Here is a 230686-nt window from a genome sequence, read left to right as displayed (position 1 = left end):
AAACGTTAAGGAACGACGATGCTCCAGCAATTTATCAAGCGACCCCGTTTTGCGATGGTTATCGCGCTGGTCACCGCCCTGATTGGTGCGGTGGCGCTAAAGGTCATCCCGGTCGAGCAATATCCTGATATCACGCCGCCGGTGGTGTCCGTCAGCGCTATTTATCCCGGCGCAAGTGCGCGCGATGTCGCGGAATCCGTTGCCGCGCCTATTGAAGCGCAGGTCAACGGCGTGAGTAATATGCTGTATATGTCGTCAAACAGCGGCAATAATGGCAGCTATTCCCTCAATATCACCTTTGCCAGCGGCACCGATCCAGATACCGCTGCGGTAGAAGTGCAAAATCGTATTTCTCAGGTCAGCGCAAAATTGCCTGCCGAAGTGCTGAACACTGGAGTATCGGTACGTAAACAGGCGTCCAATATTCTGATGGGCATCAGTCTGTTTTCGCCAAAAAATACCCACGATATGTTATTTATCAGCAACTTTGCCAGCATCCAGCTGCGTGATGCGCTGGCGCGTATTGACGGGGTAGGTGACGTGCAGGTCTTTGGTTCGCGTGACTACAGCATGCGTATCTGGCTCGATCCGCGAAAAATGGAAGCCCTGAATGTCAGTAGCACGGAAATCAGCGCCGCGATCCAAAACCAGAATGTGCAGGCGGCGGCCGGGCAAATAGGTGCATCTCCCAGTCCTTCGATGCAGCAGCAAACCCTGACCATCAGTGGTGCTGGACGTCTCAGCTCGCCGGAGGAGTTCTCCAACATCATCGTGCGCAAGAATGAGCAAGGTGGCACGGTACGTTTGCGTGACGTCGCCCGTATCGAGCTGGGGGCGCAGGATTATCAGGTAAATGCAACGCTGAATCAGACGCCTTCCGCGTTTTTGTCGGTCTATCCTGCACCGGGAGCCAATGCTCTGAATGTTGCAAATGCTGTGCGTGAAGAAATGACGCGTCAGGCGCGCTATTTCCCGGACGACCTCAACTACGAGATTAAATTCGACTCAACCCAGTTCGTCAGCGCTACGCTGGACGAAATCGCGGTGTCTCTTGTACTCACGTTTCTGGTCGTTCTGACTATTGTCTTCCTGTTTCTGCAAAGTGTGCGTGCCACGTTTATCGTTGCACTGACCATCCCCGTTTCTTTGCTCGGCACCTTTGCTGTGCTCTATGCGTTCGGTTATTCCGCCAATACGCTGAGTCTGTTCGCGATTATTCTTGCGCTGACAGTAGTGGTCGATGATGCCATCGTGGTGGTCGAAAATGTCGAACGTCTGATGACTGAGGATCCGTCACTCGGTCGCGTGGCGGCCACGCGTAAAGCGCTCAAACAAATCGCCGGGCCGATCATTGCCACAACCTTGGTATTAATGGCGGTCTTCGTTCCCATCGCTGTATTACCGGGCATCACCGGCGCATTATACCGTCAGTTTGCCGTCACGCTCTCTGCGGCAGTGATCCTCTCCAGCATCAACGCATTGACGCTGACCCCCGCATTGTGCGCGACTTTACTAAAACCGCGTCCTGAAAAACCTGCGCGTGCGTTCAGCGCTTTCAACCGCGCGCTGGATACCGTGCGTGATGTATATGTGACAGCCACAGGTGGCCTCGGCAAGCACGCGCTGACCACCGTGATCACCGTTATGGTGATCGTGGGTGCATGTGTGTGGGGCTACTCGAGCCTGCCGAAATCCTTTCTGCCGGATGAAGATCAGGGCTACTTCTTTGTGAATGTGCAATTGCCTGATGGCGCATCACTGGGACGAACCGATGCAGTTCTTGGACAAATGCAGAAGCTGCTGGAGAACGACCCGGCGGTTGACGACGTGATTGCTATCAGCGGTTTTAGTCTGCTGAGCGGCGGCAGTTCGCCAAATTCGGCGTTTGGGATTGTACTGCTGAAATCCTGGGGGGAGCGCAGCAGCGTGGATCAGGTGATTGGTCGTCTGCAACCGGCGATGGCCGGGATCCCTTCAGCGATGATCATGGCCATCAATCCACCTGCTATTTCCGGGCTGGGTACTGCCTCCGGACTGGATCTGCGCCTGCAGGCATTGCAGGGACAATCTCCGCAGGAGCTGGCTGCTATTGGTCAGGCACTGATTATGGCCGCCAATCAGGATCCGCAACTGAGCCGCGTATTCACCACCTTCAGCGCGTCTGTGCCGGAGATAGCCCTGAGCGTCGACCGCGAACGTGCTGCACAGTTACAGGTGCCAGTCAGCCGCATCTTTGGCACGTTGCAAACTTCGCTGGGCGGCGTGAACGTCAGCGATTTCATCATCAATAATCGTCTGTTCAATGTGCAGATGCAAAATGAAATGGAAGACCGTCAACGTTCGGATCAGATTTCAACCCTCAGCGTCCGCAGTGATAATGGTTCGCTGGTGAGTATGGGTAAACTTGTCGCTCTCACGCCGTCGCTCGGCGCACCCTTTATCACGCAATACAACCAGTTCCCGTCGCTGGCCATTACTGGTTCGGCGGCACCGGGCGTGAGCTCCGGTGAAGCGATGGCGCAGATGGGAAATATTCTGAGCGAAAAACTACCAGCCGGTTATGGTTATGAATGGACAGGAATGTCATTGCAGGAAATTCAGGCGGGTGGTCAGGCTATCCTGATTTATGCAGCTGCGTTGCTGTTTGCGTATCTGTTCCTGGTGGCACAGTACGAAAGCTGGAGCATTCCGATGGTGGTAATGATTTCAGTTATCTTCGCCGTATTTGGCGCAATCGGCGGATTACATCTGGCCGGGCTGAGCAACGACGTGTACGCGCAAATCGGCATGGTATTGCTGATAGGACTGGCGGCGAAGAATGCCATACTGATTGTCGAATTCTCGAAAGCACGACGTGAAGAAGGGGCGTCGATCCATGAATCGGCGCAGGATGGCGCGAAGCAACGCTTTCGCGCGGTGATGATGACGGCGATTTCCTTTATTCTGGGGGTTCTGCCGTTGGTACTGGCCACCGGCGCCGGAGCAATGAGCCGCCACATCATCGGGGTCACGGTCTTTAGCGGGATGTTGCTGTCATCGACTGCGGGGATCTTGTTTATCCCGGCGCTGTATGCACATATTCAGCGTTTACGTGAATGGGTGAAATCACGTTAATTTGCGCCAGTGATCATCATCAGGAGAAAAGCATGCAAAAGACCATATTGACCAATCAGGGACTGAAAATCGTGGTGATGATGGCAATGCTGGTCGTTATTTTTGCTGGTATAAAGTCAGCCGCAGACATTATCGTCCCGTTCATACTGGCGCTGTTTCTGGCTTTCGTCCTGAATCCGTTGATTGTCTTACTGGAGAAAGTGCGAGTGCCGCGTGCACTCGCGGTGATGCTGGTGGCGACGGTGGTGATTTGCGTGATGGTTTTTCTCACGTCAACGTTGCTGGTGACGCTCAATGACTTTGCCCGCACATTGCCGCAGTATCGTGGGATCATCATTGAGAAATTACGCCAGTACGATGCCTATTTTCCGCAAGGTGAACTGACCTTCACGCCGGAGCAGTTGGCTGGGTACATCGATCCGGCTGCGACACTGAATCTGGTGAGTAAGCTGATAAGTTATCTTTCGAATGCGATGGCCGGGCTGTTCTTGTTGTTGATGACTGTCGTCTTCATGTTGCTGGAAGTCCCGCAATTGCCTTACAAACTTGAGCAACTCTCCGAAGATCCGGGGAAAGGCATGGCGAACATTCAGCGTGCGCTGGACAGTGTCACGCGTTATCTGGTGATCAAAACGCTGATCAGCGTGGTCACCGGGCTGGCTGTGTGGGCGTTGCTGGCATTTATCGGCGTCCGTTTTTCCTTTCTATGGGGCATGCTGGCTTTTTTGTTGAACTACATTCCTAACATAGGTTCATTCATTGCCGCCATTCCGCCGATTATTCAGACCTTCCTGTTTAACGGCGCGAGTGATGGGCTGATGGCGACCGGCGGTTATATCCTGATCAACGTGATTTTCGGCAGCATTATTGACCCAAAAATTCTCGGGCGAGGACTGGGGTTATCTACGCTGGTGGTGTTTATTTCGCTGATATTCTGGGGCTGGCTAATGGGGCCGGTGGGCATGTTACTTTCAGTTCCTCTGACGATTGTGCTCAAAATCGCACTCGAACCTACCGCAGCAGGGCACAAAATTGCTGTCCTGCTCGGCGATGGAACGCCCAACCGTTAGGATTTTTTCTGCTCTTCAATGCCCTGTGCCAATGCTTCGATGCTACGCAGTGAGGCAATTAACTGATGGCGGGCGTGAGAGTCTAAGCCGTCAAACAACCGGTCGATTGCCGCCTGTTTGGGCTTTTTAACCTGCTCCAGCGCCTGTTTACCGGCTTCGGTAAGCTCCAGCAACTGCGAGCGGCGATCGGTGGGATGACGTTTACGGACCAGAAGGCCGTCCCGATCCATCGCATCAATGGCGTCAGTAATGGTTCTCGGAGATTGCTGGAGTACGTGCGCGAGTTCACCAGGACGGCATGTTCCCTCGCGCGCGATGGCGGTCAATAACTTACCACGGGCAAGCGAAAGTCCCTGAGCGGACATCGCTGCATCGACCTGCTTACGCATCAGGCGAATCACAGACAGCAATGTTTCCGTGATTTCTGTGGGTGACACTTCGTTTCTTTCGATTGCATTCATTTTATGAGGCTCCTCAACATGAGGCTGGTAATCCTGAAATTATTGTAGGCTTCTGGATTAAGAGTGCAACCCTATGAGGCAGTAGAGCCTCTATGAATATTACAGAAAAATTTTGGAACCCAAAAAAACCTGAGTAATCCGCGCATTTCTTAGCTGTGGGCTTTGTAAATCATTAAAAGGTCATCTTTAATTTGACGACTCATTGGTGTGGCTGAAATGTCATCAATGGGCCAGAAAAGATACTTAATCAGATTATAAATAAAACAGAATTCTAAACGGTTACGTACTTTTATTTTCTGCGCCAGATGACGTTTATGAACATACACCGTACGGCTGCTGATATTCAATTTTCTGGCGATACGGTAGTTGGGCATCTCAGACATCCAGTAGTTCATCACCAGAATTTCCTGGTCGCTGAACAACATTCGAGGCAGCCCGGAATTATATCCCGGCATGTATGCGTCAGGTGCTAAAGCAATTTGCTGTAACAATGACGTCAGTGATTGTTTATTGAGAATAAAAACATCGCGGGTGATCGAAATCGGCTCTTCGCAATCGGGATAGTTTGCATCGATGTAGCAGTAAATACGGGCTGTATGACGGTGTTCAAAGAATGCTTTCAATTCCTCAGATAATTCTGCGCTATGACAATATTGCGTCATGTTAACAAGAATCACTTCAGGTTGGAATTCATCAAGAAGCTTTAATGCCTGAGGTATATTCACAGAATCAATAATATCAAGATCATTATTCTCGATGAGATAAGAGTAGATACCTAAGCGGGTGAATCCACAGGGTTCTATAATTGATAATTTCATATTACATCCTTGTTGTGCGTATCGTTACGCGACAGAAAGCACTCCTGTGATTTCTTGGGATAGCATATATTTTTTTCTATAATGCTGTCAATTCGGAAATACCAGTCTATTGATCTGGTTCAAAGGGAAATTAACAAATAACTACTGAATAAAAGAAACACCGCCGACAGAATATAGACGACGGTGGAATTTTTACATTATTTGAAGCGGGTAAGTGAAAAGGGCTTCAGATTAAAGGAGATAGGAAGATTGTTAGCAAATTGAGTAACAATTTCGCCCAATACGCTGGCGAACTTGAAGCCATGACCACTGAGGCCGGAAATCACCAGTGTATTATCCCGACCAGGCAACGTATCAATGATGAAATCTTCATCTTCAGTCATGTCGTAAGTGCATGATGCGCCGCGAAGATTGACACCGATGCCCGGCAGGAAGTGGCGGAAAAAGTTAAATGATTCCGTTCCATCCTGACTAAAACCACCATAGGGCTTACGCTCTTGCGGTTCATTGATCCACTGACCACCGTTATGCTTACCGAGTTTAAGCGCGTCTTTCACCGACGGAAAACCGTAATACTGATCGCCTTGCATCGTTTCCAGCGTGAATGACGGAAAATGATTCTCTTCGCTGTAGCGGCCATCGGCATGGAACCAGGCAAATACTTTTCGCAGCGGTTTTACCGGTAGTTCAGGAAGGATTTTAGTCACCCATGTGCCGGCGGTAACGGCCAGTTTCGCCCCGCGATAAACCCCATCAGCGGTGGAGACTTCCACGCCATCTTCCAGCCACTCGATGCTGTCCACAGGACAGTTAAATAATTGCGCGCAACCCGCTTCCCGTGCCAGACGGATGTAAGCGGAGATGGCGACTTCACTTTGCAGGTAACCGGAATTCGGCTCGAAAACGCCGCAGTAACCGTCGGGCAATGTGAATAGCGGCCATTTTGTGCGGATCTCTTCGGCATTCATGTTCTGAGTGGTCAGACTGTAGGTTTCCGCACTATTTTTCACATTGCCTATAAAATCTGAGTTTTCCGGTCCGATATTCAGCACGCCGCTGCGATGAAAGATTTTCTCTTCGCTGATTTCGGCCAGTTCATCCCAAAGCGTTTGCGCTCTTAACAGCATCGGTACGTAACGTGCGCCTTCGCCATAGGCGTGACGGATTAGGCGGGTTTCGCCGTGATGGCTGCCTGCATTGTGCGGTGGCATCGCGCTGTCGATCATCAGGACTTTCAGTCCGGCGCGGGTGGCATAATAACCTGCCGCAGAGCCTACCGAGCCACTGCCGACGACGATGAGATCATAATCCATGTTACTCAGACTCCTCTGACGAAAATTTTTAACAATCTGGCAATCGTCATGATAGAGAGTTTACGGCAGCGAAGGCAAGCAGGGAGGGAACAAAGAAAAAGGCACCAGGACGGAAATCGCTGGTGCCTCAGACTGGCAGGTAAAGATTAATGTTTTCGGTGATCACTGTATTCGTACTCATTAGATTCGATCTTTTCTATGCCGGCTTCGAGAATATTAATCAGTTGCCGTGCAACGTCGGTAGTCAACCAAAGAGTTCTGTCTACCTGAGCATTTTCTGGAGTCTGGTCTTTTGAAGACAGGTAATGGAGACGTATCATCATGGCGTCATAAGAGTCGACCGTACTGATATCCCAACCAACAAGCGGGTGTGTCTGAATAACTTCATCATTTCTGTCCATATAGACCCCTTATCTTGTAGTGACTAACGTGAGTGACTATCTGAGGATCAATGCGGCTCATTATCAGGTGAGCTATTTCAGTATAAACAGTTAAATCGTTTTGAGGAGAGTTTGAATGAATTTAATTGTAAATAAATTGTATTGGTTAATGACGAGTCAGAATTATCTGGGAATTAACGGAAATTTTATTTTTAAGGTGGATGTTTTTTATGCAGAATTGAAGAATAAAAAACCGGACTGCGACGCCCGGTGAAATACTGAAATAGCCTTGCGGCGTGGTTTCTAATAAACCTGATTATTATAAATATGGTGTGTCATCCAGGTCGATTTTCAGGCGTTTTATCGCGTTACTCATCGTTCTGATTTGAAAACCAGTCATCGGCACTTTCCCAGGTTTCCTGAAGAATCTCTTCGATCACATCACGGTCAGTTTTTGCTCCACCCAATACGGATAGACTATTTGCACCGGCGTAACGGACCTGAATGTTATTTTCGCGGTCAGAAAACTGTTTGTTAATTCTCTTACTCAATTCACCTGATAACGCGTCGAGCGCACCGACAGGCAGAGGTTTGGTTTTATCGATAGTGATTTCAACACGCATAGGACCTCCTGAATAGATTGACTGTATGTTTATACAGTCAATCTGCTGTTTACGCAACAAGGAGATGAAGAGAAAATCGTGCAGCTGATTACTGACGATCACCTCTAGCCTGCGTTTAGCAGGTCGTCACTTTCCAGTTCAATGTCTGCCCTGCGAGGAAGGGAACCACGCATTCCGTGCCCAGCGCGATTTCTTCTGGCTGAGTTACAGTCGTGCGGGTCAGTTCGATAAAATCATCATTGACCGGTAAACCGTAGAAACGCGGGCCGTTCAGTGAACAGAATGCTTCCAGGTGATGTAGCGCATTCATTTCTTCGAACACTGTGGCATACGCAGGCATTGCCAGAGGTGCATTGAAACAACCCGCACAGCCGCAGCTAGATTCCTTGCGGCCTTTGGTGTGAGGGGCGGAATCGGTACCGAGGAAGAAGCGATCCGCACCGCTGGCGATCACGTTTCGCAACGCCTCTTGATGAATATTACGTTTCAGAATAGGCAGGCAGAAGAGGTGTGGTCGCACGCCGCCCACCAGCATGTGGTTGCGGTTAAACATCAGATGTTGAGGCGTAATAGTAGCACCAAGATACTGATTGCCCTCAAGTACATACTGAGCCGCGTCTTTGGTAGTGATGTGTTCGAATACAATCTTGAGTTCAGGGAACTGGCGACGAACTGGCTCCATCACTTCATCAATAAAATATGCTTCACGATCGAAAATATCTACATGGCTGTGCGTTACTTCGCCGTGGATCAGCAGTGGCATGCCGATTTTTTGCATACGGTCCAACACCGGATAAATGGTTTTGACGTCAGAAACGCCATGTTGGGAGTTGGTCGTGGCATTGGCCGGGTAAAGTTTTGCGGCGGTGAATACGCCTTGCTCAAAACCGCGGGCGATTTCATCCGGATCCAGAGAGTCGGTCAGATAGCAGGTCAGCAGAGGCGTGAAGTGATGGCCAGCAGGCACAGCGGCCATGATGCGCGCGCGATATGCCAGGGCAGCTTCCACAGTGGTCACTGGTGGTGTCAGGTTTGGCATGACAATCGCACGACCAAAGACTTCGCTGGTAAACGGTAACACTGTGCTGAGCATATCATCGTCACGAAGGTGGATATGCCAGTCATCTGGGCGGCGGATTTTCAAAACTTGCGGTGTTGCGGTCATCAGGCAAAACTCCGGCATTGAGAGACAAGATGTTGGGATCAGGTGCGGTAATGGGAGCATTAACGGCGGGGAACAAGAATAAGCGTAAAACCTTCGGGTTGCATCTCTTAAATAAACTTCGTATTGAAATCAATGCGGGGTAGGGGTCATAGTAGACACAGATGTGAGTCGCCGGGCTTGCCGGGGTTAACCGCAAGCAAGACAAAAATAACAGGAGAACTACTATGGAAATCAGAGTTGTTGCCACTATTGCTGCTAAACCGGAGTTTAAGGCACAGGTAACGGAAGCGTTACTTGAGGTGATTGAACCCAGCCGACAAGAAGTAGGTTGCTTGCAGTATGAGCTTCATCGGGATCTCGACAAAGAAGGCACTTTTGTCTTTTACGAACGCTGGAAATCGGAAGACGCGCTGAACCAACATAATAAAACTGAACACTTCCAGCGTTTCGCCGCAAGTCTGGAAGGCAAGCTTGATGAGTTGACTATCCGCCGCCTTAAAACACTGGCTTGATTACCGGCAGGTCTAAATTGTCTTACACCGGTAATTTGAGGCATTAAAAAAACCCGCCGAAGCGGGTTTTTTTATACCTGTTACCAGTCTGTCAGAGTATTACTCTGATGGCATTTGAGGTTTTGTTGCCGGTGCGGTAGCCGTGCTGGCTGCGGCATGACCACCTGCAGAACCTTTACCATCAAAGTCAAACTCAGGGCGAACCCAGTCACTGTGACGAGCTGGTTCTTGCACGTAAGCTGGCGCAGGTGCTTTGGTCATCGGTGCTGTAGCATGAAGTTTGAAGCGCGGTGCAGCCACTTCAGTACTGATTGTAGTTTCCGCAACTGAGGCAACTGCCACAACCGGTTTTACTTCTGTAACAGGTTCAGCCTTCACTTCAGCCTCTGGAGCCGCTACCGGTGCCTGAACCTGAATTTCTGGTTCAGCGATAACCGCGACAGGTTCCACAACAATCGGCTCTTGCGCTTTCGGTGCAATAGCAACCATTGGGGTTTCCTCTACCGGTTCAGCTGTTTCTGGCTCAACCAGAACAGGCTCATCGGCAACGGGCTGTGCAGCGACTTCAGGCGCCGCTTCTACAGGTGTTTCCTGCGGCGCAACTTGTGCGATAACAGCTTCTGACTTGACTTTTGCTGGTTCAGTAACCGGAGTTTCCATAACGTGCTGAGGTGCAGCTTCAGTCGTTTCATTCAGCACAGGAGTATTTTCCTGCGCGATTTCAACTTGCTGAGCAAGCACTTCTGGCGCTTCGGTTTCATTCACATGCTGTTCATAAGCCTGAGCAACCGGGTAGGTGATCCAGACTTTACCTGATGCCATTTCTGGAGAAACGAAAGCACCCGCCATTGGCATTGGAGAGTGGGTAGGATAACGTTCATCGCGGTAGCGACGACGACGTTGGCCGCTGACACGCAGATGACGCGGTGAACGACGTGAACGACGTGGCATACCGTTTTCACGGGCGTTGTCATTCTGGTTGTCATCGTTATCTGCCGAGTAATTGGTTTCAGCGCCTGCCTCTTCATGCGAAGTGAATGCAGGTTCAACAGGGCGTTCAGCTGGGCGGCTACCAGTAATCAGCAATTGTGCAGCAGCTTCAGCTTCGTGATCCACTTCTTCTGATTCGAAGCGAACTTTATGCGTTAACTGGCGACGCTGACGGCGTTGAGCAGGCTGACGATCTTCCTGATCGGCATCTTCTGGTACAACAGGTGCGGAGATAACCGGTTCGGCAATTTCCTGAACCACTACATCCTGAACCTTCTCTTCCGGCTGCGTTCTGCGTTTATCATCTGAACGGCGGCGGGAGCGCTCACGGCGAGGTTGCTGCTGCTGCTCATCACGTGCGACAGTTTCAACTTCTTCGGTGCGGGTTTCAGCGACAACAGGTTCCTGATTACGACGGCTGCGACGTTGGTCTTCACGCGGTTCGCGGTTGTTTTCGCGAGTGTCACGGTTTTCACCACGGTTATCACGATTGTTATCCCGGCCTTCGCCACGATTACCACGATCAGTGCGCTCACGACGTCCACCCTGACGACGCTGATTGCGACGATCGTTGTTGCGACGGGTTTCTGCGGCTTCAGAGGTTTCAGGTTCAGCTTTAGGTTCTTCAACAGGTTTCACTTCCTGCTGAGGTTCCGGTGCGAACAAGCCTTTCAGACCACTCAACAGACGGCTGATAAACCCTGATTTCTCAGCAACAGGCGCAGCAGGTGCGTTGACCGTTGTGGTGCGTATCTGAGCTGGTTCTTCAGGCGCAGAGGTTTGCTCAAAGCTTGATGGTGGTGCTTCGCTTTGCAGGGCAAACGCGGCGAGAGCCGGTTGCTCAGGACGGCGGCGTTCAGACTGCACTTCTTCAGAAGGTTGCAGCATTTCAGCTTCGTGAATCTGCGGAAGCAGGTAGCTCAGTGCAGAAATTTCTTCACCTTTACGTACACGCAGAACGTGATAGTGCGGAGTTTGCATCTGATCGTTTGGCACGATCACTGCGCGCACGCCACCCTGACGTTTTTCGATGGCATTCACCGATTCACGTTTTTCGTTCAGCAGGTAAGAAGCAATTGGCACTGGTACGATTGCGTGCACTTCTTTGGTATTTTCTTTCAGCGCCTCTTCTTCAATCAGACGCAGAATCGACAGGGACAACGATTCGTTATCGCGCACAGTACCGGTACCGGCACAGCGTGGGCAAATATGGTGCGTTGACTCACCCAATGACGGGCTGAGACGTTGACGGGACATTTCCAGCAAACCAAAGCGGGAGATTCTGCCGATTTGAATACGTGCACGGTCCTGACGAACGGCATCACGCAGACGGTTTTCTACTTCGCGCTGATGACGCACTGGTGTCATGTCGATAAAATCGATAACGATCAGGCCACCCAGGTCACGCAGACGTAACTGGCGGGCAATTTCGTCTGCGGCTTCGAGGTTGGTGTTAAATGCGGTTTCTTCGATATCGCCGCCGCGGGTTGCACGCGCAGAGTTGATGTCGATAGCGGTCAGAGCTTCTGTGCTATCGATGACAATCGAGCCACCCGAAGGCAGACGCACTTCACGCTGGAACGCAGATTCAATCTGAGATTCAATCTGATAGTGGCTAAACAGCGGGATTTCACCAACATAGGGTTTAATCTTGCTGCTGAAGTCCGGACGGCCCAGAGCGGCAATGTGCTCTTTCGCCAGTTCAAGAACTTTTGGGTTATCGATGAGGATTTCACCGATGTCCGGGCGCAGGTAATCACGAAACGCACGAACGATAACATTACTTTCCTGATGGATCAGGAAAGGTGCAGGGCGGCCTTCAGCGGCTTTCTTGATGGCATCCCAATGCTTAAGACGGAAGGTAAGGTCCCACTGCAGGGCTTCTGCGGATTTGCCAACACCGGCAGTACGCACAATAAGGCCCATGCCATCAGGCAGTTGCAGAGAAGACAACGCTTCTTTTAATTCAGTACGGTCATCACCTTCAATCCGGCGGGAAATACCCCCAGCACGTGGATTGTTTGGCATCAGAACCAGATAACTACCGGCCAGGCTGATAAACGTAGTCAGCGCCGCGCCTTTGTTTCCGCGCTCTTCTTTATCAACCTGAACGATTACTTCCTGACCTTCGCGTAAAACATCTTTGATGTTCGGGCGGCCATGAGAGGAATAATTGCTAGGGAAATATTCGCGGGAAATTTCTTTTAGAGGAAGGAAACCGTGTCGTTCTGCGCCGTAATCAACGAATGCCGCTTCCAGACTAGGTTCAATGCGGGTGATTTTACCTTTGTAAATATTCGCTTTTTTCTGCTCATGGCCCGGACTTTCAATATCCAAATCATACAGACGCTGTCCATCTACAAGGGCAACGCGCAACTCTTCTTGCTGAGTTGCGTTAATCAACATTCTTTTCATCTTAACTTACTCGTTATTTTTCCATTATTGACAGAGCTGCGGGCAAAATGACGTCATGACCGGATAAACCGTTGGCCCCGAGTCTTCTCGCAAATCGTCAACCTCACGGCTGTCGCTTGCATAGGGGCGCATTATTTCGGTAAGTCTGCTTTTGCTGTATTAAGGACACCAGCGTTGTGAAAGCAGCACTTTTATTAGGGGAATAGCTTCTGAATTTTAGTTTACAGATCTCATTCCGTTTGCCGGTCAAGCTGCAACCCGCAGCCCGCTAATTGCTTGATTTCACATTACGTCTTACGCCATTGCTGCGTTTTTGTGCGATCAGGCAAATCTATAATTCCTGCGTTTTCCCTAACTTAAGAGAAACAACGCGGAAAGTGACTTCATTATTCCATTGCAGGCACTGTGATAGCAAGGTGACTTTTCCCGTTATGACCAAGAATCTTATTCATCTGCGAGGTAATGCACATTGCTCGTGCTTTTTATCTGGTTTTCTTGCAGATTTTCCACGGTAGTTGCTGGTAAGCTATGAGTTAAGCACATAAAAATCTGTGGCGCGAATCGTGCCTGATATTTAGAATCCCGAGCCATGAAAACTGAGAATCCAGCTGTACAATTAATCCCCATTTCTGAAGATGAAGCCGGTCAGCGTATTGACAACTTCTTGCTTAAAATCCTGAAAGGCGTGCCGAAAAGCATGATTTATCGCATCGTCCGTAAGGGTGAAGTCAGGGTTAATAAAAAACGTATTAAGCCAGAATACAAGTTATTAGACGGTGATGTCGTTCGTGTTCCGCCGGTAAGAATCGCGGAAAAAGATGAAGCGCCTGTTTCGGCCAAGCTCGATAAAGTTGCTGCTCTGGCGGATTGCATCCTTTATGAAGACGATCATTTGCTAATCCTCAACAAGCCTTCCGGCACTGCTGTACACGGTGGCAGTGGGCTGAGCTTTGGCGTTATCGAAGGATTACGCGCATTGCGTCCTGAAGCTCGTTTCCTTGAGCTGGTTCACCGTCTGGATCGGGATACTTCCGGCGTACTGCTGGTGGCTAAGAAGCGCTCTGCGCTGCGTTCATTACACGAACAGCTGCGCATTAAGAGTATGCAGAAAGACTATCTGGCACTGGTACAAGGTGAATGGCCTTCCCATTGCAAAGTCGTGCAGGCACCTTTGCTGAAAAATATTTTGCAAAGCGGTGAGCGGATAGTCCGTGTGAATGCTGAAGGTAAACCTTCTGAAACGCGATTCAAAATTGAAGAGCGCTACGAGTTTGCCACGCTGGTGAAAGCAAGTCCGGTGACCGGAAGAACGCATCAGATCCGCGTTCATGCGCTACACGCGGGTCATCCAATCGCATTTGATGATCGCTACGGTGAGCGTGAATTCGATGCCAAATTGTCCGGAACCGGCCTTAATCGTCTGTTCCTGCATGCGGCGGCACTGCGTTTTGAACATCCGAATACCGGCGAGACAATGCGCATTGAGGCTCCGATGGACGCCAAACTGCGTAACTGCCTCAAGGTATTGCGTGGAAAAAGCTCGTCTCGATAAGTGAATGTTTAGCGCGGTATTTATAAAAAGAGGGGGGCACAGATTGCGCCCTTCTTTTTTGTATCCGATTAAAGAAGCGGATTAACACCTTGCCCGCGCAGCAGGCCTAAAAGAGCAATCAGAGGTAAACCAATCAACGTGTTTGGGTCGCGTCCGGTCAGGCTCTCAAATAACGTAATCCCTAACCCTTCGCATTTGAAACTGCCCGCACAGTCGTAGGGTTTTTCTCGGTGCAGATAGCCGGAAATTTCCTCAGCGGTTAATGCTCTGAAAGTGACATCGAAGGTTTCGCACAATGTCTGCGCTTGTGAAGTCCGCGCATTGAGCAAGCTGAGGCCAGTATAAAAGGTCACGGTTTGACCACTGGCAGCGCGCAGCTGACGAAAAGCATTTTCGAATGTATAGGGTTTACCTGTGATATGGCCGTCGATGACACAAACCTGATCAGACCCGATAATCAGATGTTCGGGGTATGAGGTGCTCAGCGCGCGGGCTTTAGATTGTGCCAGTCGCTGCACCAGAACCTCTGGTTTTTCAGCGTCCAGCGGCGTTTCATCAATATCGGGAGCAGCGCAGTCAAACGTGAGGCCGGTCTTAACCAGCAGCGCCTGTCTGTAGACTGACGTAGAGGCCAAAAGCAGTTTTGCAGGAAGTGTTGTCATAATTTTTTTCACAAAGCGTAGCGTTATTCAATCGTACATTTTAAACTGTTGGCCGCTGTGGAAGCGAATATTGGTGAAAGGTGCGGTTTTGAGGCCTTTTTCTTTGACTCTATGTCGTTACAAAGTTAATATGCGCGCCCTATGCAAAAAGTAAAATTACCCTTAGCCGTTGATGCGATTCGTACAGCCCAAAAGCGTTTAGATTACTCCGGTATCTATTCGCCTGGTCAGGTGACACGATTAGCGGCATCAGTGGTGAGCGTTGATTCTGATGTCCAAACTTCTTTGTCGTTTGATATCGACAATCTGCGTCTGGCCGTTATTAATGGTCAGTCTGATGTTACTGTGACTCTGGAATGCCAGAGATGCGGTAAGACGTTTGAGCACCAGGTTCACGCAACATATTGTTTTAGTCCTGTCCGCAATGATGAACAGGCTGAAGCATTACCGGAAGCGTACGAGCCGATCGAAGTCGATGAGTTTGGCGAAGTTGATCTGCTGGCGATGATTGAAGACGAAATCATTCTTTCACTGCCTGTCGTTCCGGTACATGAATCTGAACACTGTGAAGTGTCCGACGCGGACATGGTATTCGGTAAACTGCCTGCAGAGGTGGAGAAACCAAATCCATTTGCCGTATTAGCGAGTTTAAAGAAAAGTACTTAAGGAGTAAGGTCCATGGCCGTACAACAGAATAAACCAACCCGTTCTAAACGTGGCATGCGTCGTTCACACGATGCTCTGACCACTTCCACTCTGTCTGTGGACAAGACTTCTGGTGAAACTCACCTGCGTCACCACATCACTGCCGACGGTTTCTACCGCGGTCGCAAGGTTATCGGCTGATATTTGCCAGCTACTTATTCACGTGATAAGTGCTAGCAAGGCGATACCTTGACTCGTCTAACCCTCGCGTTAGATGTAATGGGCGGAGACTTCGGTCCATCCGTCACAGTGCCTGCTTCATTGCAGGCACTTATCTCTAATTCTAAATTAGACCTTCTTTTGGTCGGAATCCCCGACGCCATCACACCTTTATTAGCCAAAGCCGATCCTTCTTTATTAGAACGAATTCGGATAATTCCTGCTGAATCCGTTATAGCCAACGACATGCGAGCATCGCAAGCTATACGTGCCAGTAAGGGAAGCTCAATGCGTGTGGCGCTGGAACTGATTAAAAGTGGTGATGCACAGGCGTGCGTTAGCGCGGGAAATACCGGCGCGTTGATGGGATTAGCTAAGCTGGTTGTTAAACCCTTAGAGGGCATTGAGCGTCCGGCGCTGATGAGCGTATTACCCAATCAGCAGCGCAGCAAAACGGTGGTGCTTGATCTGGGGGCGAATGTTGAGTGTGACAGCACGATGCTGGTTCAGTTTGCCGTGATGGGTGCAGTCATGGCAGAGCAGGTGGTGGGGATTACTAACCCTCGCGTCGCCTTACTGAATATCGGCGAAGAAGAAAGCAAAGGGCTTGATAACATCCGCGAAGCCGCAGCTATTTTAAAAAAAACTACGTCTATCAACTATATCGGCTATCTTGAAGGCAACGACCTTCTGACTGGCAAGACCGATGTGATGGTGTGCGACGGTTTCGTCGGAAATGTTACGCTTAAAACCATGGAAGGTGTAATAAGGATGTTTTTGTCACTGTTAAAATCCTCCGGAGAGGGTGGCAAGAAGGCCTGGTGGTTGAAGTGGTTGGGTCGGATTTTACAGAAGAAATTGCTAAAGCGTTTTAGCCATCTTAACCCCGACCAGTATAATGGCGCATGTCTGTTAGGATTACGCGGCATCGTTATTAAAAGCCACGGTGGAGCAAATCAGCGTGCGTTTGCTGTTGCTATCGAACAGGCCGTGCAGGCGGTGCAGCGGCAGGTCCCTCAGCGGATCGCCGCGCGCCTTGAAGCTGTATTACCCAAGAGTGACTGATCGTACATGTATACAAAGATTCTCGGTACGGGGAGCTATTTGCCCGTGCAAGTTCGGTCTAATGCCGACTTAGAAAAAATGGTGGATACCTCCGACGAGTGGATTGTCACCCGCACAGGTATTCGTGAACGTCGTATCGCTGCTCCGGATGAGACTGTGGCCACAATGGGCCTGCACGCAGCAGAAAAAGCACTTGAAATGGCCGGCGTCAGCGCAAGCGACGTAGGTTTAATCATTGTTGCAACAACCTCATCTTCACATGCTTTCCCGAGTTCAGCCTGCCAGTTGCAGAATATGCTCGGTATTAAGGATTGTGCAGCGTTCGATCTGGCCGCGGCCTGCGCAGGGTTTACCTATGCGCTGAGTGTGGCCGATCAATATATCAAGAATGGTGCAGCAAAACATGCGCTGGTAATCGGTTCTGACGTGCTTTCCCGTAAACTCGATCCTCAGGATCGCGGTACGGTGATCCTCTTTGGCGATGGTGCGGGTGCAGTTTTGCTCGGCGCATCGGAAGAGCAGGGCATCATTTCCACGCATATGCACGCAGACGGTCATTATGGCAATCTGCTGACGTTACCGTACCCGAGCCAGACCGAGCCGGAAAAACCTGCTTACGTTACTATGGCCGGTAATGAAGTCTTCAAAGTCGCAGTGACTGAACTGGCGCATATTGTCGATGAAACGCTGACGGCAAATAATCTCGATCGTTCCGAACTCGACTGGCTGGTTCCACATCAGGCGAACCTGCGCATCATCAGTGCCACAGCGAAAAAGCTGGGTATGGGGATGGAAAAAGTCGTGGTCACACTGGATCGTCATGGTAATACGTCTGCGGCCTCCGTGCCTGCGGCATTTGATGAAGCGGTACGCGATGGTAGAATTCAGCGCGGGCAATTAGTGTTGCTCGAAGCATTTGGCGGTGGCTTTACCTGGGGCTCGGCGCTGGTACGTTTTTGATTTAACAGGATCATAAAAATGACAAAAATTGCAGTTGTTTTCCCTGGTCAAGGTTCTCAGACTCTCGGTATGCTGGCTGATTTAGCCACTGCGCATCCGGTTGTTGAAGAAACATTTGCCGAGGCTTCTTCGGTACTGGGGTACGATTTATGGCAGCTGGTGCAAGAAGGGCCTGCTGAAGAACTGAATAAAACCTGGCAGACACAGCCTGCGTTACTGGCCGCCTCTGTGGCTATCTGGCGTGTATGGCAGCAGCAGAATGGCACTCAGCCTGTTCTGATGGCAGGTCACAGCCTGGGTGAATATTCTGCGCTGGTTTGTGCCGGGGTGCTGGATTTCAAACAGGCAATTTCGCTGGTTGAGCTGCGCGGGAAACTGATGCAGGAAGCCGTCCCAGCAGGCACAGGTGCTATGTATGCCATCATCGGTCTGGATAACGACGCGATCGCGAAAGCGTGTGAAGAATCCGCGCAGGGTCAGGTTGTTTCTCCGGTGAATTTCAATTCACCCGGCCAGGTTGTGATTGCAGGCAACAAAGAAGCCGTTGAGCGCGCCGGAGTTGCCTGTAAGGCCGCGGGTGCAAAACGTGCGTTACCGCTGCCGGTCAGCGTGCCATCCCACTGTGCTTTAATGAAGCCAGCTGCAGACAAAATGGCCGTTGCGCTTGAAAACATTACTTTCAATGCACCGCAGTTCTCTGTGGTAAACAACGTTGATGTTAAAGTAGAATCCTCGCCGGAAGCCATCCGCAGCGCGTTGGTTCGTCAGTTATACAGCCCGGTACGCTGGACTGAGTCTGTCGAATTCATGGCCGCGCAGGGTGTAGAGCAGTTATTAGAAGTAGGGCCGGGTAAAGTCTTGACCGGTCTGACTAAACGTATTGTTGACACCCTGACAGCTGCCGCAGTGAATGACACGGCAAGTTTGGCAGCGGCGCTTGAGCAATAAAAGAGGATAATATGAGCTTCGAAGGCAAAATTGCACTGGTTACCGGTGCCAGCCGTGGTATTGGCCGCGCTATCGCAGAAAAACTGGTTGCTGGCGGCGCGAAAGTGATCGGAACCGCGACCAGTGAGAAAGGTGCGGAAGCGATCGGTGAATATTTAGGCGAAAATGGCAAAGGGATCATGCTCAATGTGGTTGATTCTGCATCTATTGAGCAAGTATTGGCGACGATTCGAGCTGAATTTGGCGAAATTGACATTTTAGTTAATAATGCCGGCATCACCCGTGATAACCTTCTCATGCGTATGAAGGATGATGAGTGGCAGGATATCCTGGATACGAACCTGACTTCTGTGTTTCGGCTGTCAAAAGCTGTCATGCGGGCTATGATGAAGAAACGGTGTGGACGGATTATTACAATTGGTTCCGTTGTTGGCACCATGGGTAACGCAGGGCAGGCGAACTACGCGGCGGCTAAAGCTGGATTGATTGGTTTTAGTAAGTCTTTGGCGCGTGAAGTTGCTTCACGTGGCATTACTGTCAACGTCGTGGCTCCCGGCTTTATTGAGACGGATATGACAAGGGCGTTGACAGATGATCAACGCGCAGGCATTTTGTCATCAGTTCCAGCCAACCGGTTGGGCGATGCCAAAGAAATTGCCAGCGCCGTTGCTTTTTTAGCCTCTGACGAGGCCAGCTATATCACGGGCGAAACATTACATGTCAATGGCGGCATGTACATGATTTAAAAATTACGAAACTATTTGCGTTTTTTGCGGTAAAAACCGCAAAATAGAGCAAATTCGTGGTTTGAATAGCCTGGATTTAGTTGCATCTTTTTCAACATTTTATACACTACGAAAACCATCGCGAAAGCGAGTTTTGATAGGAAATTTAAGAGTATGAGCACTATCGAAGAACGCGTTAAGAAAATCATCGTTGAACAGCTGGGTGTTAAACAGGAAGAAGTAGTGAATGCTGCCTCTTTCGTAGACGACCTTGGCGCTGATTCTCTCGACACCGTTGAGCTGGTTATGGCTCTGGAAGAAGAGTTTGATACCGAGATCCCTGACGAAGAAGCTGAAAAAATCACTACTGTTCAGGCAGCAATTGATTTTATCAACGCTAGCCAACAGTAAGCGTACATGCTTTAAGTTTAGATAGTTAGGCGGTCATTTGACCGCCTAAGTTTTTTATATCCCACGGTATTACTACTTTTTTCCCTCCCTGGAGGACACCCGTGTCTAAGCGTCGAGTTGTAGTGACTGGACTGGGCATGCTGTCTCCTGTCGGCAATACTGTAGAGTCCACTTGGAACGCTCTCCTTGCCGGTCAGAGTGGCATTAGCCTGATCGACCATTTTGATACTAGCGCCTATGCAACACGGTTTGCTGGCTTAGTAAAAGATTTTAACTGTGAAGACTTCATCCCGCGTAAAGATGCCCGCAAGATGGATGCCTTTATTCAGTATGGTATTACTGCCGGTATTCAAGCGATGCAAGACTCAGGGCTTGAAGTGACCGCTGAGAACGCGACACGCATTGGTGCGGCGATCGGTTCCGGCATCGGCGGGCTTGGTCTGATAGAAGAAAACCACACCTCATTGGTTAACGGCGGACCACGCAAAATCAGTCCTTTCTTCGTTCCATCAACTATCGTCAACATGATCGCTGGTCATTTGAGCATTATGTTTGGGTTGCGCGGACCGAGTATTTCTATTGCAACAGCCTGTACTTCTGGCGTACACAACATTGGCCATGCGGCACGTATCATTGCGTATAATGACGCGGATGTGATGCTGGCAGGCGGCGCAGAAAAAGCCAGCACCCCACTGGGCGTTGGTGGTTTTGGCGCGGCCCGTGCGTTATCAACGCGCAATGATAATCCTCAGGCGGCGAGCCGTCCGTGGGATAAAGACAGAGATGGATTCGTTCTTGGTGACGGTGCCGGTATCATGGTGCTGGAAGAGTATGAACATGCCCGCAAACGCGGCGCGAAGATTTATGCCGAGATCGTCGGTTTTGGTATGAGCAGCGATGCGTACCATATGACCTCTCCTCCGGAAGATGGTGCAGGTGCCGCTCTGGCGATGGAAAATGCGTTACGCGATGCTGGCATTTCTGCCTCCGCCATTGGTTATATCAACGCACACGGTACCTCTACCGCCGCGGGTGATAAAGCCGAAGCGCAGGCCGTGAAGTCCGTCTTTGGTGCGGATGCGCACAAAGTTCTGGTGAGTTCCACTAAGTCGATGACTGGTCACTTGTTAGGTGCAGCGGGCGCAGTGGAATCTATCTTCACTGTTCTCTCTTTGCGTGATCAGGCTGTTCCACCTACCATCAATCTGGACAATCCAGATGAAGGTTGCGATCTCGATTTCGTGGCTCACGAAGCGCGTCAGGTCAAAGGGATGGAGTACACATTGTGTAACTCGTTCGGATTCGGTGGCACCAATGGTTCTCTGGTGTTCCGTAAAGTTTGAGTCAGTCAGTGACGCTAAAATGAAAGGCCCGTTGATCGGGCCTTTTTGCTGTCTGCATACAATTGCCGAAGTCTCAAACGGCAGCTCAACAGAATGCGTGTTCAGTACCGTTGAGTGTTTTGGTGCGATAAAGTAGGAATGCTCCACTTGTTGCGTTTTGTCTGCTCACGCAGGCTCTGCTGTCAGAAATTGTGTGTGGGGAGGATATAATTATGTGGATTAACGGTGTGGCAATGAAGATGTTGCTGGCAGGCGACCGCGCTGTACAGTTCGGCGACGGATGTTTTACCACCGGGCGGGTGATACGCGGCAAAATCCAGTTTCTGCCGCAGCACATCGCCAGGCTGCAACACGCCGCCAGCGTCCTCATGATTGATAATGCAGACTGGCAGGCGCTGGAAGCTGAAATGACTCTCGCCGCTGCCGGGCGTGAGGAAGGTGTGGTCAAAGCGATTCTCACGCGCGGGCAGGGCGGACGTGGTTACAGCGCAGCGGGATGCACTCATCCCACGCGTATTGTGTCCATCTCTGATTATCCTGCGCATTATCATCAGTGGCGTGAGCAGGGCGTGACGCTCGTCTCAAGCCCGGTCACGTTAAGTAAAAATCCGCTGCTGGCGGGTATTAAGCATCTTAACCGGCTTGAACAGGTCATGATCCGCATGCATCTTGACCAGACGGACGCTAATGAGGCGCTGGTGGTTGACACCTCGGGTTGCCTGGTGGAATGCTGTGCGGCCAATTTATTCTGGCGCAAGGGAACCCGCGTTTATACCCCGAATTTATCGCAGTCCGGCGTTGACGGTATTATGCGTCAGCACATAATTCGCGAACTGGGTGCCAGCACTGAATGGACGGTAGAGATCGTCAGTGAAACACCCGGGACGCTGAACGATGCTGATGAAGTCCTGATTTGTAATGCATTAATGCCATTATTGCCGGTGACGCAAGTGGATGAACGCCATTATTCCTCGCGACATTTGTACGATTTCCTGCGCCACAGTTGTTAATAAGTGAACAAACAATGACAAACAAAAAGACCAAAATCTTCGCCCTGATAGTCCTGATCCTGCTTGGGGCGGCGGCGTTTGCCTACCATAAAGTGAAACAGTTCGCTGACCGGCCGATTAACGTCAGCAGTGAAACCATCTTTACCCTGCCAGCGGGCACCGGGCGTGTGGTGCTGGAAACTTTGCTGATCGATAAAAAGCTAATGAAACCCAACCCGTGGTTTCCGTGGCTCTTGCGTCTCGAACCCGAATTAAGTGAATTCAAAGCGGGCACCTATCGTTTCGAAAAGGGCATGACCGTCCGCCAGATGCTGGAGCTTCTGAAAAGCGGCAAAGAGGCACAGTTCAGCATCCGCTTCGTAGAAGGCTTCAGGTTGAGTGATTGGATGAAAGTGCTGGATGGCTCGGAATTCATTAAACACGAACTTAAGGGGAAGAGTGGCGAAGAGATTGCCGCAGCGCTGGGCATGACCGACAACAAAAATGCCGAAGGCTGGCTGTATCCGGATACCTATCATTACACCGCCGGCATGACTGATTTATCGCTGCTTAAACGCGCTCATGTACGAATGGAAAAAACCGTTGCCGATATCTGGAAAGGACGAGCCGATTCTCTGCCTTACAAAACTCCGGCCGATATGGTGACCATGGCGTCGATTATTGAAAAAGAAACAGCGGTGAAAGGCGAACGTGCAGAAGTGGCTTCTGTGTTCATCAACCGATTGAGAATTGGTATGCGTCTGCAAACCGATCCGACGGTCATTTATGGCATGGGTGAAAGCTACACTGGCAATATACGCAAGAAAGATCTTGAGACGCCAACGCCGTACAATACCTACGTGATCTCCGGTCTGCCACCATCGCCAATAGCGATGCCGAGCGAAGCTTCGCTTGAGGCTGCGGCGCATCCCGCAAAAACGGCTTATCTTTATTTTGTCGCTGATGGCAAAGGCGGGCATACTTTCAGCACTAACCTTGAGAATCACAACAAAGCGGTTCGCGTGTATTTAGAGGCTCTGAAGAATAAGAATGAAAAGTAACTTCATTGTAATTGAAGGCCTTGAAGGGGCGGGCAAAACGACCGCTCATGAAGTGGTTGTGAATGCATTGCGTCAGCATGGCGTCGAAGAAATCATTTTCACCCGTGAACCTGGCGGCACGCCGCTGGCAGAAAAGCTGCGGGATTTATTTAAGCGCGGCGTGGAGGGTGAAAAACCGACGGTCAAAGCGGAAGTGCTGATGCTGTATGCTGCGCGCGTCCAGCTGGTTGAAACCGTGATCCTGCCTGCGCTGGCGCGCGGTGCCTGGGTGGTCGGCGATCGTCACGATCTCTCTTCGCAGGCCTATCAGGGCGGCGGTCGCGGCATTGACGCCAAACTCATGAGTTCGCTGCGCGACACCGTGCTCAGCGATTTCCGCCCGGATCTGACGCTGTATCTCGACCTGCCACCTGCTGTTGGCCTGCAACGCGCCCGTGCGCGCGGTGAGCTGGATCGCATCGAGCAGGAAGCTCTGCCATTCTTTGAACGTACGCGTGCCCGCTATCTGGAACTGGCCGCCGAAGACAGCCGCATCAAAACCATCGATGCATCGCAAACCATCGAGCAGGTGACTGCGTCGATCGAACAGACATTGAAAAACTGGTTCGATGAGCAGCAGGTTGCTGCGCAAGGCCATGCGTTATGAGCTGGTATCCCTGGCTCAGCACGCCCTATCGTCAGCTGATCGGTCAATATCAGACCGGTCGCGGACACCACGCCGTGCTGATGCACGTTGCTGCGGGCATGGGTGATGAAGCACTGGTTTACGGCCTGAGCCGCTGGTTACTGTGTCAGCACAAAGACGGCGAAAAGAGCTGCGGCAAATGCCATAGCTGCCAACTGATGATTGCCGGAAACCACCCGGACTGGCACGTGTTGCAGCCGGAAAAAGGCAAAAACTCACTGGGCATCGACCCTGTGCGTCAGCTTATCGAAACGTTGTACAACTATTCGCAGCAAGGCGGTGCGAAAGTGGTGTGGATCCCGCAGACAGAATTGCTGACGGAAGCTGCCGCCAACGCCTTGCTTAAAACGCTGGAAGAACCGCCCGCCGGGACCTATTTCCTGCTCGGTTGCCGTGAACCTTCATCCTTGCTGGCGACCATCCGTAGCCGCTGTTTCTACTGGCATCTGCCGGTACCTGAAGAAGCATTATCGGTGCAGTGGATTAACCGTCAGATGAGTGCCGACCCGATTGCCGTTAAAACCGCATTACGCCTGACCAACGGTGCACCGCTGTCTGCGCTGGGTTTGTTGCAGCCGGAACGCTGGAAACAGCGCGTGGCACTTTGCCAGCAGCTTTACACTCAGTGTCAGCAACAGGATATGTTATCGCTGTTGCCACAGTTGAACCATGACGACGCAGTTGACCGTATCTACTGGCTGGCCTCGCTGCTGCTTGATGCAATCAAATGGCAGCAAGATGCGGCGAAGTTTATTCTCAATCATGACCAGCAGCCGCTTATCGCATTGTTGGCCAGTGCGCAGTCCAATGCATCGTTGCAACAGTCCGTTTCGGCCTGGATGCAGTGTCGTCAGCAGTTGCTCTCTATCGTGGGTGTGAACCGCGAACTTCTGCTCACCGAACAGCTGCTGGAATGGGAACAAATGCTGCAGGGCGCCGTGTCTCCTTCCCACTTCAGCTCAGGCATGATGCGCTGAACCCCACTTTAATCGTAATGAGTTAACTACTATGTTTTTAGTCGATTCCCACTGTCACCTCGACAGCCTGGATTACAACGAACTGCATTCAGGCGTGGATAACGTGCTGGAAAAGGCGCGCGCGCGCGACGTGAAATTTATGCTGGCGGTGGCGACCACGTTGCCAGGCTATGAGGCGATGACGCAACTGATCGGTGATCGCCCTGACGTTGCCTTTTCCTGCGGCGTCCATCCGCTGAATATTGACGATGGCTATGATTTTTCCGAGTTGCGCCGTCTGGCTGGCAGCCCGAAAGTCGTGGCTATGGGTGAAACCGGTCTGGATTATTTCTATCAGAAAGAAGCGCACCAGCTGAAACTGCAACAGGATTCGTTCCGCGAGCACATCCGCATTGGCCGCGCGCTGAATAAACCGGTGATCGTGCATACCCGGGATGCACGTCAGGATACGCTGGATATTCTTAAAGATGAGCAGGCAGGGGAGTGTGGTGGTGTTCTGCACTGCTTTACTGAAGATCTGCCGACCGCGGAGTTTCTGCTGGATCTCGGTTTCTACATTTCTTTCTCCGGTATTGTGACATTCCGGAATGCTGAAGCTTTACGCGAAGTGGCGCGTTACGTACCGCTCGATCGGCTGCTGGTGGAAACTGATTCGCCGTATCTGGCGCCGGTGCCTCACCGTGGAAAAGAGAATCAGCCTGCATACGTGCGCGACGTGGCCGATTACATGGCGGTACTCAAAGGCGTTAGCGTTGAGCAGCTCGCAGAGGCTACCACTGCAAACTTTTCACGATTATTTCACGTCGACACTTCCTCCTTGATCTAGGCTTTAGCTTAGTCATATTCGCTGCATTTATTTTTCACCTCGTAATTAATCATCTGAATGAGGTATCGTGGCACCGTTTTTCGGTTGTCAGGAGGCCTCATTCGGATTTTACGCTGCAAAGTGACGGTTTTTAATCCAGTTTTTCAGCATTTTTCAGAAAAACGTGACTGCCATCAAACATTAACAAAGGGAATTATTTTACCCTGCGTAAAAATTAAAAGGGGTGCTCAGACACCCGACTGTAAAAGGCTCAAAGAGCTTTTTACAAAGCGGTCAGTTATCAGACGAACCGCATGAAGTATCAAAAAGCATCATTACTCAGGAGCACACTCAATTATGTTTAAGAACGCGTTTGCAAACCTTCAGAAGGTCGGTAAATCGCTAATGTTGCCCGTTTCCGTATTGCCAATCGCAGGTATCCTGCTTGGCGTCGGTTCCGCAAACTTTAGCTGGCTGCCACTGATCGTTTCCCATGTTATGGCCGAAGCCGGTGGCTCAGTCTTCGCTAACATGCCTCTGATCTTCGCTATCGGCGTTGCATTAGGCTTTACCAACAACGACGGTGTTTCTGCACTGGCGGCAGTTGTCGCCTACGGCATCATGGTGAAAACCATGGCAGTTGTCGCACCTCTGGTTCTGCATTTGCCGGCTGAAGAAATCGCAGCCAGCCATCTGGCGGATACCGGCGTACTCGGCGGTATCATCTCCGGTGCGATTGCGGCGTACATGTTCAACCGTTTCTACCGCATCAAGTTGCCAGAATATCTGGGCTTCTTTGCGGGTAAACGCTTTGTGCCAATTATCTCCGGTATGGCCGCGATCATCCTGGGTGTGGTTCTGTCCTTCATCTGGCCGCCAATCGGCAGCGCAATCCAAACCTTCTCCCAATGGGCTGCTTACCAGAACCCGGTTGTGGCATTCGGTATCTACGGTGTGGTTGAACGTGCGCTGGTACCGTTTGGTCTGCATCATATCTGGAACGTTCCATTCCAGATGCAAATCGGTGAGTACGTGAACTCCGCAGGTCAGGTCTTCCACGGCGACATCCCACGTTACATGGCCGGTGACCCGACTGCGGGTAAACTGTCCGGTGGCTTCCTGTTCAAAATGTACGGTCTGCCAGCTGCTGCTGTAGCAATCTGGCATTCAGCGAAACCTGAGAACCGTGCGAAAGTCGGCGGCATCATGATCTCTGCTGCTCTGACCGCGTTCCTGACCGGTATCACCGAGCCAATCGAATTCTCCTTCATGTTCGTTGCGCCGATCCTGTACGTTATCCACGCGATTCTGGCTGGTCTGGCGTTCCCAATTTGTATTCTGTTGGGTATGCGTGATGGCACCAGCTTCTCACACGGTCTGATCGACTTCATCGTGCTGAGTGGTAACAGCAGCCGTATCTGGCTGTTCCCTCTGGTTGGTGCGGTTTATGCAGTGGTTTACTACAGCATCTTCCGTTTCCTGATCGCCAAACTGGATCTGAAAACACCGGGTCGTGAAGACTCTGCCAGCGAAACGACAACTCAGGGCGGTTCAGAAATGTCTGCATCTCTGGTTCAGGCTTTCGGCGGTAAAGACAACATCACCAACCTGGATGCCTGTATCACCCGTCTGCGCGTCAGCGTGGCTGATATCTCTAAAGTTGATCAGGCTGGCCTGAAAAAACTGGGTGCAGCTGGCGTGGTGGTAGCAGGTTCTGGTGTTCAGGCAATTTTCGGTACCAAGTCCGATAACCTGAAAACCGATATGGATGAGTACATGCGCAGCCATTAATGCTGAGCAGTATGAGTTCTGAGAAAGGAGGCTTCGGCCTCCTTTTTTCATGTCTGGGATTTGGCATAACGCATTTGCTGGCGCTTTCTGCGGCAATTAAGCCGCTAAAAGCGTAATCAGGTTGAAAGGAATGGAAATTCTAACCCATACTGCGTACATCGTTTTACTTTGAAAAGGACAGTTAAGATGGCCGAAGAGACAATTTTCAGCAAAATCATACGCCGTGAAATTCCGGCAGATGTGGTTTATCAGGACGAGCTCGTTACAGCGTTTCGCGATATTTCTCCTCAGGCACCCAGCCATATCCTGATTATCCCCAACGTTCTGATCCCAACCATGAACGATGTGGATGAAACGCACGAAGCGGCACTTGGCCGCATGATGACGGTAGCAGCGAAAATCGCGGAACAGGAAGGGATTGCCGAAAGCGGCTATCGACTGATCGTCAACTGCAACCGTGACGGCGGCCAGGAGGTCTATCATATTCATATGCACCTCGTCGGTGGTCGCGCACTCGGCCCATTGCTGTCGCGCCAGTAAGGATAAAATATGCGATTTTTGATGGCATTATTGCCAGTGCTTTTGTTGATGGGATGCAGCAGTCGTCCGGGTATTGCGCTTAACAATCAGCAAAGGATTGTGATGGAATCGCCTGTTCTTACCGCGGGGATTATTCCCAGCTCGCCTGCCGTGGGCGAATCCGGTGGACAAAAGCAAGCCACCAGCACGCTCAATAACAACCAGCCGCATGCGGTGACGCTGCATTATCGTTTCTTCTGGTATGACAAACAGGGGCTGGATTTACTCCCCGTCGCCGATGCACGTACGGCCATCGTGCCTGCCAACAGCAGCGTGGAAATCAGCTCGCTGAATGGCAATCTTGATGCGTATAGTGTGCGCCTTTACCTTTATCTCTAATTTCCATAACGGAGCAGGTTGATGAAAAAGTATTTCCTCATTGTGGCAATGGCCGCACTGATCCTCGGCGGTTGTACGTTACCAAACCAGCAGCAGCCGCAACAGCCGGAACAACCCCAGCAGCCTCAAGAGCCGCTGCCGCCGGTGAATCCGCCAGTGCCGGAGCAACCACCGGTTCAGCCTGTTCCTCAGCCGCCAAAATTTGCCAATATTGACTGGACTGCGACCGTTTCGCCGTTGCTGACAAAAATGCTCAAAGCCGAAGGCGTGCAGTCCGGCAGCGTTCTGCTGGTGGATGGCGTGAAAAACAGCACTAACGGTTCTCTGCAAACCGCCAAAGCGACGGATGCGTTACGCAACGCGCTGGCCAACAACACCACTTTCCAGGTCGTTCCTGCCGAACAGCTGGCTTCTGCCAAACAGTCTTTGGGATTATCACCTGATGACAGCCTGGCGTCCGTCAGCAAAGCCATTGGTCTGGCAAACATCGTCAAAGCGCAATACGTCCTTTACAGCACGGTGAGCGGCGATGTGAAAGCTCCGACGATGTCGATGCGTCTTATTACCGCACCAAGCGGCGAAATTGTCTGGTCAGGCCGCGGTGCCGTCCAGAATTAAGACTCAGCTTGAGCAACTGATTGGGCAACATTATCCGGCGGTGAAAACCGCCGGTTTTCATTTGTCGCCAGTTGCCGGGCTGACCGGCGAGAGCTGGAGAATCAGCACGTCTTGCGGCGAAATGCTGGCACGTTTTCATTCATCTGACCGGCAGGTTTCGGGGGCAGACCGGCGGCGTGAGCATTCGATTTTGCGGCATATCGCGCGGCATAATCTTGGCCCCTGTGTCAGACTTTATTCTTCACCTTGGCTCTTAGTAGACTGGCTCGACGGCGCGCCACTGACGGATGAGATCTTTGCCGGCGCGGGTCAGGGTGTGCTGGTTCAGTCTTTGGTGAAATTGCATCAACTGCCACTTTCAGGTTACCGGCTTGATTTGCATCAGCAGTTTTCCCGTTACTGGCAACATATTGACCGCCGTCGTCTGACGCCTCGCTGGCTGCGGTTACATAAGAAGATGATGCGCCTGACGCCGCCCGCGCCGCTGCGTCTGTCGCTGGTGCATATGGATATTCACGCAGGCAACGTACTGGAAACGCCGCATGGTCTGCGGCTCATTGACTGGGAATATGCAGCGGATGGCGATATAGCGCTGGAACTCGCGGCGATGGTTCGCGGTAATGGCTGGAATGCAGCGCAACAACATGCGCTCGTGCAGCGCTATGTGGACGCGGGCGGCTATCGTGATTCTCTTCTTTTAGAGCAACAGGTGAACCGCTGGTTAGCCTGGGTCGATTACCTGATGCTTATGTGGTTTGAAGTACGCTGGCAGCAAACCGGCGAGCTAAAATATTGTGAATGGGCGCAACCGCTGCGACCATAGCGAAATCTGAACTGAATGCTGAACTGATTGAAAAGGAGTGCTCATCTTGTTGGGACCTGTAATGCTGGATGTGGCTGGCTATGAGCTGGATGCCGAAGAACGTGAGATTTTGCAGCACCCGCTGGTCGGTGGGCTGATTTTATTCACCCGTAACTATCATGACGTGGACCAGCTGCATGAACTGATCCGTCAGATCCGTAGCGCTTCACATGACCGGCTGGTGTTGGCGGTTGATCAGGAAGGTGGCCGCGTGCAGCGTTTTCGCGAAGGGTTTACCCGTCTGCCTGCCGCGCAATCTTTTGCCGCAATTAATGAACCGCATGAAGCGGGACGACTGGCGCTTGAAAGCGGCTGGCTGATGGCATCTGAAATGATTGCGATGGATATCGACATCAGCTTCGCACCGGTGCTGGATATTGGGCACATCAGTGCGGCCATAGGCGAGCGTTCATTCCATGCCGAACCGCGAAAAGCGCTGGAGATGGCTGAACAGTACATTCACGGCATGCATGCGGCGGGGATGAAAACCACCGGCAAACATTTTCCGGGTCACGGCGCGGTCAGCGCTGACTCCCATAAAGAGACGCCGCGCGACGATCGTGCGCTGGACGTTATTCGCGAGCACGACATGGCTATCTTCCGCCAGCTCAATGAGCGTAAATTGCTCGATGCTGTGATGCCGGCGCACGTCATTTACACGCAAGCAGATCCGCGTCCTGCCAGCGGCTCCCCTTACTGGCTGCAACAGATCCTGCGCAAAGAGTTGGGCTTTAACGGCGTCATTTTCTCCGACGATTTGTCGATGGAAGGGGCGGCAATCATGGGCAGCTATGCTGAGCGCGGTCAGGCTTCTTTGGATGCGGGGTGCGACATGATTCTGGTGTGTAACCATCGTGAAGGGGCGGTGAGCGTGCTGGATAACCTGTCTCCGGTCAACGCAGAGCGTGTTGCCCAGCTGTATCATCGCGGGCGCTACACGGGGAAAGAGGCCCGTCAGGACCTGCTCAATTCAACCCGCTGGCAGCAGGCAAACCGTGATTTAACGGCGCTCGATGCCCGCTGGCAGGAAAGTAAACAGGCTGCCCGGTAACGGTTTGCGAACCGCATGAGGGTGTCAACGCACATACAGGATGAGGTAAACGATGATTATCTATTTGCATGGTTTCGATTCAACCAGTCCCGGTAACCACGAGAAGGTATTGCAGTTACAGTTCATTGATCCGGACGTGCGCTTTATTAGTTACAGCACACTGCATCCGCGTCACGACATGCAGCATTTGTTGAAAGAAGTCGATAAAGTGCTGCAAGAAACCCATGATCCGCACCCGCTGATTTGCGGCGTTGGCCTCGGTGGTTTCTGGGCCGAGCGCATCGGTTTCCTGTGCGGCATTCGTCAGGTGATGTTCAATCCGAATTTGTCGCCCCAGGACAACATGGCCGGAAAAATCGACCGTCCTGAAGAGTACGAAGATATCGCCACCAAATGCATCAGTGATTTCCGCGAGAAAAACCGTGACCGCTGTCTGGTGATTTTATCTCGCGAAGATGGTGTGCTCGACAGCAAAAATACTGCCGGGAAACTGCACCATTACTACCCGATCGAATGGGATGACAAGCAGACTCATAAATTCAAGGATATCTCGACGCATTTGCAGCGTATTAAAGCCTTCAAAAATATCGTCTGACTCAACGTCCTGCCTTCCCGAACCACTGCCACGCGCAGTGGTTTTTTTATGGGCGACTCGCATGGTTTGTCATTTTTTCTCACATTCTGCGCTAACTCCCTGATTTAAAATCGTCAAAATATGTGCCATATCATTAAGTAAAAACGGGTAAATCAATTTAAATTGACCTGTATCAATTTTGGTATGACCAAATCACCACGCATGATATCCTCCCTCTCAGATACCGATTTAACTTAAGCAACCCTATGTAATATAAGGATTATTTTTTAACTCTTATATAACAATTGGTTCACATTTAGGGGGTCATTTTGACATCACCAATCAAGAAAATTGTGATAATTGGCGGCGGCGCTGGCGGACTGGAGCTGGCAACCAGCCTCGGACATAAGCTTGGCCGGAAAAAGAAAGCGGAGATCATTCTGGTCGACCGTAATCACAGCCATTTATGGAAACCACTGTTGCACGAAGTGGCGACAGGCAGCCTGGATGACGGCGTGGATGCACTGAGCTATCTGGCACATGCCCGCAACCACGGTTTCACTTTCCAGATCGGTTCACTGACTGATATTGATCGTGAAAATCAGACCATCAAACTGGCTGAAATCCGTGATGAAAACGGCGAAATGCTGGTGCCGGTGCGCGATATTGCCTATGACCAGCTGGTTATGGCGCTGGGTAGTACGTCTAATGACTTCGGGACGCCGGGCGTAAAAGACAACTGTATCTTCCTCGATAACCCGCATCAGGCGCACCGTTTCCATAACGAAATGCTGAACTTGTTCCTTAAATTCTCCGCCAGTGCGGACAAACAGAAGAAAGTGAACATCGCGATTGTCGGCGGCGGCGCCACCGGCGTAGAGCTTTCTGCAGAACTGCATAACGCGGTGAAGCAGCTGCACAGTTACGGATTCAAAGGGCTGGACAGCGAAGCGCTGAACGTTACGCTGGTGGAAGCCGGTGAACGTATTCTGCCTGCTTTACCACCGCGTATTTCTGCGGCCGCCCATCAGGAACTGACCAAGCTCGGCGTGCGTGTTCTGACGCAAACCATGGTGACCAGTGCCGATAAAAAAGGTCTGAACACCAAGTCCGGCGAATTTATTGATGCCGACCTGATGGTATGGGCAGCGGGTATCAAAGCGCCTGACTTCATGAAAGACATCGCCGGTCTTGAAACTAACCGCATCAATCAGCTGGTCGTTGAGCCCACGTTGCAAACCACGCGCGATCCAAATATCTACGCGATTGGAGACTGTGCATCCTGCCCGCAGCCGTCCGGTGGTTTCGTTCCGCCACGCGCGCAGTCCGCGCACCAGATGGCGTCCCGCTGCTTCGCCAATATCATGGCGCAGCGCAAAGGGCAGAGCCTGAAACCTTACGTCTATAAAGACCATGGTTCACTGGTGTCTCTGTCACGCTTTAGCACCGTCGGCAGCCTGATGGGTAACCTGATGCGTGGGTCAATGATGGTGGAAGGGCGTCTGGCTCGACTGGTTTACGTTTCTTTGTACCGTATGCATCAAATTGCGCTGCATGGTTACATGAAAACCGGTCTGATGATGCTGGTTGGCGGAATCAACCGGGTGATCCGTCCGCGTCTGAAGCTTCACTGATACGAACTGGCTGAGTTATTTCTTTGCCGGCTGAATCGTTTCACAATAGTTTCTATTCTAAAAGCCTGTTTACTACAGGCTTTTTTCTATTCAGGCGATCGCAGACACTTAAAGCCCGGGTTTGTCCGTTAAGAATGCTCCGAAACACCTCGTTACACCCGCAATTCCTGCACTTACAGACTTCGTCTTATTGTTCCTTAACGCTTCTGAGTACAAACTTTAACAAGTTCATAGCTGGCGATTCACGCACGCCGAACCTCAGGATGTGAAGTTTCCCACTGAGGCATGTGCCCTGAGTAAGGCGCAATATGCGTGGTAACATTTTCGGAGGAAGTCCTGTGAACAAGTCAATGTTAGCTGGGGTCGGTATTGGTGTGGCTGCGGCATTAGGCATTGCCGGTGTGGCGAGCATGAATGTCTTTTCATCTGAACCGCAATACGCGCAGGTTGTCAGCGCGACGCCAATCAAAGAGACCACCAAAACGCCACGTCAGGAATGCCGTAATGTGACCGTGACTCACCGCCGTCCTGTACAGGATGAGCATCAGATCGCCGGTTCCGTTCTGGGTGCCGTAGCGGGTGGTGTACTGGGTCATCAGTTCGGTGGCGGACGCGGTCGTGATGTCGCGACGGTTGCCGGTGCACTGGGCGGTGGTTATGCGGGTAACCGGGTACAGAGCAGCATGCAGGATAATGACACTTACACCACACAGCAGCAGCGCTGTAAAACTGTGTATGACAAAGAAGACAAAATGCTTGGCTACGATGTGACCTACAAAATAGGCGATCAGCAGGGCAAAGTGCGTATGGATCACGATCCGGGCACGCAAATACCGCTGGATAAAAGCGGCCAGTTGCAACTTACCCGTTCATAATCTCACGGTAAGTCGCAAACGAAAAAGCCTGAGGCGTAAACCTCAGGCTTTTTTATGTGCGCATTTCAGCGTCAGGCCGCCGCGCAGTGTGCCGTAACGCCGTTTTTGTGCCTAACGATGTCGGCCATCACCGCCAGCGCAATTTCTGCCGGCGTTTTGCTGCCGATGGATAAACCGACCGGCGCATGAAGACGAGCGAAATCATCGGCTGAGAAATCGGCGATAGTTTGTAAGCGTTCCCGACGTCGTGCGCTGTTACGCTGTGAACCCATTGCGCCGATGTAAAACGCAGGCGTATTCACCGCCTCCATCAGCGTCAGGTCGTCCATGCGCGGATCGTGGGTGAGCGCCACAATCGCCGTATTGGCGTGACACCCCTCACGTTCGAGATACTTCGCCGGAAACACTTTCTCCAGCTGAATTTCCACTTTCAGTAACGGCAGGAAGTTTTCCAGCACGTCTTCACGGCATTCACATACCACCACTTCAAAACCCAGCGCACAGGCAAAGTCGGCGCAATACAGCGCAACGCTCGACAGTCCGGCAATCAGTAAACGCGGCGGCGCGGCCAGATGCAGGTGCACGCTGTCGCCATTACGTATCACCTGCGTTGCGCTGTGATATTCCGTCAGCGCCAGATGATCACAGGCAGCGGGCAGGGTGAGCGATTTATCCAGCGCATAATGCCCGGCCAGCGCCATACCCATGCGTTGCAAATATTCCAGATTACCCTGCGTGGCGGGCAGATATTCGATCAGGATATCCAGCGAGCCACCACAGGGCAGCGCAATGTTAGGCGTTAAACCGCCGTCTCCGTAGCGCACAATCTGGCTGGCTTGCTGATAATAACCGGCGGCTATCCGCTGTAAAAAATCTTCCTCGACACAGCCGCCGGAGAGCGATCCACAATAGCGGCTATCCGCGGTGGCGACCATCAGTGCGCCCGGCGCGCGCGGGGAAGAACCGTAGGTGGTCAGCACCGTACACAGCCACACGGGCTGCTGTGCCAGCCATTCCCGCGCCTGAGAAATAACTTGATTATCAAGATGCTGCATGGAGAGTTCCGTTCAAGGCCTGAGGGGAGAGTTGCTCCGGCAGATCGATGTCTGTGATAACGGCGGGCGTATTAAAATCTATGCGCAGCAGGTCATGGCTGCGGATAAGCTCGCGGGCATCATGATCGCCGCGCAGCTGCAACAGCTTGTCGCCCATTTCACGGGAAAAACCGACCGGGTGTCCCGGCTCATTCTGCCAGAAAGGGCGCACCACCGGTTTGAGATGCAGGGTATCAGCCACGGTGGCAAAAATGTTCGGTGTGATGAACGGCATATCGGCGAGATGGACAAGCCAGCCGTCCCACTCCTGCGTATCGCGCACGCCTGCGGCAATGGAACCACCGGTGCCTGTGCTTTCCGTCAGCGTAAAAGGCACTCCTGCACGGCGGCAGCTGGCCTGGACCTGCAGGTTGTCGGCGCGCGTGACAACGTGCACCGGCAGCCCGCTATCCAGCGCATGACCGAGTGTAACGTCAAACATGCTGGCAGAATTTTCTGCTGTTTCCGACAGTGTTACATTCAGCTTGTTTCCTTCGCCACCCGCGGCGATAAACCGGCTCCCCAGCCCCGCAGCGAGGAGAATAATACCTGCCATCTTGCTCTGATCCCTTTTGTATATTGTTTGCGCAACAAAATTTATTATCCCACTATTTTGCGCAATATTGTGAACGAAATATTAAAAATGTGTTTTCTGTCATGACTTATCGCGCCCCAACTAACTATAATCGCCCGCGTTAAACGGTATTTGCAGGATTTATAACAGATTGTAAATGTGCCGAATTATAAGAAAGACAATAAGAAGCAAGGAAATTTATGAGCAACTTCAACCCGTCCAGGCGGCGCTTTGTGAAAGGCGCAGTGATCGCTGGTGTCTCAGTTTATCTCGCGCCGCTGCACAGTCGTGCTTATGCGGCACTCTTCGAAGAAAAGATTCTGCAATCACCGCAGTGGGATGCACAAAATAAACGCGTCCGTTTCCGTATTGACGGAAAGGCCAAAGTCATGGGGCAGAAAGTGTTTGCCCGCGATATCCGTGCCAAAGATATGCCGCACTGGCCGCAAAAACAGGCGCACGCTTTTATCCTGCGCGTGACGCAGGCGGACAGAACTTATGCTGGGCTGGATTTATCGCTGCTCGGTGAAGATCTGCAACCTGATCAACTGGTAACCGCCGACGTGCTGGCGCGGGACGGTCTGGCATTCCCGGCGTTTTACGGCGAAGACATGCTATTGCCCGAAGGTAAAACACCGGCTTATCTCGGACAGGCCGTAGCCATTCTGGTATATCAGGATTTCGCTAAATTCCGATTTGCGAAAAATGCACTGAAATTTAAAGACAATGTAGTGCGCTACGGCGAGAAAACCGGCCCGCTGGAACGCGATCCGTGGGGGACATTCCGCTTTGTGCGCGTGGGTGGTGAGACTGCATTTGAAGACGACCGTTTCTCCAGCCTCAAAGATATGCCGGTGTTCCCGACAGGTATGCGCAAACATCTGCCGGTCTGGCCGGAAGGGCGCGAAGGCGGCAAGCTTGATGAGCAGGGCATGTTCTACGCCGGTGAAATGGCAGATGAAATGAAATCACCACCGCAGGACTGGCTGGTGATGTCGCGCCGTTTCACCACGCAATCTGTCGATACCTCGGCGCTTGAACCCGATAACGCCAACGGCTGGTATGACGCCGCCACGCAAACGCTGCATATGGTGGTGCCGACGCAGTCACCGCAGGAAGTCGCAGATGAAATGCCGCGCATGATGGCCAAAGCCCACCGCACGGTGAAAACGCTGATTATGCATCCTTGCTACACCGTCGGTTACGGGTCGAAAGATCACTATAACTTCCCTTATTACGGCGCGGTGGCGGCCATGTACGGTGACGGCACGCCGGTGCGTCTGGCGAATGACCGCTTCGAGCAGTTCCAGTCCTCCCTCAAACGACACGCGTTTGATATGAACTACGACATTGCGGTGAACCGTGAAACCGGGAAGTTGCAGTCATTCCATGCGGCGATGACCGCAGACGGTGGCGGGCGCAGCAACTTTACGCCGTCGGTGGTGATGGTTGGCGCAACCGCTGCGCAGTCGATTTACTACTTCCCTAAAAGTGATTTATCCGCAGTCGGGCTGGCGTCCCGTGCGCTGGATGCCGGTTCCGCCAGGGGTTACGGCACGCTGCAAAGCATGGCCGCCACCGAAATGATGATGGATGAACTGGCCGCCGAACTGAAGCTGGATCCGATTGCCTTCCGGATGCGCAACGTTTTGAAATCTGGTATGAAAAATACCCAAGGGGCGATTCCGGCAGGTGCGATTCGTGCGGATGAAGTGCTGGAAAAAGCCGCCGTCCATCCGTTGTGGACGGAGCGTGAAAAACGCAAGGCCGCCTATGAAAGCCAGAATCCGGGTAAACGTTACGGCGTCGGGTTTGGCTGCGTGCAGAAAGATTTCGGTACTGGTGCGGAAACGTCATTCGCCCGCGTCGAAATCAGCGAAAACGGGCAGATAAGCCTGTGGCACAGCGGTGCGGAAATGGGGACGGGCATGTCTACGTCGCAGTCTGTGCTGTGCGCCGAATGGCTGGGCAAGCCGGCGGAGCAGGCACATTTCTCAGTGACCGACTGGTCCGTGCTGCCGGTGGAAACCAGCGGCGATCCGTACATTATGTCGCAGGAAGAGCAGGACAAGCTGCAAAAAAATCCGCGCTGGTCGCCGTCCTATTGCTCGCCGTCGAGTGCCAGTAACTCCGCCTATTACTTTTCTCACAGCACCCGCGAAGCAGCGCGTCTGGTTTTCGATCACGGCCTGTGGCCGGCGGCGATGGCTATCTGGCAAACCGGCATTGGCGGCGGACAGGCTGCGCCATACATCGTGCGCAAGGAAGATGCCCGCTGGGTGGAAGGCGGCCTGACGGCCAACGGCATGCAGATCCTCAGCCTTGAGACGCTGGCGAAAAAAGCTTACGAGATGCAGGGACTGACCGGCGCGGCGGTTCACGTCTTCAACCGCTGGCAGTGGGCGGAAGCCGATTTCACGCTCAACAACGTGCGTCAGCGCGTGCCGGTTGACGGTATGTCAGTGCGCACCGGCGCGGGTGAGTACCAGACATTGGCGCGTGACGCGGTCTATTACCCGCCGACGCAGCGTAATAACGCGTCTGTGACCTACTACAGCGCGGTCGGTACGCTGGCCGAAATCGCGGTGGATATCGCCACCGGTAACGTCGAATTACTCACACACCATTCGATTATGGAGTGCGGCAATCTGATCGTGCCTGAACTGGTCTCCGGACAGTTACAGGGCGGGCTGGCGATGGGCATCGGTCACGCATTGCATGAATATTTACCGCTGTACGAAGACGGGCCGGGTAACGGTACCTGGAACTTCAACCGTTACCACCTGCCACGCGCCAGTGATGTGGCGGTCTGGAAACAGACCAGCGAAATCCTGCCAGCGTTGTCGGAAACCGATCCGCCGAAAGGCATGGCCGAAGTGGTGATGATCCCGGTCGTCGCTGCGCTGGTGAACGCCATTGCCCATGCTACCGGCCACCGTTTCCGTGATTTGCCCGTCCGTGCTGAAAATATTCGTGAGGTTTTACAATGAGCATCAAAACACAGCCGTTAGAGCTGACCATCAATAATCAACATTACGGCCCGCTGGACGTTCCCGAAGGTCTGATGATGATCGATTTCCTACACGAATACGTGGCGCTGACCGGTTCACGCCTCGGTTGCGGGCAGGGCATCTGTCACGCCTGCGTGGCAATTGTCGATAACGACAGTGGCACCAGCGAAGAAGTGCGCACCTGCATCACCGGCGCACATTTTTTCAACGGTAAAAAGGTGCGCACCGTTGAAGGCCACGCCAAAACCGATGACAAAGGTGAAGTCACGCTGTCACCGGTGCAACAGGCGTTTATGGAGCATTACAGCTTCCAGTGCGGTTACTGCACACCGGGCTTTGTGAATGCTGCAACGCTGCTGCTTGAGCGGCTGGAAAAACATCCGATCGCGCTTGCCGATCTGGAAAGTGCGATCGAAGGCGCGCTGGAGAATCACATCTGCCGCTGCACCGGTTACGTTCGTTATTACGAAGCGGTGCGTGACGTGGTGATGAAAACGCCGGGTCTGATCAGGGAGCACGCGTGATGATAAAACGTCTTTTCCTCGCGCTGGTAGTGGTGATCATCATCATTATTGCCGTGCTGTGGTGGCGGGAAAACAGCCCGCTGAACGCACCGGTACAGAAAGTCACGGCGGATAGCGCACAGATTGAGCGGGGCCGTTATCTGGTACAGGCATCTGACTGCGCCGCGTGCCACACCGCGTCTGGCGGTGCACCACTGGCGGGTGGTTATCCGCTGGAAACACCCTTCGGCAAAATCTTTGGCAGCAACCTTACGCCTTCCGCCGACGACGGCATCGGTCGCTGGACGTCGGATGATTTCTATCTGGCGCTGACCCAGGGTGTGGCTCCGGGCGGACGTCACCTGTATCCGGCGATGCCGTACACCTCCTATAAAGGTGTGGCGCGGAAAGATTCTGACGATATGTACGCGTTTCTGATGACCCGCCCGGCGGTGAATCAACCGGTGCCGGAAAACGAGATGCCGTTCCCATTCAACCAACGCATGGCGATGATCGGCTGGAATCTGTTATTCCGCAACGCCGAACCGATGCCCGCCAGCTCGCAGGGAAATTCTGCCGACTGGCAGCGCGGGCAGTATCTGACGGACGTGCTCGGCCACTGCGGCGAATGTCATACGCCGCGCGGCAAGCTGGGGCAAATGGATACCGATAACAACCTGAAAGGCGGAACGCTGGGGCGCATCACCGCGCCGGACATTTCCCCACAGGCGCTGGCGCAGCGCGGCTGGAACCCGGCTGATCTCAGCCGTTTTCTCGCCACCGGTTTTGCGCCGCAGGGCTCCGCGTTTGATGAGATGCATAAAGTTATTGATCTCAGTACCCGTCATCTGACCGACGACGACCACCGTGCCATCGTTACCTATCTGCTGGGTGATAAACCGCCAGTTGCTGTGCCGGTAAAAATCGCGCAGGGCGCAAGCGATGCGGGGCGGATCACTTATCTGGATCAGTGTTCTGGTTGTCATATGGCCGACGGCTCCGGGAAACCGCACGTTGCCGTGGCGATGCAAAACAATGCCACGTTGCGCCAGCCCGATGGCCGTAATCTCATCGTCTCGGTACTCGATGGCTTACCTGCACAGGAATTCCCAAAGGGTGAAAGTATGCAGTCGATGCCAGGCTTTGCTGATCGACTGAACGATGCGCAAATCGCTGAAATGGTGAACTATCTGCGCGTTACCTTCGGCGGCCTGCCGGGAGATATCACCCCTGAACAGGTGAAAGCACTGCGTAAATAATCGTTTCAGTGAAAGCACGATGTAAAAAAGCCCGGTGCAATCCAATGAATTCACCGGGCTTTTGTTTTAAGCGCTTACAACTTCAGATCAGCTTACAACCTCAGAACAAATGCTCTGCAAAATCTGCCAGCATATCGCTGACAAACTTCAGACGTTTTGGCCGATCGGTCAGGTCGAGCGTGAATTTGAGCTTGGTCGGCCCGTCGAGACGGTAAACCTGCGGCTGTTTTTGCAGTAAACCAATCAGGTGTCCCGGATCGACACGGTTTTTATCGCCGAATTCGATAAAGCCGCCGCGCTCGTTGCCCTCAATGCGCTTGATACCCAGATCTTTCGCCTTAAGCCGCAGCACCGCAATCTGAATCAGATTACGCGCACCGTCCGGCAGAGAACCGAAGCGGTCGATTAGCTCGACGCGCAGTTCGTCCAGTTCATTTTCGCTTTTTGCACTGGCGATACGTTTATACAGCGACAGGCGCGTATTGACGTCAGGAATGAATTCTTCCGGCAACAGGGCGGGCATGCGCATTTCGACTTCGGTCTGACTGGTGGTGAGATCTTCCAGCGATGGTTCGCGGCCTTCTTTCAGCGCTTCGACGGCGTTTTCCAGCAGTTCCATATACAGCGTGAAACCGATACTGGTCATCTGTCCACTCTGGCCTTCGCCCAGAAGTTCGCCCGCGCCACGGATCTCGAGGTCGTGCGTCGCCAGCGCAAAACCGGCACCCAGATCTTCAAGAGAAGCGATGGCTTCGAGGCGTTTGTGGGCATCGACGGACATGGCTTTCGGCGGCGGCGTCAGCAGATAAGCATAAGCCTGATGATGCGAACGCCCGACGCGTCCACGCAACTGGTGCAGCTGCGCCAGACCGAAGTGATCGGCGCGCTCAATGATAATGGTATTGGCCGTCGGAATGTCGATACCGGTTTCGATGATGGTGGTACACACCAGCACGTTGAAGCGCTGGTGGTGGAAATCGTTCATCACCCGTTCCAGATCGCGTTCGCGCATCTGACCGTGACCGATGGCAATACGCGCCTCCGGTACCAGCTCGGCCAGACGCTGCGTGGCCTTCTCGATATTTTCAACATCATTAAATAAGTAATAAACCTGCCCGCCGCGCAAAATTTCACGCAGGATAGCCTCACGGACGACCAGACTGTCGTATTCGCGGACGAAGGTTTTGACCGCCATGCGGCGAGCGGGCGGCGTGGCGATAATCGACAGGTCGCGCATGCCGCTCATCGCCATATTGAGCGTACGCGGGATTGGTGTGGCGGTCAGGGTCAGGATATCCACGTCGGCGCGCATCGCTTTAATGCGTTCTTTGTGACGTACGCCGAAGCGGTGCTCCTCATCGACGATAAGCAGGCCGAGATCTTTCCAGCGCAGGTCACTTTGCAGCAGTTTATGTGTGCCGATAATAATATCGACTTTGCCTTCAACCGCTTCTTCGATCACCGCCTGTTGCTCTTTGGCGCTGCGAAAACGCGACATCATTTCGATGCGCACCGGCCAGCTGGCAAAGCGGTCACGGAAATTGTCGAAGTGCTGCTGAGCCAGCAAGGTGGTTGGCACCAGAACCGCCACCTGTTTATTGTTGGCGACGGCGAGGAACGCGGCGCGCATCGCCACTTCGGTTTTACCGAAGCCTACGTCGCCACATACCAGCCTGTCCATCGCCAGCGGTTGTGTCATGTCAGTCAGTACTGCATTGATGGCCTGCGCCTGATCCGGCGTGGTTTCAAATGGGAAAGCCTGACAGAACAGCTGGTATTGCTCTTTATCATGCTTAAACGCAAAGCCGGTTTTGGCTTCGCGCTGGGCATAAATATCCAGCAGCTCAGCGGCCACGTCGCGAACTTTCTCGGCGGCTTTCTGACGGGCTTTCGACCACGCCTCACCGCCGAGTTTGTGCAACGGCGCGCTGTCGTCTGCGCCACCGGCGTAGCGACTGATCAGATGCAGCGACGACACCGGCACATAAAGCTTGTCTTCGCCGGCGTAGGTCAGGATAAGGTATTCGGCTTTGATTCCACCGGCCTCAAGCGTGGTCAGGCCGAGATAGCGGCCAACGCCGTGTTCGACGTGAACCACCGGCTGGCCGGGGCGCAGTTCAGCGAGGTTACGGATCAGCGTGTCGGTATTAATAGTGCGGCGGCTGTCCTGACGGCGGCGCGCCACGCGCTCACCCAGCAGATCGCTTTCGCAAATCAGCGCCAGTTGTTTATCGGTATCGAGAAATCCGCGCTCACAGGCGCCGATCATGATGTAACGCCCGGCGAACTCAGCTTCTTCGATGCGGGTAATCAGCGTCGGCATTAGCTTGATGCGTGCCAGTAAATCCTGCAACGTTTCACGACGACCTTCACTTTCGACCGAGAACACCAGACTACCGGCAAAGGATTCGTTAAAGCGGCGCAGGTTATCCATCGGGGCTTTGTTTTGCGGCTGAACGCTGAGATCCGGCAATGTTTCGTAGCTGAGATTGGTGTTTGCCGCCTTCTTCGGCAGCGAATCGGTGCGCAACTGGACGCGCGGCCAGGCCTTAAGCTCAGCGAACAGCGTATCGACGCGCAGCCACAGGTTTTCCGGCTCGAGCAGCGGGCGCATCGGATCCACGCGGCGGCTTTCATAGCGCTGGGTGGCATCCTGCCAGAAACGTTCGGCGGCGGTTTCCAGATCGCCGGTATTGAGCACCAGCGTATTTTTTGGCAGATAACTAAACAGCGTGGTCAGCGGCTGACTGAAAAACAGCGGCTGCCAGTATTCGATCCCGGCCGGGAACGTCCCTTTACTGACCTGCTGATAAACATGTTCAGCATCGCGGCGGACTTCAAACTTCTCCCGCCACTGGCTGCGGAACAGTTCAATCGCGTTTTTGTCGGTCGGGAATTCGTGCGCGGGCAGCAAATTGATGTGATCCACTTCGCTCAGCGTGCGCTGTGTATCAACGTCAAAGGTGCGCAGGCTGTCGATTTCATCGTCGAAGAAATCGATGCGGAAGGGTTCGTCACTGCCCATCGGATACAGGTCGAGCAGGGCACCACGGGTGGCAAACTCACCGTGTTCCATCACCTGATCGACGCTTCGGTAACCGGCCTGTTCCAGCTGGGCGCGCAGTTTGTCGCGCGACAGTTGCTGACCTTTTTTCATCACCAGCGCATGGCCGTGCAAAAACTCATGCGGGCAGACACGCTGCATCAACGTATTCACCGGCAGAATAATGATGCCGCGTTCCATCGTGGGAAGTTGATAAAGGCTGGAAAGGCGAGAAGAAATGATTTCCTGATGCGGCGAAAAACTGTCGTACGGCAGCGTTTCCCAGTCCGAAATGCTCAGCACTTTATGATCGGTAAACTGTTGAATTTCATCGCGCAGACGCAGAGCATTTTGCATATCCGGTGCAATCAGCATGACCGGGCCCGAATGGCGTTCACTGATTTGGGCGCATTCCAGGGCACAGGCAGAACCGGTAAGCTGCCCTAAAAGACGGGTGTCGCCGGGGCGTTCAGGCAATGAATAACGATAATCTTGAGACATAGGCTGTTTTGCGTTCTCGTTTGGCGGCAGCGGGTGGCCAATTAGCAGACCGTATCTTGCGATGCGCAGACAATCGGGGTCAACCCGGCTTTGCAATAAAAAAGGACAAAAGAGCCCCGGGGTTAAACCGATTACTTTGGGTTAATGGTTCCATAAAGCGGTGCTAGCCTTTATTATCCTTGATCACTTTAGTCTGCGCCATGCACTTATTTGCGGCCAAGCACTTAAAACGGAAGTCATGTATCAACCTGTCGCGTTATTCATAGGCCTGCGCTACATGCGCGGGCGTGGTTCGGACCGCTTTGGGCGGTTTGTCTCCTGGTTATCCACCATTGGTATCACCCTCGGGGTGATGGCGCTGGTTACAGTGCTGTCGGTCATGAACGGATTTGAGAAGGATCTGGAAGGTAACATTCTGGGTCTGATGCCTCAGGCGTTGATCACCACACCGGCCGGATCACTGGACCCTCAAAAAATTACTCACGAGCAGATTACTGCGCTAAAAAGTGTAAACCGCGCCGTGCCGGTGACCACCGGTGACGTGGTGCTGCAAAGCCCCGGCAGCGTGGCGGTGGGCGTGATGCTCGGCGTTGATCCCGCAGACCACGATCCGCTGGCGAAATACATGATTGGCGTGGCGCAACAGGAACTGCAACCTGGCAAATATAACGTCATTCTCGGCGATCAGCTGGCGCAACAGCTGAAGGTGCGCCGTGGCGATCAGCTGCGTCTGATGGTCACCAGCGTCAGCCAGTTCACGCCTGTTGGGCGAGTGCCGAGCCAGCGCCTGTTTAACGTTATCGGCACGTTTTCCGCGAACAGTGAAGTCGATGGCTATCAGATGCTGGTTAACATTCAGGATGCGTCGCGCCTGATGCTCTATCCGAAAGGCAACGTGACCGGCTGGCGTTTATTCCTCGACCAACCGCTGGACGTTGACAGCCTGAGCACGCAGAAACTGCCGGAAGGCACCAGCTGGAAAGACTGGCGCGAGCGTCGCGGCGAACTGTTCCAGGCGGTGCGCATGGAGAAAAACATGATGGGGCTGCTGCTGAGTCTGATCGTGGCGGTCGCCGCGTTTAATATTATTACGTCGCTGGGGCTGCTGGTGATGGAGAAACAGGGCGAAGTGGCTATCTTGCAAACGCAGGGGCTCAGCCGTCGCCAGATCATGGCGGTGTTTATGGTGCAGGGCGCCAGCGCCGGCGTCATTGGCGCGTTACTCGGTGCGGTGCTCGGCGTGGTACTTGCCACGCAACTCAACAATATTATGCCTGCTCTCGGGCTGATGCTCGATGGCGCGTCGCTGCCGGTCGATATTGAACCGGTTCAGGTAGTGGTCATTGCGCTGGTCGCTATGATCATTGCTTTATTATCAACGCTGTATCCTTCCTGGCGCGCTGCTGCCACCCACCCCGCAGAGGCTTTACGTTATGAGTAATTCGTTATTATTGCAGTGTGACAACCTCTGTAAGACTTATCAGGAAGGGAAAATGCACACCGATGTGCTGCGTGACGTGACTTTCAACATGCAGCCGGGTGAGATGATGGCGATCGTCGGGACCTCCGGTTCCGGTAAAAGCACACTATTACATTTGTTGGGCGGGCTGGATTCTCCAACCTCCGGCGAAGTCATTTTTAAAGGCCAGTCGCTGAATGCGATGTCTTCTTCTGCGAAATCAGAATTGCGTAACCGTGAGCTGGGCTTTATCTATCAGTTTCACCATCTGCTGCCCGATTTCACCGCGCTGGAAAACGTCGCCATGCCGTTGCTTATCGGCAAAAAGAAATCTGCCGAAGTGCAGGAGCGCGCATTGTCCATGCTCGAAGCGGTAGGTTTGCAACATCGCAGCAATCACCGCCCGTCCGAACTTTCCGGCGGTGAGCGTCAGCGTGTGGCGATTGCCCGTGCGCTGGTCAATAATCCTTCACTGGTATTAGCCGATGAACCGACCGGTAACCTGGATCAGCGCAACGCCGACAGCATTTTTGAATTGTTAGGTGAACTGAATGTGCGTCAGGGCACGGCGTTTCTGGTGGTGACTCACGACCTCAAACTGGCAAGCCGCCTGACCCGTCAGCTGGAAATGCGCGATGGCAGATTGCAGCCGGACTCGATGTTGCTGGGAGCGAAGTAATGTCAGGTATTCCGTTTTCTTTACTGATCGGCCTGCGGTTCAGTCGGGGTCGTCGTCGCAGCGGCATGGTGTCGCTGATTTCGGTGATCTCCACGTTAGGTATCGCCCTCGGCGTGGCAGTTTTGATCGTCGGTCTGAGCGCGATGAACGGTTTCGAACGTGAACTGAAAGATCGTGTGCTCGCGGTGGTACCGCACGGTGAAATCCGTCCGGTAAATCAGCCTTTCAATGACTGGCAAGGTGTGCTGGAACGCGTCGAAAAAGTGCCGGGTATTGTGGCTGCCGCGCCTTATATCCAGTTCAATGGCCTGATCGAACACGGCGCGAAACTGCGTGCCATCCAGCTCAAAGGTGTGGATCCGCAGAGCGAGCCCCGCGTCAGCGCCGCACCGAAGTTTGTGCAGAATAACGCCTGGCAGAATTTTAAAGCCGGTGAGCAGCAGCTGATCCTCGGTAAAGGCGTGGCGGACGCCGTTGGTGTGAAACAAGGTGACTGGGTGACGGTGATGATCCCTAACAGTGACCCAGAGATGAAACTGCTACAGCCTAAACGGATCCGTTTGCAGGTTACCGGTATATTGCAGCTCAGCGGTCAGCTTGATCACAGCCTCGGCATGGTACCGCTGGCGGATGCACAGCAATATCAGGATATGGGCACCAGCGTCACCGGTATCGATATCAAAGTGAACGATGTGTTTGCCGCGCAAAAGCTAGTGCACGATGCCGGTGAAGTAACGCAGGCTTACGTGTATATCAGCAGCTGGATCGGTACTTACGGCTATATGTACCGCGACATCCAGATGGTACGTGCGATTATGTATATGGCGATGGTGCTGGTTATCGGTGTCGCCTGTTTCAACATCGTGTCGACACTGGTGATGGCGGTGAAAGATAAAAGCAGCGATATTGCGATTTTGCGCACACTGGGTGCGAAAGACGGGCTTATCCGCGCGGTCTTCATCTGGTACGGTTTACTGGCGGGACTGGTGGGCAGCGTCACGGGGGTGATCATCGGTGTCATTGCTGCGTTCCAGCTCACCAACATCATTAACGGATTGCAGAAACTGACCGGGCATCAATTCCTGTCGGGTGATATTTATTTCATTGATTTCCTGCCCTCTGAAGTTCACTGGATTGACGTTGCGGGCGTATTATTTACCGCTCTGGTGTTGAGTCTGCTGGCAAGCTGGTATCCGGCGCGTCGTGCAAGTCGGATCGATCCGGCCCGGGTTCTTAGTGGCGGTCAGTAATCAAATCTTCAAAAACAGTATTTAAATTCAGACACAGAGAGTAAGGAGCACGTCATGCGCACACGTCATCGTCTGTGTCGGTTTCGGAAAAATAAACGCATTCGTCACCAGCGTTTCCGGTCGAATATCTTTCACCGTGATTCTATGGCCGCCGCGTCACTGAAGAAACCGTTTGTGGTGGTACTGACCGGTGCGGGGATTTCCGCAGAGTCAGGTATCCGTACTTTCCGGGCCGCCGATGGACTGTGGGAAGAGCACCGCGTGGAAGATGTAGCGACCCCGGAGGGGTATCGCCGCGATCCTGAGCTGGTGCAGCGTTTTTACAACGAACGCCGCCGTCAGCTGCAACAGGACGACCTCAAACCGAATGCCGCGCATTACGCGCTGGCGACGTTGGAGGAAGTACTCGGGGATAACTTCCTGCTGGTTACGCAGAACATCGACAATCTGCATGAGCGCGCGGGCAGTTCGCGCGTGCTGCACATGCACGGCGAATTATTGAAAGTACGCTGCACCCAGTCCGGGCAGATTCTGGACTGGCCGGGCGATCTGAGCGTTGACGATCGCTGTCACTGCTGTCAGTTCCCGGCACCGCTGCGCCCGCATATTGTCTGGTTTGGTGAAATGCCTCTGGGTATGGATAAGATTTATGATGCGCTGGCCAGAGCCGATTTCTTCGTGGCGATTGGTACCTCCGGGCATGTTTATCCGGCCGCCGGATTTGTTCACGAAGCGCGCATCGGTGGAGCCTGTGCGGTCGAGTTGAATCTCGAGCCAAGTCAGGTAGAAAGCGAATTCGATATGAAACATTACGGGCTGGCAAGCGAAGTCGTCCCGGAATTTGTGCATAAGTTCCTGACTAAAAAAGACGAAGCCTGGTCATAACCGGGCTTTTTTAGCCATACATCCCAAAAATTGCGCCCGATCCTAAGAGTTCTTTGCGTAAACTTGGTGAAAAATGACCTGACGCAATATTCACGGTATTCATGCTGCGCATAATAAAACCCAGCCGCCAGAGGATACCCAAATGGATAAGTTGCTTGACCGTTTTCTTCACTACGTTTCTTTCGATACCCAATCTAAGCCAAATGTTAAACACACGCCCAGCACTGACGGACAGCTCAGGCTGGCGCAGGCTCTGCGTAACGAACTGATTGAGCTGGGTTTTTCACAGGTAACTCTCAGTGACAAAGGCTGCGTAATGGCGACGTTACCGGGCAACGTCGCCTGGAAAGTGCCGGTAATCGGCTTTATTTCACATCTTGATACCGCCCCTGATTTCACTGCAAAACACGTCAATCCCCAGATTGTTGAAAACTACCGTGGCGGTGATATTGCGCTGGGCAACGGTGATGAAGTGCTTTCGCCGGTGATGTTCCCTGTTCTGCACCAGTTACTCGGCCAGACACTGATCACCACCGACGGCAAAACGTTGCTCGGTTCGGATGACAAATCCGGTATCGCGGAAATCGTTACCGCCATGGTGAGGTTGAAGAACAGCAATATTGCGCATGGTCCGATCCGTATAGCCTTTACACCGGATGAAGAAATCGGAAAAGGTGCGCAGAGTTTTGATATTCCGGCCTTTGGTGCGGAATGGGCCTATACCGTTGACGGTGGTGGGGTGGGGGAGCTGGAGTTTGAAAACTTCAATGCAGCGTCCGCGACTATCAAAATTGTCGGTAACAATGTACATCCTGGCAGCGCGAAAGGCGTGATGGTCAATGCATTGTCTCTGGCAACCCGTTTCCATAGCGAATTACCGGCTAACGAAACGCCTGAGCACACGGAGGGTTATGAAGGTTTCTATCACCTGACGACCATCAAGGGCAACGTTGAGCGTGCGGAAATGCATTACATCATCCGTGATTTCGATAAGCCGCAGTTCGAGGCCCGTAAGCAGAAGATTATTGATATCGCACATCTGGTCGGCAAAGGTCTGCACCGCGACTGTTATATCGAAGTGACTCTCGACGATCACTACTACAATATGCGCGATAAAGTGGCACAGCATCCGCACATTATTGCGCTGGCGCAGCAGGCGATGAAAGATTGTGATATTGAGCCGGTCATGAAGCCTATCCGCGGCGGCACCGATGGCGCACAGCTTTCATTCCGCGGCCTGCCTTGTCCGAACATTTTTACCGGAGGGTATAACTTCCACGGCAAACATGAATTTGTCACGCTTGAAGGAATGGAGAAAGCGGTATCCGTCATTATGCGGATAGCTCAACTGACGGCTGATAAAGCCAAATAAACTGAATTATTCTCCCCGAACTTGACAATAAATCTTCGGGGAGAGTGAGTGTCGTGAAAGTTATATTATTCTGCTGCGTTTGTTTTGCATATATATATCGTGTGAATATATATAAGCATCCCATCGATGTATGACATTATATTTTTATCTCCAGAAGTGTAATGATTTTCTCACTTAAAGTATGGAGAGAAGATTTTGGCAAACCTGGAAAGAATAGACGGCCTCAGAGCGTTTTTACAGCGCATGACGACTGTGGACGATTTTAATATCAAAATAAATGCCTGGGTATTTGTCTGGTATCCGACATCTGCAAATGTAGGGCATGTATCAATGTTCATCGGCAAGATCGTTCACGGAGGCGCATACGTGAGCTGGTGGCCTGGGTATGAAGATAATAAAATTTTCTTTAGACGGTATCCGGCGGCAATTTCTGCGGGTTATGAAAACGACTGTGAAAGTGAGGGGAGTGAGCCAGATGTGATTTTTGGTATTAAATCTCTGAATGAGTTAGCGATGATACAGGCATGGCGTGATATATGTCATTCTAAAGATTCGCCATCATTTAGAACATTATCCAAGAACTGCGCAAATATTGTTGGCAAGGTACTGAAAGCGGGGTTGGTTAACTCACCGTTGAGGCATAAATTATTTGGCATAAATGATGGCAATTTTTATATTCCAACACCTAAACGTATTGCGGTAGTGTGTAACAATCTTCGAGATCATAATTTAGCAGTAAAAATAAGACTCTCACCCAAAACGAGAAATTTAAATCCGTTCAATATAGCCCTTAGGTTGCGGTAACGATAACAGTTATCCGCGAGAAGTCGGATAACCGCATATTATATTATTTCTAAATGCTTATGACAGATTACATTAATCCCTGACCGCATATATGGAGTCTGCAATGGTCGACCCCCTGGGACAATGAGGTTACCCGGCATTTGCCGTGGATATGAATGACTCGAAAAGAAAGTTGTAAAGAAAAATAACTTTTTCTGGCATCAGCCAAAACTATTCCTCCCTTTCTTAGCATGACATTTTTTACCCTGGCCTGAGATATTATTTTAATAACCCCAGTATTAGAAATGTAAAAGTCATTTTCGGTATTGTTACGGTCTAATGACACCATGGCTATCTCCCATATTTGATTATTGGTAGATTTCCATGGGCCGGCGGCACCAAAGAAGTCAGCGAATATTCCCTGGTGTAGAAATGAAGAGAGTGAACCAATATTTTCCTGTATCCAGTGATTTTTAGGTTCCATGATGTGAGTTGAGTAATTTATTTTCGATGCTGTCTCAACGCCAGGGACGGAAATTTTATTACTGTTTATATAGTAATTCATGCGCGACAGGTCAGCTAACATACTCGGGTTCATTACTGAAACACCGAATTGAGAAACATCCTTATTGATATTGTCATTAATTATTATTAGTAATCGCCTTGTTATTTCGGAAGAAATATCCATATCAAACGTATAGTCCGATTGATAATTGTCTGCAAACAGGGGGGGGTGCTGATTTGATGATGTAAGTTGATGATTGCGCGAAAATAGGTTTCCAAACTTCATTTTTATCTCTCTAGCTAAATGATTGTCAGAAGAGTAGATAAAATCACTTCATGTGTCTAATGTCGTTTATATATGTATTAAACCTTAAAGGTTCGTATTAAATATATTAATTTCTCTAATCATTTAATTCATTAATTTCCCTTATCAATTTAAAGATAAGTTATCTGTTTTGGAAATGGAGGGAAGTTGTTAATTATTTTCACAGCGGGAGAGCTTTTGTCGAAAGCTTCTTTGGGGGAATAATAAGGACACCGGCGTGCCCTTATTTATAAATTCATCAGTCGTTGAAATACCAGTAGCCGCTGTTCACCAGCGCAGACAGCAGCGCGAGGAACGATGGATCGTCGAGCGCATCGCCAAGCATTTCACGAGTTACCGTTTTGTGGCGCGCCATGGCATCCACTGCAGCGGTCTGTTCGGAGGTCATCGCTTCACCGTTGACGTAGCATACATCGCCCACGCGCAATACGCGCAAACCACCCACGCGTTCCAGCGTTTCGCCTGATTCCATCAGCTCATATATTTCGCCAGCCTGATACGGCGGCTCCGGCGGTGCCAGATCCAGTTCGTGACGAGACTGGGAAATGAATTCGCCAAACCAGCTGTTGAAGTGCTCAGGGTTACCGATAAGCTCAAGCATCATGCCGCGCAGTTTATCCAGTTCGGCAGGCTGGATTTCTGCCGGGTGTTCACGCTCAACAAGATCCGGATCTGAATAGCGGTGGCTGCCCAGTTCACGGGAAAGAACGTAGTCTGCGAACCCGCTGATCATCTCCCGGGTATTCGGCGCACGGAAACCGACAGAATAATTGAGAGAGTTTTCAAGCGAGTACCCATCGTGCGGGAAGCCCGGCGGAATGTAGATGATATCGCCCGGTTCCAGTTCTTCGTCGATAATTGCGTCGAACGGCTCTACCTGAAGCAAGTCCGGATGCGGACAATGTTGTTTCATGGCGATTTTCTCACCCACACGCCAGCGACGGCGGCCGGTGCCCTGAATGATAAACACGTCATACTGATCCAGATGCGGGCCAACACCACCGCCGGGCACCGAGAAGGAAATCATCAGGTCATCCATGCGCCAGTCAGGAATATGGCGGAAGGGGGTCATCAGATGCGAGGAGGGTTCGTGCCAGTGATCGACCGCCTGAACCAGCACCGACCAGCCGTTTTCGCCCAGATGATCGTAGCTTTCAAACGGACCGTGGCTGACGTTCCAACGTCCGTTCTGATTGCTGACCAGACGGCTGTCGACTTCACTTTCAATTGCCAGACCGGCAAGCTCATCCGGGGAAATCGGATCGACGAAATTTTTGAAGCCGCGCTTTAACACGACAGGACGCTTTTGCCAGTAACGCTGCAGAAACTCGTTCCAGTCCAGGTCTAGTTTGTAATCCATTTTTTTTCCAAAAGAGGGTGGGTCTGTAAAGGATTATAACGGAAGGTGTTGCGGCTGCGTTGGGCAATTGCCAGCAAATTTCAAATACCGGCAAAGAAAGCACCGAAATTTGCCGGAGATTCCACCGCTAAGTTGTTATTCGAGTTCTATACCCTGCTGTAAACCAAAGCACACGCGCATGCTGGCGCCGCCGAGCGGGCTGTCACCGATGATAATTTTGCCGTCGTACTGCTCAATGATGTCATTGGCCAGAGAAAGCCCCAGTCCTTGCCCTGGACGCAACGTATCTGCACGCTGACCACGCTGGAAAATCACTTCACGTTTGCTTTCAGGAATACCGGGACCGTCATCTTCAATCAGTATCACCAGCTGATTTTCGGTATGTACTGCGCTGATTTCGACGAATTCCAGGCAGTATTTGCAGGCGTTATCGATAACGTTACCCATCACTTCCATGAAGTCATTTTTCTCGCCGACAAATGTCAGTTCGGGCGAAATATCCACGGTGATCACCACGCCTTTGCGCTGATAAACTTTGTTCAGCGCTGAACATAATCCGTCGAGAATGGCGGGGACAGAATGAACTTCGCGGATCAGTAAATTTTGCTCGGAACGCAGCGTGGCACGATGCAGGTAATAACCGATTTGCTGAGAAATGCGGCTGATCTGCTCTAGCATGACGGGCTCGGCTTCTTCGATGGTCATCTGCTTGCTGTTACGCAGGGCGCGCAGCGTAGACTGTAACACTGCCAGCGGCGTTTTCAGGCTGTGGGTCAGATCCGCCAGCGTGGTGCGATAGCGGTCATAACGCCCACGCTCGCCTTGCAGCAAAATATTCAGATTGCGTACCAGCCCGCGCAACTCACGCGGTGGATTTTCATCCAGCGATTCACGTTCGTGGCTTTCAAGCTCCGCCACCTGATGAATCAGCTGTTTGATAGGGCGCAGGCTCCAGTACGCCGCCAGCCACAGCAGCGGCACGACCAGCAACAGGTTGGCGAGCAGCACGTAACTGAACCATTCCCACACCAGATCGGAACGCTGCAATTCCTGCGGAATAGTATCTACCACCACAATATTCAGCGCAGGCAACCGTGCTGTGGCGTTGTACGTATTTACCGCGATGGAGTGCGTCATAGCGTTGGCATCGCTGTCGTCGTAATCTTTCAGCTTGTCCTGCGCCTGCGGATTATTACCCAATACTTCGCTGCTGATTTGGGTGTCGGTATCCAGTTCGTAGAAGCCCGGTTTGTTCATCCACGCCTTATCGATATGCGCTTCGAGTTCAGGAATACGACGTTCAGCCCATAGCAAGTTGCCGTCGGCATCGTAGATAAATACCAGCGTAGGCGTATTGAGGTCGAGATCCGGCGGAACGTTAATGGAAAGCTTGCCGTCGCGCCATTGCGCAAGACTAAAGAACAGATTGCTTTCGCCGCGTAAGAGTCGGTAAGCGGTTTTATCGAAACTCACCATATAGCCGACCACCGCGACCAGCCCGTAGGCCAGCGACAGCGCCAGAACAACGGCGGCAGTCGCCATCATAAAGCGGACGCGAAGCGAGAAGGGTTTTTTAGTGCGTCCTTTCATGGCGCGTCCTTTAATGTTGAGGCTTCAGGCAAGGGGAAGGTGTGTCACTGCGCACGGATGTCGAAACGATATCCCTGTCCTCGAACCGTAGTGATGACATCTTCCGGGTGCTCGGCCTGCAACTTCTTGCGCAAGCGTCCCATCAGCACATCGACGGTATGGCTTTCACGTAGTTCTGCGTCGGGATAAAGCTGAAGCATTAGCGAATCTTTACTCACCACTTTTCCTGCATTACGAATCAGGGTTTCAATGATGGTGTATTCAAATGCGGTCAGTTTGATCGGATTTTCGTTAACGGTCAGTTCACGGCGGGATAAATCGATCTGGAACGGATGCAAGGTAATGACCTGTGACGCCAGACCGCTGTTACGACGCATCAGTGCCTGCATGCGCGCCAGTACTTCTTCCAGATGGAAAGGTTTAGTGACGTAATCATCTGCACCAGCTTCGAGCACGGCGACTTTGTCCTGCCAGCTTTCGCGGGCGGTCAGCACCAGAATCGGCAGATTGGCCTGATGACTGCGCCAGCGGCGGATCAGGCTCAGGCCATCTTCGCCTGGCAACCCGAGATCGACAATCGCGATATCCGGCGCGTGTTCATGCAAAAAATAATCGGCTTCTTTGGCATCTTCAGCGGCATCCACCTGATGACCCATTTCTCTCATCTGAACGGAGAGGTGATGGCGCAGCAGTGCGTTATCTTCAATGACTAAAATTCGCATGGTAATTCCTTATCCTTATGGCGCAGAAGATGGCAAAACATTCTGAGCGTAATTGTAAATGATTCAGAAACATTTTAATCAACCTCACATCAACGTCGTCACCGCAAACCTAAACAAAACCTAAACCAATTATAAACGGCGTTTAAGGTGAGTGGCATAAATTGTGAAGCAGATCGCTGAATAAAACCAAAGGTATCATTAAGGTATTGTAAAGGTATCTTTAGTGCCTGATTTCTCCCGCTGCTTTGGGTGCTTATCGCACCGCACGGGATCCCCATTCAGCAAGGATATAATAATGAAACGTACCCATCTGAAGCTGTCCGTCATGATGTTTATTGAGTGGTTTATCTGGGGGGCGTGGTTTGTGCCGCTCTGGCAATATCTCAATAAACTGGGTTTTACTCCGTCCGAAATTGCATGGTCCTACAGTAGTACGGCAATTGCGGCGATCCTCTCACCGGTGCTGGTGGGTGTGATAGCAGACCGTTACTTTGCTGCCCAAAAGGTGCTGGGCTTGCTGTTGCTGGCCGGTGGTGCGCTGATGGCATTCATCGCACTGCAAACCGATTTTTCAACGTTCTTCCCTCTGCTGGTGGTGTATGCCATCACCTATATGCCGACCGTGGCGCTGACCAACAGCATCGCGTTTGCCAATATCAACGACACTGAAAAAGATTTCCCGCGCATTCGTGTACTCGGTACGCTGGGCTGGATCGCGTCCGGTCTGGTCATTGGCTTTGTGCTGCCGCCGCTGTTCGGCATGGGCAATATTTCTGATACCGGCCTGCCGCTGTGGATCACGGCGATTGCCTCGGTAGTGTTGGGCGTTTACAGCTTCTGGCTGCCGGATACCCCAGCAAAAGGTAAAGGGACAGTGGATATTAAAGCGCTGTTTGGCCTCAATGCGCTGGGTTTGCTGAAAGACCGGTCGTTTGCCATTTTCGCACTGTGCTCGTTTCTGTTTTGTATGCCGCTGGCGTTCTATTACCAGTTTGCTAACGGTTATCTGACCCAGGTTGGATTACCAAATGCTACCGGCTGGATGACGCTTGGTCAGGTCTCCGAAATCTTCGCCATGCTGGCGCTACCGTTCCTGCTAAAACGTTTTGGTATCAAAAAAGTGCTGATGCTGGGTTTCGTCACTGCCGCAATTCGCTACGTCTTCTTCATCTACGGCGGCACGGCAGATGTCTGGGCCTACAGTATGCTTTTCCTCGGTATTTTGCTGCACGGCGTCAGCTACGATTTCTACTTTGTCACCGGCTATATCTACGTCGATAAAAAAGCACCGCCGCATATGCGCACCGCCGCACAGGGCCTGATCACGTTGATCTGTCAAGGGCTCGGCAGCTTTATAGGCAACTGGTTGGGTGGCCGTGCGATGACCACTTTTGCGCTGAGTACACCCAAAAACGGCATGACCTTCGATTGGTTTGCGGTCTGGGGCGTCGGAGCTGCGATGGTGGTGGGTGTGATGCTGCTGTTCCTGCTGTTCTTTAGCGAACGCAGCAAAACCATTACGCCGGTCAGCTTACATCAGCCGTCATAACATTTTCTTTTCACACGGGTCGGGCAGGCTGCCCGCCAAACATTTTATCGGGAGATTTCACATGACACAGCTAAGCCTTGAGAGCCGTATGCTCGGCGCGTTGTACGGACAAATGCTGGGGGATGCGCTGGGTATGCCGTCTGAGCTCTGGCCACGCGCGCGAGTAAAAAAGCATTTTGGCTGGATCGACCGTTTTCTCGATGGCCCGGTGGAAAACAGTGCTGCCTGCTATTTCACCGCTGCACAGTTCACCGACGATACTTCAATGGCGCTGGCGCTCGCCGATGCGCTGCTGGAGGCGAACGGAAGGGTGGTGCCGGAACTGATTGCCCGCAATGTCATCCGCTGGGTCGACAGCTTTGATGCCTTCAACAAAAACATTCTCGGGCCAAGTTCCAAACTGGCGCTGGCGGAGCAGAAGAAGGGCGTGGCAATTGAGGCACTGGAAAACAATGGTGTGACAAATGGCGCGGCGATGCGCGTATCGCCGCTCGGTTGTGTGTTGCCTTCTGCGCCGCTGGAGCATTTCTGCGAGCAGGTGTCGCTCGCATCAAGCCCGACACATAAATCTGATATTGCCGTTGCTGGCGCGGTAGTGATCGCCTGGGCGGTTTCGCGTGCCATAGAAGGTGCGAGCTGGGCGGAGATCCGTCTGGCACTGCCGGATATTGCCAAATATGCCCAGACGCGGCAACCGACCACGTTCAGCGCATCACTGGCGGCGCGCATCGAACTGGCGTTCGCCACCGTCGATAAAGCTGAAGGCACTGAACAGGCCTCCGAAGCTGTGTATCAGCTGATTGGCGCAGGCGTCAGTACCATCGAATCTGTACCTGCCGCGCTGGCGATGGTGGAACTGGCGGGAACCTGCCCGAATCAGTGCGCGCTGCTATGCGCCAATCTCGGCGGCGATACCGACACTATCGGGGCGATGGCGACTGCCATTTGCGGTGCGCTCAACGGTATAGAAGCATTCAGACCTGAATGGTTGGAAGAACTCAAACGGGTGAATCCGCAGGATATGACGCGCTATAGCAGCGCATTTCAGCGCTTCCGTCGGCAGGCACAGGAGGGCGTATGAACCAGGGCCATCGCGAATTACTCCAGACGCTCACGCAGAGCGACTGGTATCAGCAGTCCTCGGTGATGGTCATCGGTGCAGCGGTCATGGATATGGTCGCCCGAGCGGATGCGTTACCGGTGCGCGGTGGCGATATCGCGGCGGATGTCACTGGATTCCATCTCGGTGGCTGTGCGCTGAATATTGCGTTGGGGCTGAAACAACTCGGTATTCATAGCCAAAATCTGCTGCCGGTGGGCGAAGGTATGTGGAGCGATCGCCTGCGCCGGGAAATGGCGGTGCGGAATATCACTTCGGATTTGCAGGTGAGCGGGGCAGATAATGGTTGGTGTCTGGCGCTGGTTGAACCCGACGGAGAGCGTACGTTTATTTCTATCGACGGCGTGGAAAACCAATGGCAGCCCGCGTGGCTGGCGGCGGCCACGCCGGAAGACGGACTGGTGTATGTGTCAGGATATCAGCTGGGCGCAAAACAGGGAACGGTGCTGATCGACTGGCTGGAAACCTTACCGGACGCGGTGCGCCTGGTCGTGGATTTCGGGCCAAGGCTGGATGTGATGCCTAAATCGCGCATCGACCGGGTGATCCGCCCCGGCGTCATCCTGACGCTCAATGAACGCGAAGCCACTTTACTCGGTTTTTCCGGGGACGCTGAGACCTTCTGCCGTGCGTTACACGTAAAAACGCATGAACTGGTGGTGCTGCGCTGCGGCGAACAAGGGAGTTATTACTATGCGTCGGACAGCGATTGCGGCTGGATCGCAGCGCGGAAGATCACGGTGGCCGACAGCATCGGGGCGGGCGATAGCCACTGCGCTGGCTTGCTGGCCGGGTTGTCTCTCGGCCTGACGCATTGGCAAAGCATGACGTTGGCCAACTGCGTGGCGGCCTATGTCGTTTCGCAGACGGGCGGAGACTGTGCACCGACGCTGGTACAGCTGGTCAGTTCGCTGGAAAGTATTGATTAAGGCGCGTGCTCAGTCTTCGCTGATGAACTCGTACATGTCGCTGCGACAAAAACTTTCGCTGTATTCAATTGGGCGGTTTTGACCGTCGAACAGCGTTTGTTTGATGATCAGCAGCGGCATGGGTTCGCTCAGTTGTAAAGCCTGCATCATTTCTGGGTCGGCCATCGCCGCGCTGACCCGGCTTTGCAGAGCGCCAAGTTCGATATTATTACGGTTGAAATAGTCATACAGAGAAACGCCGATATCCTGCACGTCGCCAATGGCTGCCATGATCACGTAGGAAACCGCCACTGACATCGGGCGCGTATCGATGTAATGAATACGCTTGAGCATGTACACCGGCGTACCTTCAGTGACCGCCAGTCTGCTGGCAATTAGCGCTGAGGCCGAGATCTGATCGCGGCTGATCCACAACGTATCGGGCTTGCGGCCCTGCAACATCACCTCGCGCGAGAATCCTTTCATGTCGGCCAGCGAATAAGACAGTTTGGCATCACTGGTTTTTTTAATGAACGTGCCGTAACCACGCGAACGGCCAATGTGTCCGTCTTCTTCCAACTTTGAAAGCGCCTTGCGCACGGTGATACGTGAGATGCCCAGCGCTTCGGTGAACTGACGCTCGCTTGGCAGAAAATCGCCGTCCTGCAAAATGCCCGCTTCCAGCGCCTGACGTACCGATTCGTTAAAGCACAAATACAGCGGCATCGTGCCGGTCTGCGCCAGATCGATTTTCAGTTTTTCCAGCACCTGCTGGTTGGTATCCATGCTCATTCGGGCTGTTCCTGATTGCGGTAATGGCCTCTATTTTAGAAGGAAGCAGAATTTTTGCAGTGACAATTTACACGCAGGGCTCATTTAACCTGCGCAGTTCAGAAGAACGGGAAACGCTTAAGACTTTCCTAAACGTTCTGCCCCATTAGTATCTGGCGTTGCAATGGCTTTCCATCCGCCATTTTTTCTCCAATTCGCGTACTTCGCCCGTGACTTCGACCATACCCTGACTGCGGATATCGCCGCTGGACGCGCCAATGCGAATGTCGAATTCGCCGGGTTCGACCACGCGTTGTCCGCTGCGTTGAGTGAAATTCAGCATATCAGTCGGAATGGTGAACGTCAGTTCGACACTTTGACCCGGTGCCAAATGTACGCGCCGGAAGGCTTTCAGCTCCACAACGGGGCGAACCTGCGAGGCTACGCGGTCACGGACATATACCTGTACCACCTCGCTCCCTTCCCGACAGCCGATGTTGGTGACGGTAATTTTAGCCACCACATTCCCATTGAGTGACTGCACCTTCGTCTGGTCAAAGATCAGATCGCCGTAAGCGAAAGTCGTCCACGTTTTGCCGTACCCAAACGGATAACGTGAGCCAAAGTGGAAGGCATAAGGCGTACCGCCGCTCTTGAGTTTGTGATTGTAGTAATAAGGCATCGCGCCCGCGCTATGAGGGACGGAGATCACTAAGCGCCCGGCCGGTTCGCGTACGCCCGTCAGGACATCGGCTATCGCATAGCCGCCTTCCTGACCCGGAGCCCATGCCATAACCAGCGCCGCTACCCGATCTTCCAGCCCGCCCAGGTTATACGGGCGTCCACCGGTCATTACCACTACCACCGGTTTTCCGGTTTCGACTACCGCTTCCAGCAGTTGTTGCTGGACGCCGGGCAGTTGCAGGCTATCCGTGTCCGAACCTTCCCCGACGGTGCCACTTTGGAAGAGTCCGGCGAGATCGCCGACAAATACCAGCGCGACATCACATTGTTTGGCTACGTCAACGGCATCGGCAATCAGGCTGGTATCCTGAGACACCGGTGAGGTTTGCATCGCTTTTCCTGCATCCCCAGGAAAGACCGGCGCGCCCGCGACGCGTTTCTCAATGATGTGACAACCTTTGGCGTAGCGCACGGATTGGGTGCCCAGGCGCTGCTGTAAAGCCTGCAATGGTGTCACTACCTGTGAGGCGCTGTCTTGTATATCGCTGATGATCAGATGAACAGGGAAGCTGTAGCCGCTCAACAGCGCGAGCGGATCGTCTGCCGTCGGCCCGATGACTGCCAGGCTCTGCTGGCCATGTAGAGGCAACACGCCGTTATTTTCCAGCATCGTAATGGAATTGACGGCTGCCTCATAAGCCAGTTCGCGAGTTTCCGGAGTCTGTAGCGCGATGGCATGTTCATCGGTATAAGGGTGTTCAAACAGCCCGAGACGGAATTTCTCCAGCAAGATACGCCCGACGATTTCGTCGATTTTTGCCATTGAGATCAGACCCTGTTCAACGGCCTCAGCCAGATGGCGGGCGCAGTCATCTTTGGGGAGTTCGATATCCAGACCGGCATTGAAGGCCAGCGCGGCGGATTCTGTCGCATTGCGACTGACGCCGTGATGTTGATGTAACAGGCTGACGCCGCCGTAGTCCGCCACAATCAGGCCATCAAAGCCCCATTGTTCACGCAAAAGCGTGGTCATCAGGAACGCATCGGAATGGCCGGGCTGATTATCAATGTCGTGATAAGCAGGCATCACGGAACCGGCGTTTGCCAGTTTGACCGCCATTTCGAATGGCAGCAGGAAAGTATCATTCAGTTCGCTAAAACCCAGATGCACCGGCGCATGGTTGCGCGCGCCTTCGCTAAATGAATGGCCGACGTAATGTTTCAGCGTCGCCAGCACATCACGTTTTTCCCCCTGCAAACCCTGCACAAAGCGGGTCGCCATTACGCCGACCAGATAAGGATCTTCACCAAAGGTTTCTTCGGTTCGTCCCCAGCGTACATCGCGCGAGACATCCAGCACTGGCGCTAACCCCTGGCGGCAACCAGTGCTGCGCGCTTCGTCGCCAATAGCGGCAGCGACGCGCTGCATTAAATCCGGATCCCATGTGGAGGCATAGTTCAGCGGAGATGGAAACAGCGTGGCGTCTTTGCAAAGCAGGCCGACCAGACACTCCTCATGAAATAGTGCCGGAATACCCAGCCGTGTTTCTTCCAATAAGGTTTTTTGCAGACGATTGAGCGCGCGGACGCCTTCTTTCGCCTCGACAATGTGCGTTCCCAGCGGTCGGGTAATCTGTCCGATGCCCCGTTTTAGTCGCTCGCTGAGTGCCACCTGCTTTGTTACGCCGGCAAATTCGTCGCTCAGATCGGTGCGTTCACGGTGCTGCCCATCGGCAGACAAAATAAGCCAGAAAGCGTGCATCTGGGCGAATTTTTCTTCCGGCGTCATTCGCAGCAGTAAATCGGCAGCGCGCTCGTGCGCCGTGCGGTGGGCATCCTTATAAATGGCAGACATGTTTTCCCCGTTTAAGTTTGACCATCCGCACCAGGGCGCGGAGTTGTTTTAAGATCTCCAATACTGGTTGTGAATAGTCACTTCAACAATTGCTGTATTCCCCAGGTACTTTATGTTTTTTTGTTTTATCGCGTAAATGTGATGTGGCTCGAATATATACATATCGCACCCGGCAAAAGGCAGGAATAAGCCGTGCTTGCGTCACATTTGATTAAAAGCGTAAGACATAAATTAAAAATCAGAATACCCCGTACCATCGCCAACAATTATAAAGACTGCGGAATTCAAATTTAAACATAAAGGTGAATGCATGTCGGCGTTAACTGAACGGATCACCAACAAAGAAAAACTGGGTTTTGGATTAGGCGACGCAGCAAGTCATATCGTTTTTGATTCTTCCGTTGCCATTCTGGCGTACTTCTATACCAACATTTACGGGCTTTCTCCTGCTGTGATGGGGACGTTATTCTTAGTAGTAAGAATTTTAGATGCCATTACTGACCCGATTATGGGGGCGATTGCCGATCAGACCAAAAGCCGCTGGGGGCGTTTCCGTCCATGGTTACTAATTATTTGTGTGCCGTTTGCCGTGAGCTGCGTACTGGTATATTCGACGCCAGATTTTGGACAAACCGCAAAAATTGTTTACGCCGTGCTGGCTTACATCTTCATGACCATCATGTATACGGCTATTAATATTCCTTATTGTTCCCTGGGTGCGGCGATCACGGCTGACCCGCAGGACAACCTGTCGTTACAGTCCTGGCGCTTTGCCATTGCGCCAATAGGCGGCGCGATGGGGACGGCGTTAATCCTGCCACTGGCGGACTTTATCGCACCGGGTGACCGCGCAACGGGGATGCAGTGGGCGATGGGGATTTTCGGTTTGATTGGTTGCCTGATGTTCCTGACTTGCTTCCTTACCACCCGCGAGCGTATTACACCGGTCAAAGAAGAGAATATGAATATCCTGCGAGATGTCCGTATTCTGATGAAAAATGATCAGTGGCGCATTCTCTCTGTTTATAACCTCGCCATGTTGTGCGGTGTCGTTGTCCGCGGAAGTTTATTAGTGTATTTCGTGCAATATGTCCTGCATCAGGGCAGCGGTATTATTTCTATCTTCATGCTGGCAACTACGGTTGCGGCGGTTATTGGCAGCTTATTCGCTAAGTCTCTGGGTTCATGGATGTGTAAAATCCGTGCTTCCGTATGGGTCAACATATTAAGTGCGCTGGTCGGTTTATTATTCCTTATTCTTCCAACGGAATATTGGATCCCTGCGTTTATCGTGCATATTGTTCTTAATCTCTTGCAAGGCATTAATGCACCGTTACAGTGGTCAATGATTACGGATGCCAATAATTACGGCGAATGGAAAACCCAGCGCCGTATTACGGGTATGAATATCGCGGCGAATATTTTTGTTATTAAACTTGGCGTGGCAATTGGTGGCGCATTGACAGGATGGGGGTTAGCGTGGTTTGGTTATCAGGCCGGTGTGGAACAACAATCGGCTGAGGCTGTACGCGGTGTTCTGATTCTTTTTACTGTGCTGCCCGCTATTTTCTATCTGATTACGGCGTTCTCTATCCGCTATTACCGTTTAACTGAAGACCGGATGAACGACATTATTGGCGATTTGCGTCAGAGCAAATTCCAGACACAGAGTTAAGCATTAAAGAGTGAAGCGTACACAGACGCGCCGCGTTTCGCAGGCGCGTCTGTGAAAGGTAACGATTACTCGAGCTCATCAACCATTTTGGTCGCACGGCCAATGTAGTTACCCGGTGTCATGGCTTTCAGGCGCACCTTCTCTTCTTCCGGTAATTCCAGAGAATCGATAAATGTCTGCATGCCCGCTGCGTCAACACGTTTGCCACGGGTCAGTTCTTTCAGCTTCTCGTAAGGTTTCTCGATGCCATAACGACGCATCACGGTCTGGATAGGCTCAGCCAGTACTTCCCAGTTGTGATCCAGTTCGTTTGCCAGATTCGCTTCGTTCACTTCCAGCTTGCTGACGCCTTTCATGGTTGCCTGATAAGCAATCAGAGCGTAGCCCAGACCGACGCCCAGGTTACGCAGCACGGTGGAATCCGTCAGGTCGCGCTGCCAGCGGGAAACCGGCAGTTTGCTCGCCAGATGCTGCAATACCGCGTTAGACAAGCCAAGGTTGCCTTCGGAGTTTTCGAAGTCTATCGGGTTAACTTTGTGCGGCATGGTGGATGAACCGATTTCGCCAGCAATGGTGCGCTGTTTGAAGTGATTCAGGGCAATGTAGCCCCAGATGTCGCGGTCAAAGTCGATCAGAATGGTGTTGAAACGGGCAACGCAGTCAAACAGCTCGGCGATGTAGTCATGCGGCTCGATTTGTGTGGTGTATGGGTTCCAGGTTACGCCCAGTGAAGTGACGAATTCTTCGCTGAACTGATGCCAGTCCACTTCCGGGTAAGCCACGATGTGGGCATTATAGTTGCCAACGGCGCCGTTGATTTTGCCAAGGATTTCCACATTTCCCAGCTGCTTAAACTGGCGATCCATGCGGTAAGCGACGTTAGCCAGCTCTTTACCGATGGTGGATGGTGTAGCAGGCTGGCCGTGAGTACGGGACAGTAACGGAATGTCGCGGTATTTGTGCGCCAGACCTTTCACGGCATCGATGATTTGTTTCCAGTACGGCAAGACGACATCCTGACGGGCGGTTTGCAGCATCAAAGCGTGAGACAGGTTGTTGATGTCTTCGGAGGTACAGGCGAAGTGGATGAACTCAGACACCGCATGCAGGGCAGGGATAGTGGCCACTTTTTCTTTCAGAAAATACTCAACCGCTTTCACGTCATGGTTGGTGGTTTTCTCGATATCTTTAATGCGCTGAGCGTCATTAACATCGAAATTGGCCACTAACTGGTCAAGGAAAGCGTTTGCGTCGGCATCAAAAGCAGGAACTTCCTTAATTTCTGCACAGGCGGCCAGTTTTTGCAGCCAACGTACTTCAACCTGCACACGAAATTTCAGCAGGCCAAATTCGCTGAAAATAGTACGCAGCGCGCTGACTTTATCACCGTAGCGTCCATCAACGGGGGAAACGGCGGTCAGTGAGGATAATTCCATCGGTAGCAACTCCTGGGATCTTATTAACAATGAGCGAGAATATTTTTCGCCTGTTCAAACAAGCGATTACGGGAAAACATTAATTGCAAACGACCACCGCCAACCTGATGCCAGAGTACCGCGGAGCGGATACCTGCCAGTAAAATGGCGCGGACTTTGGACTGAACCTGCGAATTTTGTAAGATAGCCGGTGAGCCGGTGACCTGAATACGCGGACCTGCAGGGCTGACAACGTCGACATAAATTGAAGCCAGGGAACTTATCATGGTGTCGGATTCGAGCTCATAATGCGCCAGCTGGCGATCGAGCTGATCAATACGTTCACCCAACTTATTCATGGCCGATTTATTGGCGTACAGCTTGCGTTCGAGCACCATCAGGCTTAACGCGTAGCGCGTTAACTCAGCGCCCGGCCCCTGACGGTTGGCGTTCAGCACGCCTAGCAGCGTTTCCAGTCCCATCTTTAAATTGGCTTCATTATTACCGTACACCGCCAGCGTGGAAGCCGGATTCATCTCCAGCAGGCTGCGCAGCGAAACTGACATTTCTTCCTGAGCGCATTGGCCGTCGTGTGCCAGTTGCTGAACCAGGCGTGCTGCCTGACAGATCCCCGCCAATGCCAGCGTAATGTCATAATAATTTTTAGCCACGTTTACTCCTGTAAGCGTTTTCGAAACGATGAGACGCGGTGCCAAAGAAAATAGCCCAAACTAATGGCGACAGATCATGCCATAAAACTGCCTCTAAACACAGTTCGGAATCAGCGCAGATGCCACTTACGGGTAGAAATAAAGCGGGACGCCCGAAAGCGTCCCTTATTCAACCACCCGAATGCGCAGTATCAGACCTGAAGTGGCAGACGTTGCTCAATGACGCCACCACCCAGACAGATTTCACCGAGGTAAAACACCGCAGACTGGCCGGGAGTCACGGCGGCCACGGGGGCATCGAAACGTACTTCGATGCGGTCTTCACCCAGTGGCGTGACTACGCAGGGGATGTCCTGCTGGCGGTAGCGGGTTTTCACCGTGCAGGTCAGCGGGGCGGTCAGCGTTTTGCGGTCAACCCAGTGCAGTTGCTGCGCAATCAAACCGACGGACATCAGTCGCGGATGTTCATGGCCCTGTGCCACATACAGAATATTGTTTTCTACATCCTTTTCAACGGTGTACCACGGCTCCTCGCCGCCGTCTTTCTGCCCGCCAATGCCCAGCCCCTTACGCTGACCGAGCGTGTGGTACATCAGACCCTGATGCTGCCCCATCACCTGACCGTCAACGCTTTTAATCACACCCGGTTGCGCCGGTAAATAGCGGCCGAGAAAATCGCGGAATTTACGCTCACCGATAAAACAGATACCGGTGGAGTCTTTCTTCTTCGCTGTGATTAAATCCAGGTCTTCCGCGATACGGCGGACTTCCGGTTTTTCCAGTTCACCGACCGGGAACAGGCTTTGCGCAACCTGCTCATGGCCAAGCGTGTAAAGAAAATAACTTTGATCTTTGTTGCCATCGACGCCGCGCAGCAAATGGCTGACACCGTCGATATCCTGGCGGCGCACGTAATGACCGGTGGCGATATAATCGGCACCCAGATCTTCAGCGGCAAATTCCAGGAAGGCTTTAAATTTGATCTCTTTGTTGCACAGGATATCCGGATTTGGCGTGCGTCCGGCTTTATATTCCTCAAGGAATAATTCGAACACGTTGTCCCAATATTCCGCCGCGAAATTCACGGTGTGCAGTTTCATACCCAGCTTATCGCACACGGCCTGCGCATCGGCGAGGTCAGTGGCAGCTGTGCAATACTCTTCGTCGTCATCCTCTTCCCAATTTTTCATGAAGAGGCCCTCGACCTGATAACCCTGCTGTTGCAGAAGGTAAGCAGATACGGAGGAATCGACACCGCCGGACATCCCGACGATCACTTTTTTCTGGCTGTTGTCAGACATAATAGTCCCGAAACATAGGAATTTATTGCCCGGTGCTGACGGTGTTTTTTCTGATGCTTGTCCCACGAGGATGAAGGCCGCGCGCAACAAAAACACCGCAGAAACCCAGACATCGGTTTACTCGGTAAAAAAGAACGCGCGAAATTTTATCACGTCAGGCCGGTTGCTGCATCGCTGATTCATAAGACAGCAACAACCGGCACAGAAGGTTATTCCGGCAGATTGAAATTGTGCAGGATTTCCAGAGGGTAACGCGGGGATTGCTGATAACAGCGGATGCTTTCGGCCACCAGCGGTGAGCGCAGTTGTGCGGAGCCGATAATGTCTTCGGCGCTTACCCAGCGGCACTGATCGATATCGTCATCCTGTGGCGCGGTGTCCAGCATTTCGGGCAGGTCGATGACGAACGCGAAACGCAGGAAGGGTGTGCCGTCCGGTGCCTGCCACTGATGCAGGCCGAGAAAAGATTGTGGCTCGGCGTGGATCCCGGTTTCTTCATACAGCTCGCGCTTTGCGGCGCTGACTAAGGTTTCATCAGCTTCAAGATGCCCGGCAGGTTGGTTCCAGGTAACTTTGCCGTGGACCGTTTCTTCGACGACCAGAAATTTGCCCTGCGCCTGCACCACGCAGGCAACGGTAACGTGTGGTTTAAACATGTGGGACTTCCTTCCATTGTCCGGGTTGTAAATCGCCTAGGGTGTACTCGCCCATGCTGTAACGGACAAGACGCAGCGTCGGAAAACCAACGTGTGCCGTCATGCGGCGCACCTGGCGGTTTCTGCCCTCATACAACGTGATTTTCAGCCACGTCGTGGGGATCGCTTTACGCTCACGGATGGGCGGATTGCGCGGCCATAACCAGTCTGGCTCATCAACAATTTCTGCATCTGCGGGCAGAGTAGGGCCATCTTTGAGCTCAATCCCGTCACGCAAGGCCGCCACAGCAGCGTCATCCGGTACGCCCTCGACCTGAACATAATAAATCTTGCCGGTGCGCTTTCCCGGTTGTGTCAGCGCAGCCTGCAGTTTGCCATCGTTGGTCAGCACCAGTAAACCTTCACTGTCGCGGTCCAGTCGGCCTGCGGCATACACGTCTGTTAACGGAATGTAATCCTTCAGTGTCGCCCGACCCGCTTCATCAGTGAATTGTGGCAGTACATCGAACGGTTTATTGAAGAGAATCACCTTTCTCGGCCCTTTTGAGGCAGATTGTTCTTTGGCAGGCCGTTTGCTGAAACGTTTAACGTTGTGATTTCTAAAAGATAGCGGGTTCATAGGCATTGAAGTTAGAGAGAATTAGCGCATTATACTTGAAAAATGTTTCGGATTGGCTAGCGGGAAATATTCGAGTAGTATCGACCGGCATCTTACAAATTTTTAACAAAAATGCGCTCGAAGGAGAGGTTAATGGAAAGCAAAGTAGTTGTTCCGGCTGAAGGTAAAAAGATTACAGTAGACGCTCAGGGTAAACTGGTCATTCCTAATAATCCTGTGATCCCATTCATCGAAGGTGATGGTATCGGCGTTGACGTGACTCCAGCCATGATCAAGGTTGTTGATGCGGCAGTTCAGAAAGCCTACAAAGGTGAGCGTAAAATCTCCTGGATGGAAATCTACACCGGCGAGAAATCAGTAGAACTGTACGGCAAAGACGTATGGCTGCCAGAAGAGACGCTGGACCTGATCCGTGATTACCGTGTTGCTATCAAAGGCCCACTGACTACGCCAGTTGGCGGCGGCATTCGCTCCCTGAACGTGGCACTTCGCCAGCAGCTCGATCTGTACATCTGTCTGCGTCCGGTGCGTTATTACACCGGCACGCCAAGCCCGGTAAAACGTCCAGAAGATACCGATATGGTGATCTTCCGTGAAAACTCCGAAGATATCTACGCTGGTATCGAATGGAAAGCCGGTTCTGCTGAAGCCGACAAAGTGATTAAATTCCTGCAAGACGAAATGGGCGTGAAGAAAATCCGTTTCCCACAGGAATGCGGTATCGGCATCAAACCTTGCTCCGAAGAAGGCACCAAACGTCTGGTTCGTGCAGCCATTGAGTACACCATCACTAACGATCGTGATTCACTGACTCTGGTTCACAAAGGTAACATCATGAAGTTCACCGAAGGTGCTTTCAAGGACTGGGGCTACCAGCTGGCGCGCGAAGAGTTCGGCGGTGAGCTGATTGACGGCGGCCCTTGGGTGAAAATCAAGAACCCAAACAACGGCAAAGACATCATTATTAAAGATGTGATTGCTGACGCCTTCCTGCAACAGATTCTGCTGCGTCCTGCTGAATACGACGTTATCGCCTGTATGAACCTGAACGGTGACTACATCTCCGACGCCCTGGCTGCACAAGTAGGCGGCATCGGTATCGCACCGGGCGCAAACATCGGTTCTGATTGCGCATTGTTCGAAGCCACTCACGGTACTGCACCGAAATATGCCGGCCAGGACAAAGTGAACCCAGGTTCCATCATTCTGTCCGCAGAAATGATGCTGCGTCATATGGAATGGTTCGAAGCCGCAGACCTGATCGTTAAAGGCATGGAAGGCGCTATCGCCAACAAAACTGTGACTTACGATTTCGAACGTCTGATGGAAGGCGCTAAGCTACGCAAATGTAGCGAGTTTGCCGACGACATGATCGCAAATATGTAAGTGAAGTATAATCAGGCAGTTGCTGTCTGATTGACGTTATGAGAGGGAGCCTGAGGGTTCCCTTTTTTTATTTCACAATCAGCGACTTGCTGTTTATTTTTTCAGCCTCTTGTACATCCGGGCTACGGGTGTTAAATATGAGCCACTTTTTTGACAGTGGATTGAATTTTCGTTGCGCTCACTCCTATCGCACTCTTTGTTTCGTATCGATCTTCGACGCCTGATCCTGAGCTTAGCTGTAATGAGCGCCTTCGTGACGCTGGCGAACAGTTTTTATGCCAGCTACAGCGTGCAGCGTCAGTTGTTGATCGACAATACGCTCGAAGAGAACCGTGTTTACGCTGCAAAACTGGCGGCCAGCACCGAACAGTTTTTGAAAAGCATGCAAAAGCAGCTCGCATACAGCAGTGTTATCGCGGCGAGTCACTTTGACGATCCCAAAGTTCTTCAAGCCGAAACGGCTCGTTTGAAGTATCAGACCGACAGCTTTAACTCGGTGGTGATTACTAATGCCAAAGGGAAAATTCTCGCGACATCGCCTGACAGTCTGCAACTGATTGGGCAAACGCTGAATACGCCAGGCGCGCTGGAAGCTCTGAAACAACGCCGTGCGATGATCAGTAAACCCTATATCTCGCTGGCTAAAAATCTGGTGATCATTATCTCCACACCGATCATCAATGCGCGGGGGGAATACCTCGGTTATATCGGCGGCACCATTTATTTGCGACAGAAAAGTATTCTGAATGAACTGCTGGGTGAGCATTATTATCGCGATGGCTCTTATATTGCCGTTCTCGATAATGAACGCCGGATCCTGTATCACCCGGATGCTAACCGTATTGGGGAAGTGGTGAAGCCGCGCCCGCTGACGGATGCCGCAAAAAATAATGCGAATGGCAGCCTGATGGTCACTAATCTGGCAGGGCAGCCAATGCTGGCAGGCTTTGCGGTGGTTCCATCGTCCGGATGGGAAATTGTCACACAAAGACCAACAGATTCGACGCTTAAACCGCTTGAAGGCCTGATGTTTAAAGTCCTGAGGCATCTGACGCCGCTGGCATTAGTGACGTTACTGGTTGTCTGGTTATTCTCGCGTTTGATCGCCCGACCGTTATGGCTGCTGGCGCGAAGCGCTAATGAGATGGATAAGCCCGATGTTTCTACTAACATCCGCGAAATCCCCTCATGGTATTTTGAATCGACACAGTTAAAACGTGCTTTGCTGATTGGTATTAATCTTTTGCAAAAGAAAATCGGCAAGCTCAAGTTCGAAACACAGACCGATCCGATGACCGGTTTGTTCAATCGCCGCGGGCTGGCAATGACGCTTGAAACGGTAGTGCAACTGCGCCAGCAGTTTGCGGCGATAACACTGGATATCGATCATTTTAAGTCGATCAATGATTCCTACGGACATGATATTGGTGATGAAGTGATCAAATCCCTGGCTGAACAGATTCGACATAACGCGCGTGAAAGCGATATTTTATGTCGCGTGGGTGGGGAGGAATTCCTGGTTCTGCTGCCGGGCACCCAGCTGGCTGAGGCTGAAATGATTGCTGAACGCCTGCGTGAAAATGTGGAAACGCTGGTGTTGCCAGGCATACGGCCAATCACGATTTCCCTTGGCGTGGCGTACTGGAATCAGCTACAGGGTGAACCTGAAAAAGCGCTGAAAAGGGCGGATGAAGCGCTTTATCGTGCCAAGCAAGAAGGCCGTAACCGCGTAGTCGTCTCTCAAAAAGAGTAGCGTTGCCTCACCCTCAGGGCAGCATATGTCCTGAGGGAGGGGATTATTTTGTGGCTGAAGGATTTTGCTTTTTTGCCTGCTCTGCCAGATGATGGCCGATTGCACACCCCGCCACGGCGCCGATCACGGCGTGATGTTTAAGATGCCCCGCCACACCGCCAACGACTGCGCCTTTAAGGCACCCCGCTGCTTGTGCAAATGAACTCACCAGCAACGCCGCCGCAATCGCCCCGCCAAAAATTGTTTTCATACCCACGTTTCCCTCTGAATAAACAACGTCTTTCATCGGCACATGTTCAATCGATCAACAATGCCAGGGCTGAAAATGGCATATTGTGCAGTGGGATGTCATTTTGCGATCTGTAAGCAGTTACTGCCGTGGTTACGCGTTCGGACCGCGGGTGCACGTGCGGACTGAAGGTTTGAGATAAGTCACGGTTACATATGTACTGGCGATGAAAGACTCATTGAGGAAGGGTTTAAATTGCTGGTTTGGCGCGAATACATTGGTTTTCGTAACTCTGCTAAACTTAAGTTCAGTAACCGGCGGAGTTCGGCTTTCTCCGCTGTCTCCGGTTATTTTCCACCCGTGAAGAGGATGCCGCTATGACGCATCAAGAACAACTGGACGCCCTGATGGTTCGCATTGACGCGCTGGAACAACGTGAAAGGCAGCTGACTTACGCCTCGAACGCTTATCAGGCAATTCTGACGACGCTGTTGGGCACCCTCGACAAATCTACGCGTGACCGGGTGATCAATATGGTCGATCAGGCACACGACGTGGCGTACGCCCGCGCAAATCTGGAACAAAAAGGAAATATTCTTGGTGCAGATGATATTACCCAGCGCATTTTCCTTTTCGCGCAAGGCCGCGCCGCACAATCGAAATAAAGGCAATATGTTGATGATATTGGACTTGTTACCCTAAAAGGTAACGGGAGTTCCGTGTGCCTGAAAATCAGGAGCGGCGGTCAGTTTTGAGCATATTGATTGCAGCACCAAGTAAAATGCGGCGCTGTACGCCGGTTGCGCAGGCCAGTTGTCGATCAAGATGACCAATCAATGCATCAACGCTCAGCGGCTCACCCCGGTGACGCATTTGAATCACACCATCCCCAATGATTCGCGCAACTTCATCCCATAGTGGCTGTATCTCACTTTCCGAGAATTTCATTATCGCTCCCGTTTGTGTGATTTACGTACAATCTAACATCTGATTGGCAGGTGGCAAAGAGGCGGGCGGAGAAAGCGGGGCAGAAAAATGAAGATGCCTCTTCCGGCTTTTCGGCAGGAAGAGGCAGGAGCGGTCTTAGTGCTTTATGACGTACAGATCTTTGGTGTAGATGTAATTGAGCAGGCTATCCTGGAACCCGCCGACGTAAGGCTTAACCAGCCGTGGGCTGACATAATGGTACAGAGGGATCACCGGAGACTGGTCTGTGAGCACGTCTTCCGCTCGCTGATATGCCTTTCCAACTTCCGCTTTATCCGTGGCTTTTAATGCATCGTCTAATGCTTTGTCATAAGCGGAATTGGTAAACTTCGGCGTGTTCTCGCTGTTGCCTGTGCGTAAGGTATTCAGGAAGGTCGAAGGCTCGTTGTAATCTGCAATCCAGGCGTATCGCACGACATCGTAAGTGCCCTGATGCATCGTATCGAGCATGGTCTTCCATTCCTGATTCTGAAGGACGGCATCCACCCCCAGATTCTTTTTCCACATTGATGCTGCTGCAATGGCAATGCGCTGATGTGACTCTGACGTGTTGTAGAGCAGGTTGAATTTAAGCGGATGGTCCGGGCCAAAGCCTGCATCTTTCAACAGTTTTTTTGCTTCTTCATTACGCTGTTCTTGCGTCAGGCTGGCTTCTTTGGGTTTTGAGAAAGTAAAACCACCGGTATTATCCGGTGACAAATGCCATGCAGGTGTTTGTCCCTGACCTAATACCTTGTCGGCGATGATTGATTTATCTATCGCCAGATTCAGTGCTTTACGCACACGGACATCGTTGAACGGCGGTTTTTGAGTGTTCATTGCGTAGTAATAAACGGCGAGATAAGGGCTGACATGCACCTGCGAGCCGAGCTCTTTTTTAAGTGATACAAACAATGTTGCAGGAATAGTAGCGGTAATGTCGATTTCCCCTGCTTTGAAGCGGTTTACATCAGCAGTAGGGGACGCGATGGGCAGATAAGTGACTTTATTGATAACGGTGTGTGCGTTATCCCAGTAAGTCGGATTACGCACAGCCGTAATACGTTCGTTCACCGTCCAGGTATCGAGTTTAAACGGGCCGCTGCTGGCCATGTTAGCCGGCTGTGTCCACTTATCACCGAACTTTTCGACATCCACCTGACTGATCGGAGAAAGCGAAGGGTGGGCGAGCATGCCTAGGAAGTATGACAACGGCTGGTCGAGGGTGATTTCCAGCGTTTGTTTATCCAGCGCCTTGATGCCCAGCTGATCTGCCGATTTTTTTCCGCTAATAATATCGTTGGCATTGAGCACATGCATACTGCCGAGGTAGCTTTCGTAAGGTGATGCTGTTTTCGGGTCAATCAGGCGTTGCCAGCTGAATACCACGTCCTGCGCGGTGATTGGTGTTCCATCTGACCAGACGATACCCTGACGCAGATGGAATACCCAGGTTTTATTGTCTTTAGATTCCCAACTGCTGGCGAGTGAGGGCTGTGCATTCCCATTGTTATCGATGGTTATTAGCCCGGCAAACAGATCGCTCAAAATATTGAATTCAACATCACTCTCGACTTTGTGCGGGTCGAGAGAAGCAGGCTCGCTGCCATTGTTGCGCACAATTTCTTGTTTTGACGCCAGCTCTACACCTGCGGGAACGGTCGCGGCGTAAGTGGCGAAAGGGGTGAGAAAGCTTGATGAAAGAAGAAGTGCAAGAGGCAGCTTCGCAAAGCAGCCATAAGTTTTACGTATCGTCATTGCCATTTCCTGCCCTGTCAATATGGTTAAATATCAATGAGTAACAGGGTATTCATACCGTTGTTCGGACGCTTTAGCAATCTTTATGAGATTATTAGTATCGACTATGTGAAAGGCTACGCAACGCGTTAAAAGTCGGCATTGTCATGTGCGGGGATCCAGTAACCGTCGATAAAATCCTCGATAGGGTAACAGCCTGCCTGGCGCAGTCCCTGCTGTTGCATCGCTACGGTGCATTGTTGCTGAGTATTAAAGGCATCCACGACGAAATCTTCGCAGCCCCCTCCCAGATAACAGATGGTCAACACTAGTGCGAACATCGCGAACCTCCTTCCTTTTGCCGCAGCTTTAAGCATAGAAGTAATCTGGCGTTAACAACATAAGATGATGTTTGTTTGCTGTTTATTTGTGCGCTGAACCCGCCATCAGAGGGGGTAATTGCCGGAGAGAGAATTTATTCAGCCAGCGTGATATCCTCGCGGCCATAATTTTTACGAATGATCTTCATGAAAGGAGCACCCCATGTCTGACGCTTTAACCAGAGAACAAGAATATGAGTCTGATCTGGTCGCCTGCCAGTTGGTGATTAAGCAAATTTTAGATGTGATTGAGATTATTGCGCCTGCTGAAGTGCGCGAGAAAATGTCTCATCAGTTAAAAAGTATCGATTTTAACAAGCATCCTGCCGGCGCTGACCCGGTTACTAAGCGTGCCATTGAAAAAGCAATTTCGCTGATCGAGCTGAAGTTCACTAAACACGACAGCTGATTGCCGGTTTTGTGATGCCTGCCAGCGCAGGCATCACAAAAAGAGTTTCCTGAATAATAGACCTATTTATTATCGACTACTTCGCCTACTTGTTTGAAAATCGGGCAATTAGCTACACCAATCACGCCGCTGTCAGAGTGAATATACTGCGAACTGACAATCCCTCTGGCCGTCAGATACTGACATTTGAGTCCTAAGCCAGCCGCATTTTCACTGCTGCCCACGGTAACGCCGTAGCCGGAAAACAAAAAAATCGCGTAAATCACAGCTAGCACAATAATGGCTTTGATAGCACTCATCCCAAATACTCCTCTGGTTATCAATCCTGAGGCTTCAGGATATTGATTAGCTTAGTAGAAGTTATTCCGGGGAAGAAGTCACTCCAACAGATTCTTAATCTGAGGCCGTGGGTGTGAATGCAAATAAAAGTGGCCCCTGAAAGGGGCCAACAGATATAACTCACTAGCTGGAAAAAACAATTACCAGCGGTACTTCATACCCAGATTTGCTGCCCACGGCTGGTCAACATCGCTGCCGCCAAGGTAGTTAGCACCCGCATAAACGCTGAAGTTTTTGCTCATGTCGAATTGGCCACCTAAACCAACGCGAACTGCGGAACCATCGATACCGTTATCGATACGGTCACCGTTGATGTCTGCGTCGTTGTTTGCATCTTCATACACATAGGCCAGAGTGGCGTAAGGGCTGATAGCCTGATCTGCACCCAGATCGAAGTTGTAACCGATGTTGGTACCCAACTCATAACGCATGCTGTCATAAGCCTGGTCGCTGACTTTCATATTGTTGCTCATACTGTAGTCATCGTCGCCGATGAACACGCCGGTAATGCTTGCATATGGAGTCAGGTAAGCTTGTGGTGCGAATTTCCAGTCGTAACCGGCTTTTAGACCGAAGCCCCATGCGTCAGTTGAGCTGTCGCCAGAGACTTGCTGGCCGTTACTCATGGTACTGTCAGTGGAGTTGCTGAAGTGGCTGTAGCTCAGAGAGGTATCGAAGAATACACCATTCTTGAAGTCCAGGCTGGAATACACCCTTGCTGACTGGCTGTCAGTGTCCGCATCAGCATTGTCCATAGACAGACTGGATTTAGCGAAGCTTGCTGCCATACCGACTAACCATTGACGATCGTCGCCACCTTCAGTGACTTTATCCAAACCCACCATGATGCCGTTGATGTCCTGATCGTAATCAACAACGCCATTATCACCGTTCTGCTGGCCACCGAAGTAGTTAATCCAGACGCCGCCTTTGTCATCACCCTGGGTATGACGTGAGCTGTCCATGCGGTTGCTCAGCGTGTCTTGCTCCATGTGCCAGGTGGCAGCATTGGAAGAAGGCAGACTAAGCGCTGCATTAGCGGTAGACGTGATGCCTTGTTTCGCCAGAACCACAGTATCGCCAACTTGTTCGGCCTGATATTTATAGGCACCCAAATCAGCGGTGTTAGCTTGTGTGAAGGTTGCGTTGCCGCCGTAAGTGCGGATCAGTTCTTTGTTCTGGTAATCAGCAACACGACCTTCACCGGTCGCGTTATCAATACGAACCTGATAGTTACCGTTAGTCACGCCGTTAACCGCCAGATGGCCGTCAGAGTTCATTCCGATAGTGCCGCGATCGTATACATAGTCAGCGGTGGTTTTGTCCCGGGCATTGTTCATATCGGAATTCAGAACGAATTCACGGCTTCCGATGTTGAAAGTACCATCGTCTGTCAGCATCATATTGTGGGTATCAACCTGACCTGCACCTAAGTTCAGTTCAGAGCCGCTTCCTACTGTGATGGTGTTAGCATAAATGGTTGCCGTTTCCTCAGTGAGGGTGGCTTTACTGCCAGAGTTCAGGTTCAGAGCATCGGTGTAAACACTACCATGCGCAGCAACTTTCAGGCTTGATTGGTTAGACAGAGAAATGTTGTCAGCCAGCAAACTGGATTCCGCAACGTTGACCTGAGATTTATTATTAACGGTTAGATCGTCAATAATGGATTGTTTAGTCGTGTCCCACTCAGAACCATTGTTCAGCGCAACATCAAACAGACCGCTCTGATAGACACTGTCACCAATCAAGTAGCCGGTAGTTTTGTTGACTACAGAGCCAGGCCAGATGCTGTTCGCGCTTCTGTCGTATAAATCAGCATCGGCATCAACATTGGAAATAGCTGCACCTACCCATTTGCTGCCATTGTCCAGGGTCAGATTGAGTTCATCTGTATCGTCCCATCCGTTGGTATCAAGCACGCCATCGCCGTTGCTGTCACGACCGCCAACGTAATAATTATTATCAAAACTGCTTTCGAAATAGACGTCGCCGGAGATCGTGGAGTTATTGAAAACAGCTGTAGTTTTCATTGAATTATCAGAGGCAGAATTAGCAATTACGGAAAGTGCGATATCGTCAGCTGCGGTACCCGTCGCACTGATATTGCCATAATCACTTGGTTTATCTGACTGGCCGTAAAAACCGGAAGTTTGTAATTCAGTGTATGAACCAGAGGTCAGTACCGAATCATTAACGGTCAACGTATTATCAAAGGTATTACTGTTGTTAGCATCGGTATCAGCCCACTGGTAACCTTGCGACAAAGCAATGCCTGCTACGTGAGAGTTATTTTTTATAACGATATCACTTTCTTGATCCAGAGTGACTGCCACCCCTAAATCGTAAGTATTTACAGTTTCGTGATCGCGAACTTTATCAGCATCAGTTACGTCGTAATTGTAATGTTCGTAGGTGTCATTGATTGTTGAATTATCAATGGTCAGTTGTAATGGAGACTGTTCATAATCATTACGCGCGTCGCCACAGTCAGTGCTCAGACATTTGGAGCTGATCATCCCGTTTACTGTGGTGTCTGTGATATTTAGTGCGTTGGTCGTGTTATTATTGAAGCCTAGGTTGTAAGTGGAAATAACGCCGTTAACCACAGCATTATTGATCGAAGAGTAGATATCTCCGCCAACGTAACCGTTATCTGTACCGTCGTTATCCGTATAACCACGATATCCTACATGCCCGGTCAAAGAGGTATCGTGATAGAACGTATCGTATACGGTACCGGAAATGTCAGCTGACATCGCGGCAGGTGCAGCTACTGCAACAGCGCAGGCCAGCGCTATTTTAGAAACGAAGAACTTTTTATTCCATGCATGCATTTATTAATCCCTCAACAAAAAATAGTCAGCATGAATCAGCAGGAAATGATTCCAGCCATTATGCTTTCATTTATATAACGAAGAGACAGAAGTACTGTTCGACGGTGGGATGATATTTTAATGAAGTGGGTAATTCAACAAAGAAGTTCAAATAAAAATAGGTGAAAAGTGAAACTTTTTTTTTGGATTTTATGTTTGATGAGTTAATTAATTTCTTTTAAGGAAGTTGTTTTCTTTATAATTTCCATATTGAATTGTTTGTATCTGCCAGACGTATTGATTTTACAATAATATTGAATGGTTTGTGGTTGAATTTATTAAGTGACGGGAGGTCTGATATTCAGGGTAAACAGGGGTTTATGAGTTTGCAATGAAATTTATATTCTCAAGGTTTTACCCATTTTATTGGATTTTCTAATAGGTTTTCAAAGTCATTGCCGCTTTGTTTAAAAATATCTCTTTTTAAGAAATAACGTAGTGAAATTACTGGGGAGTAGTATGACCAGGAGATGTTATTTTATTTGATACAGATCAAGTGTGTTTTTTTCGATATATTGATAAGGCTTATACATTTTATTGTATGATTGCCGTACGTGATTATTTCACGACGGCAAGTGTGCAAAATGGCGCGCTTCGTTATATCGTTGTTTAAGATTTCCGTCGTACTATGGAAATCTGTTCCATAACATGTTGGACGTCACCATTGAGCCCTGACAGACGCGCTGTAAACCACAAGAGACCCGCGATCAAATTGAAAAAGCCTGCTTTCAAGTTCAGGAAAATCGTTGTATTCGTTCTTTTCCTGCTTATCTGTGTCGGTCTGTACCTGATGGCACTGAACAGCTATTGCGATCAGGGCGGAAACTTTGACCTTGGTGTATGCGCGATCACCTCTTTTATCCCCTTTTAAGCGTCAGCATCATCAGAAACCCCTGTTTTTTTGTGAACCGCTTCTCAGACTCGCCGGGAGTGATAAGATGTGCGTTCAGAACATTCAGTGGTAGGGTCGTAAATGTTTGATTTCGCAATGGGCCAAAACAGCCTGGCTTCATTGGCGCTGAGTGCACTCTCAGCGCTGTTATTCTTGTTGGTTTGGTTTTTTGTCAGCCGTGCTAGTGTCAGGGCGAACCAGCAGATTGAATTGCTTCAGGAAATCGCCGAGCAGCAACGTCAGCAGACAGAGTTGCTCAAGATTCTGACGGCCAGAGCCAAAGGTATGGAGCCTGTGGAAGAGGCTGAAGAGGATTCCGCTCTCAGCCTGCGTGGATTTATTCCGGAAAGATAAAGTTAATGTGCTTTACTGATCCCGCCTTTGAGGCGGGTTTTTTGTTTGTGCTTTCTGGTCATAAATCTGTCTTAATCCTCCGGTAGTCTCCACGCATGTGCCCTGCATGATGGAAGAACTGATGATTAAATGGTCCGAAGAAAACGACAGCGATGTAAACCACAGTATCGCCTTACTGACCGGGGAAGAGCCTGAGAAGTGGTATCCCTACGGCGGCGTCAAAGGCAAAGATTATTGCAACAATCCCTCCGATGCATGGCCCATCATTTGCGCTAATAAAATCAGCATAAATTTTAAAGAGTTGCAGAGCGATCCGCTTTGGCTCGCCGAAATTCAAAGCCCCGATGGACAGTGGCAGGCGCAAAGCATACGGCCTCTGCGGGCGGCGATGATCTGTTTCCTGCTAAGTAAAGAAAGTAAGGCTTGCGTGGAATAAAAAGCGCAGAGATACTCAGATTGCGACAAAGTATTGCAAAGAAGTGATTCGAATAAGCGTCGCGTAAAGCGATGCGTATCAAGTGATTAATGTTTCCTCATTTTGACAGTTGTGTCTAAGGCGGAGTCCATTATGAAGCGCATCATTAAAGGTGATAAAACCCTCTCCCATCTGGTGGTTGCTCACGCAGCTATCGACAGTCATGAAAAAGCCTACGGTAAGCGCCGCCAGGGCTGGCCTTCTACTTACCTCATCAAATATAAAGATGCGCGTGTTGCGGTCGAAGTGGTGACCCGCAGACAATCCTATGTTGCTACCCTCATGATCGGAGCCCGAAATCTAACCAAACTTTGCGGTATGCCTGCCTGAGTTCAGGGGACATTACACCTTAATTCAAACCGTGCCGGGTTTAACTGGCACGGTTTTATTTTATGTGGGTTTTCTGATGAGAGGAGCCTGGCGGAAGTTACCGCGTGGAAACGGGCGTTTCAGCATCCTGAAAACTATTGTAATCAAATCTAGCAGAAGAAGCAGCATACCTGTCAGTGCGAGTACCATCATGCCTGTCACGGCGAAGATCACGACTTTCAAGGCGGGTGGCAGCGTCATCCGGCGAAAGCGCGAACGCAGCCACAAACGTCCGTACTGTGTCTGAAGCTGCACGATGTGGGTCAGGCGTGAAGTGAATGTGTTGCGGGTCATCGTTGTCCTCCTTTTTGAACATTCCCAGTAAAGCACAGAGTTATTAAGAGTTTCTTAACACGCCTCATTTGCAGCAATTGCACATATTTTTGCACTTTCGGCCTGTAGAGATATTGGCAAGTATGTTAATTAATCAGGATGCAGGACGGCGCCATACGCTGTTCACCCTGAAATAGCATGCTCCAGGAGTCCTATGTCTGGTAAAAATCCGTATTACGATCCGTCAAAAAGTCATCATACTCCTGACGGATTTACCAATATCGAACCGCATAATCGTCAGGAAGGAGATTTCAAACGTTGGCAACAGGAACGCAAAGCGCAGCGGCTGCCTCTGCCGCCGGAAAAGGGCTACGATCATTTTATTGAAAACTGGTGGCAGACCGCCGATTTCAGTGGCACGGATGATCGGTTGTGGTTTTTAGGCCACGCCTGTCTGCTGCTACGTGTTGCGGGATATTATATCCTGATGGACCCCGCGCTGTCGGAACGTGCTTCGCCGTTGAGATTTTACGGACCGAAACGTAAAACGCCGGTCGCAGCCCAGGTTGATCAACTGCCGGCCATCGATGTGGTGATTTTTTCGCATAATCATTATGACCATCTGGACAATGCAACTGTCCGCAAATTGTTACGTCGTTTTCCGCATGTGCAATTTATGGTACCGCTTGGCTTGAAGCGCTGGCTGGAGAAACGGGGCGCGCAATTTGTCGAAGAACTGGACTGGTGGGAACAGCGACAGTTTGGCGAACTGACATTATCTGCGGTTCCTGCCCGCCACTGGAGTATGCGAACGCCCTGGGATCGTAATCAGTCGCTGTGGTGCGGCTGGGTGGTCTCACATCCCTTATTGCGCTTTTATTTCTCGGGCGACAGTGGTTATAGCAATCAGTTTGAAAAGATTGGCCAGCGGCTGGGACCTTTCGATTTGGCGGCAATTCCGATAGGTGCCTATGCACCAAGATGGTTCATGAGCGCGCAGCATATGGACCCACAACAGGCGGTCGACGTGTTTTCAGAACTGCGTTGTCACAAGGCCGTGCCGATTCATTGGGGTGTTTTTGAATTAGCAGATGAGTCACTGGATGAGCCTTTGAAAGAATTAGCGCGGGCAATTGCAGAAAGTGTTTCGCCGGATATGAAATTTTCGCCGTTAAAAATCGGAGCGAGTATCGCTAAAGAGTGAAGTTATTACTCATTCAGATTAGTAAAGGTATGAAAAATTTCACCCGCATTTAATGAGAAGTATTATCACCTGGGAGGGTTTTATTTTCCCCTGCTAAGTGCATGGGTTAATGAGTTGTTATTTATTATAAAGTAAACTGCATAACGCAATGGATTAGCGCAGTAGAATCTCAAAATATTATTGTTCCCAACAAAAAATATGTTGTTTATGACCACAATGCCCCTCCCTGAGCACAGCAGGGAGGGCTTTCTGCTGCGGGGGGGTATGACGTGCCGTGAAGCGCAAGGCTGTCGCGTTTTAACCATGGGATATCCGTGATGCGAAACAGCAAGCTTTGCTGAAGAAATGACCACAAAATGCATTGTCAGGAAATAAATTTTGCGAGGCAGGTCACGTTAATCAATGATTATTAATCATATCGATATCTTATTAATGAATAAGTATGTTCAGGTTGTTCGAGAAGTGTTAAATCGAATTTAACTAAGTCGTAAACTTTAATTCATTATAATGTAAACAACACCTGACAATGAAATATGCATGGGGAAATTAAGGATTCTGCATTGAAATCTTCGCCCGCATTTCTGCCTCAATAATATCCTTGCAAATGTTAAGGCGCACGATTTAGGTGCATTAATTCCATTTCTTTGTTTTGTTTGCACCATTTTATTCATCCATGACCTTTTTGATTATTGCATAACCAGTCACATAACCTGGAACCCGCATCTGCAGGAGGGTCGTGGGATTGCTTATGGTTTAAATATTCCGCGACTCCTTTGAAAGGCTGGTTGTGGCAATCCTGTACGCAGTCAGCAGAGGACTGATACGCGGGCTATCTTCTGGGATATCCTTCATAAAAATTCAAATAAAGATGTTTTTTACGCTTACGGTTCTACATTAAATGATGAATAATCGAAGCAGGTCGTTATTGTTTTGTTGGATATACCGCTGTCCCTGTAAAGCAGAAAAAAGCATGTCTATCAACATATTTCAGCTTAACTGAACACGAAGTGCTATTAAGCGGCTCAAATATGTGCGACATGTCCATCACTGATTAAAAATGGCTTGCCATCGAATTCAGAGTATGTGATAACGCTTCTGGGTAAAACGAGGTACAGTTCTGTATATGTGTGGCATTTTCAGTATAGAAGTTCTGAGTAAAGACGTTCACGTTGAATACCGCTTCTCTGCCGATTCTAATCTTAGTGCCTCAAGCAGTAACGACTCTAGTTTGTCTATGTAACGCCTACGGGCGGTTTAAACAATCCAAAGGAAATACTCAAGATGGCAAAGATCAAAGGTCAAGTTAAGTGGTTCAACGAGTCTAAAGGTTTCGGTTTCATTACTCCTGCTGACGGCAGCAAAGACGTGTTCGTACACTTCTCTGCAATCCAGGGTAATGGCTTCAAAACTCTGGCTGAAGGCCAGAACGTAGAGTTCGAAATCCAGGACGGCCAGAAAGGCCCGTCTGCAGTTAACGTAACTGCAATCTAAGCAGCGTCCAGCTGTAAAAAAACCCGCCAAGGCGGGTTTTTTTGTGTCCGTCATTCAGAGGATAATAATCCCCGATTGCTGATTGCGCCCGCTGATGCCCGGATGCGACGGGTCTTTTTCCCGCTGATGGCAGTTCCGGCGAAAGCTGGTGTAGTTGAAGCCGGCACCGCTATCATCGGGTGTGCATATCGTGCAACGGCCTGCGTGATCGATGTTGGTAAAACCCAGCGCTCGTAATTTCGCTTCGGCGATAGCGGCCAGATCCAGATGACGTGCCTTAGGTGATATCAGTAAAGGAGGCAAATCAAGGCGCTGCGTAAAGGTGTCAGCCAGCTCCTGACTGACCTCGTAGCAGCAGGCACTTGCCGCCGGACCGATAGACGCCACCCAGTCAGCCGTATCGCCTGACGCGTTAATTCGCGCAGCCATCTGTTCCAGAATCCCGTCGATAAGCCCCCGCCAACCCGCGTGGACAACACCGGTTTGCCTGCCATCTTTACGGCAGAAAATTACCGGTAAACAGTCCGCCGTGAACACCGCCAGAAGAATGCCGGGCGTTGAGGTGAAGAATCCGTCAGCTTCGCCACAGTCTTGTCCAGACCGGGTGACATCGACGATCCGCACTCCGTGCACCTGTTTCTTTTCAGGACGCGTGGATAGATAAGGTTGTAATTTAGCAGGAAGCAGGGTGCGTTTATCACCGAAGCCATGAAGAACGCCGGGGATTTGACGGAGTAAAGCTGAGCTGTCACTCATCTCAAGTCTCGTAAAGGAAAGGCCATGTCCCCAGTGTAGCTGGCTTTTGACCGGACTTTCCAGCAGTTGCAACGACCCGTCGCCTTCTTTAGACTTAACCCTATTGCGAATCTTCGCCCCTCAGACTTTCCTTGCAGGTTTCCCGCATGACTTATCAGTGTCCACTTTGTTACCAGCCCCTTGAGCTGACCGGCCAACAATGGCGCTGCCCGCAGAATCATCAATTTGATCATGCCAAAGAAGGTTACGTCAATCTGATGCCCGTGCAGCATAAGCGATCTAAGCAACCGGGGGACAGCGCTGAGATGATGATGTCACGCCGAGCTTTTCTTGATGCCGGCCACTATCAGCCACTGCGTAATCGCCTGGTGACGCTCCTTGATGAGGTGTTACCGCAAAGCGCGACGGCACTGCTGGATATCGGCTGCGGGGAAGGGTACTACACGACGGCAATAGCCGAACGATTAGTTCCGACGCGGGCGATGAAAGTGTATGGACTGGATGTAGCGAAAGTCGCGATTCGTTATGCGGCGAAGCGCTATCACTCGGCGGCATTTTGTGTGGCTTCCAGTCACCGCTTGCCCTTCGCTGAGGCCTCGCTGGACGCCGTAGTGCGAATTTACGCGCCCTGCAAGGCACAGGAGCTGTATCGGGCCATCAAGCCCGGTGGCGTGGTGTTAACCGTCGCTCCGGGGCCGCGCCATCTGTATCAACTGAAAGGATTGATCTATCAGGATGTACAGCTCCACGCAGAGCTGGATGAACAGCTGGAAGGCTTCGAACGAATAGCAATGGAGTCTCTGGCCTACGGGATGCAACTTACCGGAGCAGAGGCGTTTGATTTATTGCAGATGACGCCTTTTGCGTGGCGCGCCACACAAGACGTGATGGCGAATCTGAAGGCTGAGACGGCTTTCGAATGCGAGACAGATTTCGTCATCAGGTTGCATCAGCGCAAGCCTGAAGACGAAAGCATTAATTCTTAGCCCGCAGGCAGTATTTTAAGGTTGGAGATCAGGCTACTGATTTTCAACCATCACTTTGTAAATCTTCTCTAAATCATCAAGCTCGTTCACACGGATCAACAACTTCTTCTGTTCCAATTCAAACACCAGCACACCGTCTTCTGAAAGATTCATACTGCGGATCCTGTCATAAGTGATGAAGGTGTTGGCGAAGTAAAATCCTTTGGGCTTGAACAGCAATTTTGGCCAGCGAATAAAAGAAAGATAGAACGCCACCAGTGCCAGACCAATCAGCAAATAGTTGGTCAACGGCGAGCCATGGGCCTGAATGTTGTTGTATAGCAGGATAGCCAGCAGGCCAATGAAGATGATGGAATCGAGCTTATTACGGCGACGGAGATTGACTCTCAGGCGGGTTTTGCCGTTTTTAGCTCCCATGATGAATTCGTCGTAGATGGCATAGGCCAGCAGTATGAAGGTGAAGAGGGCGAGGACGATATCGGTCACGGACATGAAAAAAACTCCAGCGTACTGCCAACAGGCAAAGCAAAATAAAAGCAGAAACAGGCAAATTCAGGCAATAAAAAAGCCGGAGGAGTGATCCCCCGGCTTGTGGTTATCAGAGACCTAACAGGCCAATCCAGTAACCGAAGATACCGATGGCGAAGAAGCCAACGATGATCCACAGCGCATTCACTTTCCGACGCAGCAGCCACATACAGCCGAAGGTCAGCAGTAAAGGCACCAGACCCGGCATCAACTGATCCAGAATCGTCTGTACCGTGGTGACCGTGGTATGGCCGGTTTGGTCGGTTATCTTCGACACTACCAGCGGAATGTTAACGTGCGTCCATTTGTTAACCAGCGCCCCCATGACAAAGAGGCCGAGAATCGACGCCCCCTCGGTCAGTTTTTGCAGGAAGCCGCCGCCCATATCACCCACGATATCGACACCTTTTTTGTAGCCATAAGCCACACCGTAATAACGGGTCAGCAGGCGTACAAGGTTAAACAATACGAAGAACAGCAACGGCCCGAGCAGACTGCCGGTCATCGCGATACCCGCACCCAGTGCAGCAAACACCGGACGTACAGTACCCCAGAAGATCGGGTCACCTACACCGGCCAGAGGTCCCATCAGACCGACTTTCAGGCCGTTGATGGCCGCGTCGTCGATAGGTGCGCCGTTGGCACGCTGTTCTTCCATCGCAAGCGTTACGCCCAGAACAGGCGCGGCAACGTAAGGATGGGTGTTAAAGAATTCCAGATGGCGTTTAATCGCCGCTTTGCGATCGTCATTATTTTCAGGATAGAGACGACGAATTGCAGGCACCATACAGAAACAGAAACCCAGAGCCTGCATACGTTCGAAGTTCCATGACCCCTGGAAAAGGTTGGAGCGCATAAACACACCGCGGATGTCGCCTGCCGTGAGTTTTTTAACTTCAGTTTTATCAACCATGTCCTTCACCCTTAATCCAATTCGTTATCGAGGTCGTTAACACCCGGAGCTGCCGCTGCTTGCGCAGATTTGTTGTATTTCGGGCTCAACTGGATGTAAAGCACTGCCATCACCACACCAATCACACCCAGAGCAACCAGGTTGAAGTTAGTGAATGCCGCAGTCACGAAACCGAGGTAGAAGAAAGGCATCAGGTAGCCAGCACGCATCATGTTAATGACCATGGCGTAACCGACGACGACAATCATACCACCCGCAATATTCAGGCCGTTGGTGACCACTTCCGGAATCGATGCCAGCAAATCATGAACGATGGCAGTACCCACGGAAACAGCAACAATCACAGCTGGAATAGCGATACGCATTGCCTGCAGAACCAACGCCGAAACGTGGATCCAGGTAATCGCGCTCAGGTTTCCTTTCTCAGCGGCTTTATCAGCAGCGTGCTGGAAGGCAACGGTGATAGTACGAACGATGATGGTTAATACCTGACCTGCAGCAGCCAGAGGGATGGCTAATGCGATACCGGCACCGACAGACTGTCCGCCTGCGATAACCAGAATGGTCGAAATGATGGAGGCGAGGGCGGCATCTGGCGCAACTGCAGCACCGATGTTCATCCAGCCCAGCGCAATCATTTCTAACGTACCACCGATGATGATCCCGGTTTTAACATCACCCAGAACAAAACCGATCAAAGTACAAGCAACTAACGGACGGTGAAACTGGAATTCATCCAGAATCGAACCCATCCCGGCAATACATGCAACAATAAATATCAGCACAATTTGTAGTGTGGTGATCTCCATTGCACTTCTCCTATGACCAAAGGACGCTGAGTAAAAACAAGCACATCAGATGCAGATAACGTTGAGGCAATCTGCGTATGACGCCTGTGCTTATTAATTCATCTTATTAATAAGATCCATCATCTTAAGACGTGAATCTGAGGACACTTTACGCACTTCAAGTTCGATACCTTTATCATTCAGTTTTTTGAATGCTTCGATATCTTTCTCGTCGACGGATACGGCATTATTCACCTGGGTTTTACCCTGGCGGAATGCCATACCACCAATGTTAACGCTGGTGATTTTCACGCCACCTTCAACCACACGCAGAACGTCAGTTGGGTTGGTGAACAACAGCATCACGCGGTCGCCGGCGTATTTCGGGTTGTTGTAAACACGGATAGCTTTCTCCACGTCAACAACGTGTGCGGTAACACCAGGAGGAGCAACCTGAGTCAGCAACGTTTTACGCACGGTGTCGGCAGCGACTTCATCACTGATAACAATAATGCGGTTGACGTTGGTTTCTTTGGTCCAGCGGGTGGCAACCTGGCCATGAATCAAACGGTCATCAATACGTGCAAGACCGATTTTCATGTAGTCATTCGGACCGGAAGGTTGAACCGGGGCGGCTTTTTTCTGTATAGGTGCGGCGACAGGGGCTTCTGTGGCAGGTTCCGGGGTTTTCAGCGCTTTCACGCCGATACGTCCGGTTTCTACTGCAATGGCAACCAGTTCTGCGAAGGATGGGTTGTCATCACGAGCCATGAAAGTTTCTGCCAGCATAGGGATGTTAACACCGGTGACAACTTCGTAATTTTCCTTATCGACAACAATGCGGCTGGCGGCGTTAAACGGGCTGCCACCCCAGGTGTCGACCAGGAAAAGGACGCCGCTGCTGGTGTCTAAACCACCCAACTTTGCCGTGTACTTTTCGATCAGGGTTTCGGCATTCTCGCCGGGTACGAAATCGATATAGGCGACATTATCCTGTTCACCTAAGATCATTTCCGCTGTTTTCAGCAACTGTTCAGCTGCTGACCCGTGCGTGCCGATGATAATAGCAATACTCACTCGCTACCTCCTCTGTTAACTCGGTTAAGAGTTATGCACATAAGTAATGGTGCTGATGATGATATCCGCCCGTTTTTATTCCTGAGGCGGACAGAGCGTTCCCTGCGTGAGAATGAACCCACTAATGTCCGTTAATTTCTGATAACACTGATAAACCGTAAAACAGCAGAACCTCAACAGGTTGTGCGACGTGATTTATTTTAGTGTGTGAAAAAATAAATTTTGTGACGACTGTCCGTTATTCAACGACGTATTGTGAATACGCTTCCACGTGCTTAATAAAACAGCATAGATGTTTCAGAATGATGCAGGAGGTAAAAGATCGCACTTTCGTCGGATAATCATTCCTGATAAAGTGATTTTCCAAATAATTGAACAGGAGTACCGGGCCTCAGCCCTCCCTATGGACTGTCACCGACGTCACTATTCTTCGCTTTTTCACCTCATCGTTACCGGCAAATCCGCCCCAATGGGCCTGATTTTTGCCGCACTGAAACCGCTTTCATCTGTAAGTCATACAGCTAAATTATTTTGCCGGGCCTCTGATTGCTCAGCAAATCGCGTTTCTTTGCGTCTTTTTTCTTTAACTCATTGCGGAGTCTGACATGGAATTTTTGATGGACCCTTCAATATGGGTCGGTTTGCTGACACTTGTCGTTCTGGAAATTGTTCTGGGTATCGACAATCTGGTGTTTATCGCCATTCTTGCGGATAAACTGCCGCCAAAACAGCGTGATAAAGCACGTATCATCGGCTTGTCTTTAGCGCTGATCATGCGTTTAGGCCTGCTGTCGCTGATTTCGTGGATGGTCAAACTGACCACGCCGCTGTTTAGCATTGCGCAGTTCAGTTTCTCCGGTCGTGATTTGATCCTGTTGCTCGGCGGGGTGTTCCTGCTGTTCAAAGCGACGACGGAGCTGCATGAAAGGCTGGAGGGGCATGAAGAGCACGGTTCGCAAAACCGCGGCTACGCCAGCTTCTGGTCCGTCGTGGCGCAGATTGTGGTATTGGACGCCGTGTTCTCACTCGATGCGGTAATCACCGCAGTCGGCATGGTCAATAACCTGTACGTCATGATGACGGCGGTGGTGATTGCCATGGGCGTTATGCTGCTGGCGTCGAAATCGTTGACCCGTTTTGTGAACAATCATCCGACGGTGGTAGTGTTGTGTCTGAGCTTCCTGCTGATGATCGGCCTGAGCCTGATTGCTGAAGGTTTTGGCTTCCACATTCCGAAAGGCTATTTGTACGCCGCGATCGGTTTCTCCATTCTGATTGAATTGTTTAACCAGATTGCCCGTCGTAACTTCCTGAAAAGTCAGTCCACACGCCCGATGCGTGAACGTACTGCTGAGGCGATTCAGCGTCTGATGGGCGGGAAACGTCAGCATCAGAATGAAGATGAACCTTCGGGTGATGCGTTGCCTGCGAATGAGACCTTTGCGGAAGAAGAACGTCACATGATAACCGGCGTCCTGACGCTGGCATCGCGTTCGCTGCGCAGCATCATGACGCCGCGTACCGAGATTTCCTGGGTTGACTGCGAACGTTCACCGGCTGAAATCCGCAACCAGTTGTTAGACACGCCGCACAGCCTGTTCCCGATTTGTCGTCATTCTCTGGATGACGTGATCGGCGTAGTACGTGCGAAAGATCTGCTGGTGGCACTGGAGAAGGGTGAAAGCATCGTGGCCTTTGCGGAGAAAACGCCGCCGATCGTGGTGCCGGAAACGATGGATGTCATCAATCTGCTGGCCGTGCTGCGCAAAGCGAAAGGTCGTCTGGTGGTGGTCAGCAATGAGTTTGGTGTGATTCAGGGACTGGTCACGCCGCTTGACGTGCTGGAAGCGATTGCCGGTGAATTCCCGGACGAGGACGAAACGCCGGACGTGATTGCCGACGGTGATTCCTGGATAGCCAAAGGTGGCACGGATTTACATCTGTTACAGCAGATTCTGGATATCAACACGCTGGTCAGCCCGGACGATGATTTTGCGTCATTGGCGGGTCTGTTGTTATCGAAATCTGGCCAGATGCCGGTGGCAGGTGAAGTGATTGAAATGGCCTCTCTGCACTTTGAAATTCTCGAAGTGACAGATTATCGGATCGAGCGCGTGCGGATCACGAAAATCCAGTCTGAAGACCATTGGGAAGAAAACCAGTAATAGGGTTCACTTCTGCTTGAAACGGCGACTTCGGTCGCCGTTTTTTATGCTTGTTATTCACAGTGATTATTCATCAACGGGTTGTATGGCATGCGTCGATTTCTCATAACGCGCCAGCCAGATCGGGAATACCTCAATCGGCATCGGCCTTGCAAAATAGTATCCCTGCAGAGAATCGACTTTGCGTTTACGCAGATAATCGACCTGTTCACGCGTTTCGACGCCTTCGGCAATCAGCTTCAGATTTAGCCGCTGCGCCAGCGTGATGATGGTATCGGTAACTGTTGCGTTGATCGCATCAGTACCGATCGAGGCAGTAAATGCCTGGTCGATTTTCAGCACGTCCGGGTTCAGCGTTTTCAGATAACTCAGTGAACTGTGGCCGGTACCGAAATCATCGATCGCCAGTAAAATGCCCATCTCTTTGAGCTGTGAAATCTCGGCGGCTCGTAGCTCCTGCAGCCGCGTGCGTTCAGTCAGCTCTAACATCAGCGAGACGGAAGGCTGGGCGGGCAGCCAGATTTTGCGGATGTCATCCACAATTTCCATATTATTAAAATGCTGTGCGGCGACGTTAATACTGACGTAAAAACCAGACGTAGCGGGGAAGACGGAGAGATTATCGGTGACGGTTTTAATCAGGTAGCGCGTCAGCGCGATGATAAGACCATGCTGCTCTGCCAGCGGAATAAACACATCTGGCGAAACCCATTCCTGTCGGCGATTTTTCCAGCGCATCAGCGTTTCAACACCGATGCAGCGTCCATCGACACTATTGATAATCGGCTGACAATAGACTTTAAATTCGCGGTGCGAAATACCGTGGCTTATCGGATACGCCAGACTGATCCGGCTGCCGGATAACAAATAGACCGCCGTTGCGGTCAGCAAACTGATCAGCACCGAAAGAGGAAGATGGGAAGCCAGTTCTGACCAGGCCAGCGCGGAGGCCTCCTCACCATAAATCGACACGGAAAAATCATAGTTCGGCGATTTTACGGTCAATAACGGTTGCTGCGGCAAATTCACGCTTTGAATGATTTCATTCTTGCCATACTCGAGGCTTTGCTTTACCACGTTCAGGACGATATGGCGGGCGTACGGAGGCTGTGGTTCGAGCAGGAAATTCGACAAGATCCCGATGTTATAGACGAAAAGCTCACCGTTGAGGTTATCAGCCGTGGCAGGCTGCCAGAGCAGCAAAGTAGGAATATCCAGTCTGCTTAACTTCGCTGCGCGTAGCTCCAGCCGCGTTTTGCCCTGAGCGATATCCGGCAGAGTTTTACCGAAATTCAGTTCCAGCGCGCCAATCAGACTTGAGCAGGTAATTGTGCCACTGGTAACGAGAGTGATAGATCGCAAGGTTTGCATGCGCGCGACGGTTTGCTGCATGGCAGGTTGTAATTCACGACAGGTGAGCGCCGGGTCAACCGGCGTCGTTCGCGCAGCCGGAGAGGCGGGTTCAAGCAGTTTCTCAAGTTTTTCGACGGTGTGCTGCGCCACGCGTTGTTGATCCGCAGTGATAACCTGACTTTGTTCGTAAATACGAATACCCAGCGTAAGAATAAGGGTAAATAACCCCATAGCGCCGGCCAACGCAAGGCGATAGTAGCGATACTTCGCAAGTCCGGTCTGGGAGAACAGCATCGTTCTAATCCTTTTATCCCGTGTAATGTGCAGGCTCAAAAGTGTTCATTTTAAAGGTTTCCCGATGCATAACAGCCGTTTCGTTATTATTGATAGTAGCTGTAAATAGCTGGATGTTTCGTCTCTTTATCAGGCTGGAGAACTGAGAAAATCCGTGTCTGTGACGTTGTCACGCCTTATGCACCTGTGAATTTCGGGAATTTACGGGGGCGAACACATTGAAATTGCTAAGGCGGCAAAACACGCGGAAATCAGCATGCCGTAAGCACGGGGCATAAAGCAAGTGTCGCCACTATTATATATTGATAATACAAGAGGTTGTTCTTACCGAAGCGTTAATGGCTACACGATTGTACCGGTGCGGTATTTTCTGCGTCACAGAGTCAAAATCATCAGACAATGTGACGCAGGGAAGAGAAAAACCTCAGTGCTATCAGTCGCACTGAACCTTGATCGCCAAACCACCGCGTGACGTTTCACGGTATTTGGCATTCATGTCTTTGCCCGTTTCATACATGGTTTCAATCACTTTATCGAGAGAAACCCGGGGTTCGCTGGTGCGGCGCAGCGCCATGCGTGCCGAGTTAATGGCTTTCACTGAGGCAATAGCGTTACGCTCGATGCAAGGCACCTGTACCTGACCGGCCACCGGATCACAGGTCAGCCCCAGGTTGTGCTCCATACCGATTTCAGCCGCCACGCAGACCTGCTCCGGGCTGCCGCCCAGTAATTCAGTCAGACCGGCGGCAGCCATTGAACAGGCTACGCCAACTTCGCCCTGACAGCCCACTTCTGCACCTGAAATTGACGCATTCATCTTATAGAGAATGCCGATTGCGCCGGAGGTCAGGAAATAGCGCAGATAAATATCAGGGCTGACAGACTGAATGTACTTGTCATAATACGCCAGCACTGCCGGAACAATCCCGCAGGCACCGTTAGTCGGCGCAGTGACTACGCGGCCACCGGCGGCATTTTCTTCGTTCACTGCCAGCGCAAACATATTCACCCAGTCGATCACATTCATCGGGTCTTTAGAAAGCTGATCGTTGGACACCAGCATCCGTCGCAGAGCCGATGCGCGGCGCGGAACACGCAGCGGGCCGGGAAGCACGCCTTCAGTGTTTAGACCGCGATCGATACACGCCTGCATGGTGTGCCAGATTTTCTCGAAATATTGCTCGATCTCTTGCTTACTGTGTTGCGCCAGCTCGTTCTGCATCATCAGGCCGGAGAGAGACAGGCCATTTTCTTTGCATTTTGCCAGCATTTCACTGGCCGAATTAAAGCTGAACGGAACGGACACTTCATCGAGTACCGGCTGGCCGAAATGCTCATCATCGACGATAAAACCGCCGCCGACCGAATAATACGTTTTGCTGTATACCAGTTTGTCATCGGCAAACGCATGGATCTGCATGGCGTTTTCATGGCGCGGCAGATTTTCGCTGCGAAAGACCATGCCGGTGTCGCGCGGGAAATCGACTTCGTGCTGCGTGGTACCGAGCGGCAAACGCTGACGCTGCTCAACATCGCGGATAAAGTGTGGAATGCCGTCGATGTCAACGGTATCGGGCTGGTTACCGGCCAGACCTAGAATAATAGCGATATCAGTGTGGTGGCCTTTGCCTGTCAGTGACAGTGAGCCAAAAACGTCCACGGCGACACGCGTAACGGCAGGCATCATGCCCTGTTCGAGCAGGTCATCAGCGAACTGTTTACCGGCTTTCATCGGGCCCAAAGTATGGGAACTGGAAGGGCCAATCCCGACCTTGAACATGTCGAAAACGCTAATCACGTCGAATACTCCTGTAATGGAAAACGGCAGGGAACGGGATCCCTGACAGCCACAAATGAATTTGTGGCTAGATCTCTAGTGTAAAAGGGCTTTAGGGCAAAAGTGTCTATTTTCGCATGAAATAAACTTATTTGATGCGAAAGTGTGATCGATGTGTAACCCGTGAGGTCAGTCTTTAACCTGCCGGGCCAGTTGACGAATGATCGACGCGGTTAATCCCCAGACAAATTGCTGCTGATACCAGGATAAATACACCCGGTGATGGGTGCCCCGGCGATGAATATCCAGCGAGTGATAGCGTGCAAGATCGAAGGCTTCCTGAAGCGGCATTTCGAATATCTCCGCTACTTCGTCTTCCGCCGGATGGAAGGTGACATCCACCGGCAACAGGCCGATGACTGGCGTGACCTGAAAACCGCTGCTGCTATCCTGCGGGGCTAGCGTACCTAATACGTGTACCTGCTCAGGAGGGATCGCGACCTCTTCCTGTGTCTCGCGCAGCGCAGTGGCGATAATCGACACATCCGAGGCATCCGCCGCTCCGCCCGGAAACGCTACCTGACCGGCGTGTTTGCGCAGGCTGTCTGAGCGGCGGGTCAGCAAAATTGTGGGTTCTTCGCGGCAAATGATCGGAATTAACACCGCTGCGTGACGGGTACCGCGCAGCTGCGCCGCAGGCATTCGCGGCTGCTGTAACTGAAAGCGCAGAATGAAATCTTCCACGGCGGGCGAAAACGCCTGCACTGGCGGGTGTTGTTCCAGCAAACTCACGGCTGAGCGTCTCCTAACTGAGGTAAAATGCGCGCTATTTTATCGAACGTCTCCTGATATTCCGCCTGTTCCTGACTGTCTGCAACAATCCCGCCGCCCGCCCAGCAGTAGATTTTACCCTGTTCGGTCAGCAGCGTGCGGATGGTGATATTGCTGTCCATCGTGCCGCAGCAGCTGATGTACGCAATGCTGCCGCAGTAGCCGTTGCGGCGCTGGGGTTCGAGTTCTTCGATAATTTCCATCGCGCGCACTTTGGGTGCACCGGTGATAGAGCCACCAGGAAAACAGGCGCGCAGCAGGGCGCTGGCATGGCAGTCAGCCGGTAATTCGGCGGTAATGGTGCTGACCAGATGATGCACCGCCGGGAAGGGTTCGACGACAAACAATTCCGGTACACGCACGCTGCCGGGCGTCGCCACCCGGCCAATGTCATTACGCAGCAAATCGACGATCATCAGGTTTTCGGCGCGATCCTTTTCCGACGCTGCCAGACGTTCTGCCTGACGGGCATCTTCCGCCGGATCCTCACAGCGCGGCAGCGTGCCTTTGATAGGCCGCGTCTGGATTTGCTGGTCTTTTAGCCAGATAAAGCGTTCGGGAGAGAGGCTGAGCACGGCGTTATCCGGCAACCGCAGAAACGCCGAGAAGGGCGCGCGGTTGGCCTGATTCAGCCGCAGAAACGCCTGCCATTCATCACCCTGATAACCGGCGGAAAAACGCTGCGCCAGATTGATCTGATAGCAGTCGCCGCTGTGAATATATTCCTGAATCTGGCGGAATTTTTCACCGTATTCGTCACGACGCATATTCGCCTGCCACGGTGTATTCAGGTGGAAAGGAGAAATGTTCACCGGCGGCGAATGTTGTTTCAGCCAGCGTATACGCGCCTGTATATCGCCATGGCAAACCAGAGTCAGACGCTGTAGATGGTGATCGGCGATCAGCGCCCAGTCATAAATACCGACGGCCATGTCCGGAAGAGTGATGTCGCGCTGCGCGATATCCGGCAGCGTCTCAATGCGTCGGCCTAAATCGTAGCCAAACAGGCCGAGTGCACCGCCCTGAAAAGGAAAGTCGTCAGAGGCTTTCGCCTGCAATTTCGAGGTGGAAAGCTGCTCTTCCAGTAACGTAAACGGATCTTCTTTCCGTGTCGACAAAGTACCCTCCCGCACAATCTGCGTGACCGCACCCCGTGTGGTCAGTGTGATCAGAGGGTCGGCGACCAGAATATCAAAACGATTATGTTGATGCTGCGCTGCGCCTGAGTGCAACAGCATCGCCCACGGCAAAGCGGAAAGCGGCGCGAATTGCGTCAGCAGAGCGTCGGGCTGATAAGGTAACGTGTGGAAAACAACGGAGTGAGCGGGTTGCATGACGGGTTTCGGTTTCTCTGGCGCGATGAATGACGTTACAGGCCTGCGATCCTAACATAGATCCCGCCTCCGGAAACCAGCGCAGGCGATTTGCATGAATAAGGCGTATACTGTGCCACCCCGCACCCTGCGGGCGTTGTTTTTCTTACAACAGCCAACACGCACAACAGGAATCTCCCATGCTGACAGGTATGCCTTCACTATCACACAACGAACAAGAACAGGCCGCCGATCGTATCCGCCAGTTAATGGAAAACGGCATGAGCAGCGGCGAAGCCATTGCCACCGTCGCGGCAGAAATTCGTGAAACGCACAAAGGCGATCGCGTGACCGTCATTTTTGATGACGAAGACGAATAACATCCCGTCCTGAAGGTGTTTTCTTTCAGGTAAAAGATAATAAAAAAAACCGGAGCCTTTGCAGGTTTCCGGTTTTTTTTACGCGAAATGCAAGGATCAGCCTTTGACGATCACCGCAGCAGCGGCCTGTTTGGCCTGTTCCACAGCATCTTCAACGTTATCGGCAATCGCCAGCGCGACGCCCAGACGGCGTTTTCCCCTGATTTCCGGCTTGCCGAACAGGCGGATCTGATTGTAACCGGTCAGCGCACTTTCCAGTCCACTGAAGGTGACATTGCTGCTGTTCAGTTCGGGCAGGATAACGGCGGAGGCGGAAGGCCCGAACTGGCGGATATTGCCCACCGGCAGGCCGAGGAAGGCGCGAACGTGCAGGGCAAACTCGGAGAGATCCTGCGAAATCAGCGTCACCATGCCAGTATCGTGCGGGCGCGGCGAGACTTCGCTAAAGATCACGTCGTCGCCGCAGACAAACAGCTCGACGCCAAACAGCCCTTTGCCGCCAAGGGCTTTAACGACCTTTTCGGCAATCTCTTTCGCACGTTGCAGGGCCAGTTCGGTCATCTGCTGTGGCTGCCAGGATTCCCGGTAATCCCCGTCTTCCTGACGATGGCCGATCGGCGCGCAGAAGTGGATGCCGTCAACGGCGCTGATGGTCAGCAAGGTTATCTCGAAATCAAATTTCACCAGGCCTTCAATAATGACGCGACCGCCACCGGCACGACCGCCTTGCTGAGCGTAATCCCATGCGGTTTGCAGCTGTTCTGCACTTCGGATCAGGCTCTGGCCCTTACCCGATGAGCTCATAACCGGCTTGATAATACACGGGTAACCGATTGCGTCGACAGCCTGACGAAAAGAGGCTTCGTCATCTGCAAACTGGTAGGTGGACGTCGGCAGTTGCAGCGTTTCGGCTGCCAGACGACGGATCCCTTCACGGTTCATGGTCAGGCGTGTGGCTTCGGCGCAAGGCACTACGTTGTGACCCTGTTTTTCCAGTTCCACCAGCATACTGGTAGCGATGGCTTCGATTTCCGGCACGATGAAATCAGGACGTTCGCTTTCGATAACCTGTTTCAGGGCGTCGCCGTCGAGCATATTAATGACATGGCTGCGATGAGCGACCTGCATTGCCGGTGCATCGGCGTAACGATCCACGGCGATCACTTCCAGGCCAAGACGCTGGCATTCAATCGCCACTTCTTTCCCGAGTTCGCCAGAGCCTAACAACATGACGCGGGTGGCGCCGGTGCGCAGTGCAGTTCCAATGGTTAACATAGCTTCGTACCCAGATCTGTGATGAAGAAAAATGAGAATTCCGGCGCGCAGTATATCCGAATTAATGATCAGCGAAAACGATTGCGCAGTATGATCGCTGATTTCGGCGGGGCGTTTAAGGGATTTTTTCAGCCAGTTTTCTGCCGTTTAAGGCAGTCAGCGGGCGTCTCTGTTATCATTTAGCCAAACCATGGCGTCAGACCACCTGCCGCTGCTTCGATTTTTGCCTCACATAAAGAGTTATCGCCTTGAGCACGCATTCCTTTTCAGCCCTGACACTGCCCGCTGAGCAACTTTCTAACCTGACCGAACTGGGTTATACCGAAATGACCCCGATTCAGGCCGCCTCCCTGCCTGCTATTTTGCAAGGGCAGGACGTCCTGGCCAAAGCCAAAACCGGTAGCGGCAAAACCGCTGCGTTCGGGATCGGTTTGCTAAACAGCATCACTGTGGCGCAGTTCTACGCTCAGGCGCTGGTATTGTGCCCGACACGTGAACTGGCGGATCAGGTCAGTAAGGAATTACGTCGTCTGGCGCGTTTTACCCAGAACATCAAAATTCTGACCCTTTGCGGTGGCCAGTCAATCGGTCCGCAGCTGGAATCACTGGTGCGTCAGCCGCACATCGTGGTTGGTACGCCGGGCCGTATTCAGGAGCATTTGCGTAAAGGGACCCTGAAGCTGGAACAGCTAAAAGTGCTGGTGCTGGATGAAGCCGACCGTATGCTGGACATGGGCTTTAGCGAAGACATTGAAGACGTGGTTAGCTACACGCCGCCCACCCGTCAGACGCTGCTGTTCTCCGCGACGTATCCGGACGGCATCGAGCGCATTAGTTCTAAATTCCAGCGTCAGCCGCTGAAAGTCGAAATCGAAGGCGAAGAAGACGTTGCGGATATCAAGCAGGTCTTTATCGAAGCCGATAAACATCAGCGTTTGTCGCTGCTGGCGGCGGTGCTTTATCAGCATCAGCCTACGTCCTGCGTGGTGTTCTGTAACACCAAGCGCGATTGTCAGGATGTCTGTGACGCTTTGTCCGCCAAAGGCATCAGCGCGCTGGCGCTGAACGGCGATCTCGAACAGCGCGACCGTGATCGTGTGCTGGTGCGTTTCTCTAACGGCAGCTGCCGTGTGCTGGTAGCCACCGACGTGGCGGCGCGCGGGCTGGACATCAAAGATCTCGGTCTGGTTATTAACTACGAGCTGTCCTTCGATCCTGAAGTACATATCCACCGCGTAGGCCGTACAGGCCGTGCAGGCACCAGCGGTCTGGCCGTCAGTCTGGTTACACCGCAGGAAATGGGGCGTGTTCACGCGCTGGAAGATTACACCCGTCAGACCTTCGTCTGGCAGCCCGCTGCGCAGGCTTTGGCCGCAACGCCGGTGGCGCTGGATCCTGTTATGGCTACCCTGTGTATCGACGGTGGCCGTAAAGCCAAAATCCGCCCCGGCGATATTCTCGGCGCGCTGACCGGTGAGGCTGGCCTGACCGCTGCCGAAGTCGGTAAAATCGATATGTTCCCAATCCACGCATACGTGGCAATTCGTCAAAAGAGTGCCAAAAAGGCGTTACAGCGTTTGCTGGAAGGGAAGATCAAAGGCAAAAACTGTAAAGCCATCATCCTACGTTAAGTGTTTTGCGTTATTCGTCATGTTGTTAATGTTGTGTTATTACCTTGTTGAGGATTATATTATCTAACGCAAGCGATGACCTTGTCAGTTGTAGGGATATGAATCCTGCAAGGTCACTGGTAATGATCGACAAAAAGCAGGAAGACGAATAATGAAAAAGATGATCTCAGGCGTAATGATCGCCATCGCAGGAATGAGCGGAATGATTCAGGTGGTGCAGGCTGCGGAGCCTGAAGTCAGAACAGCGACGGTCGCACCTTGTTCTACCGCCAGCAAAGACGAGATTGCTGCGCTGGTGAAACGTGATTTCCTGCAAAACCGTATTCCGCGCTGGGATGCGGATAAGAAGACGCTCGGCACGTCCACACCGGTCGCGTGGGTGGCGCCTGACAGCATCAGCGGCGATAACGCGAAGTGGACAATTCCGCTGAAAGTTCGCGGCGATCACACCGACAAAACGTATCAGATAACGCTGAATTGCCAGCTCGGTGAAATCAGTTACAGCACGCCAGTCTGAGTTATACCCGCGTCCGCTGCCTCCGGCGGACGCATTATTCCATTCATTTCCGTCTCTTGGTTTCCCCGTCTAAACCTGTCACTCTTGTCATACCACTAAGAGGACAAAGAGATCCCGCGATGATGACACCTCCAAAGGCTGAAAAACGCCCTGAAATCCTGAGCGCGCACGGCACTGAGCGCGTAGATAACTACTACTGGCTGCGTGACGATGACCGCACCGATCCTCAGGTTCTGGCTTATCTTACAGCCGAAAATGAATACACCGATGAGGCCATGAAGCCGCATCAGGCGCTGCGCGAAACACTGTACGGTGAAATGGTGGCGCGCATTGCCCAGCAGGATCATTCCGTTCCTTACGTTAAGCACGGTTTCCGCTATCAGACCCGCTACGAGCCGGGCAATGAATACGCTATCTACCTGCGCCAGCCCGCTGACGAACACGAACATTGGGCGACGCTTATCGACGGCAACGAGCGGGCCAAAGACAGTGAATTTTACACACTGGGTGGGCTAGATATCAGCCGTGATAACAAGCGGATGGCCGTAGCAGAAGATTTCCTGTCGCGCCGCCAGTACGATATCCGCATTAAAAATCTGGATGATGAAACCTGGGCTGACGATCTGCTTAAAAACACTTCCGGCAGCAGCGAATGGGCGAACGATTCTCAGACGCTGTATTACGTGCGCAAACACAAGAAAACCCTGCTGCCGTATCAGGTCTACCGCCATGTAGTCGGCACCGATCCGAAAACTGACAAACTGGTATACGAAGAGAAAGACGACACGTTTTATGTCGGGCTGGATAAAACCACGTCAGAAAAATATATCCTGATCCATCTCGACAGCACGACCACGTCTGAGATTTTGCTGCTCGATGCTGACGATCCACAGGCTAAACCGCAGGTCTTCCTGTCGCGCCGTAAAGATCACGAGTATGCGCTGGATCATTACCTCGGTAAGTTTTACATCCGCTCGAACAAAGACGGCAAAAACTTCGGCCTGTATAAAAGTGATAACGGGGAAGAGTCCGGCTGGCAGGCGCTGATCGCACCGCGCGTGGAAGTGATGCTGGAAGGCTTCAGCCTGTTCCGTGACTGGCTGGTGGTGGAAGAGCGTGAAGAGGGGCTGACCCATTTGCGCCAAATCCACTGGCAAACTGGCGAAGAGAAATCGCTGGCATTCGACGATCCGACCTACACCACCTGGCTGGCGTACAACCCGGATCCGGACACCTCGCTGCTTCGCTACGGCTATTCTTCCATGACCACGCCAAGTACCTTGTTTGAGCTGGATCTGGATATACATGAACGTACCTTGCTCAAGCAGCAAGAAGTGAAAGATTTTGATGCGGCGAATTACCGCAGCGAACGGGTCTGGGTCACGGCGCGGGACGGCGTGAAAGTGCCGGTTTCATTGGTCTATCGTCATGATCTCTTCAAACCACACCAGAACCCGTTGATGCTTTATGGCTACGGCTCCTACGGCAGCAGCATGGATCCGGCCTTCAGCGGCAGCCGCCTCAGCCTGTTAGATCGCGGATTCGTTTTCGCGCTGGCACACATCCGCGGTGGTGCTGAACTTGGTCAGCAATGGTATGACGACGGTAAACTGTTCAACAAACTGAACACTTTCCACGATTTCATCGACGTCACCAAAGAGCTGGTGGCCGAAGGTTATAGTGACGCGAAGCAGGTCTATGCGATGGGCGGCAGCGCGGGTGGTTTACTGATGGGCGTGATCATCAATCAGGCGCCGGAGCTGTATCACGGCATTGTCGCACAGGTTCCATTTGTGGATGTAGTGACGACGATGCTCGACGAGTCTATCCCGCTGACTACCGGCGAGTACGACGAGTGGGGCAATCCGAATGAGAAGCCTTATTACGATTATATGCTGCAATACAGCCCGTACGATCAGGTGCGTGCGCAGGCATATCCGCACATGCTGGTCACCACCGGCCTGCATGATTCTCAGGTGCAATACTGGGAACCGGCAAAATGGGTGGCGAAGCTGCGCGATGTGAAAACGGACAGCAATCAGCTACTGATGCATACGGATATGGATTCGGGTCACGGCGGCAAATCCGGTCGCTTCAAAGCGTACGAGGATATCGCGCTGGAGTACGCCTTTGTAGTGGCGCTGGCAGCGAAAGACTAAGTCTTAGGCTTTTCTCTTAAATAAAAAAACCCGCGCTCGGCGGGTTTATTCTACGAAGTACATTGTTAAGCAGATGCTTTCTTGGCTTTTTTATCAGCCTTTTTTTCGGCAGGGGTTTTCAATGGCTTTTTCTTCGCATTCTTTTTGCTATCCATTCCTTTACTCATAATCGCCTCTCTTTAAAGCTGGTGGATTGGGTTGCTCACCTATTTAGAGCCAAATCCGTTCTGGTTGCAAGCGCCTTTGTGTATTCCACAGTTCTTTACAGTCTCACTGCAGCGCGCCCGCAATGAAATTGCGCGATAAGTATGCGAACAGTCTACAAAAAACCGATTTTGGTGGATTACAACTTGTTGTTGGCTGGCTGATGCGCTGTTATTGAGTTGTAAATGTATCCATCAATACTCTGGCCAACTAGAACAGGAAATGTCATGCCAAAATTAAAAGGGTTGTATCCACCGCGTGAGGCTTACGCCAGCGGCATGCTCGATACTGGTGATGGTCATCAGGTTTACTGGGAGCGCAGCGGAAACCCACAAGGCAAGCCGGCGGTCTTTATTCATGGCGGGCCGGGCGGCGGCTGTTCCTCGGTACACCGGCAGTTGTTTGATCCGAATGATTATGACGTCATGCTGTTTGATCAGCGTGGCTGCGGGCGTTCAAAGCCTCATGCGAGCCTCGACAACAATACGACATGGCATCTGGTGGAAGATATCGAGCGTCTGCGCAAAATGGCAGGTGTAGAGAAATGGCTGGTGTTCGGCGGTTCTTGGGGGTCGACGCTGGCTCTGGCCTACGCCCAGACGCATCCCGGGCACGTAAGCGAAATGGTGCTGCGTGGTATCTTCACCATGCGCAAGCAGGAGCTGACCTGGTACTACCAGGACGGAGCATCGCGATTCTTCCCGGAAAAATGGCAGCGGATTTTGTCAATTTTATCAGAAGAAGAACGCAAAGACGTGATCGCCGCTTATCACAAGCGACTGACATCAAACGACCGCGCGGTGCAACTGGAAGCAGCTAAAATCTGGAGCCTGTGGGAAGGGGAAACGGTCACGCTTCTTCCTGCGGAAGGGTCGGCGTCTTTTGGTGAAGATAACTTTGCGCTGGCTTTTGCCCGTATCGAAAACCATTACTTCACACATCTGGGTTTTTTAGACACCGACGATCAACTGCTCAAAAATGTCGACCGCATCCGTCACATTCCTGCGGTGATTGTGCATGGCCGCTACGACATGGCCTGTCAGGTGCAAAATGCCTGGGATCTGGCGAAAGTCTGGCCCGAAGCCGAGTTGCACATTATCGAAGGAGCAGGGCACTCATTTGATGAGCCGGGCATTCTCGATCAACTGATCCGCACCAACCAGCAGTTTGCCTCCCGCCGTTAATTTCTTCTTATCCCGTTTACCTGCGCCGGCAACGTTACTTTTGCTTCGGTTCGTAAGGTAAGCGGGAGAATTTATGTGATTCCGCACGGTAATGCATTACACGCTCGCGAAAGTATGCGCGCAGGTGTTCAGGCTGCTGGCGTTCCACCATTTCAGCGACAACCGGCATATTGTAACGCTCTTTGAAAGCGACCGCTGAGGCCGCCAGATCGATGTTGATGCGATCCATTTCTTCTTTACTGATTTCCGCCAGATTGATACTCATTGCGACATCCCGTGAATCTCTGTTGATCGGCATTGTACCCGAGGCCAACGCCGGGGTGAACGCTGGTGTCTGAAATTTATGGCTGGCCGTTAAGTGAGATTGTCATCACTATTATTTCAGTAAATAAGAACTATTCACATTCTGGAATTGATAATTATATTCAATAAATGAGAGTCCTTTAATTTTGCGAATAAGAATGATTCCTTTTAATATAGCTATTACATGTTAATGGTTCTCATTGTAGTATATTTTTATTTAAATAAAGCGCTTTAAAATCAATAAATTAAAATAATTTGTTGTCTTTATGGATACTAATGTAAATCATCTGTTTTTATTTCGTGTTGGTGCGGGCATAATGCAGATAAATAATCCTATTCCCCTGCCGAAATTTATTTGTGGAGCCACATCATGCTTAAAAAAGAAATGATCGATCAGCTTAATGAACAGCTGAACCTCGAGTTTTATTCGGCCAATTTATATTTACAGATGAGCGCATGGTGCAGTGACAAAGGCTACGAAGGTGCGGCCGCGTTTCTGAAAAAGCATTCCATGGAAGAGATGGATCACATGCATCGCCTGTTCAAATATGTGAGCGATACAGGCGCATTGCCGTTGCTAGGCGCGATTGCTGCACCGCCGGTGACGTTTGAGTCCCTGTCCGATCTGTTTATGCAGACCTACGAGCATGAACAACTGATCACTCAAAAAATCAACGAGCTCGCCGATCTGGCGATGACCCTGAAAGATTATTCTTCCTTCAACTTCCTGCAATGGTATGTCGCAGAGCAGCATGAAGAAGAGACCTTGTTCAAATCCGTTCTCGACAAACTGTCGCTGGTCAGCAACACCGGCAACGGCTTGTTCTTCGTAGATAAAGATCTCAAAAACATGGCAGCACAAGCACCGGCGGTTTAAATTCCGCTTGTGATGCACATAAAACGCAGAATGCTCAGGCTTCTGCGTTTTTTTATGCATTTATGACAAACGTTTTGGGTTGGTTTGCGATAAAGTGACGGCGTTATAAATTCATCGTTACGCAAGCCAAGGAATCATCGTGTTGAAAAAAACCACTTCTCTTTGCCGTGCCCTGGCAGTCTCAGCCGTATTGCTGAGCGGATTTATCTCATCGCAAGCCCTTGCGCATGCACATCTTAAAACTCAGACGCCAGCTGCCGATACCGTCCTTACAGTCACCCCGACTGAACTCTCCCTAGGGTTCAGCGAAGGTATCGAACCCAATTTCAGCAAAATCACACTGACCGGTGCAGATAAAAAAGCGGTAAAAACAGGTGCGCTGACACTCGCTGCCAATGACAATACCCAGACAGTTGTCACAGTACCGGATGCCCTGAGCCCAGGTAAGTACGTGGTGACGTGGAGCGTGGTCTCGGTAGACGGTCATAAAACCAATGGTCAATACAGCTTCACCGTTAAGTAAGTCATGAGCCTGACTGCGCTGTTTGTCCTGTGCCGGTTCGCCCATTTTGCCTCTTTAATGCAAATATTCGGGTTGAGCGTGTTTTGCTCCTTACTGGCTCCGGGTGGTTTTTCGGCGATGTTATTGCGAAAAAACCAGACGCTGATGATGTGGTCAGGCGTGGTTGTGGCGATCACTTCTGTTGGGATGCTGTCGATTCAGGCCATGCTGATGGGTAATGGCTCGAGTGATGGCCTGAACCTGAACGTCTGGTTGCTGGTGCTTACAACAACGTTTGGCGAAGTATGGCGCTGGCATCTGCTGCTGACTGCTGCGCTGATGCTGGTGTTGCTGATGGACTGGCTGCCTGTGCGCAATCTGCTGGTGTTTCTGTGCTCGTTCGGCTTGTTGCTGAGTCAGGCGCTGATCGGCCATGCGGCCATGCATTACGGTGTCTTAGGGCTTGTCCAACGCCTCAATCATATGGTGCATCTGCTGAGTGCCGCCTATTGGTTTGGATGCTTAATCCCGCTGCTGGCGTGCATGTACTACACCCGTAAACCTGAGCTGCGACATTTTGCTATTGCCACGCTGATCCGTTTTTCGGCATGGGGTCATGCCGCTGTCGCGCTGGTCATACTCACTGGCATCATTAATATCGCCATAATCTTGCAGCGCTGGCCGACGGATTTGACGTCGCTGTATCAGTGTCTGCTGGTGATCAAAATCGTGCTGGTCGGCATCATGGCCGCTGTCGCCGTGTACAACCGATATCGTCTGGTGCCGCTGATGGGGCAGGCCCCCGAATACGCTGAACGCCGCTTTGTACTGATGACATGGGTTGAATGGGTGCTGGCGCTAATCGTCCTGCTGCTGGTGAGCCTGTTTGCCACGCTGGCACCACGTTGAAGCGACTTTTGAAAACGTATTAAGAATTTAATCATTACCGAGGAAAAATCATGAGGAAAACACTGCTTGCCTGCGTGCTGCTGACCTTATCTGCCAGCAGTCTGGCTGCGCCACAGCTTGAAACGGTCAGCCGTTTACAATATGGGAAGGCGTGGGCATTCACCCGTGAAGAGGTCATGTTGCAATGCCGCCCGGGTCATGCACTGTACGTGATCAACGACAGTACGCTGGCGCAATATCCTCTGAACGACGTAGCTAAGGAGCAGGTTAAAAATCGTCAGGTTCAGGCGGTTCCGCTGGAAAAAATCTGGTTGGATGATCCGCAAAACCCGGGGCAAAAAATGAGCCTTGCGCCATTTATCGCCAAAGCTGAATCCCTCTGCTGAGTTGCTGTGCGGCGAATAAGTGACTGTTGTTAAACTCATGCTTTGAGAATGTTGTCACATAATGAAAATAATACAGTGTTGTTATTATCACTATGTTGCGGGTTGAGTGGAAAATAGTCAGGTGTCGGCTATCCTTTAGTTTGTACGGCTTAACCGCCTGCATTAATGCCAACTTTTAGCGCACGGCTCTCTCCCAAGAGCCATTTCCCTAGACCGAATATAGGAATCGTATTCGGTCTTTTTTTTGCCTGTTTTTAAAATCCAATATTTCACCCTTTTAATGCAAGAGGTATCAATGCTGATTTACAACGTTTTCGGAAGATACCTTGGCGTTAAACAAACATCTGAAGGTTGGCAGGTGTTTCGCGCGGATATGTCGGAAAGAAAATTCTCGAGGTTGCATGACATTATTATCCCAGATGATCTGACAGAGAATGAAATCCCAGATTGGCTTGGTGATATTTTTCATGAATCCGCCAGTGAAAAACATCCGGACGTTTTACGTGTTGAGTGATAGCTGCATGTAACTTTCCCTGTGATAAAGACAAAAAAAAGCCCGCTCGGGGCGGGCTGAAAGGGGTAAAGCGAGGGTCTTACGCACTATGAAGGACAGTTCACAGTGGACACAGGAGAAGAAACTTCGTCTTCGGAATCTAAGGTAACAAACAAAATGTAGGGTTATGTCAAAGCTAAGTAAGTTTGCTTCCTGAGATGTAACTCTGCCGAAGGCGGGTTTACATTGACCGCATAACCGCTATCTTTTATCGATAAACTGAGGTCTGTTCAGCATAAATCAAGTTGGGGTGCATAGGCCGACAAAAAGGAGAGTTATGCGATATTGGATTGGCCTGACGACTATTTTGATTGTCCTGATATCATTTGCGCTGTGGATTGCTGAACGTATCCCTGCGGCATACAATCCAATGGCGCCGATCTCGGTCAGCGATTCTCCTAATCTCATCACCCGTTATAAACTCCGACGTCTTGATAATAATCCGCAAGGCTGCCTTGAGGCGCTCGAACGTGCGCAAGCCGCAGGTGCAATTCAGTTTACGTCTGTCGGGAATATGGGCGGGAGGTGTCCGCTGAAGGATCCTGTCCGGGTGCGAGGGTTTGGGGATGTGTCACTGAGTTCGAGCTATCTGGCAAGCTGTCGTCTGGCGCTAAGCAGTGCGATGTTTGTTTCGCAGGTAGCGAAGCCACTGGCAACTGAAGTACTGCGTTCACCGTTGGTACGTATCGATCATTTGGGTAGTTACGCTTGTCGCAATATTTATAACAAACCGAATGCCCGACTGAGTGAACATGCAACGGCGGAAGCGCTGGATATTGCCGGATTCCGTTTGAAAGACGGGCGACAGCTGACGGTCTTGAAACAATGGTCACAAACCAGTGGCGAAGGGCAGTTTATCCATACTCTTTTTACGCAAAGCTGCCTTTACTTCGGAAATTCGATCGGACCGGATTACAACGCAGCGCACGCCAATCATTTTCATCTTGGCTTGCGCTGGTTTGGTTTCTGCCGTTGAAGAGGCAGTAGAACGTCAATTCGTCAAATACCGCTCGACCAGACGTGTCCAGTACGCTGCGCCAAATGTCAGGCTTTCATCGTTAAAGTCATAAGCCGGATTATGCAGCGCAGCACTGTCGCCGTTCCCCAGTCGCAGGAAGCAGCCTGGTTTTTGTTGAAGGAAATAGGCGAAGTCTTCACTGCCTGAAATCGGCGGCAAGTTCTCCACGACGTTCTCTGCACCCAGCAGCTCCTTTGCCACTTCGCACGCAAACGCGGTTTCTTTGTCGTGATTGACCAGAACCGGATATCCCGGCACATACTCGATCTTGGCACGCGCACCATAACCGGCAGCATGGTTTTCGACCAACGTCCGGATACGCTCTTCGAGAATTTTCCGCACACCGGCATCGAACGAGCGCACGCTCATTTCCAGACGCGCTGTCTCAGGTATGACATTCGAGGCATGGCCGGCATGCAGTGAACCGATGGTCACTACCGCCGTCTCATTCGGGTCAATACTGCGTGACACAATCGACTGCAATGCAACCACCAGACTGCCGGCAACCAAAATAGGATCCACTGCCATATGCGGGCGCGCGGCGTGTCCGCCTTTGCCGAAAAGGGTGATATTTACCGTATCGCAGGCGGCCATAAACGGGCCTGAACGGAACATCATTTTCCCCACCGGATAGCCCGGATGATTATGTAAACCGTATACGGCGTCGCAAGGGAAGCGATCGAACAAATTCTCAGCCAGCATGCGTTCTGCACCGCTGTTAAAACCGATTTCTTCAGCGGGCTGAAAAATCAGATGCACAGTGCCAGAAAAGTTTTTGCTGCGTGCCAGCTGTTCCGCCGCGCCGAGCAGCATAGAGGTGTGGCCATCATGACCGCAGGCATGCATTTTACCCGACGTCTGGCTGGCATAGCTGACTCCGGTTTGTTCAGTGATCGGCAGGGCATCCATGTCTGCACGAATGCCAATACTGCCACTGCCCGAGCCTGATTTTAGTGTGCCAACGACACCGTATCCGCCCACGCCGGTGGTGACCTGATAACCCAGTGCGCGCAGTTTATCCGCAACTAATGCCGCAGTAGCAGATTCTTCATTGGAAAGTTCGGGATGTTGGTGCAGGTGCTGGCGAATTTCACGCAGCCCCGGCGCGAGATCGACCACGTCATCGAGAGTGCAAAGTGTTTTTTGAGTCATTATCAGTATCTGTTTGTGCCTGTGAGTTCAAACAGAATGCAGTGTGCAGTGAGGGCTGGCAATCACTAATTAACGCACATGAGGAGGTTTACATCGACTCTGGAATGTTCAATTCAATACCGCTATGTAACTGATGTAAGTGATTAAAGTATTTTCTGCGATGTCTTCCAAAAAATGATTTGTGCAGTAGACCGACTCAAAGGCGATTTGCGAATATCTGGCAGGCGAAAGGTGACCTGCCAGATAAGACATTTTTAAATGTGTGAGGTTGAATTCAGGCAGGAAGGTAGGTAATAGAATGCTCGAGGGAGTCGCATTGAGAATCAATAAGGACGCTCCAGATCCCTTTATAAGGAATGCCGACATAAGCCGTATTTTGATTATTTACGGTGAGGACATCACCGAAACCGGTTTGACGTCCCTTTAGCTCTGCGTCATTTTCACACATAAGATGGATATGACATTTTTCTGAACAACGTATGACGACAGTATCGCCTCCAAACAGACTTAATCTGGCTCGAACAATTGGCATGACTTTCCCTCAATGATAAGTGAAGTACCTGAAATACACTGTAACCGGACACTGCCAGGATTTAAGCCACAGAAGCTGGGAGTGATGTGAGTCACATAACGTGCTTTAACTTATAAAAGCAGACTAAAGGTGGCGAAATAATGACCTTAATCAATAGTTATAAGATTCAATCAAAGTTTCGTGAATAAGTCGTCGCCTGGTTGTTAACGAACATGATTAAAATTTTCTCACCAGAGCGTGTTGTGGAGGGGCAGTTAACAGCGGGTAAGGAAAACAATCCGGGAGGTAACATTGCTGGGTTATCGTGAACCTTAATGATCAAGGATTTTCATTCGTTACAGAGTAATAAAATAGCTGCTTTTTCTTTCGCAAGCTGACACCCTATGGGGTCTGGCATGTGTGCACGCTTGAAATTGATTATTATCGGATTTTTTGCCGTCAAACTCGCTGATTTAGCGGGTCACGAAAAGAGTGTGCGCTACACTTTCTAATCTTATTCAGTCATAAGGGCATCGGATGATTTGCTCCGAAACATTTAAACACTTCAGAAATTTCAGCGCATTAGCTTTGATTCTGAACGCGACTTTTAGCCTGCCGGTACATGCGGATGAAGCGTTATTACGGGCATGTGGCAATGCGAAAACGGCAAAAGACTGCCAGTTACCTTTCCAGCAGGGGCTTTCACCTGTTCAGGTAGGGCTGAGCCGTGAACCGTTGTGGGGTTTTGTCGATACCACCGGGCATATGGTCATTAAACCCGCTTTCAGTGAAGCGCGCGGATTTGTCAATGACGTAGCCGCTGTTAAAAAGGGCGATAAGTTCGGTTATATCGATAAAAAAGGGAACTGGGCGATTGAGCCGAGTTTCTCTCGCGCCACCGATTTTAATGCGCAGGGTACCGCGCTGGTGGTAACGGACAATCGTCTGGTGATGATCAACCGCAAAGGGCAAGTCATTAAAACTCTGCCATTTGCAGCTTCTCCAGATACCAACGGTTTTGTGCAAGGGCAGGCACTTGCAAGCGTACAGGTTCAGGTTTCTCCTGCGTTGTGGAATGCTGCCACCGATCGTTCTTTGCCATTACCCGATGATGTCATGGCGCTTGATTTACCGCGATCAGGGCTGATTCCGGCTAAGAAGCGCGATACTGCCAACGACGGATTCTGGGGTTATCTCAACGAAAATGGTGAATGGGCCATTGACCCGATGATTCTTAAGACCCGTGACGAGCCACTGCTTAACGATGATGTGGTTGCGGTGAAAAACAAGAATGACTGGGCTTTTGTTGATCGCCAGGGTGTTTCTCTGAGCAAAGAACAGTATAAATCCCTCCGTCCGCTGTCCACGGGAAGTTGGCTGGTGACGGCGAACGATAATTCAAAACAGTTGCTCAACAGCAAGCTCGAAAAAGTGCAGGATATTCCTGCCGATCAGTCCGAAAATGTTCTGGTCTGGGGTAAGGCAGTCATTGTTCAGGGCAGTAAAGGTGTGATGATTATCGGTGCCGATAATCAGGTTGTGACCGTAAAAGCCAACAAGCCGCAATTATTGCAACAAGGTAACCGCCTTTGGGTGACGCAAAACGAAGGTAAAACGCTTCAGGTTGTGCAGATTTTTGACAACAACGGCGTAGCCCTGCTCAATGATGCCACGCTTGCTGCGCTGAAAGATTATCAGCTACAACCGCTGGCGGCGAACGCGATGACGGATGACCTGCCGGTATTACCCGCCGACAATAGCGATGCTTCGCGCAATCTGCCATGGGCAGTGCTGAAGCCTTCTGATGCTGCAAAACCGCCGGCCATTCTTACCTCACAGGGCGCTGTACTTTTTGATCCTCAGTGGGCTTCCATTAATAATGAGAGTTCTCAGGCTCCGCTGATTATTCATACCCAAAGCAAAAAAGTGGGTGCGGTAGATTCAGCAGGAAAATGGGTGATTCAGCCAACTTATACCGATATTACCCCGTTCAGCGGTGATTACACATGGGCTGTGGGCAACAGTAATAACACTGAGACTCGCCATTTAATCGATCGCAATGGTAATGCGGTTGAGGTTCCAGTAAATATTGTGCAAAACGCTCAGCGTCTGTCAGCCGGTTTACTGTATTACACGGAAGGCGATAATGAGGCGCGTCGGTGGGGCTTGTGGGATGTTGCCAGTAAAGGGATCAAAACTGCACCTCAGTTCGAACAAATCGAATCCTTCACCGACGGTTATGCGTTAGCGAAAGCCGATACAGGATGGGGTGTGATTAACCGTGACGGTTCCTGGGCCATTACTCCATCTGCCGACCGCAGTGGCAAACCTCTGTACGTTGGCAACGGTATTTTTAACATCGCTGACAACGATCAGCCTGGCGAGCGGGGCGCGATTGCCAGCCATTACGGGCTTTACAGTGCTGTGAGTGGTCAGGCTCTGGCCACTGATTTACTCGCCAGCCCGCAAAGGGTAGGCGAGAACCACTGGCTGGTTAAGCCTGCTGAAGGCGGTGTCGCGTTGCTCGATGATGCGGGGCGCGCGCCACTGAGTAAGGGCATTGCGGCGTCTTCGAGCTCTGTTGAAGGGGATTGGGTGATGCTCAATTTCTCCCCGCACTTTGGCGCGATCAACCGTCAGGGTGACTGGCAGATTGAGCCGTTATACAACGCCGCGTTTAATTTCATTGCGCCGCTTAACTGGAGCCAGGCAACCAGCGACGGTCAAACTAAGCTTATCAACGATCACGGCGGTGAACCGTTGGAGGGTTTTGAACAGGCGCAGCCGCTGAGTTCTCTTATGCGTCTTACCATGAATGATGATGCTACCGGCGAAACGGTTCTCTACGATAATGACGGCAATGAAGTCCAGCGCTTCGCCGGGCTTGGCAGCCTGCTGGCTGACAAAGCCAGCTCGGGTGTGATCCCAATGCGAAACGATAAAGGTCTGTTTGGCTTTGTTGATCAACAGGGCAAAAAATTGATCGGCGCCTATTTCGATCAGGTCGGCGCCATGAATAATAATTTCGCCGCCGCCATGAAGAAATCGACCTACGGCAACTTATTCGGTTATATCAATCCGACAGGCCGTTTCGCTGTGCTGCCTAAGTTTGACTGGGCAGGTGACTTTAGCGAAAAACACGCATGGGCTGGTGGAAAGGGTGTCGTCAGTCTCTTGAACGCTGAAGGTGCTGTTAAGGCAAAAATTCAGGTTCGTTGTAACCAACGAGTCATTGTTGATGCCAAAGGTGCTTATCTGTGGCCCGCAAAATCTCCTTCTTGCAGTAACGGAGGCAATTAATGATTGTTAGTAAACCTTCAAGGCTGCAACTCGCATTGTTCTGTGCGTTGAATACCACCAGCGCGCTGGCCTTATTGGCGCTAACAACACCTGTTTTGGCGGCAGAGGTAACCAGTTGCTCTGCAATGCAACCCTCATCGCAGACTGAGACTCAGGCGCAAAATGCGCTGCCTTTGGCCCAAAATCTGTGCATGCGTGATGTGCATGAAGGACGGGCTGCCGTGCTTTTGCCCTCTGCGGATGGAACCGGTGACCGCTGGGGGTTTTTAGATAATCAGGGGCAGCTTGTGATTAAACCCGTCTTTGATGACGTCGGGGATTATCACAACGGTGCCGCTGCTGCGATGCAGCAGGGTAAATGGGGCTTTATTGATACGACAGGTAACTGGCTGTTAAAACCTACCTTTGACAGCGTGCAGCCTTTCACTCAGTCGGGTCTGGCTGTTGTCGTACTCACCGGAAAGCCGCAACTGATCGACAGCAAGGGCGCACAAGCGGGTAAACCTTTTGATGAACTGGTCGATGAAGCCCTGCTCACAGATGGAATGCCTTCGCGGCTGCGGCTTTCATTTAAAAGCGTATTGCTCTCCCCGGACGGTGCCCGCCACGTGGCGACCGACAAAATGGAAGTTGTTGAGCCTTTTGGGTCCGATGGTTTGTTTATCGCGTTTGATGCAACTAGAGGCTATGGAATTGCCGACGAGAACCTTACCTGGCGCGTTCAGCCACAGTATTCCGCTATTACGCTTGATCCCCGCAATCCGTCCGTGGCATTGGCGAAAAATATCGATGGTATTACGCTGATCAGAGCCGATGGTGTGCAGGATGAGCAAAAGTACCTGACGGTCAGTGAAGAGACCGGTGCGTTCTGGCTGGCGAAAACTGCCGACGGTATCAAGTTGCTCGATAACTCTGCGGCTGTGATCGCGACGTTCAGCGACGTTGAGGTTTCCGCATTGCGTGTGGCAGGTGATTATGTCCTGAATCCGTCGGCCAAAGACGCCATTACGCTCTACGTGCCTGGCCGCAAACAGCCGCTAACACTGCCTGCTGCCAGTGAACCTCTGGGGCAAAATACCGGCGATTTTTTGGTGACGACTAAGGGCGACGAGAAAAAAGTTAACGCCATTGTATCGCCGTCTGGCGGCATGATTGGCGGTGCACAAAATGTCGGATGGCTGGCGCAAATTACCCGTGCCGATGTGATTAATCATCGACTGTGGTTGCGCAATGAGCAGGGTGATGTATTGAATGTGGTTGACTCCACGGGTAAAGCGTTACTGACTCAGAAAAGCATCACGACCCTGGGCGACAGCCATATTGAACCTCTGAGCATCGGCGCTGAGCCAGTGTCGGCGCAATTACCTGTAGCGTTAATCCGTCCGGATGCTAATAAAGGTAAGGGCGGAGCCGGTTTCCTGCGCCCTGATGGTTCGCTTCAGCTGGAAGCAAAATGGCTGGATATCCAATCCGCAGACAGCAGTCAAAATGTCGGACAGTTCATTGTGAAAACTGCTGATGGAACAGGCGTTGTCGATGCGCTGGGTAAGACGCTGATTCCGCTCACCGAAGATAATATTTCACCTTTTGTGCAAGGTTATGCACTGGATTATCTTGATGGCAAGCTGACGGCGATGGATCATGCTGGCAAACACTATGACCTGCCAAACGTATTCGAGATTCAATCGGCGGGAAACGGCTGGTTCCGATACCATGAAACGGCTGCAGAAGGTGCGCTGTGGGGAATTTTTGATGCTAACACTCAGAAGACTGTTTCCCAGCCTGCATACACAACAGTCGGTGATTACGCTAATAACCAGGCTGAAGTTCAGATGCCCAACGGCTTATGGGGCGTTGTTGATGGTCAGGGGAAAATCCTGGTCGAGCCGAAATACGCCAAAGTGCAGCGCATTAACGCCGCGCTGTGGTTACTGACTCAGCCTGCCGTTGCCGATCAACCTCAATCCGGCGTCCTCGCTGAAATCATCGGTAATGATGCGAAAACACGTATTTCACCGACGGCGGGATTATCCGTCACGCAGTTTACCGATGGGCGGATTTTAGCTACGTCAGCTGCGGGTCAGTCCTGGCTGCTGGATGCCGCAGGTAACATTCAGTTGCACGAGCAGCAGACTCATATCAGTGCGCTCGGTGACTGGGTTAAACTTTCCCGCCAACCGCAGGAAGGTTATCTCAATGCACAGGGCGAATGGCAGATCCAGCCCGTCGCAGAGACTACAGGCTCAGCCTTCGTACAGGGCCGCGCGTTGCGTTCAACCACTTCGGGCGCAGAGTTAATTGATGATAAAGGCGCCCGTGTCGCTGCAATGCCTGAGGGTAAGTGGGCACTTCCTGCTGCCAGCGCGTGGTCAGTGTCATATGACGCTCTCGAGAGTGAAGCTTCGACACGCTATGTAGATAACACCGGCAAGCTGGTTCTGACGGTTCAGGGACATGCCAGCCGCATGACGGATGGACACGCTGTTCTAAGCTATGAAGATGGCCGGAAAACCTGGATTGATGCGCAAGGTAAAGCGTTTGAAGGCGTAGCCTATACTGACCTTGGTCTGCCGGTTAACGGTCTGGCATTCGCCCGCATTGACCAGAATTATGGCTTTGTCGATGCGCAGGGTAACTTCGTCATTCCACCGGTCTTCAGCGCGGTGTCGCCGTTTGACAGCGGCGTTGCCGTCGTCTCGACGCCGTCAATGTCCATGATGATTGATAAAACCGGTAAACCATTGGCACGCGTAGATAAAGAATGCGGCATTTCCGTATTGTATGGGGCAGGGAGTTCCCGACAGTGGCCGACGTCTATGCCAGAAAACTGTACGAAATAGTACGTGCCTTCTCTTTACGAACCCGCTTCGGCGGGTTTTTTTGTGCTAATGTTTACAGGTAATCGCTGTGAACTATCTCAATTGAAAGGATAAATTATGATCCCGCAGATCCCACTAAAATACAGGGACGCAGAACGTTGGTCGTTTGGTGATACTGAAGCATCAGCGGATGAACTGGCTAAGCGCGTTATCGACGGTACAAAAACAGCAACCTGCTCTAACCTCGACGACGATCCTGAACCCGAAGCCGGCGAGATCTTTGTTGTGGTTGATGGCCGCAATAATCCTGTTTGCGCGGTACAGCTGACAGATGTGAAGCAGGTGCCCTTTGATCAGGTAACTGAGCAACACGCATACGAAGAAGGTGAGGGGGACAGGACGCTGGCGTACTGGCGTAAAGAGCATCAGCGTTTCTTCGAAGAGTACGAAATGTTTGAGCCAACCATGCCCCTGTTGTTGATGAAGTTTAAATTAGTGGAAAAATTCTAACATTCTCTATTCAGGCCTGATCTTCATTCCGGGCCTGAATCTATCAAACCTGACACTCTGTCAGTGGTAGATATTCACGTCGTTATGGTTTCGTCTAAAACCTGATGTTATCGCTCCCTCGTTCAGGAAACCGTTATGTCTGCAAATTCTGCGCACCATAGAGCCTCCGCCCCCCGCCATGAAGTCCCTTATTTCAGTCAGTGGGAGGATCCTGCTTCTGCTACCGGGATTATTGCCGGAGACATTACGCTCAGCGATATCGCGCAATGGCCCGAATCAGGTGCTTCTTCTCAGGAAGAATTTATCGAGTGGGCTAATCATGTTTGCGGGATGTGCTGCCTGAAAATGGTGTTGGCGGCGACCTCCGGCAAAGTGGTGCCGATACTCAATCTGACCTTCAGAAGCCTGCCGTATGGCGCGTATGTTCGCGAGGGTGAAAATATCAAAGGCCTGATTTATGCGCCTTTTGTTGAGTATGTCCGGGAAGAGTTAGGGCTGAGTGCACAGGTCAGAGTGAATATGGCTGCTGAAGAGATTGCAGGTGAGCTGAAGCAGCATCGTTTTTTCATCGCGTCTGTACATCCTTCAATCCGCACACCGGATTTTTTGCCTCCACACAGGGGTGGGCATTTGGTACTGGTAACCCAGGCGGATGCGAAGTCTGTGACATTTCATAATCCTTCCGGCCATGATATTTCATCTCAGCGGAACGTTACGTTATCCCTGGATGAGTTTTCACGCTTTTTTGCCGGTCGGGGTATTTCACTGGTGACTGTAGGTCAGTGACCGCATAGCGGCATGGCGAACAACGCCCCGTTCGCCATGCTGTGTTACTCCAGTCTCATGATCCACTCATCATTCTGCTTGTCATACTTTTCCTTGTACAACACAGAATGACGGCCATCCAGAATCGCCGGGACGCTGGTGTTGTCATCCCATGCGTCCAGCTGCATGCACAAATCAGGATCTGATTTGCACGGAATGTGCACCATATCGCCGCCTTTTGCTTCCGGCGTGGATAATTGCGCGTCATCAATTTCGTAACTGCCAATTCTTATGTTCGATTTTGCCATCGGTTACTCCTTGCCAGATAAACCAGTGAATTGAACGACATCAGGTACGACCAGTTGGGCGCCCTTATTTGAGAATAGTCGACAGCACAAAAAGTGCCATAAGATTTTTATCAGCGACAGGAAAGTGGGATCAATCTGATGAAAAGCCGGGCATCACGCGGACGATCCGGCTTTGTGGCGAGCTTTAAAGCGGATTGAATCTGACTGAAACAGGCATGGCGTTAATTTGATTTCGGCCATTGTTTTTGGACAGATACAGCGCTTCATCGGCTGCGCTGACGATATCTGACTGATCTTCCAGACCCGGATCCTGATCGGGCATATACGTCGCGATACCCTGGCTGATCGTCACCCGGTTAAATTCACTGAAACTGTGCTTGATGCCCAGCGTTTCAATGGATTCCATGATGTGCTGCGCGACAATCCAGGCACCTTTCAAATCGGTATCCGGCAAAATAGCGGCAAACTCTTCACCGCCAAATCTTGTGACCACGTCCGTGCTGCGTTTTAGCGACCGGCGCAGAGTACGGGCAACCAGACGCAGACAGGCATCTCCAGATAAATGGCCGTAGTGATCGTTGAAATGTTTGAAATAATCGATATCGATCATTACCACCGTCAGTGGTGTACGGTTACGCTTCGCGCGCATATATTCGTGGCTCAGCACTTTTTTGAATTCACGACGGTTAGGTAACTTGGTCAGTGAATCCGTCCGTGCCTGAATTTCGAGACGGCGGTTGGCTTTCACCAGTTTCAGTTCAAGCAGCTTTCGCTCATGAACATCTTCTGCCGTGCCATACCAGCGCTGGATAGAACCATCAGGCGCATAACTCGCCGCAGCGCGAATTCGCATCCAGTTCCAGCCGCGGTCAACGTGGCAAAAACGCACTTCGATATCCAGTGGAGCCCCTGTTTTCAGGCATTGATCCCACGTCTGTACGGCGGCACGGCGGTCTTCCACGTGCATACTTTGGATCCACTTGTCGGCCAGAATATCCTGACGGGTCATACCCGTGATGCGCTGAAAACGCGAACTGACGTCACTGAGCATGCCCCGGGGATCCGCCGTCCACGGAATTTGTGGGTTCAGCTCGACCATATTGCGGTAATGCTCCTGGCTTTCCCGCAGCGCCTTCTCCATTCGTTTCAGGCTGGTGATATCGGTCATCGCTACAGAAAGACCACTCAGCTGAGTTTGTGCATCGTATGCCGCTTTGATGCGTACAAAGAAAACCTGATTTTTACCAGGCACCGAGAATTCTCGGTCAGGCGTGTGCTCGTTGCGCTGCGCCAGCTCCAGCGCATTATTGAGCAGAGGAGAGAGGCCGGGCAAAAAAACGCCGACTTTCCGGCCAATCGCTTCAAAGGGTTGCAAACCGATAATGTTCGCCATAGCGTCATTCACCGTCACATAGCGCATGTGCAGATCGATGAAGCACAGGCCAACGGGGGCGTTGGAATAGATAGATTCCAGCTGGAAGAGACGTTGTCCGGGAGCCTGATCCAGGTTGGTCAGATTACGGTCGATGCCGCGATAACCGCGAAAGTTACCGTCGGGATCAAATAACGGAACGCCGCTGGTTTCGAGAATAACCTCCGTTCCATCCGGGCGAATATTACGGTTGAGTAATCCGCCAAAGGGCGCACGGCGCTCGACAATCGCAGCAAACTGCTCACCGACGCGCTTAGCTTCGTCAGGCGGCATAAAATCAAACGGGGTTTTACCTATGACTTCTTCAGGCGGGACTCCCAGAAACTCGATGCATTTATTCGAGGAAAAGACGTAACGTCCTTGTGCATCGACTTCCCAAATCCAGTCAGAATTGTTATCGATGATATCCCGCAGACTGGCCATTTCCTGTAAAAGCAGTCCATCTGCTGATTCGAGTTTCATTTCATCCGACATGATACTTCTCCGACTGGCAGGTCTTTACTCAACATCAGGCACTATGATTCATTTATAAAAATGATATATCACTAGCAATGTCATCTTGAGGGCAATAATACATGTCAGGTTAGGATTATTCCTACTTATAATTCAATAAACCTTTCTGGATAAAATAGGCTGATAGCGCAGTTAAGTAGCATAAAATTTTTAGTGGGCAGTTAATTCCTGAGAATAGCTCTCAAGACTTCACCTTAAGGTATCAGACGGGAGTATTAACTAAAGTGAGTTGGCGGGGTATTTTGCTGTTTTTAGAAAAGTATAAAAAGATTATTCTGCGCCAGCAGAGCGATCTTCTGGCGCAGGCATTATCTGAAGGGTGAAAATAATTAACCAGTTGGTAAATCTGTATGTCGGGTCGCACCGTCCCGAACCAGTTCACGCGGCAAACTATTTTTGATCCTGCTGCCAATACGTTTCGCTAAACCCAGCGGTTGATCGAGCCACGTTACCAGACATTCATCTTTTGGCGGTGCGACATCCGGATAGATGTCGACGCCGCGCAGCCAGTTTTGTGCAAGCTCATCACTTATCTCAAAACGATTTGCGGCATCTGGAGCGCTGAATGCGACCACTGCTTCATGCTGCCAGCGGAATCCTTTCGGAAAACGTTCTGCCAGACGCACTCCGATGCGCGAGAAACGCACTTTGCCAAACAATGGTTCGAGCACGGCCGGGAACAGCCAGATTTCTTTATCGCGCTGCCACAGGGTGAACTGTTTTTCAGGCCAGCGCAGACCAGAGCGCGCGGCGGCACTCACGATCTCGGCCGTGTCCTGACGGGACATCGCAGAGAACGGGAAACGGCCGACTTTATAACCGGGTGCCGGCAAACGCGTGACCGAATCTGTTTTACGAAAGCGCGCGACAAAAAATCCTTCGCTGTCGTAGACCTGTGGGAATACATGCAGATAACCCTCCGGGGTGACGGCTTTCGATGCGCCATCAAATAAAGTTTCCAGCGTTTCCACTTCAACGGCGTCAGCATAGGTCTCAAGCAACCATTGGCAAACCTGCTGGTTTTCCTGTGCGTTGAGTGTACAGGTCGAATACACCAGCACGCCGCCCGGCTTTAGCGCATGGAAGGCACTGTCGATCAGCTCACGCTGGGTGGAAGCAATGTCCGCAACGCTTTCCTGGGACCAGTTGCTCATCGCATCGGCATCTTTACGGATAACCCCTTCACCAGAACAGGGCGCATCAAGCAGGACTGCGTCAAAGGTTTCTGGCAGGGCGGCACCAAATACCCGACCGTCAAAATGGGTGAGTGCCGTATTGCTCACGCCACAGCGGCTGACGTTGGCATGCAGAACTTTCACACGGCTGGCGGAGTATTCGTTGGCGAGAATGCCGCCCTGATTGTTCATCAGCGCAGCGATTTGCGTAGTTTTAGACCCCGGCGCAGCGGCGACGTCCATGACCAGTACCGGTTGCGTTTCGTTGGCAAACAGCGCGGTTACGGGCAGCATGGAACTGGCTTCCTGAATGTAAAACAGCCCCGCCAGATGCGCGAGCGCGTTACCTAGCCGTGACTCATCCAGAACATGGCGGTTGATCCAGAAACCTTCCGCACACCAGGGTACCGGCTCTAATTCCCACTGATAGTGGGTGGCCAACTCAAGAAACGCAGGCACGCTGATTTTTAGCGTATTGACCCGCAGGCTCGGGCGGAGAGGGCGCTGACACGCAGCAATAAAATCTTCCATGCTGAGATTTTCAGGCATGACGGCGCGGGTCGCGTCGAGAAACGCTGCGGGTAATTTATCCGCGAAGGCGCTGGCTGTAATGAGTTTTGACAAAGGTTCGGTTCCAGAACTGAATAAGTTTTCCAGCGCCGGAGTTTAACATATTTACGCAGGATCCACGGCAGCCGCCACTTTCACAAAATAAAAAGGCCACCCGAAGGTGGCCTGGAGACCGATGGCAAAGTGTGTCGGCAGCGGCAGTAAAGACAGGCAGATCGCAAAGACGCTGTGGAATCCTCCCTGATGGCTCGAACCACGCCATCCATGGCGGGGACGCTTTACTTTTCTGCCTGTCTTCACCCCTGTCAGTTTCTGGGGATCGCTGTGCCCCAGTTTTGCCAGTCTTTCGGTGCTTCCGGGTTAAGCAGGAAATGATTGCCGTTGGCGGCTTTCGGTGCAAGCGGTGTGGTCGGTGGTGTCGCAAAGGCGATACCGCCACGGATAAATTGCTGGAAGGTCCCACTTTTGAACATCCCGCCGGTCAGACCGAATTGCAGGTCATACCCTGAAGCCAGCCAGAAGACGGTATTTGCACGCACCAGATATTGGTACTTTTTACTGATCCGCAACGTGACGTTGACGCGATCGGCCATCGCACCGAGATAGAATCCTGAAACCGTACCTACTTCGATACCACGGAACAGCACTGGCGTACCAATTTGCAGCGAACCCACTTCGGCAGCATCAACCACAATGCCTAAACCGTCAGTGTAACGTGAATCGGTAATGGTCGATTCCTGCAGATCAAAATTACGCGTTGGTGCACCTTTTCCGGCTTCAACGTTGATGTAAGGCTGGAGCAGTGTATCCAGATTACTGACGCCACCGGCGGAAATCTCCGGTGAAACAATCGAGAAGCGCGAGCCACGACGGGCGAAGTTATCCACATATTCCGGATACAGCACGGCCTTGGCCGCCACCTGATTCAGCTGCGGATCCAACTTCAGAGACTCCACCTGCCCGATAGTAATGCCGAGATAGCGCAGCGGCATTCCCGGTGACAGCTTGCTGGCATCGTAAGTATTGAGAATGATTTGGCTGCCGACAGCGCGTGCAGACGTTTCGGAATCATACAGAATACGTTTCACGCCTTTGGTGAGCGTCACGCCTTCCAGATTATCGAAGCTGATGGCACCTTTTAAGGCGCGATCCAGCGGTGATGCCTGTACGGTGAGACCGCTCCCGTTCAGCTGCACTTTGGCACCGCCTTCGGCCCAGAAGATGCTCTTATCGGTCAACAGGTTGCGATATTGCGGCTGAATGTACACGTCCACTTCGAACTCATTGGCTTTCGGGCGAACGTTGACAATTTCACCGACCTGGAACTTGCGGTAGAGCACGACAGATCCGGTCTGCACGTCTGGCAGGCTTTTCGCGGTCAGCGTCAGCGTTGCGCCGGGTTGTTCGCCCTGAATGCCTTCAGCCGCTTTTTCGGCATTGCTGTAGAGCGGATATTTCTGTCCCGGTGCGCCTTTGGTGCCGGGAATAATGCGCACGCCACCGTCGACCCATTCCTGAGCGCTGGCACCTAGCACTTCCATCCCGTCGATACCCAGTTTCACGTCCACACGGCTGTTGACAACAAACTTACTGTCTTTGTGCAGCAGGTCTTTGTATTCCGGCATGATAGCGACATTAAAGACGATGCCTTCGTCAGTCAGTTTACGATCCATCACCTGCCCGACGGTGATACCGTAAAGTTTGATCGGCTGTCCGGCATCAATGCCATAGCTTTGCGGCGCAATCAGCTGGAGTTTGATGGTGCCGGGATCCTGAAGTAGCTTGCTGTTGCTGTCGAGTACCACGAAATGCTTCTTAGGTTCGCCTTCGCCGGGGATAAGTTCCAGCGTATTGCCGGTTAGCAGCTGGCTGAGATTAGCATTGCTGAGGCTGATTTTCGGACTGTTCATTTCAATGCGTGTGCCGGTTCGGATCATATCCAGCACTGAAGGGTCAACGGTCAGTTTACCGGTGACTTTGCTGTCGGCCTGCAAGGTGATTTTGGTCAGCGTACCGACCTGCAATCCCTGATACATCAGCGGCGTCTGACCTTCAGAGAGGCCGTCGCCATTCGGTAAGTCCAAATCGATTTCCACACCGCGCTGGCTCTGCGCCAGATCGGGGTACAGCACGTAGGACTGATCGGCTTTGGCCGGTTTACCGTCGTTGGGCGAATCCATTGAAATCGCGCCATTGACCAGAGCCGCCAGGCTTTCCATCTGTACTTTCGCACCGCTCAGGCTGAAATCCCCTTTGAAACCAGAAACGTTCCAGAAGCGGGTATTATCCTTAACCAGGTTCGCAAAACGTTTGTCGATCAGCAGGTCAATGGTTACGCCGTTATTGCCGCTTTCGATATCGTAATCGTAGACTTTACCGACCGGGATTTTACGGTAATACACCAGTGAACCGGTGCTCAGTGAGCCCAGATCTTTGGCGTGAAGATGAATCATCAGTTCGCCGGTGTTGAGGCGGAATTTAGGCTGTGTATCAAGCGCGACAAAATGATCTTTTTCTTTGCCCGGTCCCGGCATCATCCCGATGTAGTTACCGCCAACCAGCGCATCAAGCCCGGAAACTCCGGCAAGTGACGCTTTCGGCGTGACCAGCCAGAATTGCGTGCCTTCGCGCAACGCGTCAGACAAATCGCTTTTGATACTCACTTTCACCTGAATCGTGCGCAGATCTTTGGTCAGGCTGATGGATTCCACCGTCCCGACTTCGACGCCCTGATAACGGACAGGCGTGCGGCCCGCAACAATCCCAGCCGCGGACTGGAAATCGATCGTCACCGTCGCGCCGCGCTCCTGATAGTTACTGTAAATCAGCCATCCGGCGATCAGTAAAGCAATAAACGGCAGCAGCCAAAAAGGTGAAATCCGGCGTCTGTGTTTTATCCGTGCTTCAGTCGGTGTATTCGGCGTTTCCTGTTGCATGTGCATCCCAAATCAAGCGGCTATCAAGCCATTCAACGGCAAGAATGGTCAGGATTACGGCAGAGCCAAAGTAAAAGGCTGCCGGTCCCATTGTAAATGACAAAAGCTGGTCACGATTTACCAGCGACATCATTAATGAAATTACAAACAAATCGAGCATTGACCAGCGTCCGATCCAGGTTACCAGCCGTAATAAACGTACGCGCGTTTTCAGTCCCTGAATCGCTTTGAAATGGATACTGAGCAGTAAGGTCAGCATCACGATAACTTTTGTGAAAGGCACCAGAACGCTGGCGATAAAGACAATCGCGGCGATCGGTATATTTCCTGACGTAGCGAGCGACACTACGCCAGAAAAAATGGTGTCCTTCAACTGTTGGCCGTTAGCATAAATAATCGAAATTGGCAGCATGTTGGCGGGGATGAGGAAAATCATCGCCGCAATCAGCGCAGCCCAGGTTTTTTGCAGGCTATGTTTATAGCGTACCCGCATCGGCGTGTGGCAACGAGGACAGCGTCCGCGTTCATCGGGCTGACCGGTGAATTTACAGGATAAACACAGGCGCAGTGAAGTGGGCACGCCCTTTGGCTGGCGCTGTGGATAAAACTCTTCCCACAGTTGTTCGATGTTGAGATTAATCATGGTCAGCGTAACCATCACCGTCATCATCAGATAGGCTGCCAGCGCCACGCCGACATCGATATCCGCATACTCCTTCACTTTGATACTGGCGACGGCCATCCCCACCAGATAAATATCGAGCATAACCCAGTCTTTAAGGCGGTCGAGCATCAGCAGCACGGGTTTTAGATTCATGCCCAGTTTGCTGCCAAAATGCAGATAAAGGATAGAGAGCGCCAGTGTCAGCGGCGCGCCGATAGTGCAAAAAGCGACCATGCTGGCGGTGACCGGATCGCCCTGACGCGACATCTGCCAGATACCTTCGAGCAGGCTGGCGTCAATGCGAGTGCCCAGCAGGCGAATGCTGATTAACGGTTCGGTGTACGCGAACGGCATCAGCAGCAAAATGCTGATTGCGATGGTGATCAGGCGGGGCAGAGAACACACCCGGCCTTTTTCGACTTTTGCATTGCAGCGCGGGCAGTGTGCCGTCTGCGTACGCTTGAGTGCCGGCAGCGAAAACAGATGGTCGCATTCGCTACAGCGCTGGTAGCGAACTTGCGGGATCTGCGCTGATATTGTGTTTATTTTCATAGTACCTGGAGTAGTAAGAATACCTGTTGTTACAATTACGCATCCCCTCAAAGGGGTCAGGCGAGGCCATCAGGCCAAGATCAGCCAGGTTTTTTTGACAAAATAACGTATTATGCGGTCGGCAAACAGTTATTGTAGGCGAGTCTTTTTGATGTCACACAGGATTAACCTTGTTCAAATGGGCATTTAATGCTTATTTTAGAGAGGTTAAGCACACCAGAACGGCTCAGTGCCCTTAGGTTATTATTGGTTACTACATGAATAAAGAAGCATTCTACACGGAATTAAAACGTGATTTGAACGCGTTGATCGCCGGAGAAAACAATTTTATTGCCACTCTGTCGAACGCCAGTGCTTTACTGTTTGAACGTCTTGAAGGCGTCAACTGGGTGGGTTTTTATCTGATGGATGGCACTTCACTGGTGCTGGGTCCATTCCAGGGTAAAATTGCCTGCGTGCGTATTCCAGTGGGAAAAGGCGTATGCGGAACTGCAGTGGCGGAAAATTCCGTTCAGCGTGTGGGCGATGTCCATGCCTTTCCGGGCCACATTGCGTGTGACGCAGCAAGTAATGCTGAGATTGTTCTGCCCATTACGGTGAAAGGAACAGTTATCGGCGTATTAGACATTGATAGCACCGTTTATCAGCGCTTCGATGAAGCCGATGAACAGGGGCTGACAGAGTTAGTCAGCGGGCTTTGCCAGCATCTTGAAAGCTGCGATGCTGAAAAATATGTCAATCTGATCGTAAGTTGATCGTCGGATAACGTGGCATTTAATAATGGCGTCATTATAATGGCGCCTGTTCATGCCTGCGCCGGTTGGCAAACCCGTTGTAATCAGGAAATTTCATGGAAAATCAACCTAAGTTGAACAGTAGTAAAGAAGTCATCGCCTTTTTGGCTGAGCGGTTCCCGCTCTGTTTTACCGCCGAAGGCGAAGCACGCCCATTAAAGATCGGTATCTTTGCGGATTTGGTCGAGCGCGTGCAAGGTGAAGAGAATCTGAGCAAAACTCAGTTACGCTCTGCTCTGCGTCTGTATACCTCAAGCTGGCGCTATCTGTACGGCGTTAAAGTTGGCGCAGAACGCGTTGACCTTGATGGTAATTCATGTGGTGTTCTTGAAGAGCAGCACGTCGAACATGCCCGTAAACAGTTGGAAGAAGCAAAAGCCCGCGTTCAGGCACAACGTGCAGAACAACAGGCTAAGCGTCGTGAAGCCGGTGAAACTACTGAGCCACGTCGTCCACGTCCGGCCGCTAAAAAACCTGCGCCGCGTCGTGAAAATGCGCCCGCTGCTGTGGCTGGTCAGGAAAATCGCAAACCACGTACACCTCGTCCACCGCGTGAGGAAAAACGTGAACCGCGTCATGTGCCAGTAACAGACATTTCAAAACTGCAAATTGGCCAGGAAATCAAAGTCAGAGCAGGACAGAGTGCGATGGATGCTACCGTTTTGGAAATTGCCAAAGACGGTGTTCGCGTTCAACTCTCTTCGGGTCTGGCGATGATCGTGCGCGCAGAACATTTGCAGTTCTGATACGGAGGCCAACTCAGGCATGAACAAATTTGTCAGATTAAGCGTTATCGCAGGTCTGTTAATGGCAGGAGCAGGGCTGGTGAATACCAGCTTTGCAGCGAATGAGAGTGCACCGGTCACTCTCGCTCAACTCCCTGACCTGACACAGGACCCTCAGGACGCCACGGTGAGCGAGCGTGTTACGGCACGCTTTACCCGTTCGCATTATCGTCAATTCGACCTTAATGCAGATTTCTCAGCGAAGATCTTCGACCGTTACCTCAACATGCTCGATTATGGCCATAACGTATTGATGGCTTCTGACGTGGCGCAATTTACTGATAAGCGCGCTACTTTAGGTGAGGAACTGAAAACCGGTCAGTTAACCACGCCATACGCTTTATTCAATCTGGCACAAAAACGTCGCTTTGAGCGCTATGATTATGCGTTGAAAGTGCTCGCCCGCCCGATGGATTTCACTGGCAATGACACGATTGAACTTGATCGCAGCAAGGCCCCGTGGCCAAAAGACCGCGCGGAGCTGGACAAATTGTGGGATGCGAAAGTCAAATATGACGAGCTAAACCTCAAGCTGACCGGTAAAAACGATCAAGAAATTCGCGACGTGCTGTCCAAACGCTATCATTTCGCGATGAAGCGTCTGACGCAAAGCAACAGCGAAGATGTATTCCAGCTGGTAATGAATGCCTTTGCGCATGAAATTGACCCGCACACGAACTACCTTTCCCCGCGCAGTACTGAGCAGTTCAATACCGAAATGAGCCTGTCTCTGGAGGGTATTGGTGCCGTTCTGCAAGGTGACGACGATTATACAGTTATCAACTCAATGGTTGCAGGCGGCCCGGCGGCCAAAAGCAAAGCCATTGCAGTGGGCGATCGCATTGTCGGCGTAGGTCAGGTTCAGGCTGGCAAACCTTCACCAATGGTGGATGTGATCGGCTGGCGTCTCGATGACGTCGTTGCGCTCATCAAAGGGCCGAAAGGCAGCAAAGTTCGCTTGCAGATCCTGCCAGCGGGCAAAAATGCTAAAAATCACGTTATCACGCTGACTCGCGAAAAAATTCGCCTCGAAGACCGTGCAGTCAAAATGACCATCAAAAATGTCGGCTCTGAAAAAGTCGCCGTGATGGACATCCCTGGCTTCTACGTCGGTCTGACTGATGATGTAAAAGTACAGCTGCAGAAGATGGCGAAACAAAACGTCAACAGTCTGGTGATCGATCTACGTACCAACGGCGGCGGCGCACTGACTGAAGCGGTTTCTCTGTCAGGTCTGTTTATCCCAAGTGGCCCTGTTGTGCAGGTTCGCGATAACAACGGCCGCATCCGTCAGGACAGCGATACCGATGGCGTCGTTTATTACAAAGGTCCGCTGGTGGTGCTGGTCGATCGTTTCAGTGCTTCTGCATCTGAGATTTTCGCTGCTGCTATGCAGGATTATGGCCGCGCGTTGATTGTAGGTGAACCTACTTTCGGTAAAGGTACCGTTCAGCAGTACCGTTCGCTGAACCGTATTTACGATCAGATGCTGCGCCCTGAATGGCCGGCGCTGGGTTCCGTGCAATACACTATCCAGAAGTTCTATCGCATCAACGGTGGCAGTACTCAGCGTAAAGGGGTTACCCCAGATATTCTGATGCCAACCGGTATTGAATCGATTGAAACGGGCGAGAAGTTCGAAGATAACGCGCTTCCGTGGGATAGCATTAACGCCGCGACATACAGCAAACTGGGAGACATGAAGCCGTTCCTGCCAGATTTGTTGAAAAATCACGATGCGCGTATTGCGAAAGATCCAGAGTTCCAGTACATCCAGGAAGATATCGCGCGCTACAAAGCCCTTAAAGACAAACGTGATATCGCCTCTCTGAATTACGCCCAGCGTGATAAAGAAGATAAAGAGGATGATGCACTGCGTTTGAACCGCCTGAATGAACGTTTCAAACGTGAAGGTAAAAAACCACTGAAATCTTTGGATGATTTGCCGAAAGATTATGTGGCGCCAGATCCTTATCTTGATGAAGCCGACAATATTGCGGTCGACCTCGGTAAGCTGGAAAAAGCATTGGGTGATCAGGCTCCGGCTGTAAAATAATCAACTTGTAGCATGACGATCACTTTGAAGAAGCGCACTCCGGTGCGCTTTTTTTATGGAACAAAAACAAAAGGGAAACGGCTGTCGGAAAGTCGTGTCCAAAACACCGGGGGTACATGTAAAATAAAATACTTCAAAATGTAAAGTATTGTGATTTTGGGCGACTGTAGTGTGCAGACTCTTGAATCCGTATAAGAAGCCCATAGGATCAGTATTAGCCGGACAGGCTATGTCCCGGTAGTACGACTCAATAAATAATGATGAAGTAACGATGAGGAAATGAAAATTTTATGATGCGTATAGCGTTGTTCCTGATGACTAACCTGGCAGTTATGCTGGTCTTCGGGCTGGTGCTCAGCCTGACAGGCATTCAGTCCAGCAGCGTGCCGGGGCTGATGATCATGGCCGGGCTGTTTGGTTTCGGTGGTTCTATCGTCTCTTTGCTGATGTCTAAGTGGATGGCGTTACGCTCGGTGGGGGGGGAAGTGATCGAGCGGCCGCGTAATGAAACTGAGCGCTGGCTGGTGGAAACCGTTCGCCGGCAGTCTCAGCAGGCGGGCATCGGCATGCCACAGGTCGCGATTTATCACGCACCCGATATTAATGCATTTGCTACGGGGGCGCGCCGTGATGCCTCTCTGGTGGCCGTGAGCACTGGTTTGCTGCAAAGTATGAGTCAGGATGAAGCCGAGGCAGTTATTGCCCACGAAATCAGCCATATTGCTAACGGTGATATGGTCACCATGACGCTGATTCAGGGGGTCGTGAACACCTTTGTTATCTTTATTTCACGTCTGATTGCGCAGGTGGCCTCTGGATTTCTGTCCGGCAACCGTGATGGCGAAGAAAGTGGTAGTGGCAATCCGATGATTTATTTCGCCGTAGCGACAGTGCTGGAGCTGGTGTTCGGGATCCTGGCCAGCATCATCACGATGTGGTTCTCGCGTTACCGTGAGTTCCATGCAGATGCCGGTTCCGCGAAACTGGTTGGTCGTGAAAAAATGATTGCGGCTTTACAGCGCTTGAAAACCAGCCATGAACCACAGGAAGCGGGCAGCATGATGGCGTTTTGTATCAATGGCAAATCCAAGTCGTTCAGTGAGCTCTTTATGTCTCACCCGCCACTGGATAAACGTATTGAAGCGCTGCGCAGCGGCGAATACCTGAAGTAAGCATAACGCGTTATATATAAATGCCCGGCAATTGCCGGGCATTTTGCGTTCTGAGACGTGCTCAGGATTTCATATTTTCAGCTGCTTTCTGACTGCTGGTTTTCTGCGTCATGCGCAGCAGGCTGACCAACGCGCCTGTTCCGGCCAGCATCCCCGCTAAAATCAGCGAAGCGTGTGTACCGTGGGCCGGGAACAGGTTAAACATCAGTGCCACCATCGCCGCCCCCGTGGTTTGACCTAACAGGCGCGCGGTGCCCAGCAGACCGCTGGCACCGCCACTACGGTTACGTGGCGCCGAGGTAATGATGGTGTGATTATTCGGCGACTGGAATAAACCGAATCCTGCGCCGCACAGCAGCATGCGCCAGATGATGTTCAGATGTGAAGGCTCCGGTGGCAGCAAGGAAAGTGAAAACAGTCCGAAAGAAAAGACGATAAGCCCGATACCACCCAGCATTCCGGGGTGATAACGCTCGACCAGACGTCCTGCAATCGGTGCCATCACCATAGTCGCCAGCGGCCACGGTGTCAGCAGTAAACCGGTATCCACCGAATTCAGTCCGAGCGTATTTTGCAAGAAGAAGGGCAGTGAAACGAATGCCAGCATTTGCGCGCTGAAGGAACAAAGTGACGTGCCCAGCGACAGGCTGAAAATTGGGATACGCAGCAAATCCACCGGCAGCAGAGGGAAAGGTTGAGAGAGCTGACGGCGCACAAAGAACCAGCCAACAATCAGCAATGCAACCACTTCCCCCAGAATCAGCATATGATTCTGGCCCTGAGCAAAACCACTGATGGCGATGATCAGCAACCCAAAGGTCAGGGCATTCATTACGCTGCTGGTAAAATCAAATCGTTGCCCCTGGCTACGCGTCGAGTTCGGAGGAAGAAACTTTAACCCAAGCAGCAGGGCGGCAATCCCGATAGGGACGTTGATGGCAAACAGCCACTGCCATGAGGCTACCGACAGGATCCCTGCGGCGATAGTCGGCCCGGCGGCAGACGAGACAGCAACAATCAGTGCATTAATCCCCACGCCTCGCCCCAGAAAGCGTTGCGGATAGATAATCCTGATGAGCGCTGTATTTACACTCATGATTGCCGCTGCGCCGAATCCCTGCAATACGCGGGCGATAGTCAGCGTGGTCAGTGAGTCCGACAGCGCGCAAAACAGCGACGTAATACTAAACACCAGCAGACCCGTTTGATAGATACGACGGTAACCGAAAATATCCCCTAATGAGGCGAGAGAAAGTAGCGAGATGGTAATCGCCAACTGGTAGGCGTTCACCACCCAAATAGACGCTGCCGGACTTGCGTGGAAATCATTAGCAATCGTCGGCAAAGCGACATTGGCAATAGCGCCATCAAGCACGGAAACGGTGATGCCCAGAGCGATAGCCAGAATCGCCCCGTATCGCTGGGGAACGGGAAGCCCGTCATTGGGTATTGTAGTCGTCGTCATATGGTCTGCAGCACGTTGTCATCAATGAGGGTAATATTACTACGCTAATCAACCTAAAGTGACAACAGTCACAGTCTGTGACGATTTAATGGGGTGATGCAGATTCTGAAACGGGGTTAACAGTTCTTACATTGCCGTTCAATCCCCTGATTGCTTCTGTGTGATGCTTGCCACTATAATAAAAACTACGTTCTATTTTTTTTGAAACAAAACCAACGCGAGCAGGTAATTCATTCTATGGCTATCGCAGATCTTGATAAGCAACCCGATTCCGTTTCCTCTGTCCTGAAAGTTTTTGGTATTTTGCAGGCGCTGGGCGAAGAGCGCGAGATTGGTATCACTGAACTTTCTCAACGCGTGATGATGTCAAAAAGCACGGTGTATCGTTTCTTACAGACGATGAAATCTTTGGGATACGTCGCGCAGGAAGGGGAATCAGAAAAATACTCGCTGACCCTCAAGTTGTTTGAACTGGGCGCGAAGGCGTTGCAAAACGTCGATTTGATCCGCAGTGCTGATATTCAGATGCGTGAATTGTCCCGTCTGACGCGTGAAACTATCCACCTAGGCGCGCTGGATGAAGACGGCATTGTTTACATCCACAAAATCGATTCAATGTATAACCTGCGTATGCATTCCCGTATCGGTCGCCGTAACCCGCTGCACACCACCGCTATTGGTAAAGTGCTGATGGCGTGGGGCGATAAAGCTGAAGTTAGTGCGCTGTTGCAGGAAATTGAATTTACCCGCAGTACTGAAAACACCATTATGAATGCCGCTGATTTACAGACGGCGCTGGATCAGGTGCGTGTGCAAGGTTACGGTGAGGATAATGAAGAGCAGGAGCAGGGACTTCGTTGTATCGCTGTGCCGGTTTTTGACCGCTTCGGCGTGGTGATTGCGGGATTGAGTATTTCCTTCCCGACTATTCGTTTCTCTGAAGAAAGTAAGACTGACTACGTTGCTATGCTACACACGGCGGCACGCAATATTTCAGAGCAGATTGGTTTCCACGACTACCCGTTCTGATTATTAAACTTTGCACAGAGCAGTGACGCATAAAAAAACCGAAGCCCAGGCTTCGGTTTTTTGTTTTTAAACGTCGAGAACTTAGCGGTGTGCCAGTTCAGCCGTCTCTTCCGAATCCATCACCGTTTTATCGGTTTGTTTCAGGATCTGGCTGGTGATGGTACCGGCGGTCATTGAACCACTGACGTTCAGCGCAGTACGCCCCATGTCTATCAGAGGCTCAACGGAAATCAGCAGCGCGACCAGTGTGACCGGCAGGCCCATTGCTGGCAATACTATCAGCGCAGCGAAGGTTGCACCGCCACCGACGCCTGCAACACCCGCAGAACTTAGTGTTACGATACCTACCAATGTTGCAATCCATACAGGATCAAATGGGTTGATACCTACAGTTGGGGCAACCATCACGGCCAGCATGGTCGGATATAGACCGGCACAGCCATTCTGGCCAATAGTGGCACCGAAGGAGGCTGCAAAGCTGGCGATAGATTCCGGAATACCCAGACGACGGGTTTGCGCTTCCACGCTCAGCGGGATAGTGGCTGCGCTTGAACGACTGGTGAACGCGAAGGTCAGCACCGGCCAGACTTTACGGAAAAATTTCGCCGGGTTAACGCCGGTGAAGGACAGCAGGACTGCGTGGACGACGAACATAATCGCCAGACCCAGATATGAAGCCACCACGAAGCTGCCCAGCTTGACGATATCCTGAATGTTCGAGCCTGCCACCACTTTGGTCATCAAAGCCAGCACGCCGTACGGAGTCAGTTTCATCACCAGACGCACCAGCTTCATTACCCACGCCTGCAGGGTGTCAATGAAGACCAGAACGCGAGGGCCTTTTTCCGCATCATCTTTTACCAGTTGCAAGGCTGCAACGCCCACGAACGCGGCGAAGATCACGACACTGATGATTGAGGTTGGGCTTGCACCGGTCAGATCGGCAAACGGGTTTTTAGGTATAAAGGAAAGGATTAGCTGTGGAACGCTCAGGTCTGCCACTTTGCCGACATAGTTAGACTGAATGGCGGTCAGACGCGCCGTTTCCTGTGTACCCTGCACCAGACCTTCCGCGGTCAGGCCGAACAGACCAGTCACAAAGATACCGACCAGAGAGGCGATAAGCGTGGTGAACAGCAGAGTTCCGATGGTCAGGAAACTGATTTTACCTAATGAGGACGCATTATGTAATTTCGCAACCGCACTTAAGATAGATACGAACACCAGCGGCATCACGATCATTTGCAGCAACTGCACATAACCATTACCGACGATGTTAAACCAGGTAATTGACGTTTTCAGTACCGGGTCATCAGAGCCGTAAATCAGCTGCAGCGCCAGACCAAAAACCACACCGAGTCCCAGACCAGCCAGAACTTTTTTTGCCAGACTCCACTGCTTGTGACGGGTTTGCGCCAGCAGTATAAGCAAAGCAACAAAAACCACTACGTTAAGAACGAGCGGAAGATTCATACCAAACTCCAGACTTATAGTTTTATATTTTAAACGGGTGTTCCAAAAAGGATTGCACCATCCCATAGCGTTGGAGTGAAGAATATCAGTTTGGGTGCCCGATCATTTATATCCAAAAAGAATGCTTTATAACTTTTTGGCTATATTTGTATTAATTATCACCGGATTGCGGCTATTTCATGCTGATCAAACAAATAGCTTCAGCAGATGATTAAATATCTCGGGATTGATTGCACCAATGATGGGCGTCCAGTCGGGCCAGAACAAAGTAAATCCGACCAGCATCAGGCAAAGCGTGCGCTCCAGCTGATTGCCTTTCTGACTGTTAATAATTGGCAAGCGAAAACGCCAGCGGCAAGGCCAGAGCAGAGGAACACCCGCAGGCGTCAGCATATCGGCAAGAATATGACTGAGATAGCCAATGACCATGGCATGAAATGCATCCGCCGGGATAACCCAGTTGTGGGGGAAATGAGTACGTAAAAGAAAAATACCGCCGATGACGGCCAGCAGACTGTGCGTAAAGCCGCGATGCCCGAAAGCGCGGGCAATCGGATGGGAAATCCATTTCAGGCGCTGGCCTATCAGTGATTTTGGGTGATCAATGTCTGGGAGCAGGCACGTCAGTAAAGACCCTGGGATAATATGCCACCAGTCGCCGTGCGCCAGCTCGGGTGAGAGCTGCGCCTTCTTGGCAAATACCGCACAGGCGATAGAAAAAATGAGGTGGCCTTCCGCCGTCATGACGCGTCCGAACTGGATAACTGTTATTTTATCCAGTATAAGTGAAACTGTCACAATGTTGGAAGCGGAACCCTGTAACTAATTGTCAACGGATTGATTAAATGGGGAAAGACGTATAAAAATACGTCTTAAAATTGTCACGTATGTTTTTCAGCGAGCCAGCCAGCCTCCGTCGACGGCGATGGTGTAGCCATTGACATAATCTGAAGCTTTGGAGGACAGGAAAACGACCGGCCCCATCACGTCCTCCGGCAAACCCCAGCGCCCCGCCGGGATACGATCGAGAATCTCTTTGCTGCGCTCACCGTCCGAGCGAAGTTGCTCAGTATTATTGGTCGCCATATACCCTGGGGCAATCGCATTCACGTTGACATTGTGCTTCGCCCATTCATTGGCCATCAGTCGCGTCAGACCCATCACCGCGCTTTTCGATGCCGTGTAAGAGGGCACACGTATTCCGCCCTGGTAAGACAACATCGACGCGATATTAATGATCTTGCCGCCATTGCCTTGTTTGATGAACTGTTTCGCGACCGCCTGCGACATAAAGAACAGTGTTTTGCTGTTGACGTTCATCACGTCATCCCAGTTTTTCTCACTGAATTCGATGGCGTCTTCACGGCGGATAATCCCGGCATTGTTAACCAGAATATCGATATGGCCGAATTCTCGGATCGCTTGTTCTATCAGCTCTGGAATGCCCTGAATGCTGCTCAGGTCGGCGCGCAAATCGAGGAAACGACGACCGGTTGCGGCGATTTTTTCAGCTGTTTCACTTGGCTCAGATACATTGATGCCAATGATGTCACAACCGGCCTGAGCCAGTCCGAGCGCCATTCCTTGCCCAAGCCCGGTATTGCAACCGGTCACGATGGCGACTTTGCCAGTTAATTCAAACGCATTGAGGATCATAATCAGAATCTCTTTTGCAACGGCGCATTCGCCTGAAAGATAAGAAGGCTCCGCACGGTTGTGACGAAGCCACTGGGTTAGCGAATTTCGCTGACTTTGACGTGGTCCATGTCGTCGAATACCTGGTTTTCACCAACCATTCCCCAGATAAATGTGTAGTTTTTCGTCCCTACGCCCGCATGAATTGACCAGCTCGGGGAGATCACCGCCTGCTCGTTGTGAACGAGCAGATGGCGTGTTTCCTGCGGTTGCCCCATCATGTGGAAGACTGCGGTTTCTTCTTCCATATTGAAGTAGAAATACACTTCCATACGACGCTCATGGGTGTGGCACGGCATGGTATTCCACAGGCTGCCTTCTTCCAGTTTGGTCAACCCCATGGTCAGCTGGCAGGTTTCCAGAACGTCCGGCACGATGAATTTGTTGATGGTACGGCGGTTGCTGGTGGCTGCATCGCCGATGGTTTGTGGAGAGGCCTCTGCCAGCGTGATTTTTTTGTCAGGGAACGTGGTGTGGGCCGGAGCGCTGTTGTAGTAAAACTTGGCCGGTTTTGCTGCATCAATGCTGCTAAATTCCACCTGTTTAGCACCTTTGCCGACGTAGAGCGCTTCTTCATGACCAATTTCATAAGTTGTGCCATCGACAACGATGACGCCCGGCCCGCCGATATTGATCACACCCAGTTCACGGCGTTCAAGGAAATAGCTTACGCCAAGCTGCTTACCGACTTCATCTCCGACAGAGACTGTTTTTTCAGCAGGCATCACGCCGCCTACAATAATGCGGTCGATATGGCTGTATGTCATGGTGTAGGCATTTCTCTCGAAGATCTTCTCGATGAGAAATTCGCGGCGTAACTCAGCGGTATCAAGGGTTTTAGCGTGATCGCTGTGAATGCTTTGACGAACTTGCATGTCGTGCCTCTCGTGCGTTGTGATGTGCATATAAAGGAGGACTTACCGGGCTAGTCTGACCGTTGCGTGGCAGTGACAGCTTACAGAAGCAGGAGAGCTCCCGGCTCGTCCGTATTGCAGAAAGCATAAGGACATTGGCATGTGAATTCAATAAAAATGAAATAACGTTTTATTTATTTATGAGTCAGCTCAAGATTTCCGAAATTAATCGACCAAGAGGGGAAGGGAATTCGAAAGGGAGCGAGGAGGAAATCAACGGCGCAACAGTGAATTTCAGTCTGCTGCGCCTGAGAGTCAGCGGATATGCGCGGGTATTAATTCCTCCAGTGAGGACAATTTGGTATCAGCCAGCGCCCAGCGAGGGTCGGCGCAAAATTCATGGGCCGGGACCACAATTGAACGCATACGTGCCGCTTTGGTAGCGATCATCCCGTTAAAGGAATCCTCCAGCGTCACACAGTTCAGCGGATCGACCTGCAACTCTGCGGCAGCGAGCAGGTACACTTCCGGATGGGGCTTGCTATAGGGCAGTTTTTCGGCAGAAACGCGCACCTGAAAGTACGAATGCAGGTTGAACATTTCCAGCACAGTATCAAGCATGTGCAGCGGCGACGCGGAAGCCAGTCCGATTTTCAGTCCCTGATCTCGGCACAGTTCCAGCGCATGCGTCACGCCGGGTAGCAGTGGCCGGGTTTGCTCAACCAGTTCGATGGTGCGGGCGATGACCATCGCCGAGGTTTCTTCCTGATTCGGCCCCTGCCAAGGCAGCGCCTGATACCACATCCGCACCACCTGATCGATGCGCAGGCCAAGTGTATCCGGCAGTAAATGCCGCTGTGTGATATCCACACCCAGACTGCTGAACACATCAAGCTCTGCCTGAACCCATAAAGGTTCAGAATCAATTAACAGACCATCCATATCGAAAATTGCGGCATTAACAGGGCGTATGTAAGCCATGCGGGTGAACTCCGTATCAGTGAAAGAAATGCTACTCTATCACTGGCGGTGAAAGGGATAAATCCGTTGGCAAAATTCCTAAAGGGGCCATTTTTGGCGAGCTGTGGTGCTAACTGATTAAAATGATGAGCAGAGCAGACCTTCTGTGGGTAAACTTAGCCGTTGATAAAGACGTCCTAACAAGGGGAATTCATGACGTACCAACAAGCTGGACGTGTCGCAGTCCTTAAAAGGATTGCAGGATGGGTAATTTTCATCCCTGCGCTGCTTTCTACACTGATTTCATTGCTTACTTTTATTAATGAGCATACTAAGGCTCAACAGGGCATCAATGCGGTGATGCTGGATTTCGTCCATGTCATGGTGGATATGGTACGATTTAATACCACTTTTCTTAATGTGTTCTGGTACAACTCGCCGGTGCCGTCTTTAGGCCAGGGGATGACCAGTGCGAACATTATGTTCTTCATTATTTATTGGCTAATTTTTGTCGGTCTGGCGCTTCAGGCGTCCGGTGCAAGAATGTCACGTCAGGTGAAACATATCCGAGAAGGCATACAGGATCAGCTAATTCTGGAGCAGGCCAAAGGCGCAGAAGGGCGCACGCGTCCTCAGATTGAAGAACGGATTGTGATACCGCGGCATACTATTTTTGTGCAATATTTTCCGCTGTATATTCTGCCGATTATCATTGCCGTTATCGGCTATTTCATTTTGAAATTGTTGGGTTTACTGGTTTAGCAGATCATGAATTCCGCGAGCCAATAAAGCGATTTTTTTGCATAAATAAGGCCTGAATATTTTAACCATTCAGGCCTTATTTGTTTGAGTTTTCACTTATCTATCCTGCTAATTAGTATTATCGTGTAGCAATCTCTCTACGGCGCGTTGGGCCACCATCTGATGCTGCCCACCGAATAAATTACTGCGATTGAGCAAATAATATAACTGGTATATTTGCTGCCTCGAAATGAAGTCATCGGGCAGCGGGGTCTTACTCTGATAGCCATCATAAAGCTGGGGAGGCACATTCGGATACAACGGCAGCATCGCCAGATCGCACTCCCGATCGCCCCAATAACAGGCGGGATCGAAAATCACCGGACCGTTATCTGAAAGGCCACAGTTATGCGGCCATAAATCGCCGTGCAGCAAAGAAGGCTGGGGCTGATGATTTTGCAGACGGGCATGAACCCTGGCGGTTATGTCTTCGATATTTCCAAACACCATGCCTTTTTCAGCCGCCAGCTGTAACTGCCAGCCGATGCGCTGCTCAGCGAAAAATGTCGCCCAGCGCCTTTGCCAGCTATTAGGTTGAGGGAGTGTCGCCAGCTCATTATCGAAATCCAGCCCAAACTGTAGCTGTTCACTCCACTGATGCAGTGCTGCGAGCTGCTGACCTAATAAATAGGCGTTGTGAGCATCAAGCGGTTTTAGGGGAATGTATTCCAGTAGCAGAAAACTGTAATCGCGATCGCTGCCTACCCCATAAACTTCTGGAACGCGCACGGTCTGGCTGCGGGCGAGCAGGGCGAGCTGATCGGCCTCGGCAGCGAAAATAGGTAACATTTCACGCGCGTTGCATTTCACAAATACATCCCTGTCACCGTAACTCAGCCGCCAGGCGGGATGAATTTCTCCTCCCGGAAGCTCAACACGTTCGCGGATTTCTGCACTGCCCAGATGTTCACTCAACAAACGATTGACGGCTTGCCACATGGTATCACCCCTTCTGACTGGCCCGATAATTCATTAAGTTAGCGTTTTTTTCGCCTCAAAAACCTGATCCTGCGCACGGCTGAATCAGAATAAGGCGTTATTTTACGCAATGTAAACATTGGCGAAATTGAGCTTTCAGGTAATGAAAAAGACAATTTAAGAATATGTGAAGTGAAACAGGTTTTATTAGCAGAATTGTCTTATCGACATGCTTCTAACCCCCTTATTTAACAAAACAATATTAATAATAGACTAAAAAGATATTTAGGTGTGGGAAGAAGATGTATATGCTACATCTCGTCCAAGTCGCGAGAGAGATAATGTGAAACTAAACATTCTTTATTTGATGGCTGCGCTATTACTGGCGGGGTGCGCTAAAGAAACGCCGGTTCAGACGACGCACTTTTTGAAACCAACACCGCCATCGCGGGCTGATACTTCATTAATGCATCAGGGACCTTACGGCGAAGTTATTCGTCAGGCGGCAAGCACTTACGGCGTAGATGAAACACTGGTTAAAGCCATCATTCAGGTCGAATCTGGATATAACCCAACCGTTGTCAGTAAATCGAATGCGATTGGGTTAATGCAGCTAAAGGCCTCAACGGCAGGACGCGATGCCTACCGGATGAAAGGACGCTATGGTCAGCCCTCACCGCGTGATCTTAAAGATCCCGCGGTAAATATCGATCTGGGTACGGCATATCTCAGCATTTTGCAGCAACAACTGGCAGGAATTAACAATCCTGAGACGCGTCGTTATGCGACGACCGTGGCGTATGTCAACGGTGCCGGGGCACTGCTGAGAACTTTCGCGAAAGATAAGACCTTCGCGATTGCTCAAATCAATCAGATGTCGCCAACCGAGTTTTATCAGCACGTCCAGAAAAAACACCCGGCGCCGCAGGCTCCGCGTTATTTGTGGAAAGTGAACAACGCTTATCTGGCTATGCGATAAGCGTGTCGTGCCTTCTGCCAGCAGCTCAGGCTGCTGGCGGGAAGTGAGTAATAATCTCACTGATACCGTTAATCACGAACTGCACGCCCATGCAAACCAGCAAGAATCCCATCAGTCTTGAAATCGCTTCAATACCACTTTTCCCAACCAAACGCATAATTGCGCCAGAGCTGCGCAGCGTCAGCCATAAAATCAGGCTAACCAGGAAGAAAATCATCACCGGCGCCACCATAATTACCCAATGCGGGAAATCAACACCGTCTTTAATCGTGGACGCACTGCTGATAATCATCGCAATTGTACCCGGCCCGGCTGTGCTAGGCATGGCCAGCGGCACAAACGCAATGTTTGGCGAGTCCTGCCTTTTCATCTCTTCGGTTTTGTTTTCCATCAGCACTTTCTCTTCCACGTGTTGCTGAGGGAAAAGCATCCTGAAGCCGATAAAGGTGACAATAAGCCCCCCCGCGATACGCAGACCGGGAATAGAAATACCAAAAGTATTCATCACTACCTGTCCGGCGTAATAAGCCACCATCATGATGATAAAAACGTATACCGAGGCCATCAGCGATTGCTGGTTTCTCTCCTGTGCGGTCATATTCCCGGAAAGACCGAGTAATAAAGCTACGGTCGTGAGCGGGTTCGCTAAAGGCAGAATCACCACCAAACCTAATCCAATTGCCTGAAATAACTGGCCGACTTCTGTCATAAATTTCCCTTTTAATGTGCGTCTTTCGATTACCTTAGCTGCTTCGGGAATGATTACACGAAAAATATCCGCACTAAGCAACAGAGGTTGCTGGAAATGCGCACTTTACGGGTGGTAAACTCTCCGCCTGTTTTCACGTCGCATCCCGATACGACACTGTGATGTATTCAGGGTGTTTATATTCGGCAAGGTAAAGCTGAATAGCGTGAATAACTATACGAATTCAAACTCAAATATTTTTCTAGATGTGCTCTGTCGTGTGGGGCACCACTGTAGATTAAGGAATTAACATGCCTGTTATTACTCTTCCTGACGGAAGCCAGCGCGTTTTTGATCGTCCCGTTTCTCCTCTTGATGTTGCCCTTGATATCGGTCCTGGTCTGGCGAAAGCCTGTATCGCTGGCCGCGTAAATGGGGAACTGGTCGATGCTACTGACCTTATCGAGGCTGATGCGCAACTGGCGATCATTACCACTAAAGACGAAGCCGGTCTTGAAATTCTGCGCCACTCCTGTGCGCACCTTTTGGGTCATGCCATTAAACAATTGTGGCCAGACACCAAAATGGCTATTGGTCCGGTTATCGATAATGGCTTCTACTACGACGTTGATTTAGATCGTACGTTGACTCAGGAAGACATCGAACTGCTTGAAAAGCGCATGCACGAACTGGCTGAGAAGAATTACGACGTTATCAAAAAGAAAGTCAGCTGGCAGGAAGCGCGCGATACCTTTGCAAGCCGTGGCGAAGAATACAAAGTGGCAATCCTGGATGAAAACATCAGTCATGATGACCGTCCTGGTCTGTATCACCACGAAGAATACGTCGATATGTGCCGTGGTCCTCACGTCCCGAATATGCGTTTCTGCCATCATTTCAAATTGCAGAAAACCTCCGGTGCGTACTGGCGTGGCAACAGTGACAACAAAATGCTGCAACGTATCTACGGCACAGCATGGGCTGAGAAAAAACAACTTAATGCCTACCTGCAGCGTCTGGAAGAAGCTGGCAAGCGCGATCACCGTAAAATCGGTAAGCAACTTGACCTGTACCATATGCAGGAAGAAGCACCAGGCATGGTTTTCTGGCACAATGACGGCTGGACCATTTTCCGTGAACTGGAAGCCTTCGTACGCATGAAACTGAAGTCTTATGACTATCAGGAAGTGAAAGGTCCATTTATGATGGACCGCGTACTGTGGGAAAAAACAGGTCACTGGGAAAACTACAAAGAAGCGATGTTCACCACATCTTCTGAAAATCGTGAATATTGCATCAAACCAATGAACTGCCCCGGCCATGTACAGATCTTCAATCAGGGTCTGAAATCTTACCGTGATTTGCCGCTGCGTATGGCTGAGTTCGGCAGCTGCCACCGTAACGAACCATCAGGCGCATTGCATGGTCTGATGCGCGTTCGTGGTTTCACTCAGGATGATGCCCATATCTTCTGTACAGAAGAGCAGGTACGTGATGAAGTGAACAGCTGTATCCGCATGGTCTACGACATGTACAGCACTTTTGGTTTCCAGAAGATTGTGGTGAAATTATCCACCCGTCCTGAGAAGCGCATTGGTACTGACGAAATGTGGACTCGCGCTGAGGATGACCTCGCGGCAGCACTGACTGAAAACGACATTCCGTTCGATTATCAGCCGGGTGAAGGTGCGTTCTACGGTCCAAAAATTGAATTTACCTTGTACGATTGTTTGGATCGTGCGTGGCAGTGTGGTACCGTGCAGCTCGACTTTTCATTACCTGGTCGTTTGAACGCCTCGTATATTGGCGAAAGCAACGACCGTCAGGTTCCGGTAATGATTCACCGTGCTATTCTGGGTTCAATGGAGCGCTTCATTGGTATTCTGACTGAAGAATACGCAGGCTTCTTCCCAACATGGATGGCACCGGTACAGGTAGTGATCATGAATATCACTGATACACAAGCTACCTATGTCGAAGAATTAACCAAAAAACTGCAAGATGCAGGCATTCGCGTTAAAGCCGACTTGAGAAATGAGAAGATTGGCTTTAAAATTCGCGAACACACGCTACGCCGTGTTCCTTATATGTTAGTTTGTGGCGATAAAGAGGTCGAAGCAGGCAAAGTTGCCGTTCGTACTCGCCGCGGCAAAGACTTAGGAAGCATGGATGTTAGCGAAGTCGTTGACAAACTGCTGGCGGAAATCCGCAGCAGAAGTCTTCATCAACTGGAGGAATAAAGTATTAAAGGCGGAAAACGAGTTCAACCGGCGCGTCCTAATCGCATTAACAAAGAGATTCGCGCGCAAGAAGTTCGCCTCACCGGCGTCGATGGCGAGCAGATTGGTATTGTCAGTCTGAATGAAGCTCTTGAAAAAGCTGAGGAAGCGGGCGTCGATTTAGTAGAAATCAGTCCGAATGCCGAGCCGCCAGTTTGTCGAATCATGGATTACGGCAAATTCCTCTACGAGAAGAGCAAGTCGACTAAAGAGCAGAAGAAGAAACAAAAAGTTATTCAGGTTAAGGAAATTAAATTCCGACCTGGTACCGATGATGGCGACTATCAGGTCAAACTACGCAACCTGATTCGCTTTCTGGAAGATGGCGATAAAGCCAAAATCACCCTGCGGTTCCGTGGGCGTGAAATGGCGCACCAACAGATCGGTATGGAAGTGCTTAACCGCGTCCGTAAAGACCTGTGTGAAGATTCTGAACTGGCCGTTGTCGAATCCTTCCCTACGAAGATCGAAGGTCGTCAGATGATCATGGTGCTCGCACCTAAGAAGAAACAGTAAGGCTTCCAAGTAATCCTGCTGCGCGGTGTTCGCACCGCGTATGCTGGATTCGCCTTTCTGATTCATGTTAATAACAATGCGAAGTGGAATGTAAAATGCCAAAGATCAAAACAGTACGCGGCGCCGCTAAACGCTTCAAAAAAACCGCTAACGGTGGTTTTAAGCGTAAGCACGCTAACCTGCGTCATATTCTGACCAAAAAAGCTACTAAGCGTAAACGTCACTTGCGTCCAAAAGGCATGGTATCCAAGAACGATTTGGGCCTTGTCTCTGCATGTCTGCCGTACGCATAAATACACTTTTTTTCATCTAGAATATAAAACTCAGGAGAGCATATGGCTCGCGTAAAACGTGGTGTGATTGCACGTGCACGTCACAAGAAAATTTTAAAGCAGGCGAAAGGTTACTACGGTGCCCGTTCGCGCGTATATCGTGTTGCATTCCAGGCTGTTATCAAAGCTGGTCAATACGCTTACCGTGACCGTCGTCAAAAGAAACGTCAGTTCCGTCAGCTGTGGATCGCGCGTATCAACGCAGCAGCTCGTCAGAACGACATGTCTTACAGCAAATTCATTAACGGCTTGAAAAAAGCTTCTATTGAAATTGACCGTAAGATTTTGGCTGACATCGCAGTCTTCGACAAAGTGGTATTTGCCGCTCTGGTTGAGAAAGCGAAAGCAGCACTGGCGTAAGTCAGGTGAAAGAGGGAGCTTGCTCCCTCTTTTATATTTTGTGTTTGAAAACAACCTGATTCGTTGTGTAGTATCGTCAACGTCGCTTCATTCCCGATTCAAGAGTTTGATCAACAAGGTAACGCAAGCATGAATGCTGCTATTTTCCGTTTCTTTTTTTACTTTAGCGCCTGACTCAGGAAGGCTTTCGCGCGTAAGAGAAGAAACGAAAAGTAGCGCCTAAGCCTCCCCCGTGGAGGCTTTTTTGTATCTGTGCTTTATACACTAAGGTTCAGGGTCAAAATCGCGCCCCTGATTAATCACGGTTATTTTACATCGGGCCATATTGGCCAGAAAGAAGAGGAAAGCAATGCCACATCTCGCAGAGCTGGTTGCCAACGCCAAGGCAGCCGTAGAGAGTGCTCAGGATATCGCCACGTTGGATAACGTGCGTGTCGAATATCTGGGTAAGAAAGGCCACCTGACACTCCAGATGACGACCCTCCGTGACTTGCCAGCGGATGAACGCCCGGCAGCGGGTGCAGTGATCAATGAAGCGAAAACGCAGGTTCAGGAAGCTCTGAATGCGCGTAAAAATACGCTGGAGTCTGCAGTACTGAATGCCCGCCTGGCGGAAGAGACGATCGACGTTTCCCTGCCAGGCCGCCGTATGGAAAACGGTGGTTTGCATCCGGTGACCCGTACTATCGACCGCATTGAAACCTTCTTCGGTGAATTAGGCTTTACCGTGGAAACCGGTCCGGAAATTGAAGATGATTATCATAACTTTGATGCCCTGAATATTCCCGCTCACCATCCGGCACGCGCAGACCACGACACCTTCTGGTTTGATGCGAAACGCCTGCTGCGTACGCAGACATCCGGTGTGCAGATCCGTACCATGAAAGACCAGCAACCGCCGATCCGTATTATCGCGCCGGGCCGCGTTTATCGTAACGATTACGATCAGACGCATACCCCGATGTTCCATCAGATGGAAGGCCTGATTGTTGATAAAGACATCAGCTTCTCCAATCTGAAAGGCACGCTGCACGATTTCCTGAACAACTTCTTTGAAGCAGATTTGCAGATCCGTTTTCGTCCTTCCTATTTCCCGTTTACCGAGCCCTCTGCGGAAGTTGACGTGATGGGCAAAAACGGCAAATGGCTGGAAGTGCTTGGCTGCGGCATGGTGCACCCGAACGTGTTGCGTAACGTAGGCATCGATCCAGAAGTGTATTCCGGTTTTGCCTTCGGTATGGGCATGGAACGTCTGACCATGTTGCGTTACGGCGTGACTGATTTGCGTGCATTCTTCGAAAACGATCTGCGTTTCCTCAAACAGTTTAAGTAAGGCGGGATTATCACATGAAATTCAGTGAACTCTGGTTGCGTGAGTGGGTAAACCCAGCCATCAGCAGCGAAGCATTATCCGACCAAATCACCATGGCCGGTCTGGAAGTTGACGGCGTGGATCCTGTTGCCGGTGCATTCAACGGCGTCGTAGTTGGCGAAGTGGTCGAGTGCGGTCAGCACCCTAATGCTGATAAATTGCGTGTAACAAAAGTGAACGTGGGCGGTGACCGTCTGCTGGACATCGTGTGTGGCGCACCAAACTGTCGTCAGGGCCTGAAAGTTGCCGTGGCGACGGTCGGAGCTGTACTGCCGGGCGATTTCAAGATCAAAGCCGCCAAATTGCGCGGTGAGCCTTCGGAAGGGATGTTGTGCTCATTCTCTGAGCTTGGAATTTCTGAAGATCACGACGGGATCATCGAGCTGCCGCTGGATGCGCCGATCGGGACAGATATCCGCGAATTCCTGGAACTAGACGACAACACCATCGAAATCAGCGTTACGCCAAACCGCGCTGATTGCCTCGGAATCATCGGCGTAGCCCGTGATGTTGCTGTGGTTAACCAATTGCCGTTGGTTGAACCTGAGATGAATCCGGTTGCAGCGACTATTGATGCCTCCATGTCTATCGATGTTCAGGCACCTGATGCCTGCCCGCGCTATTTAGGCCGCGTGGTGAAAGGCATTAATGTTAAAGCGCCAACGCCATTGTGGATGCGCGAAAAACTGCGTCGCTGTGGCACCCGTTCAATTGATGCTGTAGTGGATATCACTAACTACGTGCTGCTTGAGCTGGGTCAGCCAATGCACGCCTTCGATCTTAGCCGTATCAACGGCGGTATCGTGGTGCGTATGGCGAAGAAAGATGAAGCGCTTACGCTGCTTGACGGCACCGAAGCTAAGCTAAAAGAAGATACGCTGGTTATTGCCGATCACGACAAAGCGCTGGCGATGGCCGGTATCTTTGGTGGTGAGCATTCTGGCGTGAATGACGAAACACAGGACGTTCTCCTGGAGTCTGCATTCTTTGCTCCGCTGTCGATCACTGGCCGCGCGCGCCGTCAGGGTTTGCATACTGATGCTTCGCATCGTTATGAGCGTGGCGTTGACCCTGACCTGCAACACAAAGCCATTGAGCGCGCTACCGCGTTGCTGCTGAACATTTGTGGCGGTGAAGCCGGTCCGGTAATTGATGTGACTTCTCAGGCTCATCTGCCGAAAGCCGCGACTATTACCCTGCGTCGTGAAAAACTGGATCGTCTGATTGGCCACCATGTTGAAGATGCGCAGGTCACGGACATTCTGACCCGTCTGGGTTGTAAGGTTGAGCATAAAGGCGATCACTGGGTAGCTGTGGCACCAAGCTGGCGCTTCGACATGCAAATCGAAGAAGATTTGGTGGAAGAAGTTGCCCGTATTTACGGCTACAACAACATTCCTGATGTTCCGGTGAAAGCTAATCTGGAAATGACCAAACATCGCGAAGCCACTCTCTCGTTGAAACGTGTGAAAAATCTGCTGGTTGACCGCGGTTTCCAGGAAGCGATCACCTATAGTTTTGTTGATCCTAAAGTGCAGGCATTGCTGCATCCGGGCGAAGAAGCGCTGATTCTGCCAAGCCCAATTTCGGTAGAAATGTCAGCCATGCGCCTTTCCCTGTGGTCAGGTCTGCTGACTGCAGTGGTCAACAACCAGAACCGTCAGCAAAGTCGCGTACGTTTATTCGAAAGCGGCCTGCGCTTTGTGCCTGATACTCAAGCTGATTTAGGCATTCGTCAGGACGTCATGCTGTCAGGTGTGATTTCTGGTAATAAAAATGAAGAGCATTGGGATCTGGCGCGTCAGGCCGTTGACTACTACGATTTGAAAGGTGATCTTGAAGCGATTCTTGAGCTTACCGGTAAAATGAACGACGTGCAGTTCCGGGTTGAAGCAAACCCAGCGCTGCATCCGGGGCAGAGCGCTGCGATTTATTTACGCGGCGAACGTATTGGTTTCATTGGTGTAGTCCACCCTGAGCTCGAACGTAAACTCGATCTCAATGGCCGTACCGTGGTCTTCGAAATGCTGTGGAATAAGGTCGCAGACCGCGTACTGCCTGATGCGAAAGAGATTTCCCGCTTCCCGGCGAACCGCCGTGACATCGCTGTTGTTGTGGCTGAAAACGTGCCCGCAGACGATATTTTGGCAGAGTGCAAGAAAGTTGGCGCAAATCAGGTAGTTGGCGTAAACTTGTTTGATGTGTACCGTGGCAAGGGCGTAGCGGAAGGTTACAAGAGCCTGGCTATCAGTCTGGTGTTGCAGGATACCGGCCGTACACTGGAAGAAGAGGAGATCGCCGCTACCGTTGCAAAATGCGTAGAGGCTCTAAAACAGCGATTCCAAGCATCCTTGAGGGATTGAACCTATGGCGCTTACTAAAGCTGAAATGTCAGAACACCTGTTTGAGAAGCTTGGGCTTAGCAAACGGGATGCCAAAGACCTTGTTGAAATATTTTTCGAAGAAGTTCGTAGAGCTTTGGAAAATGGCGAGCAAGTTAAACTGTCTGGCTTTGGCAATTTCGATCTGCGTGACAAAAACCAACGTCCGGGACGTAACCCGAAAACCGGCGAAGATATTCCGATCACGGCGCGTCGTGTGGTGACTTTCCGTCCGGGACAAAAATTGAAGAGTCGCGTAGAGAATGCCACTCCGAAAGAATAAGTAACATCTTCTGAAAGGCCGCGAAAGCGGCCTTTTTTTTGGGCCGCAATTTGACCACGCGAGGACAAAGTTTTAACCCGTTTAAGCAATTCGCACACAAAGTGAAAAGATAGTGTTAAAGGGGTGGGCTGTTCAGGATTAGTCTGATAGATTTAATTTCAGGGCAGAAGAGGGGTATTTTCATTGTTTCTGATTTCTTAATAAAAATAAAATCAAGAAAATGAGTATTTCAAAAATGAAAAGGGGCCGAAGCCCCTTAAATTAAACTCTCCCCTCTGGCGAAGATAAATAATGATTGATGTGCTTGATTATGTATCCGCTTTAACCAGAATAAAATGAATTCGTTATGTTATTAATGGTTATAGAACATGCGAGGTCCACCAGGGCCATCGCCGCCATGGCCACCACCGTGACCGCCACCACCAGGGCCCCAGAACGGAGGAAACAGGCAGCCACTCAGGCTGACGACAACCAGGGCAACACTTAACAGGGCTAAAATACGACGCATAAAATACATCCTTTGCTTGAATAAACACTGTGAGTATAAATAAATCTTTAATACCCTGTTGTCAGGGTTAAGTTAAGATTTGTTAATGTCGTCATAAGAATTGAATAGATAACGAACTCAATCCTGTTGAATTATTTCAATCAGGATACGTTTGTATTTATTATGTAAGGTCGCAGCAAGTTAAGCGAAAATGCGTCTATTCCTCATAGTCAGTATCAATTCCCCCTGATATAAAAAACACGTCATAAAAAATAAATAAGGCGTGACTATCGTGAAAAAATCTCTTTTATTGCTTTGTTGTGCGCTGGCATTGCCTGTGATCGCACAGGCAAATGTTTCTATTGACCTTAACGTACCTGGCGTATCGCTCCACCTCGGGGATCAAGATCAGCGCGGTTACTATTGGGATGGTTATGACTGGCGTCCGCCGCAGTGGTGGCGTGCGCATCAGGGCCATCATTATGGTGAGCGTAATGAACGTGGTATGTACTGGCATGGCAACCGCTGGGATCCAAAACCGCCTCAGCGCGGTCATAGCGAGCCAGAGCCGCAGCGGCATAATCAGGGCCGACCAAATGGCAGCGAGCACCCTGATAACCGTGATAATAACGGTCATCAGGGCGGTAATAACGGCCATCAGGGGAACGGGCAGCCGATCCCGCCGAATGGTCAGCCGGGGCGTTAATCTCCCGCGCGGTTGTAAAAATACCAAAGCCGGTGCTCAGTCACCGGCTTTTTCATTTTCTGTTTCCGCAGACTAGAGCTAACTGCCTAATATCGGTAGGATAGCGCAATTCTTCTCTTTTCCCGCCGCCTCTGGAATCTGCAATTCATGTCAATCCGGCAGACTTTTACCGCACTCGAACAACGGCAAAAGCAGCGCGATCACCGCGGTGTGTTAGGTCTTTTTGTTCTTTTGATTCTGGTGCTGACGCTAAGCCTCAGTGCAGGAGAAAACTGGTTATGGCCCAATCAATGGCTCAGCAGTGAAGCGAGGTTGTTCGTATGGCAACTGCGTCTCCCGCGTGCAATTGCGGTGATTCTGGTGGGAGCGAGCCTTGCCGTTGCCGGCGCGGTAATGCAGTCGCTGTTTGAAAACCCGCTTGCAGAACCCGGCCTGCTCGGCGTGGCAAACGGTGCGGGCGTGGCGCTGGTATTTTGCACTATGCTCAGCCATGCAATGCTGCCAGTCTGGGTAATGAGTCTCGCCGCCGTGGCTGGCGCGCTGACAGTCACTTTCTTTCTTCTGTATGCCGCCCGCAGGCACCGGCTGACCAATGCCCGTTTGCTACTGGTGGGCGTCGCCATTGGGATTGTGTGCAGCGCGCTGATGACCTGGGCTATCTATTTCAGTAGTAATCTGGATCTTCGACAGCTGATGTACTGGATGATGGGGGGTTTTGGCGGCGTCGACTGGCGGCAAATCTGGCTGGGAATCATGTTGTTACCCGTGCTGCTCTGGCTGACCTTTCAGGGCAAAACGTTAAACCTGTTGTCACTCGGCACGTTACAGGCTCAGCAGCTTGGTGTCTCACTCACGACATGGCGCTATATTCTTGTACTGGCGGTTGGCTGGATGGTCGGACTGAGCGTTGCGTTGGCAGGTGTGATAGGGTTTATCGGGCTGGTGATCCCCCATATTCTGCGGCTATGTGGAATGACCGACCAGCGCCGTCTGCTACCGGGTTGTGCACTGTGTGGTGCAGCGGTGTTATTGCTGGCGGATGTGCTGTCGCGGATCGGGCTGTACGCGGCAGAACTGCCGATTGGTGTGGTGACTGCCACGCTGGGCGCGCCGGTGTTTATCTGGTTACTGGTCAGAGTCGGACAAATCCGCTGATCGGGATCCCTGTAATCAATCCTTTATTCCTTACCTTTCACTATCAGGATAAAAAACGATGAGTAATGACATTTTTGATATCTCCCTGAAAACCATCGATGGCCAGACTAAAACACTGGGCGATTATAAAGGTTCGGTGCTGCTGGTGGTTAATGTGGCGTCGCAGTGCGGCCTGACCAAGCAATATGAAGGTCTGGAAAACATCTATCAGGCATGGCACGACCGTGGCTTTGAAGTGCTTGGATTCCCGTGCAATGAGTTTGGTGCGCAGGAGCCAGGTACAGAAGACGAAATCAAAACTTTCTGCACCACGCAGTTTGGCGTGAAATTCCCGATGTTCAGCAAAATTGACGTCAATGGCGAACACCGCCATCCGCTTTACAGCGCGCTGATTGCCGCACGTCCAGAAGCCGTTAAACCTGAAGCCAGTGGTTTCTATGAACGTCTGGCGAGCAAAGGCCGTCAGCCGGTAAAACCGGAAAATATTCTGTGGAACTTCGAGAAATTCCTCATCGGACGCGACGGCACAGTCGTTCAGCGCTTTGCGCCAGATATGACGCCGGAAGATCCGATTATCATGGAAGCTATCAAAGCCGCACTGGCGAAATAAGTTAAATCTTCAAAAGGGCAGGGAACGAGGATGCTGGAGTGTCGTGAGGTAAGTGTGGAAGGTCGTCTGAGTGCATTCAGTGCGAAGATTGCACCAGGCAGCCGTGTTCACCTTATCGGGCCAAACGGTGCGGGAAAAAGTACCTTACTGGCGAGATTGGCCGGGGTATTTGAAGCGGAGGGCGACGTTAAAGGCGATGTACTGTTTAACGGCCAGCCGGTTTCTGCTTTCTCCGGTGCTCAACTCGCGCGTGTGCGTGCCTGGCTTTGCCAGCAACTCACACCGGCATCTCTGATGCCGGTGTTTCAGTATTTATCTTTGCATCAGCCTCGTCTCGCCGATCCCGTCGCGCTGGAACACACCATCACACGGCTTTGCGATGCGTTACAGCTAAGTGACAAACTGCCAAAACCGGTCACGCATCTTTCCGGTGGCGAATGGCAGCGCGTACGGCTGGCAGCGGTTTTATTGCAAGTCTGGCCAGCGGTGAATCCCGACTCACAAATTTTATTGCTGGATGAACCGATGAACAGTCTTGATGTGGCACAACAGCAGGCGCTGGATCAGTTACTGACCGAATTATGTTCAGCCGGACGTTCAGTGGTGATGAGCGATCACGACCTCAATCATACTTTGCACTATGCAGGTCAGGTCTGGCTGATGTCCGCGGGAGAAGTGATAGCTGCCGGGGAATGTGCTGATGTGATGCAGGTTGAGCGTCTTTCACAGGTGTACCACGTCACATTTCAGATACATTCTCTGGCAGGCCGCCAGTGGATAATGACAGCGGCGAAGCCTTCTTCGTAAAAAATGAATAGCAGTTTAATTATATTTAAAACCCACAATGCGCCAATGTTAACTCATAATTGCTCATAAAAAATACTCCCCACTCTTCTTGTAATAAAGTTCCTTATTTTAATAAAATCTTAATATATTTTAAGATTATGCTTTCATTGAATTTATTCCGTAGCTTACTATTTATCCTTGCGCTATTTACTTTCTGTTTAACTTCACAAAACTGGCAAATCCTTAAGGTTAAATTAAGCTTAAACCGACATCATAAGATCCATAATTCAGGACGGTGTTTACTTACTGTTAAATAAGCGCAGTCTACAGTCGTTGTGAGCTAATTACCTTTTGGGATAGTGTCATGGAAAACTTTTTGCCTTTTTCCCGCCCGTCTATGGGCGAAGAAGAGATCGAGGCTGTAGGACAAGTGTTGCGTTCAGGCTGGATAACTACCGGCCCGCAAACACATCAGCTTGAACAAGATTTCTCTGCGGCTTTCGGTTGTAAACATGCCATTGCGGTCAGTTCCGCCACCGGCGGAATGCACGTTACCTTGATGGCGTTGGGAATCGGTCCAGGTGACGAAGTTATCACCCCTTCCCAGACGTGGGTTTCTACCATCAACATGATCGTTCTGCTCGGCGCCGAGCCGGTTATGATTGATGTTGACCCCGATACATTAATGGTCAGTGCCGAAGCCATTGCGGCTGCCATCACGCCAAAGACCAAAGCGATTATCCCGGTGCATTACGCCGGAGCGCCCTTAGATCTCGACCCCATTTATGCCCTGGCAGATCAGCAAGGTATTGCGGTGATTGAAGATGCCGCACACGCCGCAGGTACCCGTTACCGTGATCGCTGGATTGGTGCTCAGGGAACGGCCATTTTCTCCTTCCACGCCATTAAAAATATGACCTGTGCTGAAGGTGGCCTGGTTGCCACCGACGATGACGAGCTGGCGGCCAAGGTGCGTGCACTGAAATTCCACGGTCTGGCTGTCGATGCTTTTGACCGCCAGGTCCAGGGACGCAAACCTCAGGCAGAAGTAGTTGAACCGGGCTTTAAATACAACCTTTCCGATATTCATGCCTCGATTGCCGTGGTGCAATTGAAGCGCCTGAAGGAAATGAATGCCCGCCGTACCGAACTGGCGCAACGTTATCTCGATAAGTTGCAAGGCTCGGCCTATTTGCCGATGCGCGTGCCGGACTATCCACACCTTCACGCCTGGCACTTATTCATGATCCGCGTGGATGAAAAACGCTGTGGCATCAGCCGTGATGCGTTGATGGAACGCCTGAAAGAGCTGGGCATTGGCACCGGTTTACATTTCCGTGCCGCGCATACTCAAAAATATTACCGCGAACGTTATCCGCAACTCAGCCTGCCTCACAGCGAATGGAACTCCGCCTGTTTATGCAGCCTGCCACTTTTCCCTGATATGCAAGACAGCGACGTTGACCGTGTTGTCGCAGCTCTCTTTTCCCTTTTGGAGGCGCAGTAGTGGCGCATTATGAACCAATTCGTAAAGTCTCGGTGGTCATACCGGTCTATAACGAAGAAGAAAGCCTGCCCGCGTTGTTGTCGCGCACACAGGCCGCTTGTCAGCAACTGACCCAGAAATACGAAATTATTCTGGTGGATGACGGTAGCTCGGACAGTTCCGGCGACATGCTTTCCGCCGCCGCAGAACAACCTGACAGCCACATCGTTGCCGTTTTACTCAACCGCAACTATGGCCAGCACTCAGCGATCATGGCTGGTTTCAGTCATGTGACTGGTGATCTGGTGATCACGCTCGATGCCGATCTGCAAAACCCGCCGGAAGAAATTCCTCGTCTGGTTGCCAAAGCCGATGAGGGTTACGACGTCGTCGGCACCGTCCGTGCGAACCGTCGCGATTCATGGTTCCGTAAAACCGCGTCGAAGATGATCAACATGATGATCCAGCGCGCTACCGGTAAATCGATGGGCGACTACGGCTGCATGCTGCGTGCATACCGCCGCCACATCATTGAAGCCATGTTGCATTGTCATGAGCGCAGCACGTTTATTCCTATCCTCGCCAACACCTTTGCGCGTAAAACCGTGGAAATTCCGGTTCAGCATTCCGAGCGCGAATTTGGTGATTCCAAATACAGTCTGATGAAACTTATCAATCTGATGTACGACCTGATCACCTGCCTGACGACCACCCCGTTGCGCATGCTCAGCGTTGTGGGCAGTGTGATTGCCCTTTTCGGATTTGTGTTGGCGGTGTTTTTGATTCTGATGCGCCTTATCAACGGCCCTGAATGGGCGGCGGAAGGCGTGTTTACGCTATTTGCATTGTTATTTATGTTTATTGGTGCGCAGTTTGTCGGCATGGGATTACTCGGTGAATACATCGGGCGGATCTATAACGATGTTCGTGCACGTCCCCGTTATTTCGTTCAAAAAGTCGTCGGCGTTCGTTCCGAAGAAAACAGTCAGGAAGAAGAGTGATGAAAGCGATTGTATTTGCCTACCATGATATTGGTTGCGTTGGTTTGCAGGCTCTGGTTGATGCAGGTTATGACGTTCAGGCGGTCTTTACCCATACGGACGCGCCGAATGAGAACCAGTTCTTTTCCTCTGTAGCCCGTCAGGGCGCAGAATTAAATCTGCCGGTGTACGCGCCGGAAGACGTTAATCATCCGCTGTGGGTTGACCGCATTCGTGCCTTGCAGCCTGATGTTATTTTCTCTTTCTACTACCGCAACATGCTGAGCGAAGACATTTTGTCTCTGGCGCCGCAGGGCGGCTTCAATTTGCACGGTTCTCTGCTGCCGCGCTACCGTGGCCGTGCACCGGTAAACTGGGCCTTGCTCAATGGCGAAACCGAAACCGGCGTGACTCTGCATAAAATGGTGAAACGTCCTGATGCGGGCGATATTGTTGGCCAGCGCAAAGTCGCCATTACGGCTGATGACACCGCGCTGAAACTGCACGCCAAAGTGCGCGAAGCTGCGAAAGATTTGCTGACGGATTTGCTGCCGGAAATGAAAGCCGGGAAAATTACTCTGACACCGCAAGATGAAGCGCAGGCGAGTTATTTTGGCCGCCGCACTGCGGCTGATGGTGAAATTCACTGGCACAAACCGGCAACTGAAATCAACAATCTGATCCGCGCCGTCACTGAGCCGTATCCGGGTGCTTTCACTTACCTTGGACAGCGTAAACTGACCGTATGGCGTGCACAGCCGCTGAGCACTCAGCATGACAAACAGCCGGGTACCGTGCTTTCTGCTAATCCGCTGACTATCGCTTGTGGCGAGGGGGCGCTTGAAATTCAGGCCGGTCAGAGTGAAAGCGGTCTTTATGTTCAGGGTTCACGCCTGGCGCTGGAACTGGGCATCATGCCGGAAATGCGTCTTTCTTCATTGCCAACCGCAGTGATGAAACGCCGTACCCGCGTCCTGATCCTCGGTGTGAATGGCTTTATCGGTAACCACCTGAGCGAGCGTTTGCTGCGCGAAGACCGTTACGAAATCTACGGTCTGGACATCAGCTCCGACGCAATCAGCCGCTTCATGGGCAATCCGCATTTCCACTTCGTTGAAGGCGATATCAGCATTCATTCCGAGTGGATCGAATATCACATCAAAAAATGTGATGTCGTGCTGCCGTTGGTGGCGATCGCTACGCCAATCGAATATACCCGCAACCCGCTACGCGTATTCGAACTCGATTTTGAAGAAAACCTCAAAATCGTTCGTGATTGTGTCAAATACAAAAAACGCATCATCTTCCCGTCCACCTCCGAAGTTTACGGGATGTGTGATGACAAAGAGTTTGATGAAGATAACTCACGTCTGATCGTCGGGCCAATCAACAAGCAGCGCTGGATTTACTCCGTGTCCAAGCAGCTGCTCGACCGCGTGATCTGGGCGTATGGCGTTAAAGAAGGCCTGAGATTTACCCTGTTCCGGCCGTTTAACTGGATGGGACCGCGTCTGGATAATCTCGACGCCGCGCGTATCGGCAGTTCACGCGCTATCACGCAATTGATCCTCAATTTGGTAGAAGGTTCACCGATCAAACTGGTGGACGGCGGCGAGCAAAAGCGTTGTTTCACTGACATTAACGACGGTATCGAAGCGCTGTTCCGTATTATCGAAAACCGGGACAACCTGTGTGATGGTCAGATCATCAACATCGGTAACCCGACCAACGAAGCGAGTATTCGTGAACTGGCGGAAATGCTGCTGGCGAGCTTTGAAGCGCATCCGCTTCGCGCGCAGTTCCCGCCGTTTGCCGGTTTCAATCTGGTCGAGAGCAGTAGTTATTACGGCAAAGGCTATCAGGACGTGGAGCATCGCACGCCGAGCATCAAAAATGCCCGTCGTCTGCTGAGCTGGAAACCAGAAGTGGGTATGGATAAAACCGTTGCCGATACACTGGATTTCTTCCTGCGTTCTGTGAACCCTGAATCTGATCAGTCCTGAAACGGTGCCATTCATGAAGAAAGTGGGTCTGCGCATTGATGTAGATACCTGGAGTGGCACCCGTGAGGGTGTCCCTCAGCTTCTGCAATTGCTTGCGAAACATAACATCACAGCCAGTTTCTTCTTCAGCGTCGGGCCGGATAACATGGGGCGTCACTTGTGGCGCCTGCTTAAACCGCGCTTTTTATGGAAGATGCTGCGCTCGAATGCTGCGTCGCTTTACGGCTGGGATATCTTACTGGCTGGTACCGCATGGCCGGGTAAACCGATCGCGCGTGACCTCGGTTATCTGATGAAAGAAACCGCCAAACGCGGCCATGAAGTCGGACTGCACGCCTGGGATCATCAGGGCTGGCAGGCGAAAGTGGGCAAATGGTCTGAAGAACAGTTGCAACAGCAAATTCAGCTGGGTCTCGACGCGCTGGAAAAAAGCCTCGGTCACGATGTTGAATGCTCGGCGGTGGCAGGCTGGCGCGCTGATGAGCGCGTTATAGAAGTCAAAGAGCAGTTCCATTTCTATTACAACAGCGATTGTCGCGGGAAATATCCGTTCCTGCCGGTGCTGCAAAATGGCACGCTCGGCACGGTACAAATCCCGGTGACGTTACCGACCTATGACGAAGTCGCTGGAGGGGACATCAATGCCGATAACTTCAACGACTTTATCCTTGAAGCTATCGCGCAGGACGAAGGTGTGCCGGTATATACCATTCATGCGGAAGTGGAAGGGATGTCGCTGGCAGCACAATTTGAAGAGCTGTTAACCCGTGCTGCGGCGCAGGGGATTAAGTTCTGTGCGCTGGGGGATTTATTGCCTGAAGATCTCAGTTCGCTGCCAAAAGGCAAAGTGGTTCGCGCCAGTTTCCCCGGACGGGAAGGCTGGTTAGGTTGTCAGCAAGAAGGTTTTTCCTGATGTCGAAAGCATATAAAAGCGTGTGGAGCACACTGGTTCTGGTGTTTTTCGCACTGGTTTATCTCGTTCCTCTCAACACCCGCCTGTTATGGCAACCCGATGAAACCCGTTATGCCGAGATCAGCCGCGAAATGCTTCAGCGCGGCGACTGGGTAGTGCCACATTTGCTGGGTTTACGCTATTTTGAAAAACCGGTAGCGGGTTATTGGTTCAATAATCTTAGCCAGATGATTTTTGGCGACAGCAACTTTGCAGTGCGCTTTGGCTCAGTGTTCAGCACGATGATCAGCGCCTTACTGGTTTTCTGGCTGGCCAATCTGATGTGGCGTAACCGCCAGACTGCATACATCGCCACGCTGATTTATCTCTCTTTCACGCTGGTGTTTAGTATCGGCACCTACAGCGTGCTGGATCCGATGATCACCCTGTGGATGACCGCCGCAATGGTCGCCAGCTATTTCTGTCTGCGCGTATCCCGTACGCCGCAAAAAGCCCTGAGCTGGATAGCACTGGGACTGGCCTGTGGCATGGGCTTTATGACCAAAGGTTTTCTGGCGCTGGCGCTGCCGGTGATTGCGGTTCTGCCGATTGTCTGGCGTGAGAAACGTTTCAAAACCCTGTTTGGCTGGGGACCACTGGCGGTGGTAAGTGCCGTAGTTCTGAGCCTGCCATGGGTGCTGGCGATTGCCCGTCATGAGCCCGATTTCTGGAATTACTTCTTCTGGGTCGAACATATCCAACGGTTTGCAGAAGCTGACGCGCAGCATAAAGCGCCATTCTGGTTCTATCTGCCGGTGCTCTGTCTGGGGGCGCTGCCGTGGCTGGGTCTGCTGCCGGGGGCATTGCGCGAGGGATGGACTAAACGTGTTATGCGCCCGGAACTGTTCTTTCTTTTAAGCTGGGCGATCATGCCGCTGATCTTTTTCAGTATCGCCAAAGGTAAATTGCCGACCTATATACTGCCGTGTTTCGCACCGCTGGCCCTGCTGGTGGCCGATCATCTCGAACAGATCCGTCAGTCCGGGAAGTTACGTGCGCTGAAGGCTAACGGTGTCATCAACATCATTTTTGGTGTGCTGATGGCGATCACTGTGCTGGTGATATCGGGCATTTTGCCGATCCACGTCAAAGCCGTCTTTAGCCGCACGGAGCTACCGCGCGCCCTGATCGGTATTCTCTGCTTTGCCGTATGGGCGCTGGCAGGCGCGATGTCTCTGACCGATGTGAAAAAACGCTGGTACTGGGGCGCTGTCTGCCCGCTGGTGCTGGCGTTATTGGTCGGGCAGGCGCTCCCCCAAAAGGTGATGGATTCCAAACAGCCGCAGATATTTTTAGAAAAAAATATCGGCCTGTTGCAGGAAAGTCGTTATGTCCTGACGGATAATGTGGGCGTTGCTACTGCTATTGCCTGGGCACTCAAACGTAGCGATATCCTGATGTTTGATGAGAAGGGCGAGCTGCAATACGGTTTAAGTTATCCTGATGCGAAAGATAACTTTATTGACTCAGCCAGCTTCCCTGCGTGGCTGCAAAAAGCCCGTAAGGAAGGGAATGTTTCAGTGATCCTCAGACTCGACCGTAATGCTCACGTTAAATCAACAATGCCAGCCGCTGATAAAACAGTGCTTATTGACCGTCAGGCGCTGTTGTTCTACAAAAAACTGCCATGACCGGATTCCTTCTGGTGTTGACAGTGAGCGTGATCACCTGTGGCGGCCAGCTTTGTCAAAAGCAGGCCGCGCAGGTGTCCGCTCGTGGCATCGTTCACGTACTGCGCTGGCTGGCGCTGGCGGTGCTGTTACTGGGTATCGCCATGCTGCTGTGGTTGCGGGTTTTGCAGCTTTTGCCGCTCAGCCTGGCGTATCCGATGCTTAGCCTGAACTTTGTCCTGATCACACTTTGCGCCAAATGGATTTTTCATGAATACGTCGATGCCCGGCACTGGTTTGGCGTGGCGTTGATCATGTCGGGGATCGCACTGATGAGTGTCAGCCTATGAAAGGATATCTGTGGGGCGGGGCAAGCGTACTGTTAGTGACGATGGCACAACTGCTGATGAAGTGGGGCATGGTGCAAATCCCGTGGTTTGCACTTTCCGATATCAACATTGCCTTTGTGCAGAGTCACTTAAGCGCACTGACCGCGGTGTTTTTCGGGCTGTGCGGCTATGCGCTTTCAATGGTCTGCTGGTTCTTCGCGCTGCGCGTTTTACCCCTCAATCGTGCCTATACTTTGCTCAGTCTGAGCTACGCACTGGTCTACATCGCTGCCGTCACACTGCCGTGGTTCAATGAAAGCATCAGCTTAACCAAAACTCTCGGCGGGATGCTGATCCTCACTGGTGTGTGGGTGATCCACAGTAAACCGGCGAAAAATCCTCACTGATACTCTGCCGCCACGATAAAAATCATCATTTAAAGATTGGATGACGGATAAAATAGCGTTAAATTCTATTAGTTCTTAGATAACGGCGACTTATCCGGCCCGCGCAAATCCCCGCGTTATAGCCTCAGCCGTGATGCGATTCAAGAAGGAATGCACTATGCGCTGGTCGTCCGTATCCATGTATTCCCTGCTGGCTGTTGCCGCATTAATTCTTAACGGTTGCAGCAGCCACGCACCGCCGCCAAGTGGCCGTTTCGCCGATTCTATTACCGTGGTCGCCGAACTTAACGATCAGCTCAGCCAGTGGCATGGCGCACCTTACCGTTATGGCGGATTACAACCGAGTGGCGTGGATTGTTCCGGCTTTGTCTTTCGGACTTACCGCGACCGCTTTGGCGTTGTTCTGCCACGCACCACTGCTGATCAAACCAAAATTGGCACCAAAGTCTCCCGCGACGAACTACTTCCTGGCGATCTAGTTTTCTTTAAAACCGGCAGCGGCGAAAATGGATTACACGTGGGTATCTACGATACAGCCGATCAGTTCATCCATGCATCTACCAGTCAGGGCGTTACGCGCTCTTCGCTTGATAACGTCTACTGGCGCAAAGTTTACTGGCAGGCGCGGCGCATCTGACCCATTCCCCCTGTTCTCAGCGCGTATTTGATCCTGATTTTTGCTGTTATTATCGAAGCAGACTTTTTCAGGATGAATACGCGATGAAACCTCTCAGATTATTACTTTCCGATTCTTACGATCCCTGGTTCAATCTTGCTGTTGAAGAATGCATTTTTCGTGAAATGACCACCGATCAGCGCGTGCTGTTTCTGTGGCGTAATGCGGAAACTGTAGTCATCGGCCAGGCGCAAAACCCGTGGAAAGAGTGTAATACCCGCAGAATGGAAGAAGACGGGATCCGGCTGGCTCGTCGCAGTAGCGGGGGTGGGGCGGTTTTTCACGATCTTGGGAATACCTGTTTCACCTTTATGGCCGGCAAACCTGAATACGACAAAAGTGTGTCTACCCGCATCATTCTGAACGCGCTAAAGACGTTGAAGATTGATGCCAGTGCATCAGGACGCAACGATCTGGTGGTGCAGACTGCCGAAGGTGAGCGAAAGATTTCTGGTTCGGCCTATCGCGAAACGGTCGATCGCGGTTTTCATCATGGCACCTTATTGCTTAATGCTGATCTCAGCCGTCTTGCGAACTATCTCAATCCTGATGTGAAAAAACTTCAGGCCAAAGGCATCACCTCTGTGCGCTCACGGGTGGCGAATCTCAACGAATTTGTGCCCGGGATTCATCACGACCAAATTTGCGCGGCTGTTACCGATGCCTTTTTTGACTGGTACGGCCAACGCGTTGAACCGGAAATCATTTCGCCGGATGTCTTCCCAGATTTACCCGGTTTTCCGGAACGGTTCGCCAAACAAAGCAGCTGGGAATGGAACTTTGGTAAAGCGCCAGCCTTCAGCCATGAACTCAACGAACGCTTTGTCTGGGGAGGCGTAGATATTCACTTTGATGTGGAAAAGGGCAGCATCAGCCGGGCGCAAATTTTTACCGACAGCCTCAATCCGGCACCTTTGCTGGCACTTGCTGAGAAGCTATCCGGAACGCGATACCGCGCTCAGGATGTCTCGCTGGCCTGTGACAAAATCATTGAACAGTCTCCGGCGCTACGTGCAGAGTTAACTGAACTGCAAACCTGGCTGATCCGGTGCGTTCAATAATCTGAAATCCCGGAGAAACGCTGGTGGTGGAGGCTCCGGGGCTTGCGCAATATTTCACAACACCTTATAACCGTTAGCGAAAAGTTTACGGTTTCGCATATTCTGCGCGGAAAAAAGTGCGTAGGAAACTGATGATTTGCTGCAAAACCCCCCCGCATCAAGCCCGAAGTTGCACGTTTTGAAGGCTGGCGATAAGATTAGTCCTAAACTTTATTTTGATATTAAATTCCTCTTATTTCTTTGTTACCTCGGGCTTCCGTCATTTCTGCGGAAGGATAAAATAAGAAAGGCCTCATTCACCTCGTAGTGCCGTTGAGTTTTGGAAAATAATGAAAATACAATTCGATACGGCCTTTAACAGCAGCTTTCTGTGTCAGCCTATTTACTCTGTCGAAGGGAAATTGCTGGCGATTGAATTAATTTGTCGCTTTTCCAGCACAGACAGCAAGTTAACTATGCCGACGGAACTGGTTTTAAACCTGCTGTCTCAGGCTCAGTTGCTGCGTTTTCTCAACGAACAACAGCTTTGGGCGAGTCAGCATGCGCAATGGTTTAGTGATAATCAGGTGATATTGAACATCGGGGTCGAAGAAAGACTGGTGACGATTTTGCTGGAAAATGAAATCCTGCGCGATGCCTTTAAAGCCCATGCCTTCGTCCAGCTCAATCTCAGTGAGTCATTTCCGCAGCTATCTGAGGGTCGCAATAATCAACAGTTAATGGCGCTGAAACAGCATTTCACCCTTTGGTTAGACAATTTCGGTTCAGGCAACGTCAACATGGCGCCCATTTTCGACCATCTTTTTCAGTGGGTGAAAATGGATAAAAATCTATTTTGGCAGTTATACGAGGGGGAACATTTCTCTATCGTCATGCCTTCATTACTGAGAAACGTAAACCGCTTTTGCCGTAACGTTGTGGTGGATGGCCTTGATAATCAGGACTATTTTGACGCCTTACGCAAGAAAGATGTGCAGGGGCTAAAAGGCTTGCTGTGGCCTGGCGTCGACCCTGATCAGCTCGACAGTCTGCTCGTCAGGCCGGTCCAATTTCATTAATCGTTCGTTTCACGTTTCGCATTTTAATCCCGGCCAGCTCGCGCTGGACCGGGATTTGCCGTTTATCGCCACCTAATCTCCCTGCTGTTAGTCCGTGTTAATCACGACGGCGCGGCTCTACACTTAAGAAAAGGGGAAAATATGCCGCTATTCGAACATCACTACGGCGACCAGCTCGGTGGATTTTATACCGCACTGCAACCGACGCCACTTAAGGGCGCACGGCTTCTTTACCACAGCGCACCGCTGGCGAAGGAACTGGGTCTCGATGAGACACTGTTCAACACCGCTAACGGTGAATTCTGGTGTGGCGAAAAATTCTTTCCCGGCATGCTGCCGCTGGCGCAGGTCTACAGCGGCCATCAGTTTGGTCAGTGGGCGGGGCAGTTGGGCGACGGGCGCGGAATTCTGCTTGGCGAACAGGTATTGCCAGAGGGTAAACGGGTTGACTGGCATCTGAAAGGTGCGGGGCTGACGCCCTATTCGCGCATGGGCGATGGTCGCGCAGTGCTGCGATCGGTGGTGCGCGAGTTTCTGGCCTCCGAAGCACTGCATCATCTGGCCATTCCAACTACACGCGCGCTGACGATCGTCACCAGCGATCAGCCGGTGTTTCGCGAGCAACCCGAACGCGGTGCAATGCTGATGCGCATTGCCGAAAGCCATATCCGCTTCGGTCACTTCGAGCATTTTTATTATCGCAAACAACCTGAGCAAGTGAAGCAGCTGGCTGATTATGTCATCGCGCATCACTGGCCGCAGTTGCTGGAAAGTGAACCAGCAGAAGCACAACGTTACCAGCAGTGGTTCACTGAGGTGGTTGAGCGTACAGCAAAGATGATCGCACAGTGGCAGAGCGTAGGGTTCGCACACGGCGTAATGAATACCGACAATATGTCGATTCTCGGACTGACGATGGACTATGGTCCGTACGGATTTCTCGATGATTATCAGCCAGATTACATCTGTAACCACTCGGATCATCAGGGACGCTACAGCTACGATAATCAGCCTGCGGTGGCATACTGGAACCTGCATCGTCTGGCGCAGACGCTTTCCGGACTGATGAGCACTGAGCAGCTTCAGGCCGCGCTGGGTGAGTACGAACCGGCGCTGATGAAAGCCTATGGCACGCTGATGCGCGGTAAACTGGGCTTTTTCACTGAAAATAAGGCGGACAATAATTTGCTGACCGGATTACTTAGCCTGATGGCGAAAGAGGGGCGCGATTTTACGCAGACCTTCCGCATGCTAAGTCAGGTCGAGCAGCAACAGGCGACCTCGCCGCTGCGCGATGAGTTTATCGACCGGACGGCATTTGACAGCTGGTATCAGGATTACCGTCAGCGGTTACAGGAAGAAGGTGTGGACGATGCGACGCGTCAGCTGGCAATGAAACAGAGTAATCCACGCATTATTTTGCGTAATTATCTGGCGCAACAGGTGATTGATAAAGCCGAAGTGGACGACATCAGCGCCTTAACGGAATTACATCAGGCACTTTGTGACCCTTACAACGATAATCCGCAATACGATGGTCTGGCCGCTCTGCCGCCGGACTGGGGTAAACATCTGGAAATTTCCTGCTCAAGCTGAGCCACTTTGCGCCACAGAGGGAAATTCCTGTGGCGCAATTTTTGACGAGGAAGCCTACTGGCGTAAGAAGACCTGAGGTAATTCGGTTTCGGGATGCACGCAAACGTTCAGATCGGCCTGATACCAGTGGTTTAGCGTCTCTTCACGCAGAACGTCAACCGGCGTCCCGCTGGCAACTACTCGTCCGCTGTGCAGCAAAATAATCCGGTCGGCATACAGCGACGCCAGATTCAGATCGTGCAGTACGCAGCATACTGAGAGCGGCGTCTCCTGCGTTAACTGACGTAACAGACGCAATGCATGTTGCTGATGATATAAATCCAGCGCAGACGTTGGCTCGTCCAGAAACAGCCAGCGCGGTGAAGGTTCCGGCTGCCAGAGCTGGATCAAAACACGAGCCAGCTGGACGCGCTGCTGTTCGCCGCCCGAAAGATGTCGGTAATCGCGGTCTGCCAGATTCAGACAGTTTGTTTGCCTCATGACCTCGGTCAGCGCATGTTGCATATTCAGCTGGCCGTGTGGTGAGCGCCCGAGCGTCAGCACTTCCCGCACACTGAATCCGAACGCCAGCGTACTGTTCTGGCGCATCACCGCCCTGGTGCGCGCCAGTTCCTGCGCAGGCCACTCGGTCAGCGGTTTTCCTTGAAGCGAACAACGCCCTTGTTGCGGTGCCAGATAGCCAGTGAGCATGCGCATCAGCGTGGATTTTCCTGCGCCGTTCGGACCAATCAGTGCCACCATTTCACCGCCGTGCAGACTGAGCGAAACATCATCAATCAACCGGCGGCCTTCAACGGAATAAACCAGATTTTCTGCAATCAGGGACGAAGATATATCAGACATTTCGTGGAACTCCCGGACGCAGGATCAGCCATAAAAAATAAGGGCCGCCGATGATGCTGGTGATGAGACCGACCGGCATTTCCGCCGGAGCCACCAGCGTGCGTGCCAGCGTATCGGCCAGCAACAAAAGACAGGCTCCTGCCATCGCCGAGCCTGGCAACAACCAGCGGTGATCGGCGCCGATGCGCATGCGTAGCAAATGTGGGATCACCAGACCGATAAAGCCAATCACGCCCGATACCGCCACCGCAGCCCCGACCAGCAGAGCGCTCAGCAGCAGTAACTGCAACTGTGTACGTCGGACATTGACGCCAAGATAGTGCGCATCCTCTTCGCCCAGCTGCAGAATATTCAGACGTCGGGACATAAAGAACGTCGCGATGCACGCAGGTAAAATAAGGGATGAAACAACGGCAAGCGTCGGCCATTGCGCCTGCCCGAGGCTGCCCATACTCCACAGGGAGAACTGACGCAGTTGCTGATCGTCACTGACATAGGTCAGCACGCCAACTGCTGCGCCGCACAGCGCATTGATAGCAATACCCGCCAGCAGAAGGCGAGACAATCCGCCGTGTCCGAAACGGCTTAGTGTGAATACGATAAGCGAAATGGCCAGGCTGCCGACAAAGGCGCTGATCATATGGCTGTAAAGCGCCAGCAACGGCGGCAGGGCGAATGGCATCACGATGGTCAGCGCCACCGCCAGCGCTGCGCCGGAGCTTATACCCAGTAATCCGGGATCGGCCAGCGGGTTGCGGAAAAGCCCCTGCATCACCGCACCGGAGCTGGCCAGCGCACAGCCGACCACCACTGCAAGCAACACGCGGGGCAGGCGTACGGTCAGCCAGACCTGCCATAAGCCGTCGTTGAACGGCAAGCCCATCAGCGTTCGGAGCGAAAGGGACATCGCGCCGGTATTTGCCGCCAGAATTGCCAGCAGCAACAGAGCTCCGCCGAGACCAGCCAGCGCCCAAACCGGCGAGCGCCGACGTAATGGCATTGGGGGGCTAATGCTGCTCATTTCACGTTTTCCGCCGCCTGACGAAGTTGCGCCATCACCGCCGGAGTCTGCAATCCAAAGCCCAGCAGGGACATATCATCCAGCACCAGAACGCGCTTGTTTTTACCCGCTGGCGTCATCGCCACGCCCGGCAATTTCCAAACTTGATCCATCCCGCCCAGGGTTTTAACCCCGTCAGCGGTCAGCAGTAGAATATCTGGCGCACTGACGATCACGCCTTCCTGCGACAGCGGACGATAGCGGCTGAAACCCTGCATGGCGTTTTTCGCGCCTACGGAGGTGATCATTGCATCTGCCGCCGTATCCTGACCTGCAGCCATCGAGTTCATGCCGCCGTGGCTCATCACAAATAACATTTTGACCGGTAAAGTTTCCTGCTTAATGGCGGCAAGCTGTGCGCGGTAAGTCGTGATCAGCTTTTCACCTTCAGCCTGACGGTTTAGCGCCTTGGCAATCACTTCGATTTTTTTCGGCACGGCATCCACCGACGCCGTCCCCGGCACGCGGATCACTTTCACGTGGTTTTGCGCCAGTTGCTGTAACACCAGCGACGGTTCCGCCAGTTCGCTGCTCAGCACCAGCGTCGGGTGCATAGAAAGAATGCCTTCAGTGTTGAGCTGGCGCATATAACCGACGTCAGGCAGAGCGAGAACTGCTTTCGGACGCAGACTGGTGCTGTCGCGAGCCACCAGTTGATCGCCCGCACCCAGCGCGTAAACGATCTCCGTGACGTCACCGCCGATGCTCACCAGTTTTTCTGCGGCATGCAGAACGGGCGCGGCCAGCAAGGACGCCGCAGCGAGCAGCACTTTCAGAGTGTGTTTCATGCGGCAACGCCTTCGCTGCAGAGCTGCGCCAGTTGTTCGCGCCACAACGTTTGCTCCGGTGTGCCTTCGGTACGCTGACCGTAAAGCTGCGCTATCTGCGTGCCATCAGCGGCGAACAGTTCCAGACTGGTGACGAAACCGTCTTTGGTCGGTTTGCGGGTGATCCAGCTTTCCGCAATCGCACTTTCGACTAAGTGCAGGGTGAAGCGCTGATTAAAGACGTTGATCCATTCACCATGCGGCATCACTTTTTCGATCTGGCCGGTAAATATCTGCACGCAGCCTTGGTTGCCAACAAAAATCATGATCTCGTTCTGATCTGCTTTGGCGATATTCAGCAAACGTGTAAGAGAGCCGTTTTCAACGCGCCATGCCAGATCGTCGCCTACTGCTTTGAAAGCCTGCTGACGGGTGACATTGTGGCGTTTCAGAAGCTGGAAGAACTGATGAACGTCGGTCATTGCGCGCCATTCAGCCTCCAGAGCGGTAGGATCGGCGGCTTTCAAAACAGGCGTTGCCGGTGCAGCTTCCATTTGCAGAGGCGGATTAACATCAGTTTTGTATTGATCGACCAGCGCATTCCACATCGCCATATCCGTTTCATCGGTGGTATAGACCTTATGCACCGCGTCGCCTTGGGCATCGAAAAACTGAATACTGTAGCGCTCGCCGCGCGGAGTCGATTCCGTCATGCTGAAAATGTGCACCCAGTGTTGCAGGAACAAACGCAGATCCAGAGCACGTGGATTGAGGATAAGACCGGCGTGGCCGTTCAGATGCTGGTTCGTATAATGGCCTTCCTGCTCGTGGACGGCATAATCATTGCGGGTAATGGATTTCGTGCCACCCACACTTTCCAGTGCAGCCAGCAGAGTCCGGCCATCAACATTCAGTTTTGCTGCATCGTGAGAAACACGTAAAGCTGTTAATTCAGCTTCGCTGATGCCAAGAATTTCGGCCAGATCGCGGGCGTATTTACCCGGATTTGCTTCTTTGGCCTGTAAATAATCCTGATAGTGAACTGAATGCATAGCTGCTTCCTCGTAGTCTTAATTGTCATCCGCCATCGGGCAGATAAAAATTTGAGCTGTTATGTGAATGATTTGTAAAATATTATCCCAAATGAGCCAAGCTACCTCATGCAATGCTAATGGGAATTAATATCAATTTGATAATCATTATCAAATCATTAAAGAAACACATCAAGGAAATTTTTGTTGGCAGAATGTAATTCCCGGCAAATACCCCTTTAAATACCGTGGGATAACTGCCGCCAATGTCGCAACCAGAGAAGGGGATTAACCTGTTTTTAGCTACAAAAAAGGGCAACAAAATGTTGCCCGGAGTGACGATACGTATTTGCCAGAACAGCCGATCAGAACCGGCTATCTGTCGCTTCTGCCAGCATCGCTAACAGTGTTTCTGTATCTTCCCAACCCAGACAAGGGTCAGTAATCGATTTTCCGTATACCAGCGGTTTGTTGGCTGCGATAGGCTGAGTCCCTTCGATCAGGAAACTCTCCGCCATAATGCCTGCTACAGCAGTTGAACCGCTGCGAATTTGCTCGCAAATATCGGCGGCGACGTCCAACTGACGTCTATGTTGCTTCTGGCAGTTACCGTGACTGAAATCCACCACCAGACGCTGTGGCAGGTCAAACTCCGCCAGATTCAGGCAAGCCTGTTCGAGGTCTTCAGCATGATAATTTGGCTTCTTACCCCCACGCATAATTACATGGCCGTACGGGTTACCGGCAGTGCGGTAAATCGTCATCTGACCGTTTTTATCCGGTGACAGGAACATGTGGCTGGTGCGTGAGGAACGCATGGCATCAATCGCGATGCGGGTGTTGCCGTCTGTGCCGTTCTTAAAGCCGACCGGACAGGACAATGCTGACGCCATTTCACGGTGGATCTGGCTCTCAGTAGTGCGTGCGCCGATAGCGCCCCAGCTGATAAGGTCCGCAATATATTGACCGATCACCATATCCAGGAATTCGGTCGCCGTCGGAATACCCAACTGATTGACCGCCAGCAGAACCTTGCGCGCCAGCTCGATACCGTCATTGACGCGACATGAACCGTTCAGTTCGGGATCCGAAATCAGGCCTTTCCAGCCGACTACGGTGCGAGGCTTCTCGAAATAGGTACGCATCACGATTTCAAGACGATCCTGATATTTATCACGCAGGACATTCAGCTTTTCGGCGTAATCAATGGCAGCTTCAATATCGTGAATCGAGCAAGGGCCGATGACCACCAGCAGGCGTGGATCTTCACCGGCAATAATTTTTTCAATACGTTTACGTGATGCCATCACGTGTTGGGCGACCGACGGGTATATTGGCAATTTATCTGCCAGTGCCTGAGGCGTAATCAGGCTGTCGATGCGCGTCGTACGCAGCTCATCTGTTTGTGACATGGTGCTCTCTAAAATTTGATTCTTCTCTGCGGCAGGAATACCGGGAAGTGATGGCGATCACAATAACGCAAAAACAGATGAATTCAACCACTGTTGGCAGGTTATGCCACTCACATCAGCAAAAGGTTCAGAACATGCGCCGGCTCATGCCGAAACTGTCCATAATCTTCGCGGCAATCTCTTCGACGGAATAATTAGTGCTGTTGAGATAGCGGATCTGATTTTTGCGGAAAAGTGCCTCAACTTCAGAGACTTCCATCCGACACTGGCGCAGTGAAGCATAACGGCTATTTTCTACACGCTCCTGGCGAATCGCCGTCAGGCGTTCAGGATCAATAGTCAGCCCGAACAGCTTGTGCATATGCGGTTTCAGTGCGGCTGGTAACTGAATGTTATCCATATCATCGGCAGTGAAAGGGTAGTTCGCCGCGCGGATACCAAACTGTAGCGCCAGATAGAGGCTGGTCGGCGTTTTCCCGCAGCGGGAAACGCCGAGCAAAATGACTTGTGCCTGATCGAGATTACGTAACGAAATGCCATCGTCGTGCGCCAGCGTGTAATCAATGGCGGCGATACGGGCATCGTATTTGGTGATATTGCTGGCGGTCAGCCCATGCGTGCGGTTGGCGATGGGCGTCGGTTCAACGCCGAGCTCATTTTGCAGCGGCGCGACGAGCGACTGAACGATGTCCTGACAAAATCCTTCGCTGGCTTTAATGATGTCGCGAATCTTCGGCGAGACGATGGAATAAAACACCAGCGGGCGGTCACCGGTTTTTTCAAATATGGCATTGATCTGTTTTACAACCGTGTTTGCCCGTTCTTCACTTTCCACAAAGGGCAGCGAATAGGTAGTGGCATTCACCGGAAATTGTGACAGCACCGCATGGCCCAAAACCTCCGCCGTAATGGCCGTACCATCGGAAATATAAAATACACATCTGTCCACACACCACTCCTGATTTCTTTTTGTTTGCCTTATCCCTTCCGGGAACCTGTTTAGTAATACCCAGAAATTCACTAAATAAAAAGGGTATTTCACCGGATGCGTTTTCTTAAGTTCATTGCTGCGAGATACTGCGCAAAATGACTGTAATAAATGAAATGGGATTTTATTTTTTTCGTGTTTTCCCGCACCTTTTTGATTTGCTTCAGCAACGCGTCAGCTTATCTGATAGCGTAATGTTTATAACCTAACGTTGGTTGAGTCATCGCTGATTCATAAGGAATTATAGAGATTTACCAAAAGAAGACAGTAAAGCCAGTCTGGAATTTTCCGAAACGAAAATAGTTTGATTTGCTGGATCGATTCACCTGTCCTGTTCTTATGGATCATTATGCTAGTCTCAAAATGACCGCGTGTTAAAGGACAGGCTGTTAAAGAACATTAAGTAATTTGGCTGTGACTGAATTACGACTCTCTGCTCTCCTACTGAATATTAAGAAAGGATTGTTTCATGGCTCATCTCGATCCCGATTTACGCAATGTTATCTGGTACAACCAACTGGGTATGAACGACGTTGATAAAGTCGGGGGCAAGAACGCATCCCTCGGGGAAATGATCACCAATTTGTCTGAATTAGGGGTATCTGTCCCTAATGGTTTTGCTACTACCTCTCAGGCATTTAATGATTTTCTCGATCAAAGTGGCGTTAACCATCGTATCCATGAGTTGCTGGATAAAACCGACGTCGATGATATCGCCCAACTGACGCAGGCGGGTGCCCAAATCCGCCAGTGGATCATAGAGACGCCTTTCCAGCCTGAACTGGAAGTGTCAATCCGCGAGGCATATCAGCAGCTTTCGGAAGGTGAACCAGATGCTTCCTTTGCCGTGCGTTCTTCAGCCACAGCCGAAGATATGCCCGATGCATCTTTCGCCGGGCAGCAGGAAACCTTCCTGAACGTACAGGGCTTTGATGCGGTACTGATTGCGGTGAAACATGTGTATGCCTCTTTATTCAATGACCGGGCGATTTCCTATCGCGTGCATCAGGGGTATGACCATCGCGGCGTGGCGCTCTCGGCCGGTGTTCAGCGCATGGTGCGTTCAGATCTCGCGGCGGCGGGCGTAATGTTTACTATAGATACCGAATCAGGTTTTGATCAGGTGGTCTTTATCACTTCAGCTTATGGTCTGGGTGAAATGGTGGTACAAGGCGCGGTAAACCCGGATGAGTTCTACGTACACAAACCGACGCTTGCCAAAAACAAACCGGCGATAGTACGGCGTACTATGGGATCTAAGAAAATCCGCATGGTGTACGCGCCGAGTCAGGAACATGGTAAACAGGTGCAGATTGAAGATGTGCCCGCAGAACTCAGCACGCAATTCTCGCTGACGGATGAAGAGATTCAGGCTCTGGCGCGCCAGGCTTTGCTTATCGAAAAACACTACGGCCGCCCGATGGATATCGAATGGGCGAAAGATGGTCATAACGGTAAGTTGTATATCGTGCAGGCGCGTCCGGAGACCGTTCGTTCAAACGGTCAGGTTATGGAGCGCTACCAGCTCAACGGCAGCAGCAATGTTCTGGTTGAAGGCCGCGCAATCGGTCATCGTATTGGTGCCGGCCCAGTTAAAATAATTCATGACATCAGTGAAATGCATCACGTTAAAGCCGGAGATGTGTTGGTTACGGACATGACCGATCCGGACTGGGAACCGATCATGAAAAGAGCATCGGCGATTGTGACAAACCGTGGCGGGCGTACCTGCCACGCTGCGATTATCGCCCGTGAACTGGGGATCCCTGCGGTGGTGGGCTGCGGTGATGCGACAGAAAAACTGAAGGAAAACCAAAAAGTCACAGTGTCCTGCTCTGAAGGGGATACTGGCTACGTTTATCAGGATGAACTGGACTTTACGGTGCAAAGTTCTGAAGTCAATGAACTGCCAAAATTGCCACTGAAAATCATGATGAATATCGGTAATCCCGACCGCGCATTTGATTTCGCTTGTTTACCCAATGAGGGGGTTGGGCTGGCGCGTCTGGAGTTCATCATTAACCGCATGATAGGTGTACACCCTAAAGCGTTGCTTGAGTTTGACCAGCAAACGCCGGAATTGCAGGCAGAAATCAGCAAACTGATTCAGGGTTACGACAGCCCCCGCGAATACTATGTGGCGCGCCTGACTGAAGGGATTGCGACATTGGGTGCTGCTTTTTGGCCAAAACGCGTCATCGTGCGTTTGTCAGATTTTAAATCCAATGAATACGCCAATCTGGTCGGTGGCGAGAAGTATGAACCGCATGAAGAAAACCCGATGCTTGGGTTCCGTGGCGCCGGCCGTTATGTCTCTGACAGTTTCCGCGATTGCTTTGCGCTCGAATGTGAGGCGATGAAACGGGTGCGTAATGACATGGATCTGACCAATGTCGAAGTCATGATCCCGTTTGTGCGCACCGTGGCTCAGGCGGAAGCCGTGGTGGCTGAACTGGCGCGTCAGGGGCTGAAACGCGGTGAGAACGGCCTTAAGGTAATCATGATGTGCGAGATACCTTCCAATGCGTTGCTGGCAGATCAATTCCTCGAGCACTTTGACGGATTCTCTATTGGTTCAAACGACATGACGCAGCTGGCGCTTGGTCTCGACCGTGATTCCGGCGTGGTGTCTGAACTCTTTGATGAGCGTAACGAAGCCGTTAAAGCACTCCTGTCGATGGCGATTAAGGCCGCCAAGAAACAGGGTAAATACGTCGGTATTTGCGGGCAGGGTCCGTCCGATCATCAGGACTTCGCCCAGTGGCTGATGGATGAAGGGATAGACAGTTTGTCTCTTAATCCGGATACGGTGGTGCAAACCTGGCTGGCACTGGCTGATAAATAAAGTTTTAAAGCCATAGTTTAAATATTCTAAAAGCCACCCTGTAAAAAAGGGTGGTTTTTTTTGCAGGTAATGAGAGATGTATTGTTGAGATTAAAATTACAAAGATGAAATTTAAGATAAAAAAAAGCCCGTCTCGAAGACAGGCAAAGACTACACACAGCAATTTGGGGTATACATGCTTTTAGGGGGAAGCGTGTATATATATCAGTGGGTTGAAATCCGAACTGTTAATAATACTAGGTTTCTCAAGGTATTTAGTCTGTAAGAATCCTCCTAATAGGTTTTATTCTCACTTGAATAAATTTTGAATGTTTTGCGGGATGAGTAACGGGGCAGAAATTAGAAAGGAATAACCGCGCCCGTTGTCTTCTCTTTTTATTTGTCGCAGATAACACCGGGCGCTAAGAATGGTACTGAGTGATTAATCGTCGAGGGCTTTTAGCGCTTCTGCCGGGTCCGACTCAGGCTCCGGCGCTTCGTGCACCCACAATGAAATCAGGCGGTAAGAGACAGCGAGCACTACCGGGCCGATAAACAGACCAATCATTCCGAAAGCAAACAGGCCACCGATAACGCCGGAGAGGATAAGCAACATGGGTAAATCTGCACCCATGCGGATGAGTACTGGTCGCAGCACGTTATCGAGTGAACCTACCACACAGCTCCATACCAGCAGCACGGTGCCCCAGGTGTTATCGCCGGACCAATACAGCCAAATAATGGCTGGGATAAGCACCAGCAATGGACCAATTTGCGCTACACAGCAAACGAACATCACCACGGTTAATACGGTGGCGTAAGGGATACCGGCAATGGCCAGTCCGATGCCGCCGAGAACCGATTGCACAATCGCCGTCACGACCACACCCAGGGCCACAGCGCGGATTGCCTGACCGGCAAGGATCACCGCGGCATCACCACGTTCAGCGGCCAGACGAACGGCGAAGTGACGGATCCCCATCGCAACCTGCTCACCACGGCTGTACAGCAAGGCGCTGAATAACAGCATCAGCGAACAGTGAACAATAAAGCGACCAAGATGCCCGGCCTGTGTCAGGAACCACGATGCCGTTTGCCCGACGTAAGGCTGCACTTTAGTCATCAGGACATTACCGCCACCGTTAATCAGCGCATGCCAGCCGGAATAGAGCTTGTGGCCGACCAGCGGAATCGAGTTCAGCCAGTGAAAATCCGGCATGTGTAAGGTCGATGGGTTTCCCGCAAGAGCCACCAGCGGCGCGCCATTTTCAATGGCGCTGCTGACCAGTAAAGCGATGGGCAATACGAAGAGCAAGATCAGCAACAGTGTCATGACGATAACGGCAAGGAAGCGACGCCCCCACATAATGCGCTGTAGTTTGATCATCAGTGGCCAGGTGGCAATGACCACCATGCCTGCCCATGCAAAGCCCAAAATAAAGGGCTGCACTATCCAGATACTGGCGATAGTCATCAGCGCAATAAACAGCACCCCAAACATAATTTGCGGTAAGTCATAACGTTTAATTGGGAGATTCATTCATGTTTCTCAAAAGGATAAACGAAGAGGCATCAGCCTTGAGCCTCCAAAAAAAAGCGACACAGCATTCCGGCAGTTGCCATCCATAAGCATGGAACATTCGGTTGGTTTTGGATAGCGTGCCGCAAATTTAGTTGCAACGCGTTGTTGCTAAACGTGCGTTTTGCGGCGCGTTATGAAACAAATGCAACAATGGTTAACCAGACGGAGCGCTTAAAAACGAAGTATGTTAGTTTTTATTCTGGGTAAAGAACAGGGTGGGTCTGCCCCGCAGATCCGGCAAACCGCTTAGCGATTGCCAGGCATACAACAAAGACAGAGTCATAAATCAATGATCCCACAGATTTCTCAGGCACCGGGTGTCATCCAGCTGGTGCTCGATTTTTTGGAAGCCTTAAAAAACAACGGATTTACCGGTGATCTCACCACGACCTATGCCGATCGTTTGACGATGGCCACTGACAACAGCGTGTATCAGCTGTTGCCGGATGCGGTCCTGTTTCCACTGGCAACGTCCGACGTCGCCCTGATCGCACGTATTGCCGGGCAGGAACGCTTCAAAACGCTGGTTTTCACGCCGCGCGGCGGGGGAACAGGCACTAACGGTCAGTCATTAAACCGCGGCATTGTGGTGGATATGTCCCGTCATATGAACCGCATTCTTGATATCAATACTGAACAAGGTTGGGTCAAAGTCGAAGCAGGGGTGATTAAAGATCAGCTCAACGATTATCTGCGTCCGCTGGGCTATTTTTTCTCGCCTGAATTGTCCACCAGCAACCGCGCCACGCTCGGTGGGATGATCAATACCGATGCGTCCGGTCAGGGCTCGCTGGTCTACGGCAAAACCTCTGACCACGTGCTGGGCTTGCGCGCCATCGTGCTTGGCGGTGAAATGCTGGACACCACCGCGATACCCGCTGCGTTGGCAGATAAACTCGGTGAAGAAGATTCGGTCATTGGCCGTATCTATCGTACCGTGCTCGACAGTTGTCGCGATAATCGTGCGTTAGTCATTGAAAAATTTCCAAAACTTAACCGCTTCCTCACCGGTTACGATTTGCGTCACGTATTGAGTGATGATCTGCAAACTTTCAATCTGACCCGGATCCTTACCGGCTCGGAAGGTTCGCTGGCTTTTATTACCGAAGCGCGTCTGAACATCACACCCATCCCTAAAGTTCGTCGTCTGGTTAACATCAAATACGACTCTTTTAATTCCGCACTGCGCAATGCGCCCTTTATGGTGGAAGCCAAAGCGCTGTCCGTTGAAACCGTGGATTCGAAAGTCCTAAATCTGGCGCGTGAAGATATTGTCTGGCACAGCGTGCGCGAGTACATAAAAGACGTAGACGGTAAAGACATGCAGGGGCTTAACATCGTCGAGTTTGCCGGTGACGACGCCGACCTCATCGAAGCTCAGGTCAGCGCGCTGTGTGAACGCCTTGACGGGTTAATGAGCGACCAGGAAGGCGGCGTGATTGGTTATCAGATTTGTGCCGACCTTGCCGGTATCGAGCGTATTTATAATATGCGTAAGAAAGCAGTCGGACTGTTGGGCAATGCGAAAGGGCAGGCCAAACCCTTGCCGTTTGCGGAAGATACGTGCGTGCCGCCGCAGCATCTGGCTGACTATATCGTTGAATTCCGCGCGTTGCTGGACAGTCATAATCTGAGTTATGGCATGTTCGGGCACGTCGATGCTGGCGTACTCCATGTCCGTCCGGCGCTCGACATGTGTGACCCACAGCAGGAGATGCTGCTAAAGCAAATTTCAGATGAAGTCGTCGCACTGACCGCTAAATATGGCGGCCTGCTGTGGGGCGAGCACGGCAAAGGTTTCCGTGCGCAATACAGTCCGGCATTTTTCGGCGAGGAGTTGTTCCATGAGCTTCGCCGGATTAAAACGGCGTTTGATCCGGATAACCGTCTTAACCCGGGCAAAATCTGTGCGCCACTTGATTGCGATGAGCCGATGATGAAAGTTGATGCGGCGAAACGTGGCACGTTGGATCGCCGTATTCCGCTGGAAGTACGTCAATCATTCCGTGGTGCAATGGAATGTAACGGTAACGGTCTTTGCTTCAACTTTGATGTAAAAAGCCCGATGTGTCCGTCGATGAAAATCACCGGTAGCCGTATTCATTCACCAAAAGGTCGCGCAGGATTAGTCCGTGAATGGCTGCGTTTGCTATCAGAGCAGGGTGTGGACCCGCTGGCGCTGGAAAATGCTTTGCCGGAGAAAGGGCTGAGTTTCCGCACACTTATCGACCGCACGCGTAATACCTGGCACGCCAACAAAGGCGAATATGATTTTTCCCATGAAGTGAAAGAGGCGATGTCAGGTTGTCTGGCCTGCAAAGCCTGTTCCACGCAGTGCCCGATTAAGATTGACGTACCCGGATTCCGCTCGCGTTTTCTTCAGCTATATCACACCCGTTATCTGCGTCCGGCGCGCGACCACTTCGTCGCAAGTGTTGAAAGTTATGCGCCGCTGATGGCCAAAGCACCGAAGCTGTTTAACTTCTTCCTGAAACAGCCGTGGGTGCGGGAAATGAGCCGTAAAAGCATTGGCATGGTAGATCTGCCGTTGCTGTCTACTCCTACACTGCGTGAGCAACTGCTGGGGCATCGCGCCAGTACGATGACGCTTGAACAGCTGGAGAAAATATCTCCGGCGCAGCGCGGGGAGTATGTTCTGGTGGTACAAGATCCGTTTACCAGCTTTTATGATGCGCAGGTTGTGGCGGATTTCATCCGGCTTATAGAAAAACTGGGCCTGAAACCTGTACTGCTGCCGTTCTCACCGAATGGTAAAGCGCAGCACATTAAAGGCTTCTTGCAGCGCTTTGCGAAAACCGCGAAGAAAACCTCCCAGTTTCTAAACCGTGTGGCTCAGTTAGGGATGCCGCTGGTGGGGGTCGATCCGGCGCTGGTGCTCTGTTATCGCGATGAATATAACGAAATTCTCGGGGATGCCCGCGGTTCGTTTCAGGTTCAGTTGGTGCACGAGTGGTTAGATACCTGGCTGGCAGAGCGGCCGCCGCAACAGCAGAGCGGTGAGCCCTGGTATCTGTTTGGGCACTGCACTGAAAGCACGGCATTGCCAACCAGTGGTAAGCAGTGGGGGGATATTTTTGCCCGCTACGGCGCTAAACTTGAAAATGTCAGCGTGGGCTGCTGCGGGATGGCCGGGACTTACGGCCATGAAACTAAAAACCTGCAAAACTCGCTGGGAATATACGAGTTGTCATGGCACACGTCTTTGCAACGCCTGCCGCGTCAGCGCTGTCTGGCGACCGGCTATTCCTGCCGCAGTCAGGTGAAACGTATTGAAGGCAACGGTGTCCGCCATCCGTTGCAGGCTTTGCTGGAAATCATTCCCTGATAAATAAGGATGCAAGATGTCATTTTGGAAAAGAACCACCACCCTTGATGCGATCAATGCACGCAGTCAGGGATGTATGGTCGGGCATGTAGGAATTGTGTTCACACAGCTGGGCGAGGATTTTCTTGAAGCGACGATGCCGGTGGATGAACGTACCATCCAACCTTTCGGTTTGTTACACGGTGGGGCATCAGTCGTACTGGCTGAAACCATGGGCTCGATGGCGGGATATCTGTGCAGTGAGGGTGCACAGACGGTGGTCGGCGTGGAAATCAATGCCAGCCACATGAAATCAGCGCGGGAAGGGCATGTCCGTGGCGTATGTCGTGCGTTACGCACCGGTCGCCGCAGCCAGGTCTGGCAGATAGAAATTTTCGATCAGCAGGGCGGGCTTTGCTGTGTATCCAGACTGACAACGATGGTTGTCGACAAATGATTTGAGTGAATGAGTCAGGCAGGTATATGACAGAAGGGCGGACAGGCTGAAAAGTCGTCCGCCTTTTTTATTCGCAGTATTCATCTGTTAACGCATTGAAAAGCAATTAAAGATGATAAGGCACGCGTTTGGCAAAGTCTGTTTGGAAGGCTGTCGCTTTTTCCCAGATTCCCATCATGGCATAATACTGACAAATGAGTTTGAGCGTGTGCCGCGCAAAATGGTAGCTCTGAACACGGAAGAGTTCACAACGACCAACACTGTTTATTTCCAGTATCAGTCGGTTATGCAGTTTACATAACGCGTGCAGATAACTGTGATCATCCCCGTTTTGCAGGCATAAATTGGCTATATCCAGACAAATGCTGTTGAGGCGTTTTAGCTGGCAGAGGTGTGCGTCAGGGCGGCGTAAGGCAGCATCCGCCATATAGAAATCCACGGTGGCATCGCGGACACTGGATTTGTATTCATCGATCTTACTCTGCAACCACGCATTTACCGATTGAGCCATTCTCAGTATTCCGGTTTATCTTAATGATAATCATTATCAAACAATGGACATCATATTGTCAAAAAATAACCGGATCAACGTTTTCATCAGTTTTTTCAATTTTCATCGGAAATCAGTAAACAAAAAGAGCCTTATTATTGCGTTTAGGGTGAATTCATAAATAGGCATTTCCGATGAATGTTTTATAATAGACCTAATGAAAGCTATTAAACCATGATCTTTATAAGGTTAATTTTGCGTTTTTTAACAAAAAATTGACAATTTATTCAATCAGTTGATGGTTGCGGTGTTCAAGACCCGCCAGCAGCCCGACCCAAAGCCGGTGCTCATTGAGTGACGTTCCTCGTGGGTCATCGCTATACCCTCTTAAAACAAGAGGTTGAAGTGATAAATGTTATCACTAGAATAGAGACAATAGGTCTTGTCTATGACCGTAAAACTATGAGGTAAGACAGATGCAAACTGAAACTGTCGGCTCGTTCTCTTTAGACGACAACGTATGGCAAGGCGTGATCCTGACTGATTCTGCGGCGAAACAGGTGAAAACCCTGATGACCCAGGATCCTGAAGTCAAAGGTCTCCAGCTCTCGGTGAAACAATCCGGCTGCGCTGGCTTTGGCTACGTTTTGGATTTAACCAAACAACCGGCCAGTGATGACCTGGTGTTTGAACATGACGGCGCTTTGCTGTTTGTTCCGCTGAAAGCGATGCCTTTCATCGACGGAACCGAGGTGGATTTCGTCCGCGAAGGGCTGAATCAGATATTTAAATTCAATAATCCTAAAGCTCAGCATGCCTGCGGGTGTGGCGAAAGTTTCGGCCTGTAAATACCTGCCGTTTTTAAGATTATTGTAAACAAAGCGATGTAACCAACATGTCACGAAGCAACGTAGAAATTCCAGACGATGTGCAGTCTTGGGTCGGCGAGGGAACGAATTACAAAGAAGGGTTCTTTACCCAGCTGGCAACCGATGAACTAGCATCAGGCATCAACGAAGATGTGGTTCGCGCGATTTCGGCGAAACGCAACGAACCTGAGTGGATGCTGGAGTTCCGTCTGCAGGCTTATCATGCTTGGCTGAAAATGGAAGAGCCGCACTGGTTGAAAGCGTACTACACGCCTCTCGATTATCAGGACTATAGCTATTACTCCGCGCCATCCTGTGGCAGCTGCGATGATACCTGTGGTTCTCAGCCAGGTGCTACGCAACAGCCGCCCGCAGATTCTCATGGTATTCCGGCGCTCGATGGTAAAAATTACCTGACCAGCGAAGTGGAAAAAGCTTTTGAGCAGTTAGGTGTTCCGGTGCGTGAAGGGAAAGAAGTGGCTGTCGATGCAATTTTCGACTCCGTTTCTGTTTCCACCACGTATCGTGAAAAACTGGCGGAATCCGGTGTCATTTTCTGCTCATTCGGCGAAGCCATTCACGAATATCCGGATCTGGTTCGCAAATACCTCGGTACTGTAGTTCCCGCACAGGATAACTTCTTTGCTGCGCTGAACGCTGCGGTAGCCTCTGACGGCACGTTTGTTTACGTTCCTAAAGGCGTGCGCTGTCCGATGGAGCTGTCGACCTATTTCCGTATCAACGCGGCCAAAACCGGTCAGTTCGAACGTACTATTCTGATTGCCGATGAAGGTAGCTACGTCAGCTACATCGAAGGTTGTTCAGCACCTGTACGCGACACCTATCAGCTGCATGCAGCCGTCGTTGAAGTCATTCTGCATAAAGACGCTGAAGTGAAATACTCCACCGTGCAGAACTGGTTCTCAGGCAGCAAAGACAGTGAAGGCGGGATCCTCAACTTCGTAACCAAACGTGCATTGTGCGAAGGCGCAGGGTCGAAGATGTCATGGACGCAGTCTGAAACCGGCTCTGCGATCACCTGGAAATACCCAAGCGTTATCCTCAAAGGCGATAACTCGATTGGCGAATTCTTCTCAGTGGCGCTGACCAGCGGCAAACAGCAAGCAGATACCGGCACCAAAATGATTCATATTGGTAAAAACACCAAATCGACGATCATTTCCAAAGGGATCTCCGCTGGCCACAGCCAGAACAGCTATCGTGGTCTGGTGAAGATTCTGCCGGGTGCTGACAATGCCCGTAACTTTACGCAGTGTGACTCCATGCTGATCGGTCCGGACAGCGCCGCGCATACATTCCCTTATGTCGAAGTGCGTAATAACACCGCACAGTTGGAACATGAAGCCACGACGTCGAAAATCGGTGATGACCAGCTGTTCTATTGCCTGCAGCGTGGTATTAGCGAAGACGACGCGATTTCCATGATTGTTAACGGTTTCTGTAAAGATGTCTTTTCCGAGCTGCCGCTGGAGTTTGCTGTCGAAGCACAGAAACTGCTGGCGATCAGCCTTGAACATAGCGTCGGGTAATACCGCCGTCTTTTCCTGCCGTCGCTACGTGGTGTGACGCTGCGACGGACAGGTTTGAGTTCAGCACAGTCAAAGCATAATCAGAATTATGAGCGCGCAGGCGCAAACTCAAGGATACGTATGTTAAGCATCAAGAATTTGAAGGTCCGTGTCGAAGAAAAGGAAATTCTTAAGGGACTTGATCTGGAGATCAAGCCGGGAGAAGTACACGCCATTATGGGCCCGAACGGCTCAGGCAAAAGTACGCTCTCTGCGACGCTGGCTGGCCGCGAAGATTACGAAGTGACCGACGGTTCCGTAATGTTCAACGGTAAAGATTTGCTGGATCTCGCGCCGGAAGACCGTGCGGGTGAAGGTGTGTTCATGGCGTTCCAATACCCGGTAGAAATTCCGGGCGTGACCAACCACTTCTTCCTGCAAACTTCGGTTAACGCGGTGCGTAAATACCGTAATCTGCCTCCGATGGACCGCTTTGACTTCGCGGATTTCATTGAAGAGAAGATAGCTATGCTTAAAATGCCTGCGGATCTGTTGACACGTTCGGTCAACGTTGGTTTCTCGGGCGGTGAAAAGAAGCGTAATGACATTCTGCAAATGGCAGCGCTCGAACCAAGCCTGTGCATTCTCGATGAAACCGACTCCGGTCTGGATATCGATGCACTGAAGATCGTATCTAACGGCGTTAACGCGCTGCGCGATGGTAAACGTTCATTCGTGATTGTCACCCACTACCAACGCATCCTCGACTACATCAAGCCTGATTATGTGCACGTGTTGTATCAGGGACGTATTGTAAAATCTGGCGATTTCAGCCTGGTTAAACAGTTAGAGGAGCAGGGTTATGGCTGGCTTACCGACGAAGAGTAATGCACCTGCTGCAGGCAGTTCACATGCCATGCAGCAGCTTTACCGTCTTTTTGAAGGCCGCGGTGGTGAACACTCTGCTCACGCCCATGCACACTGGCAACAAGTGCTGCGCCTCGGTTTTCCGCATGCCAAACTGGAAGACTGGAAATATACGCCGGTCTCTTCCCTGTTGGGCAATCAGTTCTTTGCGCCTCAGCAGCAAGCGGTAACGGCTGAAACCGTGAAATCGCTGGCATTGCCGGTGGATTGTTACCGTCTGGTCTTCGTTGATGGCCGCTTCGATGCGAGCCTGAGTGACGCTGAAACCGGCGCGTTTGAGATCCAGAAACTGAACCCGGCAGCGCAGCAAACGTTGCCTGATCCGATTCAGTCTGAAGTCTTTTTGCATCTGACTGAAAGTCTGGCGCAGGATCCATTATCTGTGCGTTTGCCTGCGGGCAAGCAGGCGGATAAACCGCTGTATCTTTTACATATCAGCAGCGGTCGTGATCAGTCACGTGAAATGAATACCGTCCATCATCGCTATCACATGGCTATCGAAAGCGGCGCTAACGCTGAAGTGATTGAGCATTACCTGAGTCTTAACGATCACGGTCACTTTACCGGTGCACGCATGACAGTAAATGTTGGCGATAATGCTGATTTCACGCATTACAAACTGGCATTTGAAAGCCAGGCGAGTTTCCACTTCTCCCATAATGATTTGGTTATTGGTCGTGATGCGCGTGTTGCCAGCCACAGTTTCCTGCTTGGCGCGGGTCTGACCCGTAATAACACCAGTGCGCAACTGAACGGCGAGAACACCAATCTCAACATGAACAGCCTGGTTCTGCCGGTTGATACCGAGATTGCTGATACCCGCACGTATCTGGAACACAATAAAGGTTATTGCAACAGCAACCAGTTGCACAAAGTGATCGTTAACGATCGCGCGAAAGCCATATTCAACGGCATGATCAAAGTGGCGAAGCACGCACTGAAAACCGACGGCAAGATGACCAACAACAACTTGTTGCTGGGCAAACATACTGAGGTCGATACTAAACCTCAGTTGGAGATTTATGCCGACGACGTAAAATGCAGCCACGGTGCGACTGTCGGTCGTATCGACGACGAACAGCTTTTCTATCTGCGTACCCGTGGTATTAGCGGTCAGGATGCACAGCAAATGATCATCTTTGCATTTGCTGCTGAACTGACGGAAGCCATTGAGAATGAAACCCTGCGTGACGTCGTGATTGCCCGTATTGCGGGTCGACTCAATCGAGGTAAGTAATGACTTTTCCACTGGAAAGAGTACGTAGCGATTTCCCCGTGCTGAGCCGTGAAGTTAACGGCCAGCCGCTGGCTTATCTTGACAGCGCAGCCAGCGCACAGAAACCGCGTCAGGTTATTCAACGTGAAATGTCTTTCTTCGAACAAGGTTATGCTGCGGTTCACCGTGGCATTCACACCCTGAGCGCAGAAGCCACTGAGCAGATGGAAAACGTCCGCACTCAGGCCGCTCATTTTATGAATGCGGTGTCTGCGGAAGAAATTGTTTTCGTTAAAGGTTCCACGGAGGCTATTAACCTCGTCGCCAACACTTATGGGCGTGCACTGTTGCAGCCGGGCGATCGCATTATTCTGACCGAAATGGAACACCACGCCAATATCGTGCCATGGCAGATGCTGGCAAAAGAGCGTGATTTGCATATCGACGTCTGGCATCTGACGCCGGAAGGCGAGCTGGATCTTTCTCAGCTTGAAGCACTGATCACCCCACGAACAAAATTGCTGACGTTGGCACATGTTTCCAACGTGCTGGGCACCGTCAATCCGTTGGAAAAAATCATTCCTCGGGCCAAAGCTGCCGGTCTGTCTGTGCTTGTTGATGGCGCGCAGGCTGTGATGCATTACGCCGTGGACGTTCAAGCGTTGGGTTGCGATTTCTATGTCTGGTCGGGTCATAAGCTGTATGGGCCAACCGGCATCGGTATTCTGTACGGTCGTAAAGAATTGCTTGATCAGATGCCACCATGGGAAGGCGGTGGGTCAATGATCAAACACGTCAGTCTGACCGAAGGTACCACTTTCGCGGCAGCACCGTGGCGTTTTGAAGCGGGTACGCCAAATACCGGTGGCATCATGGGCCTGGGCGCTGCCATGGAGTATGTGACCGAACTGGGTTTGGAAAATATCCATGCCTACGAAAACGAGCTGATGACTTACGCGCTGAAAGAAATGGCAACAGTACCTGATATCCAGATTTACGGCCCTGCCAGCCGTTCAGGCGTTATTGCGTTCAATCTCGGTAAACACCATGCTTATGATGTAGGCAGTTTCCTCGATCAATACGGTATTGCCATCCGCACCGGTCATCACTGTGCGATGCCATTAATGTCCTTCTACGGTGTTCCGGCTATGTGCCGTGCGTCGCTTGCGATGTACAATACCCACGAAGAAGTCGACCGTCTGGTCGCAGGACTGCAACGTATTCACCGGTTGTTGGGTTAAGCCCGACAGCCCCGATCAGGATGTTGTTATGGCTTTGCCAGATAAAAATAAATTAGTCAGAAATTTTTCCCGCTGCCCGAACTGGGAAGAAAAGTATCTGTATGTCATTGAGCTCGGCGGCCAGTTACCGGCTCTGCCGGAGGAATATCGTCAGGATAAAAACCTGATTTCCGGTTGCCAGAGTCAGGTGTGGATTGTGATGCGCACGGATGAATCCGGCGCACTGACTTTCCAAGGCGACAGCGATGCGGCCATTGTAAAAGGTTTGGTGGCCATCGTGTTCAGTCTCTATCAGGGGCTGACGCCGCGTGATGTGGTAGAGCTGGATGTACGTCCGTTCTTTACCGAACTGGAGCTCAGCCAGCATCTGACACCTTCTCGTTCGCAGGGGCTCGAAGCAATGATCCGCACTATCCGCGCGAATGCCGCGGCGTTTGCGTAACCACTGACTGAGCGTTTTGCTCATTAGGAATCGTCTGCTAATGAGCAAAGCTTTTTTTGATTTTTCCCTCTCAATATTTTGTTTTACTCCTGATTTTTCATCTGTTTAAAATTTGCTTTTACCCCGTTCATTGTCTGCGGGACGATAAGGTAACTTTCTGATTTTCTGCGGTTTGATTGCTCTGAAATCCTGCGCTGCTAGTATTAACAGACAAGATAATTGTCTGGCCTCAGATTGTCTGGGGGCAGGCCGAAAAAGGACTGAGTATGAGACGCGCATTACCCCTTTTGGCGATGTTAGTTGGCACAATGATGGCAACGTATTCCCTGACCGCAAGTGCTGCAGAATATCCTCTGCCGTCGAATAATAGCCGCCTGATTGGCGAAAACACGACTTATGTGGTGCCAAACGACGGCCAGCCGCTCGAAGCCGTGGCCGCCAAATATCAAATTGGCCTGATCGCCATGCTGGAAGCTAATCCGGGAACCGATCCTTATTTGCCGAAAACCGGCACCGTGCTGACTATCCCTTCGCAAATGCTATTACCAGATACCAAACGTGAAGGTATTGTGGTCAACCTCGCGGAATTGCGTTTGTACTACTATCCGAAAGGCGAAGATAAAGTCGTCGTCTATCCGATTGGTATCGGCCAGCTTGGTCGTAACACCCCAGAGATGGTCACGTCTGTCAGCCAGAAAATCCCTAATCCGACCTGGACCCCTACTGCTAATATCCGTAAAGCCTACCTGAAAGACGGTATTAAGCTGCCTGGCATGGTGCCAGCCGGGCCGGAAAACCCGATGGGGCTGTTTGCTATGCGGTTGTCAGCAGGGACAGGGCAGTACCTGATCCACGGGACAAACGCTAACTTTGGTATTGGGATGCGCGTGAGTTCTGGTTGTATCCGTCTGCGCCCTGATGATATCGAGGCGCTGTTTAACTCCGTGCCAAAAGGGACTCGTGTACAAATCGTCAATCAGCCGATCAAATATGACATTGAGCCTGACGGTAAACGCTACATCGAAGTACATCAGCCTCTGTCGCACACCGAGAAAGACGATCCTCAAACCAAACCCATTGCTCTGACTGCGGCAATGAAAAAATTCATCAAGCATGACGACACCGATGCCGAGGTGGTGAAAGAAGCCATCAAACGGCGTTCAGGTATGCCTGTGGTCGTAAGCGTCGGCGATAAAGCTACGGGTACGGCACCGTCTGTCAACGAACCGCAGACCGCAGCGGCCACACAACCTGCAGTGAATAACGCAAGTACGCAATAAAGTTTACAGAAACGATTCAGAAGCATTTTCTACAAAAGGAGCCATCATGGCTCCTTTTTTATATTCGAAGCTCTGGTGGGAGGCGGAGGGTGCTTTTAGAGGGATGAGTAACACAGAAATGTTATGCAGAAACAAACTACAAAAGGCGAGGATGAATGGCATAAATGCAGGAGGTAAATTACAGGTAAAAAAAATGGCGCACTGAGTGCGCCATTGAACTAGAGAAGTAAATATTACTTCTTGTAAGCGTGAGCTTGGTTGTCAAGACGTTGGTTAGCACGTGCTGCGTCGTCTTTAGCTGCCTGAACGTCAGAACGCATTGCGTTCACGTCGTTGCTCAGTTGGTCAACTTTAGAGTTCAGAGTAGAAACGTCTGAAGACAGTTGATCGATTTTAGCGTTGCTTGAACAACCAGCCAGCATAGTTGAAGCCAGGATTACAGCGCCCAGTACCAGTTTAGTGCGATTCATTATAAAACCCTCTAGATTAAGTTAATCTCCATGTAGCGTTACAAGTATTACACAAACTATTTTCTAATGAGAATAATTTTTTGTCGGTAAACGCTATATTTTGATCGTTCGCTCAAAGAAGCATCTTTTTTTACGAAAAAGTTAAAAATTGCAGGGAAAACAGCTGTATTCCATGGGACTTATCCCAATCTCACTCATTCTGTTTTCTGCATTTTTTAAGAAAAAAGAGGCTTTTCGAAAAAATAAACGCCACGGTATGCAGCGTTTATTCGTGCTCTGGGTCACGTTTTAATTAAACAACGTGCACCGAAGAAGTATTGGTCGTGCCGCTCTGAACCAGTGCGCCAGAAACCATCACTACGATATCACCTTTCTGCGCTAAACCGCTTTCAATCGCCGCTTCCTTACCAATGCGATAGAAATCATCAGTAGAGGCAATTTCTTTCACCAGCTGAGTCACAACGCCTTTGGTCAGGATTAACTGACGCGCAGTGATTTCGTTAGTGGTCAGAGCCAGGATAGTCGCGTGCGGGAAGTATTTACGCACAGCTTTAGCAGATTTACCACCACTGGTTGCAACAACGATCAACGGAGCATCCAGTTTTTCGGCAGTTTCTACTGCGCCACGGCAGACGGCTTCAGTAATACGCAGTTTGCGGTTATCGTTCTGACCATCGATGCGGCTCTGCATAACGCGGTCGGTACGCGCGCAAATGGTAGCCATAATGGTCACAGCTTCCAGCGGATATTTACCTTTAGCACTTTCACCAGACAGCATCACGGCATCAGTACCGTCGATGATGGCGTTAGCAACGTCACCAGCTTCTGCGCGGGTAGGGCGTGGGTTTTTGATCATGGAATCGAGCATCTGCGTTGCGGTGATAACCACTTTGCGTGCACGGTTACATTTTTCGATCATCATCTTCTGCGCGAAAATAACTTCTTCAACCGGAATTTCAACGCCGAGGTCACCACGGGCAACCATGATGCCGTCTGAAGCTTCGAGGATTTCGTCGAAGTTGTTCAGGCCTTCCTGGTTTTCAATTTTGGAAATGATCTGGATATGCTCGCCACCGTGGATTTTCAGGTGTTCGCGAATTTCCAGAACATCAGAACGTTTACGGATGAATGAAGCAGCAACGAAGTCAACGCCTTGCTCACAACCGAAGATCAGGTCGCGTTTGTCTTTCTCAGCCAGTGCCGGCAGTGCGATAGAAACGCCTGGCAGGTTAACGCCTTTGTTTTCGCCCAGATCACCGTTGTTAAGAACTTTACAGGTCACTTCGGTTTCGGTGACGTTAGTCACTTCCATGCCGATCAGACCATCGTCCACCAGAATGGTGTTACCGATTTTCAGGTCTGCAGCAAAGCCAGCGTAGGTCACAGCAACACGTTCAGTGTTACCAATCACACTCTGGTCGGTGGTGAATGTGTAGGTCTGGCCCGCAACCAGTGCAGCATCTTTGCCGCCTTCCAGTTTCATGGTGCGGATTTCAGGACCTTTGGTGTCCAGCAGGATAGCTGCTTTATGGCCAGTCGCGGCCATCACGTTGCGGATGTTCTTAATGCGTTGACCATGCTCTTCGTAATCACCGTGAGAGAAGTTCAGACGCATTACGTTCATGCCTGCATCAAGCAGTTTGGTCAGCATTTCTTCGGATTCAGTTTTCGGTCCGATGGTACAAACAATTTTGGTCTTTTTCATGACGATTTTATCTACAAGTTGTGATGGATTGGAAACGTGTTTGCCTGACAGCATGGCTGCCCGCGCGGAATTGAAGTCTTGCCTGGTTGATCAAATCATTACTAAGCGTAGAAGACTGTGAAAGGAATGGTGTAGTTAGTTCAGCCAAAGCATAGCGATTAGTGCGATTTAAGATCGCTACGGGAGTGGTCACGCTTTTATAAGTGCGATATCGACAGATCAAGGGGCTGAAACCATTCAATCGAAGAGACGATGCATATTATAGAGGGGAACGAGGTGGGAAACCAAATAAAAAACGTGATAATGCGCAAGCTTAGGGCAGATGACTGAGCGTTGTTGCGCAAACATCCAAAGCGGGCAGCGAGGAAATCACAGGCATAACAGTTTCGTTACGTGACTTTCGAAAATGCTACAAAGACGAAATAAGCCGATCAAGAGGCCAATGAGCGTACTGAGTCTGTCGATGTTATGTCGCAGAGAGCGGGTGTAAAAGATAGTGGGGAAATGAAAGAGTTTAAATCAGAAAGGCACATCAGAGGAAAAGTTGAGATATGTAAGAAGAGTTGCTGGTGCGTCCGAGTGGACTCGAACCACCGACCCCCACCATGTCAAGGTGGTGCTCTAACCAACTGAGCTACGGACGCACATCATGCAACGGTACAGCTTCGAAATTGGTGCGTCCGAGTGGACTCGAACCACCGACCCCCACCATGTCAAGGTGGTGCTCTAACCAACTGAGCTACGGACGCATCGTTTTCTTTCTTGTCAGCCAGTGTTGGCGACGGGGACGAATATTAACGACGTCTCTGAAGGCTGGCAAGGGAAAAAAGACATTTTTCTTTCATAATGTGCGCGACTGACGAGCTTATGCGCATTGCGTTGTTTTTTTAGGCATAACGGCCGTCAGGAAGGGAGAAAAGGCGAAGCGCGATGAATAATTCAACGCGCGGCACAGTAAAACTATCGGCCAGCCTTTTGCAAAATCGTGAATGAAGACTGCTTCTGTAACCAGCGCATACGGAACGTCATCATCACGGCGGCAAACGTCAGCCCCAGAATAAATCCGCACCAGAACCCGCTAGGCCCCATCCTTGGCACAAGTAAATCGGTCAGCCCGAGCATATATCCGACCGGCAATCCCAGCACCCAATAGGCGACAAACGTAATATAGAAGATAGAACGCGTGTCTTTATAGCCGCGCAGAATGCCACTGCCGATGACCTGAATGGCATCTGAAATCTGGAACAAAGCCGCAAATATCAGAAGATGGGAGGCCAGCATTACAACTTCAGGGCTGTCGTTATAAAGTGCGGCAATATGTTCGCGGAAGATAATTGCCGTTGAGGCTGTACAGCAGGCCATGATAATACCGGTGAAGAGACTGGTGTAAGCAGCCACTTTGGCACCATCGACCGAGGATTTCCCCAACTGCGAACCAACGCGGATCGTCGCGGCCACGCCGAGCGATAGGGGGACGACAAACATCAGCGAGCCGACGTTCAGCGCAATCTGGTGGCTGGCTACTGCCACAATCCCCAGTGGTGAAACCAGCAGGGCGACGATGGCAAACAGTGTCACTTCAAAAAATAGCGCCAGCGCGATAGGCATACCGAGCTGGGTCAGGCGGCGTAACGTAGGCCAGTCGGGCCTGGCGAAGCGTGTCGGTGGAACGATATCCCGCATCGTGTAATTACGGCGTACGTAAAAGCGCATCATAAAGAACATAACCCAATACACCGTACCCGTTGCGACGCCGCAACCGACGCCGCCAAGCGCGGGCGCACCGAACTTGCCATAGATGAATATGTAGTTAACGGGAATATTGACCAGCAGGCCGATAAAGCCAAAGACCATGCCCGGTTTCGTTTTCGACAAACCTTCACATTGATCGCGCAGCACCTGGAAGAATAGATAGCCCGGTGCGCCCCACATAATTGCGCGTAAATAGCCGACTGCTTTTTCTTTCAGTTCCGGATCGATGTTATGCATCAGGCCGATAATCTGATCGCAGTGATACAGCACAGCGATGATCAGCACGGAAACACCTGAGGCCAGCCAGAACCCTTGCTGAACCTGATGACCGATTTTATCCCGTCGGCCTGCGCCATTGAGATGGGCAATAGTCGGCGTCAGCGACAGTAATAAGCCGTGTCCAAATAAGATAGCCGGTAACCAGATGGAGGTCCCGACGGCGACGGCGGCCATGTCTGTTGCGCTGACTGAACCGGCCATGATCGTGTCGACCACGCCCATAGAGGTCTGAGCTATTTGCGCCAGGATGACTGGAATGGCAAGCGCTAATAAAACCCGCGCTTCTGCAAGGTACTTCTGCACAGATACACCTTTATTTTTGATTATATTGGATAAAAAAACGCCATATCAGGTGGCATTAAAGACGAGAGAATAGCCCGAAGATTGTACCGCTTCCTTTTTTTTAAGCAAACGATGCTGTTAATGGCCGGTTAAATAATGATATCCGATCAGCCAGTGCTATTTGTGCCGTGCAGATTTGGCTTTCAATTAAATCTGCGGCAAACTGACGTCAGCGTTGTCTTAATACAACAGAATTCAGCATTGAGGAAAGGGCTATGTTTACCGGAATTGTTCAGGGAACCGGAACGGTGGTGTCGATTGACGAAAAACCGAATTTCCGTACCCATATTGTTCGCATGCCAGAGGATATGCTGGATAATCTCCAGCTGGGGGCATCTGTATCGCACAATGGCTGTTGCCTGACGGTGACGGAAGTACAGGGCGACCTGGTCAGTTTTGACCTGATGAAAGAAACGCTCCGTCTGACCAATCTCGGCGATGTAAACGTCGGCGACCAGGTCAATCTGGAACGGGCTGCGCGGTTTAATGATGAGATCGGCGGCCATTTAATGTCGGGCCATATTATTTGTACGGCAGAAGTTGCCAAAATTCTGACATCAGAAAATAACCGTCAAATCTGGTTCCGGATGCCACATGAAGATTTGATGAAATATGTATTACATAAAGGTTATATCGGTATCGACGGTATTAGTCTGACCATCGGCGAAGTGACCCGCACCCGTTTCTGCGTGCATTTAATTCCTGAAACGCTACAGCGAACGACATTAGGCACTAAGCGTCTCGGTGACAAAATTAATATCGAAATAGATCCGCAAACTCAGGCGATTGTCGATACCGTAGAACGCGTGTTAGAAAGTCGCGAAGCAGCTATTGCCACCGCGAAGGCGATGATCGAAAAAACGGAATAAATCTTTTCTGCCGTCATTAATACAAAGAAAAACCGGACACTAAAGGCTGTCCGGTTTTTGTATGCGTATATTTGTCGTTTTAACGCGGAACGCGGATACCACCGTCCACACCCTGCGGGCTGAATACCACCTGCCACAGCTGAATGTCGCGCGCGCGGAAAGCACCGGCGCAGGCGTTGAGGTAATAGGTGAACATCCGGTGGAAGCGGTCACCGTAACGTTCGGCAAGTTGCGGCCAGTGCAGCTGGAAGCGTTCGTGCCATGCCATCAGTGTGCGGTCATAATCTGCCCCAATATTGTGCCAGTCTTCCATCACAAACAGGGATTCGCTGGTGTGCGCAATCTGTTGAATAGAAGGCAGGCAGCCATTAGGAAAGATGTATTTATCGATCCACGGATCCACGCTCAGATCTGTTTTATTCGAACCGATGGTGTGCAGCAGGAAAATACCGTCCGGTTTAATATTGCGTTTGGCAACGTTGAAGTAGGTCTGGTAATTCTTCGGCCCAACGTGTTCAAACATACCGACGGAAACGATGCGGTCAAACTGATCGTTCAAATCACGATAATCTTGCAAAAGAATGGTGACATCCAACCCTTCGCAGCGATCCTGCGCGAGTTTTTGCTGTTCGGCAGAAATCGTCACACCCACCACGCTGACCCCATAATGGCGCGCTGCATACTCAGATAATCCGCCCCAACCACAACCAATATCCAGTAAACGCAGGCCCGGTTTTAATTGCAGCTTGTCGCAGATCATTTTGAGTTTGGCTTCCTGTGCCTCCTCAAGGGTGGTGGCATCTTTCCAGTAGCCGCAGGAATATTGCATATAAGGGTCGAGCATGAGTGTAAATAAATCATTGCCCAAATCGTAATGCTCTTTACCTACAATCCACGCGCGCTTGCGGGATTGTAGATTCAGAATGCGTGCAGCTGCGATACGAAGTGTGTCTTTAAAATGGCGGGGAAGTTTATCTTCTAAACCGGCTCGCAATACACGCTGAAAAAAGATATCCAGGCGTTCACACTCCCACCAGCCGTCCATATAACTTTCACCCAAACCCAGAGAACCTTCCTGCAAAACACGCTTGAAGAAGTCAGTGTTTTTTACTTTAAGGTCAAAAGGGCGGTTTCCATTAATCCGGATGTCTGCGGAGGATAACATTTCGCTGACGATCCGATACCACTGATTATCCTGAATGCTTTGATCTTCTATACACGATGAACTCATAGCTTCTCCATCACTTTCTCTTCTGACTTATTAACCTGCCGGGAAAAGCAAAGGCTATTTTGCAGGTCTTTATGAGAACAGACGACTAAGCGCCTCGTCCGATATTCGACACCAACAGAGGAAATTTAGAAGAACACCCGCAAGCCAAAAGGGTTGCAGGCCAATCATCCTTGAAATAATAGTGTGACGCACTCCGCGGGACACACAAAAGCTTGTAATAAAAATTTTGTAAAAGTGTTATTTTTAGAGGTTTTATTGAGTATAGGCTCGACTGCATGCATTCTCAATAGTTAATCGCTTTGTATATTAATGACCTTTAAGTGATTGTAACTAAAGGTCATTATCGCGATCGGTGAGTATGTTATGCTTCAGCTTCCTGCGGGGGTTCGTCCACACATCCTTGTTGTTTTACTTGCCATTGTGACAGCCAGCGACCCAAAACTACCAACACTATTGTAGACAGCATGGTGGTAACTGTCGCCATCAGAGGATGCGCAATAAATGCGGAAACCATCAGACTGGCGATAAAACACAAGCCTAACTGAAGTGTATTTTGCAACGCAGCAGCTTTGCCTGTATTAGCAGGAAATGGCATTAATGCATTTGCGACAACAATTGGATAGATTGCGCCATTCACCAAAGCCATGAGACAGAACGGAATCAACAAGCCCACCAACCCGGCATCGGTGAACATCGCGATAACGAAAAGCCAGACCACGCTAAGGCAGTATCCCGCCAGCAACCACGGCAGAATTCTATTGCCATCCAGTTTACTAATCAGCATCCTGCAACCAAAACCCCCCAGCAGGAAGGCGATCGTTTGCGGAACGTAACTCAGGCCGATGACCGCGGGCGAGTAACCCATATCGCTTAAAATAAACGGAGAGCCGGTTAGCCAGGCGAAGAAACCGGCAGAGCAGGTGGCGTAAATCATCACATTACCCGTGTAAATGCGGGATTTCAGTAACGTGCCAAAGCCGGCTTTGCTTTCAGGCGGATGTTCCACGGGTTTGTTTTCACGCAGAGTCAGCGTGGTGATAACCAGAAGCACCGCTACCACGGTCAGCAGGGCGAAAATCGCTTCCCAGTCAAAATGATTCAGTACCCATGCGCCAAGCAGTGGGGCCAGCGCGGGGGAAAGTGCAACCAGTGGCATGATACTGGCAAATGTTTTCTTCGCCACGTCCGCTGAGAAACGGTCAACGACGATCGCCTGCCAGGTGACAGCGGCCGCACAAACCCCCATCGCCTGCAAAAAACGCAGCGCCAGAAGAGCGCGGACATTTTCCACCCACAGAACGCCAAGACAGCCGATGGCAAACAGCGTCAGGCCGAGCAGCAGCACCGGTTTACGGCCTATCCGATCGGAGAGCGGTCCCCAGAGGAGTTGTCCGATGGCGAAACCGCCGAGGAAAATACTCAGGCTGGCGCTTATCATGCCGGGACTGGTCATCAGGCTGGTTTGCATTGCGCTAAATGCAGGCAAATACATATCGGTAGCTAAAAAGCCGAGCATGCTCAATCCGGCGAGATAGAGCATAAATCCAAAGGAGGGTTTCATTTTCGTCTCATTAATGTGTTTATTGCAGATGATATGACGCAGAAATAGGTTCGGATGCGGAGTTTAACGCTTTGATAACAGTCTTGTGAAACGCTAATATTTGCAGTCTGCTATCAAAAAAATTGAAGGCTAACCGATGTGGTCAGAATATGCACTTGACGTGGTGGATGCAGTAGCACGAACTGGCAGTTTCAGCGCGGCGGCGCAAGATCTGCACCGTGTACCTTCTGCTATCAGCTATACCGTCCGTCAGCTCGAACAATGGCTTGCCGTTCCGCTGTTTGAAAGGCGGCATCGCGATGTGGTACTGACTCCTGCAGGTAAGGTTTTTGTTGATGAGGCGCGGATTCTGACAAAAAAAATGATAGCCACTCGCCGTCAGTGTCAGCAGGTAGCGAACGGCTGGCGCGGCGAGTTGCGTGTGGCGGTGGACAGGATAGTAAAACCAGCCAGAACACGACGTCTGGTGCTGGATTTTTACCGGCATTTCCCTGATACCGAATTGATTATCCACTCGGAAGTGTTTAACGGCGTGTGGGATGCGCTGGTGGATGGACGTGCGGACGTGGCTATCGGGGCAACGCGCGCCGTGCCGGTCGGCGGGCGCTTCAGCTTTCGCGACATGGGCTTTATGGACTGGCACTGTGTGGTCAGCCCGCAGCATCCGCTGGCGCAACATACCGGTGCGCTAAACGACGAGCAACTGCGCCCTTATCCGGCCCTGTGTCTTGAAGATACTTCGCGGACCTTACCTAAGCGCGATACCTGGACGCTGGATAACCAACGGCGTCTGGTGGTGCCCGACTGGACCTGTGCTCTGGAGTGTCTGACCGAGGGATTATGCGTAGGAATGATGCCGGTCCATCGCGTCATGCCCTGGATTGAGCAACAGAAATTACAGATCCTTTCGCTGGAGAACCGCTTCCCGGACAGCCCGTGCTGCCTGACGTGGGATCAAAGCAATGCATCACCATCGCTGGCGTGGCTGTTGGAATACATGGGAGATACGGAAACGATGAATCAGGAGTGGCTGCGTTAGGGGGATGACGGAGAGTTTTAAAGTAAAACGCCTGCAACGGGGCAGGCGTTTAGCGCTTTTAACGGCGATAGTCGCGGAAAGGACCATCAGCAACCGAGCGGCGTTCGACCAGTTTAGGGTGTACCTCGATGGTCTGCGATTCTTCGCGTTTGCTGACGATGCGATCGAGCAACATTGTGAAGGCCATTTCGCCCAGACGCTCTTTTGGCTGATGCACCGTGGTTAGCGCAGGTGAGAAGTAACGGGCATTGCGCACGTTATCATAGCCGATAACGGAAATGTCCTGCGGAACGCGCAAACCAAACTCATCGGCAGCACAAATCGCGCCCATCGCCATGACGTCACCGCCACAGAAAACGGCAGTAGGGCGTTGCTTTTGCATCAGGATTTTCTGCATCGCCTGATAACCTGACTCGGGTTCGAAATCTCCCTGAACGACCCATTCTTCACGTAAAGGAATATTGGCTTCCTTCAGTGCTTTGACAAAACCCTGGAAGCGGCCACCGCCGGTATTACGCGCCAACTGCCCCGGGATGACACCGATATCGCGATGGCCGCGTTCAATCAGATAGCGTCCGGCCATGTAACCACCCTCGAACGCATTATCGATGATGCTGTCGGTGAAGTTTTTACGCGCTTCGCCCCAGTCCATTACGACCATCGGGATTGACCGGTATTCTTCCAGCATATTCAGCAATTCATCAGGATATTCCGCACACATGACCAGCAAACCATCGACACGTTTTTGTGCCAGCATTGCCAGATAGGCCTGCTGCTTATCCAGATTGTTGTGGGAGTTACACAAAATCAACGTATAGCCTTTGGAGAAACAGCTGTTTTCCACGGCTTCAATCACTTCGGCAAAATAGGGCGCTTCGCTCGACGTCGCCAGCAGGCCGATCGTTTTAGTGTTATTGACCTTCAGGCTGCGTGCGACGGCGCTTGGTGAGTAGTGCAAGTCTTTAATGGCCAGCAGAACCGCGGCTTTGGTGTCTTCGGCGACGAAACGTGTTTTATTGATGACGTGCGACACGGTTGTAGTGGAAACGCCAGCGCGCTTTGCGACATCTTTAATCGTTGCCATGTAAGGAATGACTCCTGAACTCACGTGTTTCAGCACGTTAGCATTATGTTAATCGTTTGCTTGCGTGGATTACACTGTGAGCTTATAAAAAGACAGTGTAATCGTTGGATGAGTTCGTCAAAGTGAGGCGTAAAGCACTCTCGGGAGAAATCGACCGGCACACAGGCGTGGTAACCGACAATTTTCTCTTATAATGCAGGAAAGTGGAAGTATTATTGTGGGTTATCGCGCATGAATCAACGCGGGATTTTAGCAGTGAAGTATGAGAAAATGTGTTGGCACACATTTAGTGTGGCTTAATGAAACGCCACAATTGATCTGTAAGGGGGTTTTATGGACCGCAATTTAAAATTGTCATTAATCACCACGGTTTGCGCTTTGCTCGTGATCGTCGCTTTCAGCTTTACCGCAGTGATGAACTAAAAGTCGCGAGAGTTGCCGTCAGTGAAGCAATAAAAAGGGCGATTACCTGTTACAGGAATCGCCCTTTTCAATTTTACGCAGTGACCTTTACCGCCGATACTCTTCCCTGCAGAAACGCTTCGTTAAATGCTATTCAATGGCTGATTAGCGAAACTTCAGACTTAACGAACTGTTTATTATCGGATCGTTTTCGGGGTCATTACCCGACGTGCGCCTACGTAATGGTCTTGCCAGTAATCATCGCCCAGTGAGGTGATTTTGATGTCTTCACCGGTACGCGGAGACTGAATAAATTTGCCGTTTCCGACGTAAACCCCGACGTGGTCTGCAGCTCCGCGGTTATTGATCCGAAAGAACACCAGATCGCCAGATTCCAGTTCACCGCGTTTCACCGGCGCTGCATCGCGCAGGTGGTACATTTCGTTGGCTGTGCGCGGCATCTTAATGCGAATCAAATCTTTGTAGGCGTAATAGACTAAACCACTGCAGTCGAATCCGGTATTAGGTGAGGTGCCACCCCAGCGATAAGGTTTACCGACCTGATGCATCAACTTGGTCATCGCCGTTTGCTGCGCATGCTGATAACGTTTCTTATGCGTCGCGCTTAATGTAATTGGCTTGCCGTCTTCTTCGGTTAACTTTTTACCTTTGCGGTGTCGACCATAGGCTTCTTTCTTGCTGGCCTTCGTCGTGGTGTCTTTCGCCAGAGACCGGGTTTTAGATTTCTTATCGGCTTTACTCTCGGCCCGCGTGGTCTTGAGTGTTTTTTCTTTTTTGCTCTCAGCCCTGGTTTCGGCCCGTGTTGTTTTTAGTGTTTTTACTGAAGATGTATTTCGCTTCACCAGTTCTGTGCTTTTGACTCTCTTCTTCGCATTTTTTTTGTGACTCTGTTGTTCTTTGACCGGTGTCACTTTGGTTTTTTTCGCAGTTTTGGCAGCAACCGTTTTTCGCTTTCGGCGTTCTTCAGGGGTCACCTGATTAACGTGACTCTTTTTCTGATCGGCCGTAACACGAGTCTGAGGTGACGCCTGGGCTATATTCAAAAATAGCTGGGTAAAGAGCAGCACAAAAAGCGTGAACAGTAAGCGCATAGCTTCGTTACCATGAGTGGTTAGGTTAAACATCAGAGATGTCAGAGTATTGCCTAAAAGAACCAGACAAAACAGCACGATTTGCCTAGATTCTAGAACATATTGTGAGAAAAAGTTAATAGCTTTTTTTATGCTGAAATAAACGCCATTTTTAGTTAGAAAAATAACCAGTTTTCAGTATGTTAATATTCAAGTTAAACCATAACGAATTGCAAATCCGGTGTTAACCCGGCCGCTAAAAATGTTATTCTCGATGAATCTTTTATTTTGTGAGCCCGAACGCAAGCACCGAAAATTGTGTAATAAAATGCCAGTATTGCGAAAGACCCTGCAAAAAATGGCGTTTTTATCTGACAGCTGCCATCGTTACAATAGAGGGTAGTGTGATTGAGCACCGTTTTTGAGTGCTGCGCGTGAAGAGTAATGACCGTGACAGCCTGTACCGGCTTGAGGAAGCAAGAAATGACCACTCCTACTATTGAAAAAATTCAGAAGCAAGTTTCTGAAAACCCGATTCTGCTGTACATGAAAGGTTCTCCAAAACTGCCAAGCTGCGGTTTTTCTGCACAGGCTGTGCAAGCGCTGTCTGCCTGTGGCGAACGCTTTGCGTACGTTGATATTTTGCAGAACCCAGACATCCGCGCAGAGATGCCTAAGTTTGCTAACTGGCCAACGTTCCCGCAACTGTGGGTGGATGGTGAGCTGGTTGGCGGTTGTGACATCGTTATTGAGATGTATCAGCGTGGCGAACTGCAACAGCTGATTAAAGAAACGGCTGAGAAATACAAATCTTCTGAATCTGAAGAGTAATCAGTACAAGTCATTAGCTGCCAAAAGGCTGTGAATGAAATGGAAAAGAGCGACATTATGTCGCTCTTTTTGTTTTTATACGTGTTGCGCTTATCGGCAACTTTACTGCTGATTTTCTTGCGATGCGGTCTCGTCTTCCTGCTCATCGGCACTCATCGCCAGCGGCCAGCCACCCAGACGTTTCCAGCGGTTCACCAGCTCGCAGAACAGTTCTGCGGTGCGCTCGGTGTCATACAAGGCGGAATGCGCCTGACTGCTGTCGAAAACCATTCCCGCACTGATGCAGGCTTTTGCCAGCACAGTCTGCCCTAGAACCAGACCGCTTAAGGCGGCGGTATCGAATGTGGCAAACGGATGGAACGGATTACGTTTTAGTCCGGCGCGTTCGGCAGCGGCCATCAGGAAGCTGTGATCGAAATTGGCGTTATGCGCCACGATGATCGCCCGGTTGCAGTTCTGCTCTTTCATCCCTTTACGGATAACTTTGAAAATCTCATGCAGGGCATCGTATTCACTGACCGCGCCGCGCAGCGGATTGGTTGGGTCGATCCCGTTAAAAGCCAGCGCCTCGGGCACCAGAATAGAGCCTTCAAACGGCTCGACGTGAAAATGCACGGTTTCGTCGCTTTCCAGCCAGCCGTCTTCATCCATCTTCAGCGTGATGGCTGCGATTTCCAGCAGCGCATCAGTTTTGGCATTAAACCCGGCAGTTTCTACGTCGATCACTACGGGATAAAAACCACGGAAACGGCCTTTCAGCGCGTTAATGTCACTATTTTCGGCCATTAGTTTCTTATCTTCATCGAATTCAGCGCACATTATGACAAATTTTGCCGCTACTTGCAGGCGTGAGGTAAACATTCGGCAATAAAGCGGGCAATAAAAAGGGCGCTTTCGCGCCCTGAAGCCGGGTCGTAACGTATCAGTTGCCCAGACCCTGGCCTGCGTGTTTGGATTCGATCAGCTCTATTTTATAGCCATCCGGATCTTCCACAAACGCGATAATAGTGGAGCCGCCTTTGACCGGGCCCGCTTCACGGGTAACTTTGCCACCTGCGTTGCGTATGTCGTCGCAGGTTTGTGCCACGTTATCGACGCCTAATGCGATGTGACCGTAGGCAGTGCCGAGGTCATAGCTGTCAACGCCCCAGTTGTAGGTTAGCTCGATGACTGCGCCTTCGCTTTCATCGGTGTAACCGACAAACGCCAGAGAATATTTGTATTCGGTATTTTCACTGGTACGCAGCAGGCGCATACCTAAAACATCAGTGTAAAAGCTGATAGCACGTTGCAGATCGCCGACGCGAAGCATGGTATGGAGTAAACGCATAGGTTCCTCTTTATTTGCAGGATGAGAATAATCAGGTTCAGCCTAACCGATAGCGGCGGTTTTGTCTGTAAAACACAGAACAGGTGCTGAATCACTGAACAAAAAAAGGCGACCGGAGGGTATCGGTCGCCTGCAAGTGGAGACTACTTATTAAAATTATTAAAGCGTTGGGTAATCCGTATACCCCTGGGCGTCGCCGCCGTAGAAGGTTTCCGGTTTTGGCTCATTAAGCGGGGCATGAGATTTCAGACGCTCCACCAGATCCGGGTTTGCAATGTAACTGCGGCCAAAGGCCACGGCGTCGATATAACCTTTTTCGATAAGCTCTTCGCCTTTTTCCGCGGTATAAGCGCCGGCACCCACAATAACGCCCTGATAATGCGCGCGGATCACTTCGCGCAATTCCGTGGTGTAAGGTTTACCACCTGCCCAGTCTGGTTCGGAAATATGCAGATATGCCAGTTTACGTTTGTTCAATTCGTCCAGCAGATAGATGGCTGCCTGCACCTGATCTTCACCGTTATCCAGGCCGTTGAACGGGCCCAGCGGGGAAATACGGATACCCACGCGGTCTGCGCCGATTGCTTCAATCGCCGCGTCAACCACTTCCAGTGTCAGGCGGGTACGGTTCTCGATGCTGCCGCCGTACTGGTCTTCACGCAGGTTTGAAGCCGGAGACATGAACTGGTGCAACAAATAGCCGTGCGCCGCATGCAGCTCGATGTAATCGAAACCGGCTTCTGCGGAATAAGCTGCTGACTGACGGAAATCATTGATGATGCCTGGGATCTCACTCAGCTCCAGCGCACGCGGCGTCGGGCAGTCGACGCGGATTGCGTTGCCTTGCTCGTCGCGCAGACTGGTACGGGTGTTTGGGTTTACAGCAGATGCTGAAACTGGCGTCTGATTGTCTGGCTGAACGCTGTTATGAGATATGCGGCCGGTGTGCCAAAGCTGAACGGCGATGTGACCGTTTTTATCGTGAACGCCCGCAACGATTTTTTTCCACGCAGCAACTTGTTCCGGCGTGTGCAGACCCGGTGCGCCCGCGTAACCTTTTGCCTGGAAAGAGACCTGAGTGGCTTCGGTGATGATCAGGCCAGAGCTGTGGCGCTGCGCGTAATACTCGCCCATCAGTGGCGTCGGAATATCACCCGGTTCAATGCTACGCAGACGGGTCAGGGGAGCCATAAAGACGCGGTTCGGTAAGGTGTTTTTGCCGACAACAATCGGGGAGAAAAGCTTAGTCATTTCAGTAACTCCGAGGTTAATGGATCGATCGGTATGAGGTGAAGAAAAGGGCTCTGCACCATACGACCTTCGTTATATGGGTACTTTTTAACGTATCTGCCCCGTCTCTGACTACGCGCAAGGTGCCTTTTTATAAATCACCTTGCGGGATGGCGAGAAAACGTCTTGAATGAAAGCTCACCGTTATTTGCGGAGGGTATGTGGCTCAACAGCTCGAGTTCTTTGAAATCCCCAGTCCCTGTCGTGGCATTTGTCAGGCCGATGAGCGGGGCTATTGTCGTGGTTGCCAGCGCAGCCGCGATGAGCGTTTTGGCTGGATTAAAATGACCGATACCGAGAAACGCCACGTGCTGCGTTTGTGCCAGCAGCGCTTATTGCGTCAGCAGCGTGCCGGAAAATTACCGAATGAGCCTCTGCCTGAACAGCCTGAGCTTTTTTAATCACCAAAGCGGGCATTCCCGTTTCACTTCCTGTTCATTCTGCCTGTCAGCATCAATACAGCGCGCCGGTCGTTGTGTATTCTGTGGGTCGAAAATACCAAAAATAAGGAAATCATCATGGATCCACGTACTCCTCTGTCGCCGCAAGGCCCGATTTTCTCAAAGCTGATTTGTGGCTACTGGCGTCTGATGGAATGGGACATGACGCCACAGCAGCTTCTGACGTTCATGGAGCAACATATCGAGCTGGGCATCACCACCGCCGATCACGCAGATATTTACGGCGGTTATCAGTGCGAAGCGGCATTCGGTGAGGCGTTGCGGCTCAAACCTGCGCTGCGTGAGCAGATGCAACTGGTCAGCAAATGTGGTATCGCGACTACGGCTGATCCTGCAAATAAAATCGGCCACTACATTACCGATACGCAGTACATCATCAAACGCGCTGAAAAATCTCTGAGCAATCTGCAAACCGATCATCTGGATTTACTGCTGATCCATCGCCCGGATCCGCTGATGGATGCGGACGAAGTGGCTGAAGCTTTCACGCAGTTGCACAAAAGTGGCAAAGTGAAACACTTCGGTGTCTCTAACTTCACGCCCGCGCAATTCAGTCTGCTGCAATCACGCCTGCCGTTCACGCTGGTGACTAATCAGGTAGAAATTTCCCCGATCCATCAGCCTGCAATCCTCGACGGTACGTTAGATCTTTGCCAACAGTTACGCATCAAACCGATGGCATGGTCATGTCTGGGCGGTGGCCGTCTGTTTAGTGATGCCGAATTCCAGCCGTTGCGTGATGAACTTCAGAATGTGGCGAATGAAATCGGTGCCGATAATATCGAGCAGGTAGTGTATGCGTGGATTATGCGTCTGCCGTCTGAGCCGTTGCCGATCATCGGTTCCGGTAAAATTGAGCGTGTGAAAGCGGCTTACAAATCGTTGTCGCTGGAAATGACCCGCCAACAGTGGTTCCGAATTCGCAAAGCAGCGCTGGGCTACGACGTTCCGTAACCCATCGCTGTTTGACGGTCAGGCAGGTTTTGCAGAGGTTATCGCAGGACCGGCCGGACCGTCATCCGTCGAAATCGCCTGTTGCAGCTGCGACAGCGAACAGTATAACCGCCAGATAACTCCCGCCAGCTCTCGCGCCGCCGGCTCAGGATGATGCGCCAGTGAATTGCTCATGCGCAACAACTCCGCCAGCGTCGCATCCAGATTCTCGTGGCTCACGCCGCGTTCCGTCATCACGCCTTTCAGACAATGAATACAGACGTCACGCACCGCAGAGAGCGGATCTGAGCGGGTTTCCCATTCGCGCAGCTGCCAGACAATGTGGCTGCAGTTGAGCAGCACTACGCCCCAGCGCAGCAGCCAGGTCCGGGACAGCTGGTCTTTACTCTGATTGAGCTGGTTCATACGATGGTAAATCAGCGATTCAAACTGGAAATGACTCAGCGACGGCTTGCGGCTGAGCTGATCCATAAAGTCCCGACGCAGCGCACGAATAATGCGGCGACTTTTACGCTTATCGGAACTTGGCCGCAGCACCTGAAACGCGATCCCCGCCAGCATCACGCCCGCGATTTTCGCAACGCCATCGTTCATGAATGCCCCGTAGTCGTAGTCCGGCGGGTTAGTCACCGCCAGAAACGATCCCATAAAGACGATCATCTGTCCCCATAACCCGGCATAGCGTTTGTACTGCAATTTCATCATCTGCATGGTGACCAGCAACGGCAGGAAAAATGCGCAGAAGACCCAAAAATTGTCGATCTGAATCATCAGCCCGAATTTGAGAATAAAACAGCCGATGAACAGTAAACCAAGCGATTTGATAAGCAATGTCACGCTGCTGATGGGGGAACTGGTGGAGGAGTAGAGAACACAGCTGACCGCTGTCAGCGCGACGGCGCCGGAGCCAGAATCCCACTGCGTCGTCATCCAGAACGCGCAGCCGATCACAATACACAGGAAGGTGCGCAGTCCGTTATAGGCGGCTTCTACCGTGTCGGTATGCTGGGCCAGATGGCTTATTTTTGGCGGCTGGAGCATCTCTGCTTCTGCGACGTTGGCGTTTTCCACGCGGCGCAACCAACGCTCGCTGCGCAGATACAGCCAGCAAAAATCGCGTAAGCGCATCCAGAATGCCTGATGGCGAAAATCTGCGGTATCTTTTGGTTTAATCAGTAAAAGGATTTGTGAGAGCCGGTACTTATCGGTGTTCGGCTTGCGCAGTTCGTCGAGCAAAACGTTAAGAACGGCAGTAAAATTATCCGGCGGCTGAGGCCAGTTCAGCAGCATACGGCGAAGACTGGAAATGTAGCTGGTCATACGCAGTTGCTGATGCAGCAAATAATTGAGCACATTGTTCTGGCGGCGAAGCCGATAATGGCTCCAGACGGCCTGAATGCGCAAGAGGTTCAGCGTCAGAATCTGGCCAATCATCCCCTCATGGGAACTGCGTATCTGATCATTAATTTCCGAGCTCCACAACAGTTGTGCGTGCTCCAGCAACTGAGTGTGCATTTTGCGCAGCGATGTGAGCAAGGTGTCGCCATCTGAGGTACTCGGAAGCACCATCATCATAAACCCCCCGCACAGAATGCCGGTGATCACTTCGCCAACGCGCGCCTGAGCAATATCAAATATTTGCGTCGTATCGGTGACGTTGACCGTGGAGAACGCGATGATCGCCGCCGTATAACCGGCGAGGGCGAAAGCGTAGGAGACGTTGTTTTGATAGTGGTTGGAGATGTAAGTACACAAACCCAGCCAACCTGCTATGGCGAAAGTGAACAGCCACGGCTCATTAAGACAATGACCGGCGATAAACACCGCCCCCACCGCGCCAAGCAGGCTGCCGATAATACGGCCAATACTTTTACTGATAACGCCGCCAACGGTGGGAAAGCTGACCACTGCTGCTGAGGTCAAGGCCCAGTAGGGTTCGCCCATTTGGAATTCAAAGGCGATAAGCAGTGAAAGCACCATCGCCAGGGAATTGCGCAGGGCATAGCGCCATTGGCCGCCCGTGGCTTTTCCCCACGGGGTATTTTTCCATTCCAGCCAGGAGAAGTTCACGGCGGGCCTTAATTACGAATCGAAATTGTGCAGGTGGTTCCTGCGACCAGCACAGTATGCTCCGGCACATCCTGGAGCTTAATGCGTACCGGTACTCGCTGCGCCAGACGTACCCATGGAACGTTCGGTTTGACGTTCATCAGCAGGTCATCAGAGGCATCCTGACTCTGGTCATAAATCGCCCGCCCGATGCTTTCCACCTGACCTTTCAATGGGATATTGCCGTTAAATAAGGTGATATCTGCCATCGCACCTTCACGGATATTCTTCAGCTTAGTTTCTTCGAAATAGCCCAGCACATAGAAAGAGTGGATATCCACCAGACCGACCAGCGGCGTACCGGTGGTGGCGTAATTACCCTTACGGGTTTGCAGGTTGGTTATATAACCATCGGTTGGCGCGACAATATTCGTTTTGCTCAGATTCCATTGCGCTTGCTCTAATGATGACTGCGCAGCCTGATAAGCTGCCTGCATCGCCCTGGCGCTAATATTGGATTCATCGAGCGACTCTGCTGAAATAACATTTGTGCCCAAACCACGGCGTCGAGCGGCTTCATGGTTGGCTTTGGCTAAATCTGCAGCAGCTTTCGCCAGATCGGCCTCGGCATTATTTACCGCAATTTTGAATGGCACCGGATCCAGACTGAACAGCGGATCGCCACTTTTCACGAACTGGTTGTCATGCACATTGATATTAATAATACGACCAGATACTTCCGGCGTGATATCAACAATTTCGGCCCGTACTTTACCATCACGAGTCCACGGCGATTGCATGTAGTAATTCCACATCCACCATCCGGCACATATTGCGACCGCAAAAACCAGCACTGTTGAGAAGTATTTGAGGGTTTTAAATTTCATTTTCAGAGGTTCACCATGAGCAACAGTGCAGCACAAATAGAGATCACAAAAAGTGATAAATCCATCAACGTCGGATGCCAGACTTCACCGGAATAGATCCAATCGCGCAGCACCCGATGTATCAAAAGCCAAAATACTAATCCCAGTAAAAATGCCTTGAACATAGGGGGAAAATAAAGTGAGGCACCCAGTACTAAATCGGGGAGTGGGAAGCCTGCGTGAAACATTTGCGCATTCACAATATTAATCTCTGCCAGTGATTGTGTTATAAACAACATTACCATTGGAAACAGAACTGCGGCTTCCGGGCGTAATCGTACCTGTCATTATATATTGAATTGTAATTTCTCGATTAAAGTTCCTAAAACTAAGCTAAACTCTGGGGAGTTATCTTAGCATGCTAATTATAAGGAGGGGATAATTGGAATCGAATCTGGGGTCAGATCTAGCACGTTTAGTTCGTGCCTGGCGTGCGTTAATCGATGACCGGCTTAAGCCGTTAGAGCTCACGCAAACTCATTGGGTAACATTACATAATATCAACATGTTACCTCCAGAACAGTCACAAATTCAGCTGGCGAAAGCCATTGGAATTGAACAGCCTTCTCTGGTTCGCACGCTCGATCAGCTCGAAGAAAAAAAGCTGATTACCCGGCAGACCTGCGCCAGCGATCGCCGCGCCAAACGCATCAAACTCACGGAAGAATCCGCGCCGATCATCCACAAAATGGAGACGGTGATTGACTCCACCCGCAAAGAAATTTTGTCCGGGATGTCAGCTGCAGAAATCGAACAACTGGGCGGAATGTTGTCCCGGCTGGAAAAAAATATTGCTTCACTGCAAAGCAAATCATAAGAAACAGTTTTTTTGCGTCACACAGCCTTGATCCAGCCCTGAATCTAAAAGGGTCATTCATAAAAAAAAACCGAAGCCCATTGGCTTCGGTTTTTTGGTTTCAGGCTCAATTGCCGCTGGGAAGACTCAGGCGCCTGGAGACACCGTGATGGTGCTGCCACTGCTCGCCATGCTGACACGCTGGCCGACGCTGAATTTGGTAGGACCGGCTTTCTGAACCACCTGAATGGTTGTGCCGTCATCACGACGAATTTGCAGTTCTACACCGTTAGAACGGTTAAGGTTACTTTGTACACCCTGGCCTGCAACGCCACCGGCAACTGCGCCGGCAGCGGTCGCCAGACTACGGCCGGTACCACCACCGACGGTATTCCCCAGGAAACCACCTAATACGGCACCGCCCAGCGCACCGATGATGTTGGAATCATCGCCACCCTGAATCTGCACCGCACGGGTAGAAACGATGGTGCCGTAAGTGACCTGCTGGATTTGTTTTGCCTGCGAAGAAGAATACACATCGCCAGACAAAGAGTTATCGCTGACGCAGCCAGCAAGAGAAACGCCGGCAAGTGCGACGACAAGTAAACGCTTAATCATAAATAGCTCCTTTAAGATGCTGCTGCACTTCTGACAGGGTAGCGACAACAACAGAGAAAAACCGATACACAGTTCAACATCACTGTCGAGGCTGTCATATACCATATTCACTTAACTGTATTCGAGTATAACGAAGTTCTCTTCAACTAATAATAAACGCAGGTTTAAGTTTAAGACAGCTTTGTGTTAAATCAAAAACACCGCTGTATAACATACTGAGTGCTTATTTTTACATCATGGATAAATCTAAAAAGATGGCATCGTGAGTTGAAAAACACGGGGGCATCACAGGGTGTGATAAAAATTCAGTAATTCATGGTGTTGTGATCGGAATTCGGCCTACTCTGTGAGATAGCTTGTCAGGTCATTTTTTGGGTAAGGAGTGAAGAATGTTATCTATGAAGTCGGGTCGCTACATTGGGGTGATGTCCGGCACCAGCCTCGATGGCGTGGATGTCGTGCTGGCTGCTATCGACGAGCGTATGGTCGCCCAGCAGGCAAGCTATTCGCATCCAATCCCCCTTGCGCTTAAAAATGCTGTTTTGGGAATGTGCCAGGGCCAGCAGGTGACGCTTGAACAGGTCGGTGCGCTGGATACCCAACTGGGCATTCTCTTTGGTGAAGCGGTGCTGGGCTTACTGAAAAGCGCGGGTATTTCACCGGAGGAAGTGACGGCCATTGGCTGCCACGGTCAGACGGTATGGCATCAGCCAAAAGGCGATACCCCATTCTCGATGCAGCTCGGTGATAACAATCGCATTGCGGCAATGACGGGCATTACCACCGTCGGCGATTTCCGCCGACGTGATATGGCATGGGGCGGGCAGGGCGCGCCGCTGGTGCCTGCATTCCATCAGGCCTTACTGGCCGATCCGGCCGAGAGGCGGATGATCCTTAATATCGGCGGAATTGCCAATCTGTCTATGCTGCTGCCGGGACAGCCGGTACGCGGCTATGACACCGGCCCCGGTAATATGCTGATGGATGCCTGGATCTCACGTCATAAGAATCAGCCTTACGACAAAGGCGCAGAATGGGCGAGTCAGGGGCGGGTGAATTTACGGCTGTTACAGCAGATGCTTTCCGACCCTTATTTTGCCGAGCCTGCGCCGAAAAGTACCGGGCGCGAATACTTCAATGTGTCGTGGCTGGAGAAGCAGCTGGCACGCGGTCCGGAAGTCTCTGCGGTAGATGTACAGGCGACGCTGACCGAACTGACGTCGGTAAGCATCGCCGAACAGGTTCAGCTTACCGGCGGCTGCGATCGTCTGATGGTCTGCGGCGGCGGCGCACGTAACCCGCTACTGATGGCGCGCTTATCCGCGATGTTGCCGGGCACCGAAGTCTGTACCACTGATGCATTTGGTATCAGCGGCGACGACATGGAGGCCCTGGCCTTCGCCTGGCTGGCATTTCGTACCTTATCCGGCCAGTCTGGCAATCTGCCTTCGGTGACCGGTGCCAGCCGGGAAACCGTGCTCGGGGCAATCTATCCCGTGGTTTCCTCCCGTACCTGATGCGTTCTCGGTTTTATCTCAATGTGCTGCGCCAGCAGGCGTGGTACATATCTGAGATTGACCAAAACACTCAGGGAGTCACAGATGAAAAAGGCGATTTTCGCTGCTTTAGCAGGATTAACGCTGGCCGGATGTAGCCAGTTTCAACATCAGGCTGAAAGCCCGACGCAAGAATTACATTATCAGTGCGGCACTTTGCCACTGACCGTTACTCTGGATAAGCCAGCTCAACAGGTGAGCATGGTGCTTGATGGTGAACAGCTGAAACTGAAACAGGTGGAATCGGCCTCAGGAACCAAATACAGCGACAGTCATTACACTTTCTGGTCCAAGGGCAATCAGGCCTTCGTTCAGCGCGGTGATAACGTCATCATCGATGACTGTATTCAGAAATAAGTTTACTCATCATACTTCGAGCTGCAGATGCGTTGGCTGCGCTCAGTCATTCCGGTCACATAATTATTTATGCTCCCGGAATGCCGTCCATTGCCCCCTTCCTGCAACTCGAATTATTTAGGGTACAAGCTATCTTTTCTTCTTTTAAAACCCCGCGTCAGGGACGTTGAGATCCTGACGCGTCGGGTGCACAATGCAGTTACCTTCCTGATGAAACCCAATTGAATCCATATGGCTGATAATAATGAATTTGATGTTGCCGATTCGCGTCGTGAATACACGCGTGGCGGGCTGCGTCGCGCCGATCTGACTCCTGAACCGCTACCATTATTTGAGCACTGGCTGAAACAAGCCTGTGAGGCAAAGCTGGCGGACCCTACGGCGATGGTGGTGGCAACGGTTGATGAGAGCGGACAGCCGTTCCAGCGGATTGTGTTACTCAAGCACTACGATGAAAAAGGACTGGTGTTCTACACCAATCTGGGTAGCCGCAAAGCACAGCAGCTGGCGTTAAATTCGCACATCAGCCTGCTGTTTCCGTGGCACATGCTGGATCGCCAGGTGATCGTTCTCGGTCAGGCGGAACGACTTTCTACACTCGAAGTGATGAAATATTTCACCAGCCGCCCGAAAGACAGCCAGATCGGCGCGTGGGTGTCCCAGCAGTCGAGCCGGATTTCGGCGCGCGGCGTGCTGGAAAGCAAGTTCCTCGAATTGAAACAAAAGTTCAGCAAAGGCGAAGTGCCGCTGCCGAGCTTCTGGGGTGGGTTCCGTGTGAAAGTGGAATCGATGGAGTTCTGGCAGGGTGGCGAACACCGCCTGCACGATCGCTTCATTTATCAGCGGGATGCAGAAGAAAGCGAAACTGGCTGGAAAATAGACCGTCTCGCCCCCTGAACGAACAAAATGATGCGAATTCCTAGCGCTCGGGCGACGAGCGCTTTATTCTATGGCGTCCCCCGTAACGGTGAGAGAGAAGGCACATGCACCGCATGATGTCGGACACGAATCTGCACACATTCAGTACATAATTCTTAGTACATATAAACGGAGTCTTTGATGGCGAGCAGCAACCTGATTAAACAACTGCAAGAGCGGGGCCTCGTTGCCCAGGTGACGGATGAAGAAGCGTTAGCAGAGCAACTGGCGCAAGGCCCAATTGCACTCTATTGCGGTTTCGATCCTACCGCAGACAGCTTGCATTTGGGTCATCTGGTGCCTTTGCTTTGCCTGAAGCGTTTCCAGCTGAACGGTCACAAACCCGTGGCACTGGTGGGCGGCGCGACAGGTCTTATCGGCGATCCAAGCTTCAAAGCTACCGAACGTAAACTGAACACCAATGAAACCGTAAACGAATGGGTTGAGAAAATCCGCCATCAGGTTTCGCCTTTCCTTGATTTCAACTGTGGTGAAAACAGCGCCATTACCGCCAATAACTACGACTGGTTCGGCGGCATGAACGTGCTGACTTTCCTGCGTGATATCGGTAAACACTTCTCTGTTAACCAGATGATCAACAAAGAAGCGGTGAAGCAGCGTCTGAATCGCGATGACAGCGGTATTTCCTTCACCGAGTTCTCTTACAACCTGTTGCAGGGTTACGACTTCTCTGAGCTGTACAGCCGCCATGACGTTGTATTGCAAATTGGGGGGTCAGATCAGTGGGGCAACATCACGTCGGGTATTGATTTAACCCGTCGTATGCACCAGAAGCAGGTTTTCGGTCTCACTGTTCCGCTGATCACTAAAGCGGACGGCACCAAATTCGGTAAGACCGAAGGCGGCGCAGTCTGGCTGGATCCGAAGAAAACCAGCCCGTACAAATTCTACCAGTTCTGGATAAACACCGCCGACGCCGACGTTTACCGCTTCCTGAAGTTCTTCACTTTCATGAGCATTGAAGAGATCAATGCGCTGGAAGAAGAAGACAAAAACAGCGGCAAAGCCCCGCGCGCGCAGTACGTGCTGGCAGAAGAAGTCACTGGCATGGTGCACGGCGAAGAAGGTCTGGCCGCAGCGAAACGTATAACCCAGAGCCTGTTCTCCGGATCCTTGAGCGAAATGACCGAAGTCGATTTCGGCCAGCTGGCGCAGGACGGCCTCGAGTTGTTCGAAGTGCCGCGTGATACCGACTTGCAACAGGCGCTGGTCATTGCAGGTATGGCACCGTCCAAAGGACAGGCGCGTACCATGATTTCCTCCAACGCCGTTTCGGTTAATGGCGAAAAACAGACTGACACTGACTACAGCTTTGCTGACAGTGACCGCCTGTTTGGCCGTTACACCTTATTGCGTCGCGGTAAAAAGAACTACACCCTGCTGCTCTGGGCATAAGCTTTACGACCGACATCGTGAGGGGCTTAATGGCTCCTCATTTTTGTCCTGTGATCTCAGTCATTCCGCCATCTTCCGATGACGTTGCTATCGGTAATTCCTCATGAAAAGCATTCTTTCGATCCAGTCACACACCGTTTTCGGTCACGCCGGTAACAGCGCGGCAGAATTTCCTATGCGTCGCATGGGCGCAAACGTTTGGCCTTTGAATACGGTGCAGTTTTCAAACCATACGCAGTACGGTCACTGGACCGGTTGCGTAATGCCAGCCAACCATTTGACTGAAATCGCACAGGGCATCGGTGATATTGACCGCCTGAAAGATTGCGACGCAGTGTTGAGTGGTTATATCGGTTCGCCTGAGCAAGGCCAGAGTATTCTGGAGATAGTGAGGAGGGTGAAAGCGGCGAATCCGGATGCCTGGTATTTTTGCGATCCTGTGATGGGCCATCCTGAAAAAGGCTGTATCGTCGCGCCGGGCGTCGCTGAGTTCCACTGCAATCAGGCATTAATCAGCTGCGACATCATTGCGCCCAATCTGCTGGAGCTGGAATTACTCAGCGGCCATGCGGTGGCCAGCGTCGAAGAGGCGGTATCCACCGCGCGTGAACTCATCGCCAAAGGTCCTAAAATCGTGCTGGTGAAACACCTGAGCCGCGCCGGCTATCACAGTGACCGTTTTGAAATGTTGCTGGTGACGGCAGAAGAAGCCTGGCATATCGATCGTCCGCTGGTAGATTTCGGCGTGCGTCAGCCGGTGGGTGTGGGTGACCTGACCAGCGGTTTGCTGCTGGTGAACTTGCTTAAAGGTGAAGCGCTGGATAAAGCTCTGGAGCATGTGACGGCTGCGGTGTACGAAGTGATGCTGGCGACGCACGCTATGGGCGAGTACGAACTGCAAATCGTTGCTGCACAGGACAACATGGTCAAACCACAACATCATTTCCCGGCCATTAAGCTGTAATAAAAAACCTAACGGCTTGAAATTAAAACGCCCCGCGCTGGATCAGCCGGGGCGTTTTATTAATTCCGCTACGAAAACTTATTTCAGGCCTTCAGCCGTCAGGGCTGCATCTACTGCCGGACGTGTGGCCACGCGATCCAAATATGCGTTCAAATCTGTCAGCGCGCTCAGATCGAATTTCAGTGCCTTCGCCCAGCCCATTACGGTAAACAGGTACGCATCTGCCACGCAAAAACGTGCGCCCAGCAGGAAGTGATTCCCTTTCAGAGATTCGTTCACGTACGCAAATTTTTTGCTCAGTGCTTCACGAGTTACGGCTTTGAACTCTTCCGGCGTCTTCGGATTGAAAAGCGGAGAGAAGCCTTTATGCAGCTCGGTGGCAACGTAGTTCAGCCATTCCAGCGCGTGATAGCGTGCTGGTGTGCCTGGTTCCGGCATCAGCTGGCGGTCAGGTTTTTGATCGGCGATGTATTGCACAATCGCTACACCTTCGGTCAGGATGCTGCCGTCGTTGAGCAACAGCGTCGGGATCTGACCTTTTGGATTGACTGTCAGAAAATCGTCACCGGTCTCGGTTTTTTTGGTGGCTAAATCCACTTTCTCGATGCTGAAATCCAGATCGGCTTCGCGAAGAATAATATGTGGGGAAAGGGAACAGGCACCGGGCTTATAGTACAGTTTCATAATCACTCCATCTGATAAGTAATCAGGCCAACCCCGGGAACGCTCCGGTTCACGGGGCAGCGACAGGGCATAGACAAACTACTTCTATCCTAGAACCGGCGGGAGCAAAAGTCAGTGTTTAAATTGTGCCTGATAACACAAAGTTACGGCGTGGCGAACGTTGCGCCGTTCGCCACAGCATCAGATTTATCGGGAGTGCTGATTAAGATAGTCGCGGATCGCCGTTTCGACATTTTCCGGCGCAGGTAACATCGGCGAACGAAGTTCGTTTGCCATCAGCCCGTCCAGCGACAGGGCAAACTTAATGGCGGCCGGATTGGGGGCGGAGAACATAAGGCGGATCATCGGCAGCAGACCGAAGAAGGTTTTGCGGGCGGCGATGAGGTCGCCTCCTTTAAACTGTTTGATAAGTGCCACAAATTCTTCCGGGAAGATATGCGAAGAGGCAGCAATCGCGCCCGCACCGCCCAGACTGAGCGTGGAGAAAATCTGCACATCCTCACCACACAGGACATCCAGCTCACCGTCAGCAATCAGCGACAGCGTCAGATCAATACTGCCGCCGCAATCTTTGATGGCCGTAATGCGCGGGTGCTTTGCCAACTGACGCAGGGTATCGAGTTCCATCTGTACGCCGGTGCGGTAGGGAATATTGTAGAGCATCACCGGTACGGAGGCGTTATCGGCAATTTCAGTGAACCAGGCTACCAGCGCTGGCTGGGAAGGGCGAATGTAATACGGTGCAGGCACCAGAAAACCGGCGACCGGACGGCGGGAAATCGCGTCCTGCATCTCGCGGATCACCGGCATATGGGTGCCGGACAGCCCCATGATCACCTGATTTCCCGGTACGATTTCCAGTACCGCATCCAGCACCTGCAATTGTTCTTCTTTGGTTAGCATCGGTGCTTCACCGGTGGTACCGCAGACGACAACGCCGTCGACGCCCCGTTTGAGCATCCGGGTGCACAAGGATTTCAGTGCAGAAAAGTCGATCTCGCCCTGACGGAAGGGGGTGACCAGTGGAACCCAGATACCTGAAAACGATGACATGTAGTATTTCCTTAAACGGCGTAATTGATCAGTCTCGGATCATGTCAGTAAAACAGGGACGAGCGCCAATTGAATGAATTAATAAGGTGTTTTGAGTTATCTATGGCGCTTATGAAAGCCTGACTTAATTGCTGGCTAAAATATCCATTTCATCGCCCAACAGCGTTTTCAAGACTTCAACCGGCACCGGGCGCGAGAAAAGATACCCCTGAAGATGTGAGCAACCTGCTGATACTAAAAAAGATTTTTGCAGCTGATTTTCTACGCCTTCGGCAATGACGTTGAGATGCATTTTATTGCCAAGCTGGGACACTGCGGTGACGATGGCGGCAGTATCGTTCACTTCTGTGACGTACTGCACAAACGACCGGTCGATTTTAACGCTATCAACCGAGATATCCTTGAGCAAACTGAGGCTGGAATACCCTGTACCGAAATCATCCAGTGAGATCTTCACCCCCAGCTTACGCAGTTCCATCAGATGACTGAGACTGGTGGGATTGGCATTCATCACCGAGGTTTCGGTCAGTTCGAGTTCAAGGCGTGAAGTCGGGAAACCCTCTTGCGCCAGTAATGTCTGGATCCGCGTGCCAAAATCGGGCTCACCCAGTTGCACAGCCGAAACGTTGATCGCCAGATTGAGCTGATTGAATTGTTTTATATCCCGGCAAGCCTGACGCAGAACAATTTCACCCAGCTGAATGACCATACCGGTCTCTTCGGCCAGCGCAATAAACTGCACTGGAGACACGGCGCCAAGTACGCCGTGATTCCATCGCGCCAGCGCTTCAACGCACACTACTTTTTCATCATGGCTGCGTAAAATTGGCTGATAGACACAGGTGAGATCACCTTCCCTGGATAATGATTCGGCTAGCGCTTTAACCATGATGCGTTTACTGACAGTGCTGGCATCGAGTAATTCTGAATAAAACGAAAAAACATTTTTACCGCGCTGCTTGGCTTCCAGAAGGGCGGTATTCCCGCGACGCATAATTTCACCGGCGGTAATATTTTCAGCGCCAAACATGACAATCCCAAAGGAGAGAGTGATCAGCGGATTAGCGCGCGTCAGCGTAAAAGGCTGACGCATCATAACCAGTATTTCCAGTGCAAGATTATGCGTCATTTCACTGGTCGGACTGTCGCGCAGAATAATAGAAAATTCATCGCCACCTATCCTTGAAACGATACCGGATGTCCCGACTTCATTGCGCAGACGCTGACCAAATTCACATAAAATAGCGTCGCCGGCCTGATAACCGTAGGTATCGTTGATGTAATTAAAGTCATTGAGATTTAGCATGAATAAGGCATAGGTTTCCGGACGATACATCCTTTGTGCAGCAATCTGGCTGAGATCTTCATTTAATGCGGTGCGGTTTGGCAGGCCAGTTAATACATCATGGCGCGCCAGATAACGGATCTGCGCCTCGGAATTTCGCAGCAGCGAAATATCCATGATCGAGGTAAGAATATAATGCCGCTGCTCCAGTGTGACGCGGGATTTCCTTACCAGCACATTGCGTCGTTTTCCGGCCGGGTCAATCATCGTTTCTTCATGAACAGTTTTTTCACCGGTTGCCAGTATCTCTATATCGCGCTCGCGCTGGCGTGCGGCCTGTTCAGGATCGGTGAAAAAGGAGACGTCTTCGCCAATCAGTGCTTCACGCGGACGACCATAGAATTCGCTTGCCTTCTGATTAAGAAATACTAGCTTGCGCAGATCATCTTTTAATACTGTAGCTTCGGGAAGGGCATCGAGAACTGCCTGGCATATCGCAATATCAGTAAGCATGAGTGAAATACCCCGAGCAGAAATGAAGGTGATGTGGCCCGGCCGTTCGGGCAATAACCTCATCAGTTTTTTGCAATTATTACTCACAAATGGATGAGAATATTAAGGTTGTTTTTAAATTCTAAAATTCAATTAGTTATCATGTGCTAAGTAAAGTATTCAACATTTTATTCGGGTGAATAACGATCAATTAACACCAGCGCATTTTTTTCAGGACGATAACGTTATTTTCCCTGCCAGTCGTCGAAAAACTGACCGGTGGATATAGCATTTCGGAATTTCTTTATGATGTCAGGAAGGTATTTGGCTAAAGGGTAAGAAAAGCGCATGACAACGTCAGTTCAGACTAAAGATCTTTCTTAGTGCCGAACTTTTTATCCCACTCACGTCGGTATCCGCGTGATTGTTTACGGCCTTTCAGCCACAGAACGGTACACACAATACAAACCCCTGCCGAGAAGACAATGTTACGCATATCCTGATCGTAGAAAATCACCAGCGTGCAGTCGAGTGCTGCCACGATGGCGAACCATTTGTGCATATGAGACTGACGCCGGGTTTCGGCATTGATGCGTTTTAACTGACGTCCTTCATCCAGGACTTTGCGTTTTTCCATCGGTTTTTCCTGGTGAGTGGGCTGAGTCATCGGGGTTAGGGTTGAAAACGTGCTTGTTAAGAATAGCAAATTGGCTGTCTCATTTCCTTATCGTTATTTTCGCGGGGTGATTGATCTTTCGGCAGTGCGTAGAGTATCTTTTAGGAATTATCTTAATTCCCGGTGAGAAAATGAGCGACTCGTCTTCGCGAAAGATTGTTGATGGTGCCAACATTTATCAGGATTTCGAAACCCGTTTTTATGAATGGGAAGACGGGATGTCGAGTGCCGGTTTTAAACTGGAGTTGCCCGACAAACACCGTGAAGAATTTGACTGGGGCGTCACCGGTTATAATTTTGGCCGCGTGATTGGCGGTGTGTTGACGGTCAGTGAGCACGACATTAACCGCCAGTACGGTAATCTGTTCTCGATGCCCGATCATATTGTGATTTTTATCGTGATTATCGGCGGAATGGACTGCCTGTGTTTTGGCGAGCGTTTTCAGCTTTCACAGGGCGACATCCTGATCCAGGATATGTCGCAACCGATACAAATCCACGTTTATCCGGGTGATGTGAAACCGCGTCTCGGTACCTACCAGTACATCATTATGCCGAAGCACAGTCTGAATTTTAATGTGGATATCGCCTCTCTGCACGGCAGGCGTGTTCCTGCGTCATCGCCAGTCAACATCATTTTACGCAATCACTTTGCGACTATGGTGCAGGTTTTTGATCAAATGACCGAGCAGGAAGTCCTTAGCACTGGCGAAGGCGCGGCATCGGTCTTTCTGCAAACGCTGCATCTCATCGCCGGTAAAAAAGTGGAGCATCCTTTCGAGCAGAGCGCGCGGCTTGAACGCATCTGTCTGCACATTGAAAAACATCTGAGCACGCCCATCGGCATTGATGCGCTGTGCAAACATTTTGCGATTTCCCGCTCCGGGTTATATCGCTTGTTTGAGCCGCTCGGCGGCATTGCGCAGTTTATTCGTAGCCGCCGCGTCCTGCTGGCGAAGCGTCTGTTGCGCACTTCTTCGATGTCTGATCAAAGTCTTGCCGCGATTGCCCGACAGTGTGGCTTAGAACTGAGCGTGCTGCGCCGGTATTTTCATGAATTTTACGGAGCCACGCCATCGGAGATGCGCGATCGTTTCCGTCGCGACGCCGAGCAATCTGGGCATCCTGGTGCTACGCATGTCAACTGGGTCACTTCCCTTTAATGAATTGATTTACCTCTCATTGTTTAAAAATTGTAAATTAATTGGTTTTTTTATGATCTGTCACTATTCTGATTTTTGCCTGCAATGGGTGGAATCAGCGCCGTTTTTTCGGGTAAACGCAGTAGACTTGCGGAGATATCCAACGGTAATCATTGAGAGTCCACTATGTTAGTCCCTCAGCAGGCAGTAGATGAACAGGCGCGTCTGACCATTCTGGCGTCTCTGGGCATACTGGATTCGCCCAGAATCGAGGAGATAGACCGCATCACCCGTATGGCTGCCCGGCAGTTTCAGGCAAAAGCGGTAGTGGTCTCACTAATTGACGCGGACCGTCAGTGGTTTTTGTCCCAGACCGGCCTGAATATTAATCAGTCTCCCCGCGATACGTCTTTTTGCGGGCACACTATTCTGGGAGCCGGGCCGCTGATTGTCAGAGATGCCCGACTGGATCTGCGCTTTCACGATAATCCGCTGGTGGCAGGCGATCCGCATATTGTGTTTTATGCGGGTTGCGCGCTATTTTCCAAAGAAGGTGTGGCACTCGGATCCTTTTGTCTGCTCGACGACCAGCCGCGTGAATGGAGCGATGAAGACCAGCAGACATTGTTGGATATGACAGCGCTGGTGCAAAGCTACATTCTCCATCTGGAGAACCGTCAGTACACCGCTACCGTCGAAGATAATCTGGCCAAAAGTGAAGCCCTGTTTGAGCAAACTTTTGCACATGCGGCGGTGGGATTTTCACTGGTGGCGCTCGACTGGCGCTGGCTACGCATCAATCCCCAGGTCTGCAATATGCTGGGTTATGCCGAATATCAGCTGCGCGCCTGCCTGTTGCATGACGTCACCCATGCCGACGATGTTTACGCTGAAAACATTCTCATCCCCCGCTTGCTCTCTGGCGAAATCAACAGTTTTAGCGTCGAAAAACTTTTGCAACGCGCCAATGGCAGCACGCTTTGGGTCACACTCACCGCCTCGCTGGTGCGCAACGCCGCAGGTGAAGCGCATCATTACATCGTGGTTATCAGCGATATCACCGAGCGTAAGCACATCGAACAGGCGTTGTATTCGTTGCAGGGTGATCTTGAACGACGTGTCGCAGAGCGAACCATCGAACTGCAGGTGGCGATGGACCAGTTGCATCAGGAGATCGCCCAGCGTTTAACGCGTGAACGTGAACTGACCGAAAGCAAAAATCGCCTGCGGGCAATCACCGATAACATTCCCGCGCTGATCTGCCATGTAGATGCCAGCGAGCAATACACCTATGTGAATCACTTTCATGCGAACTGGTATGGTGTGGAAGAAGGCAAAGTCCGCGGAAAACAGGTGCGCGATGTGGTGGGTTACGCGAGTTATCAATTCATACAGCCATTTATTCATCAGGTTTTGCAGGGGCAGACAGTCAGCTACGAAATCGAATTGCCGGATAACTCGGGTTATGGAATGGGAGGCGTATTGCACACGACGCTTATTCCCTGTGACGATGTGCGTAACGGCTATTACGGTCTCTCAACGGACATCACCGAGATCAAAAAACTTCAGGCACAGCTGGAGTTTGAAGCCAACCATGATTCCCTGACCGGCCTGCCAAACCGCCGGGCGTTTCAGCAATCCCTGATTTATGCGGCCAGACAACAAGAAAAAGCGGACAAAGATATCGCATTGCTCTTTTTGGATATTGATAATTTTAAAGCGTACAACGACACCTATGGGCACGAATTTGGCGATTTAGTTCTTAAATTTTTCGGACATACCCTGCGCGATAATTTGCGTTCGCAGGATGTGGTCGCGCGTCTGGCGGGCGACGAGTTTACCGTATTGCTGAGCCATCTGGGCAATACTGAAACTGACGTCAGCCGAATCTGTATCGATTTGATAGGCGCGCTCAGTTCAGTAGAAAAAGTCGCCGGTATACCGGTCTCCCTGTCTGCCAGTATCGGCGTGGCTGTTGGCCGTGCGCGTCAGCCGATCCTGCCTGATACCTTAATGGCCCGCGCAGATGCTGCGATGTATCGTGCTAAGCAGGGAGGGAAGGGCCGCTATTATCTGGGATAAGTGTGATGATGAAGTATTAATTTTTGATGATGATTTTGCTGGTTTTCTCGGTATAGCAGACTGCGTTTTCAGGGATGCTTTTATTGATAAAAGACATTGCCCCGACAACGACATTTTTGCCGATAGTAATGTCGTTACCTATGATGCAGCAATTCGCGCCGATATCCACATTATCGCCAATGAAGACGCTTGTGCCACCGATATCCTCTTTGATACCGATCGTGGTGTTTTGCCGGATCCGGACATTTTTCCCTATAACGCAATAAGGGTTAATCACAATGCCCGTGAAGTGAGGCAGCCTGATCCCCTCTCCAATTTGTGCGCCCAGCATAATTTCAATGCTGTATTTTTTGATGAGTGAGAAATTGATTTTACGTGCACGGCTTTTACAAAAAGAGTTGTCGGTGGAATAGAGGTAACTCGCAATTCTCCACCAAAAAATATACCGGTGATGAGGTTGTTTAATGCACCTGACGATGATGCGTCGCCAGGAAAATGATTTTTTGTTTTTCAGTATATCAGCTGCCAGATAGCGGGTGAGTTGTTCGTATTTGCTGTCGTTCTGGCTCATCTGAAAAGGTCCGGTTCGGTAAGTTTCAACTTACACAATCCTAACACAATGAAGACGTTTGCTAAATTACTCCCAAAAAAAACGCCTCCCGGAGGAGGCGTTCGTCAACCATCATCAAAAGCTTTCTGCGATTATTGCGCGGAAGCCAGTTCAGGTTGTTTTTCGTCAGTGTCACGATCCAGCGTCATGCGGTGCAGTTTAGACGCGGTCACCAGCATTAGCACAGCAATCACAGCAGTCGCAATACCAATTTGCAGGAACACGTGGCTGTAAATTGCCAGAGATGCGTGCGCATCTTCGATGTCTGCAGGGACCGCTGTCAGGTTAGCCACGTAGCCTGCGATAATCGCCGCCGCTGCGGTTGTCAGGAACCATGCGCCCATGATGAAGCCCATCAGACGTTGCGGAACCAGTTGTGCCACCATCGCCAGACCCAGACCAGAAATCATCAGCTCACCGATACTTTGCAACGCATAACTCAGCACCAGCCAGTTAACGGAGACGATACCGTGTTCGTTCGCGAGGCTTGCACCCCACGGCAGCACCAGGAACGCACCGGAACATAACACCATACCGATCGCAAATTTGTGCGGCATTGGCATACGGTCACCGACTTTGGTGTAAACAGCTGCCAGCAGCGGGCTGGCAACCATGATCCAGAACGGGTTCAGTGCCTGGAATTGCTCAGGCTGGAAGCTGATACCCAGCAGATCGTGACCTACGTTATGAATTGCGAAGAAGTTCAGGGAAGTCGGCATCTGGCTGTACAGCACGAAGAATACGACGGCTTCCATCATCAGCAGGAAGGCCACAATCATCTTACGACGTGCGATGCCTTTCATCGCGAAGGTTTCTTTCGCAAAGACAATGATAATCCCGATAGACACCACAGCCAGAACCAGACGTGCGATGGTTTGGTTATGCAACAACCAGCTGGAAATGAACACCAGTGCCACAACGCCGACCAATACCATCAGCAGCTTTTGGAATTGCAACGGCTCGAAGTCCGGTTTTGAACCCTGACGTTTTACCCATTTGCGGCAGAACATGAAGTTCACAATAGTGATCAGCATACCGACGACGCTCAGGGAGAACGCGACGCTCCAGCCGTACTTGGCGGCTAACCACGGAGTGGCAAGCATGGAGAAGAACGAACCGATATTGACCGACATGTAATACATAGTAAATGCGCCATCAAGACGCGGGTCATCTTTTTCGTAGCAGGTAGAAAGCAATGAGGATGGATTTGCTTTAAACAGGCCGCTGCCGACGGCGATGGTCGCCATACCCAGATAAACCCAGAAGACTTCGTGGTTAGAATACGCAACGAAGGAATAACCTAATGCCAGAACAATGGCGCCCAGCACGATCACGCGTTTGGAACCCAGCACTTTATCACCCAACCAGCCACCGATAGCCACGAAGCCGTAGACCAGCGCACTAAAGGATGAGAACAGGGTGATAGATTGGGCTTCACTCAGGCCAAGTTGCTTGACCAGGTAAACCGCCATAATACCTTGCAGGCCGTAATAACCAAAACGTTCCCAAAGTTCGATGGAGAAGATCAGGTAAAACGCTTTTGGCTGTTTGAAGGCGTTCAGACTCACGCTTTCGTTGTTAGGTGTTTTGTTTGCAGTTGACACTCGTACCTCTGTTTATTCCTTCCGGCCATATGGCGGAAACGCATAAGTGGCGCGAATTAAGCACCCTTTGCATTGTTATAAGATGGGATGACGGCAGGTAATGTTCACTATCTTCGTAAATGAGGCAAGGAGTTTGACATATTCCGTTACATATAACTTTTCCGTGCTGTTTAAACTGTGTTCGAAATGTTATGCAGAATTAACGTTTATGTTTTTGAAATAGGCAATGCGAATATGTTGTATGAATAATCATCTCTAAAAGCATATAGGTTTTGTTTTTTAAGATGGTTTAAAGGTGGATGCAATCACTAACAGATAATGAATAAACAGTGAATAAAACTATCATTACCCGTGTTTGTGGCATTATATTCATGAGGGACGTAGCCGGAAACAAATGTGGAAAACGATAAACGGGGTAATGTGATCTGCTTCTCGTTTTAACACTAAATTTCCGATTGAAAATAAGATTAGTACGACTTAGAGCGGTTAAACGGTGGGGGCATTTACATTTGAAGTCTGCGGCAGGGGGAACTCCTGCCGGAGTTGAAGAATAAAGCGTCAGTGTGAAGGTATGGTAATTAGCCGCTTATTGACTCAATGTATCGCCCAGCGTTTGGATCAGACGATTAGACCAGCTGAACAGCGCGGTCGTCAGCAAGATATCCAAAGATTGTGTGGCGGTGTAACCTGCATCGGAAAGTCCGTGCAGCAGCCGTGCATCAAAACGTTCCGGAGTGCGGGTCAGGGCAATCACACTTTCCAGTAATGCCGCTTCTGCGGTACCTGCCTGTTTCTGTGACACTGCATCAACCACATCATCGCGATAGTTCGCTTCAAAAAGTTGCTCTATTAATTCCGGACTGCCTTCTGCTTCCAGATACAAACGGCCGTGGATCCCAGCACAGTACAAACACCCATTGAGCTCTGAAGTGGCCACCGCCGCGAGTTCACGCCACGCGGCTTTCGGGCGCTCGCCCGCCTGCATGATGTTGTTGAATACGGCGGAGAATTCGCTCAGTGCATCGGCGTTGTGTACCAGCAAGGTGTAAAACGAAGAGGAACGGGCGTCCGGCGCAATCAGATCCAGCACATCCTGCTGATGCTGACTGGCGCTTTCGGGAGCAACTTCCGGCAGTCGTGCGGACCACTGCAACATCGCCAGAGAATACCCTTTCTGCTCGCAGCCTTCCGGAGAAGGGAAGCCCGGCAATACGGCCGCCGCCCGGCCGCGAAGGCCGTTCAAAATCGCCAGCACGCGTGCCTGATAACTGACAAAACCTGTCAACTGAGTAAAGGTCACAATATCCTGCGTACTCAGGCCAACGTCATTAAGCTGGCTCAGCATGGGCGCGGTAATTAAGGTTGGCTGGGTTGCGAGCAATCGGGCGAACTGGGTGATGTGGGTCTGGCGGATGTTACTTTCACGAGAGGCGTCAGGACTGGAAAGCGGGGCGAGGCGTGCGGCGTAATGGCTACAAAGTGGCTGTACGCCGCTAACCTGCGCGACGGTCAGTGCGCTGCTCAGCCGGTCATATAAAGATAATGTTTCGGTGCGAGAAACCTTCAGGCTGTCGGGGAAAAGCACGTCGTAACACGCACGTGAGGCTTTGAGTAATCCGTTGCGTTCATGAATCAGCGAACGCAGCGTCGGGTCGAGTTGTGCATCTTGCCCGAGCAAAAAGCGATCCTGCGCCAACGCGGCGTGCGGATCTAGCGGCAAATGACCCTGCTGGCTGGATTGAGTTTCGTGATACCAGCCGCTGTGCGCAGCCTTGCGTTGTTGTTCCATGATCGGGTCCTTTGCTTCAGGCCTGATAGCTCAGGCAAATTTACAGACCCTATCGTTGCTTATCCTTGTGCCGAGATAAAATAATGTTAAGCGATAAATCATAGCGAAATGGAATAGAAAGGCGCAGAAATAACAGTCGGATCTCTTAATGGCGACAATTTGTCCCGTCATTGCCAAAAAAAACGACATCAGTTGCCTGATGCCGTCTTATTCACAAAGCTGTTATCGCCAGTTTCAGCGCCCGTTACCATCGCGACGCCACGCATCAGCGGTCAGGGCTTCACCGAAGTGGCTGGAGATCAGCCGTTTAGTGAGGTCATGCAGCGGCGCAGCCAGTACTTCAGCAGTATTACCGCGCTCAACTACTTCACCTTCATGCATTACCAGCACCTGATCGCTGATGTGTTTCATCATGCCGAGGTGCTGGGTCACATAGATGTACGAAATGCCCTGCTTTTCCTGCAACTCGAGCATCATATTGATGACCTGCGAGCGCATCGACATATCCAGCGACGCCAGAGCTTCATCTGCAACAATCACTTTCGGTTGCAGGATCAGTGCGCGGGCGAGGGCGACGCTCTGTTTTTGCCCAGAGGCGAGCATATGCGGATAATAGTTGGCGTGATCGGGCAACATGCCTACCAGCCTTAACGTCTGGTTAATGCGCTGCTCACGCTGTTGTGCGTCCATTTCACTGTTCAGACGCAGCGGAGCCTCCAGCAACTGTCCTATCCGCTGACGAGGATTGAGCGATGTGCTCGGATCCTGAAAAATCATGCGAATTTGCTGGCTGCGAAAGCGATAGTCGCGAAATGCCAGCGGATGATCGTCAATCAGGATCTCACCGCCGCTGGGCTCCACCATCCCGGACAGCATTTTCGCCAGCGTCGATTTTCCTGAGCCATTTTCGCCGATAATCGCCAGCGTCTGTTTTTCGCGCAGCGTGAAGCTAACGGGTTTAACCGCTTCAAGATTCATTTTGCGGAACAGCCCGGTGCGATAACGGAACGTTTTGCTCAGGTTACGAACTTCGAGCAAGGTCTCGGCCATTATTGCTCCTCCATATTCAGCGGGAAGTGACAGGCATAAGCATGAGTTTTCGCCAGACGCAGGCGCGGAGTTTCAATACATTTTTTCTGAGCATAAGGGCAGCGGGGCCCAAGCCGGCAACCGATCGGCAGATGTTCCAGTGAAGGAATAGCCCCTGGCAGCGTGTTCAGGCGACTTTTATGCTGCAGTGAACGGCCAAAATCCGGCATTGCGCGGATCAGCGCCTGCGTGTACGGATGATGGGGAGTCGACAGCAGGTCTTCGCAGGTGGCGCTTTCGACCGTTTGCCCGCAGTACAGCACGTTGATACGGTTGGCCCATTTACTCATCATTTGCAGGTCGTGGCTGATCAGCAAAATCGTGGTGTTATTGTTCTGGTTGAGACGCGCCAGCAGGCGGAAAATCTGCGCCTGAGTCGTTGGTTCCATGGCGTTGGTTGGCTCATCGGCGATCAGCAGACGTGGCTGATTGGCCAGCGCAATGGCAATCATCACTTTCTGGCATTCACCTTCGGTCAGTTCATAGGGATAACTGGCCATAATGTCTTTGTGATCTTTAATGCCGACGCGGTGCAGCAGCTCGATGGCGCGATATTTGCGCCAGCGAAAGCGCTGATACCAGCGGCCTTTATAGGTCCAGCCGGGGATCGCCTGACTCAGTTGCCGCCCGATGTTCTCGGAGGGATCCAGACAGGACTGAGGCTCCTGAAAAATCATAGATACGTTCTGACCCACCAGCTTGCGGCGCTCGCGCGGGGTAAGCTGCAACAGATCGATATCATCAAAGCGCATCCGGTCAGCGGTGACGCGCCAGTTGTCTTTGGTCACGCCGCAGATGGCTTTAGCGATCAGGCTTTTCCCCGAACCGGATTCGCCCACCAGCCCGCGAATTTCGCCGGCATTGAGCGTCATACTGACGCGATCGACTGCTTTAACCGGGCCGTCGGAGGTCATAAATTCGATGGTCAGATTGCGGATATCAAGTAACGGCATTATTCCACCCCCGCATTGATCGCCCGACGCACACCGTCACCCAGCAGATTAATGAGCAGCACGCTGATAAGTATCGCGGCACCCGGCAGCATCACCGTCCACGGCGCGACATACACCAGCTCCAGCGAATCTCCGAGCATTGCGCCCCATTCCGGCGACGGCAGTTGCGCCCCCAAATCAAGGAAGCCGAGCGCGGCGATATCCAGAATGGCCATCGACAGGGCGCGGGTAAACTCCGTTGCCAGCACCGCGACAATATTGGGTAAAACCGCGTAACGCAGAATTTGCCAGGTCGAGGCACCGTCCAGACGTACAGCGACCACATATTCTTTTTCCAGCTCGTCGTGCACCGCGCTGTAAATGGTACGCGAAATGCGTGGCAGCAGCGCCAGCCAGACTGCCAGCATCGCGTGCTCCAGTTTTGGGCCAAGAAAAGCGACCACCACAATGGCCAGCAGCAGGGAAGGAATTGACAACAATGTGTCGAGTACGTGGTTGAGAATGGCGGATTTCAGCCCGCGGGAGATCCCGGCCAGCACACCGATAATCACCCCGCAAAGCGATGCCGCGAGCGTAATTACCAGCGCACCACCGATGGTGGGCGCCGCACCGGTCAGGATCCGGCTGAGTAAATCGCGGCCCAGATCGTCGGTACCCAGGAAGAACCCTACATTCCCGTAGCGCGACCACGAAGGTGGTAGCAACTGATAACCTAAAAATTGCTGATCCAGCGCATACGGTGCCAGCAAATGACCGAAAACACACAGGAACAGCAACCCGATGACGCCGTAGAAACCGATCATCGACAGCGTGTCACGATAGAAAATCCCCCACGTATGGCGCAGCGGGCTGGGTACCTGTTTTTCGCGGTATACGTTATCGAAGGGCATACCATTCCTTATGTTTCAATGGATTCATCAGTGCACCCAAAATATCTGAGAACACGTTAACCACAATCACCAGCGAACCGACCACCATCACGCCTGCAGAAATCGCGGCGTAATCCTGCTGACGAATGGCATTGATCAGCCAGCGACCAATGCCGGGCCAGTTAAAGACCACTTCGGTGATCATCGCCAACGTCAGCATGGTAGAAAATTGCAGGCCGAGTTTTGGAATGATCGGCGGCAGCGCGTTGTGCAACACATGGCGGCGGATAATGGTGAAGCGGGATAAACCGCGCGTCGCGGCGGCTTTTACATAGTTCTTTGCCAGAATTTCATCGGTGGAAATTCGCATCAGGCGGATAACCTCGGTGGTCGGTGCCACTGCCAGTGCGGCAATCGGTAAAATCATATGTTTGACGGCGCTGACAATCATTTCATGGCGGTATGGCGAATCTGACAGCCACGCATCAATCAGCGTCAGGCCGGTGACCGTTTTCAACTGATAGAGTAAGTCCAGTCGCCCGGAAACCGGCAGCCAGCCGAGTTGAAGCGAGAAGAATAGCATCAGCAACACCGCCAGCCAGAACACCGGAATGGAAAAACCGAGCAGTGCCAGACTGCTGATCGCTACATCCGGCCATTTACCACGCATTACGCCCGCCAAAATGCCGAGCGGGATACCGATGATTAACGCCAGCGCAAACGCCAGAACGCAAAGCTCCATAGTCGCCGGAAACACGGCTTTCAACTGGTAAGTAATGCTTTCGCCGTTGATGCTGGACACGCCGAAATCCAGCTGGAATAAGCTGGTGAAATAGAAGTGATAGGCATCCCACAGCGACGCCCCACGCAGTGGAGCGTTTGGCGTGAAATAGCTCAGGCTAAATGCCACCAGGCTGAGGAAAAACAGCGTCACCAGCAGTAAAAGGATTCGACGTAACGTGAAGATGATCATGGTGCCTTCCTTCCTTCATCATCGCGAAACACACCGGCAAACGAGGAATTACCAAACGGGCTTAAGACCAGACCTTTTATATCGTAACGATAAGCCTGAAGGCGCAGGGAGGAAGCCAGTGGCAGAACGGGTAACTGCTGCTCTAGAATTTTTTGCGCCTGCTGATAAAACTCAATGCGCTGAGAAAGCTGCTGGGAGAGCAAACCCTGACGCAGCAGTTCATCAAATTTCGGGTCACACCAGTGAGCATAGTTGGTCTGCGAATGGATCGCCGCACAACTGAGCATCGGACGGAAGAAACTGTCGGGGTCGTTACTGTCCGTCGACCAGCCGGTAAGCGTCAGGTCGTGGTTCATTTCCATTAGTTTGGCCTCCTGAAAACGACCTTCAACCGGTACGATCACCACTTTTATACCCACCTGTGCGAGGTCAGCCTGCAACAGCTCGGCGGTTTTTAGCGGGCTCGGGTTAAACGACTGAGACGCCGTAGGCACCCACAAATGCAGCGTTAGCTTTTCCTGACCTAAATCTTTCAGGATTTGCTGTGCTTTCTTCGGATTGTATTCCGTTACCTGTGCGTTGCTGTCATACGCCCAGGAGGCGCGCGGCAGTATGGACGCGGCAGTTTCGGCTGTACCGTAATAAATGGACTGCATCAGGCGCTGGTTATTAATAGAAAGTGCCACGGCCTGACGAATTCGCGGATCGTTCAGCGGGGCTTTATTGGTATTGAAGGCCAGATACGCCACGTTCATGCCAGGGCGCAGGGACAGTCGCAAACGAGGGTCTTCACGCAGAATCGATAACTGACTGGCGGCGGGGTAGGCCAGCACGTCACATTCGCCGGTCAGAAGTTTGGATAAGCGCCCGGTGCCGCCAACGCCCATGTCGATCACCACCTGCGCCATGCGCGGTGTGCCTTTCCAGTAGCTGCCGTTGCGCGCCAGACGTACGTACTGGCCGGTGCGATATTCGCTCAGCTGGAACGGACCTGTGCCCACTGGCTGACGGTCGATCTCTTCTTCGTTACCGGCTTTTTGCAGATTCACGGCGTACTCGGCTGAAAGCACGGGGGCGTAATGCGTCGCCAGATGCCAGAGGAAAGAGGCATCAGGATTATTCAGGCGAAACTCCACCGTCGAATCATCCAGCTTCTTAATGCTCTTAATGGCTTTCGCAAACTGCAAACTGTCAAAGTATGGATACTCTTCGCCGTTCACTGCGTGGTAGTGATTATTTGGATCGATAATGCGCTGGAAGCTAAATACCACGTCATCGGCATTCATCTTACGCGTGGGTGAGAACCCCGCCGTTTTCTGGAAAGGCACGTCTTTGCGCAGATGGAAACGGTAGGTCGCGCCGTCGTCGAGAACCTCCCAGCTTTGTGCAAGCTCCGGGATCAGACGATAGGTATAGGGGTCAACGTCCAGCAGGCGGTCATAAAGTTGTGCCGCGAGGGTATCGATGATCAACCCGCTGCTGGCTTTCTGCGGGTTAAACGTATTGATCATTCCGTTGACGCAATAGACAAAGCCACTCTGGCGAATATCTTTATTCGGTGCACTGACGACCGGCGGGCTGGCGTGCGTTGGGGCGGTCTCAGCAAAAACTGCTGTGGACAAGCCGCTCAGTAAAAGCATCCACAAAGTTAAACGACGCATAAAGGCTTCAAAGTTAAGGTGCAATGCCTTAAGTGTACCGTACTCTGCGAGGTACCCCAATCCATTGCGCGAAACACCGCGTATTCCTGCGGTACATCGCGCAAATTTTACCCGTCTGGTTGGCTGAAAGTGAAAAGAGGCTACCCTTAATGACCTCAGGGTTGTTCAAAGAGTAGTCTTATTCTTGATGTGGTAATGAGAAATATTCTCAACAAAGTGCTTTACAGACGATACTGAGAACCATTATCATTCTTTTCACCGAACGAGAGGTGTTCCGCCAGGAACGTTAATCGCGAGGTACGACATTGCTCACATTGCTTCCAGAATTACTTAGCCAGCTCGGGTGCTGGCTTTTTTTTTGCCTAAAATTCAGTCACCCTCCGCCGCATTCACCAGTATTTCGTGCTTCTTTAACATTCCCCTTAACTGATGGTATGTCACGTTCAGCAGTCCGGCCGCTTTACGCTGGTTGAAACGCGCCTGTCGCAAGGCCTGTTTAATCAGATTTTTTTCCTGACCGGTCACCCATTGTTTTAAATCCAGCGGCAATGTGGGCAGAATCGGGGTGTCTGCTGACTTGGTCTGTTGCTCAGGTTCAGTCCGTCGCGCAAAGGGATTGAGGATAATGTTGTCGAGCGGGGATTCGCTGGTGCCGTGACGGTACATCGAGC

Annotated in this window: 212 protein-coding genes, 2 tRNA genes, 1 pseudogene and 1 other annotated feature (2 of these 216 only partly in view); of the genes and pseudogenes, 123 read left to right on the top strand and 92 right to left on the bottom strand. The window is 51.3% G+C overall.

Annotated features, from left to right (window positions below; translation table 11 throughout):
- The 3 genes in view from GE278_13655 to GE278_13645 are tightly spaced (at most 32 nt apart) and all read left to right on the top strand, a layout consistent with a single transcriptional unit that may run on beyond the window.
- Window positions 1–9, top strand: partial view of an efflux RND transporter periplasmic adaptor subunit gene (locus tag GE278_13655; protein QLK63292.1) — the 3' end only. The gene continues 1152 nt to the left of window position 1, outside the view; only the last 9 of its 1161 coding nucleotides appear in the window; its start codon lies off the left edge, out of view; it ends in the stop codon at window positions 7–9.
- Window positions 10–18: 9 nt separating this feature from the next.
- Window positions 19–3114 (top strand): efflux RND transporter permease subunit, encoded by a 3096-nt coding sequence (locus tag GE278_13650; protein ID QLK61758.1) that lies wholly within the window; start codon window positions 19–21, stop codon window positions 3112–3114.
- Window positions 3115–3146: 32 nt separating this feature from the next.
- Entirely contained in the window at window positions 3147–4184 is a 1038-nt protein-coding gene (locus GE278_13645) for an AI-2E family transporter (GenBank protein ID QLK61757.1), read from the top strand.
- Here GE278_13645 and GE278_13640 read toward each other — a convergent pair.
- From GE278_13640 to pyrC, 6 genes are all read right to left on the bottom strand, one after another.
- A complete protein-coding gene (locus tag GE278_13640; protein ID QLK61756.1) occupies window positions 4181–4645 on the bottom strand; it encodes a MarR family transcriptional regulator in 465 nt (154 codons plus the stop codon). The two genes, GE278_13645 and GE278_13640, sit on opposite strands and share 4 nt — an antisense overlap.
- 149 nt (window positions 4646–4794) lie before the next feature.
- On the bottom strand, window positions 4795–5463 hold the full coding sequence (locus tag GE278_13635) for a DNA-binding response regulator (GenBank protein ID QLK61755.1): 669 nt from the start codon (window positions 5461–5463) through the stop codon (window positions 4795–4797).
- Window positions 5464–5660: 197 nt separating this feature from the next.
- Window positions 5661–6776: an N-methyl-L-tryptophan oxidase gene (solA, locus tag GE278_13630; protein QLK61754.1), complete on the bottom strand. Its 1116-nt coding sequence runs from the start codon at window positions 6774–6776 to the stop codon at window positions 5661–5663.
- A gap of 146 nt (window positions 6777–6922) precedes the next feature.
- Entirely contained in the window at window positions 6923–7177 is a 255-nt protein-coding gene (bssS, locus tag GE278_13625) for a biofilm formation regulator BssS (GenBank protein ID QLK61753.1), read from the bottom strand.
- 347 nt (window positions 7178–7524) lie between these two features.
- Complete coding sequence (gene dinI, locus GE278_13620; protein ID QLK61752.1) at window positions 7525–7779, bottom strand: DNA damage-inducible protein I; 255 nt, start codon at window positions 7777–7779, stop codon at window positions 7525–7527.
- A gap of 115 nt (window positions 7780–7894) precedes the next feature.
- Window positions 7895–8944: a dihydroorotase gene (gene pyrC / locus GE278_13615; GenBank protein ID QLK61751.1), complete on the bottom strand. Its 1050-nt coding sequence runs from the start codon at window positions 8942–8944 to the stop codon at window positions 7895–7897.
- Between the two features lie 224 nt (window positions 8945–9168).
- On the opposite strand from pyrC, the gene GE278_13610 reads away from it, so the two are divergent.
- Window positions 9169–9456: an antibiotic biosynthesis monooxygenase gene (locus GE278_13610; protein ID QLK61750.1), complete on the top strand. Its 288-nt coding sequence runs from the start codon at window positions 9169–9171 to the stop codon at window positions 9454–9456.
- Window positions 9457–9555: 99 nt separating this feature from the next.
- Here GE278_13610 and GE278_13605 read toward each other — a convergent pair whose 3' ends face one another.
- Window positions 9556–12861 (bottom strand): ribonuclease E, encoded by a 3306-nt coding sequence (locus tag GE278_13605; protein ID QLK61749.1) that lies wholly within the window; start codon window positions 12859–12861, stop codon window positions 9556–9558.
- Between the two features lie 589 nt (window positions 12862–13450).
- Between GE278_13605 and rluC the strand changes: the two genes are divergently transcribed.
- On the top strand, window positions 13451–14413 hold the full coding sequence (gene rluC / locus GE278_13600) for a 23S rRNA pseudouridine(955/2504/2580) synthase RluC (GenBank protein QLK61748.1): 963 nt from the start codon (window positions 13451–13453) through the stop codon (window positions 14411–14413).
- A 68-nt stretch (window positions 14414–14481) separates the two neighbouring features.
- On the opposite strand, the gene GE278_13595 is transcribed toward rluC, so the two are convergent.
- A complete protein-coding gene (locus GE278_13595) occupies window positions 14482–15075 on the bottom strand; it encodes a septum formation inhibitor Maf (GenBank protein ID QLK63291.1) in 594 nt (197 codons plus the stop codon).
- Window positions 15076–15216: 141 nt separating this feature from the next.
- On the opposite strand from GE278_13595, the gene yceD reads away from it, so the two are divergent.
- From yceD to GE278_13485, 22 genes are all read left to right on the top strand, one after another.
- Window positions 15217–15741, top strand: coding sequence for a 23S rRNA accumulation protein YceD (gene yceD / locus GE278_13590; GenBank protein ID QLK61747.1), 525 nt, complete (start codon window positions 15217–15219; stop codon window positions 15739–15741).
- A gap of 12 nt (window positions 15742–15753) precedes the next feature.
- Window positions 15754–15921 carry a 50S ribosomal protein L32 gene (rpmF, locus tag GE278_13585; GenBank protein QLK61746.1) on the top strand — a complete coding sequence of 56 codons (168 nt, stop codon included), beginning with the start codon at window positions 15754–15756 and terminating at the stop codon, window positions 15919–15921.
- Window positions 15922–15969: 48 nt separating this feature from the next.
- A complete protein-coding gene (gene plsX, locus GE278_13580) occupies window positions 15970–17004 on the top strand; it encodes a phosphate acyltransferase PlsX (protein QLK61745.1) in 1035 nt (344 codons plus the stop codon).
- A gap of 6 nt (window positions 17005–17010) precedes the next feature.
- Window positions 17011–17964, top strand: a complete 954-nt coding sequence (gene fabH / locus GE278_13575) for a beta-ketoacyl-ACP synthase III (GenBank protein QLK61744.1) — start codon at window positions 17011–17013, stop codon at window positions 17962–17964.
- 18 nt (window positions 17965–17982) lie between these two features.
- Window positions 17983–18912, top strand: a complete 930-nt coding sequence (gene fabD, locus GE278_13570) for an ACP S-malonyltransferase (GenBank protein ID QLK61743.1) — start codon at window positions 17983–17985, stop codon at window positions 18910–18912.
- 11 nt (window positions 18913–18923) lie between these two features.
- Window positions 18924–19658 carry a 3-oxoacyl-ACP reductase FabG gene (fabG, locus tag GE278_13565; protein QLK61742.1) on the top strand — a complete coding sequence of 245 codons (735 nt, stop codon included), beginning with the start codon at window positions 18924–18926 and terminating at the stop codon, window positions 19656–19658.
- 153 nt (window positions 19659–19811) lie between these two features.
- Entirely contained in the window at window positions 19812–20048 is a 237-nt protein-coding gene (gene acpP / locus GE278_13560) for an acyl carrier protein (protein QLK61741.1), read from the top strand.
- A 101-nt stretch (window positions 20049–20149) separates the two neighbouring features.
- Window positions 20150–21391, top strand: coding sequence for a beta-ketoacyl-ACP synthase II (fabF, locus tag GE278_13555; protein ID QLK61740.1), 1242 nt, complete (start codon window positions 20150–20152; stop codon window positions 21389–21391).
- A gap of 212 nt (window positions 21392–21603) precedes the next feature.
- The gene (pabC, locus tag GE278_13550; GenBank protein ID QLK61739.1) at window positions 21604–22401 is read left to right on the top strand and encodes an aminodeoxychorismate lyase; all 798 of its coding nucleotides are present in this window, start codon (window positions 21604–21606) and stop codon (window positions 22399–22401) included.
- Window positions 22402–22415: 14 nt separating this feature from the next.
- Window positions 22416–23441 (top strand): endolytic transglycosylase MltG, encoded by a 1026-nt coding sequence (gene mltG / locus GE278_13545; GenBank protein QLK61738.1) that lies wholly within the window; start codon window positions 22416–22418, stop codon window positions 23439–23441.
- Window positions 23431–24087, top strand: a complete 657-nt coding sequence (locus GE278_13540) for a dTMP kinase (protein QLK61737.1) — start codon at window positions 23431–23433, stop codon at window positions 24085–24087. Before mltG ends, GE278_13540 begins: the two co-directional genes overlap by 11 nt.
- Window positions 24084–25103 (top strand): DNA polymerase III subunit delta', encoded by a 1020-nt coding sequence (holB, locus tag GE278_13535; GenBank protein QLK61736.1) that lies wholly within the window; start codon window positions 24084–24086, stop codon window positions 25101–25103. The genes GE278_13540 and holB overlap by 4 nt, the downstream gene beginning before the upstream one ends.
- Before the next feature lie 31 nt (window positions 25104–25134).
- Window positions 25135–25929: a metal-dependent hydrolase gene (locus GE278_13530; protein QLK61735.1), complete on the top strand. Its 795-nt coding sequence runs from the start codon at window positions 25135–25137 to the stop codon at window positions 25927–25929.
- Window positions 25930–26265: 336 nt separating this feature from the next.
- Window positions 26266–27699, top strand: a complete 1434-nt coding sequence (gene ptsG / locus GE278_13525; protein QLK61734.1) for a PTS glucose transporter subunit IIBC — start codon at window positions 26266–26268, stop codon at window positions 27697–27699.
- Window positions 27700–27885: 186 nt separating this feature from the next.
- Window positions 27886–28239: a purine nucleoside phosphoramidase gene (hinT, locus tag GE278_13520; GenBank protein QLK61733.1), complete on the top strand. Its 354-nt coding sequence runs from the start codon at window positions 27886–27888 to the stop codon at window positions 28237–28239.
- A gap of 9 nt (window positions 28240–28248) precedes the next feature.
- A complete protein-coding gene (locus tag GE278_13515; protein QLK61732.1) occupies window positions 28249–28617 on the top strand; it encodes a DUF1425 domain-containing protein in 369 nt (122 codons plus the stop codon).
- Between the two features lie 21 nt (window positions 28618–28638).
- Complete coding sequence (lpoB, locus tag GE278_13510; GenBank protein ID QLK61731.1) at window positions 28639–29235, top strand: penicillin-binding protein activator LpoB; 597 nt, start codon at window positions 28639–28641, stop codon at window positions 29233–29235.
- Window positions 29219–30058, top strand: a complete 840-nt coding sequence (locus tag GE278_13505; protein QLK61730.1) for a phosphotransferase — start codon at window positions 29219–29221, stop codon at window positions 30056–30058. Before lpoB ends, GE278_13505 begins: the two co-directional genes overlap by 17 nt.
- A gap of 61 nt (window positions 30059–30119) precedes the next feature.
- Complete coding sequence (nagZ, locus tag GE278_13500) at window positions 30120–31148, top strand: beta-N-acetylhexosaminidase (protein ID QLK63290.1); 1029 nt, start codon at window positions 30120–30122, stop codon at window positions 31146–31148.
- A gap of 52 nt (window positions 31149–31200) precedes the next feature.
- Entirely contained in the window at window positions 31201–31743 is a 543-nt protein-coding gene (locus GE278_13495; protein ID QLK61729.1) for a hypothetical protein, read from the top strand.
- A gap of 308 nt (window positions 31744–32051) precedes the next feature.
- Window positions 32052–33356, top strand: coding sequence for an FAD-dependent oxidoreductase (locus GE278_13490; protein ID QLK61728.1), 1305 nt, complete (start codon window positions 32052–32054; stop codon window positions 33354–33356).
- 338 nt (window positions 33357–33694) lie between these two features.
- Entirely contained in the window at window positions 33695–34231 is a 537-nt protein-coding gene (locus tag GE278_13485) for a glycine zipper 2TM domain-containing protein (GenBank protein QLK61727.1), read from the top strand.
- 71 nt (window positions 34232–34302) lie between these two features.
- Here GE278_13485 and GE278_13480 read toward each other — a convergent pair whose 3' ends face one another.
- Together GE278_13480 and GE278_13475 are read right to left on the bottom strand one after the other, a co-directional pair.
- Window positions 34303–35286, bottom strand: a complete 984-nt coding sequence (locus tag GE278_13480) for an XdhC family protein (protein QLK61726.1) — start codon at window positions 35284–35286, stop codon at window positions 34303–34305.
- On the bottom strand, window positions 35273–35881 hold the full coding sequence (locus tag GE278_13475) for an NTP transferase domain-containing protein (protein ID QLK61725.1): 609 nt from the start codon (window positions 35879–35881) through the stop codon (window positions 35273–35275). The genes GE278_13480 and GE278_13475 overlap by 14 nt, the downstream gene beginning before the upstream one ends.
- 218 nt (window positions 35882–36099) lie before the next feature.
- On the opposite strand from GE278_13475, the gene GE278_13470 reads away from it, so the two are divergent.
- From GE278_13470 to GE278_13460, 3 genes are read left to right on the top strand one after another with little or no spacing between them, the layout of a single operon-like run.
- Window positions 36100–38889 (top strand): molybdopterin-dependent oxidoreductase, encoded by a 2790-nt coding sequence (locus GE278_13470; GenBank protein ID QLK61724.1) that lies wholly within the window; start codon window positions 36100–36102, stop codon window positions 38887–38889.
- A complete protein-coding gene (locus GE278_13465) occupies window positions 38886–39434 on the top strand; it encodes a (2Fe-2S)-binding protein (protein ID QLK61723.1) in 549 nt (182 codons plus the stop codon). Before GE278_13470 ends, GE278_13465 begins: the two co-directional genes overlap by 4 nt.
- Entirely contained in the window at window positions 39434–40672 is a 1239-nt protein-coding gene (locus tag GE278_13460) for a c-type cytochrome (GenBank protein QLK61722.1), read from the top strand. Before GE278_13465 ends, GE278_13460 begins: the two co-directional genes overlap by 1 nt.
- A 100-nt stretch (window positions 40673–40772) precedes the next feature.
- Here the strand turns inward: GE278_13460 and GE278_13455 are convergent, their stop codons facing one another.
- Window positions 40773–44216, bottom strand: a complete 3444-nt coding sequence (locus tag GE278_13455) for a transcription-repair coupling factor (protein ID QLK61721.1) — start codon at window positions 44214–44216, stop codon at window positions 40773–40775.
- Window positions 44217–44454: 238 nt separating this feature from the next.
- Between GE278_13455 and lolC the strand changes: the two genes are divergently transcribed.
- The 6 genes from lolC to GE278_13425 all read left to right on the top strand — a co-directional run bounded on the left by lolC (window position 44455) and on the right by GE278_13425 (window position 50665).
- Window positions 44455–45657, top strand: coding sequence for a lipoprotein-releasing ABC transporter permease subunit LolC (lolC, locus tag GE278_13450; GenBank protein ID QLK61720.1), 1203 nt, complete (start codon window positions 44455–44457; stop codon window positions 45655–45657).
- Entirely contained in the window at window positions 45650–46354 is a 705-nt protein-coding gene (gene lolD, locus GE278_13445; protein QLK61719.1) for a lipoprotein-releasing ABC transporter ATP-binding protein LolD, read from the top strand. The genes lolC and lolD overlap by 8 nt, the downstream gene beginning before the upstream one ends.
- A complete protein-coding gene (gene lolE / locus GE278_13440) occupies window positions 46354–47604 on the top strand; it encodes a lipoprotein-releasing ABC transporter permease subunit LolE (protein QLK61718.1) in 1251 nt (416 codons plus the stop codon). Before lolD ends, lolE begins: the two co-directional genes overlap by 1 nt.
- Before the next feature lie 54 nt (window positions 47605–47658).
- Window positions 47659–48489 (top strand): NAD-dependent protein deacylase, encoded by an 831-nt coding sequence (gene cobB, locus GE278_13435; GenBank protein ID QLK61717.1) that lies wholly within the window; start codon window positions 47659–47661, stop codon window positions 48487–48489.
- A gap of 142 nt (window positions 48490–48631) precedes the next feature.
- Window positions 48632–49861 (top strand): peptidase T, encoded by a 1230-nt coding sequence (gene pepT, locus GE278_13430; GenBank protein ID QLK61716.1) that lies wholly within the window; start codon window positions 48632–48634, stop codon window positions 49859–49861.
- Between the two features lie 195 nt (window positions 49862–50056).
- Entirely contained in the window at window positions 50057–50665 is a 609-nt protein-coding gene (locus GE278_13425; GenBank protein ID QLK61715.1) for a hypothetical protein, read from the top strand.
- Window positions 50666–50732: 67 nt separating this feature from the next.
- Here GE278_13425 and GE278_13420 read toward each other — a convergent pair whose 3' ends face one another.
- From GE278_13420 to phoP, 4 genes are all read right to left on the bottom strand, one after another.
- The gene (locus tag GE278_13420) at window positions 50733–51434 is read right to left on the bottom strand and encodes a hypothetical protein (protein QLK61714.1); all 702 of its coding nucleotides are present in this window, start codon (window positions 51432–51434) and stop codon (window positions 50733–50735) included.
- Window positions 51435–51711: 277 nt separating this feature from the next.
- Complete coding sequence (locus GE278_13415; protein QLK61713.1) at window positions 51712–52833, bottom strand: cupin domain-containing protein; 1122 nt, start codon at window positions 52831–52833, stop codon at window positions 51712–51714.
- A gap of 135 nt (window positions 52834–52968) precedes the next feature.
- Window positions 52969–54423, bottom strand: coding sequence for a two-component system sensor histidine kinase PhoQ (phoQ, locus tag GE278_13410; protein QLK61712.1), 1455 nt, complete (start codon window positions 54421–54423; stop codon window positions 52969–52971).
- A 44-nt stretch (window positions 54424–54467) separates the two neighbouring features.
- A complete protein-coding gene (gene phoP / locus GE278_13405; protein QLK61711.1) occupies window positions 54468–55145 on the bottom strand; it encodes a two-component system response regulator PhoP in 678 nt (225 codons plus the stop codon).
- 295 nt (window positions 55146–55440) lie between these two features.
- Between phoP and GE278_13400 the strand changes: the two genes are divergently transcribed.
- The 3 genes from GE278_13400 to GE278_13390 all read left to right on the top strand — a co-directional run bounded on the left by GE278_13400 (window position 55441) and on the right by GE278_13390 (window position 58743).
- Window positions 55441–56694: an MFS transporter gene (locus tag GE278_13400; protein ID QLK61710.1), complete on the top strand. Its 1254-nt coding sequence runs from the start codon at window positions 55441–55443 to the stop codon at window positions 56692–56694.
- Between the two features lie 61 nt (window positions 56695–56755).
- A complete protein-coding gene (locus GE278_13395; protein ID QLK61709.1) occupies window positions 56756–57775 on the top strand; it encodes an ADP-ribosylglycohydrolase family protein in 1020 nt (339 codons plus the stop codon).
- On the top strand, window positions 57772–58743 hold the full coding sequence (locus tag GE278_13390; GenBank protein ID QLK61708.1) for a kinase: 972 nt from the start codon (window positions 57772–57774) through the stop codon (window positions 58741–58743). The genes GE278_13395 and GE278_13390 overlap by 4 nt, the downstream gene beginning before the upstream one ends.
- Window positions 58744–58752: 9 nt before the next feature.
- Here the strand turns inward: GE278_13390 and GE278_13385 are convergent, their stop codons facing one another.
- Both GE278_13385 and GE278_13380 read right to left on the bottom strand, forming a co-directional pair.
- The gene (locus GE278_13385) at window positions 58753–59514 is read right to left on the bottom strand and encodes a UTRA domain-containing protein (protein QLK61707.1); all 762 of its coding nucleotides are present in this window, start codon (window positions 59512–59514) and stop codon (window positions 58753–58755) included.
- Between the two features lie 145 nt (window positions 59515–59659).
- Window positions 59660–62032, bottom strand: a complete 2373-nt coding sequence (locus tag GE278_13380; protein QLK61706.1) for a beta-glucosidase — start codon at window positions 62030–62032, stop codon at window positions 59660–59662.
- Window positions 62033–62342: 310 nt separating this feature from the next.
- Between GE278_13380 and GE278_13375 the strand changes: the two genes are divergently transcribed.
- Window positions 62343–63707 carry an MFS transporter gene (locus GE278_13375; protein ID QLK61705.1) on the top strand — a complete coding sequence of 455 codons (1365 nt, stop codon included), beginning with the start codon at window positions 62343–62345 and terminating at the stop codon, window positions 63705–63707.
- Between the two features lie 65 nt (window positions 63708–63772).
- On the opposite strand, the gene purB is transcribed toward GE278_13375, so the two are convergent.
- From purB to rluE, 5 genes are all read right to left on the bottom strand, one after another.
- The gene (gene purB / locus GE278_13370) at window positions 63773–65143 is read right to left on the bottom strand and encodes an adenylosuccinate lyase (protein QLK61704.1); all 1371 of its coding nucleotides are present in this window, start codon (window positions 65141–65143) and stop codon (window positions 63773–63775) included.
- Between the two features lie 23 nt (window positions 65144–65166).
- On the bottom strand, window positions 65167–65793 hold the full coding sequence (hflD, locus tag GE278_13365) for a high frequency lysogenization protein HflD (protein ID QLK61703.1): 627 nt from the start codon (window positions 65791–65793) through the stop codon (window positions 65167–65169).
- 191 nt (window positions 65794–65984) lie between these two features.
- Window positions 65985–67094, bottom strand: a complete 1110-nt coding sequence (gene mnmA / locus GE278_13360) for a tRNA 2-thiouridine(34) synthase MnmA (GenBank protein ID QLK61702.1) — start codon at window positions 67092–67094, stop codon at window positions 65985–65987.
- A 209-nt stretch (window positions 67095–67303) separates the two neighbouring features.
- Complete coding sequence (locus tag GE278_13355) at window positions 67304–67750, bottom strand: NUDIX domain-containing protein (GenBank protein QLK61701.1); 447 nt, start codon at window positions 67748–67750, stop codon at window positions 67304–67306.
- Window positions 67743–68369 carry a 23S rRNA pseudouridine(2457) synthase RluE gene (gene rluE, locus GE278_13350; protein QLK61700.1) on the bottom strand — a complete coding sequence of 209 codons (627 nt, stop codon included), beginning with the start codon at window positions 68367–68369 and terminating at the stop codon, window positions 67743–67745. The genes GE278_13355 and rluE overlap by 8 nt, the downstream gene beginning before the upstream one ends.
- 132 nt (window positions 68370–68501) lie before the next feature.
- Here rluE and GE278_13345 point away from each other — a divergent pair, with 132 nt between their 5' ends.
- Together GE278_13345 and GE278_13340 are read left to right on the top strand one after the other, a co-directional pair.
- Window positions 68502–69755, top strand: a complete 1254-nt coding sequence (locus GE278_13345; GenBank protein ID QLK61699.1) for an NADP-dependent isocitrate dehydrogenase — start codon at window positions 68502–68504, stop codon at window positions 69753–69755.
- A 241-nt stretch (window positions 69756–69996) separates the two neighbouring features.
- Window positions 69997–71508: a diguanylate cyclase gene (locus GE278_13340; GenBank protein ID QLK61698.1), complete on the top strand. Its 1512-nt coding sequence runs from the start codon at window positions 69997–69999 to the stop codon at window positions 71506–71508.
- Between the two features lie 43 nt (window positions 71509–71551).
- On the opposite strand, the gene GE278_13335 is transcribed toward GE278_13340, so the two are convergent.
- Window positions 71552–71758, bottom strand: a complete 207-nt coding sequence (locus GE278_13335; protein QLK61697.1) for a hypothetical protein — start codon at window positions 71756–71758, stop codon at window positions 71552–71554.
- A 356-nt stretch (window positions 71759–72114) separates the two neighbouring features.
- On the opposite strand from GE278_13335, the gene GE278_13330 reads away from it, so the two are divergent.
- On the top strand, window positions 72115–72402 hold the full coding sequence (locus GE278_13330) for a hypothetical protein (GenBank protein QLK61696.1): 288 nt from the start codon (window positions 72115–72117) through the stop codon (window positions 72400–72402).
- Between the two features lie 67 nt (window positions 72403–72469).
- On the opposite strand, the gene GE278_13325 is transcribed toward GE278_13330, so the two are convergent.
- From GE278_13325 to GE278_13315, 3 genes are all read right to left on the bottom strand, one after another.
- A complete protein-coding gene (locus GE278_13325; GenBank protein QLK61695.1) occupies window positions 72470–72685 on the bottom strand; it encodes a hypothetical protein in 216 nt (71 codons plus the stop codon).
- 135 nt (window positions 72686–72820) lie between these two features.
- Window positions 72821–74461 carry an oligopeptide ABC transporter substrate-binding protein OppA gene (locus tag GE278_13320; GenBank protein QLK61694.1) on the bottom strand — a complete coding sequence of 547 codons (1641 nt, stop codon included), beginning with the start codon at window positions 74459–74461 and terminating at the stop codon, window positions 72821–72823.
- 128 nt (window positions 74462–74589) lie between these two features.
- The gene (locus GE278_13315) at window positions 74590–74781 is read right to left on the bottom strand and encodes a DUF1482 family protein (protein ID QLK61693.1); all 192 of its coding nucleotides are present in this window, start codon (window positions 74779–74781) and stop codon (window positions 74590–74592) included.
- A 202-nt stretch (window positions 74782–74983) separates the two neighbouring features.
- On the opposite strand from GE278_13315, the gene GE278_13310 reads away from it, so the two are divergent.
- Window positions 74984–75229 carry a DUF2766 family protein gene (locus GE278_13310; protein ID QLK61692.1) on the top strand — a complete coding sequence of 82 codons (246 nt, stop codon included), beginning with the start codon at window positions 74984–74986 and terminating at the stop codon, window positions 75227–75229.
- Between the two features lie 62 nt (window positions 75230–75291).
- Here GE278_13310 and GE278_13305 read toward each other — a convergent pair whose 3' ends face one another.
- Both GE278_13305 and GE278_13300 read right to left on the bottom strand, forming a co-directional pair.
- Window positions 75292–75528 (bottom strand): hypothetical protein, encoded by a 237-nt coding sequence (locus GE278_13305; GenBank protein ID QLK61691.1) that lies wholly within the window; start codon window positions 75526–75528, stop codon window positions 75292–75294.
- Window positions 75529–75708: 180 nt separating this feature from the next.
- The gene (locus tag GE278_13300) at window positions 75709–78402 is read right to left on the bottom strand and encodes an autotransporter outer membrane beta-barrel domain-containing protein (GenBank protein ID QLK61690.1); all 2694 of its coding nucleotides are present in this window, start codon (window positions 78400–78402) and stop codon (window positions 75709–75711) included.
- 667 nt (window positions 78403–79069) lie between these two features.
- On the opposite strand from GE278_13300, the gene mgrB reads away from it, so the two are divergent.
- From mgrB to GE278_13280, 4 genes are all read left to right on the top strand, one after another.
- A complete protein-coding gene (mgrB, locus tag GE278_13295) occupies window positions 79070–79312 on the top strand; it encodes a PhoP/PhoQ regulator MgrB (GenBank protein ID QLK61689.1) in 243 nt (80 codons plus the stop codon).
- 102 nt (window positions 79313–79414) lie between these two features.
- Window positions 79415–79687, top strand: coding sequence for a hypothetical protein (locus GE278_13290; protein QLK61688.1), 273 nt, complete (start codon window positions 79415–79417; stop codon window positions 79685–79687).
- 121 nt (window positions 79688–79808) lie between these two features.
- Window positions 79809–80123, top strand: a complete 315-nt coding sequence (locus tag GE278_13285; protein ID QLK63289.1) for a DUF2591 domain-containing protein — start codon at window positions 79809–79811, stop codon at window positions 80121–80123.
- A gap of 132 nt (window positions 80124–80255) precedes the next feature.
- Window positions 80256–80492 (top strand): DUF4060 family protein, encoded by a 237-nt coding sequence (locus tag GE278_13280; protein QLK61687.1) that lies wholly within the window; start codon window positions 80256–80258, stop codon window positions 80490–80492.
- Window positions 80493–80552: 60 nt separating this feature from the next.
- On the opposite strand, the gene GE278_13275 is transcribed toward GE278_13280, so the two are convergent.
- Entirely contained in the window at window positions 80553–80825 is a 273-nt protein-coding gene (locus GE278_13275) for a hypothetical protein (GenBank protein ID QLK61686.1), read from the bottom strand.
- 193 nt (window positions 80826–81018) lie between these two features.
- Here GE278_13275 and GE278_13270 point away from each other — a divergent pair, with 193 nt between their 5' ends.
- The 3 genes from GE278_13270 to cspE all read left to right on the top strand — a co-directional run bounded on the left by GE278_13270 (window position 81019) and on the right by cspE (window position 83499).
- Complete coding sequence (locus tag GE278_13270) at window positions 81019–82008, top strand: MBL fold metallo-hydrolase (GenBank protein ID QLK61685.1); 990 nt, start codon at window positions 81019–81021, stop codon at window positions 82006–82008.
- Between the two features lie 1123 nt (window positions 82009–83131).
- The gene (locus tag GE278_13265; protein ID QLK61684.1) at window positions 83132–83248 is read left to right on the top strand and encodes a DUF2627 domain-containing protein; all 117 of its coding nucleotides are present in this window, start codon (window positions 83132–83134) and stop codon (window positions 83246–83248) included.
- Window positions 83249–83289: 41 nt separating this feature from the next.
- Window positions 83290–83499: a transcription antiterminator/RNA stability regulator CspE gene (gene cspE / locus GE278_13260; protein ID QLK61683.1), complete on the top strand. Its 210-nt coding sequence runs from the start codon at window positions 83290–83292 to the stop codon at window positions 83497–83499.
- A gap of 54 nt (window positions 83500–83553) precedes the next feature.
- Here cspE and pgeF read toward each other — a convergent pair whose 3' ends face one another.
- Window positions 83554–84255 carry a peptidoglycan editing factor PgeF gene (gene pgeF / locus GE278_13255; protein QLK61682.1) on the bottom strand — a complete coding sequence of 234 codons (702 nt, stop codon included), beginning with the start codon at window positions 84253–84255 and terminating at the stop codon, window positions 83554–83556.
- Between the two features lie 146 nt (window positions 84256–84401).
- On the opposite strand from pgeF, the gene rlmA reads away from it, so the two are divergent.
- Window positions 84402–85241, top strand: coding sequence for a 23S rRNA (guanine(745)-N(1))-methyltransferase (gene rlmA / locus GE278_13250; GenBank protein QLK61681.1), 840 nt, complete (start codon window positions 84402–84404; stop codon window positions 85239–85241).
- 33 nt (window positions 85242–85274) lie between these two features.
- Here rlmA and GE278_13245 read toward each other — a convergent pair whose 3' ends face one another.
- The 4 genes from GE278_13245 to manX all read right to left on the bottom strand — a co-directional run bounded on the left by GE278_13245 (window position 85275) and on the right by manX (window position 88547).
- Complete coding sequence (locus GE278_13245) at window positions 85275–85733, bottom strand: DUF986 family protein (protein ID QLK61680.1); 459 nt, start codon at window positions 85731–85733, stop codon at window positions 85275–85277.
- A gap of 106 nt (window positions 85734–85839) precedes the next feature.
- Window positions 85840–86682: a PTS mannose transporter subunit IID gene (gene manZ / locus GE278_13240; protein QLK61679.1), complete on the bottom strand. Its 843-nt coding sequence runs from the start codon at window positions 86680–86682 to the stop codon at window positions 85840–85842.
- An 11-nt stretch (window positions 86683–86693) separates the two neighbouring features.
- Entirely contained in the window at window positions 86694–87491 is a 798-nt protein-coding gene (locus tag GE278_13235) for a mannose/fructose/sorbose family PTS transporter subunit IIC (protein QLK61678.1), read from the bottom strand.
- Window positions 87492–87584: 93 nt separating this feature from the next.
- Window positions 87585–88547, bottom strand: a complete 963-nt coding sequence (gene manX, locus GE278_13230) for a PTS mannose transporter subunit IIAB (protein QLK61677.1) — start codon at window positions 88545–88547, stop codon at window positions 87585–87587.
- 605 nt (window positions 88548–89152) lie between these two features.
- Here manX and GE278_13225 point away from each other — a divergent pair.
- On the top strand, window positions 89153–90712 hold the full coding sequence (locus tag GE278_13225; protein ID QLK61676.1) for a CBS domain-containing protein: 1560 nt from the start codon (window positions 89153–89155) through the stop codon (window positions 90710–90712).
- Window positions 90713–90778: 66 nt separating this feature from the next.
- Here the strand turns inward: GE278_13225 and GE278_13220 are convergent, their stop codons facing one another.
- From GE278_13220 to pabB, 4 genes are all read right to left on the bottom strand, one after another.
- Window positions 90779–92359, bottom strand: a complete 1581-nt coding sequence (locus tag GE278_13220) for an EAL domain-containing protein (protein QLK61675.1) — start codon at window positions 92357–92359, stop codon at window positions 90779–90781.
- A gap of 433 nt (window positions 92360–92792) precedes the next feature.
- A complete protein-coding gene (locus GE278_13215; GenBank protein QLK61674.1) occupies window positions 92793–94157 on the bottom strand; it encodes an L-serine ammonia-lyase in 1365 nt (454 codons plus the stop codon).
- A 168-nt stretch (window positions 94158–94325) separates the two neighbouring features.
- A complete protein-coding gene (locus GE278_13210) occupies window positions 94326–94928 on the bottom strand; it encodes a CoA pyrophosphatase (GenBank protein ID QLK61673.1) in 603 nt (200 codons plus the stop codon).
- Window positions 94925–96301, bottom strand: a complete 1377-nt coding sequence (pabB, locus tag GE278_13205) for an aminodeoxychorismate synthase component 1 (protein ID QLK61672.1) — start codon at window positions 96299–96301, stop codon at window positions 94925–94927. The genes GE278_13210 and pabB overlap by 4 nt, the downstream gene beginning before the upstream one ends.
- A gap of 179 nt (window positions 96302–96480) precedes the next feature.
- Between pabB and GE278_13200 the strand changes: the two genes are divergently transcribed.
- The gene (locus GE278_13200) at window positions 96481–96660 is read left to right on the top strand and encodes a YoaH family protein (protein ID QLK61671.1); all 180 of its coding nucleotides are present in this window, start codon (window positions 96481–96483) and stop codon (window positions 96658–96660) included.
- A gap of 96 nt (window positions 96661–96756) precedes the next feature.
- Here GE278_13200 and purT read toward each other — a convergent pair whose 3' ends face one another.
- Window positions 96757–97935, bottom strand: coding sequence for a formate-dependent phosphoribosylglycinamide formyltransferase (gene purT / locus GE278_13195; GenBank protein QLK61670.1), 1179 nt, complete (start codon window positions 97933–97935; stop codon window positions 96757–96759).
- Window positions 97936–98183: 248 nt separating this feature from the next.
- Here purT and dbpA point away from each other — a divergent pair, with 248 nt between their 5' ends.
- The 4 genes from dbpA (at window position 98184) to pip (ending at window position 103630) form a co-directional block, all read left to right on the top strand.
- Window positions 98184–99566, top strand: a complete 1383-nt coding sequence (dbpA, locus tag GE278_13190; GenBank protein ID QLK61669.1) for an ATP-dependent RNA helicase DbpA — start codon at window positions 98184–98186, stop codon at window positions 99564–99566.
- Between the two features lie 151 nt (window positions 99567–99717).
- Entirely contained in the window at window positions 99718–100083 is a 366-nt protein-coding gene (locus GE278_13185; GenBank protein ID QLK61668.1) for a hypothetical protein, read from the top strand.
- A 119-nt stretch (window positions 100084–100202) separates the two neighbouring features.
- The gene (locus GE278_13180) at window positions 100203–102242 is read left to right on the top strand and encodes a prolyl oligopeptidase family serine peptidase (protein QLK61667.1); all 2040 of its coding nucleotides are present in this window, start codon (window positions 100203–100205) and stop codon (window positions 102240–102242) included.
- Window positions 102243–102673: 431 nt separating this feature from the next.
- Entirely contained in the window at window positions 102674–103630 is a 957-nt protein-coding gene (gene pip, locus GE278_13175; protein QLK61666.1) for a prolyl aminopeptidase, read from the top strand.
- A gap of 34 nt (window positions 103631–103664) precedes the next feature.
- Here pip and GE278_13170 read toward each other — a convergent pair whose 3' ends face one another.
- Window positions 103665–103895 (bottom strand): DNA polymerase III subunit theta, encoded by a 231-nt coding sequence (locus GE278_13170; GenBank protein QLK61665.1) that lies wholly within the window; start codon window positions 103893–103895, stop codon window positions 103665–103667.
- 408 nt (window positions 103896–104303) lie between these two features.
- On the opposite strand from GE278_13170, the gene ftnA reads away from it, so the two are divergent.
- The 6 genes from ftnA to GE278_13140 all read left to right on the top strand — a co-directional run bounded on the left by ftnA (window position 104304) and on the right by GE278_13140 (window position 108136).
- Window positions 104304–104810, top strand: a complete 507-nt coding sequence (ftnA, locus tag GE278_13165) for a non-heme ferritin (GenBank protein QLK61664.1) — start codon at window positions 104304–104306, stop codon at window positions 104808–104810.
- Window positions 104811–104949: 139 nt separating this feature from the next.
- The gene (gene copC, locus GE278_13160) at window positions 104950–105333 is read left to right on the top strand and encodes a copper homeostasis periplasmic binding protein CopC (GenBank protein QLK61663.1); all 384 of its coding nucleotides are present in this window, start codon (window positions 104950–104952) and stop codon (window positions 105331–105333) included.
- A gap of 3 nt (window positions 105334–105336) precedes the next feature.
- Complete coding sequence (copD, locus tag GE278_13155) at window positions 105337–106221, top strand: copper homeostasis membrane protein CopD (GenBank protein QLK61662.1); 885 nt, start codon at window positions 105337–105339, stop codon at window positions 106219–106221.
- Window positions 106222–106271: 50 nt separating this feature from the next.
- Complete coding sequence (locus GE278_13150) at window positions 106272–106607, top strand: DUF2511 domain-containing protein (protein ID QLK61661.1); 336 nt, start codon at window positions 106272–106274, stop codon at window positions 106605–106607.
- A 295-nt stretch (window positions 106608–106902) separates the two neighbouring features.
- Window positions 106903–107121 (top strand): hypothetical protein, encoded by a 219-nt coding sequence (locus GE278_13145; protein QLK61660.1) that lies wholly within the window; start codon window positions 106903–106905, stop codon window positions 107119–107121.
- A gap of 316 nt (window positions 107122–107437) precedes the next feature.
- Window positions 107438–108136: an extensin gene (locus GE278_13140; protein QLK61659.1), complete on the top strand. Its 699-nt coding sequence runs from the start codon at window positions 107438–107440 to the stop codon at window positions 108134–108136.
- 15 nt (window positions 108137–108151) lie between these two features.
- Here GE278_13140 and GE278_13135 read toward each other — a convergent pair whose 3' ends face one another.
- Entirely contained in the window at window positions 108152–109330 is a 1179-nt protein-coding gene (locus GE278_13135) for an amidohydrolase (protein ID QLK61658.1), read from the bottom strand.
- Between the two features lie 274 nt (window positions 109331–109604).
- Window positions 109605–109862 (bottom strand): hypothetical protein, encoded by a 258-nt coding sequence (locus GE278_13130; protein QLK61657.1) that lies wholly within the window; start codon window positions 109860–109862, stop codon window positions 109605–109607.
- A 516-nt stretch (window positions 109863–110378) separates the two neighbouring features.
- On the opposite strand from GE278_13130, the gene GE278_13125 reads away from it, so the two are divergent.
- From GE278_13125 to GE278_13110, 4 genes are all read left to right on the top strand, one after another.
- A complete protein-coding gene (locus GE278_13125) occupies window positions 110379–113141 on the top strand; it encodes a WG repeat-containing protein (GenBank protein ID QLK61656.1) in 2763 nt (920 codons plus the stop codon).
- Complete coding sequence (locus tag GE278_13120) at window positions 113141–115981, top strand: WG repeat-containing protein (GenBank protein ID QLK61655.1); 2841 nt, start codon at window positions 113141–113143, stop codon at window positions 115979–115981. The genes GE278_13125 and GE278_13120 overlap by 1 nt, the downstream gene beginning before the upstream one ends.
- A 96-nt stretch (window positions 115982–116077) precedes the next feature.
- The gene (locus tag GE278_13115; GenBank protein QLK61654.1) at window positions 116078–116470 is read left to right on the top strand and encodes an ASCH domain-containing protein; all 393 of its coding nucleotides are present in this window, start codon (window positions 116078–116080) and stop codon (window positions 116468–116470) included.
- A 135-nt stretch (window positions 116471–116605) separates the two neighbouring features.
- Window positions 116606–117256, top strand: a complete 651-nt coding sequence (locus GE278_13110) for a hypothetical protein (protein ID QLK61653.1) — start codon at window positions 116606–116608, stop codon at window positions 117254–117256.
- Between the two features lie 44 nt (window positions 117257–117300).
- On the opposite strand, the gene GE278_13105 is transcribed toward GE278_13110, so the two are convergent.
- The 5 genes from GE278_13105 to yebS all read right to left on the bottom strand — a co-directional run bounded on the left by GE278_13105 (window position 117301) and on the right by yebS (window position 125385).
- Window positions 117301–117543 carry a DUF1480 family protein gene (locus GE278_13105; protein ID QLK61652.1) on the bottom strand — a complete coding sequence of 81 codons (243 nt, stop codon included), beginning with the start codon at window positions 117541–117543 and terminating at the stop codon, window positions 117301–117303.
- Window positions 117544–117727: 184 nt separating this feature from the next.
- Complete coding sequence (locus GE278_13100) at window positions 117728–119449, bottom strand: diguanylate cyclase (GenBank protein QLK61651.1); 1722 nt, start codon at window positions 119447–119449, stop codon at window positions 117728–117730.
- Window positions 119450–119817: 368 nt separating this feature from the next.
- Window positions 119818–121320 (bottom strand): 16S rRNA (cytosine(1407)-C(5))-methyltransferase RsmF, encoded by a 1503-nt coding sequence (rsmF, locus tag GE278_13095; protein ID QLK61650.1) that lies wholly within the window; start codon window positions 121318–121320, stop codon window positions 119818–119820.
- A 218-nt stretch (window positions 121321–121538) separates the two neighbouring features.
- Complete coding sequence (locus GE278_13090; GenBank protein ID QLK61649.1) at window positions 121539–124169, bottom strand: MCE family protein; 2631 nt, start codon at window positions 124167–124169, stop codon at window positions 121539–121541.
- Window positions 124138–125385 carry a membrane integrity lipid transport subunit YebS gene (yebS, locus tag GE278_13085; GenBank protein ID QLK61648.1) on the bottom strand — a complete coding sequence of 416 codons (1248 nt, stop codon included), beginning with the start codon at window positions 125383–125385 and terminating at the stop codon, window positions 124138–124140. Before yebS ends, GE278_13090 begins: the two co-directional genes overlap by 32 nt.
- A gap of 257 nt (window positions 125386–125642) precedes the next feature.
- Between yebS and GE278_13080 the strand changes: the two genes are divergently transcribed.
- From GE278_13080 to htpX, 4 genes are all read left to right on the top strand, one after another.
- Window positions 125643–126140, top strand: coding sequence for a GAF domain-containing protein (locus tag GE278_13080; protein ID QLK61647.1), 498 nt, complete (start codon window positions 125643–125645; stop codon window positions 126138–126140).
- Between the two features lie 95 nt (window positions 126141–126235).
- On the top strand, window positions 126236–126925 hold the full coding sequence (gene proQ, locus GE278_13075) for an RNA chaperone ProQ (GenBank protein QLK61646.1): 690 nt from the start codon (window positions 126236–126238) through the stop codon (window positions 126923–126925).
- Window positions 126926–126944: 19 nt separating this feature from the next.
- Window positions 126945–129020, top strand: coding sequence for a carboxy terminal-processing peptidase (locus tag GE278_13070; protein QLK61645.1), 2076 nt, complete (start codon window positions 126945–126947; stop codon window positions 129018–129020).
- A 290-nt stretch (window positions 129021–129310) separates the two neighbouring features.
- Window positions 129311–130192, top strand: a complete 882-nt coding sequence (htpX, locus tag GE278_13065; GenBank protein QLK61644.1) for a protease HtpX — start codon at window positions 129311–129313, stop codon at window positions 130190–130192.
- A gap of 61 nt (window positions 130193–130253) precedes the next feature.
- Here htpX and GE278_13060 read toward each other — a convergent pair whose 3' ends face one another.
- Window positions 130254–131657 (bottom strand): MFS transporter, encoded by a 1404-nt coding sequence (locus GE278_13060; GenBank protein ID QLK61643.1) that lies wholly within the window; start codon window positions 131655–131657, stop codon window positions 130254–130256.
- A 237-nt stretch (window positions 131658–131894) separates the two neighbouring features.
- Between GE278_13060 and kdgR the strand changes: the two genes are divergently transcribed.
- Window positions 131895–132686 (top strand): DNA-binding transcriptional regulator KdgR, encoded by a 792-nt coding sequence (kdgR, locus tag GE278_13055; GenBank protein ID QLK61642.1) that lies wholly within the window; start codon window positions 131895–131897, stop codon window positions 132684–132686.
- Window positions 132687–132767: 81 nt separating this feature from the next.
- On the opposite strand, the gene GE278_13050 is transcribed toward kdgR, so the two are convergent.
- The 5 genes from GE278_13050 to hxpB form a co-directional block, all read right to left on the bottom strand.
- Entirely contained in the window at window positions 132768–134159 is a 1392-nt protein-coding gene (locus GE278_13050) for a cation:dicarboxylase symporter family transporter (protein ID QLK61641.1), read from the bottom strand.
- A gap of 186 nt (window positions 134160–134345) precedes the next feature.
- On the bottom strand, window positions 134346–134903 hold the full coding sequence (locus GE278_13045; GenBank protein QLK61640.1) for a metal-dependent hydrolase: 558 nt from the start codon (window positions 134901–134903) through the stop codon (window positions 134346–134348).
- 150 nt (window positions 134904–135053) lie between these two features.
- The gene (gene kduD, locus GE278_13040) at window positions 135054–135815 is read right to left on the bottom strand and encodes a 2-dehydro-3-deoxy-D-gluconate 5-dehydrogenase KduD (protein ID QLK61639.1); all 762 of its coding nucleotides are present in this window, start codon (window positions 135813–135815) and stop codon (window positions 135054–135056) included.
- Between the two features lie 77 nt (window positions 135816–135892).
- Window positions 135893–136729: a 5-dehydro-4-deoxy-D-glucuronate isomerase gene (kduI, locus tag GE278_13035; GenBank protein ID QLK61638.1), complete on the bottom strand. Its 837-nt coding sequence runs from the start codon at window positions 136727–136729 to the stop codon at window positions 135893–135895.
- A gap of 294 nt (window positions 136730–137023) precedes the next feature.
- Window positions 137024–137689: a hexitol phosphatase HxpB gene (hxpB, locus tag GE278_13030; protein QLK61637.1), complete on the bottom strand. Its 666-nt coding sequence runs from the start codon at window positions 137687–137689 to the stop codon at window positions 137024–137026.
- 192 nt (window positions 137690–137881) lie between these two features.
- On the opposite strand from hxpB, the gene GE278_13025 reads away from it, so the two are divergent.
- A complete protein-coding gene (locus tag GE278_13025; GenBank protein QLK61636.1) occupies window positions 137882–138430 on the top strand; it encodes a hypothetical protein in 549 nt (182 codons plus the stop codon).
- A 108-nt stretch (window positions 138431–138538) separates the two neighbouring features.
- Here the strand turns inward: GE278_13025 and GE278_13020 are convergent, their stop codons facing one another.
- Entirely contained in the window at window positions 138539–139408 is an 870-nt protein-coding gene (locus GE278_13020) for a phosphotransferase (GenBank protein ID QLK61635.1), read from the bottom strand.
- 322 nt (window positions 139409–139730) lie between these two features.
- Between GE278_13020 and GE278_13015 the strand changes: the two genes are divergently transcribed.
- Window positions 139731–140366, top strand: coding sequence for a transglycosylase SLT domain-containing protein (locus tag GE278_13015; protein ID QLK61634.1), 636 nt, complete (start codon window positions 139731–139733; stop codon window positions 140364–140366).
- A 25-nt stretch (window positions 140367–140391) separates the two neighbouring features.
- On the opposite strand, the gene GE278_13010 is transcribed toward GE278_13015, so the two are convergent.
- Complete coding sequence (locus tag GE278_13010; protein ID QLK61633.1) at window positions 140392–141075, bottom strand: MarC family NAAT transporter; 684 nt, start codon at window positions 141073–141075, stop codon at window positions 140392–140394.
- A 290-nt stretch (window positions 141076–141365) separates the two neighbouring features.
- Here GE278_13010 and thrS point away from each other — a divergent pair, with 290 nt between their 5' ends.
- The 23 genes from thrS (at window position 141366) to GE278_12895 (ending at window position 164479) form a co-directional block, all read left to right on the top strand.
- On the top strand, window positions 141366–143294 hold the full coding sequence (gene thrS / locus GE278_13005) for a threonine--tRNA ligase (protein QLK61632.1): 1929 nt from the start codon (window positions 141366–141368) through the stop codon (window positions 143292–143294).
- 3 nt (window positions 143295–143297) lie between these two features.
- Window positions 143298–143849 (top strand): translation initiation factor IF-3, encoded by a 552-nt coding sequence (infC, locus tag GE278_13000; protein QLK61631.1) that lies wholly within the window; start codon window positions 143298–143300, stop codon window positions 143847–143849.
- A gap of 95 nt (window positions 143850–143944) precedes the next feature.
- The gene (gene rpmI / locus GE278_12995) at window positions 143945–144142 is read left to right on the top strand and encodes a 50S ribosomal protein L35 (protein ID QLK61630.1); all 198 of its coding nucleotides are present in this window, start codon (window positions 143945–143947) and stop codon (window positions 144140–144142) included.
- A 42-nt stretch (window positions 144143–144184) separates the two neighbouring features.
- Window positions 144185–144541, top strand: coding sequence for a 50S ribosomal protein L20 (rplT, locus tag GE278_12990; protein ID QLK61629.1), 357 nt, complete (start codon window positions 144185–144187; stop codon window positions 144539–144541).
- Window positions 144542–144604: 63 nt separating this feature from the next.
- Window positions 144605–144715 carry a pheST operon leader peptide PheM gene (gene pheM / locus GE278_12985; protein ID QLK61628.1) on the top strand — a complete coding sequence of 37 codons (111 nt, stop codon included), beginning with the start codon at window positions 144605–144607 and terminating at the stop codon, window positions 144713–144715.
- Window positions 144666–144790, top strand: a sequence feature (Phe leader region). It overlaps the preceding gene by 50 nt.
- A gap of 100 nt (window positions 144791–144890) precedes the next feature.
- Window positions 144891–145874 carry a phenylalanine--tRNA ligase subunit alpha gene (gene pheS / locus GE278_12980; protein ID QLK61627.1) on the top strand — a complete coding sequence of 328 codons (984 nt, stop codon included), beginning with the start codon at window positions 144891–144893 and terminating at the stop codon, window positions 145872–145874.
- Between the two features lie 14 nt (window positions 145875–145888).
- Window positions 145889–148276: a phenylalanine--tRNA ligase subunit beta gene (gene pheT, locus GE278_12975; GenBank protein QLK61626.1), complete on the top strand. Its 2388-nt coding sequence runs from the start codon at window positions 145889–145891 to the stop codon at window positions 148274–148276.
- A gap of 4 nt (window positions 148277–148280) precedes the next feature.
- A complete protein-coding gene (ihfA, locus tag GE278_12970) occupies window positions 148281–148577 on the top strand; it encodes an integration host factor subunit alpha (protein ID QLK61625.1) in 297 nt (98 codons plus the stop codon).
- Window positions 148578–149356: 779 nt separating this feature from the next.
- Entirely contained in the window at window positions 149357–149770 is a 414-nt protein-coding gene (locus GE278_12965; GenBank protein QLK61624.1) for a DUF2502 domain-containing protein, read from the top strand.
- 147 nt (window positions 149771–149917) lie between these two features.
- Complete coding sequence (gene btuC, locus GE278_12960) at window positions 149918–150925, top strand: vitamin B12 ABC transporter permease BtuC (GenBank protein ID QLK61623.1); 1008 nt, start codon at window positions 149918–149920, stop codon at window positions 150923–150925.
- Window positions 150926–150983: 58 nt separating this feature from the next.
- Window positions 150984–151535 carry a glutathione peroxidase gene (locus GE278_12955; GenBank protein ID QLK61622.1) on the top strand — a complete coding sequence of 184 codons (552 nt, stop codon included), beginning with the start codon at window positions 150984–150986 and terminating at the stop codon, window positions 151533–151535.
- A 30-nt stretch (window positions 151536–151565) separates the two neighbouring features.
- Entirely contained in the window at window positions 151566–152342 is a 777-nt protein-coding gene (btuD, locus tag GE278_12950) for a vitamin B12 ABC transporter ATP-binding protein BtuD (GenBank protein QLK61621.1), read from the top strand.
- Window positions 152343–152685: 343 nt separating this feature from the next.
- Window positions 152686–153828, top strand: a complete 1143-nt coding sequence (arnB, locus tag GE278_12945) for a UDP-4-amino-4-deoxy-L-arabinose aminotransferase (protein ID QLK61620.1) — start codon at window positions 152686–152688, stop codon at window positions 153826–153828.
- Window positions 153828–154808, top strand: a complete 981-nt coding sequence (arnC, locus tag GE278_12940; protein ID QLK61619.1) for an undecaprenyl-phosphate 4-deoxy-4-formamido-L-arabinose transferase — start codon at window positions 153828–153830, stop codon at window positions 154806–154808. The genes arnB and arnC overlap by 1 nt, the downstream gene beginning before the upstream one ends.
- Window positions 154808–156790 carry a bifunctional UDP-4-amino-4-deoxy-L-arabinose formyltransferase/UDP-glucuronic acid oxidase ArnA gene (gene arnA, locus GE278_12935; protein ID QLK61618.1) on the top strand — a complete coding sequence of 661 codons (1983 nt, stop codon included), beginning with the start codon at window positions 154808–154810 and terminating at the stop codon, window positions 156788–156790. The genes arnC and arnA overlap by 1 nt, the downstream gene beginning before the upstream one ends.
- A gap of 13 nt (window positions 156791–156803) precedes the next feature.
- Complete coding sequence (locus GE278_12930; protein ID QLK61617.1) at window positions 156804–157703, top strand: 4-deoxy-4-formamido-L-arabinose-phosphoundecaprenol deformylase; 900 nt, start codon at window positions 156804–156806, stop codon at window positions 157701–157703.
- Entirely contained in the window at window positions 157703–159373 is a 1671-nt protein-coding gene (arnT, locus tag GE278_12925) for a lipid IV(A) 4-amino-4-deoxy-L-arabinosyltransferase (protein ID QLK61616.1), read from the top strand. The genes GE278_12930 and arnT overlap by 1 nt, the downstream gene beginning before the upstream one ends.
- Window positions 159370–159702: a 4-amino-4-deoxy-L-arabinose-phosphoundecaprenol flippase subunit ArnE gene (arnE, locus tag GE278_12920; GenBank protein ID QLK61615.1), complete on the top strand. Its 333-nt coding sequence runs from the start codon at window positions 159370–159372 to the stop codon at window positions 159700–159702. The genes arnT and arnE overlap by 4 nt, the downstream gene beginning before the upstream one ends.
- On the top strand, window positions 159699–160088 hold the full coding sequence (gene arnF / locus GE278_12915; GenBank protein QLK61614.1) for a 4-amino-4-deoxy-L-arabinose-phosphoundecaprenol flippase subunit ArnF: 390 nt from the start codon (window positions 159699–159701) through the stop codon (window positions 160086–160088). The genes arnE and arnF overlap by 4 nt, the downstream gene beginning before the upstream one ends.
- A 157-nt stretch (window positions 160089–160245) precedes the next feature.
- Window positions 160246–160725: an endopeptidase gene (locus GE278_12910; protein ID QLK61613.1), complete on the top strand. Its 480-nt coding sequence runs from the start codon at window positions 160246–160248 to the stop codon at window positions 160723–160725.
- A gap of 83 nt (window positions 160726–160808) precedes the next feature.
- A complete protein-coding gene (locus GE278_12905; GenBank protein ID QLK61612.1) occupies window positions 160809–161825 on the top strand; it encodes a lipoate--protein ligase in 1017 nt (338 codons plus the stop codon).
- A 329-nt stretch (window positions 161826–162154) separates the two neighbouring features.
- Window positions 162155–162883, top strand: coding sequence for an EAL domain-containing protein (locus tag GE278_12900; protein QLK61611.1), 729 nt, complete (start codon window positions 162155–162157; stop codon window positions 162881–162883).
- Between the two features lie 141 nt (window positions 162884–163024).
- Complete coding sequence (locus GE278_12895; protein QLK61610.1) at window positions 163025–164479, top strand: YdiU family protein; 1455 nt, start codon at window positions 163025–163027, stop codon at window positions 164477–164479.
- Window positions 164480–164533: 54 nt separating this feature from the next.
- On the opposite strand, the gene GE278_12890 is transcribed toward GE278_12895, so the two are convergent.
- The 6 genes from GE278_12890 to ppsR form a co-directional block, all read right to left on the bottom strand.
- Window positions 164534–165322, bottom strand: coding sequence for a heme ABC transporter ATP-binding protein (locus GE278_12890; GenBank protein ID QLK61609.1), 789 nt, complete (start codon window positions 165320–165322; stop codon window positions 164534–164536).
- Complete coding sequence (locus GE278_12885) at window positions 165315–166322, bottom strand: iron chelate uptake ABC transporter family permease subunit (GenBank protein ID QLK63288.1); 1008 nt, start codon at window positions 166320–166322, stop codon at window positions 165315–165317. The genes GE278_12890 and GE278_12885 overlap by 8 nt, the downstream gene beginning before the upstream one ends.
- Window positions 166323–166339: 17 nt before the next feature.
- Entirely contained in the window at window positions 166340–167170 is an 831-nt protein-coding gene (locus tag GE278_12880; GenBank protein QLK61608.1) for an ABC transporter substrate-binding protein, read from the bottom strand.
- Window positions 167167–168201, bottom strand: a complete 1035-nt coding sequence (locus GE278_12875; GenBank protein QLK61607.1) for a hemin-degrading factor — start codon at window positions 168199–168201, stop codon at window positions 167167–167169. Before GE278_12875 ends, GE278_12880 begins: the two co-directional genes overlap by 4 nt.
- A gap of 344 nt (window positions 168202–168545) precedes the next feature.
- Window positions 168546–169592 carry a 3-deoxy-7-phosphoheptulonate synthase gene (locus GE278_12870; GenBank protein ID QLK61606.1) on the bottom strand — a complete coding sequence of 349 codons (1047 nt, stop codon included), beginning with the start codon at window positions 169590–169592 and terminating at the stop codon, window positions 168546–168548.
- 127 nt (window positions 169593–169719) lie between these two features.
- Entirely contained in the window at window positions 169720–170541 is an 822-nt protein-coding gene (gene ppsR, locus GE278_12865; protein QLK61605.1) for a pyruvate, phosphate dikinase/phosphoenolpyruvate synthase regulator, read from the bottom strand.
- A 508-nt stretch (window positions 170542–171049) separates the two neighbouring features.
- On the opposite strand from ppsR, the gene ppsA reads away from it, so the two are divergent.
- Window positions 171050–173425 carry a phosphoenolpyruvate synthase gene (gene ppsA, locus GE278_12860; GenBank protein ID QLK61604.1) on the top strand — a complete coding sequence of 792 codons (2376 nt, stop codon included), beginning with the start codon at window positions 171050–171052 and terminating at the stop codon, window positions 173423–173425.
- Between the two features lie 421 nt (window positions 173426–173846).
- Here the strand turns inward: ppsA and ydiK are convergent, their stop codons facing one another.
- Window positions 173847–174944 (bottom strand): AI-2E family transporter YdiK, encoded by a 1098-nt coding sequence (ydiK, locus tag GE278_12855; GenBank protein ID QLK61603.1) that lies wholly within the window; start codon window positions 174942–174944, stop codon window positions 173847–173849.
- A 2-nt stretch (window positions 174945–174946) separates the two neighbouring features.
- On the opposite strand from ydiK, the pseudogene GE278_12850 reads away from it, so the two are divergent.
- From GE278_12850 to GE278_12840, 3 genes and pseudogenes are all read left to right on the top strand, one after another.
- Window positions 174947–175193, top strand: a pseudogene (locus GE278_12850) (hypothetical protein).
- A gap of 82 nt (window positions 175194–175275) precedes the next feature.
- A complete protein-coding gene (locus GE278_12845; GenBank protein ID QLK61602.1) occupies window positions 175276–178332 on the top strand; it encodes an FAD-binding protein in 3057 nt (1018 codons plus the stop codon).
- Between the two features lie 16 nt (window positions 178333–178348).
- Entirely contained in the window at window positions 178349–178768 is a 420-nt protein-coding gene (locus GE278_12840; protein ID QLK61601.1) for a hotdog fold thioesterase, read from the top strand.
- Window positions 178769–178874: 106 nt separating this feature from the next.
- Here the strand turns inward: GE278_12840 and GE278_12835 are convergent, their stop codons facing one another.
- Window positions 178875–179279: a hypothetical protein gene (locus tag GE278_12835; protein QLK61600.1), complete on the bottom strand. Its 405-nt coding sequence runs from the start codon at window positions 179277–179279 to the stop codon at window positions 178875–178877.
- A gap of 455 nt (window positions 179280–179734) precedes the next feature.
- On the opposite strand from GE278_12835, the gene sufA reads away from it, so the two are divergent.
- The 7 genes from sufA to GE278_12800 all read left to right on the top strand — a co-directional run bounded on the left by sufA (window position 179735) and on the right by GE278_12800 (window position 186762).
- The gene (sufA, locus tag GE278_12830) at window positions 179735–180106 is read left to right on the top strand and encodes a Fe-S cluster assembly scaffold SufA (protein QLK61599.1); all 372 of its coding nucleotides are present in this window, start codon (window positions 179735–179737) and stop codon (window positions 180104–180106) included.
- 47 nt (window positions 180107–180153) lie between these two features.
- Window positions 180154–181677: a Fe-S cluster assembly protein SufB gene (gene sufB, locus GE278_12825; GenBank protein QLK61598.1), complete on the top strand. Its 1524-nt coding sequence runs from the start codon at window positions 180154–180156 to the stop codon at window positions 181675–181677.
- A 120-nt stretch (window positions 181678–181797) separates the two neighbouring features.
- A complete protein-coding gene (gene sufC, locus GE278_12820; GenBank protein ID QLK61597.1) occupies window positions 181798–182544 on the top strand; it encodes a Fe-S cluster assembly ATPase SufC in 747 nt (248 codons plus the stop codon).
- Window positions 182519–183820, top strand: a complete 1302-nt coding sequence (sufD, locus tag GE278_12815) for a Fe-S cluster assembly protein SufD (GenBank protein ID QLK61596.1) — start codon at window positions 182519–182521, stop codon at window positions 183818–183820. The genes sufC and sufD overlap by 26 nt, the downstream gene beginning before the upstream one ends.
- Window positions 183820–185040, top strand: coding sequence for a cysteine desulfurase SufS (sufS, locus tag GE278_12810; GenBank protein ID QLK61595.1), 1221 nt, complete (start codon window positions 183820–183822; stop codon window positions 185038–185040). The genes sufD and sufS overlap by 1 nt, the downstream gene beginning before the upstream one ends.
- 28 nt (window positions 185041–185068) lie before the next feature.
- The gene (gene sufE, locus GE278_12805) at window positions 185069–185482 is read left to right on the top strand and encodes a cysteine desulfuration protein SufE (protein ID QLK61594.1); all 414 of its coding nucleotides are present in this window, start codon (window positions 185069–185071) and stop codon (window positions 185480–185482) included.
- A 266-nt stretch (window positions 185483–185748) separates the two neighbouring features.
- Entirely contained in the window at window positions 185749–186762 is a 1014-nt protein-coding gene (locus GE278_12800) for a L,D-transpeptidase family protein (protein ID QLK61593.1), read from the top strand.
- A gap of 233 nt (window positions 186763–186995) precedes the next feature.
- Here GE278_12800 and GE278_12795 read toward each other — a convergent pair whose 3' ends face one another.
- The 5 genes from GE278_12795 to GE278_12775 all read right to left on the bottom strand — a co-directional run bounded on the left by GE278_12795 (window position 186996) and on the right by GE278_12775 (window position 191271).
- Window positions 186996–187232: a major outer membrane lipoprotein gene (locus tag GE278_12795; protein QLK61592.1), complete on the bottom strand. Its 237-nt coding sequence runs from the start codon at window positions 187230–187232 to the stop codon at window positions 186996–186998.
- A 292-nt stretch (window positions 187233–187524) separates the two neighbouring features.
- Window positions 187525–188937 (bottom strand): pyruvate kinase PykF, encoded by a 1413-nt coding sequence (gene pykF, locus GE278_12790; GenBank protein ID QLK61591.1) that lies wholly within the window; start codon window positions 188935–188937, stop codon window positions 187525–187527.
- 567 nt (window positions 188938–189504) lie between these two features.
- A tRNA-Val gene (locus GE278_12785) sits at window positions 189505–189581 on the bottom strand.
- A 28-nt stretch (window positions 189582–189609) separates the two neighbouring features.
- A tRNA-Val gene (locus tag GE278_12780) sits at window positions 189610–189686 on the bottom strand.
- 211 nt (window positions 189687–189897) lie between these two features.
- Window positions 189898–191271 carry an MATE family efflux transporter gene (locus GE278_12775; GenBank protein QLK61590.1) on the bottom strand — a complete coding sequence of 458 codons (1374 nt, stop codon included), beginning with the start codon at window positions 191269–191271 and terminating at the stop codon, window positions 189898–189900.
- 254 nt (window positions 191272–191525) lie between these two features.
- Here GE278_12775 and GE278_12770 point away from each other — a divergent pair, with 254 nt between their 5' ends.
- The gene (locus GE278_12770) at window positions 191526–192179 is read left to right on the top strand and encodes a riboflavin synthase subunit alpha (protein ID QLK61589.1); all 654 of its coding nucleotides are present in this window, start codon (window positions 191526–191528) and stop codon (window positions 192177–192179) included.
- 79 nt (window positions 192180–192258) lie between these two features.
- Here the strand turns inward: GE278_12770 and GE278_12765 are convergent, their stop codons facing one another.
- Window positions 192259–193410, bottom strand: a complete 1152-nt coding sequence (locus GE278_12765; GenBank protein ID QLK61588.1) for a cyclopropane fatty acyl phospholipid synthase — start codon at window positions 193408–193410, stop codon at window positions 192259–192261.
- Between the two features lie 361 nt (window positions 193411–193771).
- A complete protein-coding gene (locus tag GE278_12760) occupies window positions 193772–194971 on the bottom strand; it encodes a Bcr/CflA family multidrug efflux MFS transporter (protein ID QLK61587.1) in 1200 nt (399 codons plus the stop codon).
- Between the two features lie 136 nt (window positions 194972–195107).
- Between GE278_12760 and GE278_12755 the strand changes: the two genes are divergently transcribed.
- Entirely contained in the window at window positions 195108–196010 is a 903-nt protein-coding gene (locus tag GE278_12755) for a LysR family transcriptional regulator (GenBank protein QLK61586.1), read from the top strand.
- Between the two features lie 58 nt (window positions 196011–196068).
- On the opposite strand, the gene purR is transcribed toward GE278_12755, so the two are convergent.
- The gene (gene purR, locus GE278_12750) at window positions 196069–197094 is read right to left on the bottom strand and encodes an HTH-type transcriptional repressor PurR (GenBank protein QLK61585.1); all 1026 of its coding nucleotides are present in this window, start codon (window positions 197092–197094) and stop codon (window positions 196069–196071) included.
- 333 nt (window positions 197095–197427) lie between these two features.
- On the opposite strand from purR, the gene ynhF reads away from it, so the two are divergent.
- On the top strand, window positions 197428–197517 hold the full coding sequence (ynhF, locus tag GE278_12745; GenBank protein QLK61584.1) for a YnhF family membrane protein: 90 nt from the start codon (window positions 197428–197430) through the stop codon (window positions 197515–197517).
- A gap of 176 nt (window positions 197518–197693) precedes the next feature.
- On the opposite strand, the gene GE278_12740 is transcribed toward ynhF, so the two are convergent.
- Entirely contained in the window at window positions 197694–198608 is a 915-nt protein-coding gene (locus tag GE278_12740) for a hydrolase (GenBank protein QLK61583.1), read from the bottom strand.
- A gap of 462 nt (window positions 198609–199070) precedes the next feature.
- Here GE278_12740 and GE278_12735 point away from each other — a divergent pair, with 462 nt between their 5' ends.
- Window positions 199071–199418 (top strand): Grx4 family monothiol glutaredoxin, encoded by a 348-nt coding sequence (locus GE278_12735; GenBank protein ID QLK61582.1) that lies wholly within the window; start codon window positions 199071–199073, stop codon window positions 199416–199418.
- A 102-nt stretch (window positions 199419–199520) separates the two neighbouring features.
- Here the strand turns inward: GE278_12735 and GE278_12730 are convergent, their stop codons facing one another.
- From GE278_12730 to nemA, 3 genes are all read right to left on the bottom strand, one after another.
- On the bottom strand, window positions 199521–200237 hold the full coding sequence (locus tag GE278_12730; protein ID QLK63287.1) for a ribonuclease T: 717 nt from the start codon (window positions 200235–200237) through the stop codon (window positions 199521–199523).
- Between the two features lie 103 nt (window positions 200238–200340).
- The gene (gene gloA / locus GE278_12725; protein QLK61581.1) at window positions 200341–200748 is read right to left on the bottom strand and encodes a lactoylglutathione lyase; all 408 of its coding nucleotides are present in this window, start codon (window positions 200746–200748) and stop codon (window positions 200341–200343) included.
- Window positions 200749–200907: 159 nt separating this feature from the next.
- Window positions 200908–201999 carry an N-ethylmaleimide reductase gene (gene nemA / locus GE278_12720; protein ID QLK61580.1) on the bottom strand — a complete coding sequence of 364 codons (1092 nt, stop codon included), beginning with the start codon at window positions 201997–201999 and terminating at the stop codon, window positions 200908–200910.
- 200 nt (window positions 202000–202199) lie between these two features.
- Between nemA and GE278_12715 the strand changes: the two genes are divergently transcribed.
- Together GE278_12715 and GE278_12710 are read left to right on the top strand one after the other, a co-directional pair.
- Window positions 202200–202439 (top strand): DUF1289 domain-containing protein, encoded by a 240-nt coding sequence (locus tag GE278_12715; GenBank protein ID QLK61579.1) that lies wholly within the window; start codon window positions 202200–202202, stop codon window positions 202437–202439.
- Window positions 202440–202556: 117 nt separating this feature from the next.
- Window positions 202557–203453: an oxidoreductase gene (locus GE278_12710; protein QLK61578.1), complete on the top strand. Its 897-nt coding sequence runs from the start codon at window positions 202557–202559 to the stop codon at window positions 203451–203453.
- Between the two features lie 18 nt (window positions 203454–203471).
- On the opposite strand, the gene GE278_12705 is transcribed toward GE278_12710, so the two are convergent.
- The 3 genes from GE278_12705 to GE278_12695 are packed head-to-tail and all read right to left on the bottom strand — an operon-like array spanning window position 203472 to window position 206616.
- Complete coding sequence (locus GE278_12705; GenBank protein QLK61577.1) at window positions 203472–205523, bottom strand: FUSC family protein; 2052 nt, start codon at window positions 205521–205523, stop codon at window positions 203472–203474.
- A gap of 8 nt (window positions 205524–205531) precedes the next feature.
- Window positions 205532–206389, bottom strand: a complete 858-nt coding sequence (locus GE278_12700; GenBank protein QLK61576.1) for an efflux RND transporter periplasmic adaptor subunit — start codon at window positions 206387–206389, stop codon at window positions 205532–205534.
- 2 nt (window positions 206390–206391) lie between these two features.
- Window positions 206392–206616, bottom strand: coding sequence for a DUF1656 domain-containing protein (locus GE278_12695; GenBank protein ID QLK63286.1), 225 nt, complete (start codon window positions 206614–206616; stop codon window positions 206392–206394).
- Window positions 206617–206810: 194 nt separating this feature from the next.
- Between GE278_12695 and slyA the strand changes: the two genes are divergently transcribed.
- Window positions 206811–207245 carry a transcriptional regulator SlyA gene (gene slyA / locus GE278_12690; GenBank protein QLK61575.1) on the top strand — a complete coding sequence of 145 codons (435 nt, stop codon included), beginning with the start codon at window positions 206811–206813 and terminating at the stop codon, window positions 207243–207245.
- 126 nt (window positions 207246–207371) lie between these two features.
- On the opposite strand, the gene GE278_12685 is transcribed toward slyA, so the two are convergent.
- A complete protein-coding gene (locus GE278_12685; protein QLK61574.1) occupies window positions 207372–207842 on the bottom strand; it encodes a glycine zipper 2TM domain-containing protein in 471 nt (156 codons plus the stop codon).
- A gap of 398 nt (window positions 207843–208240) precedes the next feature.
- On the opposite strand from GE278_12685, the gene anmK reads away from it, so the two are divergent.
- The 5 genes from anmK (at window position 208241) to pdxY (ending at window position 213053) form a co-directional block, all read left to right on the top strand.
- Window positions 208241–209359 (top strand): anhydro-N-acetylmuramic acid kinase, encoded by a 1119-nt coding sequence (anmK, locus tag GE278_12680; protein QLK63285.1) that lies wholly within the window; start codon window positions 208241–208243, stop codon window positions 209357–209359.
- A gap of 84 nt (window positions 209360–209443) precedes the next feature.
- Window positions 209444–209755 (top strand): lysozyme inhibitor, encoded by a 312-nt coding sequence (locus tag GE278_12675; protein QLK61573.1) that lies wholly within the window; start codon window positions 209444–209446, stop codon window positions 209753–209755.
- Between the two features lie 231 nt (window positions 209756–209986).
- Window positions 209987–210652: a pyridoxamine 5'-phosphate oxidase gene (gene pdxH / locus GE278_12670; GenBank protein ID QLK61572.1), complete on the top strand. Its 666-nt coding sequence runs from the start codon at window positions 209987–209989 to the stop codon at window positions 210650–210652.
- A 162-nt stretch (window positions 210653–210814) separates the two neighbouring features.
- A complete protein-coding gene (gene tyrS / locus GE278_12665; protein QLK61571.1) occupies window positions 210815–212089 on the top strand; it encodes a tyrosine--tRNA ligase in 1275 nt (424 codons plus the stop codon).
- Between the two features lie 103 nt (window positions 212090–212192).
- Window positions 212193–213053 (top strand): pyridoxal kinase PdxY, encoded by an 861-nt coding sequence (gene pdxY / locus GE278_12660; GenBank protein QLK61570.1) that lies wholly within the window; start codon window positions 212193–212195, stop codon window positions 213051–213053.
- A 78-nt stretch (window positions 213054–213131) separates the two neighbouring features.
- Here pdxY and gstA read toward each other — a convergent pair whose 3' ends face one another.
- The 4 genes from gstA to GE278_12640 form a co-directional block, all read right to left on the bottom strand.
- Window positions 213132–213737: a glutathione transferase GstA gene (gstA, locus tag GE278_12655; GenBank protein ID QLK61569.1), complete on the bottom strand. Its 606-nt coding sequence runs from the start codon at window positions 213735–213737 to the stop codon at window positions 213132–213134.
- 186 nt (window positions 213738–213923) lie between these two features.
- Entirely contained in the window at window positions 213924–214790 is an 867-nt protein-coding gene (gene dapA, locus GE278_12650) for a 4-hydroxy-tetrahydrodipicolinate synthase (protein ID QLK61568.1), read from the bottom strand.
- A 124-nt stretch (window positions 214791–214914) separates the two neighbouring features.
- Window positions 214915–216588 (bottom strand): EAL domain-containing protein, encoded by a 1674-nt coding sequence (locus GE278_12645; GenBank protein QLK61567.1) that lies wholly within the window; start codon window positions 216586–216588, stop codon window positions 214915–214917.
- A gap of 346 nt (window positions 216589–216934) precedes the next feature.
- Window positions 216935–217204, bottom strand: a complete 270-nt coding sequence (locus GE278_12640) for a hypothetical protein (GenBank protein QLK61566.1) — start codon at window positions 217202–217204, stop codon at window positions 216935–216937.
- Between the two features lie 170 nt (window positions 217205–217374).
- Between GE278_12640 and GE278_12635 the strand changes: the two genes are divergently transcribed.
- Together GE278_12635 and GE278_12630 are read left to right on the top strand one after the other, a co-directional pair.
- Entirely contained in the window at window positions 217375–218406 is a 1032-nt protein-coding gene (locus GE278_12635) for a helix-turn-helix domain-containing protein (protein ID QLK61565.1), read from the top strand.
- A 165-nt stretch (window positions 218407–218571) separates the two neighbouring features.
- Window positions 218572–220467 carry a diguanylate cyclase gene (locus GE278_12630; protein QLK61564.1) on the top strand — a complete coding sequence of 632 codons (1896 nt, stop codon included), beginning with the start codon at window positions 218572–218574 and terminating at the stop codon, window positions 220465–220467.
- A 16-nt stretch (window positions 220468–220483) separates the two neighbouring features.
- On the opposite strand, the gene GE278_12625 is transcribed toward GE278_12630, so the two are convergent.
- From GE278_12625 to pspF, 9 genes are all read right to left on the bottom strand, one after another.
- A complete protein-coding gene (locus tag GE278_12625) occupies window positions 220484–221038 on the bottom strand; it encodes a serine acetyltransferase (protein ID QLK61563.1) in 555 nt (184 codons plus the stop codon).
- A 131-nt stretch (window positions 221039–221169) separates the two neighbouring features.
- The gene (gene dtpA / locus GE278_12620) at window positions 221170–222681 is read right to left on the bottom strand and encodes a dipeptide/tripeptide permease DtpA (protein ID QLK61562.1); all 1512 of its coding nucleotides are present in this window, start codon (window positions 222679–222681) and stop codon (window positions 221170–221172) included.
- Between the two features lie 586 nt (window positions 222682–223267).
- Window positions 223268–224470, bottom strand: coding sequence for a peroxidase-related enzyme (locus GE278_12615; protein ID QLK61561.1), 1203 nt, complete (start codon window positions 224468–224470; stop codon window positions 223268–223270).
- A 234-nt stretch (window positions 224471–224704) separates the two neighbouring features.
- Window positions 224705–225520, bottom strand: coding sequence for a peptide ABC transporter ATP-binding protein SapF (gene sapF / locus GE278_12610; protein ID QLK61560.1), 816 nt, complete (start codon window positions 225518–225520; stop codon window positions 224705–224707).
- Window positions 225520–226512 carry a peptide ABC transporter ATP-binding protein SapD gene (gene sapD, locus GE278_12605; GenBank protein QLK61559.1) on the bottom strand — a complete coding sequence of 331 codons (993 nt, stop codon included), beginning with the start codon at window positions 226510–226512 and terminating at the stop codon, window positions 225520–225522. Before sapD ends, sapF begins: the two co-directional genes overlap by 1 nt.
- A complete protein-coding gene (gene sapC, locus GE278_12600; GenBank protein QLK61558.1) occupies window positions 226512–227402 on the bottom strand; it encodes a peptide ABC transporter permease SapC in 891 nt (296 codons plus the stop codon). The genes sapD and sapC overlap by 1 nt, the downstream gene beginning before the upstream one ends.
- Window positions 227389–228354 (bottom strand): peptide ABC transporter permease SapB, encoded by a 966-nt coding sequence (gene sapB / locus GE278_12595; GenBank protein ID QLK61557.1) that lies wholly within the window; start codon window positions 228352–228354, stop codon window positions 227389–227391. Before sapB ends, sapC begins: the two co-directional genes overlap by 14 nt.
- The gene (sapA, locus tag GE278_12590; protein ID QLK61556.1) at window positions 228351–230015 is read right to left on the bottom strand and encodes a peptide ABC transporter substrate-binding protein SapA; all 1665 of its coding nucleotides are present in this window, start codon (window positions 230013–230015) and stop codon (window positions 228351–228353) included. The genes sapB and sapA overlap by 4 nt, the downstream gene beginning before the upstream one ends.
- Before the next feature lie 369 nt (window positions 230016–230384).
- Window positions 230385–230686 carry the 3' portion of a phage shock protein operon transcriptional activator gene (gene pspF, locus GE278_12585; protein ID QLK61555.1) on the bottom strand. Its footprint extends 703 nt past the window's final position, so the window shows 302 of its 1005 coding nt (coding positions 704–1005); the start codon falls outside the window, past its right edge; its stop codon occupies window positions 230385–230387.

It is taken from the genome of Enterobacteriaceae bacterium Kacie_13 (assembly GCA_013457415.1).
Taxonomy (GTDB): Bacteria; Pseudomonadota; Gammaproteobacteria; order Enterobacterales; family Enterobacteriaceae; genus Rahnella.
This window is presented reverse-complemented; position numbering and strand designations above follow the sequence as displayed.

Coding starts and splice junctions, on each gene's coding strand:
- GE278_13650 (QLK61758.1), top strand. CDS start 19: ATGCTCCAGCAATTTATCAAGCGACCCCGTTTTGCGATGGTTATCGCG.
- GE278_13645 (QLK61757.1), top strand. CDS start 3,147: ATGCAAAAGACCATATTGACCAATCAGGGACTGAAAATCGTGGTGATG.
- GE278_13640 (QLK61756.1), bottom strand. CDS start 4,645: ATGAATGCAATCGAAAGAAACGAAGTGTCACCCACAGAAATCACGGAA.
- GE278_13635 (QLK61755.1), bottom strand. CDS start 5,463: ATGAAATTATCAATTATAGAACCCTGTGGATTCACCCGCTTAGGTATC.
- solA (QLK61754.1), bottom strand. CDS start 6,776: ATGGATTATGATCTCATCGTCGTCGGCAGTGGCTCGGTAGGCTCTGCG.
- bssS (QLK61753.1), bottom strand. CDS start 7,177: ATGGACAGAAATGATGAAGTTATTCAGACACACCCGCTTGTTGGTTGG.
- dinI (QLK61752.1), bottom strand. CDS start 7,779: ATGCGTGTTGAAATCACTATCGATAAAACCAAACCTCTGCCTGTCGGT.
- pyrC (QLK61751.1), bottom strand. CDS start 8,944: ATGACCGCAACACCGCAAGTTTTGAAAATCCGCCGCCCAGATGACTGG.
- GE278_13610 (QLK61750.1), top strand. CDS start 9,169: ATGGAAATCAGAGTTGTTGCCACTATTGCTGCTAAACCGGAGTTTAAG.
- GE278_13605 (QLK61749.1), bottom strand. CDS start 12,861: ATGAAAAGAATGTTGATTAACGCAACTCAGCAAGAAGAGTTGCGCGTT.
- rluC (QLK61748.1), top strand. CDS start 13,451: ATGAAAACTGAGAATCCAGCTGTACAATTAATCCCCATTTCTGAAGAT.
- GE278_13595 (QLK63291.1), bottom strand. CDS start 15,075: ATGACAACACTTCCTGCAAAACTGCTTTTGGCCTCTACGTCAGTCTAC.
- yceD (QLK61747.1), top strand. CDS start 15,217: ATGCAAAAAGTAAAATTACCCTTAGCCGTTGATGCGATTCGTACAGCC.
- rpmF (QLK61746.1), top strand. CDS start 15,754: ATGGCCGTACAACAGAATAAACCAACCCGTTCTAAACGTGGCATGCGT.
- fabH (QLK61744.1), top strand. CDS start 17,011: ATGTATACAAAGATTCTCGGTACGGGGAGCTATTTGCCCGTGCAAGTT.
- fabD (QLK61743.1), top strand. CDS start 17,983: ATGACAAAAATTGCAGTTGTTTTCCCTGGTCAAGGTTCTCAGACTCTC.
- fabG (QLK61742.1), top strand. CDS start 18,924: ATGAGCTTCGAAGGCAAAATTGCACTGGTTACCGGTGCCAGCCGTGGT.
- acpP (QLK61741.1), top strand. CDS start 19,812: ATGAGCACTATCGAAGAACGCGTTAAGAAAATCATCGTTGAACAGCTG.
- pabC (QLK61739.1), top strand. CDS start 21,604: ATGTGGATTAACGGTGTGGCAATGAAGATGTTGCTGGCAGGCGACCGC.
- mltG (QLK61738.1), top strand. CDS start 22,416: ATGACAAACAAAAAGACCAAAATCTTCGCCCTGATAGTCCTGATCCTG.
- GE278_13540 (QLK61737.1), top strand. CDS start 23,431: ATGAAAAGTAACTTCATTGTAATTGAAGGCCTTGAAGGGGCGGGCAAA.
- holB (QLK61736.1), top strand. CDS start 24,084: ATGAGCTGGTATCCCTGGCTCAGCACGCCCTATCGTCAGCTGATCGGT.
- GE278_13530 (QLK61735.1), top strand. CDS start 25,135: ATGTTTTTAGTCGATTCCCACTGTCACCTCGACAGCCTGGATTACAAC.
- ptsG (QLK61734.1), top strand. CDS start 26,266: ATGTTTAAGAACGCGTTTGCAAACCTTCAGAAGGTCGGTAAATCGCTA.
- hinT (QLK61733.1), top strand. CDS start 27,886: ATGGCCGAAGAGACAATTTTCAGCAAAATCATACGCCGTGAAATTCCG.
- GE278_13515 (QLK61732.1), top strand. CDS start 28,249: ATGCGATTTTTGATGGCATTATTGCCAGTGCTTTTGTTGATGGGATGC.
- lpoB (QLK61731.1), top strand. CDS start 28,639: ATGAAAAAGTATTTCCTCATTGTGGCAATGGCCGCACTGATCCTCGGC.
- nagZ (QLK63290.1), top strand. CDS start 30,120: ATGCTGGATGTGGCTGGCTATGAGCTGGATGCCGAAGAACGTGAGATT.
- GE278_13495 (QLK61729.1), top strand. CDS start 31,201: ATGATTATCTATTTGCATGGTTTCGATTCAACCAGTCCCGGTAACCAC.
- GE278_13480 (QLK61726.1), bottom strand. CDS start 35,286: ATGCAGCATCTTGATAATCAAGTTATTTCTCAGGCGCGGGAATGGCTG.
- GE278_13475 (QLK61725.1), bottom strand. CDS start 35,881: ATGGCAGGTATTATTCTCCTCGCTGCGGGGCTGGGGAGCCGGTTTATC.
- GE278_13470 (QLK61724.1), top strand. CDS start 36,100: ATGAGCAACTTCAACCCGTCCAGGCGGCGCTTTGTGAAAGGCGCAGTG.
- GE278_13465 (QLK61723.1), top strand. CDS start 38,886: ATGAGCATCAAAACACAGCCGTTAGAGCTGACCATCAATAATCAACAT.
- GE278_13460 (QLK61722.1), top strand. CDS start 39,434: ATGATAAAACGTCTTTTCCTCGCGCTGGTAGTGGTGATCATCATCATT.
- GE278_13455 (QLK61721.1), bottom strand. CDS start 44,216: ATGTCTCAAGATTATCGTTATTCATTGCCTGAACGCCCCGGCGACACC.
- lolC (QLK61720.1), top strand. CDS start 44,455: ATGTATCAACCTGTCGCGTTATTCATAGGCCTGCGCTACATGCGCGGG.
- lolD (QLK61719.1), top strand. CDS start 45,650: ATGAGTAATTCGTTATTATTGCAGTGTGACAACCTCTGTAAGACTTAT.
- lolE (QLK61718.1), top strand. CDS start 46,354: ATGTCAGGTATTCCGTTTTCTTTACTGATCGGCCTGCGGTTCAGTCGG.
- cobB (QLK61717.1), top strand. CDS start 47,659: ATGCGCACACGTCATCGTCTGTGTCGGTTTCGGAAAAATAAACGCATT.
- pepT (QLK61716.1), top strand. CDS start 48,632: ATGGATAAGTTGCTTGACCGTTTTCTTCACTACGTTTCTTTCGATACC.
- GE278_13420 (QLK61714.1), bottom strand. CDS start 51,434: ATGAAGTTTGGAAACCTATTTTCGCGCAATCATCAACTTACATCATCA.
- GE278_13415 (QLK61713.1), bottom strand. CDS start 52,833: ATGGATTACAAACTAGACCTGGACTGGAACGAGTTTCTGCAGCGTTAC.
- phoQ (QLK61712.1), bottom strand. CDS start 54,423: ATGAAAGGACGCACTAAAAAACCCTTCTCGCTTCGCGTCCGCTTTATG.
- phoP (QLK61711.1), bottom strand. CDS start 55,145: ATGCGAATTTTAGTCATTGAAGATAACGCACTGCTGCGCCATCACCTC.
- GE278_13400 (QLK61710.1), top strand. CDS start 55,441: ATGAAACGTACCCATCTGAAGCTGTCCGTCATGATGTTTATTGAGTGG.
- GE278_13395 (QLK61709.1), top strand. CDS start 56,756: ATGACACAGCTAAGCCTTGAGAGCCGTATGCTCGGCGCGTTGTACGGA.
- GE278_13390 (QLK61708.1), top strand. CDS start 57,772: ATGAACCAGGGCCATCGCGAATTACTCCAGACGCTCACGCAGAGCGAC.
- GE278_13385 (QLK61707.1), bottom strand. CDS start 59,514: ATGAGCATGGATACCAACCAGCAGGTGCTGGAAAAACTGAAAATCGAT.
- GE278_13380 (QLK61706.1), bottom strand. CDS start 62,032: ATGTCTGCCATTTATAAGGATGCCCACCGCACGGCGCACGAGCGCGCT.
- GE278_13375 (QLK61705.1), top strand. CDS start 62,343: ATGTCGGCGTTAACTGAACGGATCACCAACAAAGAAAAACTGGGTTTT.
- purB (QLK61704.1), bottom strand. CDS start 65,143: ATGGAATTATCCTCACTGACCGCCGTTTCCCCCGTTGATGGACGCTAC.
- mnmA (QLK61702.1), bottom strand. CDS start 67,094: ATGTCTGACAACAGCCAGAAAAAAGTGATCGTCGGGATGTCCGGCGGT.
- GE278_13355 (QLK61701.1), bottom strand. CDS start 67,750: ATGTTTAAACCACACGTTACCGTTGCCTGCGTGGTGCAGGCGCAGGGC.
- rluE (QLK61700.1), bottom strand. CDS start 68,369: ATGAACCCGCTATCTTTTAGAAATCACAACGTTAAACGTTTCAGCAAA.
- GE278_13345 (QLK61699.1), top strand. CDS start 68,502: ATGGAAAGCAAAGTAGTTGTTCCGGCTGAAGGTAAAAAGATTACAGTA.
- GE278_13340 (QLK61698.1), top strand. CDS start 69,997: ATGAGCGCCTTCGTGACGCTGGCGAACAGTTTTTATGCCAGCTACAGC.
- GE278_13335 (QLK61697.1), bottom strand. CDS start 71,758: ATGAAAACAATTTTTGGCGGGGCGATTGCGGCGGCGTTGCTGGTGAGT.
- GE278_13330 (QLK61696.1), top strand. CDS start 72,115: ATGACGCATCAAGAACAACTGGACGCCCTGATGGTTCGCATTGACGCG.
- GE278_13325 (QLK61695.1), bottom strand. CDS start 72,685: ATGAAATTCTCGGAAAGTGAGATACAGCCACTATGGGATGAAGTTGCG.
- GE278_13320 (QLK61694.1), bottom strand. CDS start 74,461: ATGACGATACGTAAAACTTATGGCTGCTTTGCGAAGCTGCCTCTTGCA.
- GE278_13315 (QLK61693.1), bottom strand. CDS start 74,781: ATGTTCGCACTAGTGTTGACCATCTGTTATCTGGGAGGGGGCTGCGAA.
- GE278_13310 (QLK61692.1), top strand. CDS start 74,984: ATGTCTGACGCTTTAACCAGAGAACAAGAATATGAGTCTGATCTGGTC.
- GE278_13305 (QLK61691.1), bottom strand. CDS start 75,528: ATGAGTGCTATCAAAGCCATTATTGTGCTAGCTGTGATTTACGCGATT.
- GE278_13300 (QLK61690.1), bottom strand. CDS start 78,402: ATGCATGCATGGAATAAAAAGTTCTTCGTTTCTAAAATAGCGCTGGCC.
- mgrB (QLK61689.1), top strand. CDS start 79,070: ATGGAAATCTGTTCCATAACATGTTGGACGTCACCATTGAGCCCTGAC.
- GE278_13290 (QLK61688.1), top strand. CDS start 79,415: ATGTTTGATTTCGCAATGGGCCAAAACAGCCTGGCTTCATTGGCGCTG.
- GE278_13285 (QLK63289.1), top strand. CDS start 79,809: ATGATTAAATGGTCCGAAGAAAACGACAGCGATGTAAACCACAGTATC.
- GE278_13280 (QLK61687.1), top strand. CDS start 80,256: ATGAAGCGCATCATTAAAGGTGATAAAACCCTCTCCCATCTGGTGGTT.
- GE278_13275 (QLK61686.1), bottom strand. CDS start 80,825: ATGACCCGCAACACATTCACTTCACGCCTGACCCACATCGTGCAGCTT.
- GE278_13270 (QLK61685.1), top strand. CDS start 81,019: ATGTCTGGTAAAAATCCGTATTACGATCCGTCAAAAAGTCATCATACT.
- GE278_13265 (QLK61684.1), top strand. CDS start 83,132: ATGTGTGGCATTTTCAGTATAGAAGTTCTGAGTAAAGACGTTCACGTT.
- cspE (QLK61683.1), top strand. CDS start 83,290: ATGGCAAAGATCAAAGGTCAAGTTAAGTGGTTCAACGAGTCTAAAGGT.
- pgeF (QLK61682.1), bottom strand. CDS start 84,255: ATGAGTGACAGCTCAGCTTTACTCCGTCAAATCCCCGGCGTTCTTCAT.
- rlmA (QLK61681.1), top strand. CDS start 84,402: ATGACTTATCAGTGTCCACTTTGTTACCAGCCCCTTGAGCTGACCGGC.
- GE278_13245 (QLK61680.1), bottom strand. CDS start 85,733: ATGTCCGTGACCGATATCGTCCTCGCCCTCTTCACCTTCATACTGCTG.
- manZ (QLK61679.1), bottom strand. CDS start 86,682: ATGGTTGATAAAACTGAAGTTAAAAAACTCACGGCAGGCGACATCCGC.
- GE278_13235 (QLK61678.1), bottom strand. CDS start 87,491: ATGGAGATCACCACACTACAAATTGTGCTGATATTTATTGTTGCATGT.
- GE278_13225 (QLK61676.1), top strand. CDS start 89,153: ATGGAATTTTTGATGGACCCTTCAATATGGGTCGGTTTGCTGACACTT.
- GE278_13220 (QLK61675.1), bottom strand. CDS start 92,359: ATGCTGTTCTCCCAGACCGGACTTGCGAAGTATCGCTACTATCGCCTT.
- pabB (QLK61672.1), bottom strand. CDS start 96,301: ATGCAACCCGCTCACTCCGTTGTTTTCCACACGTTACCTTATCAGCCC.
- GE278_13200 (QLK61671.1), top strand. CDS start 96,481: ATGCTGACAGGTATGCCTTCACTATCACACAACGAACAAGAACAGGCC.
- purT (QLK61670.1), bottom strand. CDS start 97,935: ATGTTAACCATTGGAACTGCACTGCGCACCGGCGCCACCCGCGTCATG.
- GE278_13185 (QLK61668.1), top strand. CDS start 99,718: ATGAAAAAGATGATCTCAGGCGTAATGATCGCCATCGCAGGAATGAGC.
- GE278_13180 (QLK61667.1), top strand. CDS start 100,203: ATGATGACACCTCCAAAGGCTGAAAAACGCCCTGAAATCCTGAGCGCG.
- pip (QLK61666.1), top strand. CDS start 102,674: ATGCCAAAATTAAAAGGGTTGTATCCACCGCGTGAGGCTTACGCCAGC.
- GE278_13170 (QLK61665.1), bottom strand. CDS start 103,895: ATGAGTATCAATCTGGCGGAAATCAGTAAAGAAGAAATGGATCGCATC.
- ftnA (QLK61664.1), top strand. CDS start 104,304: ATGCTTAAAAAAGAAATGATCGATCAGCTTAATGAACAGCTGAACCTC.
- copD (QLK61662.1), top strand. CDS start 105,337: ATGAGCCTGACTGCGCTGTTTGTCCTGTGCCGGTTCGCCCATTTTGCC.
- GE278_13150 (QLK61661.1), top strand. CDS start 106,272: ATGAGGAAAACACTGCTTGCCTGCGTGCTGCTGACCTTATCTGCCAGC.
- GE278_13145 (QLK61660.1), top strand. CDS start 106,903: ATGCTGATTTACAACGTTTTCGGAAGATACCTTGGCGTTAAACAAACA.
- GE278_13140 (QLK61659.1), top strand. CDS start 107,438: ATGCGATATTGGATTGGCCTGACGACTATTTTGATTGTCCTGATATCA.
- GE278_13135 (QLK61658.1), bottom strand. CDS start 109,330: ATGACTCAAAAAACACTTTGCACTCTCGATGACGTGGTCGATCTCGCG.
- GE278_13130 (QLK61657.1), bottom strand. CDS start 109,862: ATGCCAATTGTTCGAGCCAGATTAAGTCTGTTTGGAGGCGATACTGTC.
- GE278_13125 (QLK61656.1), top strand. CDS start 110,379: ATGATTTGCTCCGAAACATTTAAACACTTCAGAAATTTCAGCGCATTA.
- GE278_13120 (QLK61655.1), top strand. CDS start 113,141: ATGATTGTTAGTAAACCTTCAAGGCTGCAACTCGCATTGTTCTGTGCG.
- GE278_13115 (QLK61654.1), top strand. CDS start 116,078: ATGATCCCGCAGATCCCACTAAAATACAGGGACGCAGAACGTTGGTCG.
- GE278_13110 (QLK61653.1), top strand. CDS start 116,606: ATGTCTGCAAATTCTGCGCACCATAGAGCCTCCGCCCCCCGCCATGAA.
- GE278_13105 (QLK61652.1), bottom strand. CDS start 117,543: ATGGCAAAATCGAACATAAGAATTGGCAGTTACGAAATTGATGACGCG.
- GE278_13100 (QLK61651.1), bottom strand. CDS start 119,449: ATGTCGGATGAAATGAAACTCGAATCAGCAGATGGACTGCTTTTACAG.
- GE278_13090 (QLK61649.1), bottom strand. CDS start 124,169: ATGCAACAGGAAACGCCGAATACACCGACTGAAGCACGGATAAAACAC.
- yebS (QLK61648.1), bottom strand. CDS start 125,385: ATGAAAATAAACACAATATCAGCGCAGATCCCGCAAGTTCGCTACCAG.
- GE278_13080 (QLK61647.1), top strand. CDS start 125,643: ATGAATAAAGAAGCATTCTACACGGAATTAAAACGTGATTTGAACGCG.
- proQ (QLK61646.1), top strand. CDS start 126,236: ATGGAAAATCAACCTAAGTTGAACAGTAGTAAAGAAGTCATCGCCTTT.
- GE278_13070 (QLK61645.1), top strand. CDS start 126,945: ATGAACAAATTTGTCAGATTAAGCGTTATCGCAGGTCTGTTAATGGCA.
- htpX (QLK61644.1), top strand. CDS start 129,311: ATGATGCGTATAGCGTTGTTCCTGATGACTAACCTGGCAGTTATGCTG.
- GE278_13060 (QLK61643.1), bottom strand. CDS start 131,657: ATGACGACGACTACAATACCCAATGACGGGCTTCCCGTTCCCCAGCGA.
- kdgR (QLK61642.1), top strand. CDS start 131,895: ATGGCTATCGCAGATCTTGATAAGCAACCCGATTCCGTTTCCTCTGTC.
- GE278_13050 (QLK61641.1), bottom strand. CDS start 134,159: ATGAATCTTCCGCTCGTTCTTAACGTAGTGGTTTTTGTTGCTTTGCTT.
- GE278_13045 (QLK61640.1), bottom strand. CDS start 134,903: ATGACGGCGGAAGGCCACCTCATTTTTTCTATCGCCTGTGCGGTATTT.
- kduD (QLK61639.1), bottom strand. CDS start 135,815: ATGATCCTCAATGCGTTTGAATTAACTGGCAAAGTCGCCATCGTGACC.
- kduI (QLK61638.1), bottom strand. CDS start 136,729: ATGCAAGTTCGTCAAAGCATTCACAGCGATCACGCTAAAACCCTTGAT.
- hxpB (QLK61637.1), bottom strand. CDS start 137,689: ATGGCTTACATACGCCCTGTTAATGCCGCAATTTTCGATATGGATGGT.
- GE278_13025 (QLK61636.1), top strand. CDS start 137,882: ATGACGTACCAACAAGCTGGACGTGTCGCAGTCCTTAAAAGGATTGCA.
- GE278_13020 (QLK61635.1), bottom strand. CDS start 139,408: ATGTGGCAAGCCGTCAATCGTTTGTTGAGTGAACATCTGGGCAGTGCA.
- GE278_13010 (QLK61633.1), bottom strand. CDS start 141,075: ATGACAGAAGTCGGCCAGTTATTTCAGGCAATTGGATTAGGTTTGGTG.
- thrS (QLK61632.1), top strand. CDS start 141,366: ATGCCTGTTATTACTCTTCCTGACGGAAGCCAGCGCGTTTTTGATCGT.
- rpmI (QLK61630.1), top strand. CDS start 143,945: ATGCCAAAGATCAAAACAGTACGCGGCGCCGCTAAACGCTTCAAAAAA.
- rplT (QLK61629.1), top strand. CDS start 144,185: ATGGCTCGCGTAAAACGTGGTGTGATTGCACGTGCACGTCACAAGAAA.
- pheS (QLK61627.1), top strand. CDS start 144,891: ATGCCACATCTCGCAGAGCTGGTTGCCAACGCCAAGGCAGCCGTAGAG.
- pheT (QLK61626.1), top strand. CDS start 145,889: ATGAAATTCAGTGAACTCTGGTTGCGTGAGTGGGTAAACCCAGCCATC.
- ihfA (QLK61625.1), top strand. CDS start 148,281: ATGGCGCTTACTAAAGCTGAAATGTCAGAACACCTGTTTGAGAAGCTT.
- btuC (QLK61623.1), top strand. CDS start 149,918: ATGTCAATCCGGCAGACTTTTACCGCACTCGAACAACGGCAAAAGCAG.
- GE278_12955 (QLK61622.1), top strand. CDS start 150,984: ATGAGTAATGACATTTTTGATATCTCCCTGAAAACCATCGATGGCCAG.
- btuD (QLK61621.1), top strand. CDS start 151,566: ATGCTGGAGTGTCGTGAGGTAAGTGTGGAAGGTCGTCTGAGTGCATTC.
- arnB (QLK61620.1), top strand. CDS start 152,686: ATGGAAAACTTTTTGCCTTTTTCCCGCCCGTCTATGGGCGAAGAAGAG.
- arnA (QLK61618.1), top strand. CDS start 154,808: ATGAAAGCGATTGTATTTGCCTACCATGATATTGGTTGCGTTGGTTTG.
- GE278_12930 (QLK61617.1), top strand. CDS start 156,804: ATGAAGAAAGTGGGTCTGCGCATTGATGTAGATACCTGGAGTGGCACC.
- arnT (QLK61616.1), top strand. CDS start 157,703: ATGTCGAAAGCATATAAAAGCGTGTGGAGCACACTGGTTCTGGTGTTT.
- arnE (QLK61615.1), top strand. CDS start 159,370: ATGACCGGATTCCTTCTGGTGTTGACAGTGAGCGTGATCACCTGTGGC.
- arnF (QLK61614.1), top strand. CDS start 159,699: ATGAAAGGATATCTGTGGGGCGGGGCAAGCGTACTGTTAGTGACGATG.
- GE278_12910 (QLK61613.1), top strand. CDS start 160,246: ATGCGCTGGTCGTCCGTATCCATGTATTCCCTGCTGGCTGTTGCCGCA.
- GE278_12905 (QLK61612.1), top strand. CDS start 160,809: ATGAAACCTCTCAGATTATTACTTTCCGATTCTTACGATCCCTGGTTC.
- GE278_12900 (QLK61611.1), top strand. CDS start 162,155: ATGAAAATACAATTCGATACGGCCTTTAACAGCAGCTTTCTGTGTCAG.
- GE278_12895 (QLK61610.1), top strand. CDS start 163,025: ATGCCGCTATTCGAACATCACTACGGCGACCAGCTCGGTGGATTTTAT.
- GE278_12890 (QLK61609.1), bottom strand. CDS start 165,322: ATGTCTGATATATCTTCGTCCCTGATTGCAGAAAATCTGGTTTATTCC.
- GE278_12885 (QLK63288.1), bottom strand. CDS start 166,322: ATGCCATTACGTCGGCGCTCGCCGGTTTGGGCGCTGGCTGGTCTCGGC.
- GE278_12880 (QLK61608.1), bottom strand. CDS start 167,170: ATGAAACACACTCTGAAAGTGCTGCTCGCTGCGGCGTCCTTGCTGGCC.
- GE278_12875 (QLK61607.1), bottom strand. CDS start 168,201: ATGCATTCAGTTCACTATCAGGATTATTTACAGGCCAAAGAAGCAAAT.
- GE278_12870 (QLK61606.1), bottom strand. CDS start 169,592: ATGTCACAAACAGATGAGCTGCGTACGACGCGCATCGACAGCCTGATT.
- ppsA (QLK61604.1), top strand. CDS start 171,050: ATGGCTCATCTCGATCCCGATTTACGCAATGTTATCTGGTACAACCAA.
- ydiK (QLK61603.1), bottom strand. CDS start 174,944: ATGAATCTCCCAATTAAACGTTATGACTTACCGCAAATTATGTTTGGG.
- GE278_12845 (QLK61602.1), top strand. CDS start 175,276: ATGATCCCACAGATTTCTCAGGCACCGGGTGTCATCCAGCTGGTGCTC.
- GE278_12840 (QLK61601.1), top strand. CDS start 178,349: ATGTCATTTTGGAAAAGAACCACCACCCTTGATGCGATCAATGCACGC.
- GE278_12835 (QLK61600.1), bottom strand. CDS start 179,279: ATGGCTCAATCGGTAAATGCGTGGTTGCAGAGTAAGATCGATGAATAC.
- sufA (QLK61599.1), top strand. CDS start 179,735: ATGCAAACTGAAACTGTCGGCTCGTTCTCTTTAGACGACAACGTATGG.
- sufB (QLK61598.1), top strand. CDS start 180,154: ATGTCACGAAGCAACGTAGAAATTCCAGACGATGTGCAGTCTTGGGTC.
- sufC (QLK61597.1), top strand. CDS start 181,798: ATGTTAAGCATCAAGAATTTGAAGGTCCGTGTCGAAGAAAAGGAAATT.
- sufD (QLK61596.1), top strand. CDS start 182,519: ATGGCTGGCTTACCGACGAAGAGTAATGCACCTGCTGCAGGCAGTTCA.
- sufS (QLK61595.1), top strand. CDS start 183,820: ATGACTTTTCCACTGGAAAGAGTACGTAGCGATTTCCCCGTGCTGAGC.
- sufE (QLK61594.1), top strand. CDS start 185,069: ATGGCTTTGCCAGATAAAAATAAATTAGTCAGAAATTTTTCCCGCTGC.
- GE278_12800 (QLK61593.1), top strand. CDS start 185,749: ATGAGACGCGCATTACCCCTTTTGGCGATGTTAGTTGGCACAATGATG.
- GE278_12795 (QLK61592.1), bottom strand. CDS start 187,232: ATGAATCGCACTAAACTGGTACTGGGCGCTGTAATCCTGGCTTCAACT.
- pykF (QLK61591.1), bottom strand. CDS start 188,937: ATGAAAAAGACCAAAATTGTTTGTACCATCGGACCGAAAACTGAATCC.
- GE278_12770 (QLK61589.1), top strand. CDS start 191,526: ATGTTTACCGGAATTGTTCAGGGAACCGGAACGGTGGTGTCGATTGAC.
- GE278_12765 (QLK61588.1), bottom strand. CDS start 193,410: ATGAGTTCATCGTGTATAGAAGATCAAAGCATTCAGGATAATCAGTGG.
- GE278_12760 (QLK61587.1), bottom strand. CDS start 194,971: ATGAAACCCTCCTTTGGATTTATGCTCTATCTCGCCGGATTGAGCATG.
- GE278_12755 (QLK61586.1), top strand. CDS start 195,108: ATGTGGTCAGAATATGCACTTGACGTGGTGGATGCAGTAGCACGAACT.
- purR (QLK61585.1), bottom strand. CDS start 197,094: ATGGCAACGATTAAAGATGTCGCAAAGCGCGCTGGCGTTTCCACTACA.
- ynhF (QLK61584.1), top strand. CDS start 197,428: ATGGACCGCAATTTAAAATTGTCATTAATCACCACGGTTTGCGCTTTG.
- GE278_12740 (QLK61583.1), bottom strand. CDS start 198,608: ATGCGCTTACTGTTCACGCTTTTTGTGCTGCTCTTTACCCAGCTATTT.
- GE278_12735 (QLK61582.1), top strand. CDS start 199,071: ATGACCACTCCTACTATTGAAAAAATTCAGAAGCAAGTTTCTGAAAAC.
- GE278_12730 (QLK63287.1), bottom strand. CDS start 200,237: ATGTGCGCTGAATTCGATGAAGATAAGAAACTAATGGCCGAAAATAGT.
- gloA (QLK61581.1), bottom strand. CDS start 200,748: ATGCGTTTACTCCATACCATGCTTCGCGTCGGCGATCTGCAACGTGCT.
- nemA (QLK61580.1), bottom strand. CDS start 201,999: ATGACTAAGCTTTTCTCCCCGATTGTTGTCGGCAAAAACACCTTACCG.
- GE278_12710 (QLK61578.1), top strand. CDS start 202,557: ATGGATCCACGTACTCCTCTGTCGCCGCAAGGCCCGATTTTCTCAAAG.
- GE278_12700 (QLK61576.1), bottom strand. CDS start 206,389: ATGAAATTTAAAACCCTCAAATACTTCTCAACAGTGCTGGTTTTTGCG.
- GE278_12695 (QLK63286.1), bottom strand. CDS start 206,616: ATGTTTCACGCAGGCTTCCCACTCCCCGATTTAGTACTGGGTGCCTCA.
- GE278_12685 (QLK61574.1), bottom strand. CDS start 207,842: ATGATTAAGCGTTTACTTGTCGTCGCACTTGCCGGCGTTTCTCTTGCT.
- anmK (QLK63285.1), top strand. CDS start 208,241: ATGAAGTCGGGTCGCTACATTGGGGTGATGTCCGGCACCAGCCTCGAT.
- GE278_12675 (QLK61573.1), top strand. CDS start 209,444: ATGAAAAAGGCGATTTTCGCTGCTTTAGCAGGATTAACGCTGGCCGGA.
- pdxH (QLK61572.1), top strand. CDS start 209,987: ATGGCTGATAATAATGAATTTGATGTTGCCGATTCGCGTCGTGAATAC.
- tyrS (QLK61571.1), top strand. CDS start 210,815: ATGGCGAGCAGCAACCTGATTAAACAACTGCAAGAGCGGGGCCTCGTT.
- pdxY (QLK61570.1), top strand. CDS start 212,193: ATGAAAAGCATTCTTTCGATCCAGTCACACACCGTTTTCGGTCACGCC.
- gstA (QLK61569.1), bottom strand. CDS start 213,737: ATGAAACTGTACTATAAGCCCGGTGCCTGTTCCCTTTCCCCACATATT.
- dapA (QLK61568.1), bottom strand. CDS start 214,790: ATGTCATCGTTTTCAGGTATCTGGGTTCCACTGGTCACCCCCTTCCGT.
- GE278_12645 (QLK61567.1), bottom strand. CDS start 216,588: ATGCTTACTGATATTGCGATATGCCAGGCAGTTCTCGATGCCCTTCCC.
- GE278_12640 (QLK61566.1), bottom strand. CDS start 217,204: ATGGAAAAACGCAAAGTCCTGGATGAAGGACGTCAGTTAAAACGCATC.
- GE278_12635 (QLK61565.1), top strand. CDS start 217,375: ATGAGCGACTCGTCTTCGCGAAAGATTGTTGATGGTGCCAACATTTAT.
- GE278_12630 (QLK61564.1), top strand. CDS start 218,572: ATGTTAGTCCCTCAGCAGGCAGTAGATGAACAGGCGCGTCTGACCATT.
- GE278_12625 (QLK61563.1), bottom strand. CDS start 221,038: ATGAGCCAGAACGACAGCAAATACGAACAACTCACCCGCTATCTGGCA.
- GE278_12615 (QLK61561.1), bottom strand. CDS start 224,470: ATGGAACAACAACGCAAGGCTGCGCACAGCGGCTGGTATCACGAAACT.
- sapF (QLK61560.1), bottom strand. CDS start 225,520: ATGGCCGAGACCTTGCTCGAAGTTCGTAACCTGAGCAAAACGTTCCGT.
- sapD (QLK61559.1), bottom strand. CDS start 226,512: ATGCCGTTACTTGATATCCGCAATCTGACCATCGAATTTATGACCTCC.
- sapC (QLK61558.1), bottom strand. CDS start 227,402: ATGCCCTTCGATAACGTATACCGCGAAAAACAGGTACCCAGCCCGCTG.
- sapB (QLK61557.1), bottom strand. CDS start 228,354: ATGATCATCTTCACGTTACGTCGAATCCTTTTACTGCTGGTGACGCTG.
- sapA (QLK61556.1), bottom strand. CDS start 230,015: ATGCGTCGTTTAACTTTGTGGATGCTTTTACTGAGCGGCTTGTCCACA.